The 228,395-nt window shown below is 65.1% G+C and carries 192 protein-coding genes, 3 tRNA genes and 6 pseudogenes (1 of these 201 only partly in view); 74 read left to right on the top strand and 127 right to left on the bottom strand.

All coding sequences use genetic code 11. The features are described from left to right. Positions 1–47 precede the first annotated feature (47 nt). The 3 genes from selA to ACP59X_RS15490 form a co-directional block, all read right to left on the bottom strand. Positions 48–1,448: an L-seryl-tRNA(Sec) selenium transferase gene (gene selA / locus ACP59X_RS15500; protein WP_428559981.1), complete on the bottom strand. Its 1,401-nt coding sequence runs from the start codon at positions 1,446–1,448 to the stop codon at positions 48–50. Between the two features lie 72 nt (positions 1,449–1,520). Further along, on the bottom strand, positions 1,521–2,813 hold the full coding sequence (locus ACP59X_RS15495) for a bifunctional folylpolyglutamate synthase/dihydrofolate synthase (protein ID WP_428559978.1): 1,293 nt from the start codon (positions 2,811–2,813) through the stop codon (positions 1,521–1,523). Beyond that, complete coding sequence (locus tag ACP59X_RS15490) at positions 2,794–3,576, bottom strand: MBL fold metallo-hydrolase (protein ID WP_428559976.1); 783 nt, start codon at positions 3,574–3,576, stop codon at positions 2,794–2,796. Before ACP59X_RS15490 ends, ACP59X_RS15495 begins: the two co-directional genes overlap by 20 nt. 113 nt (positions 3,577–3,689) lie before the next feature. Between ACP59X_RS15490 and ACP59X_RS15485 the strand changes: the two genes are divergently transcribed. Together ACP59X_RS15485 and ACP59X_RS15480 are read left to right on the top strand one after the other, a co-directional pair. Beyond that, positions 3,690–3,766 (top strand) — tRNA-Arg (locus tag ACP59X_RS15485). 304 nt (positions 3,767–4,070) lie between these two features. Beyond that, entirely contained in the window at positions 4,071–4,394 is a 324-nt protein-coding gene (locus ACP59X_RS15480) for an addiction module antidote protein (protein ID WP_428559974.1), read from the top strand. A 45-nt stretch (positions 4,395–4,439) separates the two neighbouring features. Here ACP59X_RS15480 and ACP59X_RS15475 read toward each other — a convergent pair whose 3' ends face one another. The 9 genes from ACP59X_RS15475 to ACP59X_RS15435 form a co-directional block, all read right to left on the bottom strand. Then, positions 4,440–5,030: a tyrosine-type recombinase/integrase gene (locus ACP59X_RS15475; protein WP_428559972.1), complete on the bottom strand. Its 591-nt coding sequence runs from the start codon at positions 5,028–5,030 to the stop codon at positions 4,440–4,442. Then, positions 4,945–6,312 (bottom strand): (Fe-S)-binding protein, encoded by a 1,368-nt coding sequence (locus ACP59X_RS15470; RefSeq protein ID WP_428559970.1) that lies wholly within the window; start codon positions 6,310–6,312, stop codon positions 4,945–4,947. The genes ACP59X_RS15475 and ACP59X_RS15470 overlap by 86 nt, the downstream gene beginning before the upstream one ends. 88 nt (positions 6,313–6,400) lie before the next feature. Then, positions 6,401–7,324: a universal stress protein gene (locus tag ACP59X_RS15465; protein ID WP_428559968.1), complete on the bottom strand. Its 924-nt coding sequence runs from the start codon at positions 7,322–7,324 to the stop codon at positions 6,401–6,403. A gap of 51 nt (positions 7,325–7,375) precedes the next feature. Beyond that, the gene (locus ACP59X_RS15460) at positions 7,376–8,260 is read right to left on the bottom strand and encodes a CoB--CoM heterodisulfide reductase iron-sulfur subunit B family protein (RefSeq protein ID WP_428559966.1); all 885 of its coding nucleotides are present in this window, start codon (positions 8,258–8,260) and stop codon (positions 7,376–7,378) included. After that, positions 8,257–8,805, bottom strand: a complete 549-nt coding sequence (locus ACP59X_RS15455) for a 4Fe-4S dicluster domain-containing protein (protein ID WP_428559964.1) — start codon at positions 8,803–8,805, stop codon at positions 8,257–8,259. Before ACP59X_RS15455 ends, ACP59X_RS15460 begins: the two co-directional genes overlap by 4 nt. Then, the gene (locus tag ACP59X_RS15450) at positions 8,802–12,290 is read right to left on the bottom strand and encodes a 4Fe-4S binding protein (protein ID WP_428559962.1); all 3,489 of its coding nucleotides are present in this window, start codon (positions 12,288–12,290) and stop codon (positions 8,802–8,804) included. Before ACP59X_RS15450 ends, ACP59X_RS15455 begins: the two co-directional genes overlap by 4 nt. 21 nt (positions 12,291–12,311) lie before the next feature. Then, the gene (locus ACP59X_RS15445) at positions 12,312–13,466 is read right to left on the bottom strand and encodes a Coenzyme F420 hydrogenase/dehydrogenase, beta subunit C-terminal domain (protein ID WP_428559960.1); all 1,155 of its coding nucleotides are present in this window, start codon (positions 13,464–13,466) and stop codon (positions 12,312–12,314) included. A 24-nt stretch (positions 13,467–13,490) separates the two neighbouring features. Further along, positions 13,491–13,913 (bottom strand): hydrogenase iron-sulfur subunit, encoded by a 423-nt coding sequence (locus tag ACP59X_RS15440; protein ID WP_005993259.1) that lies wholly within the window; start codon positions 13,911–13,913, stop codon positions 13,491–13,493. Between the two features lie 20 nt (positions 13,914–13,933). Next, the gene (locus tag ACP59X_RS15435; RefSeq protein WP_428559958.1) at positions 13,934–15,958 is read right to left on the bottom strand and encodes an FAD-dependent oxidoreductase; all 2,025 of its coding nucleotides are present in this window, start codon (positions 15,956–15,958) and stop codon (positions 13,934–13,936) included. Between the two features lie 146 nt (positions 15,959–16,104). Between ACP59X_RS15435 and ACP59X_RS15430 the strand changes: the two genes are divergently transcribed. The 3 genes from ACP59X_RS15430 to ACP59X_RS15420 all read left to right on the top strand — a co-directional run bounded on the left by ACP59X_RS15430 (position 16,105) and on the right by ACP59X_RS15420 (position 19,717). After that, positions 16,105–16,287: a hypothetical protein gene (locus ACP59X_RS15430; RefSeq protein WP_428559955.1), complete on the top strand. Its 183-nt coding sequence runs from the start codon at positions 16,105–16,107 to the stop codon at positions 16,285–16,287. A gap of 147 nt (positions 16,288–16,434) precedes the next feature. Next, complete coding sequence (locus ACP59X_RS15425) at positions 16,435–18,267, top strand: two-component system sensor histidine kinase NtrB (protein ID WP_428559953.1); 1,833 nt, start codon at positions 16,435–16,437, stop codon at positions 18,265–18,267. Between the two features lie 25 nt (positions 18,268–18,292). Then, the gene (locus ACP59X_RS15420) at positions 18,293–19,717 is read left to right on the top strand and encodes a sigma-54-dependent transcriptional regulator (RefSeq protein ID WP_428559951.1); all 1,425 of its coding nucleotides are present in this window, start codon (positions 18,293–18,295) and stop codon (positions 19,715–19,717) included. Between the two features lie 366 nt (positions 19,718–20,083). On the opposite strand, the gene ACP59X_RS15415 is transcribed toward ACP59X_RS15420, so the two are convergent. The 4 genes from ACP59X_RS15415 to ACP59X_RS15400 form a co-directional block, all read right to left on the bottom strand. After that, on the bottom strand, positions 20,084–21,520 hold the full coding sequence (locus ACP59X_RS15415; protein ID WP_428559949.1) for an outer membrane homotrimeric porin: 1,437 nt from the start codon (positions 21,518–21,520) through the stop codon (positions 20,084–20,086). 242 nt (positions 21,521–21,762) lie between these two features. Beyond that, positions 21,763–23,157, bottom strand: a complete 1,395-nt coding sequence (locus ACP59X_RS15410; RefSeq protein ID WP_428559947.1) for a glutamate decarboxylase — start codon at positions 23,155–23,157, stop codon at positions 21,763–21,765. Then, a complete protein-coding gene (locus ACP59X_RS15405) occupies positions 23,157–24,662 on the bottom strand; it encodes an amino acid permease (RefSeq protein ID WP_428559945.1) in 1,506 nt (501 codons plus the stop codon). Before ACP59X_RS15405 ends, ACP59X_RS15410 begins: the two co-directional genes overlap by 1 nt. Positions 24,663–24,709: 47 nt before the next feature. Beyond that, a complete protein-coding gene (locus ACP59X_RS15400; RefSeq protein WP_428559943.1) occupies positions 24,710–26,107 on the bottom strand; it encodes a glutamine amidotransferase-related protein in 1,398 nt (465 codons plus the stop codon). An 821-nt stretch (positions 26,108–26,928) separates the two neighbouring features. Between ACP59X_RS15400 and ACP59X_RS15395 the strand changes: the two genes are divergently transcribed. Beyond that, positions 26,929–28,353 carry a radical SAM protein gene (locus tag ACP59X_RS15395; RefSeq protein WP_428559941.1) on the top strand — a complete coding sequence of 475 codons (1,425 nt, stop codon included), beginning with the start codon at positions 26,929–26,931 and terminating at the stop codon, positions 28,351–28,353. Positions 28,354–28,462: 109 nt separating this feature from the next. Here the strand turns inward: ACP59X_RS15395 and ACP59X_RS15390 are convergent, their stop codons facing one another. Both ACP59X_RS15390 and ACP59X_RS15385 read right to left on the bottom strand, forming a co-directional pair. After that, entirely contained in the window at positions 28,463–29,044 is a 582-nt protein-coding gene (locus tag ACP59X_RS15390; RefSeq protein ID WP_428559939.1) for a carboxymuconolactone decarboxylase family protein, read from the bottom strand. Positions 29,045–29,073: 29 nt separating this feature from the next. Further along, positions 29,074–29,829 carry a cyclase family protein gene (locus tag ACP59X_RS15385; RefSeq protein WP_428559937.1) on the bottom strand — a complete coding sequence of 252 codons (756 nt, stop codon included), beginning with the start codon at positions 29,827–29,829 and terminating at the stop codon, positions 29,074–29,076. 467 nt (positions 29,830–30,296) lie between these two features. On the opposite strand from ACP59X_RS15385, the gene ACP59X_RS15380 reads away from it, so the two are divergent. The 5 genes from ACP59X_RS15380 (at position 30,297) to ACP59X_RS15360 (ending at position 36,296) form a co-directional block, all read left to right on the top strand. Continuing rightward, a complete protein-coding gene (locus ACP59X_RS15380) occupies positions 30,297–30,848 on the top strand; it encodes a 4Fe-4S dicluster domain-containing protein (protein ID WP_428559935.1) in 552 nt (183 codons plus the stop codon). 1 nt (position 30,849) lies between these two features. Beyond that, positions 30,850–32,859 (top strand): aldehyde ferredoxin oxidoreductase N-terminal domain-containing protein, encoded by a 2,010-nt coding sequence (locus tag ACP59X_RS15375; protein ID WP_428559933.1) that lies wholly within the window; start codon positions 30,850–30,852, stop codon positions 32,857–32,859. A 232-nt stretch (positions 32,860–33,091) separates the two neighbouring features. After that, the gene (locus tag ACP59X_RS15370; RefSeq protein ID WP_428559931.1) at positions 33,092–35,053 is read left to right on the top strand and encodes a sensor histidine kinase; all 1,962 of its coding nucleotides are present in this window, start codon (positions 33,092–33,094) and stop codon (positions 35,051–35,053) included. Then, positions 35,046–35,681, top strand: coding sequence for a response regulator (locus tag ACP59X_RS15365; protein ID WP_428559928.1), 636 nt, complete (start codon positions 35,046–35,048; stop codon positions 35,679–35,681). The genes ACP59X_RS15370 and ACP59X_RS15365 overlap by 8 nt, the downstream gene beginning before the upstream one ends. 384 nt (positions 35,682–36,065) lie before the next feature. Then, the gene (locus ACP59X_RS15360; protein WP_428559925.1) at positions 36,066–36,296 is read left to right on the top strand and encodes a restriction endonuclease subunit S; all 231 of its coding nucleotides are present in this window, start codon (positions 36,066–36,068) and stop codon (positions 36,294–36,296) included. 291 nt (positions 36,297–36,587) lie between these two features. On the opposite strand, the pseudogene ACP59X_RS15355 reads toward ACP59X_RS15360, so the two are convergent. From ACP59X_RS15355 to ACP59X_RS15340, 4 genes and pseudogenes are all read right to left on the bottom strand, one after another. Further along, positions 36,588–36,746 (bottom strand): annotated as a pseudogene (locus ACP59X_RS15355) (hypothetical protein); the annotation flags it as partial. A gap of 158 nt (positions 36,747–36,904) precedes the next feature. Beyond that, positions 36,905–38,833, bottom strand: coding sequence for an autotransporter outer membrane beta-barrel domain-containing protein (locus ACP59X_RS15350; RefSeq protein WP_428559923.1), 1,929 nt, complete (start codon positions 38,831–38,833; stop codon positions 36,905–36,907). Between the two features lie 548 nt (positions 38,834–39,381). Next, a complete protein-coding gene (locus tag ACP59X_RS15345; protein WP_428559920.1) occupies positions 39,382–39,651 on the bottom strand; it encodes a helix-turn-helix domain-containing protein in 270 nt (89 codons plus the stop codon). Continuing rightward, positions 39,648–39,929 (bottom strand): cyclic nucleotide-binding domain-containing protein, encoded by a 282-nt coding sequence (locus tag ACP59X_RS15340; RefSeq protein WP_428559918.1) that lies wholly within the window; start codon positions 39,927–39,929, stop codon positions 39,648–39,650. Before ACP59X_RS15340 ends, ACP59X_RS15345 begins: the two co-directional genes overlap by 4 nt. A 379-nt stretch (positions 39,930–40,308) precedes the next feature. Between ACP59X_RS15340 and ACP59X_RS15335 the strand changes: the two genes are divergently transcribed. Next, positions 40,309–41,148 carry a cyclase family protein gene (locus ACP59X_RS15335; RefSeq protein WP_428559916.1) on the top strand — a complete coding sequence of 280 codons (840 nt, stop codon included), beginning with the start codon at positions 40,309–40,311 and terminating at the stop codon, positions 41,146–41,148. Positions 41,149–41,336: 188 nt separating this feature from the next. Here ACP59X_RS15335 and ACP59X_RS15330 read toward each other — a convergent pair whose 3' ends face one another. After that, on the bottom strand, positions 41,337–46,736 hold the full coding sequence (locus ACP59X_RS15330) for a diguanylate cyclase domain-containing protein (RefSeq protein WP_428559913.1): 5,400 nt from the start codon (positions 46,734–46,736) through the stop codon (positions 41,337–41,339). A gap of 302 nt (positions 46,737–47,038) precedes the next feature. Here ACP59X_RS15330 and ACP59X_RS15325 point away from each other — a divergent pair, with 302 nt between their 5' ends. Next, positions 47,039–47,173: a hypothetical protein gene (locus ACP59X_RS15325; protein ID WP_428559911.1), complete on the top strand. Its 135-nt coding sequence runs from the start codon at positions 47,039–47,041 to the stop codon at positions 47,171–47,173. 114 nt (positions 47,174–47,287) lie between these two features. Here ACP59X_RS15325 and ACP59X_RS15320 read toward each other — a convergent pair whose 3' ends face one another. The 3 genes from ACP59X_RS15320 to ACP59X_RS15310 all read right to left on the bottom strand — a co-directional run bounded on the left by ACP59X_RS15320 (position 47,288) and on the right by ACP59X_RS15310 (position 52,343). Continuing rightward, complete coding sequence (locus tag ACP59X_RS15320; protein ID WP_428559909.1) at positions 47,288–50,359, bottom strand: diguanylate cyclase; 3,072 nt, start codon at positions 50,357–50,359, stop codon at positions 47,288–47,290. Between the two features lie 16 nt (positions 50,360–50,375). After that, entirely contained in the window at positions 50,376–51,470 is a 1,095-nt protein-coding gene (locus ACP59X_RS15315) for a polyamine ABC transporter substrate-binding protein (protein WP_428559906.1), read from the bottom strand. Positions 51,471–51,992: 522 nt separating this feature from the next. Beyond that, positions 51,993–52,343, bottom strand: coding sequence for a 2-hydroxyacyl-CoA dehydratase (locus tag ACP59X_RS15310; protein ID WP_428559903.1), 351 nt, complete (start codon positions 52,341–52,343; stop codon positions 51,993–51,995). Here ACP59X_RS15310 and ACP59X_RS15305 point away from each other — a divergent pair. The 8 genes from ACP59X_RS15305 (at position 52,254) to ACP59X_RS15270 (ending at position 59,748) form a co-directional block, all read left to right on the top strand. Next, positions 52,254–52,925 (top strand): ABC transporter substrate-binding protein, encoded by a 672-nt coding sequence (locus ACP59X_RS15305; RefSeq protein WP_428569921.1) that lies wholly within the window; start codon positions 52,254–52,256, stop codon positions 52,923–52,925. The genes ACP59X_RS15310 and ACP59X_RS15305 overlap by 90 nt on opposite strands. Before the next feature lie 75 nt (positions 52,926–53,000). Further along, the gene (locus ACP59X_RS15300; RefSeq protein WP_428559901.1) at positions 53,001–53,759 is read left to right on the top strand and encodes an ABC transporter permease; all 759 of its coding nucleotides are present in this window, start codon (positions 53,001–53,003) and stop codon (positions 53,757–53,759) included. Between the two features lie 29 nt (positions 53,760–53,788). Further along, positions 53,789–54,814, top strand: a complete 1,026-nt coding sequence (locus ACP59X_RS15295) for a uroporphyrinogen decarboxylase family protein (RefSeq protein ID WP_428559899.1) — start codon at positions 53,789–53,791, stop codon at positions 54,812–54,814. Further along, entirely contained in the window at positions 54,811–55,323 is a 513-nt protein-coding gene (locus ACP59X_RS15290; RefSeq protein WP_428559896.1) for an ATP-binding cassette domain-containing protein, read from the top strand. The genes ACP59X_RS15295 and ACP59X_RS15290 overlap by 4 nt, the downstream gene beginning before the upstream one ends. Next, a complete protein-coding gene (locus tag ACP59X_RS15285; RefSeq protein ID WP_428559894.1) occupies positions 55,320–56,180 on the top strand; it encodes a uroporphyrinogen decarboxylase family protein in 861 nt (286 codons plus the stop codon). Before ACP59X_RS15290 ends, ACP59X_RS15285 begins: the two co-directional genes overlap by 4 nt. Before the next feature lie 68 nt (positions 56,181–56,248). Next, positions 56,249–56,917, top strand: a complete 669-nt coding sequence (locus ACP59X_RS15280) for a corrinoid protein (RefSeq protein ID WP_428559891.1) — start codon at positions 56,249–56,251, stop codon at positions 56,915–56,917. A gap of 7 nt (positions 56,918–56,924) precedes the next feature. Next, positions 56,925–57,980 carry a uroporphyrinogen decarboxylase family protein gene (locus ACP59X_RS15275; RefSeq protein ID WP_428559889.1) on the top strand — a complete coding sequence of 352 codons (1,056 nt, stop codon included), beginning with the start codon at positions 56,925–56,927 and terminating at the stop codon, positions 57,978–57,980. Continuing rightward, positions 57,958–59,748, top strand: coding sequence for an ASKHA domain-containing protein (locus ACP59X_RS15270; protein WP_428559887.1), 1,791 nt, complete (start codon positions 57,958–57,960; stop codon positions 59,746–59,748). The genes ACP59X_RS15275 and ACP59X_RS15270 overlap by 23 nt, the downstream gene beginning before the upstream one ends. Before the next feature lie 32 nt (positions 59,749–59,780). Here the strand turns inward: ACP59X_RS15270 and ACP59X_RS15265 are convergent, their stop codons facing one another. The 8 genes and pseudogenes from ACP59X_RS15265 to ACP59X_RS15230 all read right to left on the bottom strand — a co-directional run bounded on the left by ACP59X_RS15265 (position 59,781) and on the right by ACP59X_RS15230 (position 71,915). Then, positions 59,781–60,887 carry a hybrid sensor histidine kinase/response regulator gene (locus tag ACP59X_RS15265; RefSeq protein ID WP_428559885.1) on the bottom strand — a complete coding sequence of 369 codons (1,107 nt, stop codon included), beginning with the start codon at positions 60,885–60,887 and terminating at the stop codon, positions 59,781–59,783. Between the two features lie 22 nt (positions 60,888–60,909). Further along, positions 60,910–62,034: a response regulator gene (locus ACP59X_RS15260; protein WP_428559883.1), complete on the bottom strand. Its 1,125-nt coding sequence runs from the start codon at positions 62,032–62,034 to the stop codon at positions 60,910–60,912. Continuing rightward, entirely contained in the window at positions 62,031–66,551 is a 4,521-nt protein-coding gene (locus tag ACP59X_RS15255) for a response regulator (RefSeq protein WP_428559881.1), read from the bottom strand. Before ACP59X_RS15255 ends, ACP59X_RS15260 begins: the two co-directional genes overlap by 4 nt. A gap of 204 nt (positions 66,552–66,755) precedes the next feature. Next, positions 66,756–67,364, bottom strand: coding sequence for an NAD(P)/FAD-dependent oxidoreductase (locus ACP59X_RS15250; protein WP_428559878.1), 609 nt, complete (start codon positions 67,362–67,364; stop codon positions 66,756–66,758). Next, on the bottom strand, positions 67,361–67,693 hold the full coding sequence (locus ACP59X_RS15245; RefSeq protein WP_428559876.1) for an NAD(P)/FAD-dependent oxidoreductase: 333 nt from the start codon (positions 67,691–67,693) through the stop codon (positions 67,361–67,363). Before ACP59X_RS15245 ends, ACP59X_RS15250 begins: the two co-directional genes overlap by 4 nt. A gap of 3 nt (positions 67,694–67,696) precedes the next feature. Continuing rightward, positions 67,697–68,485, bottom strand: a pseudogene (locus ACP59X_RS15240) (ATP-binding protein). Positions 68,486–68,901: 416 nt separating this feature from the next. Then, positions 68,902–70,656, bottom strand: coding sequence for an Lcl domain-containing protein (locus ACP59X_RS15235; protein WP_428559873.1), 1,755 nt, complete (start codon positions 70,654–70,656; stop codon positions 68,902–68,904). 1,164 nt (positions 70,657–71,820) lie between these two features. Beyond that, positions 71,821–71,915 (bottom strand) — tRNA-Ser (locus ACP59X_RS15230). 155 nt (positions 71,916–72,070) lie between these two features. On the opposite strand from ACP59X_RS15230, the gene ACP59X_RS15225 reads away from it, so the two are divergent. The 7 genes from ACP59X_RS15225 (at position 72,071) to ACP59X_RS15195 (ending at position 80,572) form a co-directional block, all read left to right on the top strand. Beyond that, positions 72,071–73,243 (top strand): aminotransferase class I/II-fold pyridoxal phosphate-dependent enzyme, encoded by a 1,173-nt coding sequence (locus ACP59X_RS15225; RefSeq protein ID WP_428559871.1) that lies wholly within the window; start codon positions 72,071–72,073, stop codon positions 73,241–73,243. Then, positions 73,240–74,541: a homoserine dehydrogenase gene (locus ACP59X_RS15220; protein WP_428559869.1), complete on the top strand. Its 1,302-nt coding sequence runs from the start codon at positions 73,240–73,242 to the stop codon at positions 74,539–74,541. Before ACP59X_RS15225 ends, ACP59X_RS15220 begins: the two co-directional genes overlap by 4 nt. 296 nt (positions 74,542–74,837) lie before the next feature. Next, the gene (locus ACP59X_RS15215) at positions 74,838–75,491 is read left to right on the top strand and encodes a DJ-1/PfpI family protein (RefSeq protein ID WP_428559867.1); all 654 of its coding nucleotides are present in this window, start codon (positions 74,838–74,840) and stop codon (positions 75,489–75,491) included. A 59-nt stretch (positions 75,492–75,550) separates the two neighbouring features. Further along, positions 75,551–76,762 (top strand): cofactor-independent phosphoglycerate mutase, encoded by a 1,212-nt coding sequence (locus ACP59X_RS15210; RefSeq protein ID WP_428559865.1) that lies wholly within the window; start codon positions 75,551–75,553, stop codon positions 76,760–76,762. A 9-nt stretch (positions 76,763–76,771) separates the two neighbouring features. After that, positions 76,772–77,206 carry an acyl-CoA thioesterase gene (locus ACP59X_RS15205; protein WP_428559862.1) on the top strand — a complete coding sequence of 145 codons (435 nt, stop codon included), beginning with the start codon at positions 76,772–76,774 and terminating at the stop codon, positions 77,204–77,206. A gap of 23 nt (positions 77,207–77,229) precedes the next feature. Next, entirely contained in the window at positions 77,230–78,015 is a 786-nt protein-coding gene (locus tag ACP59X_RS15200) for an amidohydrolase family protein (protein ID WP_428559860.1), read from the top strand. Between the two features lie 103 nt (positions 78,016–78,118). Next, on the top strand, positions 78,119–80,572 hold the full coding sequence (locus ACP59X_RS15195) for a bacteriohemerythrin (RefSeq protein WP_428559857.1): 2,454 nt from the start codon (positions 78,119–78,121) through the stop codon (positions 80,570–80,572). Positions 80,573–80,653: 81 nt separating this feature from the next. Here ACP59X_RS15195 and ACP59X_RS15190 read toward each other — a convergent pair whose 3' ends face one another. Continuing rightward, positions 80,654–82,429, bottom strand: a complete 1,776-nt coding sequence (locus ACP59X_RS15190; RefSeq protein WP_428559855.1) for a methyl-accepting chemotaxis protein — start codon at positions 82,427–82,429, stop codon at positions 80,654–80,656. A 171-nt stretch (positions 82,430–82,600) separates the two neighbouring features. Between ACP59X_RS15190 and ACP59X_RS15185 the strand changes: the two genes are divergently transcribed. Beyond that, positions 82,601–83,419, top strand: coding sequence for an alpha/beta fold hydrolase (locus tag ACP59X_RS15185; protein ID WP_428559853.1), 819 nt, complete (start codon positions 82,601–82,603; stop codon positions 83,417–83,419). Between the two features lie 18 nt (positions 83,420–83,437). Continuing rightward, positions 83,438–83,989, top strand: a complete 552-nt coding sequence (gene amrA / locus ACP59X_RS15180) for an AmmeMemoRadiSam system protein A (RefSeq protein WP_428559851.1) — start codon at positions 83,438–83,440, stop codon at positions 83,987–83,989. Here amrA and ACP59X_RS15175 read toward each other — a convergent pair. Further along, the gene (locus ACP59X_RS15175) at positions 83,986–85,425 is read right to left on the bottom strand and encodes a GNAT family N-acetyltransferase (RefSeq protein WP_428559849.1); all 1,440 of its coding nucleotides are present in this window, start codon (positions 85,423–85,425) and stop codon (positions 83,986–83,988) included. The two genes, amrA and ACP59X_RS15175, sit on opposite strands and share 4 nt — an antisense overlap. Positions 85,426–85,817: 392 nt before the next feature. Here ACP59X_RS15175 and ACP59X_RS15170 point away from each other — a divergent pair, with 392 nt between their 5' ends. Further along, entirely contained in the window at positions 85,818–86,063 is a 246-nt protein-coding gene (locus tag ACP59X_RS15170) for a hypothetical protein (protein WP_428559847.1), read from the top strand. 74 nt (positions 86,064–86,137) lie between these two features. Here ACP59X_RS15170 and ACP59X_RS15165 read toward each other — a convergent pair whose 3' ends face one another. Continuing rightward, positions 86,138–86,911 (bottom strand): tRNA1(Val) (adenine(37)-N6)-methyltransferase, encoded by a 774-nt coding sequence (locus ACP59X_RS15165; protein WP_428559845.1) that lies wholly within the window; start codon positions 86,909–86,911, stop codon positions 86,138–86,140. 231 nt (positions 86,912–87,142) lie between these two features. On the opposite strand from ACP59X_RS15165, the gene ACP59X_RS15160 reads away from it, so the two are divergent. Continuing rightward, the gene (locus ACP59X_RS15160; protein WP_428559843.1) at positions 87,143–87,445 is read left to right on the top strand and encodes a hypothetical protein; all 303 of its coding nucleotides are present in this window, start codon (positions 87,143–87,145) and stop codon (positions 87,443–87,445) included. A 77-nt stretch (positions 87,446–87,522) separates the two neighbouring features. Here the strand turns inward: ACP59X_RS15160 and ACP59X_RS15155 are convergent, their stop codons facing one another. The 7 genes from ACP59X_RS15155 to ACP59X_RS15125 all read right to left on the bottom strand — a co-directional run bounded on the left by ACP59X_RS15155 (position 87,523) and on the right by ACP59X_RS15125 (position 96,103). Continuing rightward, a complete protein-coding gene (locus tag ACP59X_RS15155) occupies positions 87,523–88,233 on the bottom strand; it encodes a TerC family protein (protein ID WP_428559841.1) in 711 nt (236 codons plus the stop codon). Between the two features lie 225 nt (positions 88,234–88,458). Next, the gene (gene murJ / locus ACP59X_RS15150) at positions 88,459–90,000 is read right to left on the bottom strand and encodes a murein biosynthesis integral membrane protein MurJ (RefSeq protein ID WP_428559839.1); all 1,542 of its coding nucleotides are present in this window, start codon (positions 89,998–90,000) and stop codon (positions 88,459–88,461) included. Positions 90,001–90,009: 9 nt separating this feature from the next. Further along, positions 90,010–90,861, bottom strand: coding sequence for a bifunctional DNA-formamidopyrimidine glycosylase/DNA-(apurinic or apyrimidinic site) lyase (mutM, locus tag ACP59X_RS15145; RefSeq protein ID WP_428559837.1), 852 nt, complete (start codon positions 90,859–90,861; stop codon positions 90,010–90,012). 2 nt (positions 90,862–90,863) lie between these two features. Further along, positions 90,864–92,165 carry a ChaN family lipoprotein gene (locus ACP59X_RS15140; protein ID WP_428559835.1) on the bottom strand — a complete coding sequence of 434 codons (1,302 nt, stop codon included), beginning with the start codon at positions 92,163–92,165 and terminating at the stop codon, positions 90,864–90,866. A gap of 39 nt (positions 92,166–92,204) precedes the next feature. Continuing rightward, positions 92,205–93,470: a phenylacetate--CoA ligase family protein gene (locus ACP59X_RS15135; RefSeq protein ID WP_428559832.1), complete on the bottom strand. Its 1,266-nt coding sequence runs from the start codon at positions 93,468–93,470 to the stop codon at positions 92,205–92,207. A gap of 56 nt (positions 93,471–93,526) precedes the next feature. Next, positions 93,527–95,167: an ATP-binding protein gene (locus tag ACP59X_RS15130; protein ID WP_428559829.1), complete on the bottom strand. Its 1,641-nt coding sequence runs from the start codon at positions 95,165–95,167 to the stop codon at positions 93,527–93,529. A 33-nt stretch (positions 95,168–95,200) separates the two neighbouring features. Beyond that, on the bottom strand, positions 95,201–96,103 hold the full coding sequence (locus ACP59X_RS15125; protein ID WP_428559827.1) for a tRNA (adenine-N1)-methyltransferase: 903 nt from the start codon (positions 96,101–96,103) through the stop codon (positions 95,201–95,203). Between the two features lie 20 nt (positions 96,104–96,123). On the opposite strand from ACP59X_RS15125, the pseudogene ACP59X_RS15120 reads away from it, so the two are divergent. The 5 genes and pseudogenes from ACP59X_RS15120 to ACP59X_RS15100 form a co-directional block, all read left to right on the top strand. Then, positions 96,124–96,543, top strand: a pseudogene (locus ACP59X_RS15120) (radical SAM protein); the annotation flags it as partial. Positions 96,544–97,362: 819 nt separating this feature from the next. Continuing rightward, positions 97,363–98,823, top strand: a complete 1,461-nt coding sequence (locus tag ACP59X_RS15115; protein ID WP_428569918.1) for an Rne/Rng family ribonuclease — start codon at positions 97,363–97,365, stop codon at positions 98,821–98,823. Between the two features lie 107 nt (positions 98,824–98,930). Further along, positions 98,931–99,488, top strand: coding sequence for an epoxyqueuosine reductase QueH (locus tag ACP59X_RS15110; RefSeq protein ID WP_428559825.1), 558 nt, complete (start codon positions 98,931–98,933; stop codon positions 99,486–99,488). A 233-nt stretch (positions 99,489–99,721) separates the two neighbouring features. Beyond that, positions 99,722–100,648: a CobD/CbiB family cobalamin biosynthesis protein gene (locus ACP59X_RS15105; RefSeq protein WP_428559823.1), complete on the top strand. Its 927-nt coding sequence runs from the start codon at positions 99,722–99,724 to the stop codon at positions 100,646–100,648. 151 nt (positions 100,649–100,799) lie between these two features. Further along, positions 100,800–101,006, top strand: coding sequence for a cold shock domain-containing protein (locus ACP59X_RS15100; protein ID WP_428559821.1), 207 nt, complete (start codon positions 100,800–100,802; stop codon positions 101,004–101,006). 83 nt (positions 101,007–101,089) lie between these two features. Here the strand turns inward: ACP59X_RS15100 and proC are convergent, their stop codons facing one another. The 5 genes from proC to crcB form a co-directional block, all read right to left on the bottom strand. Further along, on the bottom strand, positions 101,090–101,890 hold the full coding sequence (proC, locus tag ACP59X_RS15095) for a pyrroline-5-carboxylate reductase (RefSeq protein WP_428559819.1): 801 nt from the start codon (positions 101,888–101,890) through the stop codon (positions 101,090–101,092). 4 nt (positions 101,891–101,894) lie between these two features. Further along, positions 101,895–102,311, bottom strand: coding sequence for a nucleoside-diphosphate kinase (ndk, locus tag ACP59X_RS15090; RefSeq protein WP_428559817.1), 417 nt, complete (start codon positions 102,309–102,311; stop codon positions 101,895–101,897). 107 nt (positions 102,312–102,418) lie between these two features. Next, a complete protein-coding gene (locus ACP59X_RS15085) occupies positions 102,419–103,030 on the bottom strand; it encodes a GNAT family N-acetyltransferase (RefSeq protein ID WP_428559815.1) in 612 nt (203 codons plus the stop codon). Between the two features lie 41 nt (positions 103,031–103,071). Further along, the gene (locus tag ACP59X_RS15080; protein ID WP_428559813.1) at positions 103,072–104,301 is read right to left on the bottom strand and encodes a DUF190 domain-containing protein; all 1,230 of its coding nucleotides are present in this window, start codon (positions 104,299–104,301) and stop codon (positions 103,072–103,074) included. A gap of 21 nt (positions 104,302–104,322) precedes the next feature. Next, a complete protein-coding gene (gene crcB / locus ACP59X_RS15075) occupies positions 104,323–104,700 on the bottom strand; it encodes a fluoride efflux transporter CrcB (protein ID WP_428559811.1) in 378 nt (125 codons plus the stop codon). A 333-nt stretch (positions 104,701–105,033) separates the two neighbouring features. Between crcB and nifU the strand changes: the two genes are divergently transcribed. Next, positions 105,034–105,879, top strand: a complete 846-nt coding sequence (gene nifU / locus ACP59X_RS15070) for a Fe-S cluster assembly protein NifU (protein WP_428559809.1) — start codon at positions 105,034–105,036, stop codon at positions 105,877–105,879. Further along, positions 105,876–107,060 (top strand): cysteine desulfurase NifS, encoded by a 1,185-nt coding sequence (nifS, locus tag ACP59X_RS15065; RefSeq protein WP_428559807.1) that lies wholly within the window; start codon positions 105,876–105,878, stop codon positions 107,058–107,060. Before nifU ends, nifS begins: the two co-directional genes overlap by 4 nt. A gap of 239 nt (positions 107,061–107,299) precedes the next feature. On the opposite strand, the gene ACP59X_RS15060 is transcribed toward nifS, so the two are convergent. From ACP59X_RS15060 to murA, 3 genes are all read right to left on the bottom strand, one after another. Continuing rightward, on the bottom strand, positions 107,300–107,770 hold the full coding sequence (locus ACP59X_RS15060; RefSeq protein ID WP_428559805.1) for a hypothetical protein: 471 nt from the start codon (positions 107,768–107,770) through the stop codon (positions 107,300–107,302). An 82-nt stretch (positions 107,771–107,852) separates the two neighbouring features. Then, positions 107,853–109,229: an L-serine ammonia-lyase gene (locus ACP59X_RS15055; RefSeq protein ID WP_428559802.1), complete on the bottom strand. Its 1,377-nt coding sequence runs from the start codon at positions 109,227–109,229 to the stop codon at positions 107,853–107,855. Between the two features lie 48 nt (positions 109,230–109,277). Then, positions 109,278–110,528, bottom strand: coding sequence for a UDP-N-acetylglucosamine 1-carboxyvinyltransferase (murA, locus tag ACP59X_RS15050; RefSeq protein WP_428559799.1), 1,251 nt, complete (start codon positions 110,526–110,528; stop codon positions 109,278–109,280). A gap of 144 nt (positions 110,529–110,672) precedes the next feature. Between murA and ACP59X_RS15045 the strand changes: the two genes are divergently transcribed. The 6 genes and pseudogenes from ACP59X_RS15045 to ACP59X_RS15020 all read left to right on the top strand — a co-directional run bounded on the left by ACP59X_RS15045 (position 110,673) and on the right by ACP59X_RS15020 (position 114,726). Next, positions 110,673–110,748, top strand: a tRNA-His gene (locus ACP59X_RS15045). 123 nt (positions 110,749–110,871) lie between these two features. Further along, positions 110,872–111,159, top strand: a pseudogene (locus ACP59X_RS15040) (transposase); the annotation flags it as partial. Positions 111,160–111,716: 557 nt separating this feature from the next. Then, the gene (locus ACP59X_RS15035; RefSeq protein WP_428559796.1) at positions 111,717–112,277 is read left to right on the top strand and encodes a reverse transcriptase domain-containing protein; all 561 of its coding nucleotides are present in this window, start codon (positions 111,717–111,719) and stop codon (positions 112,275–112,277) included. 143 nt (positions 112,278–112,420) lie between these two features. Then, a complete protein-coding gene (locus tag ACP59X_RS15030) occupies positions 112,421–113,629 on the top strand; it encodes an IS256 family transposase (RefSeq protein ID WP_428558936.1) in 1,209 nt (402 codons plus the stop codon). An 84-nt stretch (positions 113,630–113,713) separates the two neighbouring features. Continuing rightward, entirely contained in the window at positions 113,714–114,490 is a 777-nt protein-coding gene (locus ACP59X_RS15025; protein WP_428559794.1) for a reverse transcriptase domain-containing protein, read from the top strand. Then, the gene (locus ACP59X_RS15020) at positions 114,487–114,726 is read left to right on the top strand and encodes an integrase core domain-containing protein (RefSeq protein ID WP_428559792.1); all 240 of its coding nucleotides are present in this window, start codon (positions 114,487–114,489) and stop codon (positions 114,724–114,726) included. Before ACP59X_RS15025 ends, ACP59X_RS15020 begins: the two co-directional genes overlap by 4 nt. Before the next feature lie 607 nt (positions 114,727–115,333). On the opposite strand, the gene ACP59X_RS15015 is transcribed toward ACP59X_RS15020, so the two are convergent. From ACP59X_RS15015 to ACP59X_RS14915, 21 genes are all read right to left on the bottom strand, one after another. After that, positions 115,334–116,794 (bottom strand): phenylacetate--CoA ligase family protein, encoded by a 1,461-nt coding sequence (locus ACP59X_RS15015; RefSeq protein ID WP_428559790.1) that lies wholly within the window; start codon positions 116,792–116,794, stop codon positions 115,334–115,336. A 76-nt stretch (positions 116,795–116,870) separates the two neighbouring features. Further along, complete coding sequence (locus ACP59X_RS15010; RefSeq protein ID WP_428559788.1) at positions 116,871–117,227, bottom strand: hypothetical protein; 357 nt, start codon at positions 117,225–117,227, stop codon at positions 116,871–116,873. 26 nt (positions 117,228–117,253) lie between these two features. After that, complete coding sequence (locus ACP59X_RS15005) at positions 117,254–117,631, bottom strand: hypothetical protein (RefSeq protein ID WP_428559786.1); 378 nt, start codon at positions 117,629–117,631, stop codon at positions 117,254–117,256. A 20-nt stretch (positions 117,632–117,651) separates the two neighbouring features. Continuing rightward, entirely contained in the window at positions 117,652–117,918 is a 267-nt protein-coding gene (locus ACP59X_RS15000) for a transposase (protein ID WP_428559784.1), read from the bottom strand. A gap of 55 nt (positions 117,919–117,973) precedes the next feature. Then, positions 117,974–118,762, bottom strand: a complete 789-nt coding sequence (locus tag ACP59X_RS14995; protein ID WP_428559782.1) for a PIG-L deacetylase family protein — start codon at positions 118,760–118,762, stop codon at positions 117,974–117,976. Further along, positions 118,753–120,075 (bottom strand): aminotransferase class III-fold pyridoxal phosphate-dependent enzyme, encoded by a 1,323-nt coding sequence (locus ACP59X_RS14990; RefSeq protein WP_428559780.1) that lies wholly within the window; start codon positions 120,073–120,075, stop codon positions 118,753–118,755. Before ACP59X_RS14990 ends, ACP59X_RS14995 begins: the two co-directional genes overlap by 10 nt. Next, entirely contained in the window at positions 120,072–120,911 is an 840-nt protein-coding gene (locus tag ACP59X_RS14985; RefSeq protein ID WP_428559778.1) for an SDR family NAD(P)-dependent oxidoreductase, read from the bottom strand. Before ACP59X_RS14985 ends, ACP59X_RS14990 begins: the two co-directional genes overlap by 4 nt. Beyond that, positions 120,898–122,514 (bottom strand): B12-binding domain-containing radical SAM protein, encoded by a 1,617-nt coding sequence (locus tag ACP59X_RS14980; protein WP_428559775.1) that lies wholly within the window; start codon positions 122,512–122,514, stop codon positions 120,898–120,900. Before ACP59X_RS14980 ends, ACP59X_RS14985 begins: the two co-directional genes overlap by 14 nt. A gap of 82 nt (positions 122,515–122,596) precedes the next feature. Then, a complete protein-coding gene (locus ACP59X_RS14975) occupies positions 122,597–123,628 on the bottom strand; it encodes a radical SAM/SPASM domain-containing protein (protein ID WP_428559773.1) in 1,032 nt (343 codons plus the stop codon). Then, complete coding sequence (locus ACP59X_RS14970; RefSeq protein WP_428559770.1) at positions 123,625–124,617, bottom strand: radical SAM protein; 993 nt, start codon at positions 124,615–124,617, stop codon at positions 123,625–123,627. Before ACP59X_RS14970 ends, ACP59X_RS14975 begins: the two co-directional genes overlap by 4 nt. Then, positions 124,614–127,049 (bottom strand): isochorismatase family protein, encoded by a 2,436-nt coding sequence (locus ACP59X_RS14965; protein ID WP_428559768.1) that lies wholly within the window; start codon positions 127,047–127,049, stop codon positions 124,614–124,616. The genes ACP59X_RS14970 and ACP59X_RS14965 overlap by 4 nt, the downstream gene beginning before the upstream one ends. Positions 127,050–127,060: 11 nt before the next feature. Continuing rightward, entirely contained in the window at positions 127,061–128,167 is a 1,107-nt protein-coding gene (locus ACP59X_RS14960; protein ID WP_428559766.1) for a radical SAM protein, read from the bottom strand. Further along, positions 128,160–129,542 carry a B12-binding domain-containing radical SAM protein gene (locus tag ACP59X_RS14955; RefSeq protein WP_428559764.1) on the bottom strand — a complete coding sequence of 461 codons (1,383 nt, stop codon included), beginning with the start codon at positions 129,540–129,542 and terminating at the stop codon, positions 128,160–128,162. The genes ACP59X_RS14960 and ACP59X_RS14955 overlap by 8 nt, the downstream gene beginning before the upstream one ends. Then, the gene (locus tag ACP59X_RS14950; protein WP_428559762.1) at positions 129,535–130,509 is read right to left on the bottom strand and encodes a radical SAM protein; all 975 of its coding nucleotides are present in this window, start codon (positions 130,507–130,509) and stop codon (positions 129,535–129,537) included. Before ACP59X_RS14950 ends, ACP59X_RS14955 begins: the two co-directional genes overlap by 8 nt. Then, on the bottom strand, positions 130,509–131,609 hold the full coding sequence (locus ACP59X_RS14945; protein WP_428559760.1) for a DUF362 domain-containing protein: 1,101 nt from the start codon (positions 131,607–131,609) through the stop codon (positions 130,509–130,511). The genes ACP59X_RS14950 and ACP59X_RS14945 overlap by 1 nt, the downstream gene beginning before the upstream one ends. 45 nt (positions 131,610–131,654) lie before the next feature. After that, positions 131,655–132,404: a radical SAM/SPASM domain-containing protein gene (locus tag ACP59X_RS14940; protein WP_428559758.1), complete on the bottom strand. Its 750-nt coding sequence runs from the start codon at positions 132,402–132,404 to the stop codon at positions 131,655–131,657. Further along, positions 132,401–133,783, bottom strand: coding sequence for a glycosyltransferase family 4 protein (locus ACP59X_RS14935; protein WP_428559756.1), 1,383 nt, complete (start codon positions 133,781–133,783; stop codon positions 132,401–132,403). The genes ACP59X_RS14940 and ACP59X_RS14935 overlap by 4 nt, the downstream gene beginning before the upstream one ends. Then, on the bottom strand, positions 133,731–134,576 hold the full coding sequence (locus tag ACP59X_RS14930) for a methyltransferase domain-containing protein (RefSeq protein ID WP_428559754.1): 846 nt from the start codon (positions 134,574–134,576) through the stop codon (positions 133,731–133,733). The genes ACP59X_RS14935 and ACP59X_RS14930 overlap by 53 nt, the downstream gene beginning before the upstream one ends. A 47-nt stretch (positions 134,577–134,623) precedes the next feature. Continuing rightward, positions 134,624–135,955 carry a DegT/DnrJ/EryC1/StrS aminotransferase family protein gene (locus tag ACP59X_RS14925; protein WP_428559751.1) on the bottom strand — a complete coding sequence of 444 codons (1,332 nt, stop codon included), beginning with the start codon at positions 135,953–135,955 and terminating at the stop codon, positions 134,624–134,626. Between the two features lie 49 nt (positions 135,956–136,004). Then, positions 136,005–136,754 (bottom strand): class I SAM-dependent methyltransferase, encoded by a 750-nt coding sequence (locus ACP59X_RS14920; RefSeq protein WP_428559749.1) that lies wholly within the window; start codon positions 136,752–136,754, stop codon positions 136,005–136,007. Between the two features lie 37 nt (positions 136,755–136,791). Continuing rightward, positions 136,792–137,988 (bottom strand): inositol-3-phosphate synthase, encoded by a 1,197-nt coding sequence (locus ACP59X_RS14915; RefSeq protein WP_428559747.1) that lies wholly within the window; start codon positions 137,986–137,988, stop codon positions 136,792–136,794. Between the two features lie 393 nt (positions 137,989–138,381). Between ACP59X_RS14915 and ACP59X_RS14910 the strand changes: the two are divergent. Next, a pseudogene (locus ACP59X_RS14910) lies at positions 138,382–138,843 on the top strand (transposase); the annotation flags it as partial. Positions 138,844–138,914: 71 nt separating this feature from the next. On the opposite strand, the gene ACP59X_RS14905 reads toward ACP59X_RS14910, so the two are convergent. Beyond that, positions 138,915–139,668, bottom strand: a protein-coding gene (locus ACP59X_RS14905) for an IS5 family transposase (RefSeq protein WP_428559744.1) whose coding sequence is annotated in 2 segments (ribosomal slippage) — positions 138,915–139,341 and positions 139,340–139,668 — 756 coding nt in all. Because the reading frame shifts where the segments join, the coding sequence is not laid out codon by codon here. A gap of 111 nt (positions 139,669–139,779) precedes the next feature. Here ACP59X_RS14905 and ACP59X_RS14900 point away from each other — a divergent pair. From ACP59X_RS14900 to ACP59X_RS14885, 4 genes are all read left to right on the top strand, one after another. Then, positions 139,780–140,028, top strand: coding sequence for a helix-turn-helix domain-containing protein (locus ACP59X_RS14900; protein ID WP_428559742.1), 249 nt, complete (start codon positions 139,780–139,782; stop codon positions 140,026–140,028). 36 nt (positions 140,029–140,064) lie between these two features. Next, on the top strand, positions 140,065–140,289 hold the full coding sequence (locus ACP59X_RS14895) for a COG3415 family protein (RefSeq protein ID WP_428559740.1): 225 nt from the start codon (positions 140,065–140,067) through the stop codon (positions 140,287–140,289). A gap of 55 nt (positions 140,290–140,344) precedes the next feature. Beyond that, a protein-coding gene (locus tag ACP59X_RS14890) for an IS5 family transposase (RefSeq protein WP_428559738.1) occupies positions 140,345–141,096 on the top strand; the annotation gives its coding sequence in 2 pieces (ribosomal slippage) (positions 140,345–140,665 and positions 140,668–141,096; 750 coding nt in all). A 127-nt stretch (positions 141,097–141,223) separates the two neighbouring features. Then, on the top strand, positions 141,224–141,364 hold the full coding sequence (locus ACP59X_RS14885; RefSeq protein ID WP_428559736.1) for a hypothetical protein: 141 nt from the start codon (positions 141,224–141,226) through the stop codon (positions 141,362–141,364). A 222-nt stretch (positions 141,365–141,586) separates the two neighbouring features. Here the strand turns inward: ACP59X_RS14885 and ACP59X_RS14880 are convergent, their stop codons facing one another. The 14 genes from ACP59X_RS14880 to ACP59X_RS14815 all read right to left on the bottom strand — a co-directional run bounded on the left by ACP59X_RS14880 (position 141,587) and on the right by ACP59X_RS14815 (position 159,945). Next, positions 141,587–144,694, bottom strand: coding sequence for a type I restriction endonuclease subunit R (locus ACP59X_RS14880; RefSeq protein ID WP_428559734.1), 3,108 nt, complete (start codon positions 144,692–144,694; stop codon positions 141,587–141,589). Between the two features lie 17 nt (positions 144,695–144,711). Beyond that, positions 144,712–145,641: a DUF5655 domain-containing protein gene (locus tag ACP59X_RS14875; protein WP_428559732.1), complete on the bottom strand. Its 930-nt coding sequence runs from the start codon at positions 145,639–145,641 to the stop codon at positions 144,712–144,714. After that, positions 145,638–146,498 carry a virulence RhuM family protein gene (locus tag ACP59X_RS14870; RefSeq protein WP_428559730.1) on the bottom strand — a complete coding sequence of 287 codons (861 nt, stop codon included), beginning with the start codon at positions 146,496–146,498 and terminating at the stop codon, positions 145,638–145,640. The genes ACP59X_RS14875 and ACP59X_RS14870 overlap by 4 nt, the downstream gene beginning before the upstream one ends. Beyond that, the gene (locus ACP59X_RS14865) at positions 146,495–148,600 is read right to left on the bottom strand and encodes a type I restriction-modification system subunit M (protein WP_428559728.1); all 2,106 of its coding nucleotides are present in this window, start codon (positions 148,598–148,600) and stop codon (positions 146,495–146,497) included. The genes ACP59X_RS14870 and ACP59X_RS14865 overlap by 4 nt, the downstream gene beginning before the upstream one ends. Positions 148,601–149,163: 563 nt before the next feature. Continuing rightward, complete coding sequence (locus tag ACP59X_RS14860; RefSeq protein ID WP_428569915.1) at positions 149,164–149,979, bottom strand: DUF3987 domain-containing protein; 816 nt, start codon at positions 149,977–149,979, stop codon at positions 149,164–149,166. A 47-nt stretch (positions 149,980–150,026) separates the two neighbouring features. Further along, positions 150,027–151,235, bottom strand: coding sequence for an IS256 family transposase (locus ACP59X_RS14855; protein ID WP_428558936.1), 1,209 nt, complete (start codon positions 151,233–151,235; stop codon positions 150,027–150,029). Positions 151,236–151,358: 123 nt separating this feature from the next. Then, complete coding sequence (locus ACP59X_RS14850; protein ID WP_428559726.1) at positions 151,359–152,981, bottom strand: DUF3987 domain-containing protein; 1,623 nt, start codon at positions 152,979–152,981, stop codon at positions 151,359–151,361. 11 nt (positions 152,982–152,992) lie between these two features. Then, complete coding sequence (locus tag ACP59X_RS14845; protein ID WP_323427970.1) at positions 152,993–153,199, bottom strand: helix-turn-helix transcriptional regulator; 207 nt, start codon at positions 153,197–153,199, stop codon at positions 152,993–152,995. Between the two features lie 708 nt (positions 153,200–153,907). Further along, the gene (locus ACP59X_RS14840; protein ID WP_428559724.1) at positions 153,908–155,050 is read right to left on the bottom strand and encodes an IS4 family transposase; all 1,143 of its coding nucleotides are present in this window, start codon (positions 155,048–155,050) and stop codon (positions 153,908–153,910) included. Between the two features lie 522 nt (positions 155,051–155,572). After that, the gene (locus ACP59X_RS14835) at positions 155,573–156,670 is read right to left on the bottom strand and encodes a transposase (RefSeq protein ID WP_428559722.1); all 1,098 of its coding nucleotides are present in this window, start codon (positions 156,668–156,670) and stop codon (positions 155,573–155,575) included. 129 nt (positions 156,671–156,799) lie between these two features. After that, positions 156,800–157,066, bottom strand: a complete 267-nt coding sequence (locus tag ACP59X_RS14830) for a hypothetical protein (RefSeq protein ID WP_428559719.1) — start codon at positions 157,064–157,066, stop codon at positions 156,800–156,802. Positions 157,067–157,169: 103 nt separating this feature from the next. Beyond that, positions 157,170–158,399, bottom strand: a complete 1,230-nt coding sequence (locus ACP59X_RS14825) for a tyrosine-type recombinase/integrase (protein ID WP_428559717.1) — start codon at positions 158,397–158,399, stop codon at positions 157,170–157,172. A gap of 370 nt (positions 158,400–158,769) precedes the next feature. Then, positions 158,770–159,207, bottom strand: a complete 438-nt coding sequence (locus ACP59X_RS14820) for a holo-[acyl-carrier-protein] synthase (RefSeq protein ID WP_428559715.1) — start codon at positions 159,205–159,207, stop codon at positions 158,770–158,772. A gap of 12 nt (positions 159,208–159,219) precedes the next feature. Continuing rightward, complete coding sequence (locus tag ACP59X_RS14815) at positions 159,220–159,945, bottom strand: pyridoxine 5'-phosphate synthase (protein WP_428559713.1); 726 nt, start codon at positions 159,943–159,945, stop codon at positions 159,220–159,222. Between the two features lie 221 nt (positions 159,946–160,166). Between ACP59X_RS14815 and ACP59X_RS14810 the strand changes: the two genes are divergently transcribed. Then, positions 160,167–161,507 (top strand): UDP-glucose dehydrogenase family protein, encoded by a 1,341-nt coding sequence (locus tag ACP59X_RS14810; RefSeq protein WP_428559710.1) that lies wholly within the window; start codon positions 160,167–160,169, stop codon positions 161,505–161,507. Positions 161,508–162,001: 494 nt separating this feature from the next. Beyond that, entirely contained in the window at positions 162,002–163,873 is a 1,872-nt protein-coding gene (locus ACP59X_RS14805) for a 3-keto-alpha-glucoside-1,2-lyase-like domain-containing protein (protein ID WP_428559708.1), read from the top strand. Positions 163,874–164,480: 607 nt separating this feature from the next. Here the strand turns inward: ACP59X_RS14805 and ACP59X_RS14800 are convergent. The 5 genes from ACP59X_RS14800 to ACP59X_RS14780 form a co-directional block, all read right to left on the bottom strand. After that, the gene (locus tag ACP59X_RS14800) at positions 164,481–164,705 is read right to left on the bottom strand and encodes a hypothetical protein (RefSeq protein ID WP_428559706.1); all 225 of its coding nucleotides are present in this window, start codon (positions 164,703–164,705) and stop codon (positions 164,481–164,483) included. 73 nt (positions 164,706–164,778) lie between these two features. Further along, positions 164,779–165,219, bottom strand: coding sequence for a bactofilin family protein (locus ACP59X_RS14795; protein WP_428559704.1), 441 nt, complete (start codon positions 165,217–165,219; stop codon positions 164,779–164,781). Positions 165,220–165,243: 24 nt separating this feature from the next. Continuing rightward, the gene (locus ACP59X_RS14790) at positions 165,244–165,522 is read right to left on the bottom strand and encodes a hypothetical protein (protein WP_428559702.1); all 279 of its coding nucleotides are present in this window, start codon (positions 165,520–165,522) and stop codon (positions 165,244–165,246) included. A 69-nt stretch (positions 165,523–165,591) separates the two neighbouring features. Then, positions 165,592–168,159: a mechanosensitive ion channel family protein gene (locus ACP59X_RS14785; protein ID WP_428559700.1), complete on the bottom strand. Its 2,568-nt coding sequence runs from the start codon at positions 168,157–168,159 to the stop codon at positions 165,592–165,594. A gap of 13 nt (positions 168,160–168,172) precedes the next feature. Further along, positions 168,173–169,474 carry a citrate/2-methylcitrate synthase gene (locus ACP59X_RS14780; RefSeq protein ID WP_428559698.1) on the bottom strand — a complete coding sequence of 434 codons (1,302 nt, stop codon included), beginning with the start codon at positions 169,472–169,474 and terminating at the stop codon, positions 168,173–168,175. Between the two features lie 135 nt (positions 169,475–169,609). On the opposite strand from ACP59X_RS14780, the gene ACP59X_RS14775 reads away from it, so the two are divergent. The 3 genes from ACP59X_RS14775 to ACP59X_RS14765 are packed head-to-tail and all read left to right on the top strand — an operon-like array spanning position 169,610 to position 172,406. Beyond that, complete coding sequence (locus tag ACP59X_RS14775) at positions 169,610–170,332, top strand: (Fe-S)-binding protein (RefSeq protein WP_428559696.1); 723 nt, start codon at positions 169,610–169,612, stop codon at positions 170,330–170,332. After that, a complete protein-coding gene (locus tag ACP59X_RS14770; RefSeq protein ID WP_428559694.1) occupies positions 170,329–171,744 on the top strand; it encodes an LUD domain-containing protein in 1,416 nt (471 codons plus the stop codon). Before ACP59X_RS14775 ends, ACP59X_RS14770 begins: the two co-directional genes overlap by 4 nt. Beyond that, positions 171,741–172,406, top strand: a complete 666-nt coding sequence (locus ACP59X_RS14765) for a LutC/YkgG family protein (RefSeq protein ID WP_428559691.1) — start codon at positions 171,741–171,743, stop codon at positions 172,404–172,406. The genes ACP59X_RS14770 and ACP59X_RS14765 overlap by 4 nt, the downstream gene beginning before the upstream one ends. A gap of 111 nt (positions 172,407–172,517) precedes the next feature. Here ACP59X_RS14765 and ACP59X_RS14760 read toward each other — a convergent pair whose 3' ends face one another. After that, positions 172,518–173,177, bottom strand: a complete 660-nt coding sequence (locus ACP59X_RS14760; protein WP_428559689.1) for a FecR family protein — start codon at positions 173,175–173,177, stop codon at positions 172,518–172,520. 14 nt (positions 173,178–173,191) lie between these two features. Further along, positions 173,192–175,036, bottom strand: coding sequence for a CHASE2 domain-containing protein (locus tag ACP59X_RS14755; protein WP_428559686.1), 1,845 nt, complete (start codon positions 175,034–175,036; stop codon positions 173,192–173,194). Positions 175,037–175,335: 299 nt separating this feature from the next. On the opposite strand from ACP59X_RS14755, the gene ACP59X_RS14750 reads away from it, so the two are divergent. After that, positions 175,336–176,757, top strand: a complete 1,422-nt coding sequence (locus tag ACP59X_RS14750; protein ID WP_428559683.1) for a tetratricopeptide repeat protein — start codon at positions 175,336–175,338, stop codon at positions 176,755–176,757. A gap of 238 nt (positions 176,758–176,995) precedes the next feature. Here the strand turns inward: ACP59X_RS14750 and ACP59X_RS14745 are convergent, their stop codons facing one another. Further along, a complete protein-coding gene (locus tag ACP59X_RS14745) occupies positions 176,996–177,616 on the bottom strand; it encodes a nitroreductase family protein (RefSeq protein WP_428559681.1) in 621 nt (206 codons plus the stop codon). Between the two features lie 193 nt (positions 177,617–177,809). On the opposite strand from ACP59X_RS14745, the gene ACP59X_RS14740 reads away from it, so the two are divergent. After that, the gene (locus tag ACP59X_RS14740) at positions 177,810–178,709 is read left to right on the top strand and encodes an AraC family transcriptional regulator (protein WP_428559678.1); all 900 of its coding nucleotides are present in this window, start codon (positions 177,810–177,812) and stop codon (positions 178,707–178,709) included. Here the strand turns inward: ACP59X_RS14740 and ACP59X_RS14735 are convergent. Beyond that, complete coding sequence (locus ACP59X_RS14735; RefSeq protein ID WP_428559675.1) at positions 178,690–179,475, bottom strand: TlyA family RNA methyltransferase; 786 nt, start codon at positions 179,473–179,475, stop codon at positions 178,690–178,692. The two genes, ACP59X_RS14740 and ACP59X_RS14735, sit on opposite strands and share 20 nt — an antisense overlap. Before the next feature lie 32 nt (positions 179,476–179,507). Beyond that, positions 179,508–180,164, bottom strand: coding sequence for an SOS response-associated peptidase (locus tag ACP59X_RS14730; protein WP_428559673.1), 657 nt, complete (start codon positions 180,162–180,164; stop codon positions 179,508–179,510). 303 nt (positions 180,165–180,467) lie between these two features. Between ACP59X_RS14730 and ACP59X_RS14725 the strand changes: the two genes are divergently transcribed. Together ACP59X_RS14725 and ACP59X_RS14720 are read left to right on the top strand one after the other, a co-directional pair. Further along, positions 180,468–181,457, top strand: a complete 990-nt coding sequence (locus tag ACP59X_RS14725; RefSeq protein WP_428559670.1) for an HD-GYP domain-containing protein — start codon at positions 180,468–180,470, stop codon at positions 181,455–181,457. A 56-nt stretch (positions 181,458–181,513) separates the two neighbouring features. Beyond that, positions 181,514–182,242 (top strand): potassium channel family protein, encoded by a 729-nt coding sequence (locus ACP59X_RS14720; protein WP_428559668.1) that lies wholly within the window; start codon positions 181,514–181,516, stop codon positions 182,240–182,242. Here the strand turns inward: ACP59X_RS14720 and ACP59X_RS14715 are convergent. Both ACP59X_RS14715 and ACP59X_RS14710 read right to left on the bottom strand, forming a co-directional pair. After that, positions 182,210–182,773, bottom strand: coding sequence for a nicotinate-nucleotide adenylyltransferase (locus ACP59X_RS14715; protein ID WP_428559666.1), 564 nt, complete (start codon positions 182,771–182,773; stop codon positions 182,210–182,212). The two genes, ACP59X_RS14720 and ACP59X_RS14715, sit on opposite strands and share 33 nt — an antisense overlap. Then, the gene (locus ACP59X_RS14710; protein ID WP_428559664.1) at positions 182,770–184,083 is read right to left on the bottom strand and encodes a BPG-independent phosphoglycerate mutase family protein; all 1,314 of its coding nucleotides are present in this window, start codon (positions 184,081–184,083) and stop codon (positions 182,770–182,772) included. The genes ACP59X_RS14715 and ACP59X_RS14710 overlap by 4 nt, the downstream gene beginning before the upstream one ends. 100 nt (positions 184,084–184,183) lie before the next feature. On the opposite strand from ACP59X_RS14710, the gene ACP59X_RS14705 reads away from it, so the two are divergent. Both ACP59X_RS14705 and ACP59X_RS14700 read left to right on the top strand, forming a co-directional pair. Further along, on the top strand, positions 184,184–184,825 hold the full coding sequence (locus ACP59X_RS14705) for a PHP-associated domain-containing protein (RefSeq protein WP_428559662.1): 642 nt from the start codon (positions 184,184–184,186) through the stop codon (positions 184,823–184,825). Positions 184,826–185,163: 338 nt separating this feature from the next. Continuing rightward, the gene (locus ACP59X_RS14700; protein ID WP_428559659.1) at positions 185,164–186,648 is read left to right on the top strand and encodes a metallophosphoesterase; all 1,485 of its coding nucleotides are present in this window, start codon (positions 185,164–185,166) and stop codon (positions 186,646–186,648) included. 70 nt (positions 186,649–186,718) lie between these two features. Here ACP59X_RS14700 and ACP59X_RS14695 read toward each other — a convergent pair whose 3' ends face one another. The 8 genes from ACP59X_RS14695 to cutA form a co-directional block, all read right to left on the bottom strand. Further along, positions 186,719–187,963, bottom strand: a complete 1,245-nt coding sequence (locus tag ACP59X_RS14695; protein ID WP_428559656.1) for a NupC/NupG family nucleoside CNT transporter — start codon at positions 187,961–187,963, stop codon at positions 186,719–186,721. Positions 187,964–187,987: 24 nt separating this feature from the next. Beyond that, a complete protein-coding gene (locus tag ACP59X_RS14690) occupies positions 187,988–188,791 on the bottom strand; it encodes a sulfite exporter TauE/SafE family protein (RefSeq protein WP_428559654.1) in 804 nt (267 codons plus the stop codon). Positions 188,792–189,095: 304 nt separating this feature from the next. Beyond that, positions 189,096–189,356 (bottom strand): hypothetical protein, encoded by a 261-nt coding sequence (locus ACP59X_RS14685; protein WP_428559651.1) that lies wholly within the window; start codon positions 189,354–189,356, stop codon positions 189,096–189,098. A gap of 125 nt (positions 189,357–189,481) precedes the next feature. Beyond that, the gene (gene tsaA, locus ACP59X_RS14680; RefSeq protein ID WP_428559649.1) at positions 189,482–189,889 is read right to left on the bottom strand and encodes a tRNA (N6-threonylcarbamoyladenosine(37)-N6)-methyltransferase TrmO; all 408 of its coding nucleotides are present in this window, start codon (positions 189,887–189,889) and stop codon (positions 189,482–189,484) included. A gap of 13 nt (positions 189,890–189,902) precedes the next feature. After that, entirely contained in the window at positions 189,903–190,766 is an 864-nt protein-coding gene (locus ACP59X_RS14675) for a DMT family transporter (RefSeq protein WP_428559646.1), read from the bottom strand. Between the two features lie 5 nt (positions 190,767–190,771). Next, positions 190,772–191,734 carry a thiamine-phosphate kinase gene (gene thiL, locus ACP59X_RS14670; protein ID WP_428559644.1) on the bottom strand — a complete coding sequence of 321 codons (963 nt, stop codon included), beginning with the start codon at positions 191,732–191,734 and terminating at the stop codon, positions 190,772–190,774. A gap of 284 nt (positions 191,735–192,018) precedes the next feature. After that, entirely contained in the window at positions 192,019–192,951 is a 933-nt protein-coding gene (locus ACP59X_RS14665; RefSeq protein ID WP_428559641.1) for a carbohydrate kinase family protein, read from the bottom strand. Between the two features lie 18 nt (positions 192,952–192,969). Continuing rightward, positions 192,970–193,305, bottom strand: coding sequence for a divalent-cation tolerance protein CutA (cutA, locus tag ACP59X_RS14660; protein WP_428559639.1), 336 nt, complete (start codon positions 193,303–193,305; stop codon positions 192,970–192,972). Positions 193,306–193,436: 131 nt separating this feature from the next. Between cutA and ACP59X_RS14655 the strand changes: the two genes are divergently transcribed. The 4 genes from ACP59X_RS14655 (at position 193,437) to ACP59X_RS14640 (ending at position 197,440) form a co-directional block, all read left to right on the top strand. Beyond that, a complete protein-coding gene (locus tag ACP59X_RS14655) occupies positions 193,437–194,087 on the top strand; it encodes an endonuclease III domain-containing protein (protein ID WP_428559637.1) in 651 nt (216 codons plus the stop codon). A 17-nt stretch (positions 194,088–194,104) separates the two neighbouring features. Further along, the gene (locus ACP59X_RS14650) at positions 194,105–194,920 is read left to right on the top strand and encodes a murein hydrolase activator EnvC family protein (protein ID WP_428559635.1); all 816 of its coding nucleotides are present in this window, start codon (positions 194,105–194,107) and stop codon (positions 194,918–194,920) included. A 71-nt stretch (positions 194,921–194,991) separates the two neighbouring features. Continuing rightward, positions 194,992–196,275, top strand: coding sequence for a S41 family peptidase (locus tag ACP59X_RS14645; protein WP_428559632.1), 1,284 nt, complete (start codon positions 194,992–194,994; stop codon positions 196,273–196,275). Positions 196,276–196,429: 154 nt separating this feature from the next. After that, positions 196,430–197,440, top strand: coding sequence for a divergent polysaccharide deacetylase family protein (locus tag ACP59X_RS14640; protein ID WP_428559629.1), 1,011 nt, complete (start codon positions 196,430–196,432; stop codon positions 197,438–197,440). A 523-nt stretch (positions 197,441–197,963) separates the two neighbouring features. Here ACP59X_RS14640 and ACP59X_RS14635 read toward each other — a convergent pair. The 3 genes from ACP59X_RS14635 to ACP59X_RS14625 are packed head-to-tail and all read right to left on the bottom strand — an operon-like array spanning position 197,964 to position 200,934. Further along, a complete protein-coding gene (locus ACP59X_RS14635) occupies positions 197,964–198,941 on the bottom strand; it encodes an OmpA family protein (RefSeq protein ID WP_428559627.1) in 978 nt (325 codons plus the stop codon). Next, positions 198,941–199,732, bottom strand: a complete 792-nt coding sequence (locus tag ACP59X_RS14630; protein WP_428559624.1) for a motility protein A — start codon at positions 199,730–199,732, stop codon at positions 198,941–198,943. The genes ACP59X_RS14635 and ACP59X_RS14630 overlap by 1 nt, the downstream gene beginning before the upstream one ends. After that, positions 199,729–200,934 carry a cyclic nucleotide-binding domain-containing protein gene (locus ACP59X_RS14625; protein WP_428559622.1) on the bottom strand — a complete coding sequence of 402 codons (1,206 nt, stop codon included), beginning with the start codon at positions 200,932–200,934 and terminating at the stop codon, positions 199,729–199,731. Before ACP59X_RS14625 ends, ACP59X_RS14630 begins: the two co-directional genes overlap by 4 nt. 190 nt (positions 200,935–201,124) lie before the next feature. Here ACP59X_RS14625 and ACP59X_RS14620 point away from each other — a divergent pair, with 190 nt between their 5' ends. The 4 genes from ACP59X_RS14620 to ACP59X_RS14605 all read left to right on the top strand — a co-directional run bounded on the left by ACP59X_RS14620 (position 201,125) and on the right by ACP59X_RS14605 (position 204,883). Further along, on the top strand, positions 201,125–201,922 hold the full coding sequence (locus tag ACP59X_RS14620; RefSeq protein ID WP_428559619.1) for an iron-sulfur cluster-binding protein: 798 nt from the start codon (positions 201,125–201,127) through the stop codon (positions 201,920–201,922). Beyond that, the gene (locus ACP59X_RS14615) at positions 201,919–202,836 is read left to right on the top strand and encodes a dihydroorotate dehydrogenase (RefSeq protein WP_428559617.1); all 918 of its coding nucleotides are present in this window, start codon (positions 201,919–201,921) and stop codon (positions 202,834–202,836) included. Before ACP59X_RS14620 ends, ACP59X_RS14615 begins: the two co-directional genes overlap by 4 nt. 432 nt (positions 202,837–203,268) lie before the next feature. Next, positions 203,269–204,492: an ammonium transporter gene (locus ACP59X_RS14610; protein ID WP_428559615.1), complete on the top strand. Its 1,224-nt coding sequence runs from the start codon at positions 203,269–203,271 to the stop codon at positions 204,490–204,492. Positions 204,493–204,544: 52 nt separating this feature from the next. Continuing rightward, positions 204,545–204,883 (top strand): P-II family nitrogen regulator, encoded by a 339-nt coding sequence (locus ACP59X_RS14605; RefSeq protein WP_428559613.1) that lies wholly within the window; start codon positions 204,545–204,547, stop codon positions 204,881–204,883. A 206-nt stretch (positions 204,884–205,089) separates the two neighbouring features. Here ACP59X_RS14605 and corA read toward each other — a convergent pair whose 3' ends face one another. The 7 genes from corA to ACP59X_RS14570 all read right to left on the bottom strand — a co-directional run bounded on the left by corA (position 205,090) and on the right by ACP59X_RS14570 (position 212,354). Continuing rightward, positions 205,090–206,157, bottom strand: a complete 1,068-nt coding sequence (gene corA, locus ACP59X_RS14600) for a magnesium/cobalt transporter CorA (protein ID WP_428559611.1) — start codon at positions 206,155–206,157, stop codon at positions 205,090–205,092. A 159-nt stretch (positions 206,158–206,316) separates the two neighbouring features. Further along, complete coding sequence (locus ACP59X_RS14595) at positions 206,317–207,483, bottom strand: ABC transporter permease (protein ID WP_428559608.1); 1,167 nt, start codon at positions 207,481–207,483, stop codon at positions 206,317–206,319. Continuing rightward, on the bottom strand, positions 207,483–208,640 hold the full coding sequence (locus ACP59X_RS14590) for an ABC transporter permease (RefSeq protein ID WP_428559606.1): 1,158 nt from the start codon (positions 208,638–208,640) through the stop codon (positions 207,483–207,485). Before ACP59X_RS14590 ends, ACP59X_RS14595 begins: the two co-directional genes overlap by 1 nt. Next, a complete protein-coding gene (locus ACP59X_RS14585; RefSeq protein WP_428559604.1) occupies positions 208,627–209,319 on the bottom strand; it encodes an ABC transporter ATP-binding protein in 693 nt (230 codons plus the stop codon). The genes ACP59X_RS14590 and ACP59X_RS14585 overlap by 14 nt, the downstream gene beginning before the upstream one ends. Next, on the bottom strand, positions 209,316–209,891 hold the full coding sequence (locus ACP59X_RS14580; protein ID WP_428559602.1) for an aminoacyl-tRNA deacylase: 576 nt from the start codon (positions 209,889–209,891) through the stop codon (positions 209,316–209,318). The genes ACP59X_RS14585 and ACP59X_RS14580 overlap by 4 nt, the downstream gene beginning before the upstream one ends. Positions 209,892–209,947: 56 nt before the next feature. Continuing rightward, the gene (locus ACP59X_RS14575; RefSeq protein WP_428559600.1) at positions 209,948–211,165 is read right to left on the bottom strand and encodes an efflux RND transporter periplasmic adaptor subunit; all 1,218 of its coding nucleotides are present in this window, start codon (positions 211,163–211,165) and stop codon (positions 209,948–209,950) included. A gap of 88 nt (positions 211,166–211,253) precedes the next feature. Further along, positions 211,254–212,354 carry an A/G-specific adenine glycosylase gene (locus ACP59X_RS14570; RefSeq protein WP_428559598.1) on the bottom strand — a complete coding sequence of 367 codons (1,101 nt, stop codon included), beginning with the start codon at positions 212,352–212,354 and terminating at the stop codon, positions 211,254–211,256. Between the two features lie 145 nt (positions 212,355–212,499). Here ACP59X_RS14570 and ACP59X_RS14565 point away from each other — a divergent pair, with 145 nt between their 5' ends. From ACP59X_RS14565 to ACP59X_RS14555, 3 genes are all read left to right on the top strand, one after another. Continuing rightward, positions 212,500–216,588 carry a hypothetical protein gene (locus tag ACP59X_RS14565; RefSeq protein WP_428559595.1) on the top strand — a complete coding sequence of 1,363 codons (4,089 nt, stop codon included), beginning with the start codon at positions 212,500–212,502 and terminating at the stop codon, positions 216,586–216,588. A gap of 63 nt (positions 216,589–216,651) precedes the next feature. Continuing rightward, on the top strand, positions 216,652–216,864 hold the full coding sequence (locus ACP59X_RS14560) for a hypothetical protein (RefSeq protein WP_428559592.1): 213 nt from the start codon (positions 216,652–216,654) through the stop codon (positions 216,862–216,864). Positions 216,865–216,972: 108 nt separating this feature from the next. Continuing rightward, complete coding sequence (locus tag ACP59X_RS14555) at positions 216,973–217,410, top strand: RrF2 family transcriptional regulator (RefSeq protein WP_428559589.1); 438 nt, start codon at positions 216,973–216,975, stop codon at positions 217,408–217,410. 90 nt (positions 217,411–217,500) lie between these two features. On the opposite strand, the gene ACP59X_RS14550 is transcribed toward ACP59X_RS14555, so the two are convergent. From ACP59X_RS14550 to ACP59X_RS14515, 8 genes and pseudogenes are all read right to left on the bottom strand, one after another. Beyond that, on the bottom strand, positions 217,501–218,448 hold the full coding sequence (locus ACP59X_RS14550) for a phosphatase domain-containing putative toxin (protein ID WP_428559586.1): 948 nt from the start codon (positions 218,446–218,448) through the stop codon (positions 217,501–217,503). A gap of 124 nt (positions 218,449–218,572) precedes the next feature. Then, entirely contained in the window at positions 218,573–219,427 is an 855-nt protein-coding gene (locus tag ACP59X_RS14545) for a menaquinone biosynthetic enzyme MqnA/MqnD family protein (protein WP_428559583.1), read from the bottom strand. 79 nt (positions 219,428–219,506) lie between these two features. Further along, on the bottom strand, positions 219,507–220,178 hold the full coding sequence (locus tag ACP59X_RS14540; protein WP_428569913.1) for an adenylate kinase: 672 nt from the start codon (positions 220,176–220,178) through the stop codon (positions 219,507–219,509). 438 nt (positions 220,179–220,616) lie between these two features. Then, positions 220,617–221,300, bottom strand: a pseudogene (gene tilS / locus ACP59X_RS14535) (tRNA lysidine(34) synthetase TilS); the annotation flags it as partial. Between the two features lie 277 nt (positions 221,301–221,577). Next, a complete protein-coding gene (locus ACP59X_RS14530) occupies positions 221,578–221,913 on the bottom strand; it encodes a hypothetical protein (RefSeq protein WP_428559580.1) in 336 nt (111 codons plus the stop codon). A 5-nt stretch (positions 221,914–221,918) separates the two neighbouring features. After that, positions 221,919–223,280: a glutamyl-tRNA reductase gene (gene hemA / locus ACP59X_RS14525; protein WP_428559577.1), complete on the bottom strand. Its 1,362-nt coding sequence runs from the start codon at positions 223,278–223,280 to the stop codon at positions 221,919–221,921. Then, complete coding sequence (locus ACP59X_RS14520; RefSeq protein ID WP_428559574.1) at positions 223,243–224,112, bottom strand: cytochrome C assembly family protein; 870 nt, start codon at positions 224,110–224,112, stop codon at positions 223,243–223,245. Before ACP59X_RS14520 ends, hemA begins: the two co-directional genes overlap by 38 nt. Next, complete coding sequence (locus ACP59X_RS14515; RefSeq protein ID WP_428559571.1) at positions 224,099–224,791, bottom strand: precorrin-2 dehydrogenase/sirohydrochlorin ferrochelatase family protein; 693 nt, start codon at positions 224,789–224,791, stop codon at positions 224,099–224,101. The genes ACP59X_RS14520 and ACP59X_RS14515 overlap by 14 nt, the downstream gene beginning before the upstream one ends. A gap of 88 nt (positions 224,792–224,879) precedes the next feature. On the opposite strand from ACP59X_RS14515, the gene ACP59X_RS14510 reads away from it, so the two are divergent. Together ACP59X_RS14510 and ACP59X_RS14505 are read left to right on the top strand one after the other, a co-directional pair. Continuing rightward, positions 224,880–226,139 (top strand): glycosyltransferase family 9 protein, encoded by a 1,260-nt coding sequence (locus ACP59X_RS14510; protein WP_428559568.1) that lies wholly within the window; start codon positions 224,880–224,882, stop codon positions 226,137–226,139. 2 nt (positions 226,140–226,141) lie between these two features. Next, positions 226,142–227,416, top strand: a complete 1,275-nt coding sequence (locus tag ACP59X_RS14505; protein WP_428559565.1) for a CgeB family protein — start codon at positions 226,142–226,144, stop codon at positions 227,414–227,416. A 12-nt stretch (positions 227,417–227,428) separates the two neighbouring features. Here ACP59X_RS14505 and ACP59X_RS14500 read toward each other — a convergent pair whose 3' ends face one another. Then, positions 227,429–228,395 carry the 3' portion of a flagellar hook protein FlgE gene (locus tag ACP59X_RS14500; protein WP_428559563.1) on the bottom strand. The gene runs 587 nt beyond the window's last position, so only the last 967 of its 1,554 coding nucleotides appear in the window; its start codon lies beyond the right edge, outside the window; the stop codon is at positions 227,429–227,431.

The following is a 228,395-nucleotide window of genomic DNA, read 5'->3' as shown; positions in this document are numbered from 1 at the left end:
CTTGGAGGGAACCCCTTTTTGCGGCGGTTTTGCCCGTTTGGGCGGGCTCAGGCCAGGGCCTGGGCCAGCACGGCGGCCACGAGCCGCGATTCGTCGTCGAGGAGCGTGCGGGGATCGAGCAGGAAGGCCCCGTCCTCGATGCGCCCAATAAGCGGCGGGTCCGTGGTGAGCAGCCGCTCGCGCAAGGTGTCGGGCGTCGGCGCCTGGCCAAGGGGGGTCAGGGAGACCAGCGTGGTCGGCAGGTCGTGCTCGGGAAAGGCCCCGCCGCCCACGCGCGAGGCGCCGGGGACGGTTTTCACGGCGCAGCGCCCGGCCAGGGTTTTTTTAAGCAGCGCGGCCAGGTTGCGGGCCTTGCGGGCCAGGGCCGCGGGGCTGGCCGTCATCATGGCCAGGGTCGGGACCTCGCGCCGGGCCCGCTCGGGGTCGAGGTAGAGGCGCAGGGTGGCCTCCAGGGCGGCCAGGGTCATCTTGTCGATGCGCACGGCCCGGTTGAGGGGGTTTTTGCGGATGGCCTCGATGGCCGCCGCCTTGCCGACGATGATGCCGGCCTGCGGCCCGCCCAGGACCTTGTCGCCGGAAAAGGTCACGATGTCCGCGCCGTCGGCGATGGCCCGCTGGACGGTCGGCTCGCCGGGCAGGCCCAGGCCGGTGAAATCCGTCAGGTTGCCGCTGCCCAGGTCCTCCATGACCGGTAGGCCGCGCTCCCGGCCGATGGCCACCAGTTCGGCCAGGGAGACTTCCCTGGTGAAGCCCACGATCCGGTAGTTGGAAGTGTGGACCTTGAGCAGCAGGGCGGTATTTTCGGTGATCGCGTTTTCGTAGTCCCGGGGATGGGTGCGGTTGGTAGCCCCGACCTCGCGCAGCACGGCTCCGGACTTGGCCATGACCTCGGGGATGCGAAACGAGCCGCCGATCTCCACGAGCTGGCCGCGCGAAACCACCACTTCCCGGCCCTTGGCCAGGGTCTCCAGGGTGATGAGCACGGCGGCGGCGTTGTTGTTGACCACCAGCGCCGCCTCGGCGCCGGTCAGGCGGCGCAGGATGTCCACCACGTGGCTGTAGCGGCTGCCGCGCTGGCCGGTGGCCAGGTCGAATTCCAGGTTGGAATAGCGGGCGCAGGCCAGGGCGGCCGCCTCGATGGCCGGCTGGGCCAGCAGGGACCGGCCGAGGTTGGTGTGCACCACCACGCCCGTGGCGTTGAGGACCCGGCGGAAATGGGGCCGGGTGGCCGCCGCGACGAACCGGGCGCACTGGGAGCGCACCAGGGCCGGCGCCAGTTGGGCCGGGTCGGTGATGCGGCCGGCCTTGATGTCGGCGCGCAGGCCGTCGAGGAAGTCGTTGACCGCGTCGCGCAGGAGCGCTCGGGGCAGGTCGGCCAGGGCAGCCGCGCCGGCCAGGTCGGCCAGGATCACGTCCACGGACGGAAGCAGGCGGAAAAGCTGTTGCACGCGATCGTCCCGGGGTTGGGGTTGTGGGCGCGGCCGCAGCGGCCGGTGTCGGAGCCGCAGTCGTGGCCGCGCTCAGGTTCCGCTGGCCGGAAACAGCGCGGCCAGCATGTACATGGAGCCGCAGGCCAGCACCGTGCCGTCCAGGTGTCGCACGGCCTCCAGGGCGGCGGCCGGGTCGGCCACGGCCACGGCGCGCTGTCCAAGGGCGGCCACGACTTCGGCCGCCGGCCGGCCGCGCGAGACGCCGGGCAGCTCGGGCACGAAAATGGGGCCGTCGGTGAGGCGCGCGGCCAGGGGCGCCATGGCGCCCAAATCCTTGTCGCGCAGGCAGGTGAAGATCATGGCCGCGGGCGCGATGCGAAGCGCCCGCAAGGCGTCTTCGAGGGCGGCCAGGGCCGGGGCGTTGTGGGCGCTGTCCAGCAGCAGCGACGGGGCCATGTCCGGGAGCCGCAGCAGGTGCAGCCGGCCGGGCAGAAACGTCTCGCCCAGGGCCCGGGCCATGGCCGCCTCGTCGGGCGTGATGCCGAGCAGCCCCGCGCACAGCGCAAATCCGGCCAGGGCCAGGGAGGCGTTTCGGGCCTGGTGCGGGCCGGCCAGCCGCAGCTTGACCGGCGGGGTGAGCAGGGGCTTTTCGCCGCTAAGGCGGGCGATCCTGGTGACCGGGTCATAGGCGGCCAGTTCCCCGACTTCGTGGAGCCTGGCGCCGACCCGGTCGGCTTGGCGGCGCAGGATGGCCAGGACTTCCGGGGTCTGGGGACCGGTGACGGCCAGGCCGCCGGGGCTTAGGGCGGCGGCCTTGTCCCGGACGATGTCGGCCAGGCCCGGGCCGATCACGTGGGCGTGGTCCAGGCCGATGGGGGTGAAAAGGACGAGGTCGCGGCCAAGGACGGTGGTGGCGTCGCCGGCGCCGCCGAGGCCGGCTTCGTAGATGGCGGCCTCCACGCCCTGGTCGGTGAAGATGCGGGCGGCCATGGCCGTGAGCAGCTCGAAATAGGTGAGCTTGCCCTGTTCGCCGCCGGCCGTGGTCGCGGCCAGGACGGCGTTTGCCGCCGCCAGCCAGTCGGCCTCGTCGCAGGGGCGGCCGCCGACGAGGATGCGCTCGCGCACGCTGACGAAATGCGGCGACAGGTACAGGCCGGTCGGCAGGCCGTGGGCGCCGAGCAGGCCGGCCAGGAAGGCGGCCGTGGAGCCCTTGCCGTTGGTGCCGACGACCTGCACGGCCAGATGGGGCAGCGTGGTCAGGCGCAGGCCGGCAAGGGCGGCGCGCATCCGGTTGGGCGTCAGCTCCATGCGAAACAGCCCGAGGCCGTCGAGGTAGGCCGAAAAGGCGGCGAAGTCGGAATATTCAGATGGTGATGCGGTCATGTTCGCGTAATAGCCTGTAGGTGAATCCGGCCAGTTCGTGCTCCAGTTCGTCTTGGATCTGGGCGGCGAAGGGGGCCTTCATATGATAGATGAGGATTTCCGGCCGGGTTTGCAGTTTTTCCAGTTCCCGACGCAACAGTTTGGGGGTCAGGTGCCTGGAGGCCATGGCCAGGGCTTCCAGGGACGAGGGGAAGGAGGCCTCGGTGATCAGGTGGGCCAGGGGGAAGGGCAGGCCGTCGAGGAAGCGCCAGCAGTCGTCGCAGGGGCCGGTGTCGCCGGTGTAGGCGAGGTTTCGGTCGCCGCCGTCCTCCCACAGGACGAAGCCCGAGGCGGCCTTGGCGTGGTTGACGGCAAAGGCGGCCACGGTCAGTTCGCCGAGGACCACGGGTTCGCCCGGGACCATGGGGGCGTAGGTCAGGATGGGCGAATTCTGGGGGATGACGGTAAAATCGGGCCAGATGGTATCGTTGAGCAGATGGTTGGCGATGGCGTCGAGGACGTCGGGCAGCCCGTGGATGGCCAGGGGGGGGCGCGATTTGGCGGCGAAGAATTCGATGAGGTTGTCGGCCAGAAACAGGATGTCCTTGATGTGGTCGAGATGGGCGTGGGAGACGAAAATATGTTCGATGCGGGCCTGCGCGGCCAGATCGATGGCCGAGGTGACGGTGCCGGCATCGAGGAGGACGGTGTCGTTGACCAGAAAGGAGGTCAGGTTGTGGCCGGGGAGATCCGAGCCGGAGCAGCCGAGCACACGCAGGTTCATGTCTCCCTCCTGGTTGCGGGGACGGCCGGGGTCAGGCAGTTTGAGCTTGGCGCGTCGTTTCGTCAAGGGCGGTCTTGACCGCGCGGAAGGCCTTGTTTAGGTTCGGCGGTCAGGCGCCCGTAGCTCAGTCGGATAGAGCATCTGCCTTCTAAGCAGACGGCCACAGGTTCGAATCCTGTCGGGCGCACCAGAATAAAATCAAGGGGTTAGGCTGTATTGGCCTAGCCCCTTTTTCCGTGTGGATACCCGGGGTGGATAACATGTTGGCCGGGCCGACGAAAAAGCGAGGAATTTCAAGTGCGCCCGGCATGGATAACATGGGGCAGAAAGAGGCAACCGGCCCTATGTAAGCGCACAACCAAAATGAGAAATCGTTTCAACCAAAGTGAGAAGGCGGGGTTGGTCCTTCTCCTTTGTGCGGGCGACAAGAGTTCGTAACAATCCGATATCGAAAGAGCCGTGGAGTATTTGCAGGACTTCAAGGAGCGGTCGAAATGAAAAATATCGAGCAAGCCAGCGTGAGCCATCATGACGCCGTGGTCCGGGAGTTGCGGGAAGACTCCGAGTTGGCTTTCGAATACCTGAAGGCGACGCTTGAGGAAGAGGACGACGCCGCCATGCGCCTGGGGCTGCTTCGAATCGCCCAGGCGTACGGCGTCCAGGAAATAGCCGACAAGGCGGGTCTGCGTCGGGAAAATTTGTACCGGGCGCTCGGCCCGAAGGGCAACCCCACCGTCAAGACGCTCACGGCGATTCTGCGGGCGTTGGGCCTGCGTTTAAGCGTCGTACGCGCCCAGGAAGCCGCACACGGGCGTTGACGGGGGAAGCCCGTACGGCGACTCAGGAGGCGATGGCAAGGGTGATTATCCCGCCTGTCCCTTCTTGTTTGCGGCAGAGGCGGCGAGGACAGCCTTCTGCCCTATGGGACGAAACGGCAGGATTTTCGAGGGCTCGCCACGCTGGGGTTGCGGCTGCACGGGAGGCGGTGCGTCCTGTTGCTCGGGGCTGAGGCTCGGCAACTTCGCAATGGTCCGCCGTTTTTCGTCGCCGAGCAGGTGGTAATACTGGTTGGCCGTCATGTGGACCGACGAGTGTCCCATGAGCTTGCTGACGGCGGCCAGGTCGCCACCCTCGCGTAGGAGGGTCGTGGCGAACAGGTGCCGCACATCGTAGAAGACCACAGGGTACGCGATCTCCGCCGCCTCACAGGCCCTTTTGAGGGCCTTGCGCAATTCCTTGACCTGCCTGCCCTTGGACTTGATCAGGTCCTCGGTCTGGGCCTTTTCGCGCATCTCCTGGAGCCGGGCCAGAAATGCCGGCGAGAGCGGGATGGTTCTCAGCGTCCGCGTCTTGGTGGCGAAGACCCGGTTACAGCACCTCTTCGGGCGTGACGCCCAACCGCGCCCATTGGGCTTCGGCCTCGGCTTCGGCTCGGGCCAGCTCCTCGCCGACATACGGCTCGAGAACGAGGCTCTCGGCCACAAGCTGCCAGATGTATTTCACCTCGTACTTGTAGTCCTTGTAGAAACGCGGCAGCCGCTTCATCATCTGGTCGCGGCAGTTGGAGCAGCCCACCACCACCACGTCGGCCCCGGTGCGGCGGATCTGGTCGTACTTGAGCCGGCCGTGGTAGGCCGACTGGGCCTCGAAGGGCATGGGCCAGTTGCCGCCGCCGGCCCCGCAGCAGTAGTTGTTCACGCGGTTGGGGATCATGTCCACGAAATCGTCCACGCACTGCCCGATGATGTAGCGCGGCTCCTCGTAGTAGGCCTTGCCGAAATGCTTCTCCAGTTCGCGGCCGTGCTTGCACGAGTCGTGCCAGGTAAAGCGCCGGCCGACGTTAACGCTCTTATCCAGCTTGATGCGGCCCTGGGTGATCACTTCCATGAGGTAGTCGTAGATGTAGATGAAGTCCACCCGCTCGGCCGGGTCCGACGTGGCGCACATCTTCATGCCCGACCGGCAGCCATAGGAACCGCCGCCGCAGTCCGGCATGATCATGCGACCCACGTTGAGTTCCCGCATGAGGTCCATCTTGCGCCTGGCCAGGGTGGCCGTGGCCTCGAAGTTTCCGGAAAAAAGCCCCCAGTCCACGGCTTCCCAGTTGTGAGACGGCACGGTCCAGTTGGCGCGGGCGGCGTAAAAGACCTTCCACCACCATTTCATGTCCTCGAAGTCGCCGTAGATTTCCTTGGAATTGGGGAAAAAGAGGATGTCCGCGTCCTTTTTGTCCACGGGCACGTAAAACCCCGGGCATTCCTCCTCGGCCAGATCGTTGCCCACGTCGAGCAGGGTGGCGAGGTACTCGGACTGGGCGATCTCCATGTTGTTGCCCGAACGCAGCACCCGCTCCACGCCCTTGTGCAGGATGCCCGGCACCTTGTCCCGAGGGCGCATGTGCTTGAGTTCGGCCATGACCGGCACGATGTCCAGCCCCATGGGGCAGACAAGGGTACAGCGGCCGCAGCCCGTGCACAGCCAGGGAAAATCCGTGGCCGCCGCCTCGTCCACCAGCCCCAGGACCAGCATGCGCAGGATCTTGCGCACGTCGAGGTCGCCGAGGCCCGGCGTGCCCGTGGCCGGACAGCCGTTGACGCAGGCCCCGCAGGTCATGCAGGCCTGCAGGTTGAGATTATCCGACAATGACCGCAACGACTGGCCCTTGAGCCGTCCCCGCGTGTTCGCGTCGAGCACCAGAGGTGGGAGTGCTTCGGCGGTGATGGTCTGTGCGTCCATGCTCTGCTCCCGTGTTGACGGTCGGGCCGGGCGCGCCGCCTTGCGCAACGCGCGCCCGGTCCCGGTCCGCGAAAGGCGGCCGACACGATCAGGCCATGGCCTCGGCCGACACGGCCTTGCCGGTCTGGTCGTACATCAGGCCGCAGCGCAGATCGAAGTGCTTGTTCACGCTCATGGTCGGGCAGGCGGCATTGAGCGCCACCTTGGTCACGGTGGAGCCCAGAAAAGCCTGCTCGGGGTCCTTTTCCTTGGAGTGGTGGGCCATGATGATGAGATCGGTCTTGGTCCGCTGGGACATGCCCAGGATCTCCATGGCCGGGTCGCCGACCAGGCACTGGAAGTCATAGTCCGCCAGTCCGGCCAGCCGGTGGTCGTAGAGGTCCCGCAACCTGGCCACGGTGTCGGCCTGGGCCGCCTGCAGCCCGGGGGCGTCGAGGTCCCCCTTGTCCAGGACGTGGAACACCGTCAGCGAGGCCCGGTAATGCCGGGCCATCTGCCCGGCGTAGGACACGGCGCATTCGGCTTGGTCGGAGAAGTCCGTGGCCGCGATGAGGCGGGTGAACCGCTGGGCGGCCGGGGCCTGGTTGGTGACGATCATGACCGGGCAGGAGGCGCGCTGGCTGACGCGCTCCAGGGTGCTGCCGGCCATGCCCCACATCCGGGACCGCTTCTCGGTGTATTCCTTGGTGTGGGGGCCCATGATGATGAGGTCGGCGTTCTTCTGCCGGGCCAGGCGCAGGACCTCGTTGTGCGGAATGCCCGCCCGCACGATGATCTCGCAATGCGGCACGCCGGCGATGCGATCCTTGTAGTAGGTCTCGATATTCTCCTTGATGCGCGCCGTGGCCCCGGAGGATTCGAGGTATTCGATCTCGCCCCAGCCCTGCTCCAGGCCGCACACATGGGCGAGGTAGAGCTTGGCGTCGAAAAGCTTGGCAAAGGAAAAGGCCTTTTCCGCGGCGTTTTCACAGATGGCCGATGGCGTGACGGCCAGCACGATGTCCTTGAACATAACGCCTCCTTGGCGGATGCGGTTAAAAGGCTGCGGGCCGGTTGGGACGACTCAGGAGACGGCCCGGGCAGACCCGGTTTGTTCCAGCTTGGACGTGAACGAAGGGGTAATGGCCAGGTTCTTCTCCATGAGCACCTCCCGTGGGGAGAGCCCCAGGGCCAGTCCGACCAGCTGGGGCAGGTAGAGGACGGCCACAGCCGACGCGCCGTGTCCCAGGGCCTGGCTCTGGTAGGCGTCCAGGTTCATCTGGCACATGGAACACACCGTGACGATGACGTCGGCCCCGGCGGCCGCCTTGAGAATGGCCGAAACCGAGGCCAGGGCCGCGTCCTTGTGCGTGGCCATGAGCGACGCGCCGCAGCAGACGTTCCCCCGACGCCAGGGATGGACCGTGGCCCCGAGAGCCTCGATGACAGGCTCCATGGACCGGGGATGCTCGGGGTCGTCGAACACGGGATAGGGGCGCAACGCCTGGCAGCCGTAATAGGGCGCGACCACGAGGCCCGACAGTTCCCGGGTCACCCTGGCCTTGACCGCGTCCGGGCCGACGTCGCGCGAAAGCACGTCGAGGAGGTGGCGCACCCGGCCGCCCTTGCCGGAGTAGGTGAGCCCCTCGTCGGCCAGGAGGTGGTTGACCTCGCGGGTCACGGCTCCGGTCGCCTGGCGCGTGAGCTTGAGGTGGTTGAGGTAGCAGGCGGCGCAGGGCATGAGGATGTCCAGGCCCGGCAGATGCTTCTCGGCCAGGGCCAGGTTCCTGGCCGGCAGGGCGTGTCCCAGGGGCTGGCTGACCGAGTCCGCGGCGCTGGCCCCGCAGCAGGTCCAGTCCGGGATCTCCTCGATTTCCACGTCCAGGCGTTCGAGCATGGCCCGTGTCGCCTGGTCGAATTCGACGGCGCTTTCCTGGAGCGAGCAGCCGGGGTAGTAGGCGTACTTCATGACCGGTCCCCCTCGTCCTTGGCGGCCGCGGCGAACATGGAGCCGAGCCTGCCCCGCTGTCCGGCGGCGGGCCGGTGGAGCTTGCCCTTGACGAAAAGCCGCAGACCGAGCGGCGCGAAGGTCAGGGGCAAAAGCGGATTTTTCATGGCCAGAAAATACCGGCCCATGAGATCCGTCTCCTGGACCCGCCCATGGCGCCGGACATTGTCCATGAACGTCTTGTAAAAAGCCGCCCCCTCCTTGGCTGCGGCCGGATCGTGCCGGCTGGCCAGACGCTTGAGCGCCGCCATGGCCTCGGTCAGCGGCAGCCCGCGCGGACAGCGCAGGGTGCAGGCATAACAGGAGGAGCACAGCCAGAAACTGCGGCTGGCCAGGGCCTCGTCCGCGTGGCCGGTCAAAAGGAGCCGCCACAACCGCCTGGGCGAGACGTCCATGGCGGCGGCGTTGGGACAGGAGGCGGTGCAGGTGCCGCACTGCAGGCAGGAGCGCACCATGTCCCGGACGGCTTCCAGTTCGGGGCCGGCTTCGGTTGGGATGGCGTTCATAAGGTCTCCTTCGCATCCGTTGCCGGGACGGGCGCGTGACGGCCCGGGACGGCCAGGGCCGCGTCGATGACGGAAAGGACCTGACGGTCGGAAAAGCCCCGGATGAAGCTGGCGCTGTTGGGGCAGGCCGAGGCGCACGAGCCGCAGCCCTGGCACAGGATGTCGTCCACCACGATGCGGTCGTGTTCGGGGTCGAGGGTCCTGGCTCCGTAAGGGCACACGTCCAGGCACTTGCCGCAGCGCGTGCACAGGCTGTGGCGCACCGAGGCCACCACATGGCCCGGGGCCAGGTTTTTCTCGCCAAGCACCCGCAGGGCGCGCCGGGCCGCCGCCTTGGCCGAGCAGACCGTCTCGTCCATGCTGCCCGGAGCCCTGGCCACGCCGCACACGAAGATGCCCGAGCGCAGGAAGTCCACGGGCCGCCACTTGGACTCGGCCTCCTGGAAAAATCCGTCCGGACCCACGGGCACGCCGAAAACTTCGCTCAGTTCCGCCGTGTCCCCGGGCTCGATGCCGTCGGAGAGCGAGAGCAGGTCGGCGTGGACCGCGACGGCGCGGCGCAGCACCGGGTCATAGCCGGTGATGACGGGCTTGCCCGCCTCGTCGAAGCGGACCTGCGGCTTGTGGGCCAGGTCGTAGCGGATAAAGACCGCTCCGGCCTTTCTTGCCTTGGTGTAGTACTGCTCGGCGAAACCGTAGCTCATGATGTCGCGGTAAAAGACGTAGATGGGCAGGTCGGGGTGCTTGTGCTTGAGATACAGGATGTTCTTGAGCGCCCCGGCGCAGCATACGCGCGAGCAGTAGCGCCGGTTCTCGTCCCGGGAGCGGAAGCACTGGATCATGGCCACGCTGCCAAGGGTCGCCGTGTCCAGCTCGCCGCTGGTAAGCCGGCGCTCCAGGTCCTGGTGGGTGGTCACGGTCTTGCGGGTGAGGAAGCCGAAGTCGTAGACCTTGGCCCGGCGGCCGCCCGTGGCCAGAATGGTGACGCCGTGCTCCAGCGGCAATCCGCCCTCGTCGGTGGAGATGAGGCTCAGGAACCGGCCGGCCTTGCCCGTGGACAGGGACACCCGGGCCTCGGTCATGACCCGGATGTTGGGATGGCGGCGCACCCGGTCGATGAGTCCTTCCAGGAAGCGGACCGGATCGCCGCCGCCAAGGGTCAGGCGCACCTGCCGGGCCAGTCCGCCGAGCTCGGCCGTCTCCTCCACCAGCGTGACCTTGTAGTCGTGGTCGGCGATGCCGAGGGCGGCGGTCATGCCGGCCAGCCCCCCGCCCACCACCAGCGCGGCCGGGGTCACGGCCAACGGCTTTGGCAGCGGCATGGGATCGGCCCCAAGCAGCTTGGCCGCGGCCATGCCGAGCCGGGCCGCGATCTCGTGCTCCACCGCCGACACGGCTTCGAAAGCCTCGCCCTTGGCGGCCGAGAAGGCCGGGGTGTGGATGTCCACCACGTCCATGAGCGTGGGCCGCAGTCCCAGGGCCGTTCCCAACTCCCGCAGCTTCGGCACGTAGGCGTAGGGCATGCAGGCTCCGATCAAGATGCGGTTGGGCTTAAGCGCCGCGCTGGCCTCGGTGATGGCCGCCCAGCCTTCCTTGGTGCAGGCCCGGGACACGCGTTCCACTTGGCAGACGCCCGGGGCCTCGGCCAGGGTCCGGCTGACCCGTTCCACGTCCACGGACCGCTCCAGGGTGGGACAGGAGTCGCACAGGGTGACCAGGGTTCTGGGGGCTTCCCGGGACACGTCCCGGTAGACCGGCCTGGCCTCGGGGGGGCGCTCCCGGATGGAGGCGAAGCGCTTGATGATCCGGGACGCGCCCAGGGCCGCCGCGCCGGCCTGGATGACCGACTCGGCGATGTCGCGCGGGCCGCCCATGGCCCCGGCGGCAAAGACGCCCAGGCGGCTGGTCCGGTTGGCGTCAAAGGCCGGGGTGGCGCAAAAGCCGAAGGCGTTGGTGTCCACCCCGGCCGCCTTGGCCAGGTTCTCCATGCCGGCGGGCGGGCGCGCCACCACGGCCAGGACCAGCATGTCGAAGGACTCCTCGTGGAGCGCGCCGGCCTCGTCGGTGTAGGACAGGCGCAGCCGGCCGTCGCCCGAGGGATCGGGCAGGGTGGTGTGGAGCCGGCCGTGGACGAAACGCACACCGCTTTCGGTCTCGGCCTCCTGGCGATAGCGCTCGAAATCCCGGCCAAAGGCCCGCACGTCCATGGCGAAGATGGTGGCGCTTATTTCGCCTCCCGTGGCCCGCCTGGCCAGGACGGCTTCCTTGATGCTCGCCATGCAGCAAAACGACGAGCAGAAATCGGCGTTTTTGCGCAGATCGCGCGAGCCCACGCACTGCAGCCAGGCGATGTCGCGCACGGGCCTGCCGTCGCCCGGGCGCAGGAGCCTGCCGCCGGTCGGTCCGGTGCCCGAGAGCAGGCGCTCGAATTCCACCGAGGTCACCACCCCGGGCAGCACGCCGTAGCCGAGCACGGCCGCGTCCGCGCCGGGATCGTAGCAGTCGAAGCCGCCGGCCAGGATCACGGCGGCCACGTCCAGGGTCACGGCGGTGTCCGAGGCCAGGCGCATGAACTGCTTGTCGAGCCAAGGCACGAAGGTCTTGCGGGAAAGGGGATGGGGCATGGCGGCCCGGGCCCCGAGGCCGAGGAGCTCCCGGGCGGCCTCGGCCGCTTCGGGATCGCCGGGCACGAACACGGCCAGGTCCGGGCGCAGCTCCAGGGCCCGGGTCAGCACGCGCGAGGCCTCCATGTCGGTGAGGCCCGGGGAGAGCAGCATCATGCGCACGGGCGCGTCCGAGGCCAGGATGGTCAGCGCCTTGTCGCCGGTGGCGGCGGAGACGACCGGAAACTTGAGCGCGCCGAGCCAGGAGCCAAAACGCCCCGCCGCTTCGGGATCGGGATCGACCACCAGGATGCCGTACCGTTCGCGCTCCTCGAGCTTGAAGTCGATGGCTCCGGTCGGACAGGCTTCATAGCACTGCCAGCAGCGCTGGCAGGCGTCGAGGTCCACCACGTAGTGGTTGGGAATGGCGTGGGGCACGGGCAGGTACACCGCCCCACGGCTGGTGAGCCCGGCGTTGAATTCGCTTGGCACGGACACCGGGCACACGCTGGCGCAGGCGCCGCAGCCCACGCACTTGGCGGCGTCGACAAAGGACGACCGGCGGTTGATGACGGCTGAAAACGCGCCCGGCTCGCCGTCCAGGGCGGTCAACTCCGAGGAGAGCATAATGTCGATATTGCGGTGGAACAGCCCCTTGCGCAGGCAGAATTCGCTCGAGGCCTCGCGCTCGGTTAGCGGCAGCATCTTGCACATGCCGCAGTGGTCCGACGGGAACTGATGGTCCAGGCGGGTGAGGATGCCGCCGATGTGGGGCCGCTTGTCGATGACGGTGACGGTGTGCCCGGCCTCGGCCAGGTCCAACGCGGCCCGTATGCCGCCGATGCCGGCCCCGACCACCAGGGCGTCGCAGGTGCGCTTCATGATCCGCTCCTTGTGCCCATATTATTCCGCCCCCGCCGTGACCTCGGCGAATTCCTTCTCCTGGAACAGCGACAGCGGCGGCGCTTCCTCGGGACTGCGCCCGGCCTCGTAGCCGAAGGCCGCCTGGGCCCCGGCCGCCACGGTGCGGAAAAGCTCCATCACCGGCACGCCGCTCGGGCAGGCGTTGGAACACTGGCCGCAGCCCACGCAGGCCAGGCTCATGTGGGCCAGCCGCGTCATGTGGTAAAAAAGGGTGTCCGCCGGAAGCTTGAGCGCGCCCTTGCGCCTGGCCCAGTTCAGGTATTCCCAGGGCGAGTGGTCGAAGACGTCGGTGACGAAGACGCACTCCCGGCAGTAGCAGACCGGGCAGGCCACCCGGCAGTTGTAGCAGTTGACGCAGCCGGCGAGATAGGCGCCGAGCTTTTCCAGACCGGCCACGGCCGCGCCTGTTTCGGCGAACAGGGCGTCGCGCCGGGCCACGCGCTTGTGGATGAGGCTGGCCAGGGCCGCTTCGCGGTTGGCCGCGAGCGCCTCGTCCGCCGGGGGCAGATCCAGGCGGCGCAGCAGGCCCATGCCCTTGGCCGTCTGGGGAGCCACGAGCATGACCTTTTCCGGGTCGTTGCCGAAAAGGCTGATGGCGCCGTCGGCAGCCGCCGCCACGGGGTGTTCGCAGATCTGGCAGGCCCGGGTCACTTCCAGGCCGTCGTCGTCCGGGGCCGCGTCGGTGGAGAGCATGCGGCGCGTGAATGCGCGGCCGACCTCCTTGGTCCCGTGCCGGGCCGCGTAGACCCGGTAGTCCGTGTTGTTGAAGGCTCCGGGACAATCCACGCCGAGAAGCAGCACGTTTTCCAGGTTGCCCTGGTTGAGCTTGACCAGTTCCACGAAGGCCCTGATCTCGCAGGGGCGCAGCACCGCCGCGATGGTGCCCTCGGTGCCGCCCCGGGTGAGCCGGGCCAGGATCGTGGCCGCGTTTAAGGGAAAGGCCGGGGCCAGGGGATCGGCGTCGGCCAGGAGTTCGGGATCGGTGATGAGCGCCGGCATGGCCGCCCCGCCCGGGGTATGGCGCAGGGTGAAAACCGCGGCCACGTCCGGCACGTCCAGCAGTTTGGCCAAAACGCCCCGCAGGGCGGCTGTCGGGCCCTCGCCCGGCACGTCGATCTTCATGGTGGTAGACATGGTCCGCCCTCCGTCGGTCTCCGGTCACACGACCAGGGTGCGCCTGGCCTCGATGGGCCCCAGTTCCTTGATCCGGGCCACGAGCCCGTTGACCGTGGCCGCGAATTCATTGCCCTCGCTGGCCCCGACCCAGGTGAGCAGGAGCCGGTCCTCCTCGATTCCCAGGCGCGGCAGGATTTCCTTTAAGAGCTTCACGCGCCGCCGGGCCTTGTAATTGCCGTTGATGTAGTGGCAGTCGCCGGGGTGGCAGCCGCTAATCAGCACCGCGTCGGCCCCGGACAGCAGCGCCTTGATCACGTACTTGGGGTCCACCATGCCCGTGCACATCATGCGCACCAGCCGCACGTTGGGGGATTGGATCATGCGCGAGGTGCCGGCCAGGTCGGCGGCGGTGTAGGTGCACCAGTTGCAGACAAAGGCCACGATGGTGGGTTCGAAGTCGTCCATTACTTCCTCCGCCGGCGGCATCAGGACGGGGCCGCCGGAGCCTTGGTTTCCTCGTCCAGGATTGCGGACAGGACGGGCAGCGGATCGATGAGGCCGTCGATCTCGGCGAAAAGCGCCCGCTGGCTAAAATGCCGCACCTGGGCCGCCCCGGACGGACAATGTCCGGCGCAGGCCCCGCAGCCCTTGCACATGGCCTCGTTGACCACGGCCACGCCCAGGCGCGCGTCGAAGTCGATGGCCCCGTAGGCGCAAAGCCCGATGCAGATGCCGCAGCCGATGCACACGTCGGGATTGATGTGGCTGACCGTGGGCGAGATGGTCACCTCGCCCCTGCTCGCCAGGGCCAGGGCCTGGCAGGCCGCGCCCGAGGCATGGGACACGGTGTCCGGGATGTCCTTGGGGCCCTGGCAGGAGCCGGCCAGGAACACGCCGTCCGTGGCCGTGGAGACCGGCCCGAGCTTGGGGTGCTCCTCCAGGAAGAACTTGTCGAGGCCCTGGCTTATGCCGAAGGTCCGGGCCACCTCGGCCGCGTCGGGCCGGGGCTCCATGGCCGTGCACAGGACCACCATGTCCACGGGCAGGCGCAGGGTGCGGCCAAGCAGGGTGTCCTCGCCGACCACGACGAGCTTGCCTTCCTCCTGCGGGGACAGCGCCTCGTCGGTGACCAGGGCCGGCCGGCCCCTTATGAAGGTCACGCCTTCCTTTTGCACCCGCTCGTAGAATTCCTCGTAGCCCTTTCCGAAGCAGCGCATGTCGATGTAGAAATTGTAGACTTGGGCGTCGTGGCCGAGCTTGTCTTTTATCAGGTGGTCGTATTTGAGCGCGTACATGCAGCACACGCGCGAGCAGTAGGGGTGATGGGCGGCGTCGCGGCTGCCGACGCAATGGATGATGGCCACGGACGCGGGCGGGCGGCCGTTTTTCATGACGATCTTGCCGCCCGTTGGCCCCACGGCGTTATTGAGGCGTTCGAACTGCAGGGCCGTGTACACCTCGGGGTAGCGGCCGAAGCCGTACTGGCCAAGGGGCGTGGGGTCGAAGGCGGCAAAGCCGGTGGCCATGACGATGGTGCCGACCTCGAGGGTCAGCCGGCTTTCCGTCTGGGCGAAATCGATGGCCCCGGACGGGCAGTTCTTTTCGCACACCCGGCACTTGCCCTTGCGGAAGTACAGGCAATGTTCGGTGTCGATGACGGGCTTATTGGGCACGCTCTGGGGCGAATTGCGGTAGATGGCCCGGCGGGTGCCCATGCCTTCCTCGAATTCGCTCGGGACCTTGGTCGGGCACTTTTCCAGGCACAATCCGCAGCCCGTGCACTTGGTCTCGTCGATGTAGCGGGGCTTTCTGCGGACGGTGACCGTGAAGTTGCCGACAAAGCCCGTGACCTCGGCCACCTCGGCATAGGTCATGAGATTGATGTTCGGGTCCTGGGACACGGCCACCATCTTGGGCGTGGAGATGCAGGCGGCGCAGTCGAGCGTCGGGAAGGTCTTGTCGAACTGGGCCATGTGCCCGCCGATGGACGGCCCCCGCTCCACCAGGTGGACCCTGTGCCCGGATTTGGCGATGTCCAGGGCGGCCTGGATGCCGGCGATGCCGCCGCCGACCACCAGCACGTCGGGATGGACGGGTTCGGTGCGCGAGTAGAGCGCCTCGTGGTGGTTGACCCGGTCCACCGCCCCGGCCACAAGGTGCTTGGCCTTGGCCGTGGCCTCGGCCGGATCGGCCACCACCCAGGAGCAGTGCTCCCGGATGCAGGTCATCTGGAAGAGGAAGGGATTGAGCCCGGCCCGGGCGCAGGCGTTCTGGAAAGTCTTTTCATGCAGGCGCGGCGAGCACGAGGCCACCACCACGCGATTCAAGCGGTAGGCCCTGATGTCGCGGATGATGGTTTCCTGGCCGGGATCGGAACACATGAACTTGTAGTCCCGGGCCACGGCCACGTTTTTCAGTCCGGCCGCGAAGCCGGCCACGACGGCGGTGTCCACCTTGCCGGCGATGTTGGTGCCGCAATGGCAGACGTAAACCCCGATTCGGTTGGCCATGTCGCCTCCCTGTGTCTTGCCCGGTTGTTTGCTTCCGTATGACCAAGAAGCGTGCCAATGAAACAGGCGATAGATGGGCTTGAAAATGCACGCTTTTTCGGAATTGCCCCCGTATCGAAAAACGGGGCGCCTTGCAGGAAAGCGTCTTGAACGAGAAGAAAAGTCTTTCCTGGCAAGACGAAAGTTGCTTTATGAGAAGGTTCTCATGGGCACAGCCGTGGCGTAACAGGATGGAAAACCTCGCCCGGCCCTGGTTTGGAGAGAAATACCCGGCCTGGGCGCGCCTTCTGGCCAAGGCGGCGTCTTTTTTGCATTGCCAGCATCGTTGACAAGTTGTGTCGGTATGGTACGAGGCGAGTATCATGGAAAAAAATGTCGACGGAGCGGCGCCGGAGGCTGTGTCCTCCCGTGCGGACGGGGCTACGCTCCCGTCCCGATCCACGCCTGCCCGCGATGCGTCTCCGGAGCCCGAGGACGTGGTGATCGTGGCTCCCGACGGAACCATCCTGGCCGCCGATCCGGGGCTGGCCGGCTGGCTGCCGGTCGACGGCGAGACCGGCCGCTACGGCTCGCTTTATGCCTGCTTCGAGGGCGACGACGGGGAGTTCTGGCGGGGGGCGGTGGCCGAGGTCCTTTTGTCGCGGACTTCGCGCCGCTACCGGCTGGCGGCGTCGCCGGACAGGGTGGCGGACGCGCGGCTGGTGCCGCTTCTGGGCGCGGCCGGGGACGTGACCGCCGTGGCCGTGCGCCTGCGCGACGCCGGCCGGGAGCAGCGGGCCGTGGCGCAATGCCACAAGCTCGCCGCGGCCATCGAACAGGCCATGGAGGCGGTGATCGTCACCGATGACCGGTTCCGCATCGAATACGTCAACCAGGCCTTCGAGGCCATGACCGGCGTGCCCCAGGGGCAGGCCCGGGGACGCGGGCTCAAGACGTTTTACAAGGGCAGGCGGCAGGCTCAGAAATTCGAGCGCGGCGCGGCCGCCCTGGAGCGCGGCGATGTCTGGAGCGGCCGGTTCCTGCTGGTGGACGCGGCCGGGGACACCCGCATGTGCGACCAGACCATTTCCCCGGTTTGGGGCAAGCACGGCCTGGTGGAGGGCTACGCCTTTATCTGGCGCGATTCCACGGAACTCAGCGGCCTGGAAAAACAGTTGCGCCACGCCCAGAAGATGGAGGTCATCGGCACCCTGGCCAGCGGCATCGCCCATGACCTGCGCAACATTCTCGGGCCGATCATCCTGCATGCCGAGTTGTGCCTGGAGCGGCTGGCGGCCGACGCCCCCCAGGCCGAGTCCCTGCGGGAGATCGTCGAGGCCGTGGGCCGGGCCCGGGCGCTCGGCGAACAGCTCCTCTCCCTGGGGCGCGGCGTGGAAAGCGACTCGCCCGTGCGGTTTCGCCTGAGCACCCTGGTCAAGGAATGCCTCAAGTTCCTGGGGCCGGGGCTGTCCCCCGGCCTGTCCATGCGCCTTCGGGTCGAGGCCGGGGGCAGCGAGATGCGCGGCGACCCGACCCGGGTCCACCAGGTGGTCATGAACCTCCTGACCAATGCCGTCGAGGCGATGAAGGACCAGGAGGGCGGGCTTGTGACCGTACGCATCGAGGATGCCGCGGTCCGGGAGGGCGACTGGCCCGAGGAGCCGTCCCTGCCGCCGGGGGCGTACCTGCGCCTTTGCGTCAGCGACACCGGCCTGGGCATGACCAGCGACGTCATGAAGCGGATCTTCGAGCCCTTTTTCAGCACCAAGCGGGCCGGCCAGGGCACGGGTCTGGGCCTGACCGTGGCCCGGCACATCGTGTCCCAGATGCGCGGGGCCATCACCGTGGAAAGCCATCCCGGGCTTGGCACCTCGTTTCAGGTCCTCCTGCCAAAGGGGCCGGCCGCCGTCGGCTCCCCGGACGCGCCGTCCCCGGCCAGGGAGCTGCCGCCCCGGCCTCGGGCCCGCATCCTGTTCGTGGGCGACGACGCGGACATGGTCCACTGCGTGACCATGGCCCTGGCCCGGCTCGGGTACACGGTCGCGGCCTGTGCCGGACGCGACGAGGCCGGGCGGATCCTGTCCCGTCCCGCCCAAGGGTTCGACCTGGCCCTGGTGGATTTGGCGCGGCCCGGCCAGGACGGCATCCTCCTGACCCGGGCGTTGCTGGAGCTGCGACCGGATTTGCCGGTGGTGCTGCTCTCGAGCCTGGACGCGGCCCTGGCCGGGGACATGCTGCGGGCTTGCGGCGGCCGGCGCGTGCTGGCCAAGCCGTTTTGCTTCGACGAACTGGACCGGGTGATCCGGGAGGTGCTTTCCGCCACGGTTTGAGGCGTCTTCAGGGAGGCGGACGACCATGCCCCGTATTCTCGTCATCGACGACGACGTCGGCTTCTGCCGTTCCCTCCAGGCCGTCATCGCCGGCCTGGGCTGGGAAAGCGAGGCGGTCCACAGCCTGGAGGCCGGCTTGGAAAAGCTGGCCCGGGACGCCTTCGACGTGGTGGTGCTCGACGTGGTCCTGCCCGACGGAAACGGCCTGGAGTACATCCCGACCCTCCGCGAGACCCCGGACGCGCCCGAGATCATCATCGTCACCGGCCAGGGCGATCCGGACGGGGCCGAGCTGGCCATAAAAAGCGGCGCCTGGGACTACATCACCAAGCCCGGCACCCTGAGCAAGATCCGCCTCCCCATCAGCCGGGCCGTGGACTACCACCACAACAAGGCCCTGGCCCGCCCCGGGACGCCGCTGCGGCGCGAAGGCATCATCGGCGAGAGCAAGGCGCTTTCGGCCAGCCTGGACATGGCGGCCCGGGCGGCCCGGAGCGGGGGCAACGTCCTTATCGTCGGCGAAACCGGGACGGGCAAGGAGCTTTTCGCCCGGGTCATCCACGACAACAGCGACCGCCGCGAGGGGCCGTTCGTGGTGGTGGATTGCGCCGCCCTGCCGGAGTCGCTGGTGGAGAGCATGCTTTTTGGCCACGAGAAGGGAGCCTTCACCACGGCCGAGAAGAAGCATCCGGGGCTGATCCGGCAAGCCCACGGCGGCACGCTTTTCCTGGACGAGATCGGCGAGCTGCCCCTGGCCGTGCAAAAGGCCTTCCTGCGCCTGCTCCAGGAACACCGCTTCCGCCCGGTGGGGGCCACGGAGGAGGTGCGAAGCGATTTTCGGCTGGTGGCGGCCACCAACCGGGACCTGGAGCGGATGGTGGCGGACTGGACCTTCCGCCAGGACCTGCTCTTCCGGTTGCGGGGCATGACCATCGAACTGCCGCCGCTTCGGGGGCGCACCGTGGACATCGAGGCGCTTTGCCGCTGCCGCCTGGAGCAACGGGCCCGGGAGGACGACGAACCGGCCCGGGAAGTGTCGCCGGAACTCTGGGGAGCGCTCTTCCAGTACGTCTGGCCCGGCAACGTGCGCGAACTGTTCAGCGCCCTGGACAGCGCCCTGGCCGCGGCCGAAACCGAGGCGGTCCTGCTCCCCCGGCATCTGCCGGTGCATATCCGGGCCTGGCTGGCCCGGCGTTCCGTCACCGTGGACCAGGGCCCGGTCGCGGACCGGGAGCAACCCGCCACTCCCGAACTCGATCCGGACCATTTCCCCCCCATCCGCGAATTCCGGGCCAAGGAACTGGCCAGGGTCGACCGGCTGTATCTGGAGGCGCTGCTGCGCACGTCCGGGGAAAGCATGGAACGGGCCGAGGCCCTGTCCGGACTGTCCCGGGCCAGGCTCTATGCCCTGCTGCGCCAGCATGGCCTGACGCGCCATTCCTCGTCCTGACAGTACCGGAAATGTCCCAGCGAGGATCGATTTTGTCCAAGGGGCGGTCGTTTTTCTTCTCAAAAATAAAAATATTTCAGTGTATTTAAAAAATTAAAAGCGGCCTTCTAAGCAGACGGCCGCAGGTTCCAATCCTCTCGGGAGAACCGTAATAAAATAAATGTATTAGGTCGTTTTCGGCCTGACCCCTTTTATCTTGTGGATAACCGGGCTTGATAACATCTTGGCCAACCATACGGGATAACGCGGGAATTTTGGATAACATTCGGGCAGATGCTGTCCCGTGCACGGGCAGACGGCATGGACTCCATTTAGGACAGGCCGGGTAGCCTCATGATGGCTTGGCGCTTCTCCTGCCCGAGCAGCCTAAAACGTGTAGATGATGCCCAAGGCTCCCTGCCAGGCATTGCCGGCTTGGTTGACCATGCGCTGGCCCCAGATGCTGCTGCGAAATCCGTCTCCGCGAGCCCAGCCCGTCTCGACGATCAAATTCACGGCGTCGGTCAGGGCGTAGACATGTTCGCTGGCGACGGAATAGAGCCGCTCGCCCTCGGCAAGGTCCTGGCCCATCGTGACATAGGCGCCGGGGCCTCCGGTGGCGGCCACGGCCTTGCGCAGACCGGCCGGCGAGCTGGTCCCGGCGGCGTAGGAAAAGGCGAGCACCGAGGTCAGCTGCGGCAGCAGGCTTATGCGGTCAAAATTGAGGACCAGCCCCATGCTTCCTTGGGGCGTGGTGTTCATTGAAGATTGAGTCAGGTCCTGATCGGCGTTGAAGAGAAACGAGCCCCTCGGCCCCCACTGCGTGACGATGGAGGGCAGCCGTTCGGAACCGTCGGACAGGCTGGCGTCCTCGCCGCTGCCGGCCCAGCCGAGGAGTTGGGGCGCAAACGCGGTGAATCCGGCATATTCCAGGGCCAAATCCGCGAACCAGCCATGTCGCCCACAACGCGCCCGATCAGCCCAGCCAACGTTGCCGTAGACCGCGTCGCCGTAAACCTTGAACTGCCCCGGCAGTTCGGCGGTCAGGCTGGCGCCGGTCCAGACGGCCGCATTCTGGTTGTTGCCGTACCCGGACGGCGTCAGGGACGCGCCTGCCGCGAGCAGGCCGTTTCCCAGGGGGCTTGGCAAGGCGGCGGCGCGGCCGAGGATGCCGACAGCGCCCCAGGGCGTCAGTTGCAGGCCGGAGACCGTCAGCGGCAGGGTGAGAAAGGCCAGGTCGAATTCGTCGCCGATCTGGGTGGTGGTGGTGTCGTAGGTCCGGTTGGTGTCGACCAGTCGGGCGTAGCCGGCCGTGGCAGACAACGTACCCTCGACTAGGGGCGCGTTGACGACCAACGCGGCCGCATCGCTATTGCCTGAATCGGTTCCCAGGACCACGGAATCGTAAAAGACCGCTGTGTGGGGCAAAGACAGGGGCTGATAGCCGGCGGTCACGGTGATGTGCGTCTGCGGCACGGTGAACTGGAGATAGGCTTGGTTCGGCAGGATGGCCACGGTCGGGTTGGCCGCCGTCAGTTCGCCATGGCCCCAGGTCTGGTTGTTGAGCCAAAGGCCGAGTCGAAAGGCCAGGTTTTCGTTGGCCGCGAAATCGGCATGGAGCCGCAGCCGCTGCCAGATGTTGAGCCTGTCTTCGGTCTGGGTTCCGGCGGCGTTCCAGCCGGTATAATTTTGATTGGCAAAAAACGTGCTTTGGACGCGAAAATCGCCATACATAGCAATCGTTGTGGCCCTGGCAGGCCCGACGAACCCGGCGACGAGGCAGGCGATGACATGACAGACGGCGACGAACCGGAACCAGGGCATGTTTTCTCCCAGGTCTGCACGCGGTCGCGGATTGCCGAAGCAACCCGCGACCGCGTTGTATGCTGCAATCAGGTTTAAAGGAGGGTTACACAGGCTTTGTCTGCATTCCCAGGATGCTGGATGTCTTGAGTGTTTCCATGACGTCTCATTCCCCTGAAAAACTTCTCCGATTGCCGGCGGCCGGGGGGATCATCCCCCCGGCCGCCGGCGCTCCTGCTTTTCCTCTACGCCTGCTTGCGCCACTAAGCATGGCTGTAGCCGCCGGCTTCCGCGCGCTCCAGGGGATGGGTCACGGGATTTTTGGAAAAGTAGGCCAAGCAGCGTTCCAGGTCGGCCACCAGCAGGTCGGCCAGGTCGCGGCTGAAGCCGTGGCGCACCAGGGCGCGCATGACCACCAGATCCTGACGGTTGGCGGGCATGGAATAGGCCGGCACCTGCCAGCCCCGGGAGCGCAGCCGGTCGGACAGGTCGTAGAGGGTGAAGTTGTGCTTGGCGCCTTCGGCCAAACTCCAGGACACGGCCGGGATACCGCCCCGTCCGTCGTAGATGACCGCAAACGGTCCCATCTTCCCCAATTCCTCGCCAAGATAGGCGGCCGTGTCATAGCAAGCCTGCTGGACCTTGCGGTAGCCTTCGCGGCCAAGGCGCAGGAAATTGTAATACTGGGCGATGATCTGGCCGCCGGGACGCGAGAAATTGAGCGCAAAGGTGGGCATGTTGCCGCCCAGGTAATTGACCTGAAAAATAAGATCCTCGGGCAACTCGGCCGCTTCGCGCCACACCACCCAGCCAACGCCGAGCGGGGCCAGGCCGAACTTGTGCCCCGAGGCGTTGATGGACTTGACGCGCTTTAAGCGAAAGTCCCAGGCCAACTCAGGCTCGACGAAGGGAGCCAGAAAACCGCCGCTGGCGGCATCGACGTGGACGGGAATGTCCAGGCCCGTTTTGGCTTGCAGGGCATCAAGCGCGGCGCAGACTGCGGCCACGGGTTCGTACTGGCAGGTGAAGGTCACGCCCAGGGTGGGGACCACGCCGATGGTATTTTCGTCGCACCGGGCCACGGCCTCCTCGGGCGACATGATCAGGCGGCCCTGTTCCATGGGGATTTCGCGCAGTTCCACGTCCCAGTAGCGGGCGAACTTGTGCCAGCAGACCTGCACCGGGCCGCAGACCATGTTGGGTTTGTCCACGGGCTTGCCCGCGGCCTGCCTGCGCTGCCGCCAGCGCCATTTCATGGCCAGTCCGCCCAGCATGGCCGCTTCGCTGGAGCCGGTGGTGGAGCAGCCAAGGGTGTTGGCCGCTTGGGGCGAATTCCAGAGGTCGGCCAGCATATGGACGCAGCGGGCCTCGATTTCGGCGGTCTGGGGATACTCGTCCTTGTCGATCATGTTCTTGTCCAGGCACTCGTCCATGAGCTTGGCGATCTCGGGTTCCAGCCAGGTCTGGCAGAAGGTGGCCAGATTCTGGCGGGAGTTGCCGTCCAGCATGAGTTCGTCGTGCACGATCTGATAGATGTCGCGCGGGCGTTGTTCCTGCTGGGGAAACCGGTACTTGGGGATCGCAATGCCAAGATCGGCGGAGGCGTACACGTCGTCCATGAGATCGTCGCGGACGCTGTCTTTCTGGTGCAGGGCCATTATTTCGCTCCTTTTGTCTTGGGTGTCGCGGGACTGGGCTGTTTGGGCCGAGCCTTGGCGGCGTTGGTGTTCCAGGCGGCTTTCTTGTTGGCGTTAATGAGCAGCGGGAGTCCCACGAAGACAATGAGCCCGGCGGCCACCAAGCCCACGTACAATGCGGGATTGCCCACCGGCAGGTTGGTCGGCGGGAAAAAGCTCACCAGCAAGGCGAAGGACACCCCGAGCAGTCCCACTCCCGCCACCAGCCCCATGCCGAGGGTTCCGCCGGGCACCTTGTAGGAACGCGGCAGGTCCGGCTGTGTGATCCGCAGCTTGATGGCCGCGAGATACATGAGGATGTACATGACAAGATACAGGGACACGGTCATGGCCGAGAGCACGAAAAAGGCCGTGCTCACGTTGTCCATGATAAAGTAGAGCGAGGCGAGAAGGCTGACGATGACCGCCTGGATGAGCAGGATGTTGACCTGCATGCCCTTGGCGTTGGTCTTGGCCATGAAAGGCGGCAGTTCGCCGCTCTTGGCCGTCTCCAAAAGGCCCCGGCTTGGGCCGCCGACCCAACTCATGACCCCGCCGATGGCCCCGAACGCGGCGAGAAAACCCATGACCGGGGTGAGAAAGCCCATGCCGAATTTTTCCAGCAGCAGCTTGAAGGCCTGCATGAGGCCGGCTGTCAGGCTGATTTCCTGGGCCGGAATCACGGCCGCCACGGCCAGGGAACCCAGGGTGAACAAGGCCAGGATGATGCCCGCCGCCAGGAAAAGGCTTTCCGGGAACTGCTTGGGCGGATTTTCCATCTCGTTGGCATGGACGGCGTGGACCTCCACCCCGGCGAAAAGCAGGATGATGCCGGCCAGGAAGGCCACGCTGCCAAGGCCGGTCAACTGAGGGAAAAACCGGGCGTGGGGCAGGGCCTGGGCTCCCCCCTGGCCCAGGGTCGCCGGGGCCGTGCGCAGGAACTGTAGGGCGTTGCCCTGGTCCACCCATAACAGGCCCAGGACGATCATGAACACGCCCGGCAGCACCGTGCCCAGCAGCACGCCGTACTTGGTCACCGAATTGGCGAAGGTGGAGCCGGCCAGGGTGACGGCGGTCGCCGCCCAGTAGCACAGCAGGATGACAGCCCCGGTATACAGACCGTTGGAGGCCAGCGACGGGTCCATGAAGGCATAGGCCAGGGCGCCGGCCGCGAAGCCGAGCACGGTGGGGTACCAGACGACGTTTTGGATCCATTGCAGCCAGATGGCCGTGAAGCCCCAGCGCGAGCCGTAGGCCGCCTTGACCCAGGTGTAGACCCCGCCGCCCTGGTTGCTGAAGGCCCCGCCCAGTTCGGCGGCCACCATGGAGGCCGGCACCAGGAAAAAGATGGCGGAAAAAAGGATGTAGAAGATCATGGACAGACCTTCCTTGGCCATCATGGGCAGACCGCGCAGGCTGACGACGGCGGCCACGGTCATGAGCGTCAGGGTCCAGACGCCGATGGTTTTACGGGATGGGGCAGGCATGGGACTCCTTTGGGTTGGCGACGAAGGCCGTTGGATGCAGGACCATGTTATTTCGCCCGGGCCAGGGCGTCCTCAAGGAAACGCCGCAGCACGCTTTCGGCCTGGTTGTAGGGAACCTTGATTTCCGGGTGGAACTGCGTGCCGTGCACGCGCCCGTCCTGGCGGCGTATGGCCTGGATGTAGCCGGACTCGGCCACGACCTCGAAGCCTTGGGGCGGATCATACACGGCCCAGCCGTGGACTTCCGGCGCGGTAAAGGGCCGGGGCAAATCCTTGAACAACGGATCATCGACCAAGAGATTGATTTTGGCATATTCTCGCGGCGTTTCCATGGCCGAGATGTCGGAGCGGCCCATGGAGCGCACCCGGGTGTAGCCGGAGGCGAAGGCCAGCATCTGGTTGCCGGCGCAGATGCCGAGGATGGGGACCGGCGCTGCCCGGATGATCTCGTACTCGCCATTATATTCAAACATCGGCAGGTCGTTGTAGTCGGCGTTGTTGCCGCTCAGCAGTATCGCCACGGGCTTTTGGGGCAGCGCCGCGTACATGGCCATGCTCGCTTCATAAGAGGGCACGGTCAGGGTCGCCAGTTGGGGAACCATCTCGTGGACGCGCTCGGCCAGTTGGGTGAAGGTGAAGCCGTTGTGCTGGTTGCCGATGATCAGGACATAGGGACCGCTGGGCGGGCTTGGCGTCTCGGGCAGGCCCGGCGAGTACAGCAGGAGTTCGTTGAGCGCCGGGGCATAGCCGGTCCAGGCGCTGATTTCGAGCCGCCAGAAGCGGGCCGTGACCCCGTCTATATCAAGAATAAAACGGTAGGTGTCTCCGTCGGCGACCGTGACGGCCTCTTTCCAGGCCACGCCGTCGGGGCTGGCCAGCCAGCGGAAGGCGACCGGCCAGCCGTCCTTCTGGCCGGAATCGGCCAGCATCCAGATTCGGCTGATGGTTCGCGCCGCGCCCAGGTCAAGCTCCACCCAGGCGGTGTCCGATCCCGGAGGCGTGGCCCGCCACTGGGTGGCCAGCCCCTGGTCGCTGTAGTCGGTGAGGTTTTTGGGGTCGGAGCCGCTGGAGACCTTGACGCTGATGGGCACAGCCCGGGTCAGGCCCATGAAGGCTTTGTCGCTGGCCACATCCACGAAAAAGCGGCTCGTGGCCCATGGCCCCTGCGCACCGGTCTCGTCCACGGCGCGCACCCGCCAATACCAGCGGGTCTTGTCCGCCAGCGCTTTGTCCGTCGGGATGGACAGAGCCGTCACGCCCTCGGGATTTTCCTGCAAAGAGAACGCGGCGAGGTCGATGGTAAAATCCTTGTCCCGTGCGGCCTGAATCTCGTAGGCGCGTTTCCCCTGGCCGCCTGCGGCGTTTTTGAAGGACAGGACAGGCGTCGTCCGGGTGAGGACGACGTCAAAGTTTGGATTGGTGTTGAGCTGCGGCGTTGTGATCAAACACGCCGCCGAGACTTGGCCACACAGTATTCCTCCCATGAGGAACCAAAACACCAGGAAGTGTAAAGCGCGGCATTTCACTGGTTTGCCTTTTGCTGGAGGGTGATGGCGACGGGAATTCCAGGAGCCGACGCCTCAAGGTAAAGGCTTTCCCAGGGAGACATCTGCTTTTCGAGGCAGAAACGGGATTGAGTTTGTTCATACAATAATGGAAAAGGCAAGACAGTTTCAAGAGGAAATGATGATAAATGTCACAAAGTGGCTACGGAACAAGAGCAGGTGGCTGCCGTTTTGACGCACCTTTGGGCCGGTCCTGCGGGAAGCCGGCTTTGCGTCGGGCCAGACGGCTGGGTAGACGGCCCGGAATTACGGGTTTTTCTGATCGGACTGTGTTGCGCGGGTGTATTCTTAGGCAGATGGGGGAGTGGAACCGAGGAGAAAGGCGGCGTGCCAGACAACTTCGCGCGCCGCCTTACCCCCTGTCTATCCCCCCAAGGAGGCTGGCGCCTCTCGCAGGGGGTGGCCAATTCCACGTTGGACGTCGCGGAACATTCTCTTCCACGCCAGGATGACAGGCCAAGGTGCGTTCCGGTCAAACGCAACGCGTGCCGCTCTTGTTAACAGACGAATTCCCCTGAAATGTTGTAGCGGGATTCGGGGACAGTGGCCGTGTCCGGACAAGGCGGCCGGGGCATCGGCGACCGCCGGTGTTTCGATCCGGGGGGATGTCCCCGATTTCCTCTACGCAAAATCAGGGGAATTCCTGACAGTCACCAGGCCCTTTGCGGGTATATTCTACCCGGTATGTTGGAGGTCGCAGCATGTTCGGTCCCTGCCCAGTCGAATTGGAAGGCCGCCGGTATTTCGCCAATGTCGCGGTGCGCGAATGCCACACGTTCGAGTACGAGGGAAACGTGTATCTCCTCGATGTGCAAGGCTTGGCGGCCCATGCGATCACGCCCGGGCTGGCTGCCCTGATCGGGCGCCTGGGGGCGGATCCAAGCCTGCTGCTCCCCGAGGCGGTCCTGGAGAAACTACGCGGCTTGGGGATCGTCGTTGGCGAAGGGGACGAGGCGGCGCGGTCGCAAGCCGGGCCTTCAACCGGCGCGGCCGAGTTTCCCGTGGTGAGCATCAGCCTGTTTGTGGCCCAGGCCTGCAACATGCGCTGCGTCTACTGCTACGGCAACGGCGGGGAGTATGCGGGCGGCGGGATGATGGACGAGTCCACGGCGTTGCGGGCGATTGACTGGCTGATGGAGAACTCCCGCAGCGCCAGGCAAGTCAACGTCGGCTTTTTCGGCGGCGAGCCGCTGCTCAATTTTCCTGTAATACGCAAGGTGGTGCCCTACGCCAGGCGAAAGGCGAGGGAAGCGGGCAAGGCCATCGCCTTCAGCATGACCACCAACGGGTCGCTTTTCACCGAGGAGGTCATCGCCTTCATCCGGGAGGAAAACATCAAGCTTTTGATCAGCTTTGACGGGCCGCCCGAGGTCCAGAATCGGCAGCGGCCGTTTTGGAACGGCACCGGCTCCTACGATCTGGTCGCGGCCAATATCGGCAGGCTGCGGGAAACCGTGCCCCACCTCTCGGCCCGGGCCACGGTCTACGGCGACACCGACCCCCTGGCGATCCAGGAGGCCTTGGCGCGGGTGGGATTCTCGGCCTATGTCTTCGCACCGGCCTCGCCGGTGCTCCTCGGCCACCACCACGCCGCCGCGCCCGTCGACGGCGCAAACGAGCGCCGCCTGGATCGGATGCGGGCCTTCCATCGCCAGGAGGCCGACGAGCTTCTGGCCGCCATCCGGGGGCGCGCCATCGTCAAGGACGCCCCGCTTCGGGCCCTGCTGGACATGGGGGACCTGCTCACCGGGAAAAAACGGCACCATGCCTGTGGCATTGGAAAAAACTTGGCCGCGATCTCCGTCACCGGCGACATCTATCCCTGCCATCGGTTCGTCGGCCTCACGGAACTGCGCCAAGGCAACATCGCGGACTATACGTCCGGAGCGCCGAACGCATACCATCGGGCCGTGGTCGACAGCCTGCCCGTATGCCGGAGATGTTGGGCTCGCTATGTCTGCGGCGGCGGCTGTTTCTATCTCAACAAAGCCACAACCGGCGACATGCACCGGCCCACTCCCCTCGATTGCCAGGAAAGGCGATCGATGTTCGAGGGGCTTGTCCACGTCTATTGTCAACTTGATGCCGCCGACCGGGAATACGCCAGGGGGATAGTGCCGCATTGAGTCTGGTCGGCATGCGATGCCCGCCCAAGGAAGACTGCTGCGCAATGGGTCGTCATCGCCGCCGGCGAAGGCCAGTGTCCGGCTTGGGGGGCATCGCATGCGAAAGCGGTTACGCCCGATACTCGGGAACCGGTTCGTTATACGCGTTCAGGATGGTTCCGATCATCTTGAACATGCCAACCGCCAAGACCAGGGCCGCGCAGCCCTTGTCGCCGAAACAGGCGATGGCCTTGTCATAGACCATGCCGGAGATCGCTCCGCTTTGGCACAGCGAATACGCCAAATCGTAGGCCGCTTCTTCTTCCCGCGTCAGGTTGTTCGGTCGTAATCCGGCTGTAATCGTGGTTATCTTGTCATCGCTGAGCCCGGCCGCCTGGGCGAGTTTCGTATGGGCATACATCCCATACTGGGCTTTGGCGGCGCAAACGGTGACCAGAACGGCAATCTCGTGGGCAATGGCCCCCGCCGACTGGACGCTGTTCGCGATAATGGCCCGGTTCAAGGGGAACAGCATGTTCCCGATGTCCGCTTCATGGAGCAGCAGGTTGGAAGGTCCGTTCAGTTCTCCGTTTTCCAGCATCCAGACGTAGGGCATGGTTTTCATGGATTCCAAGTGCAGATCGTAGAACACTTTCTGTTCGGGATCGAGTGCCGTCGGTTTCAGATAAGGCAATCGGGTCTCGACGTTCATGGCGGGCTCCCTGGCGAGTTTTTGCGGTATTATTCGCAGATGGCGACGACGCGGGTCTGGCCGGCGGTGCAATGCCGCCCCTTGACCGGGAAGCAGGCGACCTTGAATCCGAAGGCGGCTGGCAGGGCGTCAAGGTTCCCCATTTTTTCGATATGGACGTATTCCTTGTCGCGCCCAACCATGTGTCCGGGAAAGAGTTCCTTGATTTCCCCCCGCTTATAGGCCTGGGCCTGAAAACCGAAAGAGCGGTCAAACCCGTACATGTCAACGCCGATGACCTTGACCCCTTGGTCGAGGATGTATTCCGTGGCCTCCCTGCTCATGCCGGGCTGTTCCTTGAGGTAGGCCTCGGTATGGATGAGCTTGTCGAAACCGGTCCAGATCAAAACAATGTCAAAAGGCTTGAGGGTATAGTCGATTTTTTTCAAAGCATTCTGGACGTCGTGCATGGTAATGAGGCCGTTTCGTGGAACATGGCGCATGTCAAGGCGCAAGCCGTCATTGAAAAACCATTCCAACGGCACCTCATCGATACCCTTCGCAGGCTTCCCCTCGACAATCGGTCCAAAATGCAGCGGTGCGTCGATATGCGTTCCGCAGTGGAATTGTCCGCTGAAGTCTTCATGCGTCAAGGCCAATCCGTCATTGAAAGCGGTTGGCTCCAGACCCAGCATGTTGGCTAAGGTCTTGGCGGATTCGCTGTGAGAGTGGAAGTTGATGGTTACTGGGAAGGGTTCGGCAAAGGGATTTTCTTCCAGATAACAACTCAGATCAATGAGCTTCATCCGCTTTTCTCCTTGCTCAATACAGGTGAGCTGGCTCGGGCATTATATGATCGATGTATATTGAAAAAGTTATTAGATGGTTGGCGTTGCCAGCATAGAGGGCGATGCTCGTGGCCCGGGTTTGCGACATGCAAACTCGTACTGGGAATCCGTTTGATTGTCTGTCCCCGAATTTCGCTACAATATATCAGGGAAAACCTCGACAGACTGCGATGTTCATTTCGCGATACAAAATGCCAAGAAGGCAGGTGGGCGAAGGCGGATCATGGAGGAAGGCATCCGGTGGACGTCGCCAGCACGGTCCGTTGGTGCCGCGCCTTGGTCGTGCCGGCCTGCGCGCGGGTGCCGTTGTCCTGCTCATGGCTGTGGGCGCCTGCGCCTGTGACGCGACACGGGGTGAAACATTGCATCCGGCCGCCGCATGACGGGCAAGGGCGTTCGTGCCGGAGGAACGAAGGGGTGCCGCGATGGAAAAGAAGAACGATCAAGACACGAAAGATGCCAGGCGTGCGTTGCCCGTCTATAAAATGAAGAACATCATGCGGGTGGTCGTGGCGGAAGGAGAAACGGCCTGCACCAACGATTACGTCAGGCCAACCGAAAAATGTACAGGCTGCATGTCCTGCATGGCGGTGTGCGCGCTTTCCCACGAAGGACGCAGTTCCTCGGAATTCTCCGGGATAAGAATCGGCCACCACACGAACGAGTGGACCCTTCGCGAAAAGGAACAAATGCTTGACCACTCGATATGCCGGCATTGTCCCGGCATACCGCCATGCGATGAGGTCTGCCCGAAGCACGCCCATTTTCGCAGCGAAAAGCTGGGTGCCGTTTTGATTGACCATGATGCCTGCATTCGCTGCCGTGCCTGTGTGAAGGCATGCCCGTATCATGCCTGCTGGTATTCGAAGGAGCTTGATAAGATCGTGAAATGCGACCTGTGCCACGATCATGACGATGATCCCCAGTGTGTCGGGAAGTGCCCCTCTTTGGTGCTCAAGCTTGAGAAGGCAGTATAGTATGGAAGAGAATGAAAACACCCTGGTCTATGGCTGGAACCGCTGTCTTCTGAGAGTCGATTTGTCGGAAAACACGATACAAAGGATACCGTTGTCCGAGGAATTGCTCGAGAAATATCTTGGGGGGATGGGGCTCGCCGATAAGATCATTTGGGATTATATGCTCGAGAAGGATATACGGGCGGGATTCGACCCCTTGAGTCCGGACAATATCCTCGTCATCGCCATGGGTCCGTTGACCGGGCTCTCCACGCAGGGCGGAAGAGGGATATACCAATACATCAGCCCGGTGACCGGACATCTTGGCGGCGGCTCGGGCGGCGGCTTCGTCCATGCGATGCTCAAGCAGGCGGGGTATGATGCGCTGGTCATTACGGGGAAAGCCGAGAAGCCTGTGTATCTCTGGATCGACGACGATTCCGTGAGCATCAAGGATGCATCGGATCTGTGGGGGCTGGGCGCGCATCAAACGGTGTCGACGCTGAAAAAGCAGCATGGTGAGGTCTGCAGCGTCGTCATAGGGCCAGCCGGTGAAAACCTGGTACGCCATGCGACCGCCATGATCGATGGATTCAAGTCTGCTGGCGGCAAATGTGGTACAGGAGCCGTGCTTGGGTCGAAAAATCTGAAGGCGATCGTCGTCAGAGGCAAAAAGGGCGTCAATGTTGCAGACCCCAAAGCGTTTCTGGAGAACGATGCCGATTTTCGCAATGCCATTAAAGAAAACAGCGCCTGGCCTCGCTTTGCACTCTGGCTTGCCTATTTCCACACGACACCCTCCAAGCCGAAAATAGCCGAGCACATTTATGATTACGCTGTCAGACTCGAAGCCTGCTGGAACTGCCATATGGCTTGTTGTGGATATCATGAACAGAGCAGGGGAAAATACCGGACACGTGGAACGGGGCCGGAGATCGCAAACCAGGAGAGTTTTTTCGCCCTGGGCGTCAACGATCTTGAAGCGCTGAATTATTATTCCGACCTGTTCAACGACTATGGAATAGATTGGAAAGAGGGTCCCGGTGATATTGGCATCGTCATGCAATTATACAAGGACGGCGTCCTTTCCGCAAAGGATACCGACGGCCTCGAACTCGATTCCGGTGATGGCAAGATCATTGAGGAGATGATCCACCGAATGGCGAAACGGGAGCGTATCGGCAACCTGGTCGCCGAAGGGAAAATGAACATTGCCAGGCTGTTTCCCGAAGCCCGCAAGTACGACAACACGGTGCGGGGGACGACCGGATACGGCAAGGACGATCCGCGAACGGACAGGAGGAATATCGGGCCGGCTGTCATGTGTCACTTTACGCCCTATCGGGGCGCTTGCCTGGAGACCTGGGGGTGGCAGTCGATCGGTCTTGCCGATTTCAGTTGGGAATTCCCGGGAAAGGAAGGACTTCGTTCTGGCAGAGGATATACAAGGGAGGAGGCGGACGAAATAGTCAAGGAGGTTGTCGGAGCTGACGACCATGCAATGTTCAGCAAAGGGGAGCCCAAAGGGTGGTGCAAGCTGAACGTCAGGATAGGCAATTGGGTTGTCGCCAATGAGAGCCTCATCTTGTGCAGACGAATAGCCTGCATCGTTGATAGCAATATCACGCAGGCCGGCATTTCCGCGCGCATGTTGTCCACGGCGACTGGAAAAGAATTTACGACAGAATCGATTGAAAGAATTGGGGAAAGAATATTCAATCTGCAAAGAATGATCGATGCCAGGCTGGGGATAACGCGAAAGCAGGACAAGTTTCCTGAATATTTCTACCAGCCGCTCGGCGATGGTGTGCGAGGCCTGACTGAAGAAGAGGAAAAGATCATCCATGAGGAAATGGACTACTATTATTCCTTGAGAGGCTGGGACCTGGAAACCGGGCAGCCGACTAAGGAAAAGGCCGAAGAATTGGGCTTGGCGATCGAGTGGACTGCCTTGCAAAAGGACGGCCCCTACAAGGACTGGGAGGGGCCGCCATTGGCAGGCGTGTCCCGCGGGCAACGTGCTGCCCCGTAGGGGGTCCCAACCCAATCGGCTGACTCGGAAGTATCGGTCCCTTTCCAGGCCTACTTTGGTTCAATACCGCGCCATGTCGCCACTCCCGGCCAGGAGGTGGGACACGGGGCGTGCGCCACAGAGGCACGAGCCCTTGACCGCAGTGTCGTCCCATGCCGTCGCCGGAAGGCTCGACAACGGTGCGGCACTGCCGTAGGGAAGAGTGCATCGCCGTGCGATATCGGGTGGATGCATGTTCCTGACGCATCATGCGAGACCTTTTGCTGCCCTGGTGCTCCTGATCCTCTTGCCTTGCCTGGGGTGTGCCAGGCAGGACAAGAACGTGCCTGTGGCCGAGCGCGGCGTGCTCGACCTGTCCGGCTGGGATGTGGTCCGGGATGGCCCGGTTGCCCTCAACGGCCAGTGGGCATTCTACTGGGACCGGCTCCTTGCCCCTGAAGACTTCAAACCCGACCTTGCCCCGCCCCAGCCGTCCGGTTTCATGAATCTTCCTGGCACGTGGAAAGGCCAGATGCTCCACGGCCAGCCCTTGTCCGGCCAGGGCCAAGCCACCTTCCGCCTGCGCCTGTTGCCAGGCCCCGAGAATCTTCAACTGACCTTGCGGCTTAAAGGCATTCATGCCGCCTACAGGCTATGGGCCAATGGCAAGCTCATCGCCGAAAGCGGCGTGGTGGGACAAAGCCCCGCCAAGGAAAAACCGCATCGCTCCCTGATATTGGCCAAGGTTGCCAGTCAGGGGGAGCCCATCGATCTGGTGCTGCAGGTATCCAACCACTCGTATCGGCGGGGGGGAGTGCTTCATTCGATCCTGCTGGGACGGTCGGACCAACTGGAACGGATACATATCAGAATCTGGTCTTGGACAATGTTTTTTTCCGGCAGCCTGCTGGTCATGGCCATCTATCATTTGGCCCTCTATTTCTTGAAACGGAAAGAGGCTTCTACCCTTTATTTCAGCTTGGGCTGCCTGGTGTTGATCTGTATTTATGGCACAATGGATTCATCGGATTGGTTGGTCAATCTATTTATACCAGGAGCTGATCCGGCGATTGTCGAAAAGGTTTCGCTGGTAAGCTTTTCAATTTTGTCTTCAATTTTGTATAGATTCTATAGATCGCTATATCCTCGCGAATTTCTTCTTGTTGTTCAGCACATGGTAGACGCAAGAAATGTCCTGTATGTTGTTATTATTCTTACACAGCAAAACTTTGTCTTGTATTATTTGTTGTTATGGTTTGCCGTATCCACATTTATTCTGCATATATATTACTTTGTAATGCTGCTTGTCAGTGTGCGGCGTGGCCGTGACGGTTCTTTTATCCTCCTGTGCGGGTATGTCATTTTGTCGCTAACCTCCCTGAACGACATCTACGGGCATGTTTTCAGCACCATCTCCCTGGACCTCATGCTCTTCGGCTTCCTTGCCTTCGTCCTGTCCCAGGCCTTGGCCCTGGCCCAGCGCTTTGCCAACGCGTTCACGGCCGTGGAAAACCTGTCCGCCGACTTGCGCGCAGAAATGGACGAGCGCACCCGGCTGGAACGGGAAATCATCAACGTGAGCGAAGAGGAGCGTCGGCGCTTAAGCTACGATCTGCACGATGGCCTATGCCAGCAGCTGGTGGGCACCAGGGTGCGCTGCGCTGCCCTGGCCCGCAGCGCCATCGCGGAACAGGGCGTGGCCGAGGAAGTTACGGAGATCGCCTCGCTGCTCACGGATTCGGTCGGCCAAGCCTACGATCTCTCCCGGGGACTTTGGCCTGTGGAGTGCGCCCCCGGGGAAGTCGGGTCGTCCCTGGCCGAGTTGGCGCGACGTGTGGGCCGGTCGACCGGCATCGCGGTCCAATACCGCGAGCATTTGTCCTGTTCGCCTTGCCGCAACGAACATCTCGTCCAGCTCTACCGTATCGCCCAGGAGTCGGTGGCCAACGCCGTCAAACATGCCCAGCCCGGCCGGATCGCCATCAGCCTGGATTGCGGCCTCGACCGGCGGTTGATCCTGGCCGTGGATGACGACGGCATCGGCCGCCGGGCGGCGGCCGGGTCTCCGGGGGGGCTCGGCCTTCGCATCATGGCCTATCGGGCCAGGATGATCGGGGCACTGCTGTCCATAGACGACGTCGAGGCCGGTGGGACCAGGGTGGTCTGTTCCCTGGCCTGCCCGGCGGACAAGACAAGCGAGGATGCTGATGGATAAGGCTCTATCATCCGGTGTGCGCGTCTTTCTGGTCGACGATCATCCGGTCCTGCGCAATGGCCTGTCGCTGCTGCTTGCGCAAAGCGGTCATACCGTGTGCGGCGTTGCCGGCAGCCGGGCGGAACTGTTGGCCATCATCGAAGGTTGCCGGGCCGACGTGGCTCTGGTGGACCTGTCCCTGGCCGAGGAGTCCGGGCTGGACCTGCTTGATGATCTCACGGCCCGAGGCGTGCCGGCGCTGATATATTCCATGCATGAGGACAGCCAGTCCATCGAGCGGGCCTTTGGCCGGGGGGCCAAGGGCTACGTCACCAAGCAAGAGGTCGAGGACGTGCTGCTGACGGCCATCGCGGCGGTCGCTGCCGGTCGGCGCTACACCAGTCCCGAGGTCATGCGCACGCTGGCCGACCGGGTGCTGGCATCGGAGCATGATGGGGAGGCCGCTCTCAGCCAGCGGGAGGAGCAGATCCTGCTGGGACTCGGGCGCGGCGAGACGAGCGTCGAAATGAGCCAGACGCTCAACATCAGCTTTCACACCGTGGAGACCTATTACGGCCGGCTTTTGCGCAAGCTGGGCCTGTCCAGCATGAAGGAACTGCGCAAGTTCGCCATCAGCCGGCGGCGATGACAATCTTTCCCGGCCGGGGCTCAATGGCCCGATCCAAGATCGGGATGTCTCCCGTCTGGATGCCAGCCAGAGCGTGAACTCAGGGTGGAACTCGAAGAACTCCTTGAACAGGACCGACACCAGGGCGGGCTGGCCTGATTTATGGTTGAAGGTGTGAGGCGGGCACAGGACCCGGGCAAGGTCCGCTCGGGACCAAGCGGCTTTATAGGATCGAACCGGGAGACCTTCTGTTCAGCAACGTATTCGCGTGGGAAGGCGCGATTGCCGTGGTTCAAGAGTTCGACACCGGACGGTTTGGCTCGCATCGCTTTATTCAGTTGCCTACCAGATTCCGCCTTAGCCACAGCAGCATTTCTGCGTTGCTGGCTGCTCAGCGAAGAAGGCATGGCCCACATTCTTGAAGCCTCTCCCGGTGCAACGGGTCGCAACCGGACACTTGGGCTAAAGAAACTTAAGGCTATTCCCGTTCCGGTTCCGCCGCAGGAGAAGCAGGAAAAGCTCTCAGAACTCTGCTGCAAGGTCTCACAAGCCCGTCAGCTTCAAGATTCCGTAGCAGGAGAGTTGAAGCACATCATTCCTGCGCTCCTTGACCGAGCCTTTTCAGGGAACTTGTAAAACGAAGCGGAACATAACCTGGAGATTCTGGATAACCTCTGGATAACCGTCTGTGGGCTATTTTGGGTCATTTTAGCCGGGGAATGTTATCTTTCTTAAAATAAAATCAATTTATTATAGTATGTTGCAAATTCAGGATCGGCCTTCTAAGCAGACGGCCCGGGGTTCGAATCCCTGCGGGCGCGCCAGAAGGATTTCTTGGGGTCAGGCAGTGTTTGCCTGACCCCTTTTTTCGTGTGGCTAACCGAGGTGGATAACGTTTTGGCCGGGCCAACGAAAAAACGAGGAATTTCAAGGGGGCTCGGCATGGATGCCATGGAGCAGCAAGAGGCAGCCGGTCCTGGGGGACAAACTTCTACCTCCCCACCTCCGGCAAATCCGCCCGGCACGTGGTCTATTGGGGCGACCGAGCCGCTGCCTCCTCTGCCAGTCCTGCTTGAGGCCGCAGGCGGCAAGGCGAAGTGTGTCCCGGCCCCAGCGGCGTTTGCCTCATCCAGAACCGCCAGGAGGCGTTCCGCTTTCGGGTCGGAAGGCGGCACGGAAGCGAGAAGCGATAGCTGCTGGCACCCGAGGGGCCCCAGGCCGGAAAGGCCGTCAACGATCCGGATTCAAAAACTGACGCTTACGCCGACATCGCCGCCGTAGTTGACCATCTGCGAATCGAAGGCGGTGGCTGAAGCACAACCCCGCACCATCACCCGCTCACTGATTTTGTAGGAAGTCCCCGCACTGGCCGTGGCCCAATCCGATTGTACCGGGGCGGCGGCCATGGAATAGGGCGCGGCCGTGGCCGACGTGAGCGCGGCCCTTACCTTGCGGCCCGACTGGTCGACCAGTTCGTGGTTCCATTTGGCTTCCACGAACGGCCGCCAGCGGCCTGCGTCGATCGAGGCGCGCCAGCCCAACTGGCTTATGGCCGAATCCCGTATCTGCTCGCCGAACGACAGGGCCGTGACGCCGTTGCTGCCGGTCTGCGCGCCGCTGGTGCCGGATTCGGCAAAACCCCTGATGCGCACCCGTTGCAGCACCAAGCCCGCCACCGGGCCTGTGGTGACCGGTCCCAGGTGGATGTCGCCGCCGGCGCGCAGGGCCAGGGCCAGGGACGAGCCCGTGGTGTCGGCGCTGTTGCTGTCGGTAAAAAGCCCCAACGTCACGTCGCGGGCGATTTTGTCCTGATACCAGCCGTAGGAGGCCACGACATTGCCCCAGACCGGTCCGGCCTGATAGGCGCTATAAAGGCTTATGGCCTGGTCGTTTTGGTCGAACTGACCGCCGCCTATCGAGAAATGCTGGGTCTGGGTTCCGGCGGTAAAGGCCGCGCCGACGATGAGCCCGAACGGCATCTGGTAATCCACGCCGGCCGATCCCGTAAACGGCGTGCCGGAAACATCGGGGAAGCCTGAAAAATTTTTGAGCGTGAGTGCCCCGACGCCGCCGCCGATCCAGACGTTGACGCCTGTCGGTCCGCGATGTTGGCCGGACAGGTCGATCTGCCCCTGGATGACGGCCGCGCGGGCCAGGCCGCCCTGGACCGGAGCCTCGGCCAAAAGCGACATCAGGCTCGGGGCCGTCAGCAGGCTTGTTTCATAATCCGACTCGATTTTTTGGCCCGCCGTGGTCAGGTGATGGCCATCCACGAACAGAGAGGTTTGCAGTTGGACGGGGGTAATGTCGGCCCAGGTGGTCACCAGGGCGGCGACTGGGGACGGGGCGTTGGCCGACAGCACCGAAGACGGCGTGAATCCGAACAGGGCGGGATTGGTCGCCACGAACTGGAACACGCTGGTGAGGTCGGCGGGAATAAAACGCACGCCGGCCGCCATCAGGTACGACCACTTGGTCATCCCATACGCGACCGCACGCGCGTAATCATCGATGTTGCTTGCGGGAACGATGCCGCCCGAGCCGGTCAGCGTCGATGTGTAAAAGGTATTGGGCACCATGATGGTGCGGGCGCCGGCCGCCTGCAGGGTCGCCACGCTGGCCGCGAATTCGGACGCGACGCCGTTTAAAAAGGTGGGGTTGGCGGCGATCCAGGCAGTGCCCTGGTTTTGCACGAAGATCAGGTCGTTGTTGCCGCTGTTGACCACATACAGGGCGTGGGCATTGGCGACGCCCCCGGTGGCGGCGAGGAGGTTGGCAATCTGCTGGGTGGTGGTCACATTCCCGGACAGTCCGCCAGGAGCGGCGGAACCGCCGGCCGTGGCGCTTAAGGGGGCCGTATAAGCGCTGCCGTTGGCGAAGTTGGTGCCGCCGGCGCTGACCGTTTCGGCGGACAGGCCGAACCTTGCCGCCAAAAACGTTGTGGTCATCACCCCGGGACCGGCCCACCCGCCCTGGGCACCGCCGACGATGGCGGAGGCGACCATTGCATCCGCTGACGCGTTTCCCGTCGACGTATAGCGAAAATAGCCGCTGTCCAGGGTGCTGTCACCCAAGCCGACAAACTGATTGAACGCCCCCGTGGCGCCGGCCACGCAAGGCGCGAGGATGGCGAGCAAGGCGGCAAGGACAAAAGGATGCAGCACTCGTGACATGGGTACTTCCCCGGAAATCGATTCTCGAAACGCCGTCTGGCGCGATACAACTTCGATTTGTCGCCTGCTTCGTTAATTCCAACAGATAAACCACCGCCTCTGGCGGTGTGACCCGAAAAGGTTCGACCGTTCCGGGATTTTGGCCTTTGGTAATCAATGCAACACCTGACTCGAAATGGCAGAATGCCGGAAGTTTCTTATTCTTAGGTCGTTAGCCCCCTTTGAGGGGGCATCATCATACCACCGGGTATGCCGGTGGTAGCTGATTGTCACACAAAAACTGTAAGTTATCAATCCGGGCAAGCCTCCTCAGGCCGAGGCGCTCAGGTTCGCTTGGCGCATGGAGGTCACCGCGTTTGCCGACCATTGCAAGGGGTTGGCCTGTCTTTGCCAGCCCCCTTTATCGTGCGGATAACCGTACTGGATAATATTGGGGCCGCACCGACGAAAAACCGAGGAATTCCAAAAGGGGCTCGGGATGGATGCCGGGGGCGGAAACCGGAGGACAGGTGCCCAGGATGCGGCTTCACCCGGATGTCTTTGTCCCTTCATCCATATCGCCGCCGGCAAGGGCGTCCATGATGGCTCCGGGATCGAGAAGCCGGATGCCGCTGGCAGGCGACGGCGATGAGCCCGCGCGCCTCGAAGGCGGCCAGGGTTTCGCTGACCGTCTGCTGGCAGGAACCGGTCATGGCCGCGATCTGGCCCTGGGTCAGCCGTATCGGCACGTCGGCCGGCCCGCCCCTGGCCTGGGCGGTCTCGTCGTGGGACAGGCACAACAAGAGTTTCAAAAGCCGCGTCGGCACGTCGCAGGTCATGACGTTTTCCAGCTGCTCGCTGAGGTAGCGGATGCGCCGGCCGAGCGGATGAAAAACGTGGGCTCCGTGCCATGCAGGGACACCCGGAAGATCTTGACCGAGCCCTGGTCCAGGTAGAACGAGCGGTCGCAGCGGTCGTTTTCAAAAAACACGATGGCGTTTTTTCGCAGTCGGCGTACGGACGCAAGCTTCCGGAAGGCCTCGAACTCCCGTTCCAGGCCATCGAAGAAGCCGCCTTTGATCAGGTGCCATTGCAAAAAGGACTCGCCCAGGGCCATGCTCCATCATAGGGGCCATCGCCGCCCGGTCAAGACGGCGGCCGGACGCCGTCTTCAGACGACATCCGGACGCGGGCCTGGCGACTCCCCGGTCCCGCCGGAAAGGGGATTTTGGGCGGCTTGCTAGTCCGTGACGTCCAAGCGGTTGCGATACTTGTAGGTCACGGCCTTGCCGTTTATGTCCGTACACTTCCAGGTGATGGCGTTTTGCGGCGGCAGGCCCCTTCCGCGGGCGTTCCATCCGGTGAAAATACGGGCAAAGCAGCCTGAAAAGTGTGTGTTGGCGCGTACGTAAAACAGCCTCGGGAAAGACGCGTTGCCGGTTTCCCGGGTTTTGTGTTACGTGCGACCAGTGGACCAGAATGTTCGCGGAGGCGTCATGAAGAACATTGGCCGCGCGCTTCGGCTGCCCTTGTTGCTGGCAGGGATAAGTTTACTCGCCGTGCCATATTGCCTGGCTGCGGAGGGGCATTCCCTGGAGGATGCCTGGCGCATCATCCAGGAAAAGAAGTTCGTCGATCTGACCCATGCCTTTGCGCCCGGTATTCCGCATTGGAAGGGGTTTCCCGACGAGAAGCTGGAGACCTTGTACTGGTATGAACCTGGCGTGGGCAAGCTCGGGAGCGGATTTTATGCCCAATCCTTCACGCATGTCGGGCAGTGGGGCACGCATGTCGATCCGCCGGCCCATTTTGCAAAGGGCCTGCGCACGGTGGATCGGATCGATGTCAAGGAAATGATCCTGCCCCTGGTCGTTCTCGATGTTCATGAAGCCGTGGAAAAAAATCCCGATTATACCATCACCATGGAGGACGTGCGGCATTGGGAGCAGCAGCATGGCCCAATACCCAAAGGGGCATTCGTGGCCATGCGTACCGATTGGTCCAAGCGGTGGCCCGATGGGGAGGCCATGCAAAACAGGGACGCCAACGGGATCGCCCACTATCCCGGCTGGAGCATGGACGTGCTCAAGTACCTCTACGAGCAGCGCCACATCACGGCCTCGGGGCATGAAACAACCGATACCGATCCGGGCGTGGCCACGACCAAGGATGACTACTCCCTGGAAACCTACATATTGCGGAGCGATCATTACCAGATCGAACTCTTGGCGCATCTGGACGCGGTGCCCCAGGCGGGCGCCCTGGTGGTGGTCAGTTTTCCCAAGCCCAAGGATGGGTCGGGATTCCCGGCCCGGGTCTTTGCCATCCTGCCGTGACCCGCTCGCGCAACGCGTTTTTGCGGCAAGCCGTAGGAGGGAGGGGCACGGGGGACTGGGGAGACACCGTAGCCGACGGTGGCCGGGGCGAGGAGGCTACGCGTACGGAGCCGTACGCGTCATGAACAGAGCTCAGCCCCATGTCCCGGCCGGCAGCCGTACCGTGGCGCGGCCGCCCAGTCCAGCCGTCAGCCGTCCAGGGACGAGGCGATCACCCGGTTTCTGCCCTGCCGTTTGGCCGTGTACAGGTTGGCGTCGGCCGTTTGGACGAGGCTCTCGGCGCGCCAGGCGTTTGAGGGAACGCCGCTCGCCACGCCGATGCTCACGGTCGCCACGCTGGCTGTCGGGCTTTTTGCGTGGACAATGGCCAGCTCACGGATGCTCGCGCACAGCTTCCCCGCCACATCCCGGGCGCTGTCACCGGCCAGGCCGGGCAGGATGACGGCGAACTCCTCGCCCCCGTACCGCGCCGCCAGTTCACCGGCCCGCTTGGCCGTGGCGGCGATGGCTTGGGCGATGCGGCGCAGGCACTCGTCCCCCATATGGTGCCCCAGGTGGTCGTTGTAGGCCTTGAAATGATCCACATCGATCATGATCAGGGCCAGGGGCGACCCGTTGCGCTTGGCCCGGTTCCACTCGCTCTCCAGGACGGCGTCGAATTTCCGCCGGTTGGCGATGCCCGTCAGGCCGTCGCAATCGCTTATGCGCTGGAGCTTTTCGTTGGCTTCCGAGAGTGCCAGGGTCCGTTCCCGCACCTGGCGCTCCAGTTCCTGGCTGTAGGCCTCGCGCAGGCGTTCCGACTGCTTCTGCGAGGTCACGTCGCGCAGGATGCCCTGGTAGCCGAGCAGCTGCCCCTGGGCGTCGCGCCGCAGGTTGGCCGTGAGGACCGCCTCGATGTGCTCCCCGTCCTTGCGGCGCAGCACGGCCTCGAAGCCGCTGACCATGCCGGCGGATTCGATGGCCCGCTTGAATTGCCCCCGCTGCCCGGGGTCCACGTAGAAGTCGGTCATGGAGAAGGCGAGCATCTCCTCGCGGGTGTAGCCGAAAATGGCCAGGCAGGCCGGGTTCACATCCACGATCTGGCCGTCGGGCGTGGTGAGGAAGATGAGGTCGCTGGCCCCCTCGAAGACGCTGCGGTAGCGTTGCTCACTGACCGCGAGGCTCCCGTAGAGCTTGGCGTTCTCGATGGAGATGGCGGCCTGGGCCGAGAGCGTCCGGACGATGTGCGTGCGCTCCACGGCAAAAACGCCGGGATGGAGGTTGTTCTCCAGGTACAGGACGCCGCTCAAACGGCTCTGGGCCAAAAGGGGCACGCACATGACGGAACGGACGTCGTGGCGCAGGACGTGGGGGTCCTGCCGGAAGGTGGGGTGCTGCCCCGCATCGTGGAGGACGACTTCCAGCCGGCTGCGGATGACGTAGCGCACGATGGCCTCGCTGACCAGCAGCGACCCCTCCAAGGGGGTGTTGGCCGCCGTGGGAACGCCCTCCTGCACCGTGGCCATGGCCGCCACCGACCAGTCGCGCCCCTCGGGCAGCAGGAGGAAACCCTGCTGCGCCCCGGCGTTCTCGATGACGCTGGTCATGATGACCCGCAGCAGCGCACCCAGGCGTATTTCCTGGGAAATCGCCTGGGTGGCCTTGAGGAGGCTGCCGATGTCGAGCAGGCGCGACAGGGAGCTCGGCGAGGTGCTGGATTTCGAGCCCGTCGACGCGGACTGGGGGAAAGCGGGCGCCGGCGAGGCGGCCGCGGCGCGCCGGTCGAGCTCCTCGCGCAGGCGGAGCACCTTGGCGTGGGCTCCCCAACGGTAGTAATTGAAGCTGGCGTCCTCCAGCAAAGCCTTGGCCGCCTCGAGGTTGCCCAGGGCGTACTGCGCCAGCGCCGCGCGCTCCCGGGACAAGGCCACGCCCCGGGGCTGTTTGTAGGTGCGGGCCAGGGTCGCCGCCTGTTCGAAGAGGTCCTGCGCCTCGGCGGTTCGCCCGGCCAGCCGGGCCTCCTCGGCCCGCAGCAGCCGCTCCTGCCAGGCGTAGTTTTCCGGGCAGTTCGCCGCCCAGACGGCGAACTCGTCCAGGGCGGCCCGGAAACGGGCGGCCATGCCCTCGCCCTCGCCCGGGGCCGCTTCCTCGAGAAGCGACGCCGCCGCCATGGCCCGGTAGAAACTGAACACCGTGGTTTCGTAGAGGATGGGAATATAGCGCATCCAGTCCGCATGGGCCTCGGCCAGCCGCCAGGCCTCCCGCACCTCGCCGAAGTGAAAAAGCAGTTGGAGCTTGGAGGTCAGGAAATAGGCCAGGCCATGGCCGAACAGGGTTTGGGGCGCTTGCCAGCGTCCCAGCAGGGCACCTTCGTCGGTGTCCTCCGTGCTCAGGGAGATGGGGTCGGGCCGCTCGCCCCGTAAATTGCGCAGGAACAGGTTGCAGAACCGTTCGCTCCAAAGGAACGGCGAGCCGCGCTTTTCATAAAAGGCGAGGCTGATGGCGCTCTCTTCCAGGGCCTTGTCCACGCTGGCCGCGGCCAGGACGGTCTTCGGGATCATGGTGCGCGCATACCCGGCGAACACCAGGTTGCCGTTTTCGAGGCCGTACTGGTAGGCGCGCTTGTACATCTCGATCTGCTCCTCCAGCGGCAGGAACCAGTGCATGGCGCACACTGCGTAGAGGAAGGTGATCTGGGCCCGGATGCGGGGGTTGGGGAAGCGCGCGATGAGCCCCATGGCCAGCTTGCCCAGTTCGAAGGCGCTGCGGTAATCCTGCCGCTCCTGCACGATCACCACCGTGACCCAGGCGAACCCGATGGCGGACAGGGCATTGTGCCCATGGCGCATGGAACGGGAGACCACCTCGAGGACCAGGATCGGGAACAGCGTCGGGACGGCGATGTAGGCGCCGTCGGTCAGGATGGCCATGAGCCGGATGACGCTGTCCTGCTCGGGGTCGGTCACGTCCGGGATGCGGATCAGCTCCTCGATGGGCCGTTGGCCGAGAAGCGCCGTATAGTCCGCCAGAAGGGCGGCGAAGCGGCCCGCCAGGGTGGCGGCGTCGTCGGCCTGGGGGAAGGTCACGCCAAACAGGGCCAGGGCGTCCCGGGCCTTGGCCATCATGTCGTTGTATTTACCCAGCTGGTTGTATTGAATGAGTTTTTGCAGGAAGATTGCGACCTTTTGGAAGCGGTCGGGCGTGCGCGCCAGGGCCTCGTCGAGCAGGCCTTCGGCCTGGGCGAAGTCGCCCAAGAGGTAGGAGACGTCCGCTTTCTCGCGGGCCACGTCGCGCATGACGTCCGGCTGCGTCCGCCAGGCGCCTTCGGGCAAAAGGGAGGCGGCAATGTCGAAGTGGCGCAGCGCCGGCTCGTAGGCCGTGGACGCCTTGGCCTTGCGCCCGGCCCGCATGTTCAGCTCGAAAAGCGCCAGGCGCTCTTCGGGGTCGTCGATGTGGCCCAGGGCGGCGTTAAAATGCGAGACGATGTCGAAAATGGCTTCGTCGAGCTGGGTCTGGCCCACATGGCGCAGGAGCAGGCGGCCGATGCGCAGGTTGAGCGGGGCGAGGTCTTCCCGGGGGATGAGGGAATAGGCCGCCTGCTGGACGCGGTCGTGCAGGAAGCGCAGGGCGGAGCCCGTCGGGATGAGCAGCCCGGCCCGCATGGCCTCCCACAGGGCTTCGCTCGTGTCCGCCGCCGACTGCTCGCGCACGGCGGCCAGCATGGACAGCTCGAAGCGGTTGCCGATGCAGGCGGCCAGGGTGAGGGCCTGGCGGGTGCGCGGGTTCATGCGGCCGATGCGGCCGGCCATGAGGTCCACGACGTTGTCGGTCAGGGCCATGGCCCGTATGCCGGCCATGTCCCAGCGCCAGCCCCCGGTCTCGGGGTCCGGCCGGAACACGCCGCGGGCGTGCAGCTCCTTGAGCATCTGCGAAACGAAAAACGGGTTGCCGCCGGTCTTTTCCTCTATCAGCCCCGTCAGCTCCTCCACCTCTTCGGGGCGGCGGCGCAGCGTGTCCGCGGCCAACTGGCCCAGATCGGCGTTGCGCAGGGGTGTGAGCGACACGGTGCGCACCGCCACGCCCGCATCCTGGAGGCGCCTGACGGTGAGCAGCAGCGGATGGCCGGGAAAAACCTCGTTGTCCCGGTAGGCGCCAAGCAGCAGCAGGTAGGGCGTGCGCGCCTGGGAGGCCAGCGTCCACAGCAGTTGCAGGGAAGGCGCATCGGCCCATTGCAGGTCGTCGAGGAAGAGTACCAGGGGATGCTCGCGCCGGGCGAAAACACCGATGAACTGCTGGATGCACAGGATGAACCGGTTCTGGGCCTCGGACGGCCCCAGGTCCGGCACGGGCGGCTGGCTGCCGAGGATGAGCTCGAGTTCCGCGATGACGTCGACCATCACCCGGGCGTTGTTGCCAAGGGCGGCGAGAAGGTCCGCGCGCCACTGGGCCACCCGGGCCTCCGGCTCCGACAGGGCCTGGTTGACCAGCTGGCGGAAGGCCTGGAGGAACGCGGAAAACGGGATGTCGCGCTGGAACTGGTCGTGCTTGCCGCAGACGTACCGCCCCCGTTGCCTGGTCAGCCCCTTGTGCACCTCGTTGACCAGCGAGGTCTTGCCGATGCCCGAATACCCCGCCACGAGGAGCAATTCCGCGCCCCCCCGGGCCGTGCGATCGAAGACCTCCAGCAGCAGCCGGGATTCCTTGTCCCGCCCGTAGATCTTCTGGGACACCTGGAAATGATCGGACACGTCCCAGCGCCCAAGCGCCATGTCCGCGAGGCTGTCGCCCCGGTCGGCCGCCGCGCGCATCGCTTCCAGGTCGCGCACCAGGCCGGTTGCGCCCTGGTAGCGATCCTCGGCGCGCTTTTTAAGCAACCGCATGGTGCAGTCGGACAAGGCCCGGGGCACGAAGGCGTTCATATCCTTCGGCCGCGGGGGCTTGCGGGCGATGTGGGCGTGCAACAGCTCCATCGGGTCGCGCGAACGAAACGGCAGTTCGCCGGTGAGCATCTTGTAGTAGCACACGCCCAGGGAATACAGGTCGGACCGGCTGTCGATGCCCCGGTTCATCCGCCCGGTCTGCTCCGGGGAGATGTAGGCCAGGCTGCCCTCGATCTGGTCCGGGTCCCCGGGTTCCTGCACCTCGCCCTCAATCAGCGACGACATCCCGAAATCCGTCAATTTGACCTCGCCCGTCCCGGGATGGATGAGGAAATTGCCCAGGTGGACGTCCTTGTGGATGATCCGCTGGGCGTGCAGCTGGGCCAGGGACTCGGCCATCTGCACGGCGACGTCGAGGAAGGCCGTGGTGTCGAGGATGCGCCCGCCCAGGTGGGCATCGAGGTCGACGGCGCCGTAGTCCTCCTCGATGATGGCGAAGCTGGAGCGGTATTGCACCAGGTCGTGGACCTTGATCACCCGGGGCAGGTCCAGGGTGGCGAGCAGGTCGTACTCGTGCTGGAAGCGCAGGTTCTCGCGGATGGAGATGTCCGGGCTGGACGGGACCTTGATCACCACGGGCAGGCCGTCGCATTGGCGCCTGGCCCGGAACACCTGGCTGTTGGGCCCCTGGTAGAGCAGCTCGCCGATCTGGAAACCGGTCAGGGAAATCATGGCGGGAGACCACCTCCGATTGGCCTCGCAACACACCGCTGGCCAGGGCCCGTGGCGCTTCCCGTGCCGATCGACAGCACCACGTTGACGGGGAAGCCGGTTCGAGGAATGTATAACCACCTAGTTGGTTAATTAACCAGCGTTCCCTCACGCGTCCACCGTATTCGTGGTGTTGCCGGATATTGTCGAGCGGCGTCATCAAAAATATCGGGCAGCCTCGCCGTGTTGGGCCGATATCCGAGCCGGCGGCGCCTCGCGCGCCCCGGTTGCCGGACCCCGCATGGGCAGGGGCCGAACCCGACATGACCGGCAACCCCATCACCATCGACCCCGGCCCGCCATGGGCAGCGGCCGCGCCGGCCATGGCGCATGCCCGCGAGGGTTGCGCCTTTGATGAGGATATGTGCCGTATTACGGACAGCGCCAAGGAAGAGTGACTCTTTCTTCGGTAATCAATCGCATCGTCTTTATGACCGAACGCCATCCGACAGGCTCGCGGTGCAGGGCTGCCGCGACGTGCGCCATCGCCTCACCCACCGCATGACCCGGCGTCAATGGGGAGGGGGCGTGTGTTCTTGAAGGCAGATCATACCGAAAGAGACGGCTTTGTTGCGGCCGCTTTGCTTGGCTTGATAGAGGGCCTGGTCGGCCGTGAAAATGATGTCCTCGGGTGTGTTCACGGCCTCGGACCGAGAGGAAATACCGATACTGATCGTGACGATGCCGGGGGATGCGCCTGCATGGGGCAGGGACCGCGAAGCCACGGCCAGGCATATCTCACGGGCAATCGTTTTGGCCGTATCCGCCGCGCTCGTGACGATCAGGCTGAATTCCTCGCCGCCATAACGGCCGATGAACCCGTCGTACTTGTCCGCGATGCGGCGGATCTCCTGGGCGACCGCATACAGGCAGGCATCGCCGGCCTGGTGGCCGTAGATATCGTTGTATGTTTTGAAATGATCGATGTCGGCAATGAGATAGCTTAACGGATGCCCGGTTTGGCTGCTGCGGCTCCAGGCCTGCTCCAAAGCCTGGTCCAGGGCGCGCCTGTTTTTCACCCCGGTCAGGCCGTCGAGGTTGGCCAGGCGTTCCATATCCTCATAGGCCCGCTTGAGCGCCCGGGTACGATCCTGGACGCGCTTTTCCAATTCGATGTTCAAGGTATGCAGGTCGCGGCTCTGACGGCTCAAGGCGAGATGGAGATTGATGCGGGCCAACAGTTCCGCGTAACTGAACGGTTTGGGGATGTAGTCGTTGCCACCGAGGGAAAAGCACCGTTCGAGGTCGCCGTCCCGTGTCAATGCCGTCAAAAAGACGATGGGCAAGAGGTTATACTTGAATTTTTGCCGTATCAGCTCGCAGATTTCAAACCCGGACTGGCCCGGCATCATGACGTCGAGGAGAATGAGATTGAAATCATTCCCGCGCTTCTCGATCGCTTCCAGGGCAATTGCCCCGGACGTCGCGGTGGACACCGTGTAGCCCTTGAGCAGGAGATGATTTTCGATGACACGGAGATTGACGACCTCGTCATCCACCACGAGGATATGTTCCCCTGTGGCGAAGGGCTCGGGTGCGGTGTCGGTGTTCGCCCGGACGGCGCGGGTGTCTTGTGGCTGGGACGCGGGGGGCGTGTCGGCGTCCGCGCGGGCCGCCTGTGTGTCCGGCGCCTGCGGCACGGCTGGGGGAAGCTGCGGCCGTTGCGGGGATTCGGCCTGGGGGCCTTGCCCGGGGGCCGTGTCGGCCGCGCGCTGGGACATGGTGGAAAGGGGCAGGGTGAAAGCAAAAAGCGAGCCGCCGCCTTCGCGGTCGCGGACCTCGATGGTGCCGCCATGCAGTTCGATGAGTTGCCGCGTAATGGTCAGGCCGAGCCCGGTCCCGGAGCCGGCCCGGTCCAGGCCGCTGTCGAGTTGTTCGAAGGATCGGAAAATGAGTTCCCGCTTGTCCGGCGGCACGCCCATCCCCGTATCGGCGACATGAATGTGCATCAAGGCCCCTTGGGCAAAAGCCTCAAGCGTCACCGAGCCCGTTGCAGTGAATTTGACCGCATTGCCGATCAAATTGTAGAGAATCTGGTGCAACCGGTTTTCATCGGCAAAAACAGAAGGCAAGTTGGCGTCTATTGCATTGCGGAGTACGAGGCCCTTGGGTTCGGCCAGGATGCTGACCATGGAGAGGACAAGGTCGCCGGCACTCTTGAGGTCCACGGGCCGCTTGACGACCTTGAGGGCGTTGTGGCGCAATTTGGAAAAATCCAGAATGTCATTGACCAGATTGCTCAACCGGCGCGCGCTGGAAACAATGAGCAGCAGATTGTCCTCGGCGACGTCTGGTAATTGCCCCGCGATCCCCTTGAGCAATGATTCGGCGATCCCGGTAATGCCATGCAGGGGCGTGCGCAGTTCATGGGACGTATTGGCCAAAAATTCATCCTTGAGCCTGTCCGTTTCCCGCAGGGATTTGATGGCTGCCTCTTTGGAGCGCAGGGCCTCGGCCTGGGCCTGCTCGCGCAATTGGCGGCTTTCGACGAGGTTTGCCGCCATGGTGTTGAACTGATTGGCCAAATCAGCGACCTCGTCATGGCCCGTGACGGGAAGCCGCGTTTCCAGCTTGCCGCTTCCGATCGCTTGGGCACCGGCCCCGAGGGTGTTGAGGGGGCGCACAATGAGGAATTGCAGGGCAAGCATCAGGAGGCCGGCGGAGAGGCTGACGCTTATAAGGCCGATGATGCTGACGAGGCGGCCGAGTTCGGCCCCGGCCTGGGCCAGTTCGCGTTCCGGGAGGTAGCCGATGAGCATCAGGCCTCCGGGCAGGGCGCGCGACTGGATGAGCATGGGCTCGTTGTTTATGGCAATGTTTGTCGTATGCTCTTTGTTGCTGATCGCGTTGACGGCCGTGAACAAGGCATGGGGGTCGGCCAGCGTGAGTTGCTGGGCCTGCGGATAGAGGGGCCGCCCGGTTGGGTCCAGGATGAGTATGCCGCCGCTGCGGCCAATGCGCGTATTTTTGATGAGGTTGCTGTAGCTGTTGAGGTTGGCCGTGATCACAAGATAGCCGCGGTCCGATGGCGCCATCGCGGTAGAGTCTTCATAGGTCGGGTCGACGAACAAGATCCTGTGGGCAACAACCATGGTCGGGGCTTCGGTTGTCGGGTCCCATTGGAAAAAACTCCCCGTCGCCGCCTGGGACGCCTCCATGGTACGAAACCAGGGGCTTTCCGATTCGTAGATGGCGTTGTCTTTTTTGTTGTAGATGGAAAATCGGGCGTCTTCGAATCCGGAAGGCAGTATGACCCTGATTTCATCGTAATCGGGGTAGGCGTTGTGATAGGTGGAGAACAGGTTCAGGAGTGGAAGCAGGGCAAAGTGGTATCTGTCTTCCGCGGGCGCGAAAATGAAATCCTTCAGCAGGCTCGAGCTTGAAAACAGTGTGGCGTTTGCCCGCATCGTCTGGTCGACGGTTTCCGCATGGAGTGAAATCTGCTGCATCAAGGAGGCCATCTGGCCCAGGATGTTCTCCTCGGCATTGGCGCGGATGCGCTCGAAGGCGAGCCAGCTGACGACAAGAAGCGGAAAGATGACGAGCGGTATCAGAAAAAGTGGAAGTTTCGTCCGCAATCTCATGGTGATGCAAGAGGTGCTATTTTTTCAGCAGCGCCCAGGCTTCAACCATTTGTTTTTCGATGCGCGGGTCGACGTTCTGGGTCATCTCGCTGGCTTTCAAGGCGTCTTCGGACGGATAAATCGTCGTATTTTCGAGCATCTCCTTTGGCAGCAGCCGGCGGGCCTCATTGTTTGGCGTGGCGAATTCGAGTTCGCGGGCGGCCTGCGCGCTGTTTGAGGCTTCCGAAAGGTAATTGATGAAATCATAGGCCAATTCGGGGTGTTTTGTATTGGCGGCAACGACCATGTAATCGACCCAGATTTCACCGCCTTCTTTCGGGAGGACATAGCGGATGGCCGGATTGCGCTTTTGCAGCAGCAGCGCGTCGCCATTCCAGGTCTGGCCTATCCAGGTATTTCCGGAGACAATGCCGGAGTCGGCATCGGTCTTGAGGTAGCCATAGGTCTGTACGAAGGGGCGCTGCTTTTGCACGAGTTCGATGGCCTCACCGACAGCCTTCGGGTCTTGCGTGTTGAGGGAGTGGCCCAGGGATTTGAGGGCCAGGCCGATCCCCAGGCGATGAATGTCCACCAGCATCATTTTGCCGCGCCAGGCTTCCTTGGGTTGGTAGAACTGTGCCCAGCTGGTGATGTTGTCGTCGATCAAGTCGGTGCGGTAGACGATGCCCAGGGTGCCCCAAAGGTAGGGCACGGCATATTCCTCGGTTTTCGGCCAGGCAGTGACCCATTTGCCGTCCATCTGGGCAAGGTTCGGAATGTTTTGCCTGCCCAACGGCCTGATCCAGCCGCGGCGCAAATACGAAACAACATCGTTGCCATTGATCATTATGACATCAAAGCCCTTGCCTTTCGTGCGGGCAACCTGTTCGTCGCGTTCATCCGAGGACTGAAAGTATTTTTGGCGAATAGTGACATTCCGCGTTTTTTCAAAATTTTCGATGATCCCTTTGCCGACATACGCCGTCCAGTTATAGAAAACGAGTTCGGGCCGTTCCCCGGCCATGGCCGTGCGGTCGCCCTGTATTGCAGTGGTAATGAAAAACGCTACGCAAAAATGCATCAAGACGACAGGAAGGATTGCCGTGGGCCAAATGCAATTTTTGTTGTCCATAGTGGAGTCGCCTTGTGAAAAGGATGGTTGTCATGAAGCCCTGGGGCTGGCCGTCCCCACCGCGTTGCCTGGCCGATTACAACGCTCTTCGTACAACGGGGGCGTTGGCCAAAATTGAACCCGACCCGGGCGATCGGCATCTTTCGTATCAGGAGAGTTGTTTGAGGATCAACTGGAATATGGCACACAGGGGGCAGCGAATCAAGTAGGCCGCTTCATTTTGAAAGCGTTTGCCCTGGGCGGTGGGGCCGCCGCGCTCCACCGCCCCGAAGGGATGGGGGGCAGGGCAGGGGCACGCGTTGTGACCTCAAAAACATGGCCGTGTTTTTTTCATAAAATAATATATTCTACTCTATTGTCTCGGAATTCGTCTGCACGGATTTCGAGGGCGCCACACGGGGCTGCCCCTGTGGCGGGCTCGCGTCAGGCCCGTGAACAGGACAGAAGCCGTTGCGGGGGCAGCGCCAGGGGAGCATGCGTTACTTTCGAGCAATGCTGCTCGTATTTTGTAGGGGCGCAATGCTAGAGGATTTCCAGGAACGCCTCGATGCGCGTGCGCAATTGCTCCGTATCGGCGTCGGCGTAGTCCGTTTCGATATGCAATGTCGGCAGGCCGTGCCGGTCCCGCATGTGCGCGGCAATCAGCGGCGCTTCCACGTTGTAGGTGTGGCAGCATTGCCAGGTCAGGTCGACCACGCCGTGGGGCCGCATCTCCCGCGTCAGGCGGTCGAGCAGGTCCAGCCGGCCCGCATTGGGCGTCATGATGGAGCAGGGGATGCGCAGATAGCGCCTGGCGATGGCCGCGAGGGGCTCGCCGGTTTCCTCCACGAGGCCGTCGAAGCTCTTCACACCCGAGCAGTTTTCGCAGGCCACTTCGACATCTCCAAGGACGTCACCTTCGTCGAGATCAAGCGCAACCAGGACGTCATGGAAGCCGTGCGCAGCGGGCAGTGCGACTTCGGCGCCGTCTCCACCGGCTTCGAACCCCAGATCAACGAATCCGGCATGCGCGTCGTCCTGTGGCCGGACGAACTGTGGCCCAACCATTCCTGTTGCCGCATGCTGTCGCAAACGGAGTGGATGAAAAACAACCCCGAGCTGCTTAAAAAACTCTTGCGCGCCTATCTGCGGGCCGAACGCGACATGCACCAGCCCGGCGGCATGGACCTGGTGGTGCAGCTGACGACCAAGGAGCTGGACATGCCGGAACCGCTCGTCCGCAGCTTTGTCCAAAGCCCGCACATGATCTACGAAACGGACCCCTACAAGAGCAGCGTCATGGCCATGTGGAACAAGATGCAGTCGTTCGGCTACATCAAGGACCCGGACATCCAGCTGGCCGATCACATCAATACCGCCATCTACAAGTCCGCCCTGGATTCCCTGCTGACCGAACACCCGGACGATCCGTTCTACAAGCAAAAGCTCGACATGTTCAATCAATACAACTCGTAACGACGTATCAGCCGCAACGGTGACCCGGCGGCCCCGGCCTGATGCCCGGGGCCGCCGATACCAGGGGAGGACCGGGTGAAAAAGACCGTCAAACGCCATCTGGGCGTGGTGGCCATCGGCATCGGCATCGTCGCCGCCTACTGGCTTTTGACCGACACGTGGCGCCTGCTCGATCCGTTTTTGTTCGCCGGGCCAAGCAAGGTGCTGCCCGCCTTTGTCCGGTCCCTCGACAAGCTGCTCGAAGGCCTGGTCAGCTCCCTGGCCCTGCTGGCCCCGGCTTACGTCCTGGCCGTGGTGCTGGGCATCGGCCTGGGCGTGCCCATCGGCCTGTTCGTGCCCCTGCGGCGCAACCTCACTCCGCACATCACCGCCGCCAGCGCCGTGCCGGTGACCCTGCTCACCCCCTTTGCCATCCACGTCTTTTCCACCTTCTACGCCGCCTCGGTGTGCATCATCTTCCTCGGGGCCTTCTGGCCGATCCTCGGCACCACCGTGGCCGGCGTGGTCACCATCGACAAGCGCTACCTGGAAAACGCCGCCACCCTGGAAATCACGGGCCTGGAAAAAATGTTCCGCGTCATCCTGCCGGCCGCCGCCCCGACCATTTTCGCCGGCTGTTCCATTGCCCTCAAATTCGCCTTCATCCTGCTGACGGTGTCGGAAATGTTCGGGGCGACCTCGGGCATGGGCTATTTCGTCCAGTACTATTCGGATTTTGCCCGGTTCGACATGGTCCTGGCCGGGTTTGTCTTCATGGCCGTCATCCTGGTCGGCATCATGAGCCTTTTCGACCTGTTCCGGAAAAAGGCCCTGGCCTGGACGCTCAACAGCTAGGCTTGCGCCCGCAACAAAAAGGAAACGCCATGGACACCATGACGCCGCTTGCGCGCGCGGCCGCCATCGCCAAGGGCGAGCCGGCGGACAGGCTGCCCTGCAACCCCAATGTGGCCAACGGCGCGGCCAGGATTTACGGCTGCAAGATCTCCCAATTCAACACCGACCCGAAGGTGCTGGCCGCGGCCCAGGTCGCCTCGTACAGGCGCTTTGGCTACGACGGCGTGCGCATCTTCACCGACCTGTTCGCCTGGGCCGAGGCCATGGGCGCCCGGGTGACCTGCCCCGAGGACCATACCGTGGACCTGGCCGGGCCGGCCGTGACCGGCGTGGCCGGAATCGACGCCCTGCGACCCGCCGATCCCCGCAAGGACGGCCGGCTGCCCGTCTACCTGGCCGCCATGGACTACCTCACCGAGGCCATCGGCGACGAGGTCGGCTGCGCGGCCGGCATCGTCGGCCCCTTCACCAACGCCTTTTTCCTCTACGGGGTCGACGACGCCTTCCGGCTCATGCGCAAGAACCCCCAGGCCTTTCACAAGCTGTGCCGCCTGTCCCTGGAGACCTGCCTGGCCTACGCCGCGGCGGCCATGGCCAAGGGGCTTTCGCCCACCATCTCCGAACCTCTGTCCTCGTGCACCGTGGTCAGCCCGGCCGCCTTCCGGGAGTTCTCCCTGCCCTACCTCAAGGAACTCGTGGAATACATCAAAGGCAACGGCAGGATGCCCGTCATCCACATCTGCGGCGTGACCAAACAGATCTGGCACGATGTCGCCGACCTGGGCGTGGGGGGCTTTAGCGTCGACAACGTCGTCAACCTCAAGGACTGCTGCCGGGCCATCGGGCACAAGACCAAGATCCTCGGCCATGTCGACCCGGCCGGGGTCATGTACGGCGGCACGGTGGCCGACGTGCGCCGCCGGACCCTGGAATGCATCCTCGACGCCCACGATTCACCCAAGGGCTACGTGGTCATGTCCGGTTGCAGCCTGCCCGTGGAAACGCCGCCGGAAAACATCGAGGCCATGATGCGGGTCGTCGGGGAGGTGGGATGAGCGCGCCGAGGCGCAAGGCCGTGGCCATCGAACGCCTGGCCGAGGTGGAGCTCGACGCCTCGTGCTACGACAAGCTCCCCAAGGAACTGTCCGGCGGCATGCGCCAGCGCTGCGCCATCGCCCGGGCCTTCGGCATCGACCCGCCGATCCTGCTCATGGACGAGCCCTTCGCCGCCCTCGACGCCGTGACCAGGGCCAGGCTCCAGGACCTGGTCCTCGATTTGTGGCAAAAGGAAAAGCAGCGGCGCAAGACCATCTTCTTCGTCACCCACGATGTGGACGAGGCCCTGCTTTTGGCCACGGACATCTATATCCTCGGCCAGTCGCCGAGCCGCATCATCTACCAGCACGCCTTCGACCGCGACAAACGGATGCGCCGCGATTCCATCTACGGCGATCCCGGGATGCTCGGCCTTCGCAACGAGCTGATCCGCATCATCAACGAGGAAATCATGCAGCTTCGGGCCGCCGACGCCCGGCCCGCGCCAACGGGAGGCGGCGGCCTATGAGCGCGTCGGCCTGCGGCCACGGCGACATGGCCGTCCTGCCCGAGGCGCTTCTGGCCCGCCTGGGCCTGACCCGCCGCCAGGTCCATACGGACGCGGCCGCCATGGCCCGCCTGGCCCGCGCCCGCAGGGACGACACGGGCCTGGCCCTGTGCCTGCTGCCGTTTTGCTGCACGGTCGAGGCCGAGGCCCTGGGCGCGTCCATTGACCTCGGCGATGCCGTGGCCGGGCCACGGGCCGGCGCCTTCGTGTGCGATGGTCTGCGCGACGTCCTGGCCCTTGCCCCCATGGGCCTTCGCGCCGGGCGCCTGGGGCAGGTGCTGGCCGCCTGCGCCGGGCTGGCCCGGGCCGGCGAGGCCGTGGCCCTGGAAATAAGCGGCCCCCTGACCATCCTCAACTGGCTGATGGACCTGACCACGGTGTTCAAGGAGTGGCGCAGGGACGAAGCGCTTTTTCGCGACGTGCTCGACCGGCTGGCCGAGGAACTGCGCCTGTTCGCCCTGGCCGCGGCCAAGGCGGGCGTTTGGGCGGTCAGTTTCGCCGATCCCGTGGGCACGGTCGGCGTGCTCGGCCCCGGGCGGTTCGGTGTTCTGGCCGACGCCTTCACCGTGCCCTTTTTGCGCCGGCTTCGGGAGGCGGACGGCTTTGGCGCCAGGCTGCATGTTTGCCCCAGGACCGCCGGGGCGCTGGTCGCCCAGGGCCGGGCCACCTGGCGGGAATGGCCCGTGGACGACCGGGCCTTCCCCGGGGCGGCGGGGCTGCCCGCCGGCCACAACCGGCTTTCCGGCGAGGCCTGTCTCAAAAACGCCGGCTACCGCCCCAAAGGCGGTGTCGTGCGGGAACTCGTCCTGAGGCCGTAGGGGCATTCACCGGCCGCCCACCTGCCGCAACCGCCACCTGGTTGGCAACATCAACCCCGGAGGACGGGATGAACGACAAGCAGGCGCTGCTCGGGCAACTGTCCGATTGTGTGTGCAACATGGACGACGAACGCGTGGTGGACGTTTCACGGGCCTATCTGGACGGCGGCCATCCCGCCCTGGACGGCATCCTCGGCGGTCTGGTGGACGGCATGAACCGGGCCGGCGCGCTCTACGAGGAAGAGGAGTATTTCGTCTCGGACCTGCTGCTGTGCTCGGACGCCATGTACGCCGGCCTGGCCGAACTGACGCCCCATCTGCCCGAAGAGGAAAAAAACGCCCGCAAGCCCCGGGCCGTCATCGGCGTCGTCGCCGGCGACACCCACGATATCGGCAAGAACCTGGTCAAGATCATGATGGAGACGGCCGGCTTCGAGATGTACGACCTCGGCCGCGACGTGCCGGTGGAAGCCTTCGTGGCCAAGGCCAAGGAGGTGGGGGCGTCGCTGGTGTGCCTGTCTACGCTCATGACCACCACCATGACCAACATGGGCCGCATCGTGGCCCTGCTGGAACAGGAAAACCTGCGCGGCACCGTCAAGGTCATCATCGGCGGCGCGCCGGTCTCGTCGGCCTTCGCCCAAAAGATCGGGGCCGATGCCTACGCCGACAACGCCGTGGAAGCGGTGGCCGTGGCCCGGCGGCTCCTGGGCACCACGGCCGCCCGGACCGCCTGAGGCCGCCATGCCGGATGCCAAAACCCGCCTGCGCCGGGCCCTGGCCCGCCAGGAGTTGGACAGGCCGCCGTGCGTCTGCCCCGGCGGCATGATGAACATGGTCACGCGGGAGCTCATGGAGCGCGCCGGCCTGTCCTGGCCGCGCGGCCACACGGACCCGGTGCATATGGCCCGCCTGGCCCGGGCGGCCTGGGACGCCGGCTGTTTCGAAAACGCCGGCTTGCCGTTTTGCATGACCGTGGAGGCCGAGGCCTTCGGCGCCGGGGTGGACCTCGGCGACATGACCGGCGAACCGCGCGTGGCCCGCTACGCCATCGACAGCCTGGAAGCCTGGGACAGCCTGCCGCCGTGCGATGCCGGCGCGGGCCGGATGGGGGTGGTGGCCGAGGCGGTTTCGCTGCTTGGCGAAAAGGGCGGCGAGGTGCCGGTCATCGGCAACCTGACCGGCCCCATGAGCCTGGCCGGCAGCCTGCTCGAGCCCGTTGCCCTCTACAAGGGCCTGCGCCGCCGCCCCGACCAGGCCCGGGCCTTCCTGGAGATGCTCGCCGACGCCATCCTGGCCTTTGGCCTGCGGCTGCTGGCGGCCGGGGCCGACGTCATTGCCCTGTCCGACCCGAGCGGCACGGGCGAAATCCTCGGGCCGAAACTTTTCGCCGCCTACGAGGTGCCGCTGTGCAACCGCATCCTGGGCGGCCTGCGGGCGGCGTATCCCGGCGCGGGCTTGATCGTGCACATCTGCGGCAAGATGCACACGGTCTTTGCGCAACTGGCCGGCATCCAGGCCGATGCCGTAAGCTTCGACGCCGTGGTCAGCCTCAAAAAGGCCCGGGCCCACCTGCCGGGCACGGCGCTGATGGGCAACGTCAGCACCTTCGCCCTGGAAACCGGCAGCCCGGCCAAGGTGGCGGCCCTGACCCGGCACTGCCTGGCCAGCGGGGCGGACATCGTCTCCCCGGCCTGCGGCATGGGCAACGCCTCGCCCCTGGCCAACATCCAGGCCATGTTGCGAACCGTGCGCGACCCCGGCGCCGGGGGAAACCATGCCCGTCATCCGCTTGCCTGAGTGCGGCCGCGCCGTGGCCTACGCGCCCGGGCCGTCCCTGCTGGACATCCTGGCCGAGGCCGGGCTCATGCCGCCAAGCCCCTGCGGCGCGGCCGGGATTTGCGGCAAATGTGCCGTGACCGTCACCGGCGGCGACATTCCCCCGCCCTCGCAACAGGAGCAGGGCCTTTTTTCCGCGTCCGCCCTGGCCCAGGGCCGCCGGCTCGCCTGCGGGCTTTTTCCCCAAGCCGACCTCGACGTGGACGTCCCTCTCGACGGCCGGGGCGGCGTCATCCTGGCCGACGGCTACCTGCCGGATTTCCGGCTGGAGCCTTCGCTGGCCAAACGGACCGTCGTCCTCGACCCCGGTCCGGCCGGGTCGCACGAGGCGGGCCTGGCCGCCGCCCTGGGGGAGACGGGGGTGCCGGCACGGGTGCTGCGCGGCCTGTCCTTTGCCCCGGGCCAACGGACCGCCGTCTATGACGACGGCGAACTGCTCGCCCTGGAAGCCGGCGACACCACCGCCCGGCTGTTCGGCCTGGCCGTGGACATCGGCACGACCACCGTGGTGGCCGCCCTGGTGGATCTGCGCACGGGCCTGGAGCTGGCGGCCGAAACGGCCATCAATCCCCAGAAACGCTGGGGCTTCGATGTCCTCACCCGCCTGGGCTACGTCATGGAGCATCCCGGGGAGGGCGTAGCCCTGTTGCAGCGCGCCGTGGTCGACTGCGTCAACGGCCTCATCCGGAAATTGGCGGCCCGCACGGGCGTGGCGGCCCGGGAGATTTACGCCCTTGTCGTGGCGGCCAATACGACCATGCTCCATCTGTTGCTCGGCGTCGATCCGTCGCCGCTGGGCCTGGCCCCGTATACGCCGCCGTTTACCGCCGCCAAGCGCCTGCCCGCGGCCGCCGTCGGCCTGGCGGCCGGGCCCGGGGCCGTGCTGTACTGCCTGCCCTCGGTTTCCGCCTTCGTCGGCGCGGACATCGTGGCCGGACTGCAGGTCGCGGGGCTTGGGGAGGCCCGGGACACGGCCCTTTTCATCGACATCGGCACCAACGGGGAGATCGTCCTGGCGCACGAGGGCAAACTGTGCGCCTGTTCCTGCGCTGCCGGCCCGGCCCTGGAGGGCATGAACATTTCCTGCGGCATGGGCGCCTGTGCCGGGGCCGTGGAGGCGGTGCGCCTTTCGGGCGAGGGACTGGAACTGGCGACCATCGGCGGCGCGCCTCCGGCCGGTGTGTGCGGCAGCGGCCTGCTTTCGGCCGTGACCGCCTTTTTGCGCGCCGGCTGCATCCTGCCGCGCGGCAACCTGGTCAAGGCCAGCGGCCTCGCGGCCGACGACCCGCGACGGCCGTTGCTGTGCGAGCGGGACGGCAAGCCGGCCCTGCGCCTTGGCCCCGGCGAGGCGGGGCTCGCGTTGACCCAGAAGGACGTGCGCCAGGTGCAGCTGGCCAAGGGGGCGATCCTGTCCGGGCTGCTCGCCTTGCTGGAGCGGCATGGCCTGGGCGTGGAGGCCGTGGACCGGGTGCTCATTGCCGGCCAGTTCGGCCGCCACCTGCCGGTGGACAGCCTCACCGGCTGCGGCATCCTGCCGGCCCGGCTCGGCGACCGGGTCTCGTATCTGGGCAACACCGCCAAAAGCGGGGCCACCCTGGCCTTGCTCTCCCTGGCGGCACGCCGGGGCATGGACTTGTTGGCCGCACGGGTGGACTCGCTCGAACTGAGCCGCCTCAAGGATTTCGACCGCCGTTTCGTCGCCTGCCTGGATTTCCCGGCCGGCGCCTAGGGGATATCCGGGAGCCCGTGCCTTTACCCGGCCTACTCCGGCAGGCACAGCACGAGGGTCGTTTCCCCGGGGGTGGCCGCGTCCAGGCGCAGGTCGCCGCCCATGGTCCTGGCCATAAGCCGCGCGGAATAGGTGCCCAGGCCCGTGCCGCCGGGCTTGCCGTGGGTGGCGTATTTCTCGAAAAAGCGCTCCCGGAATTCGGGCGCGGTCTCCCCGGCGTTGCGCAGCAGGATCTTGCACATGCCGTTGCTGCCGGGCAGGAAGGTGATGTCCACCCGCCCGCCCACCGGGGAATGCTCGATGGCGTTCTTGATCAGGTTGGTGAGCATGGAGTGGCACAACAGCTCCTCGCCGAGGATGCGCACCATGGTATCCGCAACCAGGGGCCGTTCACCCAGCCACAGGGCCACGGACACGTCGTTGCCCCGGCGCAAGGCGGCCAGGTCGGCGACGACCTTGCCGATGACGCGCACGATGTCCACATAGCGCGGGGTCAGCTCGTAGACGCCCTGCTCCATCTTGAGCAGCCCCAGGGACAGGTTGACGATATTGAGCATCTTGTAGCCGGCCTGTTCGATGTCCTCGAGGTAGCCCGTCTGCTCGTCGCTCAGGTTGCCGCCGGCGGCCACCAGTTGGGGCAGGGAGAGGATCACGCCCAGGGGGCCCTTGAGGTCGTGGTGGGTGATGCGTTCCACGTCCTCGCGCAGGCGGGCGGCCTCGGCGAGCAGGGCGTTTTGCCGCGCCAACCGGTCCATGGCGGCGCGCAGCGCCAGGTGCGTCGTCACCCGGGCCTTGACCTCCTGGGTGTCGAAGGGCTTGGTGATGTAGTCCACGGCCCCCAGTTCGAACCCGGTGACCTTGTCCCGTATTTCCGTCAGGGCCGTGAGGAAGATGATGGGAATGGCGGCGGTGTCGGCGTCGGCCTTGATGCGGCGGCAGACCTCGTAGCCGTCCAGGCCCGGCATGAGGATGTCGAGCAGGATGAGGTCGGGCGGCGTGGGGCGCAGGCTGTGCAGGGCCGTTTCGCCGTCCAGGGCCACGGCGATCTCGTAATCGTCGCCCAGGGTTTCCACCAGGGTATCGACGTCGGTTTCCACATCGTCGACGATCAGGATGGTCTGTTTGGCATTGCGTACCATATCGATCACCATTTTATCGCAATCAGGCCACATAGGGGTGCTCCAGTGCCCGGCGTTCGTCCGCGTCCTCGGTGAAATCCAGGGCAATTTGCCGGAAGGACTCCTGCACGTCCAGGAAAGCGTCGACCATGGCCGGGTCGAAGTGCCTGCCCCGGCCTTCCAGGATGACGGTCACCGCCCGGGCGTGGGTGTAGGGCGCCTTGTAGACGCGGCGGCTGATGAGCGCGTCGTAGACATCGGCAATGGCCATGAGCCGCCCGGGGATGGGGATGGCCTCCCCGGCCAGCCCCTGGGGATAGCCGGAGCCGTCCCAGCGTTCCTGGTGGGTGTAGGCGATCTCCTGGGCCAGGCGCAGAAACGAGTTGTCGCCGAGGTTTTTGGCGGCGGCCTGGATGGCGTCGCGGCCGTAGACCGTGTGGCGGCGCATGATGTCGAATTCCGCGTCGCTTAGGGGGCCGGGCTTGAGCAGGATGTCGTCGCGCACGCCCACCTTGCCGATATCGTGCAGCGGGGCGGATTTGTACAGCAATTCGATGACCTCGTCCGTGAGGTAGCCGGCGAATCGCGGCTTCGCGCGCAGCGTCCGGGCCAGCAGGCGCACGTAGTTGCGCGTGCGCTTGATGTGGCCGCCGGTTTCCGGGTCGCGGTATTCCGCCAGGCTGGCCATGGCCTCGATGATGGCATCCTGGGTCAGGGCCAGTTCCCGGGTGCGCTCCCGGACCTTGTGCTCCAGGATCTCGTTTTGCCTGGCCAGGGCCTGGCGGGCCAGGCGCAGCGACAGGTGGGTGCGCACCCGGGCCTGGATTTCGGCCGGTTCGAAGGGCTTGGTCACGTAGTCCACGGCCCCGACGGCGAACCCCTGTGTCTTGTCGGTCACTTCGGTCAGGGCGGTGAGGAAGATGACCGGCGTTTGCGCCGTGACCGGATCGGCCATCAGCCGCCGGCAGACCTCGTAGCCGTCCATGCCGGGCATCATGATGTCCAGCAAGATGAGGTCGGGCGCCTGGGCCCGGGCTTGGGCCAGGGCCGTTTCGCCGTCCGTGGCCACGGTGACCTCGTAGTCCTCGCCCAGGGTTTCGACGAGGATGTCCAGGTTGGTCTCCGTGTCGTCGACCAGCAGGATCAGGCAGTCGGAGAGGGGTTTCACGGGGCCTCCGCGGGGGGCTGGGGCAGCAGGGCGCGCAGGTTTTCCAGGGCCTGGGGAAACTTGTAACCCCGGATGAGGGTTTCCAGGGCGTCGAGTCGTTCCCGCAGGCTGTCGCTGCACGGCATGGCCCGCACGGCGTCCATGACCTTGGCGCAGGGTTTGGGTTTCCTGGCTTCGAGGCAGTCCGCGAGCGCGGCCAGGGCGGACAGCACGGCTTCATCGCCGCCCGGGGCGGCCGGCGGCGGGGCGGCTTCCGGCGGCGGGGCAACTGGCGGCTGGGCCGTCGTCAGGGGCCGGCCGGCCAGGGCCTGGGCAAAGCGGTCCACTGCCGCGGCGAAACGCGGCAGCCCGGCCGCGATGGCGGCCTCGTCGGCGTCGCGCAGGGCTTTTTCCAGGTCCCCCGCGGCCCGGGCCAGGTGGTCGGCCCCGATGTTGCCGGCCGCCCCCTTGACCGAATGGGCGGCAAGGGCGGCGGCCTGCCGGTCCCCGGCCGCCAGGGCGGACCGGATGCGCTCGGGCACGGCCGGGAAATCCAGCCGCATCTTGTCCAGCAGCCTGCCGTACAGCGCCCGGTTGCCGCCCACGCGGCCAAGCCCGGCCGCGACGTCGATGCCGTCGAGGGCTTCGATCGCCTCCGTGTCCGCCTGGTTGGGGGGCGGGGCGGCCTGGGCCGGGGCCTGGGGAATCCAGGTGCGCAAGGTGGCCATAAGCGCCTCGGGGTCGATGGGCTTGGCCAGGAAGGCGTTCATGCCGGCGGCGGCGCATTTTTCCTGGTCCTGGCGCATGGCGTTGGCGGTCATGGCCACGATGGGCAGCCGCGCCAGGCCCGGCAGCTTGCGGATGGCGATGGTCGCGGCCAGGCCGTCCATGACGGGCATCTGCATGTCCATGAAGACGAGGTCGTAGGCGGCGTCCTGGACCATGGCCAGGGCCTGCTCGCCGTTGTCGGCCACATCCACGGCATAGCCCGCCTGGGCGAGCAGTTCCTCGGCCACTTGCTGGTTGACCTCGTTGTCCTCCACCACCAGGATGCGGCCCCGGCCAAAATGGCCCGTCGCCTGGCCGTCCGTCGGGGCGGCCCTGTCCGCCGGGCGCTCTTCCTCGCGAAAGCCGCCCAGGGCGCGCATGATGGTGTCGAAAAGCAGCGACGGGGTCACGGGCTTGAGCAGCACGGCCTCGATGCCGTTTTCCTCGGCCAGGCGCAGGACCTCCTCGCGGCCGAAGGCCGTGACCATGATCAGGTGGGTCGCGGCTTCGGCGGCAAGCCCCCGGATGCGGGCGGCGGTTTCCAGGCCGTCCATGTCCGGCATCTGCCAGTCGAGCAGGACGACATCAAAGGGGCGGCCCCTCTCCCGGGCGGCGCGGATGGCGTCCAGGGCCGCCTGGCCGCAAGCCGCGGTCTCCACGGCGAAGCTCATGGCGGCCAGCATGTCGCCAAGGACCGCCCGGGCGTTCTCGTTGTCGTCCACCACCAGGACGCGCCGGCCGCGCAGGTCGGGGTCGGGCAGGAAGACGCGGTGGCGCTTGCGGCTTTTGCCCAGGCAGGCCGTGAACCAGAAGGTCGAGCCCTCGCCGGGGGTCGAGGTCACGCCGACCTCGCCGCGCATGAGTTCGGCCAGGCGCTTGGAAATGGCCAGGCCGAGGCCCGTGCCGCCGTAGCGGCGGGTGGTGGAGGAATCGGCCTGGGAAAAGCTCTGGAACAGCCGGGCGATCTGCTCCTGGGTCAGCCCGATGCCGGTGTCGCGCACCTCGAAGCGCAGGGTCGCGGTGGCGGCGTCATCCGCCTGCAGGCGCACCCGGATGTCCACCTCGCCGGATTGCGTGAACTTGACGGCGTTGTTGGCGTAATTGACGAGGATCTGGCCCAGGCGCAACGGGTCGCCGAGGAGGTCCTGGGGCACGTCCGGGGCGACGTCGAACAGGAGTTCCAGGCCCTTGGCCTCGGCTTTTTCCCGGATGAGCGTGGCCACGTTTTCCAGCACCGCCGACAGGTCGAAATCGGTCTGTTCGATAGCGAGCTTGCCGGCCTCGATTTTGGAGAAGTCGAGGATGTCGTTGATGATGCCGAGGAGGTGCTGGCTGGCCTGCTGGATCTTGCGCATGTAGTCGCGCTGCCGGGGTGTCAGGTCGGTGGACAGGGCCAGGTGGGCCATGCCCACGATGGCGTTCATGGGTGTGCGGATCTCGTGGCTCATGTTGGCCAGGAAGTCGGATTTGAGCAGGGTGGCCTCGACGGCGGCTTCCTTGGCCGTGGCCAAAGCCCGTTCGACGGCCTTTTGTTCGCTGATGTCCACGAAAGTGCCGACCAGGCCGCCCGGGGAGCCGTCGGCCCGCCGGAAACCGGAGACATAGTACAGGGTTTCGTGGTCGCGGCCGTCGGCGAAGGGGATGCGCATCTCCCGGCGCACCGTGCCGCCCGAGGCGATGGCCTCCTCGTCCTCGCGCTGGTAGGCCTGCCGGTCCTCCGCGGGCAGATAGTCGAGGTCGAGCACACGTTTGCCCACCAGGTCCTCGCGCTTGACGGCGAAGGTTTCCTCGTAGGCGCGGTTGAAGCCGAGAAAGCGCGTGTCCGCGCCCTTGTAGAAGACGGGGTTGGGGATGGTGTCGAGCAGGACCTGCTGGAAGGCGATCTGGTCGGCCAGGGCCTGCTGGGCTCGGATGCGTTCGCCGAAATCCAGGGCGAGCTTGAGGGCCAGGGACAGCTCGGCGCAGGCCTTGCCCAGGTAGCGCTGGCCCTCCTCGGACAGTTCGCCCAAAAGGCCGATTTCGAGCGCCCCCACGGCGGTGTGGCCGTCGCCCAGGGGCAGCAGCCGGATTTCCGTGGGGCGGGCGATGCCGCCGGCCAGGGCCACGGCGGCCTCTTCGGGGAGTTCGCGCAGGGAAAACGGCTTGCCCGTGGTAATGACGTCCTCGGCCAGGGGCTGGCAGGACCCGACGGGGGCGTCGGCATGCCAATTGCCGCCGAAGCGGGCCAGGACCTGTGTTTGCGTTCCCCGGCAGCGGACATGGACCGCCGCGTACGGCAGCGACAGGAACCGGGCGAGTTCGCCCAGGGCGATGGCCGCCAGGCGCTCCGCGTCCAGCTCGTTTTTCAGCGAGGCGGCGAAATGCGTCAGCCCCGCCTCCAGGTGCAGTTGCGACTCCAGACGGGACAGCAGGCGCTTGTATTCGCTGACGTCTTCCTGCAAGCCCACATAGCCGAGCAGGCGGCCCTTGGCGTCGTTGACCGGCGAGATGGCCACCCGGGCATGGTAGTGGGCGCCGTCCTTGCGCCGGTTGAGGAATTCCCCGCTCCAGGGCTGGCCGGCGTTTAGGGCGCGGCGCATCTCGTCGTAGACGGACCGGGCGGTCAGGCCGCTGGCCAGGACATTCGGGTCGCGCCCCTTGACCTCGCCCAGGCTGTAGCCGGTCACGCGTTCGAACCGGGGATTGACCCAGCGGATGCGGGTCTTGCGGTCGGTGACCACCACGGCCAGGGGGCTGACCTCCATGGCCACGCCAAGGGTCCGGAACCGGGCCGCCGCCCTGGCCCGGCGCCGCCGGACGCGGTCTAGGGCCAAAAGCCCCAGGCACAGCAGCAGCGCGGCCGTGGCGGCGACGCCGGCCGTGAGCAGGCGCTGGGCCGCTGGGAACCATTGGCTCGTGTCCTGCAACAGGACCAGGGTCCAGGCGCCTTCGGGATCGTCCCACGAGAGGGGCTGGCTGACCAGGTCCCAGGTGTGGCCGTCGATGACGGCGCTTTCCTCCCCGGGGGAAAAGGGCAGGGCCACCGGCGGGCGATCGTCGAAGAGGCGGCCGAACCGGCCCTGGCCTCGCAGGGCGGCCAGGCGGCTGTCCTCGAGGGGCGGGGCCACGGCGAAAAGCCACTGCGGGCGGGTGGAAGCGAACGCCACGCCTTCGGGCGACAGCAGCACGGCCTGGCTGCCGGACCCGGCCAGGAGGGTGTCGAGGAAGGCGGCGCCGATCTTGGTCATCACCACGCCGATGACGGGCGAGGTGCGCAGGGCGCCGTCGTGCACCGGGGCGGCGTAGTAGAGGCCGCGCTCGTGGGACTGTTTGCCGACGGCGGCATAGATGTTGGCTCGGCCGTCCATGGCCTGCCTGAAGTAGGGGCGGAAGGCGACGTTGAGGCCTTCGGAGGAGGCGAAATCCGTGTCGTGGACCCGGATGAGGCCGTTTTCCTCGATGAGGTAGGTCCCTTCGGCATTGTATTGCCGGCGCAGGGGCTCGAGCACGTTGTGCAGTTCGCTGCGGTCGTCTTCGCTCAGGGCCGTCCCGCGGACGGCCAGCTTTATCGTGGGTTGGATCAGGCCGAGCAGGCTGGTGGCGCCGATGAGCTGGCTGCTTATGGTCTTGTCGATAAGCGAGGAATGAAGGCGTTTGGCCGACAGGTGCATGGCCTCCCTGTGCCTGGTGAAAATGACGGATCGGGCAATGTGGAGGCTGGCGTAGGCGACAAGGAGGGGAAAGCACAGGCAGGCGGTCATAACGGTCAGTCGACGGATGGTCGGCGCCATGGGGGACCCTTGTATGGTGTAGCGCGAAGAGCGTCTCAAGTATTTGCCGTAGGGAAGCAATCGCGTCAAACCAAAAAGCGCGGCTGCCGCGCCCGAAGGGGACTCCGTCCGTGATAACGTTCACGATCCTCCCCCGGTACGATGCAAAAGGGCTCATGCCCGTGGCACAAGCCCTTTTTCGAAGCGGTGTCCGGCTGCCGGTGCCTACGGCGCAAGCCCCAGGGCCTGCCGCTTGGCCCGGATGCGGCTGTCGATCAGGTCGGCGGCCTCGGGCACGAGCAGCCCCTGCTTGCCGGTGGAGACGGTCACGCAGCCCGTGACCAGCACCAGCAGGTCGCGCTTGATGCACTCGCGGATCAGGTTGGCGTTTTGGTAGTCCTGCTTCACCTTGGGGTTGTTGCAGCCGACAACGCCCACGGCGCTGCGGATCTTGCCGGCCTTGATGGCCTCGATCAGCGGCGCGGCCGTGAGTTCGTCGCAGCCCTTGGTCAGGGCCGGGTTGACCGCGCCCACGGAAATCATGTTCGAGCCGAAGACCGGGATGGCATTCATAGCCATACTGCCGGCGTAGGCCGCCTTGAGGCCGGCCATGTTCAGGGCGGCCACTCGGCCCTGCTCCACGGCCACGGGCCAGACGGCGTTGACGCGCCGGTCGCCGTGGATCAGGTCCGGGGACTGGGCCAGGTCGCCGGCGGCGAACACGCGTTCGTCTGTGGTGCGCAGGCCCTCGTCGGGCAAAAGGCCAAAGTCGCATTCCAGGCCGCTGCCGCAGAGCCAGCCGGCCTCGGGCACGACGCCCTTGCCGGCGGTCACCAGGTCGACTTCGAGGGATTGGCCCGTGTCGAGGTCCAGCCGGCCAGGGATTCGCCCGAGGCCAGTTCCAGGCGGCCCCGACCGGGATCGAGGGCCACGGCGCGCTCGCCGCGTACGCTGACGCCCAAATCCTTCCAGAAGCCGTCCGTAGCCACGTCCATATCCGGCAGCGCCATCTCCCCGGACAGGACGTAGCTGATCAGCGGCCGGGAGTAGACGGGCAGGGGCGAGGGGTCGAGGCCGACGATTTCGGCGGACTTGTCCACTTTGCGCAGCCACATGCAGGCACTGCGCCCCGTCGCATGGAGGCCGACGACAACGTAACGCATGGCTTACCTCGGTGGTGGGGAGGGTGCGGCGCCCTCCGCTTGGCGGCGGGGGAGCGCTTCCAGGGCGGACAGGATGGCGCGGCAGGCCCCGTCGATCGTGTCGCGTTGGGGCAGGCCGAGCACGGACGGCGACCTCAACTGGCGCTCGGCCAGGCTCGACAGCGGGGGAATGGCCGCGGCCAGGGGCGGCAGCCCGGGTATCGCGGGCAGGTCGCACGGGGCCTGGGTCCGGTTGAGGACCAGCACCTGGCGCGTGAGGCCCAGTTCGCTGGCCAGGGTCGCCACCTGGGCGGCCACGGACAGGCTGCGTCAGCTCGGCTCGGCCACGACGATCAGGCCGTCCACGGCCGCAACCGTCCCGCGCCCCAGGTGTTCCACCCCGGCCTCCAGGTCCACCACCAGGCATTGGTCGCGGTCCAGGAGCAGATGGGCCAGCAGGGCTTTGAGCAGGGCGTTGGCCTCGCAGGCGCAGCCGCCGCCGGCGCCGGCAACCGAACCCATGACCAGCAAGCTGAGGTTGCCCAGGCGCACCCGCAGGCGTTCGGGCAGATCGGAGACATCGGGGTTGAGGCGGATGACGCCGTGGCCGATGCGCTGGCGGATGAGGGCCTCGTCCCTCACCAGGGGGGTGGGTGTCTGCTCGGGAGGCAGGCCGAGGGCCGCACCGAGGGACAGGGCGGTATCGGCGTCCACGAGCCAGGGCGCGCGGCCCTGCCGGGCGAGGTAATCGCCGATCCAGGCCGTGAGCGTGGTTTTCCCCACGCCGCCTTTACCGGCTACGGCAAGTTTCACGTCTGCCTCCGCTTGGGAAAACGCGAGGGCAATGCTTCCCCCATCTTTGAATTCCTACTCCGGACTCAGGGAATGGTCAATGCGCTCCGAATCGCCGCCCTGCGACTAGGTCGACGCGGGGGTCGCTACGCGCATAGCAGATTAGAAAAAGCAAAAAGCCGCCCATTTCTGGGCGGCTTTTCTCAATGATTCGAAATAGCTGGCGGAGAGGGAGGGGTTTGAACCCTCGAACAGGGTTTAAACCCCGTTGCCCGCATAGCAGAACAGCCCGATATTATTGATAATTATTCTCTCCGAATCATTCCAGGAAGTTGCCTTGCGCTCAAGTCGGCTCATGAAAGCCCCTTTGGGCACAAGTAGGTCGACGATTCGGTCGATAATCAGGTCGGCAACAGGGGGCTCGACAAAGTGCGGTGTCATGGGGCAGGCTCTAAAAGTACAAAATTTATGCTTGAAGAAATCGGCTTTATAATGTTGAACGGCTGAGTGTAGGTTCTCGATCCCGTGCTGACAACAAAAAGAAGCCGTTTTCCTTGGCCAGAAATTTCATATTGTGACGGAAGAACATCGAGTGTAGAATTTGTCTGCGGAATATGTGAACCAATCAATCGCCACGAATTGGACATAACCTCATTAAAATCCATGGGGGTCAAATTGGTGAGATTGTCTGAAGATAAATAGATATCGAGGTAAGTATCGTCTGGCTCATCCTGCTTGGTCCAGGAGATGGTTTTCGTCGTTGTATAATACCATGGGCCATTGGGATTGATTTCGTTTAGGCCGACGTCGTTAAAATTTCCTCCATATCGTGGATATGGCAGCATTCTTGATGCATCGCCGCCTCGAACACAAAATGCATTATGAGTATTTGATTTGACAGAGGCGTTTCCTTTTCCTGAACTGAAATCGATCGTGCGTGCTCCAACAGGAGAATATGGATCGCATAACGAAGTTCCGGACCAAACAATCGTGTCGCCGGAAACAGTAAAAATTTCGTCATATGTCGGCGTGTTGCCGTATACAACCAAGCTTTCCAATTCTTTGATATCAGGCAATCGCCAATCGGTGAAACCTTCGAGTTCAAGATCACGGCAATAGGCCAAGGCGTCTTTCCAGTTTACGGATTGTTGGGCGGTTTTTGTCCACATAAGGTGTGTGGAATTGTCGATGGCTGTCAATGTGCCATTTGTAAAGTCTTGTTCCCGGCGGCTTCCCTGCACGCAGCCACCCCAGGCCTTTCCAGACTTATCCCCCAGTCCCGTTGTCCCTGTCGCATTGTTGACGCCCCAAGCCATACTACTCTCTGCACCTGGTGTCGTCTCCGACCAAGTTGGGGCATCGGTTATCTGTAGTTGATTGAAAACAAGCTCCTCGATGAGTTCATGTACAGTCGGCAATCGCCAAGATGCTGTATTATCCAAAGAATTCAACATATTGCAATTATCAACAGCTTCTTGCCACGTACCCCAGATTCCGCCATACCATTGTAATCCCGTGATATTATTTTGTGCTGCCGTATACGTATCTGTGTATGCGTTGGTATAATTGGTAGAAAAATGGATATAACCATACGATCCATCCTGTCCCCAATAATCGCCGAGGTAATGGTAATCTTGCAACTCCTGTGTGTCATCGTACAGCAGCATCGCGTGAGACGAGGCATCACTCAGCGGTGCGGGGGCTGCCTCTGGATCAACTATCCATGAGTAGGTAACCTTGTCTGACCATACGCCATCAACGTCGATAGCTTGAATAGATAATCTATGTGTCCCAATCCATAGGTTGCGCAATTGTATAGGTTCTTCCAGTGTATGATAGTTGTTCCATCTGGTTCCGTCTATCGAATAAATGTAGAATGCAAAAAGGCGCTTCTCGACGGACTCTCCGTAAAAAGGATTGTGGATGGTAAAGTTATAATCTTGTGATCTCGATATCATTCTAGGTGGATTCATTAACCATGGACCAATGCTAGCCTCGTTTTTGTTGCTCTTTTTGTTTGAAATGGTGACATTTATACTTGGCGATGGAGTTATTTTTCCAAATTCCTCTATGAATTTATTGTCAACGAACATTGTAACATCTTTTGTTTCTGCTCTGCATACTTGGATACAGAATACGAATATGCTGCAAAACATTATGGCAAAACGTGCTAAAGCTGGTAGCTGCTTCATATTGTTCATCTCCTTTTGCTTGTTTTGTGAAAATTATCCACAGTAAAAGGCTCTGTTCATGCTTGTGTTGAAATCTCCCCTGGGCCATTGCGAAGACCAGTGGGGGGGGTGACTACTTGTTTTTCACCTGATCAAGCATTCACCGCCAGCCAAGGCAATTGAGTAAGCACTCGGTTGCCCCCCTCCTTAAATCGTTCCATACAACTCGTGAGTTGGCTGTTGTAGGCGTTGACATGATGAACATTAAAACCTGATCGTTTGATGTATCCGTGCTTGGCGACAATCCCCAGTTTGGACGTAATTTTGTAGTCCTTCGGGGATAAACTGTAGACGTGAGCTACAAAGTGAACAAGAAACGTTAATTGTAAAGCAATTGCGATAAATGAATTCTATAGTATATTTATATATTTTTGAGTGCTTAGGAACGCTGATTTATGCGTCTGTAGTATATGGCCGGTACAGGGATTTGTTCTTAGGTAAGTCCGCATTTTGGAATATTCTGTCTCGCTTTAGCGCCTTATTCGCCATCTGTCTGCTTCTATTGGCCGACGAAAAATGGAACTATTGTCTAGTTAACCTGTTGATTTTCAATTTGCCTTGACTTTATAGGTATGGTAGCTGATTCTTGTCAAGAATCAACGTTGATTTTATTACTTTTTGGATAATGTCAAGAAGAAACTTCTTTTGTATAAGGTCGGAAGATCTGATTTAAAAGTTCTATCTGTCGTAAAATAGGATATGCCTTGGGAACATGGTTTTAAGGCTAGATTTATATCTCATGGGTTCGAGTGTTTATAGATTTTTTACATTGATAAACTGTGACATCTAGTCGGTTTTGAAGATCTCAGTATCCGTAATGGTTCATGTCCTCTCCTAAGGCTACGACTCAAAAATTATCGTTCACGGTATTTTATAGACGCCAGGACAGCACGGTCGGTAGGCTGCACGCCACGGATTCAAGTCTCACCTTTGGTGCAGGGCCGATAAGTGCGATGGGATCGATAAGGGAGGGCTAGGGGCAGCGCATAGCGGGTAGCGCAAATTTTTCGAGGAAAGGGGCGGTCGGCAACATGGTCGACGGCGTCACCGCTACTCGCATCATGTGGCCAGAAAAGCGAAAAGCCGCCCAATTTTGGACGGCTTTTCTTAATGATTCTAAATATCTGGCGGAGAGGGAGGGATTTGAACCCTCGAACAGGGTTTAAGCCCCGTTACCCGCTTAGCAGGCGAGCGCCTTCGGCCAACTCGGCCACCTCTCCGCAAAACGACTTGATAGACGGTTGCTCCCCGGCGGTCAAGATAAAATCGCGGCAATCCGGCCAATTCTTTGCGTCACGACACTTTACAGAGCACTCCCCACGCGGCTATGCTCCCCCTTCGGCATCATCAAGCCCCCTCAAAAGGAGTCCAGGGCATGAAAAAGTTCGCGCGTATGGAGCGCCTCCCGCCATACGTCTTCGCCACCGTCAACGAGCTCAAAATGCAGATGCGGCGGCGAAACGAAGACGTCATCGACCTCGGTATGGGCAACCCCGATCTGCCCACGCCCCCCCATATCGTCGAAAAACTCGTCGAGGCAGCACAAAAGGCCGTCAACCACCGCTATTCCGCCTCCCGCGGCATCAAGGGCCTGCGAAACGCCATCTCCGGCTGGTACAAGCGCCGCTTCGACGTGGACATCGACCCCGAAACCGAGGCCGTCGTCACCATGGGCGCCAAGGAAGGCCTGGCCCACCTGGCCCTGGTCATGCTCTCGCCCGGCGACGTCGTCTTCGCCACGGATCCGTCCTACCCGATCCACCCGTACTCCTGCATCATCGCCGGAGCCGACGTGCGGCGCATTCCCATTAGCGCCGACCGCGACTTCATCGAAGACCTGCTCGCCGCCACCAAGCAGACCTGGCCCCAGCCCAAGCTGCTCATCATCTCCTTCCCCCACAACCCGACCACGGCCACCGTGGACCTGGACTTCTTCCAGCGCATCGTGGATTTCGCCAAGGAACACGACATCATGGTGATCCACGACTTCGCCTACGCCGATTTCGGCTTCGACGGCTACCAGCCGCCGAGCTTCCTGCAGGCCAAGGGCGCCAAGGACGTGGGTGTGGAGTTCTTCTCGCTGACCAAAAGCTATTCCATGGCCGGCTGGCGCGTGGGCTTTTGCTGCGGCAACCCCGAAATGGTCCACGCGCTGACCCGCATCAAGAGCTACCTGGATTACGGCATCTTCCAGCCCATCCAGATCGCGGCCACGGTCGCCCTAAATGGCCCCCAGGAGTGCGTGCGCGAGATCATGGACGTCCACCAGGACCGCCGCGACGCCCTCATCGAGGGCCTGGCCCGCGCCGGCTGGGACGTGCCCGCGCCCAAGGCCACCATGTTCGTGTGGGCCAAGATCCCCGAGGAATTCGCCCACCTCAAGTCCGTGGAATTCTCCAAGCTGCTCCTGCGCGAGGCCGGCGTGGCCGTCTCGCCGGGCCTTGGCTTCGGGCATTTCGGCGACAACCACGTCCGCTTCGCCCTGGTCGAAAACCGCCATCGCATCAATCAGGCCATGCGCGGCATAAAAAAGGTGCTTTCCGGATGAACGCCGCAAGCGACGCTCCCGTCCGTATCGGTCTGGCCGGGCTCGGCACTGTCGGGTCCGGCCTCGTGGCCATCCTGCAACGCAACGCCGAGTGGATCACCCGGCGCCTGGGCCGCCGCCTGGTCCTGAAAAAGGTGCTGGTGCGCAGCCTCGGCAAGCCGCGCGCCGTCAGCCTGGGCCAGGGCGTCGAGTTGACCGACGACCCCGGGGCGCTCATCGGCGACCCGGACATCGACATCGTGGTCGAGCTCATGGGCGGCATCGACGCGGCCTTCGACCTCATCCACAAGGCCCTTTGCGCCGGCAAGCACGTGGTCACGGCCAACAAGGCCCTGCTGGCCGAACGCGGCCCGGAACTCTTCGCCCTGGCCGCGCAAAAGGGCCTGGGGCTCTACTACGAGGCCAGCTGCGCCGGGGCCATCCCCATTGTCGCCACCCTCAAGGAATCCCTGGCCGGCAACCGCATCAAGAGCATCATCGGCATCTTAAACGGCACGGCCAACTACATCTTAAGCAGCATGAGCGACAAGGGCCTGGCCTTTGCCGAGGCCCTGCGCCAGGCCCAGGAACTCGGCTACGCCGAGGCCGACCCGACGCTCGACATCGAGGGCCTCGACGCCGCCCACAAGCTCCTCCTGCTCATCCGCCTGGCCTACGGGCAGAACCTGCCCTTGGCCCGCCTGTTCGTCGAGGGCATTACCCGGGTGACGCCCGAGGACATCCGCTTCGCCGCCGAATTCGGCTATGGCATCAAGCTCATCGGCCAGGTCCACGAGGCCGACGGCAAGCTCGTGGCCGGGGTGTGCCCCATGCTCGTGCACAAGGACTACCTGCTGGCCAGCGTCCGGGGGGCGTTCAACGCCGTGCGCGTGGAGGGCGACGCCTCCGGGCCCATCATCCTCCACGGCAAGGGCGCCGGCGACCTGCCCACGGGCAGCGCCGTGCTGGCCGACATCATGGCCCTGTCCCGGGCCTGCATGGTGCCCAACAACACCGGCTTCCTGACCGAACCCCTGCCCGAGGCGGCGCTGCTCGATCCCATGGACGCCGTCTGCCCGCACTACATCCATTTCACGGTCAAGGACCAGCCCGGCGTCATGGCCGCCATCTCCAAATCCATGGGCGTGCACGGCGTGAGCATCAGCCAGGCCGTGCAGAAGGGCGAACCTGAGGACGGCTACGTGCCCATCGTCTTCCTCACCCACGAGGCCGCCGAACGGGCCATCCAGGGCGTGCTCGACGACGCCGCCGCCATGTCGTTCATCAAGCCGGGCACGGTGCATTTTCGAGTGCTGTAGAGGGAAGAGGGAAAGGCAGGGAAGATGCCTCCGGCGGCCAGGAGGGGCGTGACGCCCCGGGCCGGGACGATGTGGCATCGATGGGCAAGGAAAATGCCTCCGGCGGCCAGGAGGGGCGTGACGCCCCTCCTGGACCACCCCCACCGGGGAAGATTTGGGGTAGGGGTTCGCTTCAGGGAGATTCCGGCGCAAGCCGGATTTTTGCTGGGAGCCGGTGGCCCCGGCCAGATGGGCGGTGTTTCGGGTGTCATAGGCTTCGGGGGAATGCCCGGGCCGGGAAATCGGAGAGCAGACGGATGAGCCGACAGCACAGGGACGTGGTGATCCTGGTTTTCCCGGACGTGGAACTGCTCGATTTCTGCGGCCCGTATGAAGCGCTTTCCGCCTGCCGGCTCGACGAGGCCAAACGTCGGGAGGAGCCGTCGCCCTTTCGCGTCCGCCTGGCCGCCGCCGCGCTCGACCCGGTGGCCAGCGCCAACGGCGCCCGCTTCCTGCCCGACGTCGCCTTGGCCGAGTGCCCGGTGCCGGACATCCTGCTTGTCCCCGGCGGCTGGGGCGTGCGGGCGGCCCTTGGCGACGCTTTCCTGATCGACTGGATCAAGGTCACGGGCTCGCAGGTGGAAACCCTGGCCGGCGTGTGCACCGGCTCCATGCTGCTCAGCCAGGCCGGCCTGCTTTGCGGCCGGCGGGCCACCACCCATTGGCGGTCGCTGCCCTGGATGCGTGAGGCCTTCCCCGGCGTCACGGTCGTAGGCGACCAGCATGTGGTGGAGGACGGCCACATCCTCACGTCCGCCGGCATCAGCGCCGGCATCGACCTGGGCCTGCGCCTCGTCGCCCGGTACTGTGGCCAGGCTGTCGCCCAGGCCACGGCCGATCACCTGGAATACTTCTCCCCCAACGACAACCGGCGACGCGTGACGCCCGCCGCCCCCATTAAAAGTTTTTGAAGAGGGTCCAGGGAGAAACTTTTTCCAAAAGGTTTCTCCCTGGCCGCCGGAGGCTCCCCTTGTCTTTTTCCACTCCCCCCACCAAGCTCGTTTTCCTCATCGCCGACGGCATGGGCGACTGGCCCGTCGAGGCCCTGGGTGGCCAGACGCCCATGGAAGCGGCCGCCACCCCGGTCATGGACCGGCTGGCCCGGGAAGGGCTGGTCGGGCTTTGCCGCACCGTGCCCGAGGGCCTGGCGCCCGGGTCGGATGTGGCCAACATGTCGCTTCTGGGCTTCGACCCGGGCAGCCACCACACCGGGCGCGGACCCATCGAGGCGGCGGCCATGGGGCTGGCCCTCGCGCCCGACGACGTGGTCTTTCGGCTCAACACCGTGACGGTGAGCGGACTTGCCGACGACGGGCTCATGCGCGACTACTCGGCCGGCCATATCGCCACGGACGTTTCCACCAGGCTCGTGGAGCGCCTGGGCCGGGAGTGCCTGCCCGAGGGCTACGCGCTTTTCCCGGGCGTGCAGTACCGCCACCTGCTGGTGGCCCGGGGCGCGGCCGGCCGGGAAGAGGCGCACATCGCCGTGCGCCCGCCCCACGACATCACCGACCAGGGCATCGCCGCCGACCTGGCCGAGTTTCGCCGCGTGCCGGCGCTGTGGGATTTCGTGCGCAAAGCCGCCGCCGTCCTGTCCGGGCCGGACAACCCCAGCAAGGCCAACGCCGTGTGGCCCTGGGGCCAGGGCAGGGCGCTGACCCTGCCGGATTTCGCCGCCACGTTCGGCCTGCGCGGGGCGGTGGTCTCGGCCGTGGACCTGGTCAAGGGCCTGGGCCGGGCGGCCGGCATGGCCGTGCTCGACGTGCCCGGCGCCACGGGCCTGCTCGAGACCAATTACGAAGGCAAGGTGGCGGCCGCGCTGGAATTTTTAAAGGACGGCGATTTCGTCTTCGTCCACGTCGAGGCCCCGGACGAGTGCGGCCACGGCGGCGACGCGGCCGGGAAAACCGAGGCCGTGGCCCGTTTCGACGCCCGCATCGTGGCGCCCCTGGTCGCGGCCCTGGGCGATACGGCCGCCCTGGTCATCGCCTGCGACCACCTGACCCCCCTCGCCATCCGCACCCATGCCGCCGATCCCGTGCCTTTCCTTTTCTGGGCAAGGGGGGTAACGCCCTCGGGCGTCGCGGCCTTTACCGAGCGCGAGGCGGCCGCAACCGGCCTGGCCGTCGCCCCGGGGCATGCCTTGCTGCCCCGGGCCATCGACTGGATGCGGCAAGGATAGCGAACCCCCATGGCGCTGATCGTCAAACCCGAGGATTTTCCCGCCCCCGACAGCCGGCTGCGCCTGACCGTGTCCTACGGCGAGACGGACCGCATGGGCTATGCCTACTACGGGCATTACCCCCACTGGTTCGAGCGGGGCCGGGGACAGTTCATCCGCGAGCGCGGCATGAGCTACGGCGAGGTGGAGGCGCGCGGCGTTTGGCTGCCCGTGCGCGACCTGGCCGTGCGTTACCTGCGCCCGGCCCACTACGACGACGAAGTCACGGTGCGCACGGCCATCAGCGCCTGGGGCCGGGCCTCGATCACCTTCGCCTACCAGGTTTACGGTCCCCCGGACGGGACCGCGCTTTTGGCCGCCGGCGAGACGCTCCATGCCTGCACCTCGCCGAAAGGCCGGCCCATTCCCGTGCCGGCCTGGCTGCGCGAGCTGTTTTCCTTCTAACCCTCTCTCCCCTGCATTCCGTCATGTTCATCGACATCCATACGCACGCCTATCATCCGAAAATCGCTGACAAGGTCCTGGCCCAACTCGAGGGCCACTACGGCATCCACCCCGTGGGCACGGGCGAAATCGACGACCTGCTGGCCCGGGCCAAGGCGGCCGGCCTGGACAAGGTCGTGGTCCACAACGCCGCCACCGCCCCGGCCCAGGTGGTCCCGGCCAACAACTGGGCCATCCGCATCCACCGGGAAAACCCGGCCATCCTGGCCTTCGGCACCCTGCACACCGACTTTCCCGATTTCGAGCGCGAACTCGACCGGCTGTGGCGCAACGGCATCAAGGGCATCAAGTTCCACGCCGATTTCCAGGGCTTCCGCCTGGACGACCGCAAGCTATGGCCCATCTTCGAGGCCCTGTCCGGCCGGTTCGTGGTCATGCTCCACGTGGGCGACCGGCTGCCGCCGACGGAGAACAACTCCTGCCCGGCCAAGGTGGCGGCCATTGTGCGCGATTTCCCCGACCTGACGGTCATCGCCGCCCACATGGGGGGCTATCTCCACTGGAATTATGCCCTGGAGCACCTCATCGGCAAGGACGTCTACATCGACACCTCGAGCACCCTGGCCTTCATCGACGACGAGACCCTGCGCCGCATCGTTGCCGGCCATCCGCGCGAACGCATCCTTTTCGGCAGCGACTATCCGCTGTTCGACCCGGGGGTGGAGATCGCCCGTCTGCGTACACGGCTGCGCCTGCGCGACCACGAGCTGGAAGGCATTCTGTCGGCCGGAACCGCACTGTTTCGATAACAAAAATGTCCATTGACTTTCCGGCGGGCGTCATGCTGGAACAGCGAGGCCCTGGCGGCCATCGAGGGATGTTTTCTCGACGCCGGGGGCAAGGAGACACTTCATGAGCATTCGTGTGCAGATCCTTTGCTCGCTTGGCCTCATGTTCCTCTTGAGTTGCGCCATGTTCGCGGTGACCTGGACCATCACCTCGGGCCAGGAGACGGACGGGCTGGTCATCAACCTGGCCGGCCGGCAGCGGATGATCATCCAGAAGACCGCCAAGGAGGCCCTGGCCTACGCCCACCAGGCCAAGGACGGCAAGGGCCCGGCCCGGCTGGCCGAGGATGTCCGCAAGCGCCTGGCCGGCTTTGCCGCCATGCAGTCCCTGCTGGCCCGTGGCGGCCTGTACGGCGAGGCCAAAAAGGTGTCCATCCCGGCGCCGGCCCCGGAAACGGCGGCATTGCTGGATGCGGCCGGGGCGAAAAGCCGGGCTTTCGTCGAGGCTGTGGAATCGATCCTGCAAAGCGGGGACGGCGCGGCTTCCGAAAAGGTGCTCCTGGCTTCCGAGGAGGTGGTGGAGGCCCAGGACAAGGCCGTGGCCGAGCTGCAGGCGGACACCGAAGCCAGCGTCGTGCTGCTGCGCTCCATCCAGGCCGGCTGCATGGCCGTGGGCGCGGTCGTGTTCGTGCTCGTGCTCTCGCTGCTGCGGCGCAATTTCGCCAAACCGCTGGAGCGGCTGCGCGGCTATGCCCGGGCCGTGGCCGGGGGCGACCTCAAGGCCAGCCCCGAAGGTGCCTTTCCCCCGGAACTGGCCGAACTGCGCGACGAACTCTCCCGCATGGTCGCGGCGCTCCAAGTGAAAATAAACGAATGCCAGTTCAAGGGCGACGAGGCCTCGCGCCATGCCGCCGAAACCGACGCGGCCCTGCTTGGCGCCAAGGAGCAGGAGGCGCGCACGGGCGAACTGCTGGCCAAGCTCAACGACGCCGCCGGCAAGGCCCGGGCCGTTTCCGAATCCATGCTGGACGCCACCGGTAACCTCCTGGCCCAGACCGAACAGGTGGAAGGCGGCGCCCGCCACCAGCGCGACCGCATGATCGAAACGGCCACGGCCATGGAGGAGATGAACGCCACCGTGCTCGAAGTGGCCAGAAACGCCGCCTCGGCCGCGGCCAGCGCCGACGAGGCCAAGGCCAAGGCCATTACCGGCGCCGCCGGCGTGCGCTCGGCCGTCACCTCCATCGAGACCATCCGCCAGCGCATCCTGGAACTCAAGGAGTCCATGACCCGCCTGGGCCAGCAGGCCGACAACATCGGCCACATCATGAACGTCATTTCCGACATCGCCGACCAGACCAACCTGCTGGCCCTCAACGCCGCCATCGAGGCGGCCCGGGCCGGCGACGCCGGGCGCGGCTTCGCCGTGGTCGCCGACGAGGTCAGAAAGCTGGCCGAAAAGACCATGACCGCCACCAAGGAGGTGGGCGACGCCGTGGTTTCCATCCAGGGCCAGGCCCGGGAAAACATCGCCGCCGTGGAATCCGCCGCCTCCGGCATCGAGGAAAGCACCCAGTCCGCCGCCGCCTCGGGGCGCTTCATGGACGAGATCGTCGGCATCGTCGAAACCACGGCCACCCAAGTCGAATCCATCGCCACGGCCTCGGAGCAGCAGTCCGCCACCTCCGAGGAGATCAACCGGGCCGTGGACGAGGTCAACCGCATCGCCGGCGATACGGCCGACGGCATGGAAATCGCCAACCAGGCCCTGTCGGCCCTGTCCGCCCTGGCCGGCGAACTCGACGACGTCATCCGCCGCATGACCGGCGAGGAGCCGTCCACGCGACGGGTGGTCGCCGCCCCCCGGGCCGTGGCCGCGTCGCCGCGCCGGCCCCTGCCGCCGTCCCGGCCGGCCCCGGCCAAGGCCCTGCCCCCGGCCTCGCGCCCGGCGGTCAAAGCCAGGCCGCTGCCCGCCTCCCCGGCCCGGACGGCCAAGGCCCTGCCGGAGGCCAGGCCCACGGCCACCACCAAGCCGACGACAGCGACCAGGCCGGCAACCACAACCAAACCGGCCGCCGCCCGGACGCCCGTCATCGGCAGCGCCTCGCCCCGGCCGGCCCCGGCCGCCAAGGCCTCGGGCAACGGCGGCACCAATGCCTGCTCTATCGGCGGCGGCATCCTGCAATGGGACGATTCCCTGGCCGTGGGCCTCCGGGAGATCGACAGCCAGCACCAGAAGCTCGTGCAGATGATCTGCGACCTGCACGAGGCCATGCGCTCGGGCAAGGGCAAGCACCAGGTGGAGGCCATTTTGCGCGAGTTGGAGGAGTACGCGGTGGAGCACTTCGGCTACGAGGAAAAGCTCATGGAGCAGTACAAGTATCCGGGCTACCTCAACCACCGCAAGGAACACGACAAGTTCGTGGACCAGGTCATCGCCTTCGGCAACGATTTCCGGGCCAACAAGGCGGCGCTGACCACCGAGGTCATGAATTTCCTCAAAAACTGGCTCGTCGGCCACATCAAGGGCACGGACAAGAAGTACGGCCCCTTTTTCAACGAGCGCGGCGTGTACTAGGCCGCCGTTTCCCTGTAAAACGATCGCCCGGGCCGCGCCATGCGGTCCGGGCGTTTGTGTTTCGCGGCGGCCTGGGCGGCCTTAGGCCAGGGCTTTGGGCGATTGCCGGCGCAGGTCCTCGATGAGTTCGGCCAACTGGCTCGTGGACGACGACAGCCGGCCCAGTTCGTCCCGGGCGTCGTCCATGCCCTGGGCCGTCTCCTCGGACACGAGGCTGATGTCGGCCAGGGCGCGGTTGATCTCCTCGGCGGCCGTGGTTTGCTGGGTGACGGCGCCGGCGATGCGGCCGATCTCCTCGGTGGTGGTTTCGGCCATGGCCACGATATGGCGCAGCGATTCCCCGGACTTGCCGGCCAGTTCCGTGGTGGCGGCCACGGCGGCCACGGCCGTGTCCATGCCGGCCACGTTTTCCTTGACCGCCCCGTCGATGGCGGTGATGACCGAGGCGACCTCGCCCGTGGCCTGCATGGTCTTTTCGGCCAGTTTGCGCACCTCGTCGGCGACCACGGCGAAACCGCGCCCGGCCTCGCCGGCCCGGGCCGCCTCGATGGCGGCATTGAGCGCCAGGAGATTGGTCTGGTCGGCGATGTCGGAAATGACGCCCATGATGGCGGAAATGCCCTTGGCCCGCTCGCCCAGGGCGTCGAGGCTGGACTTGAGGCCCAGGGACAGCTCGCGTACCCGGTCGATGGAGCGCGTCACCTCGTCGGTTGCGGCCAGGCCGTCGCGGGCGCCTTGACGGGCGGCCTCGGCGCTGTCGGAGGCGCGGGCGGCGTTGCGGGCGACTTCCAGGGCCGTGGCGCTCAGTTCCTCCATGGCCGTGGCCGTTTCGGCCGTGCGGTCGCGCTGGCGTTGCGAGCCGCCGGAAACCTGGGCCACCCGGTCGGTCAGGGCGTTGCCGGCCCGGGCCACCACGTCGGCCAGGTCCTCGAGCTGGACGGCGGCCTCGGCCATGCCCTCCAGGCGGGCGCGTTCGGCCTTGGCCATGGCCGCTTCGGCCTCCTGCCGGCTGTGCTGGGCTTCGGCGGACTTGCTTTCGGCCGCCGCCTTTTCGGTTTCCAGGGCCCGGAAGGAGGCGCGCAATTTCTCGGCCATCTCGGCCATGGCCGCCATGACACCGCAATCGCGGCCCGCCACGGCGCAGGCGTTGGTCACCGCGTCGAAGCGCCCGGCGGCCACGTCGCGGGCCACGGCGGCCACCACGGCCGGTTCGGCCCCGAGCTGGCGCAGGATGCCGCGGGAAACGAGCCAGGCCGTGATCAGGCCAATGGCCAAGGAAATGCCCAACAGCGTGTATTGCAGGCGCAGGTCCCAGGCCAGGCCCTCGGCCACGGCCGCGACCTCGCTGTCGGCGGCCGTGAATTGCGCCTGCTTGAGCGGCGCGATGCGTTTGTCCAGGGCCGTGACGCGCTGGTCGAAATCCTCCATGAGGACGTTGCCGGCCGCCCGCCCGTCCGTGACGTAGACCTTGGCCATGCGCTGGCCGACCTCGTACATGGCTTCGAAATCCTTGGCGATGGCCTCGATTTCGTTGCGCGGGGCCGCATCGCTTCCGGCGCGGGCCGTCGCGCGGAACCGTTCCACGCCCTGGCGGAACTCCTTGGCCGCGGCGGCGGCTTCGCCGAAGCCGTCCTCCTCGCCCGTGGCCGAGACGTCGGTGAGGAACTGCTGCACGTTGACGGCCGCGAACTGCATGCGCGCCGCCTCGTCGGCCAGGGGAAGGCTCGTGTCGTGGATGCGCGCCGCCCGCTCGCGCACGTTGCCGAGGGAAGCGGTGAGCACCAGTGTTCCCGTGGCCATGGCCGCGAGCACCAGGCCGAATCCCAGGGCCAGTCTGGATGAAATCGTCAGTTGCATAGGTTGTGTCCGCCGCAAGAGGGTCCGTGGGGATACCCGGGCCGGCCGGGGTGGCTGGCCTAACGCGGGCTTTACGGATAGGGTTACAGGGACCGAGGGGTTGTGGTCAAGAAAATGGGACAGTTCCTTACAGCAGGCCGCCGGGGAGGCGGGGAAGTCCGGGACCTCCTCGTGCCCACCGACGACGGGGCGATCTTTGCCCGGGCCAGGATCATGCCCGGCCGGGCGCCGGCCGTGGTCTGCCTGCATGGCCTGGGCGATTCCCACCTGGCCTTCGAGGAGGCCTTCGAGACGCGTTACCTGGACGGGGCCAGCGTCATTACCTGGGACATGGCCGGCCATGGCGGCAGCCCGCAAGTCGAGGACTATTCCATGGAGGCCAGCGCCAGGCGGCTGCGGCTGCTGCTGGACCACTTGACGGGAAGCTGCGGCCTGCGCCCGGCGCCCCTGGTGCTGGCGGCCCATTCCGTGGGCGGCATCCCGGCCATCTATTTCTGCCGCGACGCCGCGCCGGGCACGGTCGACCGGCTGGTCCTGGCCGAGGCCTCGGTGACGCGCTTCGGCTCGTTCGTCACGGCCCATGCCGAGGCGGCGCGGCTTTCGGGGCGCTTTGCCGAATGGTACAAGGAGTTCCGCGAGCAGGTGATTTTTCGCGACTACCTGGGGCGGTTCCCCTTTTGCCGCCATTATTACGCGTCGCTGCGCTTTTGCGGCGAGGAGGCCTTCCTGCGCACGGTCCTGGCCGTGCGGCGCGAGGCCAAGGCGTTGCCCGGGAAATGGAGCCACGCCGCCGGTGAGGCCCTGCGGCAGCTGACCACGCCCGTCGTCTACGCCCACGGCCGCGACGTGGCCCCCGAGACCCTGACCTTCCTGCACGAGGTCGGCATCCCCACGCGCCCCTTCCCCACGGACTGCCATTTCCTCATGCAGGCCATGACCGGCGAATTCTACGGCCTGCTCGGCGAATCCTGCCGAGAGGCGCGATCCTGACCAGCCCAAGGAGGCCCCATGGACGCCTTCCGCTTCAGCCTCACGGACGAGGAAAAGGCCTTTCTCAAGGATCTGGTGCGCCTGCGCATCGCCGGCCGGCTGGCCGGCCGCGAACCGGCCCTGCCCGAACCGCCCACCGCCAAGCTGCGCGAGCCCCATGGCGCCTTCGTCACCCTGACCCTGCGCGGCCGGCTGCGCGGCTGCATCGGCCATATCGTCGGCGACCGGCCGCTTTTCGCCACCATCGGCGACATGGCCGAGGCGGCGGCCTTCGGCGACCCGCGCTTTGCGCCCCTGACCCGGGAGGAGTTCCAGGACATCGCCATCGAGATTTCCGTCTTAAGCCCCCTGACGCCGTGCCCCGACCCGGCCCTGGTGGAAGTGGGCCGCCACGGGCTGCTGCTGCGCCGGGGGATGCGCTCGGGGCTGCTGTTGCCGCAGGTGCCGGTGGAGTGGGGCTGGGACCGGGAAACGTTCCTGGGCCAGACCTGCCGCAAGGCCGGCCTGGAGCCCGGCTGCTGGCGGCATCCGGACACCGCGATCTCCTGGTTCGAGGCCGAGGTCTTCTAGCCCGACGCCTGCCCGATCCGTTTCACGAACAGGACCCGGTCCTCGCCCGGGCCGTCGTAGTCGCTGTGCACGGGGATGTCGTCCTCGAGGCGGTCGCCGGGCTCCAGGGTGAAGCCGATGTGGCGGTGGAAATCGATGGAGCGGCGGTTGACCGGCGAAGTGAGCGCATGCACGACGGCGCAGCCGCGCGACCGGGCCGCCTCGAAAAAGCGCTCGTACAGGCGCCTGGCCAGCCCCCGGCGGCGGTGGGCCGGATGGACGCCCAGGAAGTGGGCATAGGCCTGGGCCGGGTCGGTCTGGGAGGCGAAGCCGATCAGGAAGGCGATGGCCGCGCCCCCCTCCTCGATGACGAAGCTCGTGTCCCGGAAGTGCTTGAAAAAAAGCCGGGGCAGCATGTCCGTCATGTGGCGCTCGGCCCACCAGGCGTCGAGCTGGGCGATGATGCCCGGATAGTCGGATTCCTCGGCGTGTCGCAGCAGCATGGCGTTGGCTCCGTGGAAAGCTCCGGGGGAGGGGGCGTGCCGCCGGGGCATCCCCGCGCGTCGCGCCGTTACCGGTTGCGCCGTCAGGGCGGGGCCGCCCCGGGGGTGTCGTGGCCAGGGCCGCGCGCCTGGGCGGCCAGGCCGGCCAGGGCGTCGAGGTAGTGGCGGCGGCCGACGAAAAAAAGGTCGTTGTGCCCGGCCCCGGGGATGAGCAGCAGGCGTTTGTGGGCGGCCGGCGAGGCGGCGAAAAGCAGCCGCGCCTCGCCGGCCTCGATGAGGTCGGATGACCAGCGTCGGCCCGGTGAAGCGGGCGGCCTTGGCCAGGTTGCCGAAGCCGTCGGTCTCGCGGAGGTCGAGGAGCCCGGGCTCGAGCCCCAGTACGTGTAGCAGGGGCAGCGTGGTGGCAAAGGCGCTTTCCAGCACCAGCCCGCCGAGGTCCCCGGGCCGCGCGTCGGCCAGGGACAGGGCGCACACGCTGCCAAGCGACCGGCCCATGACCACAAGGCCCGGGGAAAAACCCGAGGCCGCCAGTTTCCCCCGCACGAAATCGAAGGCAACAGCCGCATCGGGCCCAAGCTTCGAGGCTTGCGGCTCCCCGTCCGACAGGCCGTAGCCCCGAAATTCCCCCACCGCCAGGTTGAGCCCGATGCCGGCGAGCAGCGGGGCCAGGTCGTCGTAGTCCGAGGCGATTTCGCCGTTGCCGTGGAAGAGCAGCAGGGTGGGGAAGGCGGCGTTTGCCAGGTGCAGGCGGACATGGAGGCGCGTGCCGTCCGGCGCCGTGGCGAAACAGTCGCGATCCGGCCGGGCCGGCCCGGTTTCGGGCCGGGGATGGAAGAGCCGGCGGCCGACGTCCGGCCGGTCCAGGGCGGTGGAAAGGGCCAAGCTCGCCTCCGGGAAAAACGCCTGGCCCAGGGCCAGGGCGATGACGGCCAAAAGCCGGGCAGTGCGCCGCATGCAGCCGCCATACCCCCGGGCAGGGGCTCAAGGCAAGCCGCCCGTCCATTCCTCGGCAACCGCTTTCGATCACCGGACCAGTGCCGCACCGTGCCCAGGGGCCTGGCGCCGCCTGGCGGCGTTTTCCCCCTCCTTTGGGGGGAAGGCGGCAAGGACCGGAAAAGCGGACGACCCCGGCCTGAAGGATCGGGATATTCCCGAAATATGGTAAATTATCCGAAGGTGATTCCTGCGTTTTGGGAAAAAAGCGGGCCGGGCGGGGACACGGGGTTTGCCACTTTGAAATTGTTGAAAATCTATTGCGCGCAAACTGGCATGGTTCTGGCTACTCTTCATTGTGTCGGCAAATGGGGAAACGCCGCCGGGGGCGGCCAAGGCACAGGGGGATGGTCATGAAGCGGATACTTGCCATCATCGTCGTGGCGGCATTGGGTGCGTTGGTGTATGTGGCCGATCCGCCGGGGGCTCCGGCCGAGGAGACCGCAGCGGCCAAGGAAATGGTGGTCGCGTCGGCCCCGTCCCAGAGCATGGTGGCCAGATTGGCCGAGGCGAGCATTGCCATGCGCCGCAACCCTGCGCCCATTGCCGGGCATGAAGCGCCCGATCCGCTTCCGGACAAGCTTTTCGGCCGCAACTGATTGTGGAGGGGAGCGAACGCGCAGCGGTCGCGTTTCGCCACAAGGGGGATACCGGTAGGGGTGTCCCCCTTTTCTTATGCCCTGTCGTTTCGTGGACCGGCGTTGCAGGCCAGGAACGGACAGAACCGCAAGGCCTCGGCCGAAAGCCGGGTGTCCTGGCCGCTGCCCGCATACAGGGCCAGGGCCGAGTCCAGGCGCAGGCCCGGACGGCCGTTTTTCGTGGCCAGCACAAGCACCTGGCGGGCCGGGGCGCCTTGGCGGGCGGCGAGGGGCAGGATGCGCTTTATCTCCAGCTTGCGGGCGCCGAGGCAGGCGAAAACGTGGCCCAGGCGCTCGGCCAGGTGGACCAGGGCCAGGTTGGCGCCGTTTTCGAGCGCATAGGCGGCGGCGTCGGCAAAGGCGGCCAGGCCGCCTTCGGTCTCGAACCGGGCCGCGTCGCGCGGGGCCGACGGCGTCCGGCGGCCCGAGGCCGGGTCGCGGTAGGGCGGATTGGCCAGCACGAGGCCGAAGGATTCGGGGCGCAGGGCCGGGTCGTCCCGGATGGCGCGCAGGTCCAGCTGACGGGCCGCGAAGCGGTCGGACAGCCCCAGGCGGCCGGCATTGGCCGCGGCCGCCGCGGCCATGGCCGGGTCCCTGTCCAGGCCGAGTACCATCGTGTCCGCGTCGTCCCGGGCCAGCAGCAGGCCCAGCCCGGCCGGACCGCAGCCCGTGCCCAGGTCCAGGACACGCCGGCCGGCCGCCGGCGCGGCGAAGCTGGCCAACAGCAGGGCGTCGGCGCCGAAACGGAACCCGCCTTCGGGCTGGCTCAGGCCGCGCGGAAACAGCCGCCTGGCTTCTTGGTGGGGCATGGTGTTTCCTGGCGACGACGGCGGGCCGCGCGTCGGGCCGGCTCGGTTGGCGGCAGGGGCCGGGATGCTTGCCGGCAACACGGTTCTTGCATGGCTCCCCGGCCGTTGCCATGGGTTGCGTCCGCGGGCCTTTTCCGCGAGGCCCCGGGGAGTGCGGCCCATCCGGAAAAAATCTTGTGTTTTCCGGCAATGGATGGGATATTGTGACAGAAGCCCGAACAGGAGGGAAGCATGCGAATGAAACTGCGCCTGGCCGTGATTGCGTGCGTCTTCATGATCGCCAATCTGGTCGTGGCGGACATGTGCGCCTATGCCCAGTGCCCGCCGGGCACGCATTGGTCGCAGCGTTACTGGCAATGCGTGCCGAACCGGAGGCCGCCGCCTCCGCCGCCACCCCCGCCGCCGCCCCCGCCGCCGGGCCGTGGGTGCAACAGGAGCTACCAGAACTGCATGATGGTGTGCGCCGGTGTGCCGGCCTGCATCAACAACTGCAACATCGGCTACAACGTCTGCCGGCAGCAACGAGGCTGGTAAGCGGTCGTTTCCCTCTCGGCACAACGGTATTTCGACATGGCGCCCGTCCGACGGAATCCCCGTCGGGCGGGCCTTTGTTATCTGGGCGAGGCTTTTCGGACCCGCATGTTGAGCACTTCCACCAGCAGGGAAAAGGCCATGGCGAAGTAGATGTAGCCCCGGTCGATATGGCGGCCCAGGCCCTCGGCCACGAGGAACACGCCGATGAGGATCAGGAAGGACAGGGCCAGCATCTGGACCGTGGGGTGGCGCGACACGAAATGGCTGACGGGGTCGGCGAAGGCCATCATGACCGCCACGGCCGCGACGACCGCCGCCACCATGACCACGATCTCGCCGGACATGCCCACGGCCGTGATGACGGAATCCAGGGAAAAGACGATGTCGAGCAGGGCGATCTGGGCCACGGCCGGGCCGAAGCCCCGGACCTTTTTGACATGGGCTTCGCCGTCGCGGGGCGGCTCGATCTTTTCGTGGATCTCGAAGGTCGATTTGGCGATCAAAAACAGTCCGCCGGCCAAAAGCACGATGTCGCGGCCCGTGACCACGTGGCCGAGGACGGCAAAAAGCGGCGCGGTCAGGCCCATGATCCAGGTGATGCCCAAAAGGAGCAGGATGCGGGTGCCCATGGCCAGCAGCAGGCCGATGCGCCGGGCCTTGGACTGGACGTCGGCCGGCAGGGCGTTGGAAATGATGGCGATAAAAACGATGTTGTCGATGCCGAGCACGATCTCCAGGGCGGACAGCGTCAGGAAGGCGACGAGGTTTTCCACGGAAAAGAGGGTCATGTCGGCGTCTCCTTTGGGGGCGGGCGATGCGCCGCCGTTGCGCGAGCGGTTGTGGCCGGCCAGGGCGGTCGGGTCGTCGCTGCCCGCGCGTGGTGCGATGCGCAGTACATGGGCCCTGGCGATGGCATGGTCGGTCGTCGCTGCCCGCGCGCGGTGCGATGCCGACCGCGAAGCCGGGCCCGGCTCCGACGCCGGCCGTGCGCCGGCCGGGCGGTGTCGGGGGCTTTAGGCCCCGGCCCGGCGCCGCAGCCGCCGGCAGACGAAATCCATCAGCAGCCGGGCCTCCTCGACCCGCAGCAGTGCGGCCACAGCCATGTACAACATGGCCCAGCCCACGATGCAGACCAGGGAAAGGTATTTGTGGTCCGCCGTGGCATAGGCCCCGAAGCCGACCCCGCAGCTGAGCACCAGGCCGATAAGCGTGGTGCGGCCCGGCCGAAACCACGCCCCGCCCAGTTTCTTGCGTAAAACGACGCCCAGCACAAGCACGTTGACCCAGGAGGAGATGGACGTGGCCAGGGCCAGGCCCACATGGGCCGTCGGCCCCATGAGCGCCCAGCCGGTAATGACGTAGACCACCAGGCACACGGCGGCGGTCACGGCCGGGGTGCGGGTGTCGGACAGGGCGAAATAGGCGGCATACAGCGGCCGCACGCAGGCAAAGGCCGGCAGGCCCACGCCGTAGGCGACCAGTGCCCCGGCCGTGGCGGCCACGGCCTGCTCGCCGAAGGCCCCCCGGCCAAACAGCACCCGGACCATGGGGTCGGCCAGGGCGATCAGCCCGGCCGCCGCCGGCAGGCAGATGAAAAGCGTCAGGCGAAGGGAGGCGTTTAACGTATCGGTGAATTCGCCGGTTTTGCCGGCCGAGGCCAGCTTGGCCAGGCTCGGCAGGGCCACCGTGCCCACGGCCACGCCGAAGACGCCCAGGGGAAACTGCACCAGCCGGTCGGCGTAGTAGAGGTAGGAGATGCTGCCCGTGGGCAGGTAGGAAGCGAGCAGGGTGCCAAGGACGATGTTGAGCTGGTAGACGGCCGCACCGAAGGCCGTGGGCAGCATCAAAAGGCCCATGCGCACCACGCCCTTGTCCCTGGCCGACCAGGGGCCGCGCCAGGAGAAACCGAATTTTTTGAGCTGGGGCTGCTGCATGAGCACCTGCCCCAGGCCGCCGATGACCACGGCCCAGGCCAGGGTGTGGGCCACGTCCAGGCCAAACAGCCAGGCCACCCCGGCGCCCAGGATGATGATGGTGTTGAGCTCGGAGGTGGCCAGGGCCGGGGCCAGGAAGTGGCCGAAGGAATTGAGCACGCCCATGCACAGGGCGACCACCGAGATCTCGATGATGTAGGGGAAGACGATGCGCGTAAGCTCCACCGTCAGGTCGAAGAGCTTGGGGTCGTCGGCAAAGCCGGGGGTGATGAGCTGGGTGAGCGGCCTGGCGAAGACGATGGCCAGGGCGGTCAGCACGCCGAGGATGAGCAGCAGCCAAAAAAGCGCCGCCCGGGGCATGGCGAAGGCCCGGGCGTCGCCTTCCTCCTCGCGCAGCTTGGTAAATACCGGCACGAAGGCCATGGTCATGGAACCCTCGGCGAAAAGCCGGCGCATCATGTTGGGCAGGCGGTAGGCCACGTAGAAGGCGTCGGCGGCGATGCCGGCACCGAGGACGTAGGCCAGGATCATGTCCCGGAAAAAGCCGAGAATGCGGGAGAGAAGCGTCGCGCCGCCGACGATGGAAGCGTCCTTGGCGATTTGTCTGACGTGTTGCGACATGGGAACGTCCTACTTCTTTTGGCAACGCGGGCAAAAGGTCGAAGTCCGGCCGGCCACTTTGAGGCTGTCGAGGGGCCGGCCGCAAGCGGGGCAGGGCTCTCCGGCCTTGCCGTAGACGGAAAATTCGTTCTGGAAGCCGCCCTCCACGCCGTCCGGGGTGCGGTAGTCGCGGATGGTGCTGCCGCCGGCGGCGATGGCCCGGGCGATGACGGCCTGGATGGCGCCAAGAAGCGCGGCGCGCTTTGCCGGGGACAGGTCCCGGCAGGGCGTCTCGGGATGGACGCCGGCGGCGAACAGGGATTCGTCGGCGTAGATGTTGCCCACGCCAGCGATGAGGGTCTGGTCGAGGAGCGCCGCCTTGACCCGGGTCGTGCGCCGGCACAGGGCGGCCTCGAAGGCCTGCGGCGTCATGTCCCAGGGCTCGGGGCCAAGCGTGGCGTAGAAGTCCCAGGCGGCCAGCGCCTCGGGCGAGGCAAAGGCCCGGGCCGTGCCGAAGCGGCGCAGGTCGGAAAAAACCAGGCTGTGGCCGTCGTCCAGGCGCAGCAGGAGCCTGGCCCGGTCCGGCGCCGGGTCGTGCGGGCCGGCGATGTGGAAGCGGCCGGTCATCTTGAGGTGGAAGGCGATGACGGCCCCCGGCCCGGACGGGGCCTCGGGATGGGGGCCGAGGTGGACGAGCAGCAGCTTGGCCCGGCGGGCGACGGCCGTTATGGCGCGGCCGAGGGCGACCTTGGCGAAGGCGGCCCTGGTCTTCGGCCCGGCCAGGACCTTGGCGTCGGGCACGTCCAGGCCGGTGACCAGGCGGCCGACAAGGCCCGGCGCGAGGGCGCGGGCAATGGTTTCCACCTCGGGCAGTTCGGGCATGGCTACGGCTTGGGCCCGGCCGGGGGGGCGAGGGGGATGGCGATGTCGAGGGTTTCGCCGGCCCGGGACACGGTCAGGCGCAGGGGGCTTGCTGCCTTGGCCGCCTCGATGGCGGCGGTGTGGAGCACGGTAAGGCTCGTGGCCGGATGGCCTCCGGCGGCGGTGACGGCGTCGCCGGCTAAAAGCCCGGCCTTGGCCGCCGGGGAGCCCGGGGCCACGGCCGTCACGAGCAGGCCCGCCTCGGGCTGGCCCGTTTCCGGGGCTTCCTGGGAAAGCGTCATGCCCAGCCGGCTTTTGTGCATGGCCGGGCAGGCGTAGAAGGCGTCGGCCAGGGCGGCATCGGGCGCCGCGACGCCGCGCCAGGGCATGACCGTGACCACCTTGGCCGACGGGTCGAACAGGCGCAGCCGCTTGGCGATGCCCCAGCCGCGCTCCACATGGCCGCCGCCGGCGATGACCACCACCGGCCGGCCGGCCAGGGCTCGGGCGTAAACGGCGCGCTGGGCCATCTGCGTGTCCCACAGGGCCTGCACGGTGGTGAAATCGGCGAAGCGGTCGCGCCCGGTGGCCGGGGCGGGCGTTTGGGGCGACGTTCCCTTGGCCTTGGGTTGGGCCGTTTTTTGGGCCGCTTTTTCGAACATGGCGGCGTGGCTGGAAAAAAGTTCCCGCAGTTCCTCGACCTGGGCCGGGTCCGGCGGGACGATCTGTCCGGGAAGCGTGGCCCGCTCGGCCGGGGACAGCCCGTCGAGGCCGACGCGGCCAGCCTTGCGGGCCAGGCCGGTGGGGGCGTTTAAGGCGAAAACGGGAAGGTGGTATTCCCGAGCGGCCTCGAAAATCGGGGCGTAGAGCTCGAAGGGGTAGCCCCAGGTCGTTTTCCAGGCCAGGGCGGCCGGCAGGTCGGCCACGGCCAGCTTGCCGGCGGCAAAGGCGTCGAGGACGTCCTGGCGGTCGGCCGGGACCATCTCCAGGCCCACGGCCGGCCGGACCCCGGTCGCGGCCAGGCGGCGCAGCAGCCCGGCCTGGGCCAGGTGGTCGCAGGGGTTGGGATGCTCCTCGCCGGCCAGGATGTAGTCGGCCCGGGCGATGCCCGCGGCAAAGGCGGCCGGGGACAGGGGCTCCCCGGAGGCGGTCAGCAGCGCCTCGGGCAGGGGCCGGGCGGCCTGGGGGGCCTGGCCCGCCTTCCTGCCGGCGCAGCCGCTGGTTCCCACGCTCAGGGCGAGGGCGAGGCCCAGCGCGGCCAAGGCCCGGGGCAATGCCCGGCCCTGGCCGATGCGGGGCGAAAGGGGGCGGCGCGGCGTGCTCATGGGCGGCCCGTCAACGGGGTGCGGCTGCGGCGGCGGGGCCTAGTCCCACTTGCGCTTGTCCTCGATGGGCCGGATCTGGGGCGGCAGGGTGCCGGGGGCGACCACGGTGAGGCTCGGGCGCAGCTTGATCTTCTCCCGGAACTTGTGGAGCAGGTCTTCCTCGCGCTTGAAGTTGGAAGCCTCGACGATGAGGTTCATCTCGTCGATGCCGCCGGGGTTGGTGACCTCGATCTGCCAGCGCTTGATTTCCTCGAAGCGGGTGATGACCTGTTCGACCTGGTGCGGGTAGACGAACATGCCCTTGATGCGGGCGGTGGTGTCCACGCGCCCGACGATGGACCCGAGGCGCGGCGAGGTCCGGCCGCAGGGGCAGGGGGCGCGCTCGATGTAGGACAAATCGCCCGTGGCCAAGCGGATGAGGGGATAGGTCTTGTTAAACGCCGTGACCACGATCTCGCCCACCTCGCCGTCCTTGAGGGGAATGCCGGTGTCGGGGTGGCAGATTTCCACGAAGGCCCGGTTGGCGATGTGCAGCCCGGTCTTGTGGAAGCATTCGTAGCCGACGCAGCCGACATCGGCCGTGCCGTAGCCCTGGCGCATGATGATGTCGAACTTCTTCTCCAGGTTGGCCCGCAGCTTCTCGGAGAATTTCTCGCCCGTGACGAAGGCCACCTCGAGGTAGAGGTCCTTGCGCAGGTTGAGCCCCATCTCCTCGCCCTTCTGGGCCAGGTGCATGAGGTAGCTGGGCGTGCCGACGTAGCCCGTGGCACGCAGCTTCTGCATGATCTCGAGCTGGGTGGACGAGTTGCCCGGGCCGGCCGGCATGACGGCGCAGCCGAGGTTTTTCAGCGGCTCCTCGAACATGAGCCCGGCCGGGGTCAGGTGATAGTTGAAGGTCACCTGGACCAGGTCGCCGGAGCGGAAGCCGCAGGCGTAGAAGCCCTCGGTCCAGCCCCAGTAGTCGTCCTCGCGGTCCTCGGGGTCGAAGATGGGGCCCGGGGACAGGAAGATGCGGCGCAGTTCGCCCATGTCCTTGGTTAAAAGCCCTCCCAGGCGCGGCCCCATGGATTGGAGAAAGATCAGCTCTTTCTTTTTCAGGATGGGAATGTGCTTGAGGTCCGAGAGGGTCTTGAATTTGGAAGCCTGGAACTGGGCCCGGTCGAAGCGTTTCTTGACATCCTCGGAATACCGGTAGGCGTAGGACAGCAGATCCTTGATCTGGATCTGGTAGTACTGCCGGCGTTCGGATTCGTCGAGCACTTCCCGGCGGGAATAGATGCCCTCGGTTCGGTCCTTGCGGGTCATGACGGGTCTCCTTTGGAGGCGAAATCCCGTGGCGGGAAAAAGAGAGGTTTTGTAGCTCAGCCGGTGGTGGATAGCAAGTGGTTTGCGGCGGGCGTTCGCGACAGGACCGTTTCCACGGCTTCGAGCAGGCGTTTTCGGGTGACGGGCTTGACGATGTAGTCGCTCAAGCCGGCGGCCAGCCAGCGGTTGCGGGCCTCGGCCTCGCCGTGGGCGGACAGGCCGATGATGGGCAGGTCCGGGGCCACGCCGGCCAGGGCGCCGGAACGGATGCGGGCCGTGATTTCCAGGCCGTCCAGTCCGGGCATTTGCACGTCCATGAGCACGAGGTCCACCGACCGCTCGGACAGGAGTTCCATGAGCCCGGCGGCCGATTCGGTCACCAGCGGCGTATAGCCCCGGTCTTCGAGGATGCGGCGCACGAGCAGGCGGCTGACGGGCTCGTCCTCGGCGTAGGCGATGACCGCGCCCTGGCAGATGAACGGCGAAGGCCGCGTCGGCGAAAGCGTCCCCGAGGGCGCGGTGCGCCGAAAGGTGGCGCAAAACGAAAAGGCGCTGCCCTGGCCGGGGGCGCTTTCCAGGCTGACGCTGCCGCCCATCTTCTCCACGATCTCCTTGGAGATGGACAGCCCCAGGCCGGCCTTGCCGAAACGCTTGTTGAGGAAGTGCTCGCCGATGGCGAAGCGCTCGAAAATGACCTGCTGCTTTTCCTTGGGGATGCCGACGCCGGTGTCGCGCACGCAAAAAAGCAGCGCCGCCTCCCCGGGATTGGCCGTGGTCGGCTGGAGGGACACGCGCACCGCGATGGCGCCTTCGGGCGTGAACTTCATGGCGTTGCCGATGAGGTTGAGCAGGATCTGGCGCAGCCTGGTGAGGTCGCCGGACAGTTCCTCGGGCACGTCGGCGTCCACCGTGGCCGTGAAATCGAGCCCCCGGGCCCGGGCCTGCTCGGCGCAGGCGGTGAAAAGCGGCGCGAGCCCCGCGCGCAGGGAAAACGGTTCGTCGGCGAGCTCCAGGTGGCCCAGGGAGATGTTGGTCATTTCCAACAGGTCGTTGACCACGCCGAGCAGCTGGTTGGAGGCGTCCATGGCCAGCTCCAGGAACTGGCGCTGGCGCTCGGGCAGCTCGCCCTGGAGCAGGAGGCTTAACATTCCCATGATGCCGTTTAAGGGCGTGCGCAATTCATGGCTCATGTTGGCCAGGAAGATTTCCTTGGCCGCGCCGGCCTTGGCGGCCGAGCCGACGAAGGCGGCGAATTCCCGGTAGAAGGTCTTGAGGATGGCGTGGCGTTCCGGGGTGAGCCCGGGGAGGATGGCCAGGGCGGCGTCGGCGGCCTTGGAGCGGCCGCACAGGGCCTGCCGGTCTTGGTCGCGCTTGAAATACGGCCCCACGGTCAAAAGCCCGGTCTGGGATTCGGCCAGGGGCAGGGAGAAACGGCGCACCGTCAGCCCCAGAGGGCACGGTGCCGTCGGCGGGTCGCCGTTTAAGGGGATGACATCGGGATCGCCCAGGATGGGGCATTCCCCGCGCTCGGCGAATTCCCGGTGCAGGATGGCATGAGCTTCCCGCCCGGGATCGGGCCAGGCCGGCGTGTTGGCCGAAGCCTGGATCGCCACCGGCACACCCAGCAACTGCGTCAGGGGGTCGAGGAGGCGCTTGATGGCGCGCGGCGCTTCGATGCTGGTGCCGAGGTATGGCATGGTATGAAGTAATAGCGCTTGCCCCGGTCGAGGTCAATCGATCGCGACGTCGTCGCCTTGCGGGGCGTCGTCCCCGGCGGCGGGTTCGCCGTTGCCGTCGCCGGGCACGGGCGGCAGGGGGGCCGGCCGGCGGTAGGCGGCCAGGCCGCCGTGGCGGGCGAAGACCAGAAAGCCCGTATGGGCGACCATGCGGTCCTCGGGCCGCAGGCGTTCGGGCACGGGCTTGTAGCGGCGCACCAGGATCTCCAGGACTTCCACGTCCTCGAAGGGCGAGGTTTCCAGGGCGGCCAGCAGTTCGCTGATCTGGTTGACGGTGGGCAGCAAAAAGCCCACGGGCGCGCCCGGCCGCACCACGGCGGCCGCCGCCTCCAGGTAGTCCCAGGGCGTGCGCACGTCGAGGAACAGGGCGTCGGCGTCGCGGGGGTCGGTGAGCGGGTCGCCGGGAACATGACAATCCGGAAGGAATCCGGTGGCGATGTCGTGATGGAAGCGGCTGACCCGGTCGGACAGGCCCACGGCGTCGAGGTTTTCCCCGGACAGGGCGTAAAATTCCGGCCGCCGCTCGAAGGTGTAGACCCGGCCTGTCTCGCCCACGTGCCAGGCCAGGGCCAGGGTCAGCCCGCCCGAGCCGCTGCCGGCCTCGATGACCCGCACGCCGGGGCCGATGCCGAGCTTGAGCAGCACGTAGCCGATTTCCTTGGGATACATGATCTGGGTCGAGCGCTTGACGCCCTTGACCAGGTCGTAGGTCGAGGGCCGCAGGATGCGGAAGGGGTGGCCGAGGTGGGTGGTGACCGCGCCGCCGCAGCCGGCCTGGGCCACGTCGGCGAAGCGGAGCATGCCTTCCTGGGTATGCAGGATCAGGTCCGGCACGAAACGCCGCAGATATCGCTTGCCCTTGGGGGAGACCAGAAGTATCAAATCGCCCTGTTTCACGGTATGCTCCGGTTCGCTTGATGACGGCCCTTGTCCACGGGCGGGCCGGGCCTGTCAAGCCGTTTACGCGACGCGACAAGGAGGATCGCGCCACGGACCCCTCACGCTGCATTTTCGGTCCCGTCGCATCGGGCCGCCTCGGATTGTCGCTGGGTCTTGACCTGCTTGGCGCGCGGATCTGCACGTTCGATTGCCTCTACTGCGAGGCAGGCCCTACCGACGCGTGCACCACGGTCCGCAAGGCCTATGTCCCGGCCCCGCGGCTTGTGGCGGAACTGGCCGCCTGGAAGGCGGCCGGCCATCCCCGCCCCGAAGCCGTCACCCTGGGCGGGCTCGGCGAACCCACGCTCAACAGCGACTGCGGCGCCATCATCGCCGGCGCCAAGGAACTTTTCCCGGACGTCCCGGTGGCCGTGCTCACCAATTCGAGCCTGTTGTCCGACCCGGACGTGCGGGAGGCCCTCGCCCTGGCCGACATCGTGCTGCCGTCCATGGACACGCTGGTGGCGGCCGAATACGCCCGCCTCAACCGTCCCCATGCCGGCATCGGGCTGGACGGCCTGCGCCGGGGGCTGCTCGATTTTCGTTCGGGCTACGACGGGGCCCTTTACCTGGAAGTGCTGCTGGCGGCCGGGATCAACGATTCCGAGGAGAACCTGGCCCTGTTGCGGGATTTTTGCCGCGAGCTCGCCCCGACCCGGGTCGATGTCGTCACCTTGTCGCGCCCGGGGGCCTATCCCCAGGCCAAGGCCGTGCCGGCCGCGGTGTTGTCGCGGTTTCGCCGGGCCCTGGCGGTCGGGCCAGGAGCGGACGCCGCCCCTGCGGGCGAGGGCCATGGCCCTGCCGCCCTGGCCGCCCGCGCCACGGGCGCCGCGAGCCCGCACGGCGCGAGCACGGCGGCCGCACCCGGCGCGGATGCCGCAAGCCGCGGCGACGCGGACGTCAACGGCGCGCAGCCCGTAGCCGTTCCCGACAGGGCCGCGACGGCCAGGCCCGGGCGGCAGGCCACGGCCGCCCGCGACCGGGAAGCCACGGCCGCCCGTGTCCGGGCCTCGGTGACCAGGCGCCCCCAGACCGCCGCCGCCCTGGCCACGGCCCTGGGCGAGCCCCTGACTGCCGTGCAGGCGGTCCTGGATGCCCTGGAGGCCGCCGGTGCGGTGCGCCGGCGCCGGGACGGCCATGAAATTTTCTATTCCGGCGAGCCGGAAAACACATTTCGCCCCGGCGCCGACGCGCCGGCGGCAGGGAGTTTGTTGCCCATGAGCAGAGGAAAGAAACGCAAGCAGAAGATGTTTATCGGCGTGCTGCCCGGCGAGCAGGTCGAAGTGGCCGTGGCCGAAGACGGGATGCTCGTCGAATACTATGTGGAAATGGTCCACCAGGCCAAGACGCGCGGCCATATCTACAAGGGGAAGATCCACAACATCGATCCCGCCCTGCAGGCCGCCTTCATCAATTACGGCGCCGAGCGCAACGGGTTCCTGCAAATCGACGAGGTCCACCCCGAATACTACCAGGTCGTCCACACCGGCGAGCGCCGCCCCAAATACCCCCCCATCCAGAAGGCGCTCAAGAAGGGCCAGGAACTCCTCGTCCAGGTCGTCAAGGAACCCACCGGCCACAAGGGCGCCTTCCTGACCACCTACCTGTCCCTGCCCGGCCGGTATTTCGTGCTGACCCCGGGCCGGGAGCAGCGGGGGGTATCGCGCAAGATCGAGGACGAGACCGAACGCAAGCGCCTCAAGGAGGCTATCGCCGGGCTCAAGCTCGACGAGGGCCTGGGGATCATCGTGCGCACCGCCGCCCTGTCCCAGTCCAAGACGTCGCTGGAGCGCGACCTGTCCTACCTGAAGCGCCTGTGGAAGGAGGTGCGCCAGCGCGGCACCACGGCCGAGACGCCGAGCTGCATCTACCAGGAGCTCGACCTGTCGTCGCGGGCCGTGCGCGACTACCTGACCGACGAGGTGGGCGAGATCTGGGTGGACGAACCCGAGACGGCCGCGCGCGTGGCCGAGATGGCCACCCTGGTCTATCCGCGCCGCCCGGACATCGTCAAACAGCACACCGACATGGACGTGCCCTTGTGGGACCGCTTCAACCTGCGCAAGCAGATCGAGCAGCTCTACGGCCGCGAGGTGACGCTGCCCAGCGGCGGCGTGCTCGTCTTCGACCACGCCGAGGCCCTCACCGCCGTGGACATCAACTCCGGCAAGATCGGCGGCGAATCGAATTTCCGCGAGATGGCCCTTAAAACCAATGTCGAGGCGGCCGAGGAGGTCGCCCGGCAGCTGCGGCTGCGCGACATCGGCGGCCAGGTGGTCATCGACTTCATCGAGATGAAGGACCGCAAGCACGTGGCCGAGGTGGAAAAGACCCTGCGGGCGGCGTTTAAGTCCGACCGGGCCCGCACCGACGTGGGCCGCATCTCGCGCTTCGGGCTGCTCGAAATCGTGCGCCAGCGCCTGGGCTCCTCGGCCCTGTCCATCACCTCCGAACCCTGCCCCTGCTGCCGGGGCTCGGGCCAGCGGCGCAACCACGAGTGGCAGGCGCTGACCGTCCTCAAGGACATCTACCGCCAGATGCGCAAGGATTCCGGGCAGGAGACCGTCACGGCCAAGGTCGGCGAGGAGCTGGCCCTGTACCTGCTCAACCACAAGCGGGCGCGCCTTTCGGCCATGGAAGAGGAATTCAAGAAAAAAATCATCATCGCCCCCCTGTAGCGTTGCGTCCCTTGAAAAATACGACAGTATTTTTTAAGAAAAATAATTAGTTAAGATGTTGCGCCTAAATAGGCATACACTCTCTTCGCGGACGCGACACTAACGCCATGGCCAAGCGGGTCCTGCTCCACATCTGCTGCGGCCCCTGCGCCATCGCGCCCGTAAAGCGCCTCCAGGAGGCCGGCTGGACCGTGGTGGGGCTTTATTTCAACCCCAACATCCAGCCGGCCATGGAATACCTGCGCCGCCGCGAGGGCGTGGCCGCCGTGGCCGGCATCCTGGGCGTGGCCGTGCGCTACGACGCCTACGACCCGTTGCCCCACCTGCGCCGGTCCCTGGCCGATCCGGCCGGCCGCTGCCCGCCCTGCTGGGACGAGCGCCTGGCCCGGGCCGCGGCCACGGCCCGGGCGCTGGGCTGCGACGCTTTCACGTCGTCGCTGCTCTACAGCAAGTACCAGGACCACGACCTGCTCGCCGCCCTGGGCGACGCCAAGGGGCAAGCCCATGGCGTGCCCTTCCACTACCAGGATTTCCGCGTCCACTGGGACGAGGGCGTGGCCCTGTCCCGGGAGTGGAACATCTACCGCCAACCCTACTGCGGCTGCGTCCTGAGCGAACTCGACCGCTACGCCAAGAAGCTGCGCCAGCCGTTCGGGGGGGAGTAGAAGGGATGCCTCCGGCGGCCAGGAAGGCCGAAACGTCGGCAGGGGCAGCCTCCGGCGGTCAGGAGGGGATGATCCCCTCCTGGACCTCCCCGCCGGGGGGGACGGGTCACGATTTCTGGAAGGCGTAGCGGTCAGTTCCACAAAAACGGGAACGGCCGCGCGCTGTCCGTTGCCCGCCCCTCACGATTGTTTCAACCACGATTGTTTCAACCCGAATCCCGGGAAAGAAAACCATGCCCGAAACGCTTCTTCTCCTGGCGGCCGTTGGACTGGACCTGCTTTGGGGCGATCCGCCGCGCCTGCCCCATCCGGTGCGGGCCATCGGTGCGGCCTATGCCGGCCTGGACCGGCTGGCCGACCGGCTTGGCTGGCGCAATAGACTGTTCGGCGCGGCCGGTGTGTTGGCCGTGACGGCGGCCAGCGCCGGGCTGGTCCGGGGGCTGGCCGGCCTGCCGGGCGTGGGCTGGCTGGCCGGCCTGTATTTCGCCTACGCCGGCCTGGCCCTGGGCGGGTTGCTGCGGGAAGGGCGCCGGGCGGCACGGTTATTGGAAGTCGGACGGACGCAAGAAGCCCGGGCCGTGGTGGCCGGCCTGGTCAGCCGCGACGTGTCCGCCCTGGGCGCGGACGGCCTGTGGCGGGCCCTGGCCGAATCCGTGGCCGAGAACGCCAACGACGCCTTCGTGGCGCCGCTTTTTTGGCTGGCCCTCGGCGGTCCGGCCGGGCTTTGGGCCTACAAGGCCGTGAGCACCGCCGATTCCATGTGGGGCTACCGCACGCCGCGTTACGCGCGGCTGGGCTTTTTCGCCGCCCGGGCCGACGATGCCCTGGCCTGGCTGCCGGCCCGGCTCACGGTTGCGGCCATGTGGTGCGCGGCCTGGTTCCTGGGCCTGGCCGGCGGCGTGCGCCTCGGCGATGTCCGGCGGGACGCCAAACGAAGCGCCAGCCCCAATGCCGGCTGGCCCATGGCCGCAGCGGCCTGGTTGTGCGGCGGCACCATGGGCGGTGCGGCAATGTATTTCGGCGTGCCTGTGGCCAAACCGGCCATGGGGCCGCCGGGCGTGCCATGGAATGCGCAACGGTATGCCAAACTGGAGCGGCTGGTGATGGCCAGTGGGCTCCTGGTTGCGATAGTTATTATTTGCTTGAGTGCGATCTATTGACATTTCTTATGCAGAAGATGCTTGTCGTGAAAGTCGAAGGGCTTGGCGTATGTTGCACTATCGACATGATGGGGACGGGGTTTTTTTGTTGACGTATTTGTGACGGGGATGCTAACCCATATACTACGATTTTTTTCAGGAGGGCAGCTGTATGGGATTCGAAGGCACCGTCAAATGGTTCAGTGACAAAAAGGGCTATGGTTTTATCATGCGCGAGGGCGAGGACGACGTGTTCGTCCACTATTCGTCCATCGAGGGTGAGGGTTTTCGCACCCTGCGCGAAGGGGAACTCGTACGCTTTGACATCATTCAGGGCGAACGGGGTCCCAAGGCCAGCAATGTGGTCAAAACCGCCTAAGTCCCCGTCCGACCAACCCACATAACGCAAAAGCCCCCGTCGCGGCGCGGCGGGGGCTTTTTTATGCGTACAAGATGGCCGCTTCAGCCGCCGAGTTTCTTGGAGCGGTCCCGCGAGGCCACGGCCGCGTCGATGATGGCCGCCCGCACGGCCTGGCGGTCGAGGTGCATGAGCGCCTCGATGGTGGTGCCGGCCGGGGAGGTGACCATTTCGCGCAAAAGGCTCGGGTGGTTGCCGGACTTGGCCGCCAGTTTGGCCGTGCCGGCAAAAAGCCCGGTGACGATGTCCGCCGCCTTGTCCCGGGGAAAGCCCATGTACACGCCCGATTCGATGAGCGCTTCCATGAAGTAGAGCACGTAGGCCGGCCCGGAACCGGCCAGGCCGGTGAAGGCGTCGAAGAACTGCTCGGACAGGACATACGTGCGGCCGAGCTTGGCGAAAAGCTCCTCCACGAAGGCCTTCGCCTCGGGGGCAAGGGCCGGGTCGTCCAGGCACAGGGCGAACTGGCCCGCTCCGACCAGGGCCGGGGTGTTGGGCATCACCCGAACCACCGGGCAGGCCCCGCCCGTCAGTTCCCGCAGCCGGGCCATGGTCACCCCGGCCACGATGGAGCATACCACGGTGCCGGGCCTAAGGTGCGGGGCCAGGGCCTCCATGGCGGTGGCGAGGTACTGCGGCTTGACGCACAGGACGAGGTAGTCGCTGCCCGCCGCCAGGGCCTCCGGGGTCTGGGCCTTTTGGGCCAGCCCGGCGCCCGCCAGGGCGTCCACCTTGGCCGTGTCCAGGTCGAAGGCCAGGGCCGAGACCGCGGGAACGGCGGCCAGGCCCTTGATGATGGCCGCGCCCATGTTGCCCGCGCCGAGAAAGCCGATGACGGCGGCCATGGCGCTAGCCCACCATTTCCAGGGCGCTGAAGAAGTAGGCGGTCTCGAAGGCGGCGGTTTCCGGGGCGTCGGAGCCGTGGACGGAATTCTTCTCGATGTCCAGGGCGTAGGTCTTGCGGATGGTGCCTGCCTCGGCCTTTTCCGGGTTGGTGGCGCCCATGAGCGTGCGGTAGCGGGCGATGGCGTCGTCGCCTTCGAGGATGGACACGACCACCGGGCCGGAGATCATGAAATCGACCAGGCTGCCGAAAAACGGGCGTTCCTTGTGCACGGCGTAGAAGCCTTCGGCTTGCGCCTTGGTCAGCTGGATCATCTTGACGGCCACGACCTTGAGGCCGGCGTCCTGGATCATTTTGAGGATGGCCCCGGACAGGTTGCGGGAAACGGCGTCGGGCTTGATGATGGAAAGGGTGCGTTCCATGGTGTTGCTCCTTGGGTGTGGTGTGGGCTGGCCGGGCGTGGGGCGAGGGCGCCCCGGGTACGGGACCGGCGCGGCCCGGCGTGCCGGGGCTTACCGTGAATCGGCCGTTAAGGCAAAGGGGAAAAGCGCGGGCCGTCGCGGCGCATGTTGACCATGGCCACGCCCCGGTAGAACGCCTCGGAGTCGATGACGAAGCCTTCCCGGCTGTAGAAGCCGCAAGCCGGCGACTCCCGGGCCGCGGTCAGGATGAGGCCGGCGAAGCCCCGCGCGGCGGCCAGGTCGTAGAGGAAGCCCAGCATTTCCCTGCCCAGCCCCGAGCGTTGCCAGGCGGGCAGGGTGCCGAGCAGGAACAGCTCCAGGTAGCGGGCCTGGTAGTGCGGCCGCCCCAGGTAGATGCGGAAGAATTCCATCATGCTGCGCCAGCCCATGATGCGCAGGAACCGGGAGAAAAAAAGCAGCAGCTTAAGGCCCCCCGGTTCGTCGCGCGGGTCCAGGGCCAAGGCGACGCAGGCGAGCTCCCCTTCCTGGCGGATGCCGTACAACAGCGCCCGGTCGGGCGGGCAGAACATGTCGAGCAACAGGTCGAGCAGGGCGGCGACGGTTGCCTGGGGCGTGCCCGGGGCAAAGACCGGGTGACGGGCGAAGGCCGGGACCAGGACATGCATGAGCTCCGGCCGATGCGAAGGATCAAGGGGATGCACACGGACCTGTTGGGCCATGACGACCTCCCGCCTGCCGCAGGTTGTTCGAAGCGCCGGCCTCAGGTCCCGGCGATGACCCGCAAGACCGCCTCGCGGTCCACCATGCCGAGCAGCTTGCCGGCGTCGTCGACCACGACCAGGCGCTTGACCTTGGCCGCCAGCATCTTTTGCAGCACGTCCATGAGCGAGGCGTCCTCGGGCACGGTGTGCACGCCCGGGACCATGACTTCGGAGGCCGTGCCGGCCGGACAGGCGGCGTCGTCCTGCCCGCCGAAACCGAACAGCGCCTGCACCAGGCCCGGCTTGCGCCCGGGGCCGCAGCGCGTCAGCAGGTCGCTGTCCAGGACAATGCCGAGCACCTTGTTCGCTCCGTCCACCACCACCACCCGGCGCAGCGGCGAGGCCACCAGCCGGGACACGACATCGGCCAGGGGGGTGTCCGGCGCGGCTGTCGGCACCTCGGTGAACATGACGTCGCGGGCCAGCTGGAACAGCCCGGCCGTGAACCGGGGCAAGGCCTCGGCGGCCGGGGCCAGGTCGGCGGCCGAGCGCAGGATGTCGGCCCGGCTGACGATGCCCACGAGCTCGCCGGCCTCGTCCACGGCCGGCAGGCGCTTGAGCCCCTTTTTGATCATGAGCCGGGCCGCCTCGCGCAGGCCCGCCCGGTCGCTTATGGTCACAACCGGCGCGGTCATGACGTCGCCGGCGGTGTGGCCGGAGAGCCTGTCGCGCTCCTCCTGCCGGGCCGCCTCGGTCAGCACGCCCTGCAGGGACAGCCGGGCCTCCATGCCGCCGCGCGACAGCAGGTCGCCGCCCGTGACGATGCCCGCCACCCGGCCCTTGGCGTCCAGGACCGGCACGGCCTTGACCCGGCGCGACACGAGCAGGTCCACCACCTGCGGCAGGGGCGTGCCCGGCGTCACCGTGGCCACGTTTGCCGCCATGACGTCGCGCACCCGTACCGGGCAGTGGAAATGGGCCACAAGGCGCTGGCGGGTGATGAGCCCGCCCTTGGTCGCCGCCTCGATGCGCGGCAAAAGCGCCTCGATGCGCTCGGGCCGGTCCACGATCTCCACCACCAGCGGCAGGTCCTCGGACAGGCGCAGCAGTTTGGCCGTATGCACCAGGCTGCCCGCCCCGAACCCCAGCACGCCGCGAAAGACCGTGGCTCCGGCCGCGCCGTGCTTGCGGGCCAGCTCCACCAGGGCCTCGTGGACGGGGCGGCCGTCCGTGCGGTCGGATTCGCCGCAGTACACCCGCAGCAGTTCGACTTCGGCATATTCGGCCATGACGACTCCTTGCGCGCGTCGTTAGAACATCCGGCCCAGGATCAGGCCGCCGAACAGCGCGGCGAAACCGATCACGGTCTGAAACGTCACGTTGGCCAGGGCCGGCAGCCAGCGCCCGTCTTCCAGGTACCCGCCGCTTTCGAAAATGAACGTGGAAAAAGTGGTGAAAGCGCCCATGAACCCCGTGAGGATGATGACGCGGGCCTCGGTACGCAGCAACATCCGGTCCTCGCCCAGTTCCCAGAAAAGCCCGAACAGGAAACAGCCCAGGATGTTGACCGCCGCCGTGCCCCAGGGGAAATCCCGGCCGACGAGGTCGTAGACCAGCCCCGACAGCCAGTAGCGGGCCAGGGTTCCGGCCGCCCCGGCCAGGGCGATGAGCCCGAGTTTTTCCAGCATGGTCCCCCCTTCCCGGGCGACGGCCGGGCCGCCGCGCCGCGTGATGGGCAAGGTCTCCCGGGCGTCGCGGGCGGCGTCGGGGAAGGCGGAAAGACGGTGTCTTTCCCGATCGCCTGATAGCCCATGACGGGCAAAGGGTAAAGCCGAGGGTTGACATCGCGCATGCCAGGCAACGGGTAAAGCCGACGGTTGACATCGCTAATCCTCTCACTATGGTATGAAATTGCCGGGAGGGCCGGAAAACGTGGCCAGCCTCTTTTCCCGGAGCGTTTTGCGGCTTACACTGGTTTCGCGCCGCCGGCTTCCCGCCGAAAGACGCGCACGGAGGACAGCATGTGGGACTATACGGACAAGGTCAGGGATCATTTTCTCCATCCCCGAAACGTGGGCAGCCTGGATGGGGCCAACGCCGTGGGCGAAGTCGGGTCGCTGGCCTGCGGCGACGCGCTCAAGCTCTTTCTCAAGATCAATGACGCCGGCGTCATCGAGGACGCGACGTTCCAGACCTTCGGCTGCGCCTCGGCCATCGCCTCCAGCTCGGTGCTCACGGAACTGCTCAAGGGCAAGACCGTCGCAGAGGCCAGAAAGCTCACCAACAAGGACATCGCCGACTACCTGGGCGGGTTGCCCAAGGAGAAGATGCACTGCTCGGTCATGGGCCAGGAGGCCCTGGAAGCGGCCCTGGCCGCCTACCAGGGCGAGGCGGCCCCGCGGCACGAACCCGAGGGCGAGCTGGTGTGCAAGTGCTTCGGCGTCTACGACGGCCAGATCCGCCGGGCCATCCGGGAAAACGGCCTGACCAGCGTCGAGGAGGTTACGGACTTCACCAAGGCCGGCGGCGGCTGCGGCGACTGCCTGGAGAAGTTGCAGGCCATCCTGGACGAGGAACTGGGCAAGGCCCCGGCGGCCGCGCCCGAGCCCGTGGCCGCCAAGCCCCTGACCAACCTCGAACGCATGCGCCGGGTGGCCCAGGTCATGGACGAGGAGATCCGCCCCAACCTCAAGAAGGACGGCGGCGACATCGAGCTGGTGGACATCGACGGCAAGACGGTGCTGGTCGCCCTGCGCGGGGCCTGCAAGGGCTGCCCGGTCAGCAACGTGACGCTGACCGACTTCGTGCAAAAGCGCCTGCAGGAGCTGGTGGAACCCGACATCACGGTCCGGGAGGCGGGCAAATGAACCCGGTTTACCTCGACAACAACGCCACAACCATGGTGGCCCCCGAGGTGGTGGAGGCCATGCTTCCCTACCTCGGCCAGCTCTACGGCAACCCGTCGAGCATGCACTCCTTCGGTGGCCAGGTGGGCACGGCCCTGAAAAAGGCCCGGGCCGACGTGGCCGAGGCCCTCGGCGCCCGGCCCGAGGAGGTCATCTTCACCTCCTGCGGCTCGGAATCCGACAACACGGCCATTTTGAGCGCCCTGGCCGTCCATCCGGACAAGCGCCACCTGGTCACCACCCGGGTGGAGCACCCGGCGGTCCTGAGCCTGGCCAAGCACCTGGAGGAAAAGGGCTACGAGGTCACGTACCTCGGCGTGGACGAGAAGGGCCGGCTCGACCTCGAGGAACTCGGCCGGTCCATCCGCAAGGACACGGCCGTCGTGTCGGTCATGTACGCCAACAACGAGACCGGGACCATCTTTCCCATCCCGGAGATCGCGGCGCTGTGCAAGGCCCGGGGCGTGCTGTTTCACACCGACGCCGTCCAGGCCGTGGGCAAGGTGGACATCGACCTTGCGAAACTTCCCGTGGACATGCTGGCCCTGTCCGGCCACAAGCTCCACGCGCCCAAGGGCGTGGGGGTGCTTTACGTGCGCACGGGCACGCCCTACCGGCCCTTCCTCATCGGCGGCCACCAGGAGCGCGGCCGCCGGGCCGGCACGGAAAACACCGCCGGCATCATCGCCCTGGCCACAGCCATGAAGCTGGCCAGGGACAACATCAACGCCGAGAACACCCGGGTCAGGGCCCTGCGCGACCGCCTGGAAGCGGGCATCCTGGCCAAGGTCCCGGACTGCATCGTCAACGGCGACCCGGAGCACCGCCTGCCCAACACGTCCAGCATCGCCTTCAAGTACGTCGAGGGCGAGGCGATCCTTTTGATGCTCGACCAGTTCGGCATCTGCGCCAGCTCCGGTTCGGCCTGCACCTCCGGCAGCCTGGAGCCGTCCCACGTGCTGCGGGCCATGGGCGTGCCCTTCACCTATGCCCACGGCTCCATTCGGTTCAGCCTCTCGCGCTACACCACCGAGGCCGAGGTCGACCTCGTGTTGGACAGCCTGCCCGGGGTCATCGAGACCTTGCGGCGCATGTCGCCTTTCCGCGAGGACGCGCCGGCCAAGCCGGCCTGCACCTGCTAGAGTTGCGTCCCGAAAAATACGAGGGGTCTGTAATTATAGACAGGGGAGAAGCCTGCGGCGGCCAAAGGGCTGCCGCCCTTTGGAATCCCGTAATGATTCCAGCCTGTGGTTCTCTCGGAAAGAGGTCCGTTTCCGGGTGAGAAGTTCCCGTCTTCCCGCCCGTTGCGCCCCGCCCGCCGCCCGCCGGATCGTCGATCCGGCGGGCGGCGTTGCTTTCGAGGCATGTCCGGAGGCACCGCTCAGTTGATGGGCGTGCCGGAGGAGGGTGGCACGTAATAGTAGTAGCCCGGCGGCAGGGGCTGGTTCGGGGCCGGGGGGGCCACCGGGTAGTAGGTGCCGGGCGGGGGCGGCGGGGTTTGCGGCGCGGCCAGGCCTTCGCGGACGATGGTTTGGGCGTCCTGGCGCACGTCCGGCCCGGGGGTCAGGATGTTGTTGTCGCCGATGCCGGGCGCGACCTGCCAGGATTTTTCCCAATGGCCGGATTGCGAGGGGTAGTAGCGGGCGCCGTCGCAACGTCCGGCACAGGCCGGGCAGGAACGGTTGCACAGGGACGAGGGCGAAAAATTCGTCATGGAGCCGGTGTCCAGAACGCAGACCTGCCGGCCGGCCGGGTCGACGCACTGGAAAAGCCCCACGGCCTGGGCCGGGACGGCCGGCCAGCACAACACGGCGGCCAAAACCGCCACAGGGAAGATACGCGCGAAAGACATACGAACCTCCTTGTCACACGGTTACGGTTCCCACATACCACATCCCGGGCCGTTTGCCAGCGGTGCGGGCCAAGACGGCCTTTCAACAGGCGATGACGCTTACGGCCAGCCCTCCCTGGGCCGTTTCCTTGTAATTGCAGTGCATGTCGCGGCCGGTGGCCCGCATGGCGGCGATGGCCTGGTCCAGGCCGACCTTGTGGTGGGCGAGCATCTCGTCGGAGGCAATCAGGTAGGCGGCATAGGCCTTGACCGCGCCGATGGCGTTGCGCTCGATGCAGGGAATCTGGACATAGCCGCCCACCGGGTCGCAGGTCAGGCCCAGGTGGTGCTCGAGGGCGGTCTCGGCCGCGTTTTCCACCACCCGCACGCCAAAGCCCGCGCCATGGGCGAGCATGGCCGCGGCCATGGCCGCCGCCACGCCGACCTCGGCCTGGCAGCCGCCCTCGGCCCCGGCGATGGTGGCGTTGTGCTTGGCCAGAAAGCCGATGGTCGCCGCGGCCAGCAAGCCCTCGCGGATGGAATGCTCGGGCAGTTCCAGATGCTGGCGCATGAACCGGGCCGTGGCCGGGACGATGCCCGAGGCGCCGCAGGTCGGGGCCGTGACCACGACATGGCCGGCGGCGTTTTCCTCGGACGCGGCAAAGGCGTAGGCCATGAGCTTGGCCAGCAGGCTCTCGTGGGGCTGGCGCCGGGAACGGCCGGCGCGCTCGTAGAGGGTCGCCGCCTTGCGGGCCAGGCCCAGGGGGCCGGGCAGGGGGCCGCTGGCGGCCAGCCCGGCGGTTACGGCCGCGTCCATGGCCGTGAGCACCCCGTCGAGGCCGGCCAGGACCGCCCCTTGCCCCAGGCCGCTGACGGCGGTTTCGTTTTCCAGCAGGAGCTTGGTCAGGCCGATGTCGTGCTCGGCCACGATCCGCTTGATGTCGGCCATGGTTTCGTAGGCATGGGCCGGTGCCGGGCGCGGGGTATCCGGCTCCCCGACGACGCGTACGAAGCCGCCGCCGACCGAGGCGTACAGGCGTTCGGCTAAAACCGGCGCCGGCTCGCCCCGGCCGAGGAGTTGCACGCGCAAGGTGTTGGGGCTGCCCAGGTCGTGGGCCACCGGCCCGAAAGTCACGTCCCGGGCGCTGACCTCCAGGGCGGTCGGGCCAAGCTCCAACCGGCGTGGCTTGTCGGGGTCGCGGGCCAGGGCGTCGAGGAAATCCGGCGGGCAGCGCTCGGGCAGCTCCCCCAGGAGCCCGGCCAGCACGGCCCGGTCCGTGCCGTGGCCGCGCCCCGTGGCCGCCAGGCTCCCGTAGAGGGTGACCGCGACGCGGCCGGCGGTGGCAAGCACCTGCGGCGGCAGGCCGCGCGCAAAGCCCAGGAAATCGGCGCCGGCGCGCATGGGTCCGATGGTGTGGGAACTCGACGGCCCGGGGCCGATCTTGAACAGATCGAAAACGCTCAGGTCGATGGCGGGCAAGCACGACTCCTTGGCGCTGCGGCGGCCAGGCCGGACGTGAGGGGAGGGTCAGGGCAGCCGTTCGATATCCGCGCCGACGTTGCGCAGTTTGACTTCCACGGCCTCGTAGCCCCGGTCCAGGTGGTAGACGCGCTGGATGAGGGTTTCGCCCCGGGCGGCCAGGCCGGCCAGGACCAGCGAGGCACTGGCCCGCAGGTCGGAAGCCATGACCGGCGCGCCGGTCAGGCTCTTGACGCCGCGAATGAAGGCGTTCTGGGAGGAGATGCGGATCTGGGCGCCCAGGCGCACCAGCTCCTGGACGTGCATGAAGCGGTTTTCGAAAATGGTTTCGCGGATGGAGCCCGCGCCCATGGCCACGCACATCAGCGCCATGATCTGCGCCTGCACGTCGGTGGGAAAGCCGGGATAGGGCTGGGTGGCCACGTCCACGCCGACCAGTTGTTCCCGGCGGCGCACCTGCACCCCGGCGTTGGTGGCCTCCACCTGCACGCCCATCTCGCGCAGCTTGGAGACCACGGCGTCGAGTTCCATGAACGGGCAGCACTCGATGTGCAGTTCGCCGTCGGTGATGGCCGCGGCCATCATGTAGGTGGCGGCCTCGATGCGGTCGGGCATGATGCGGTAGTGGCCTCCGCCCAGTTGCGGCACGCCCTCGATGGTGATGACCGAGGTGCCGTGGCCGGTGATTTTCGCGCCCATGGCGTTTAAAAAATCGGCCAGGTCGGCCACTTCGGGCTCGCGGGCGGCGTTTTCGAGGATGGTCGTGCCCTCGGCCAGGCTCGCGGCCATGAGCAGGTTTTCCGTGCCGCCGACCGTGGGGAAGTCGAAGACGATGCGGGCGCCGGTGAGCTTGTCGCAGCGCCCCTCGATGTAGCCGGCTTCCAGGTTGAAGGTGGCGCCGAGTTTTTCCAGGGCGGTCAGGTGCAAATTGACGGGCCGGGCGCCGATGGCGCAGCCGCCGGGCAGGGCCACCCGGGCCTGGCCGGTGCGGGCGAGCAGGGGGCCGAGCACCAGCACCGAGGCGCGCATGGTGCGCACGAGGTCGTAGGGGGCCTCGGGGTTGAGGCTGGCGGGCGGCTCCAGGCGGACGGTGTTGCCCTCGAAGGCGGAGGGGCAGCCGAGGATGTCGAGGAGCTTGAGGGTGGTGTGGATATCGCGCAGGCGCGGGACGTTGTCGATGACGGTCGGCTTGGTCAGAAGCGGCGCGGCGAGCAGGATGGGCAGGGCGGCGTTTTTGGAGCCGCTGACGCGCACGACACCGCAGAGGGGCTTTCCGCCCCGGATACGCAGTTTGTCCATGATGTTCCTTGGCGGGCTTGCCGTGGGGCAAGGGATTTGTTGCTTGGCGCCCAAAAGCATAGCGCGGGGGGGCGATATGGGCAAGGCCGGCAAAAAGATGTTGACGGGCCGGCCGATGGGGTCTAAAGGATTCGTTCTCCAGTGGTGACTGTAGCTCAGTTGGTAGAGTCCCAGGTTGTGGCCCTGGTTGCCGTGGGTTCGAGTCCCATCAGTCACCCCACGAATTTCCCTTGCAAAAGGCCCGGTTAGTCGCCGGGCCTTTCGTTTTTTCTAACTTATTTCTAACAAGCAGTCTCAGTCCCCTACTCAGAGTCGGAGGATAATCACTGTTGGCTCCTCCCATTTCTCGGCTAGTGTCATGGACTGGCACAGCCGGGCGGTGCTGTCCTGGCGGCTATCCAACACCCTGGATGCTGATTTCTGCGTTGCCGCCTTGGAAGAGGCCATGAATCGTTACGGGGTACCGGAGATCTTCAACACGGACCAAGGCTCGCAGTTCACTGGCCAGGACTTCACCCAGGCGCTCAAGGATGCCGGCGTCGCCATCTCCATGGATGGCAAAGGCCGGTGGATGGACAGCGTCTTCATTGAACGCCTGTGGCGCTCGGTGAAATGGGAATGCGTCTACCTGGTGCGCCAGGGCAAGCCTGGAGAAGGAGAATGTATGGAATGCTGAAACCTTCTATTGGAACCCTACGGGTAGCCAAGCCCGTCCGGCCAAGTGTGCTGACAGCCGGAACCGAGTGTTGCGCGGACAGGAGTAATCCTGGACGTGAAGCGTACACAGGGAGTTTGTAGGCCTTGCTATTGAGCCCCGAAATTGCAACTCGCGGGAGCTGACGGCTTCAGGTTTCCGAAAGGCAACATCTGGGGGCAACACAGCATCACCTCTAGGTCCCGCCGGGGTCGAAGAACAAGGCATGCAGACAGTGGGTTCCCCAGGAACCTGGGAGACCCTGCCATCTCCGCTTGAGAATACGGAAGGGAAGAGCCGGTAATCTCGTCCAGGCCTGCCCTGGGTTCGTCTGCCCGGGAACAGGAGCGAATATTCAGGCGACAAGCGGTATCTGAAGGCGAAGGAAACGAAGCCGGAGGAGACGGATGGCAGGGAGTCGGAACGCCCCATAGTACCGATGAATCAGGGGAACCCACCCAGGGGACCCAGAGGAGGGAAGGGGGCGTCTGTTTATGGAACTTCTGGAGGGAAAGATGCAAGGGACATCGAGCCCGGAAAACATCTCAACGAGACTGCAGAAGGTAGCGGAGCTGGCCAAGCAAGCACCGGATATAGTCTTTACGACGTTGGCCCACCATGTTGATGTCATCCTTCTGAAGGAGGCATTCCACCTCACCAGAAAGGATGGGGCATCAGGTGTGGATCAGCAGACAGCAGCGGAGTATGAGGGACAGCTGGATGAGAACCTGACATCCCTCTTGGATCGCTTCAAGAGCGGGACGTACAAGGCTCCTCCGGTCAAGCGGGCGTATATCCCCAAGGCAAGCGGGGCCGCCCGCCCGATCGGCATCCCGACCATCGAGGACAAGGTGCTGCAACGCGCAGTGGCCATGGTTCTGGGGGCGGTCTATGAGCAGGATTTTCTTCCCTGCTCGTACGGTTTCCGCCCCGGCCGGTCATGTCACCAGGCGTTGGAGACGCTGTGGCGCGGCATCATGGGGATGAGAGGCAGGTACGTCTACGAAGTGGACATCCGCAAGTTCTTCGACACGCTGGACCATGGACATCGGTAGCGTCCACGGAGGTGGTGTAAATTCTGAAGTCGTCCAGGCCGGGGGAGAGCCTCCGGCCCGGACGGAATGGGCGAGGTGGCCATCGGGTCAATTGGCTGTAAGGTGAAGTTACGACGCCGCACCTGCAACCAAAGGAGACCACGATGGCCGAGGACAGCATGGCATTAATCGAGCTGATGCAAAAGGCCGACGGCGGCGATTTTCTCCGCTCCCTGGCGGAAGCCGTCCTGCAGCTTCTCATGGAAGCCGATGTGGACGGCCTCATCGGGGCCAGCCGCCACGAGCGAAGCCCCGAGCGAGTCAGCTACCGCAACGGCTACCGTGACCGCAGCCTTGATACCCGCATCGGCTCCTTGCAACTGCGCATCCCCAAGCTGCGCCAGGGCAGCTACTTTCCGCCCTTCCTGGAGCCACGCAAGACCAGCGAACGCGCCTTGGTGGCCGTCATCCAGGAAGCCTGGATCGGCGGCATCTCCACGCGGCGCGTGGATGATCTGGTCCAGGCCATGGGCCTTTCCGGCATCTCCAAGTCCCAGGTGTCCAAGCTGTGCAAGGACATTGATGAACGGGTCCATGCCTTTCTTTCTCGGCCGCTGACCGGCGAATGGCCCTATTTGTGGCTGGACGCAACCTACCTCAAGCAGCGCGAAGGCGGCCGGGTGGTCAGCGTCGCCGCCATAATCGCCGTGGCGGCGAACACCGAAGGCCGCAGAGAAATCGTGGGACTGCACATCGGCCCCAGCGAGGCCGAGCCGTTCTGGTCTTTTTTCCTCAAAAGCCTTCTTCGTCGGGGACTTGGCGGCGTGAGGCTTGTCGTCTCCGACGCCCATGAAGGCCTCAAGGCCGCCATGGCCAAGACGTTCGGGGCCACGTGGCAACGCTGCCGGGTCCACTGGATGCGAAACGCCTTGGCCCGGGTTCCCAAGTCCCAGCACGCCATGGTCTCGGCCGCCCTGCGCCAGGCCTTTTTACAGCCGGATGCGGCCAACGCCAGCCAGACCTGGCGGCATGTCGCCGATCAGCTTCGTGGAAAATGGCCACGGCTCGCCAGCTTCATGGACGAAACCGAGCACGACGTGCTGGCCTACATGACCTTCCCGGCGCAGCATCGGGTCAAGCTGCACAGCACCAATCCGCTGGAAAGGCTCAATAAAGAAGTGAAGCGGCGGGCGGACGTAGTCGGCATCTTCCCCAACGAACAGTCCATCATCCGGCTCATCGGGGCCATCTTACTGGAGCAAAACGACGAGTGGCAGCTGCAAAGCCGCTACATGCAGGTCGAGGCCATGGCCGAACTCAACACCCAACCAAACGAGGCGCAGCCAGCCCAAATTCCACCAAGAGCAGCCTGACCGAGGGCCACCTCAAGCACACCAGAATTTACACCACGTTGACGGACGTGACCTGGACATCTCCGGAGCTTTCTTGACCTGCGGGTGCGCGATGGTGTGATACGACGGGTTATTGATAAGTGGCTCAAGGCTGGGGTTCTCGAAGCAGGCCAGCTTGCGTATCCAGACGCCGGCACGCCACAAGGAGGAGTGATCTCGCCCCTTCTGGCGAACATCTATCTCCACGAAGTCCTGGACAAATGGTTTGAGCACGTCGTCAGACCGCGTATGCGGGGCGAGTCATTCCTCATCCGCTACGCCGATGATTTTGTCATGGTCTTCAGCAATGAGATGGACGCCCGGAAGGTCGAAGAGGTACTGCCGAGGCGACTTGGTCGGTTCGGTCTTGCCGTCCACCCGGAGAAGACACGCTTGATACGATTCCTCCCGCCGGGTGGCGGATCGGGGGGCAGTGGACACCCTCGGCTCAGTTTCGATCTGCTGGGCTTCACCCACTATTGGAGTAAGTCCCTGAAAGGGAACTGGGTTGTCAAACGCAAGACGGCAAAAGATCGTCTTGCCAGGGCCTTGAAAGCGGTAGGGGAGTGGTGCCGGATCAATCGACATAATAATGTTGCGGATCAGTACCGGACTCTCGTACTCAAGGTCAAGGGCCACTACCAGTACTACGGGATCACCTGTAACGCTCGCAGGCTCAATGCATTCCGAGAAGGAGTGCAAAAGCTGTGGTGGAAATGGCTTGGTCGACGATCACAGAGGAGCGACATGAGCTGGCAAGACTTCGACCTCTTGAGGAAGACTTATCCATTACCATTTGCAGTAGTGGTACACTCGGTCTACCGTCGCGCAGCAAGACCATGAACAGAAGAGCCGGATGCCTTAAAGGGGCATGTCCGGATCTGTGGGGGGCGGGGGAAGGAGACTTCCCTCGTCTACCCGACCGGGAATTCGAAACCGGCAGTCAGGCTCGCCAAGCGCTTGGAGACTGGTTCCGCTTCTACAACGAGCAGCGGCCGCATACGGCTTTTGACGGTCGCCGCCCCATGGACGTATACCGGGATGGCCACTCCAGCCACTCGGCCTCCAAGGCGGCATGAGCACCAACCGGACTATAGCTTAAATGCGCCGCCAACCTGTCCAACCTACCCGGACCACCTCAATTCTTATTCCCGCAAAATTCACATATTCGCGATTCACGTCTAATCCTTCACAGAATAGGGATTATTTCTTTCGCAGACTGAGCTATTTTGGCCAGATGGGCAGGGGGGGCGCCCCCTTAGAGGGAAGTTCGTCCGCTGAAGCTGGCGCAGGCTCTGCTGACTCTGAGAGCCTCCCTGAATGCTGAAATAGTCGTCTTGAGCTACACTGGGTGCGCCGCAGGGTATGCGGATGCCCCTTACAGTTCATTTAACGGTCATGCCCCCGATGGTGAGCCACTCCCACCCAGGTGCTTCACTCCTGCCAGGGTAGAATAGCTCCTGGCGGTAGCGGCATACCCGTCCGTGGCGTTTGTGGCCGCAAAGGTCCTGCCCGTGCAAGCAGGGCATCCCAAACTTTACCTGGAGACGCTATGCGAGTACAGCGATGCCAGGGCCTCCGCCGCTGTTCCTGCCCAAGCACGCCGAACCGGGCCTCGCGCTCTCCCGCATGGCCCCGCCGACTGCTCCACCTACCGTCATGTGCCAACCCTTTTCATAAAATCGTTCAAAGATCAAAGTAGTCACGCTCTGGCAAAATGCCGCATTCAATAAAATCAATGAGGATCCTTTCCGGTTTGGCGGAAAGCCACTCTTTTGTATTACCAGGTACAATTGATAAGATGGCTTTGCGAATATCCGCAATAATGGGTTCGCGAAATTGGATTTCTCGATTCAATTCCAACTCCAGATGCAGACCTCCATTTTCCGCCAACCTCGAGATGCGGAACATGGGAATTCCGGCCGTTGTCCGATCAGACAGGAGTGTAAGCGTGCCCGTCGAGCGGTTAACTTCCGGCAGACTATCCAGAGCGTCGGCGATTTCCGCCTCACCGATAATAAGCCCGCCGCCGAGGCGTCCAACCTCAATGGAGTTTTTCAGCCGTCCGCGGAATCGATACCCCTCTTCTCCTTGATCACAATTCGTAACAATTCTTTCAACAAGATCGCCTGTCCGATAACGGATGAGGACAAACCGTTGGGTGAAGGGAAAAAGTGGCGTAAGCACCAACTCCCCGGAGCCCATTTCTACGGGTTCACCATTTGCCAAATCAACAACCTCGGGAATTACGAAAGGATCAAAGTGATATGCATCGCATTGGTGACAATAGCGCGCCCCACCGAACATCTCTGCCAGTGAGTAGTTGTCACCTATGGGCACCCCGAGGATAGCAGCCATCCGTTGCCTGCCAGCATGTGACACCGCGCTGCCAAAGCATGTGACGGAACGCAATTGTCCCGGTGGCGGCACTGCATTTTCCGCCTTTAACAACTCACAGAGATATCGTAGCATGTAGAAGGATCCATATAACGCACTGATTTTATGTTCAATTCTCGGAAATTGAAATTCCTTTTGCAGCAGCCACAGAGCACGGTTTTGCCCCCGGTCGGTCGCAAGTTCCACAACGAACGAATACCCGAAGGCAGGGGCGCGCAGGATTGAACCGTGGTCCAAGAATCCCTCGCTCAACCCCAGGGGCGCGGAACGTTTGGAATCCAGAAACAAACTAGCCTGAAGATGCATAAAAAAGCTGGAGATATATTGCTGTTCCTCAGTTGAGCGTTCGATCAGCAAAGGGGGTTGCCGAGTCGTTCCGCTGGTAAACGTTACAAAGGCAAAAGTTGTAACAGGGGAGATTAGTTGTTGATTATTTTTATATGCTTCGGCCCGACTTATAGTGGGGAGATCGCGGAGGCGGCAAACAGTCAACGAGGCAGAATCCACTGAGGGAAGTCGTCTTTCATAATACGGAACATGCTCGCGGGCCACGCGATACGTCAAGTCTAGCAGTCGATCCTGTAATTCTTTGCGTGCTTGCGTGTGATACCGCGGTCCTTCAAAGAAATGCGACATGAGAACTGCAAGCCGCATTGATGTTGGATCGCCAGAATTAAGGCGTTTGGGAAGTGCAGACACCCATTGCAGCAGGGTGCCGGCTGGAATTGTCGGCTTTTTTGGCTGAATCAATTGTTGCCCATTTTAACAATAAAACAACATTAAATTAGATGATATATTCTTAACGACACAGACAAAAAATGAGTAGCTATACCTTGCTGCCAATCCCGCCTCTGCCAGCCACCAAAGCAACCAATTCCGGAATATCTTGTATGATATCAGCCATAACAATTGGCATGGCAGAAAATGCATTCATCGCCACTTTCACATCTTTCGTCAAAGCTTTTACAAACTCCTCGGGCTTGGCCGCGGCGATCTCCGCCATGGCAACCGGTTCGGCAGCAAGAGCCTCAGCCAGCGCCATCGGTTCCGTCGCAACGATCTCTGCCATGGCAACCGGTTCGGCAGCAAGAGCCGCAGCCAGTGCCGTGGGTTCCGCCGCAGCGAGCTCCGCAAGACTTCCAGGATGCTCTGTGAAGTAGGCAATGATATCATTAAGTTTCATGATATATTCTCCTCGTTTCTCTGGGATCATTTTATAGCATAGCGCGAAAAAAGCAACGGCATTTTTGGTAACGCTTGTCGATGCAGCTGGCTAGATTGAACGCCATGGCATTGAGCACAAACTCCAGTTTGACCACGGCCCACCCGAGATATCTGGCTCGAAAAAGCCATCGCCACCCGGAGTACACGCTTGTGATTCCACATCGGTTGCTCGCGACGCAGCAGCGGAAACAACTTGCCGAAGCCGAATCGTGGATGCTTCTCGGCCAGCCTGACGAGCGCGTCAATCACCAGTTCGTCGTCGGATTCCTTGGGCTGGTAGCCGTACACAGACCTGCTCAGGCTGAAAGCTTGGCAGGCACGGCGCAGACTCAGTCCATGCTCGACGTGGGCGTAGGTGACCAACTCGCCTTTGTCGGCTGGCCTCACAACATTTTTGCGATCACATCCTTCAAGGCCTGGTTTTCCAGGCTCAACTCGGCAAACATCTGCTTGAGACGGCTGTGTTCAGCCTCAAGATCTTTGAGGCGGCGCACATCAGACGCTTCCATGCCGCCGTATTGGGTTTTCCACTTGTAGAATGTGGTCACGCTGATTCCCTGTTCACGGCAAATATCCGTCACGGGTCGTCCTGCCTCGGCTTCCTTGAGCATCTTGACGATCTGTGTCTCAGAAAAACGAGATTTCCGCATCGTTTCCTCCTAGGGGACGGTTTGTCAGAAATCTCAACTTTGCGCTGGCCCGATTTTAGGGGAGGGTTACATATATTGGGCCGTTCGCAATCCAGATCCGTTCGGCCCGCTTCCCCGGAGGAATCGCTCGCCGCACAGCAGCCTGTTCCACAGCTGCCAGCTCAGCCTTACCGAGTTGCGAGGAATAGCAGCGCAACCCGGCCAGTTTCGCCTGCCAGACACTATCGATGTCGATCGACAGGGGCTGGAGGTTCTCATGCACCCTCTGAGCAAAAGCGCCAATGGTGGCCTCGTCGAACCCGGCTGCGTAGGGCAAATCCTCATAATAGATTATGACCACATCGGCGGACACAGTGGAGAGCACGCCGTTGCGGGCCAAAATATGGTCCACGTGACCGCCGATGGCCAGGGGGCACCAGACCACGCCAAGTCGAGACGGGATGACGGCGCGCAGGCAAGAGACGAGTTGGCCCGGGCTCCGGTCCGTGTCCATCACCTCACCCAACTCGGTGTTGTCGTTATACCCGCGCAGTGATGCGTCGGGCATGTCGAGCGGGAAGTACGCAGCATGCACCGCGCTGGCGAACGCGGCATCCTCTTGGAGGCGGACGACGCTCACAATCTCCTGGGTACGGCTTTCGGCCGGAATACCAGGTGCGTAAATGCTGCGAGTAAACGGAGTGAGGAGCACGCGCCGTGGCATGGCAGGTGATAACGCGAGCAGCATGAGAATACCGCCCATGGACAGTGCCGCGTCGTCCGGATGGGGGGACACGATACAATGCGGGCCACAGGGCAGCGCGGCGAGAAGAGTGTTCAGAATGGCCACTGCTGTCACGCGCATGAGGAGGTTGTCCCCTCGCCAAGACGGTCGCGAAGCCAAGCATCCCGCTGTTGCGCGGGGACATGGGGGAAGGGGAACCCCTCCATGGTGCGCCAGGCCACACGCCACCGCATGTCGTCGGTGATTGCCGGCCATCCCTCGGGCGGCCGCTCCAGCGTAAGGCCGTCAACCACCTGAGCGAGCCGTTTTATCGCGACATCGGTAATACCGTCGTCAAAGGCCGCACTCGGTGACTGATTGTCCCCAGCGAAAAAAAGAAGCCCGTGAGCCATGCTCCGTGCATAAAAGGCGTTCTCCAGAGCTTCGGAGCCGAACACAAATACGAACAGGGCTCCGTCCCCAATGATTTCTACGGGGAGCCTCGCGCTGGCGAAGAACTGACGCGCCTGGGCAAGAAACATATCCCCCGCCCTCCGGATATTGTCATAGGGTGTAGTCTCGGAAAGCTGGGCAAGTGTTGCTCGGGCTGCGACAAACGGCAGCACGGCGTGCAGCCCGGTGGCGACCATGTCCCGAGCGCCCTCGAGGAGTTCCGGCGGCCCGACCACGCAGGCCAGGGGATGGCCGTTTGCGAGTCCCTTGCCAAGTACGGTGAGGTCGGCTCTGGCCTGCACACGGGCAAGCGATCCCCCCGGGCGGTAGCGATAACCAAGTTTCACATCGTCACACGCGACGAGGATTCCCTCCTCGCGGCATGTGTCAAGTATCGTCCGGTACCATACGGCGTCGAGGTAGAGGTAATCCGGCGATAATACGAGCCCGGCGATGTCGCCTCTGTAACGCTTCAGGGCTTTTTTAAACATGCCGAGGTCGTGGAAGAAGTCCATTACGCCCAGTTGGTTTGGCTCAAACGGCGCGGAACCTGAATGCCAAAGGGGGTCCCAACCGTGGTATCCGGCGCTGAGCAGCATCCGGCGGCCGGTCACCTTTCGCAGCACCTCGGCGGCGGCGCGCACGGCAGCCGTGCCGGAACTGTAAAACGCCACCGACGCGTCCCCTCCCGCCTGAGACGCGACCACTTCGGCCACGTGCAGGTGTTCGACGGTCGGGCTGGCACCCACCTCCCCCCGGGACTGGAGGCACATCACTAAGGCCTCGTTTACCCGTGGGTCGTTGTGTCCCAGCAGGACCGAGCCGAGGCCGTTGGAAAAATCAACATAGGAATTACCGTCCAGATCGGTAAGCCACGCGCCGCTGGCCGTGCGAAAAATAACCCTGTGCCCGCCGTCCGGCGACATGGGCGCCTCAAGCTTTGTCGCGAGCACGCGCTGGAGCCGTTCGTCCACACTGCGTGAGCCGTCGTACCGCCTCATACCGGGTCCTTCCGGTCGACGGGCAGGATATCGGTGGGGATGCGCAGGGAACTCCCTGACATGTGGTCCCCGACCGCGCCGCAAAGCAGGACAACCAAGCGGGCCACGTGGTGGCAGGTCAGGGGCGCCGGGGGAGGAAAGAGAGTGAACGACTCGCTGCGCACCAGTTCGACGGCACGGGAAAAGCCCAGGCCGGGCACGTAACCGGGCTCCACGATATTGATGCGAACTCCCGCCGCGTAGTCCTGACGCGCCAGAGCGGTAGCGAGCCATGCGCGGGAAGCCCTACCCAGGCAGTAGTCCAGCGCCATGCCTTCCGTCTCGTCAAGCTTCGCCGCACCGTTCAAGCCAAGGAGTACTATCCGCCCACTCCCCGCCTTGCGTAGGTGGGGCAACGCGCAGCGCAGAAGCAGGAAGACCCCGTCAACTTCGGCGGCAAGCGTCGACCGCCAATGCTCCGGACTGATGCGCGACACATCGTTGACCTGCCAATCTCCCCCCCCGTTGAGCACCAGGAAATCCAACCGACCGCCCAAGGCCAAGGCGCAACGCACCAGGCTCTCCGTCTGGACCTGGTCGCGCGTGTCTGCGCGGCAGATGACGGCCTTGCCGCCCAGTTCGTGGATGACGTCGGCCACCCGCTGGGCCCTGTCCGCCATTACCGGCCCATCGCGATGGGTGCCGTAGTTGAGCACGACCCCGCAGCCGAGCCGGCCAAGCATCAGCGCGGTGCTGCGGCCAATGCCGTCGCCGCATGACCCGGTTATGATCGCGATGCGCCCGGCCAGGGGAAGGGTAGGGATGCCGGAGGCCGACTTCTGTTCACAGGGCGGCATGGAAATACCCGGAGGAGGAGGGGGCGCAACCATCGGACAGCGACATGGACGCCCGCAGGCGGGTGGCGAGGTCATGCCGAGGGCCAATGGGCAGGATATTATCCAGGCGGCCCCCTGTCAAAAGAGTAGCCAATTCGGATATACGCCAATGCACGGGGATGTCGTCCGGGCTTGCGTTGGCGACCCGGAACAAGTTGCGTGCCTCGCTTGCCCACAGGCCCCGGCCCACGATCTCGCATGCGGTCGCCATGGAACACTTCTGGCTGGCCTGTCTGGCCATGTCCCGCAACTCGCGAATTGCCTCCTGCACAACCATGGACTCGCACTGCAGGAAGTCCAAACCCGCATTGAGGTGGTGGGCGCGTATCATGTCTTCGTGCGGAAAAGTCAGGCTGCGCTCCAGGTTGTGCGGGGGTGATGGCGCCGCCTCCAAGCCGAAGGTCTCCGCCCGCTGCGCGAGGTTCGTGCCCTTAAGCAGCCGGAGAGGTTGGTAGTACACGTGACCGCCGAGATCGAGCGCAAAGTCGATGGTATCCATGTACCCAGCATAGCAGTCGCCGGGCAATCCGTAGATCACGTCCAAATCGATGCGGGTGCCGACGTCCTTGAGGGCTTCGGCCAGCATGGAGACATTACGGCGGAAGCTCTCGAGATTGGACGCCCGGCGCACGTTGCTCAGGGCTATGGGGTTAATGGACTGCAGCCCGATCCCGACGTCGACCACATTGAGCCTGGCGAGCTGGGCAATGAGTGCGGGGGTGAGCATCTCGGCTCGCAGCTCGAAGGCCACGCCCTGCCCGGCGTTGGCCTCCTCGATGAGCCGCAGGATGCGTAGCGCCCGGGCTTCGTCGTAGTCGAATGTCGGGTCGGCGAACCAGATGACGTTGACGGCCGGATGCTCGCACAGTGCGCGCACCTCGGCTTCGACCCGCGGCCACGAGAACACGCGCATCCCCGTCTGTCCCTTGTTGTGCAAACAAAAGCTGCAGTGGTACACGCAGCCGCGCACCGTCTCGATCATTACTTCGCCGTCGGTGGCGAAGAGGTCCACACGCTGGTCCAGGATGGGGGAGGGGATGGTATCCAGGTCTTCGATAAGGGGGCGGTCAGGGTTGGCGCATGTCGTCCCGCCGTTTCGCCAGTTCAGGCTCCGGATGGCCGCAGGCCGTCCCTTTCCCGAAACAAGGTGGTCCACCAGCTCCGTGAAGGTAACCTCGCCCTCGCCGCGAACCACATAATCCACAGCGGGATTCGCCGCCATGAACGCCTCGGCGTCGAACGAAACCTCGGGGCCTCCTGCGATAATGGCGATCCCGGGACGAGCGCGGCGAAGCATGCTCGCGATGCCGGCCTGCATGCCGATGTTCCAGCAATAGCAACTCAGCCCGACGGCATCCGGTTCGAAGCTGAGTATCCATCGCGTGTCCAACTCGGTGGCCTGGGGCCAGCAGGAGTTGAGCTCCACGATTTCCACCTGAAGCTCGGAGGCCAGGGCGCTGTGGCGTTCCAGGTAGGACCTCAGCACATGCACTGCTGCCAGCCCCTTGTGCCGTCGCTTGCCATAGTTGGGATCGTTGCGGACCATGACGATCTTGTAGGGCATGAGGGTTCCCGTGTGTCGGTTTCGGAGGTTGGTGTTCGGCCCGTCCCGGCAAGCGGCCCCAACCGCGGCCGACCGTCGCCGCTCAACGGTCCCGGGATGGGGAAACGATGTCTCGCAATTCGTAATCATACCGGGCGCGTTCGGTCTCGTCGAGTACCCGGTCCCAAGGTTCACTGCCAAACGCATAGTTTCGGCTGGGCTTGCGACAGGCCTGGCAGAGCGCCGGGATCGGCCTCGCTGCAAGGAGCCGGCCTTTGGCTCGCCATAGCCCGCAGGGGTCGTTGCCAGCCGTGCCCAGGACGTGGCTGCGCTTGAAGTAGTCTTGCGAGCAAAGCACCACGTTCCCTTCCCAGGTCACCGTGTCCGTGAACGCCAATTGGTCGCACCAGATCTGGACGCGGGTGTCGACGGGTTCATAACCGGCGAACACCCCCCCCAGTTCCGGTACGGACAAATGCCCGCCTCGGTTCCACGGGGAAAACTCGCTCATATCGACCTCTATCCCTCGCTCGCGCCAAAAGCGGGCGACCTGATTCGGCGTGCTGGCGACCTGGGGCGCCTGAATCCAGGTCACCACCAACTCAGCGGATCCCTGCTCACAAAGCCGGCGCAATGTTTCCACGTTGCGCAACGTCGCGTGGTAGTCCAGGCTCATGGCTGCGGCGTATTCGTTAGCCTCGATCCCCCAGAAACTCACATAAAAGGTGCGGACCCCAGCCTGGATAAGCGCTGCCGACTTGCGTTCGTCCAGGCGGGAGCCATTGGTGAACAGCACGACCGCAAACCCGGCGCTCGTGGCCAACGCCGCAAACCGGGCCAAGTGGGGATGGAGCGTCGGCTCGCCCAGGCCCGCGAAAGTGAACAAGGGCCAATCACCGCCCCCGGTTATCCGATTGATTGCCAGTCCAGGTCGAACCCCGGCGTAGGACTCCACCACCCGCGTGAACGTGGCCTCGCTCATCATGCCTCTGTGCTCCGTGAGCGCCCCGCGCGGGCACATGGAACAGGAGGCGTTGCAGATATTGGTGAGCTCGATTTCCACCTCGGTGGGTTCCGGCGTCGAGGGCAAACGGCAGCCAGCTTTGTCCGGCTCGGTTTGGTCCTGCGGTTTCATGATTCATCTCCTGCGGGCAAGCCGGAATCAAACAGCGGATCCCTACCCGAAATTCCCCGCCCGGCCTGAAACGCGGCCAAGGGGCACCCCAGCCCGGGAGGGCGGCCGGCGGCGATTGCCCGCGCCGCGGCCAGCGCCTGGGAATACCGCGACGGGAGCCCGACGTTGTCGTCGGCGCAGACGCCCTCGCCAGCCGCGGTGAGCCAGGGACATGTGCCTACCATGCCATTTGCGGTCAGCGTCACCAAGTCGGAAGCCGGACACTGGGCCTCGGGCGGGCCGCTGTCGGTGGGATGGGGCAGCCGTACTCTCTGGATGCTCATGCCCAGTCGGCCTGAGGCTCGCACGGCAGCTTCCGCGGCGAGCCGGCATGCCGCGTCTCCCGGCGTCAGGTCCACGTCGCGAGACGCCCGCCCGAGCGGCAACAACGGAACGACGGCCAGGGATCGCGCGCCAAGACGGTCCGCCAAATCGGCAACCAGATCCACCTCGCCCGCGTTGTGGCTGCCCAGAGTCAGTGTCAGGTCCACGGGTATGCCAGCGGCGATCAACGCCCTGCATCCAGTGAGCATTGGCGCATACGAAGGCGGGCCATGCCGGATCGATTCATGCGCGGCGGCGGTGGCGCCGTCTAGGCTCAATATGGCCGATTCCAGCCCCTTCCCTCGCAGCCGGATAGCGCGTTGCGCATCCACTAACGTCGCGGTGGTGCAGATGCTCACTCTGGAGCCGGCCCGGACCAGAAGGTCGATGACCTCTTCGGCCTGAGGATACAACAGGGGCTCTCCGCCGCTCAGGACAACTTCGCGCACCCCGATGTCTTCCAGCATGCGCGCCGTGTCCGCAGGGTTTTCAATGTACGGATTTCCCTCACCACCGTCCACCAGGCAATGCGCGCAACGGTAGGGACAGGCCCGAGTCAATTCCCAGACGGCCAGGCGTTCGCCAGGGGCGACTCCGAAAGGGCACAACTCCCACGTTCCGTTCATGGTGCTTGTTCAGAAACGGGCATCACGTGGCGCAAGAAGATGTCAAGACCGGCCCGGTGCGCGGCGGGACCTGCCGAGCTTGCACACAGCTCGGGGATTACGCGCGGGCGAATCCCCAGCGCAAACGCGTCAAACGCCGTCGCGATGATGCAGGCGTCCGTATCCATGCCCACGAGATCCACATCAGTAATCCGTTCTTGTCGCAGTAGACGCTCGAAGTCCTCGTTTTGAAAGGCGCTGAATCCTGCCTTTGGGAAGGTGTTTTCAGGACCCGCCAGGGAAGCAAGGTCGGGTGCGAGGTCGGTGTCGGGCGGTCCAAAGCAACCAGCGTAGCCATGCCACCTCGCGAAGAGGCTGTCCGAGCGGTTGCGAAAGACCGTGAAGGCCACGGTGTGGTACGCCTCGCCGTGTTCTTCGATATGCTGGCGTATGCGGGCGGGCAGGTGTTGGTTGTGGTCGTTCATCATCGCCATTTGGAGATCTATGACGACGAGCCCCCGCCTCCCCGGTAGGCCTTGTGATGCGTGTCCGGCCGCCTGGCGAACATCGACAAGGCCGGCATCCATCTCGATGCGTTCTGCAAGGAATCGTTCAATGGCTGGTGTAACCCGCGTGGGCAAGGCCAGCCAACGCCCCCGGCTCTCGTACATCACACCGCGGGCCTTGAGGTCCGTGAGCGCGACGGCGACAGCGCCTGCGTCGCCCAGAGCACGAGCCGCCTGCTCCACCGTGTGCGGGCGATCGGCGCAGACAAGGAACACCTGGGCTGCTAAGCCGTCGAGTCGGAGTGTTCGCTGTGTTCCCTCCTCCCGATAATCGTAGACCACCACGACCGACCCCACTTGGCGGTAGAAACAGGGGTGGAAGGTCTCCTCGTATCGGATCAGCCGCTCGGCAATCCGGGCCCATAGGTCTTCGGTCGCCCTCGTGTCCTGGTCGAACGCGTGCAGCGTGAACAACGCCCCGTCGGCGTGCACATGCTTGGGGATCTGCTCGCAGGCTTCGAGACGGATGCCGGTGATGCCGTACCGCTCCGGGTCGTTCCATATGGGAGTCCGTGGGTAAAGCGCAAAGCGCGACAGGGTCAGGTGCGAACCGTAAAACAGATGGCGGGCCCGGTCGATGGTGCGTAATGTCTCTTCGACATCCTCTATGGTTTCGCCCGGGAAAAACGGTATGATGTTTGACCAGGACTCGATGCCGATCTCGCGCAGGAGCTTGAGGGCCTTCAAGTTGTCCGCAACGCCGCAACCTTTGTCGATGCGATCGAGGATTTCGTCAGCCAGGGCCTCGATCCCAACCTCGATACCATAGAAACCGGCCCGCCGCATAGCCTCGGCCATGGCGCGGTCAAGCCTATCGGCGCGGCCATGCCCCGACAGGAGCAGACCCAAGTCCGCGACTCGGTCGGCCACGGTTTCATAGAAGCTGCGGCCTACGGTGATGTCGTCGTCCACAAGCACGTACTCCAGGCACTCGGGATGACCAGCTGCCATGGCAGCGAGTTCCTCCGCGAATTGTTCCGCCGGCTTGGCGCGGTATCCGGGGCGCCGGTCAACGGGAAGGTTGCAAAAGGAGCACCGGTTCCACGGGCAGCCCCGTGAGGCATAGACTGGTATCGAAACCTCGGAGAGGTCCTCGGCGCGCACTGCGGCGAAAAATTCACTGAAATCGGGAAGGGGAAGCACCGCAAGGTCGACGAAAGGCCCTGGAGGCGGCGACTCTATGGCCCCGTCCTTGCGGCGAAAGGCCAAGCCCGCAATGGACTCGCCTCGACCCGTTGTCCCAAGCAGGCTCAGGAGCGGCAACTCCCCTTCCTCCGTGGCCACGTAGTCGATAAAAGGATATTGCTCGAGCAACATGCCAGCCGTCTTGTTCTGGCAATCAATGCCGCCGAAGACCACCATGCAGTCAGGCCGTAGGGCCTTCAGTCGCCTGCAGAGCTCAACGGCCGCAAACAGCTGGCCGTGGATGCAGCTCATGCCGAAAACCTGGCAGTTGTTTATGTCCAGCCGCGACAAGGTGCGTTCCACAAACGCCGACAGCCAATCCCGTACCGACACGATGGTCTTGTGAAACTGCCGCTTTCCGATGTGGCACTGGCGCGATCGCGTTGTATAAAGCAGATCCACCAGGCGTACAAAGGAGGCCTCACTGTCCGCCATGCCCGCCGTGAGCGACATGAACAGGATGTCGATGCCATAGGCGTGGACCACAGGAATCTTGAAATTGTCAAATATGAAGTCACGTTGGTCGCAGCCTTCGAGTTGATAGAGGAAATCGAGGTGGGCGTGGACGGCCGAGGTTCGGTAACCGTGCTGCGCAAGCCAGGACTTGAGCACTCCCAGAGGCAGGGCTGGCGACAATGCTTCGCGGCGAGAGACCGCCGCATACGGCATAGACACCAACGTCAGGTCGGGATGAGCGCTCATGGGGTACAAACTCACTTGGTTGGAGATTGAGAGGCAACAGGGGCAGGCGCCAAGTCGCGCTCCCGGCCATCGAACAGTTCGCAACACCTGTAGCAGTTGGGGAGAATTCCGCAGCCAATCACCTCGCGGAAACGCTGGTACCGTTCGCCCTGCCAGATGCTTAACAGCGCGTCCTGCTTGATATTGCCGCAAACAAACTCGGTGAAGTCGCCGCAGGGGGAAACCGAACCATCGGGCATGATGTTCACGCGAAAGTGTATCTTGGAGCAGCGGGCATGTCTGGTGTGGTTTCGCCACGCGCCATCGTTGAAATAATCGCCGAGCTTGCGCGGGGGATAGCCATAGGGGGTGACCAACAATTCGAAGCCGGCACTATCTGCTTCCAAGGCGGTCAGTTGTTCGACGAGCACGGAGGTGTCGAGCTCGTTACGCAAGTGCGGGTGATTGAAGAATCGCCACGAACGGAGGCGGACGCCAAAGAGGCGCTCGTACGCGTCTTCCGCTTGGCCCCCCCATGCGGGCGTGACGTAGACGGGAAACTGCACGACCAGCCCGTCTACTCCCATATCTCGGGCAAGTGGGGCCATCTTGGCCAGCAGCGCGTGGTTGCTGGCTAGTACCGTGCAGACCACGTGGAGCCTGGGGCGCGCCCCGGCCCCCCGGGCTTTGAGCAGCGCCGCGGCACCGGCCATGGCCTTGCCGAACGTGCCGCGTCCGCGGATCGCATCACAGCTCGCCTGGTCGCAGCCGTCGAGGGACAGGTAGATGGCGTCGGGTTCAGCCTCCGCCACCTCCGCGGCCAGGCGGGCGAGGCGCGTACCGTTGGTGTTGATGTCCACGTATGCGCCCCGGTCCCGGGCATGGCGACATGCGGCGGTGAGGTGGGGCCAGAGCATGGGCTCGCCTCCCCAGAAGAAGAACCCGGCGCCCGACGTGGCCGCGGTCACCTCGTCCACCACCCTGCGCACGTCGTTCAGGGAGAGTTCGACCCGGGGCGGGGGCGGCCCGGCGGCGTCGCCGTATTGCCCGCACATGCGGCAGCGCAGGTTGCAGGCCGAGGTGACGGCGAAGGTGACCTCGGTGGGCGGCGGCGGGGGGCCAAGGCACGTGTTACGCATCGGCTTCACAAGGAGTGGGGTTTTCGACGAGGTGCTCGAACCATCCGGGGTCGCGGTTGCAGTCGAGCAGTTCTCGGTACCAACCGTACAAGCGCTCGAAGGGGTGCTCCACCGTGTAGTACGGGGCTGGCATGTCCGTGGACCAGAACTCGGGGGTGATGCCGCCCGTCCGAATGGCGCGGGCGAAGAGACCCGTCCCCGGGAAGATGGTGGCGATGTCCGGGCTTACTGCGTGCGGCTGCAACCGTTCGAGCCACCGGCGCGTCTCCCCCACGGTTTTGTCACTTTCGCCGGGGTTGCCCACCATGAGCAGCACGTTGGGCGCAATGCCCGCCTCTTGGCACCAGCCGATGGCGCGAATGGCCTGCTCTTGGGTCACGTCCTTGCGAATCTCCCGGAGGATGCGGTCGGAAAACGATTCGATACCGAAGGCCACCATCAGGCACCCTGCCCGGCGCATGGCGGCCAGCAGTTCGGGGGTCACCGCATTGGCCCGCGCTTGGCATTCCCAGGCGAACTCCATGCCGCGGCGGCATATTTCCGCGCAAATCTCCATGGTCCACGCCGGATTTTCGGTGAACACCTCGTCAGAAAAGGCAATGTATTCGTAGCCGAGGGTCTGGGTTAGGAAAGCCAATTCGTCCACGACCAGCAACGGGGTGCGCGAGGTCCAGCGCCGCCCTAACGATGCGGGCGAGGCGCAGAACAGGCAATGGTGGGTGCAGCCGCGGCTTGACAGGACGTTGGCGTAGCGCAGGGTGGTCGCATCCTTGCCCAGGGTGGTCAACCCACTCAGCCATAGGGGGCGCACATAGCGGCGGTGCGCGAAGTGGCGGTACGCGGGGAAGGGAAGCCCGTCCAGGTCGCCAGTGAATACCCGCGGGGCGATGTGCGCCGCCCCGGTGTCCGGCCGGCGAAAGCCAATGCCGGGTACAGCGGCCCATGTACTGCGGTCGTCGAGGTTTCGCAGCAGCGTTCCCAGCGTATTCTCGGCCTCGCCGAGCACCACCAGGTCCAGTTCGGGGTGGTCCAACAGCATCTGCCGGCCGCACAGGGTGGCATGGATTCCACCTGCGGCCATGACCGCTCCGGGCTGGATGCGGTGAGCCAGTCGGACCAGCCGAAAGGACGAGGCGCGCTGGTCAGTGAGGCAACTCACACCCACAAGCCGAGCAGGGGTCGCGGCGAGCAGGCGCTCTACCTCAGGCCAGCTGTCGTAATATGCGTCGTGGGCCACCACCTCAAAGCCGTCTCGCTCCAGGCAGGCCGCAAGGTAGGAGATGCCCAAGGGGGGGGCGTGGGCAGGCTCGATACACAGCTTGCCGAACAGGGTAGTATCGTACAGTGGTGGGTTGATGAGCAAGGCGTCAATCACGGTCCCATTCCTCGCTGGCGGCGCTTCGTCGGTCGCTGGCGCAACGCTTGCGCCACTCATCGGTTAGGCCAGGGTCGCCGAGCATCCTTTGGCACACCTCGCAGGGGCCGCCACGGGCCATTGCGCTATCCGGGGGCGCATGGCGAAGAGCGCCGGCCGCTATAAGCGCCACGTCGTGGCTGGTCCGGTAAGCATGGGCCAGGGAGGTGAACGTTTGCCCGCGCAAGGAGCCTAGGCTAAGCCGGGACTCCTGGCCATGTTGACGGAAATTGCAGCAGCACCACGCCCGTGCCCAGGGGTCGAATGCAAAGCACAGTCCATCGCATTCGCCGCAGGAGGCGAGGGGCCGGGAACGGAACGCCCGGTCGGGCAGGTCCCGCGCCCGGCCGAGCGGCGAGAGAACCCAGATGTAAGGCTCGATCCCGGCCTCCCGCAACTGGGCCAGGAGCTCATTATGGGCCTCGGTCAGGTGACTTTCGGTCATGTCCACATGATATCCAAGCCCGACCGCCTCTGCGGCGTCGACTGCGCGCAGGAATGACTCCAGCGGAACATCGGGGAGGTGGTAGGCATCGGTGCTGAACACGAGCTGTTCCAGGCCGGCGTCCCGCAGCCTGTGCGCGGCGGCGCGGGCCTGATCCGCAACGCCGCCCCAAAAGCCGTTGCTTTCGATCCATACCCGCAGTCCCAGCCGCGCACCCTGGCGCACCAGGGCGAGAACCTCATCGAACCGGCCCATGACCTCGCCGCCGCTGAGGACCGCCAGCTCAAAACCCAGGGCAGCTGCCTGCTCCAGAATGTGCAGTGCATCATCCCAGCCCATGCGCGCGGTCGCGGCGGGCGACGAATCCGTGGCGCAGTGTTCGCACCGGGCGTTACACCATGTCGTCAGGCCGAGAAAGAGGCGCCGCCGCCAGGGGGTGCCCGACCAAAGCGCGGGGCCATCGCAACAATAGCTGCGCGCCATCACGTCCCCTGCCCGTCGCCCACGCCTGCCAGAATAGCCTCGACCCGGGGGTCCCGCCAGCGCAGTTGCTGGTCGTAGGTGCAGTGACGGCGAAGCGACCGCTCGGGGACAGGCAACGCCTCCGTTCCCACCAGCTCGATCTCCTCGGCGGCGATGCGCCCCAACCCCAAGCGAGCGCAGTGCCGCAGGTAGCCGACCTCGCCTGGATCGACGCCCATGAGCCGGGCCCCGCAGGCGTCGGCCGCCAGACAGTCGGTGCTCGCCAACGCGGTCCGCATGCGCGCTGGGTTGCCGTCGATGGGGCCGTTGCCCTCCATGACCTCGAAGGCGTCGAGCACCGAAAGGTGCGGGCGCAGGCACCGGGCGAGCAGGCAGAGGTTCAGGTGCATCACCGCAAAGCTCTGGTGCATGGCCAGTCGGCTGTCGGTCTCGCGGAACATCTGGATCAGGGCGAAGTCGAGATTGCAGAAAAATCGTGTGTTTTTTAGGCGGTCGGGCAGGGAGGCGATGAACAGGGGCCACGTGCTGTCCCAGGCGACGCAGGCGGCTTGGCGGAGGCGGCGGCGGACCTGTCGCGCAACGCACACGTTCCCCGCCAGGAGCGAGCCCATGATCAGATTTTTAAGCGAAGCCGTGTAGATGACCGTGTCATGCATCTTGGGCGGTGTGATGGAAACAGTAAAGACGCTGTCCACCATCCGTTCGTCGGCGAAGACCTGCTGCGCCCGCATCCGGCGATCGTAAACAGCCAGGGCACGGGGCCGGCCTTCGCCGATCTCCTCCAGGCTGGCCCCGTAGCGTTTAGCGAGCTCGACGTACCCGTACGCCTGAAACCCGGCCAGGCGCGGGTGCCCGGCCCCGCCTTCGATGAGCTGGACCTCCCCGGTGAAACGGTCACGCAGCCAGGCCAGCAGCGCATCCACCGCGTCGGGGTGTGTCGCCGACAGGGGCCTGTGGAGCGAGACGAAATTCGGTTTGACCAGGACCCGCTCGACACCCTGCAAGGGAACGTCCCCCAAGTGCTCCAGGGCGGCGCGCACGTTGTTGCTGCGGTCGTCCCCGGCACACATGGCTACCCTGCTGGTTCTAATCGTGCTCATGGCTGCTGCGCCGAACATTCGCAGCCGGCCGCCGCGGTTATTGGTTTACGAAACATCGACCGTTGTCTCCATTTCGACATTGTTGCAACGCCGGCAGATGCCCGCCCCGGTCCGGTCCCCGGCCCGCAGGCGGCCGCGGTGCCGTGAATAGGCCTCGCTTTGCCAGATATCAGACAACGCCTGGTCGAGTACAGAGCCCATCACCTGGGTCTCCGCGTAGTCCTCGTAGCACAGCACAATGTTGCCGGAGGCAGCAACCACCAGGGCTGTGTCCGGGATAGCGCACGGCCTGCACAACGGCTCGTCGACACGTTCGATATGGGGCAAAAGCCCTCCCCTGTTGGTCCAGACTATGTCCGGGTTGGCGTAGGACTGGTAGAAGATGCGCCAGCGCACGGCCGGAGCGAGCAGGTCGAGCCAGGATGCGTCGTGCGTCGAGCCGGCATGCGCTGTCACCAAAAGCTGGTCGCAGCCCCGCTGCACGAGGTCGCAGGCCGTGTCCGCATTCAAAAGGTCTCCGTTGGTATAGAGCACGATGCGCGCGTCAGGCAGGAGTAAGCGCGCCTGGGACACAAAGCTGGGGATTCGGTTGTCGAGCAAGGGCTCGTTGTAGAAATGGAAGGAGAGCCGTCCGTGGAACCGCAGCAACGCCAGTTCATCAAAAATTCGGGCCACGACTTCCTCGCTCAGCCGGCTTTGCTCACGCTCAAAAAGGGAGTTGGGACAATAGGGACATCTCCGGTTGCACCGTGAGTCCGTTTCCAGTTCCACAATCCTGGGCAGATGGGCCATCATCGCTCTCCCGGGGAGGAAACATTCGGGGCTGCAGCCAAGGAGACGCAGCGGCGCGCCGCGTTCATTGCGCAGACAGCGCCGTAGACACGATCAAGCCTTTCGGCCACCGCCTCGCTGGAAAAGGCAGGATCGAGTGCCGCCCGCATGTTCCAGGGTTGCGCCAGGACCCGGGCAAGGGCCCGGGCCAGCGCCTCCGGGTCACCAGGCGGCACCAACAGGCCCTCGACGCCGTCCGTCACCACGTCGGGGATGCCGCCTACCGCTGAGGCCACCACCGGGGTTCCCACGGCGATGGCCTCCAGCAGCGTGCCCCCCAGTTCTTCGTGCAGTGAGGGGAGCACCATGGCCGCGGCTGCGCCGAGCACGAGCCTGACCACGCGGCGCGGCACGAAGCCAGTGAATGTGAACCGCCCGGAGAGGCCCCGCTCCCGGACTTTGCGCTTGAAGTCGTTCAACTGGTGGCCGTCGCCACAGACCACGACGTGCAGGTCCGAGGCGTCCATGCGTGCCACGGCATTCACCAGAATGATCCAGCCCTTCTCGGGAGCAACCCTGCCCACGTAGGCCAGAATCCGCCGTCCGGGAGGGACGCCGGCCTTTTCGCGCCAAGCGGCTATCTCATCGGAAACGGGCCGCGTGAACGTGGCGGGGTTGACACAGTCCGGCACGACCTCGATCCGATCTGTGTGCACAAGCCTGTGCTCCACATAGTTCCGGGCCATGCGCGGAGTGAGCACGAGCACCCGGTCCGCGGCGGCGAGGGCGCGGCGCTCAGCACGTTGGGCTATGGGATGCCCTAGGGCCTCAATCCATGTGCCGGGGTGAGCGGTGAACAGGGCGCTGCAATGCACCGTGAGCACAAGCGGCAGGTCGAGCAGCCGCGCCACCAGCGGCGCTGCGAGAAAGGTCCAGACCAGTTCGCTGCAGTGGCAATGCACCACGTCGAACTGCCGCGCCTTGCCCTGGAGGTTGGCACGCAACGCCCACAACAGCGAGCCCAAGGCCCAATTGGCCAGCAGCCCCACCATGCCCTTCGACTCGGAACGGGGGGCCGGATGCGGCAGCCGGACCGTTATCAGGCGTGCACCGGGCAGGATTTCCAAGTCCCGGGGCACCCCGGGATGCCCAAGAGCAAGAAGCAGTTGGCCAATCCCCCTTTCGGCCAGGGCACGGGTCTGCTCCGTTACCTGCACCTGCATTCCCCCAACGGGCTCGACTCGGAGGTCCCAGTGGCCATTCGGCGGCTGCTCAAAAAAGAAATAGGGCGTGAGCCGCAGCACTCGCAGCGGGCGGGTGGGCACAAAATCGCGCGAGGCGGCGGGCATCTCACTGCCCCGGCCGGCGAAGTACCGCAAGCACCTCGCGTAGGTTGAGATCACGCTTCGCTCCGAGCTTGGCCACGCGATCGGCTATGAGCCGTCGGGACTCTGCGAGTCCGTCATAGTTGGGAATATCGAGCGCGTAGTCCACCTCGCGGCTGGTTTCCAAGCGGCAAAGCGTCAGTCCAGACCGGGCGAAGGCCTCCAGGTAGCCCTCGAATCCCACCCGGTTCAGCCGCGGATCGGCATAGACTTGGTGCACCACGGCCTGGACTAGGCCGAACTCAAGGCGCGTCACCAGCAGCGCGCCGAGCTCCTCTGGTTCAAGCGCCAGATGGGCGTGGTGGGGGAGGAGATGCCGGCCCCAAAACGTGTAATGCCCTCCTCGCCATGTCACATCGAGGTGGTGGCCGTCGGGTCCGGACCAGATGGGGCCAAAATGCAGCCACGCCACCCCGCCGGGAACCAGAATGCGCCGAATGGTACCGAGCACGTCGTCCAGAGGGGACATGTGGTGGAACGCGTTGCAGGAGAATACGAGATCGGCCGAGGCATTGGGCAAGCCGCAGCGATTGAAGTCAAACGGCACAGGAACGTAACCGTCGCCGGCAGCAGCCGGATTCACCAGGGGATCAACGGCTGTCCAGCTTGCCGGCCCCGCCAGGCGCACCACCTCGGGAGGCACGGCCCCGCCCACCTCGATGACTCGGGCGCCGGAGAGGGCGCAACCGCGGGCGAAGGCAGTGAAGGCCATGAGTTCGTCGGTTGCCAAGGCCGTGCTCAGAGCAAGCCGATCGCAGGCCATCGGCCGCAGGCAGGGGACAGCCGCGACCGAACTGACGTCGTCTCCCATACGGGGCAACCTCGCCGCCCAAGACGGCATGGGATGCCAATACCCGCTCATGGCCCGGACTCCGCCGGTATTGTCGAGGCCAAGCGGCTTACCTTCTCTACGGCGTTGGCGATATCGTGCATGTCGAGCGTATCCCCCAACAGAAACTGATGCGGTATGCAGAGATGCTCGGCATGGGCGTGATGCGCCACCGGAACGCTGTGACGATGTGTTTCTAGCGCTGCGAGATGGTCGGATGAAATGTGGAAGCGCCGTTTGGAGCGCGGCCGGTAGGAGCCCACCTCGGTGAGCGGGGGGTAGGTCGGGAACACCGGGATGCCGAGCTCCGCGGCAATGGCGCGGCCAACGGCCGCTATGGGCCGATGGGCGAAGTGGTCCGGCGAGATGTGCAGTACATAGCAATAGTAGACGCGGTGGGTGACGTCGGGCGAGCAGCCCAGTGCACTTACCCCGGGAATCTCGGCCAGCAGCGCATCCAGCACGGCGGCATTCTCCATGCGCCGGGCATGCTGGGCGTCGAGGTCGGCCAATTGCGCAAGCAGTACTGCCGCGTGAAACTCTGAGAGGCAATAATTACTCCCTTGGACCTCGCCGCACAGGACCAACTCCATGTCGTAGTGGTCCAGCAACGCATCGCTCCATACCCGACCGTCGGCGCGCAACTGTTCCACCCGATGGGCAAGAGAAGGATCTTTGGTGACCACCGCGCCGCCCTCTCCGCTCGTGAGCACTTTACTCTGCTGCATGCTGAAGGCGCCAAGGCTGCCGAGACTGCCCGCAGGGCGGCCTTTCCAACGCGCGCCATGGACGTGCGAGCAGTCCTCCAGCAAGGGAATGCCGGCCTTCTCGGCTACAGCCAGCAATGCGTCCATGTCGGCCATGCCACAGTAAAGGTGAACGGGAAGCAGCGCAGCCGTGCGGGATGTCAGTGCGCCACGGGCGGCTTCGGCGCTCATCCCCAACGTGTCGGGGTCAACATCCACGACCACAGGCACGGCGTTAACCGCGGTAACCGCGGTGGCGGTCGCGATCCAGGTAAGCGCAGGCACTATCACCTCATCGCCCGCGCCCACGTCCAGGCCCTCGAGTGCAGCCACCAGGGCGCTGGTGCCATGGTCGGTGGGCACACAGTAGGGGACCTCGCAGTACTTGGCAAAGGCCCGGGCAAAATCGCGCTCGAACAGTGGGTTGCCCTGGTACGGGCCGCTGTTCGTCCATCTCCCGCCCTGCGCCACTCGCTGCAATGCGTTGAGCGTCGCGGGCGTACCCTGCGGCCACAGCGGCCACGAGGCGGTGGGCGAACGCACCGGGAGACCGCCCAGGAGTGTCAACGTACCAGGAGTGCTCATCGCGGTTTCTCCATAGGAAAGGACGTTCAAGAGAGAACCTGTTCACCAGCCCGGACAGCGGTACCCCCTTGCCAGGACATTAAGCAGGGGAATCACAGGCCGTTTCCGGAAAATCCCCCCCGGCGGCACTACCGGGGCGGGAAAGCCCCTCGTCGGGCATCGGCATGTTATGGGCCACGACCCGCAACGTCAGCCGGCCGCTGCCCCGGGTAAGATGCTGCCCCCAGGTCGTGCGCATCGTCATCTGGCCCGGTTCGACGATTTCCCAATCGCTGATGCGCAGCCTTGCCTTGGCATATTCGTCAGCCAGGGGATTGCGGGCGTGAAATGGGTCGAACTCCGGGAGGTCGTGGCGCTGCCTGTACTCCTGGTCGCTAAACACCTGCAAGTTCAACAACGCCTCGATGAACCCGTTCGGTATGAGCAGGGCGCGCACTGCTTCGAGCACTGTCCGATCAGGGGCCACCAGAGAGCGCATAAGGCCACTCCAAGGGAACAGTATCGTCACCCGAGTGGCAATTCCGTTGAGTACTGGAGGCAGATTCTCCACGCTGGCGACGAGGAGCAAAAGGTTGTCCACGCCACCGCGGCTGGGTTTGCGGCCAATGCGCGAGGAAATCTTCAGCATGTTTTCCGCCGCCGGGTCCACGCCGATGCAAAGGGTATCTGGTTTGCTCTTTGCTTCCCGGTAAGGAAAGCTCGCATCCCCAGTGCCCAGGTCGATCAGCACGTGCCCTGCGGCTTTCACACGATTCCGGAGGTCACTGGCCTGGACCAACTCGATATGGCCATTTCGGACGGTCCTGATGGAGGTGAGGTTAGCCTGCATGGGATTTCCGAGACTTCAATGGCAGTCAAAATGTGATTCATGCGCGCTCTGACGGTGCATGCGCCCCAACCCAGTCGAGGAGCCCGGTGTCCTGCGCAACCAAACGCTGCTCTTTCGACCCCAACGGGTCCTTGAAGAAGGGGGCGAGCGCGCCAAGGATGCCCCGTTCATTACGCCGCTGGGCGAGATCGCACAGGCGTACGAGGTCAATCACCAGGGGTGCCGCCAACAAAGAATCGCATCCGCTCCAGGTGAACTGGAGGTTCATCTTAGATCCGAGGAAACCCTCGAAGTGTATGTAGTCCCATGCGACCTTCCATTCCCCGAGGCTCTCGACATAATCGATGCCGACAGTGGTCTCGAGGGGATATCCTGTGATGTTTTTCAGTACGCTGTCCTTGGACTTGATCTTCGCAGCCTTGCATTGCGGCTCTGCGAGGACCAGCCCGTCGTTGTTTCCGAGAATGTTTTGTCCGAACCATGACAGGATATGCAGATTTCTTCGGACGAACAGCTCGGCTAGAACGGACTTCACGAGCGTTTCGCCCGTCTTGCCATCCGCGCCGGCATGGACAGCACCCTTGGTCTCGGCCAGTTCCACCAGGGCCCCGATGCGTGAGCCGAGGCTGGGCGTAAAATTGACATACGCATCCCCGGCTGACAATGCCGCATAAGCGTAAAGACTACTGGCCGGCAACACCCGTTGCCCCGCTGCGAGCGCAGCCTCCAACTCGGAAAGGTTATCCCAGGTGGTCTTCGGTTCCTCGACGGATTCGGTGCTCGCGAGGTTAACCACGATGATGCGGCTGACGCCGACGGCCTCCTTGAACATATCGAGGTCGTTTTTGATGTTGCGGATGGCGGAAATGTCCGATGTGATGCGCGTGACACCAGTGGCGAGTCCCTTGTCCGGGGCATATTCATCGCTTACGATGCCTGGCCGGATTCGCTGCCCAACTTCCTCTAGCTCCTGCTTGATGCTGCCGTAGAGGTCTTGCAGGCCGCAGGCGGCCAAGATTTTCTTAGCATTGTCTTGCAACCGACAGTCACGCGTCTCATGTCCCCCGAAGACAAGGCTACCTAGGGAGGCTAAATCCACATCTGCAAATTCGGGACGCTCAGTGACGAGACCGAATCTTCCACAATATCCATGTTTTATTGCCGCTATGCTGGCAATCATCACCGTTGCGATGCTTCCATACGCTCCTAAGATCCATACCCCAATAGGTTTCATTACATTCCTCCTGCATTGCTTCCTGCGCAAGGCTCCAGTGCTTCACGGACTGCATCACATTCTGTATCTGAAGTGAGGAAGTCGCCACAATTTCCAATATAATCGCGACTGTTTCCCAAGTTTGTCAAATCCCGAGATCCAGGATGTGGCCGAAGACTATCATCTCTCTGAACATGTACGGAGCCGGCGCCTTGACGTTGATCGGCGACAACTCCTAACAGAGGCGCTCACCTTCACCCGCGGCACCCTGCAAACGACTGGCAGCTAGACTACCAGCCGCGACGTCAATCTCACGGGTACCGGGAACAAAGTCAACCGATCAATCCGACTCGCCTTCGGAATCGCATCCTGGCTCGGCAGCGCAGAGAGGAGATCTGGCTCTTTTAGAACATCGTGGTGTCAAAAACTCTGTGTCACCCACCCGGGGGCGATTACTCTGACGATGCCGACGCGGCCTGGCTGCGCAAAGGCAATCGGGCGTATTACGGCTACAAGATCCACGCCGCCACGGACAGTCAGGATGGTTTTGTGCTCGGCGGACATGCCACGCCAGCCAACCGATCCGATACGGGAGAATTCGTCAGGGTTCTGGATGAAGTCGATGCGAGAACGGGCGAAAGCCTTTATGCGGACAAGGGGTATAGCAGCCAGTTGAACCGGTACGTGCTCCAGATTCGCGGGCTTTCGGATGGCATCATGCACAAGGCCGCGCGGAATCGGGAGCTGACGCTCGCTCAAAGAGCCACCAATCGCTTGATCAGCAGCGTTCGTGCAAAGGTGGAACGCGTTTTCGGTACGCTCAAGCGCGGCTACGGCTTCTTTCGTGCACGGTATAGCCGGTACGAGTTTGCCGAGATAACATGGGCTCATGCCCGTAAAATTTTATCGATGAATTTTGAGGACGTGACACGAGGTTGTGTAGACATTTACCGTAGCCAGACAGCTATCGCCGCCACATGGAGAAACGACAAGTATGCGATGGCCAGCTTGTCATATCGTGTGGCAATTCTCCTAAACTGTTTGATCTTATTGAACATGCGTTCGATCGCATTTCTTTCCTTGTAGATATGGCGGTCATAATCGCGAGGCATCTTCCGAAGAGAACGGGGCGGGATAACAGGCTCGGCCCCTTTCGATCTGATGGCATCAACGATAGCCTGCGAGTCATATCCCTTGTCTGCAATCACAAAATCAGCTTGTTGATCTTCTATTAAAGGCAAAGCTTGATTATAATCCGATTCATTGCCACCTGTAAGGATAAATTTTGTTGGACAACCTAATGAATCAGTTGTAGCATGGACTTTCGTGGAGAACCCACCTTTTGATCTACCGAATTCCTGAAACTGCTGCCCCCTTTGCGCCAGCGGCATGTTGATGTGCCCGAACAATGGTGCTGTCAATCATAAGCCATTCCGTATCCGCATCAGCTGCTAAGGTGTTGAAGATCATTTGCCAGACGCCATTTTTTGACCATCGAATAAATCGTTTGTGTACTGTTGACCACTTGCCATAACAAGTAGGCAAGTCGCGCCATGGTGCTCCGGTCTTGGCCATCCACATCACCGCGTTAAGGAAAAGCCGATTGTCTTCCGCCGTTCTTCCTCTATCACCGGCTTTTCCGGGAAGAGCGTCCTTTATCTTGTCCCATTGCTCATCAGTAATGGTGTGTCGTAGCTCCATTGTATCCCTCCTGTAGAGAGGAATAGCATGGGACAGATCAAATGTCTACACGGCCTAGTGTTGCGTCCTTGAAATGAGTCTATATACTGATCTCCAGTTAAGGAGGCCAGTATGGGCGCTCGGGTAAAAGTCGAGTTGACGGAGGAGCAGGCGGCGACGCTGCGCATGTGGGCCGGGTCCGGCAAGACCGAGCAGCGTCTGGCCCTCCGGGCCAGGGTCATCCTCCTGGCGGCCGACGGGCTGGGACTTAAAGAGATCGAGGGGAAGTCTGGCCTGAACTGGCAAAGCTGTCTGAAATGGCGCAAGCGCTTCCTGGCGCGTGGCCTTGAAGGCTTGAAGGATCAGGTTGGACGCGGCTGACCACAGTCGATCACTCCGGAAGAGCGGGTGGGGGTCGTGGCTCTGGCTTGCACCACGCCCGTCGACGGCAGCAGCCGCTGGAGTGTGCGCAAACTGGCGGAGGCCACCGGCCACAGCAAGTCCGCCGTTCAGAAAATCCTGGCCGAGGGCGCCATTAAGCCCCACAAAACCAAGTATTGGTGCGGCAAGAGCCCCGACCCGGAGTTCGCGCAAAAGCAGGCGGCGATTATCGGCCTGTACCTAGGGCTTGTTCACAATTAAGAGTTTACTAATCGCCTGAGATCGCTCAATTCTGTCTCTCAGGGGAGACAGAGACATGGAACGGTTACTCTTACGCGATGATCAATGGGCTCGGTTGGAGCCACTTTGTGAGGGGAAGAAACAAGATCGTGGTGTAACTGCTAAAGATAATAGGTTATTTTTGGAGGCTGTGCTTTGGATCGCTCGGACGGGTTCTCCCTGGCGTGATCTGCCAAAGGAGTTCGGGAACTGGCACAGCGCGTATGTACGATTTGCCCGATGGTGCGATAAAGGTACCTGGGCTCGATTAGCCGAAGCTGTATCTGGTGATCCAGACTTAGAAATGCTCTTCATTGACAGCACCATTGTCCGTGCCCACCAGCATGCGGCAGGTGCCCAAAAAAAGAAGGGCCGCAAGATATCGGACGTTCGCGTGGCGGACTGACGACAAAGATTCATGCAGCAGTGGATGGATTGGGAAATCCCGTTCGTTTGCTTTTGACTGGTGGTGAAGCTGCGGACATAACGCAAGCCCAATCCTTGATTGATGGATTTGATGCCTTTGCGATTGTGGCTGACAAGGGATACGACTCCAACGCGTTTGTCGTCAGCATTACGTCTCGAAACGCAGAGGCGGTCATCCCTAGCCGGAAAAACCGCATTATTGGGCGAGAATACGATCAGCATGTTTACAAAGACCGCAACCTTGTTGAGCGATTTTTCAATCGTATCAAACAGTTCCGGCGATTGGCCACGCGCTACGAGAAACTTGCGCGACGATTTATGGCTATGCTGCATCTCGTCTTTGCCTTTATCTGGCTGCAATAATTCGACTATTGTGAACAAGCCCTAAACCCGCCGGAAAACGCCATGGTTCTCTCCGTGGATGAGAAGTCGCAAATCCAGGCTCTCGATCGGACCCAGCCGCTGCTGCCCATGCGACCAGGGAAACCAAGTGGAAATCTGGTTCAACATCTTCGCCCGCGACGTCCTCCGGGACGGTGTCTGGCGCTCAAAGCAGCAACTCGTCGGCCAGATCATGGAGTACATCAAGAACTATAACGAGCTCTGGGCAAAGCCCTTCAAGTGGACTTAAACCGGTAAACCACTGGTGGCTTAAATATCTATCAATTTTGAGGACGTGACACTAGCAAGAATTACGCAGCGGTCTCATTCGATGATTCTTTGTGTTGGGAATTTGAATGCCGAATTGTCCGCGAAAAAATACCAATTGATCCGAAGGTCCTTCCGTATGTTGAGAAGTATATACAGATGCTGTCAAGTCGCGTTGTTCCTGAAGGATGGTACTAAAAAAGAATTATGGATGTCCAGTCAACGTTAAGTCGTTTGTAACGACTTCATGAATGTCTTTTGCCAAAAAAGGCAAAATAACGCCGCGAAATTGTGCATCTTCCATGTATCGTGTTGCTATTGCATCGTCGTCAGCAATGCATTCAATCATGTACTCTGAGATGAGTTTTTCAATTCCTAGCATGAATTTGTCTAAGTCCTTATTCGCCTTTACAGTTTTAATAATGCGATCACTGTGACGGGCTTTCTCCCTGAGTTGCATGAAGAAGTAGCGATCTTTTTCCGTGAACTTGGTGCCAAATCGTTCGTTGAGCGTTTTGATGATTTCGGAGAGCGGGGCGCTCTCTTCTTTGACCTTGCCCGTGCCGACTTCCGTTGGGCTCTTCACGCCAGGATCGTCGCCTTCCTTGAGGCTGATGGCTCCTGAGAAGACGCGCTCCAGGCGGTAGTACCGCAACCCCACTTCGTCGCGGACCGTCACAGCCCCGCCGTCGTGGTCAAGCGGCAGGTGCGGCAGAAGGAACCGACCGAAGCTGTAGAGCATCTCCAAATCCGGGTCTGTATAAGGAATAATTTGACTCAAAAACGAGTACATCTTGACATAGCCGCTGAGTGTGTCGCGCAACTCCTGTTGTGCATCCTCGTCAGGGATGGCTTTGAAACGGTCTACCGCTGGTTGCAACCATTTTTCCATAGCCGCGTGGTCGCGGGGATTTTGGTTGGAAACGGGCTTGTAAAAAATCCTAGCGAAGGCCTCCACCTCGCTCCAATAATACACTTGGGATTTATCGAGTTCGTGTTTGAGCGTTTCGAGGCTGGAAGGATCTGACGCTTCCTGAAGACTCGTTTTGTCGTAGTACGGTTTGAAAGCGCGGTAGATATTTTCCGCCTCGTTTCGAAAATCGAGTACAAATGGGCTTTCCTTGCCAGGAATCTTGCGGTTGAGCCGGGAAAGCGTCTGTACCGCCTGCACATTATCCAGGCGCTTGTCCACGTACATGGCGCATAAGAGTGGTTGGTCGAAGCCTGTCTGGTATTTTTCGGCCACGAGCAAGATATTGTAATCCATTGAAGCGAACCGGGCCGGAAGCTGGGCCTCGCTTATGGGCTTGCCGGTCATCACATCTGTATTCATGCTGGGTTCGGTATATTCCAGGCCTGTTTCTTGATCTTTCACCGTGCCGCTGAAAGCGACCAGGGGCATGATGTCGGTATAGCGATTCTCGGCGATGTAGCGCTCAAAGGCCAACATGTAATGCACGGCGTGCAAGCGGGAAGACGTGACCACCATTGCCTTGCCCCGGCCGTTGAGGCGAGGGCGTACGCTGCGTCGGAAGTGTTCCACGATCACTTCTGTTTTCTGTTCGATATTGTGCGGATGTAGGCTCATGAACTTGGCCAGAGCACGCACGGCCTTTTTCTTCGGCAACCTTGGATCGTCCTCGGCGGCCTTGATGAGCTTGAAATACGTGGCGTATGTCGTGTAGTTGGTCAGCACGTCGAGGATAAAGCCTTCCTCGATGGCTTGGCGCATGCTGTAGATGTGGAAGGATTCCTTTTTGCCGCTTGGTCCGGGACGGCCAAAAAGTTCTATGGTCTTGCCCTTGGGTGTTGCGGTGAAGGCGAAAAAGCTCAAATTGGGCTGTCGGCCCCGCGACTCCATGACTTGGTTGAGACGGTCTTCCCAGGTGGTTTCGCCTTCTTCCGTCTCCTTCGCCCTGTTTCCCAGTATGGCCTTGAGCTCGCGCGCGGTTTCTCCCGTCTGGCTGGAGTGGGCTTCGTCCACGATGATCGCATAGTGTCGTTGCGCAATGGCTCGCTCCCATTCCTTCGCCTGCCGTTTTTCCTCATCGGACGCGTTGTCCTGACTTTCGGCTCCGGCGGCGGTGAGCAGACCCCGCAGCACAAACGGAAATTTCTGGAGCGTTGTCACCACGATCTTGGTGCCGTCGATGAGGGCTTCCGTAAGCTGTTTTGAATCCTGGTCAATGGCTTTGACCACACCCTGGGCGTGGTCAATCTGATAGATAGCGTCTTGAAGCTGCTTGTCGAGCACGCGACGATCCGTGATGACGATGACGCAATCGTACAGCTTTTCGTCAACGGTGTTGTGCAGGCTGGACAGTCGGTGGGACAACCAGGAGATGCTGTTGGTTTTGCCGCTGCCGGCGGAATGTTGGATAAGATAATTGTGCCCTGTGCCTTCCGTGCGGGCGGCGGCGACGAGTTTCCCCACGGCGTCGAGCTGATGGTAGCGTGGGAAAATGAGTTTTTCCTTTACGAGACGTTTTTTCCCACCGGTGCCGTCGTCGGATTTTTCCTCCTTGCGTTCCAGAAACATGTAGTCGCCGATGATCGTGAGCAGGCTGTCCCGCGCGAGCACTTCTTCCCAGAGGTAGCCCGTGCGATACCCGGAAGGGTGGGGTGGGTTACCCGCGCCGCATGCGACGGCTCCGGGCCGGCTGCCTCGGTTGAAGGGCAGGAAATAGGTGTCGTCTTTTTGCAGACGGGTGGTCATATGCACCTCGTCGGGGTCGGCGGCGAAGTGCACGAGTGCCCGTTTCTTGAATGCGAAAAGCGGGGCCGTTGGGTCGCGGTCGCGCATGTATTGGCCCACGGCGTGCCGCCAGGTCTGGCCGGTGCCCGGGTTTTTTAGTTCGCAGGTGGCCACGGGCAAGCCGTTTACGGCAAAGAGCAGGTCGATGGTGTCGGCGCGGCCAGGGTGACAGGGAACTTGCCGGGTCACGGTGAGCCGGTTCTTTACGTAAAGGTTCTGTACTGCGGCGTTGAGGCCATGGGCGGGTTTGAAATAGGCCAGCCGAAGCGTCTTGCCGTGGCATTTGAACCCGTGGCGCAGAACGTGGAGTGCTCCTTTGAGGTCGAGTTCCTTGAGCAGCGAGGCGATGAGGAGCGCTCCCAGGCCAGCGCCATGCAGGGCGCGCATCTTGTTCCACAACTCTGGCTGGGAGTCGGCCAAAAAAGCCAGCACGTCCGCCGGGAACAGGGCTTTCTCCACATCCCAGGAGGCGAGGTCGCCCCGCGTCCAGGCCGCTTTTTCGAGCAGCATGGTTTCCACGTAGGATTCGAAAGCCTTCTCTGTGGTCTGCCCGGGCATGGGGTCCCTCCCTGCTGTCAGCTGGCTTGGTAGCTTTTTTCCAGAAACGGCTTGGCGCGTTCGAAATCATCCATGGTGTTGATGGTGATTTCCATGTCCCCGGTGCCGAGGTGGCCGATATTGCGCACGTCGCGGGTGAGGCCTTCGATGATGTTTTCCGGGGTGGGCGGGCATTTCACGGCCACGACGAGGCGTTTGGCCTGGACGCCGACCTCGACGCAGGCGAAGTTCTTGATGCGTTTGAAGGCGATGTAGTGCTTGAGGACCTTTTTGGTCACGTCATCGCCGAGGGCGAGCAGGTAGTCTTCCAGGGCGTGGTAGAGGTCTTTGACCTCGGGCTGGGCTTGGCTCAGGTAGTCGGAGACGGTTTTTACCGCCGGCCTGTCCGTTTCCGCGTGCCCCCCCCCGGCGGAGGGGGCGGGGGAGGCGCTGCCGTTGACTGCCGTCACGGCGTTGACCATCTCCAGTATGAGGAAGCCTTCGGGGTAATGGCGGTAGCGGATGAGTTCTATGTTGCGGTTGATCTGCGCCACGGCGTGTTCGTCGTAGCGTGTGAAGTCGCCGGCTATGCAGAGCAGGCGCGGAGAGCCCCATTCGATGGTGTTGGCGGCGTCGCGGCCGTAGCGTTCCAGGACCAGCAGCTTGAATTCAGCCTGATGGTCCATGAGCCAGTCCAGGTAGAAAAGCCCCTGGTTGATGACGTTTTCGTTGGTCGCCCGCTTGTATTCGATGATGACCGGGCAGCCGTTCTCGTCGATGCCGAGGGTATCGATGCGGCCCTTATGCTTGACGCCGGTGGAATATTCCGAGGCCAGGAAGCGCACGCCAAGCAGCGCGTCCAGGTGTTGTTCCATGAGCGTTTGCAGCGATTTTTCCAGGGCCAGGGACTGGCCGTGGAGTTCGGCCACGCTATCGGCGGAAAGGCGGAAGAGTTTGATATCGCTCATGCGGGTTTGGCCTGTCTGGACGGGTTTTGCTTTATGTTCTCGTAGTGTTTCATGGTTTCTTGGAAAGAAGGGTATTCCGTTATGCCTTGGGAACGGCAGGCGATCATGGCAAGGCGGACGACTTCACCGCCGGATTCTGGAGGAAGGTTCCACTCCTTAAAGATAGTGTATGGCGTTGACTGGTAGCAGAGAAGTGTTTCAAAGGCTTTTTGGGTTCCAGGGAGGCGCGTATCCATGGTATGGCAAATAACCTTTGTGTAGTGCTGTGCTATGCCCTCGACAATATGGAGATCGGCATTTTCAAAGTTGCTCTTATCCCATTGTGTGCCGTCGATATCTTTGCCGAGGTGGGAATCCATGCTGGTGGTGTAGATGTCGAGCACCTTGCGCCAGAAAACCCGCTCGCTGGCCCGGATGTCCCGGATGCGGGCAAGCAGTTCGTCAAAGAAGTCCCCGCCGCCGGCCTCCTTGAGCCGCTCGTCATCCAGGGCGAACCCCTTGACCAGGTATTCCCGCAACCGCTGCGTGGCCCACTGGCGGAACTGGGTGCCTCGGTGGGACCGGACCCGGTAGCCCACCGAAAGAATGGCGTCGAGGTTGTAAAACTTGGTTTTGTAACGTTTTCCGTCGGTTGCAGTTATTAAGGATTCCTTAATAACTGCCTCGGCCGCAAGTTCCCCGTCCCCGAAGATGTTGCGCAAGTGGGTGTTCACGTTGGCGACGGTCGTCTGGAACAGCTCGGCCATATGCCGCTGCGAAAGCCAGACCGTCCCGGACTCGAAACGGACCTGAATACGGGAGCGCCCGTCCTCGGTCTGATACAGGAGGATTTCTCCGCCCGGCTGCGCCTCCGTCATGCCGTCACCTCGCGCAGCATGGCCATGATCTCGCCCTCAAGCGCCTTGATGTCCGCCTCGATCTCCTCCAAGGGGCGCGGCGGCTCGTAGCGGTAGAAATGCCGGTTGAGCGGAATCTCGTAGCCCACCTTGGTCTTGGCGTGGTCGATCCAGGCATCCGGGACATGCGGCAGCACCTCCCGGCGTAAATACGCCTCGACGTCCTGCTTAAGCGGCACGCATTCCGTGTCCCGCAAATCCACGTCGGGCTCGGGATTGCCCTGCCCGTCGCGACAGACTGCGGCGGTCTCGTCCCGTTCGGACAACGCGGAAAGCACGGCCTTGCGCTCGGCCGTGGACAGGCGGACGCCAAGCTTGCGGTCCAGGGCCTTGAGCTTGGCCAAGAACGTCTCGCGGGACAGGAAGACCTCGGCCTTCGTCTCCTCGCCAAGCCGGCGCAGCATGGCACGGATGATCTCTTGTCGCTTCCTACCCTCCTCGATTTCCTGGAGCCGCACCTTCTCCGATTTCTTGTTGCTGGACGCCAGATTGCGGAAGGAGGTCTCTTCCTCGATACGGGCAATGCGCTCGGGGCTGGCCTGGAAGTTCAGGCGCAAGGGGCGCTCCACCGTGATCTTGTGAAACCCGAAATCCTCATTGTCGAAAACTTTGCTGACCACAAAGGTTTTGGTTCCGCCGTTCGTTCCCCGTTCGCGGGTTTCGCCATCCCGGAACGCCCCATGGATGCGGGTGATGTCGCCGATCTGGTCCGCCTCACCCTCGTCGGCGTCGCCGATCTTGTTGCGCTTGTTGCCCAGGCTCTTTTTCATTTTCACGAAGAATTGCCGCGCGTCGATGAGCTGAACCTTTCCCTTGCGGGCCGGCTCCTTCCGGTTGGTGAGAATCCAGATATAGGTGGCGATGCCGGTGTTGTAGAAAAGCTGGTCCGGCAGGGCCACAATGGCTTCAAGCCAGTCGTTCTCGATGATCCATTGCCGGATGTTGCTCTCGCCGCTGCCCGCGTCGCCGGTGAAAAGCGGCGAGCCGTTGAAAACGATGCCGATACGACTGCCGCCGTCCTTGGGGGCGCGCATCTTGGAAAGCATGTGCTGCAAGAAAAGCAGGGAACCGTCGTTGATGCGCGGCGTGCCCGCTCCGAACCGGCCGGCATAGCCAAGGTTGACGTGCTCGTCCTCAATGAATTTGGCCTGCTGCTTCCATTCGACGCCAAAGGGCGGATTGGCCAACATATAGTCGAAGGTGACCCTGTTGTCCTGGAGGTCGCGGTCAAAGGCGTCTTCGGTGAAACTGTTGCCCAGGCGGATATTCTCGGAATCATCACCCTTGATTAGCATGTCGGATTTGCAGACCGCCCAGGCCTCGTCGTTCCAGTCCTGGCCGAAAAGGTGCGGATCGGCTTCCGAGTTGAGGGTATGGATGTACTTCTCGGCCACTGACAGCATGCCGCCCGTGCCGCAGGCCGGATCGTAGATGGTTTTGACCACATGGCTGCGGCGCAGATCGTTTTCCGGCGAGAGCAGCAGGTTGACCATGAGCTTGATGACTTCGCGCGGGGTGAAATGTTCCCCGGCCTCCTCGTTGGCCTGTTCCGCGCCGATCCGGATGAGTTCCTCGAACACGTACCCCATTTGCAGGTTGTCCACTTTCTCGGCGGACAAGTCCATTTTTTCGTCGCAAAAGGCCTTTATCACCAAGAAAAGAATGTTCTTGTCGGCCATTTTGGCAATTTGCTGCTCAAAAGCGAACTTCTCCATGATGGTGCGAACATTTGGTGAGAAGTCTTTGATATAACTGTTGAGATTGATCGCCAATTGGTTTGGGTCGTCAAGTAGTTTTTTAAAATCAAGTTTTGATAGATTATAGAACTGATGTCCCGTGATCCTTTGGAGTAGGCCGCTGAGAACTGTTGTCGGCTTCCCTTCTATGCGGGAGTATTCCTTGAGTACATCTGCTTTCGTTGGCGCAAGCAGACAGTCAAAACGACGAAGCACCGTCAGCGGCAAGATGACCTTGCGATACTCGTTTCGCTTGTACGGGCCACGGAGCAGATTGCAGATGCTCCAGATGAAATTGGCGATCTGAAAATGCGTCTCGGAAGTCATGAGATACCTTTTGTCGAAACGGAGTCGAGCAAGCGGCGCTACGGGCTTTCAGGCCATCGTCGCCGCATGCCGTGGAGGGCACCATGCCGACTTGATGGGATATTTCCGTCCACCAATTTAGAGGGACACCCCCATCCCTGGCAAGCCCTATAGGCAAAACGTTTTCCGGGGGCTTCCCCCGAAAGCATGTCAACCGATTCGGGGGGGGCTTGAGTCAAGAGGAAGGGAACAGACGGTGCAGAAAAGGCATTGAGGACTCAAGAAAGTGAAGTTAAGGTAAATATTTACCAGGTAATTTCAAGAAAAAGTCAAGAATAGAGTAGCGGCTGACAAGCTTGAAAAAGTACGACATGCCTAAGCAGGCATCATTTCTTCGCAGTTCGATGCCAGCAGGTTATGGGGCGGTGCATTCGAGACTGTTGATCTCTGGATGGTGAGGCCAAGTCCTTGGTCAGTAGTCTCCGCAAGACCGTCTCACTGGTGATAGTGCGCATTCTGCGAATATCGCGAATAAGGAGTTATCCTGTCGCCTTGTATTTGCTTGAGAGAATATTGCCGACAATTCACTCCCACAGTTTGGGATTAACTGTGAAGGTTGTGCTGGGCTTGCGCCCCGGACCTTTGTGAGGCTCAGGGGCCGTCTCGAAGATGAAAGCCCGCTCAATCAGGATTGAGAGCCCTGGATTGACTTTTTCCATGGTTGGGAAACGTCCCTTGACTTTTTCGAGTGTATCGCGGGCGCTGAACCGTTCCACCCGATCGCGTTTAATCCAGCGCAAAATGGCTTTGGCGCAATCCTGGGACGGGTCGGACCCCATGAGCCCGTAAGCAGCTTTGGCATGTTCGGCCAGGATCGCGGCAACAACCAGGGCATCTGTCATTGTGGCGGTTGCAATGGGCTTGTCCAGCGGATCGGGGACCGTCGCTACATGAAAGAGCCCGACCAAGCGTATGATCTGGCCCGGAAGTTTGCCTGCCCAGTCTGTCATGTTTTCGAACTGCCCGCCCGGCCCAAGCTCCTTTTCCACGCTTGCGGCATATTCTTGCCACTGTCGATAAGCCGTTTTATCCAGCTGGATATCGTATGGGATTGCCTCCCCATGGGTGCCACGCGCCCATGGCAGGTCCAGAAGCCTGTGGATTGTGTCCCTCCATGATTTCATCAATCCGGGATACACGGGCTTGGTTTCGACGGATCGCCATCCCAGGCGGCTTTGGGGTATGACATAGAGGAATCTTCCAATCAGACCTCGTCCTCTGAAGCCCGGACGATCGGCAAGTCCCTGGACGATTTCCGGCTGCGTGGAAATGACAAGCGTTAAATGCGGATCGTCAAGAAAGATGGAGTCGCGGCCTCGACGATCTATCTGGCAGGTCACGTCCGTCAACGTGGTGTAAATTCTGGTGTGCTTGAGGTGGCCCTCGGTCAGGCTGCTCTTGGTGGAATTTGGGCTGGCTGCGCCTCGTTTGGTTGGGTGTTGAGTTCGGCCATGGCCTCGACCTGCATGTAGCGGCTTTGCAGCTGCCACTCGTCGTTTTGCTCCAGTAAGATGGCCCCGATGAGCCGGATGATGGACTGTTCGTTGGGGAAGATGCCGACTACGTCCGCCCGCCGCTTCACTTCTTTATTGAGCCTTTCCAGCGGATTGGTGCTGTGCAGCTTGACCCGATGCTGCGCCGGGAAGGTCATGTAGGCCAGCACGTCGTGCTCGGTTTCGTCCATGAAGCTGGCGAGCCGTGGCCATTTTCCACGAAGCTGATCGGCGACATGCCGCCAGGTCTGGCTGGCGTTGGCCGCATCCGGCTGTAAAAAGGCCTGGCGCAGGGCGGCCGAGACCATGGCGTGCTGGGACTTGGGAACCCGGGCCAAGGCGTTTCGCATCCAGTGGACCCGGCAGCGTTGCCACGTGGCCCCGAACGTCTTGGCCATGGCGGCCTTGAGGCCTTCATGGGCGTCGGAGACGACAAGCCTCACGCCGCCAAGTCCCCGACGAAGAAGGCTTTTGAGGAAAAAAGACCAGAACGGCTCGGCCTCGCTGGGGCCGATGTGCAGTCCCACGATTTCTCTGCGGCCTTCGGTGTTCGCCGCCACGGCGATTATGGCGGCGACGCTGACCACCCGGCCGCCTTCGCGCTGCTTGAGGTAGGTTGCGTCCAGCCACAAATAGGGCCATTCGCCGGTCAGCGGCCGAGAAAGAAAGGCATGGACCCGTTCATCAATGTCCTTGCACAGCTTGGACACCTGGGACTTGGAGATGCCGGAAAGGCCCATGGCCTGGACCAGATCATCCACGCGCCGCGTGGAGATGCCGCCGATCCAGGCTTCCTGGATGACGGCCACCAAGGCGCGTTCGCTGGTCTTGCGTGGCTCCAGGAAGGGCGGAAAGTAGCTGCCCTGGCGCAGCTTGGGGATGCGCAGTTGCAAGGAGCCGATGCGGGTATCAAGGCTGCGGTCACGGTAGCCGTTGCGGTAGCTGACTCGCTCGGGGCTTCGCTCGTGGCGGCTGGCCCCGATGAGGCCGTCCACATCGGCTTCCATGAGAAGCTGCAGGACGGCTTCCGCCAGGGAGCGGAGAAAATCGCCGCCGTCGGCCTTTTGCATCAGCTCGATTAATGCCATGCTGTCCTCGGCCATCGTGGTCTCCTTTGGTTGCAGGTGCGGCGTCGTAACTTCACCTTACAGCCAATTGACCCGATGGCCACCTCGCCCATTCCGTCCGGGCCGGAGGCTCTCCCCCGGCCTGGACGACTTCAGAATTTACACCACCTCCGTGGACGCTACCATCTGGCAGGACTCCCCGGACCAGAACTTGAGTACGGCGTCGAGATTTGGGATGCCGTTGGAATATCTCCCGGACAACGTGTCAAAGAGCCCTCCCTCAGCCTCAAGTACCCCGATACGTTGTTCATGGCGTTCCATGAGCATGCCAAGGGCCTCTGGAGTGAAATCATCCGCGAGCAGGCGGGGCGATATGGGTACTTCAGGGAGTGCCCGTTCCATGCTCTTGATGTCCTCTATGAGTACATGACGCGCCTCGTCGTTTTTCGCTTTTGCAACCAGTCCGCGCTTGGCTTCTATGGCTTTCTCAAGGGTCTTTCGTTCGCTTGCAGCATCCAGGATGATGTCTCGCATTGCATGATAGTTGGCGCTTTGCCATTCGACTAAAGGGCTTTTGCATGCTTCGACCGTAGGACTTTTGCGCTCGCCGGGTGGAAGGGGGCATAATGCATAGATATTGAGTGGTTCCGTGTAACCATCTTTGATCAGAACCTGGATTTTGCGTTGGGCAGCTACGGCCACGGTTCCAAGGGCATTGCATAAGGCCAGCTCGAAGGGGACTTGCAGGGATTCCGACAATGCCAAGGAAAAGTCCCGAAGGATGCCAGGCACATGCTCCGGCGGGATCGCCGGCGGGATAGTGTTTTCAAAAGGGACCGGCGCGAGGCCAGACCCATGAGAAACACGGGGCGGCGCTACGGATTTCGCTGCACGTAGGCAAGTTCTGACGGCTTCGAGACCTTCGGTGGCCGCGAGGTCATTGAAATCCGATTTGCCAGCGGGGTCCTGAAATACAGGCACGGCTAAAAGGCCATTGATCGACAGGGCCGCTTCAGTGGCCTTTTCGATTCCCGGATTTTTTCCAGTGTTGACCGCTGTGGCGTGGTCATCATCAGCGCAAATGATAATGGAACGATTGGGGTAGAGTTGGCGCACAACCTTTGCCACGGCCTGGAGATTGCCACAGTTGAAGGCTACAAGAACAGTCTCCTCTGTGGCTGAATGGATGGATGCGCCGGTGGCATAGCCTTCAGCTATGTAAAGAGGGCCATTGTTGCCATCGATCCGGAAAAAGCCGCCCCGTACTCTCCCCCCAGTGAGGAATCGTTTCTCCCCCATTGCGGAGATGAACTGGATGGAGAGAAGGGTGCCGTTGGCATCAAACACGGGAACTATCAGCCGTCCGTCTTGGGCAATGCGGATGTTTCCATGTGGCCTGACGCCCTTCTTGACAAAATAGGGGTGGTCGCCAGGTGCGGGCCTAGCCGCGCCCCAAATGCTATGCGTGTTGTTGCGAGCGGTGGCGGCGCGTGCATCCTCAGTCTGCTGTCGTACTTTTCTCGCGGTCTCGATCTTGGCGCGTGCTTCACTTGAGAGCGGAACTGAGGTTTCTTTAGTCCAGACGGCCTCTTCGCCGGTTCGAAAGTTCCAGCAGCGACCGTAAAGAGGGAAATCGGGATAGAGCAAATAGGAACCGTCTGCGCCTTGCTCTTTGCCGACGGTGCCGCAGCGGTGAATCTTTCCGTCAGCGATGATGTCGGCAGGGCGCAGTGCCACGCTTTCGAGGAAGGCGCGAAATTCGTCAATATGTTCTTTGTGCATGGTTGCCGACCTCAACGAACTGACGACGCGGGCATGGTGTCCACGGTGAAGACCTTGCGGGATTCACGGAAGGCGTCCAGATCAGTGGGGTCGTAGACGACCACCTTGCCTAGTTTGGAATACCGGGGACCGCGTCCCTTGCAGCGCCAGACTTCGAGGGTTCCGGCCGAAACGCCCAGGTATGCGGCGGCCTCACGGGTGCGAAGGCTTCGAGGCATGTGACATCTCCTTCGGGTAAGTTAAACTCCCTATGGGATGCCGAAAAAATGAATAGGTATCTACGTCAGTGCGTGCGGGGTCTTACTGACAGTGGCAAGCGGCAGGATGTTCTATTGTCAGTGACAGTGTGGAATGTCTACGAGTGTCATATCGAAAAAAGATTAGCTAAGTGCGTGGACCTCTGAATCTGCTATGCATTTATGCGTCCCGGCAAGCCATCGCTGAAACTCTCTGTCTTGCTTGGAATCAATCCCAAGTTTGTTTAAAAAAACTGTTCTTCTTAGCTCGGTTATGGCAGTGGGGCCGCCGCAATCGTTCTCTTCGCAATAATCATATAGCCATAGGCCAATCATTCTTGCGGTGTCCCCTCTTGGTGAATAACTAATCTTTTTGTCGCTCGTAAGGATATAGTATTCGATGTCGCAGTCCATTTTCTTCTAATTTGTCGTAATCGACATGTTCTTTTGATCCGTACTTCATGTGTTGAAAGCCAACTACTAACTTGTATATTCTGATGAATTGTATGGAGAGTGGTTTGCTTATGTCGAAAGTTGCTGTTGCAAATCTTTCATTATCGAATTTAATAGCGTCTAAAGCCTCTCTGTGTATCCTATGGGTTCCTTCTCGTGGGGTGTAGTTGCTCAATTGTTCGATTAATTCTCCGCATGTTGAAAATCTATTTGGTATTTGATCTCATTTCTGTCCGGCTAATCCAGAAGAGATAGCTGTTTAGTATTATTGAATTTTACTCGTTTTCGTTGAGGTTCAACGAGATCGAGGATGCTGCAGCACTGAAATAGATTTCGTTGCACCAGCCGAGCCAGATAGTGCAGGCTGATGCCGATCTTTGACAGGAACTTCTGGTAGGTCAGGAGCAGGTACGCGATCATCGCCACGTAGACCTGGGACAGGACGGCATTTTTCGAGTTGCCGAGGAACGACTTGATCTTGAGGTTCTGCTTGATGAACCGGAAGAAGATTTCGACCTGCCATCGCTCCTTGTAAATGTCGGCGATGGTGCGGGCCGGCAGGGTCATGTGGTTGGTGAGGAATTCAAGGTAGTTGTTGGTTTCTTGATCTCGATAGCCAACGCGGCGCAAGGTCATGGTTTTTTCGCCAACGGCGACCTGGATGATGTGATCGGAGGTGACACCCGTTGCCCGATCAGTGCGGTGGCGCTCAATGACCCGAAACCGGGCATTGCTCTTGAGTCGCGTGACCAGGAAGACGTCGGATTTACAGAGCTGCCGAAACCACGTGTAGTCGTTATAGCCCCGGTCAAAGACCACGATTGATCCCTTGGGCAGTTTGAGCAGCTTGGCGATGTTGACCTCATGGCATTTGGCTTCGGTGACGGTGACCACAGCCGGGAGATAGCCGTCATGGTCTACGACTGTGTGCACCTTGATGCCTCCCTTGGCTGTTCGGAATTTGGCCCAGGGGAACAGGGTCAGGCACAGGTCGATGACCGATGCGTCAAGGCTGAACAGCTTGTTTTCAAAAGAAAATTTGTGTTTCGGCGCTTGAGAAAGACACCTCGTGTAGAGTTCGCCGAACAGGGCTTCGAACATGGCGTAAGGGCGCTTGTTGTTGGCGTCGGCAAAGGTGGACCGGGGCACAGGCTTCACGCCAAGATGGTAGAGCCGGCTGGAAGCGGCATTCATGCCCATGATCCCGTCCCGCAGGCTTTTGCATCCGGCCAACTGGGCGTGAAGCAAGTGGACGAAATGACTCCACGGAGAGAATGTTCGAGGCGAACGTTTTGGCTTATGTAGCTTAGATAACTTGGTAAATACAGATTTTGGCACCAGGGATAGGAATTGGGCGAAGACGGTGATAGCGCTTTGCATGTGCGGAATCCTCTTGCCGATTTGTAGGTGGGCCTCGCAACTCTACCATACAGCAACAAGAGTGATTCCGCATAGTTATAAAGGCAAAAAAGAAGTTCTATCCCCTTTAAAATAGGCAATATGATGCGCGCTGGTGCCGGTAGATGCCGTTGTGCAAGGATTTTTGAACTTAAAGTCATGAAGTTTAGTGTCAATTTTTACAGATTGATCGCCGAAGCGTAAAGGCATCAGGAATCTAGTCCAGTCGTCTCTCTCAGGCGTCAAGCCTTTTCTTAACCGGACAGTAATGATTTGATCTAAAAATTTCCCGATTTTTGATCCATACCCAATATGGTGTGAGCCGCCCATTTTCTTTAACTTGAGGGTTTTGCAAAAATAATACGAGCTACAGAATTAACACATTCCAACGGGCATGAGTGCTCATTTTTAAACACTAATGTGTTTTAATGCTGTCGTGTTTCTATTTTGCACATAATTCAGAAACGAATATCCTGATTTATGAGTATCAAAATCATATTGTTGCTATACTGTCAACAAACGAATCAATTGATCTGCTGTCAACGCAAGGATGCCAAACATAAGATGAGCAAAGACCTTAGGTCCACCGCGAACCATAAGACTTCTTCCGCCAAAATCATCTTTAAGACGGCTGTTAACACGTTCAGAATTAGTTCTTTCTCTGTATCGAATGCTAGTTGCTGGCTCCATTTCTTTTTTTATTCCATTGCGTCTTTTGTTAAAATCAATAATCGGAACGTGCCCCAATGAACGACTAAAGTCGCGAATTGTTTTGGAATCGTACGCTGAATCCATCAAGTCATAGAGACTTGTTACTCGTTCAGCGGACATTTTTGCCAACGGTATGGCTGCCTGACTATCGTGTAGTGAAGCAGAAGTAAGTATACAACTGATAGGAATTTGACCATCCGCCGAATCAATATGTAATTTATATCCAATCCATCGACGAAAATGCCCCTTACTGCTAGATTTAGCACCGATATCACATGCCATAGGAAGAGTCATTCTGGCTTCGTCGCTAGTCATTTCTATCTGTCGCTCAAGTAGCTTCTTTGTCTTTGGCTTTGTCTTGCTATTAATCGGCCGCCCCCTGCGGCGGCGTTTTTTGGGTTTGGGCGGATTCATTTTTTTAGTTGGTTTTTCTCTGGCGTTAATTTCTGTCGAATCACGACTAATATGCCCAATCAATCGTTCGCTACAATGTAGCCTGACAAGTCTTTCATGGGCATTTTGAGGCAAACCTTTTAAAGAGAATTCTGAAAATGCACGACTAAATACAGATTCATGCGGAATAGTTTTGTGTTCTTCAAAACCGCAAATCCGTCTAAGACTTGGCATCAATTGCAACGCTTCAACGAGAGCCCTTGTGTTAGGAAAATTTAAAACAGCTTTCGCAATAAACGCTCTGGCAATAGCTGCGCGACTATATGATGGCCTACCTCTTCCGAATCGAGGCAAATCCGAAATATGATCTTCTATGCGAACCAACTCAATAATCTCAACGAGTCTTTTCTGCTTATCTGTCAAAGAACCAAACTTTTCTTCTAAACATGGAATCAAAGAACCTTGTATGGCACCGAGGATGCGTGATAGGAGTCTCATGGAAGCTGGCTCGTGTGGTTTTAGTTTAGGTTTGTGGTGAACTCAAACTACCACATAACCAGCTTCCGTTCTACTCCTATCCATACGGTTTTGCAGGATTATTTAGCAAAACCGATTTTTGCAAAACCCTCACTTTTTAGTAATACTTGCACCTCGCATGACAAGTTGTATTTGTTTCCGATCGAAGTTGCTGTGAGTAAAGCATTTTTCTGTTTGGAAATTCTCTTCCCATGCATATGTTTGATGTTTTATTTTCGGCTTTGGCTCTCTGTTGTCAAACTCTGTCTGGAGGTCGTTGAGTTTGTCGAGGAGGGTGATGTATTTATTATTTCTGGCTAAATATTCTTCTCGAAAGAAGTGGTACCCTGCAAGCCATCTCCATTTTTGTGTCGGCATGTGCGGTATCCTTTTGTTTAATATTGTCTCGAAATGTATAAAGTCTAAGCAATCTGTTGCCGAAGTAGGATATCATTGATGAGTTTGATTGTCGTGCGTTTTTTTAAACGGACTTTGCGAGCTTCGCAATTTTCCGAGTTGGATGCTCCTTGGTATCGACCTTTGTCTGCGTTTCCAGCAACTCCGCCGCCCGGCAAATGGCCTTGCGCTTCGTGTCCGGCAGGAACTTGGCGTAGCGTCTGGTCACCTTAGTATCCTTGTGGGTGAGCAGTTCGCCGATCATGTCCAGGGTGAACTCCCCAGAATTGGCCAATGTCACGGCAAAATGATGCCTTAGGCCGTGAAAAATTCGAAAAGCTGGTGGCAATTGGGCCTTCTTTTTGATCCGGTACACTGCCGTGCAGTCGAAACGCAATTTTCCCTCCTTGCCCGGGAACAGATAGGGGGAGTCCGGGAACTTCGTGTCGCGCCATTCGATTTGCTCCTCAAGGAGTCGCCGCACCGGCTCGGACATGGGCACGCTCACTGTGACCCCACCCTTGGGGCCACGACCGTCCGCCCCGCGCAGGGTGAGGAGCCCCTGGCGGAAGTCCACATCACCGTCCGTCAGGGCGAATACCTCGCCCCGGCGCATTCCAGTGAACATGGCCAGCTTGAGCATCCTGGCTACGTCCGGGGAAGGCCAGTCGTCCAGCACCGACAGCAGGCGCTGCAAGGCTTCGGGGTCGAGGTATTCCGTTACCTCATTATTCTTACGTGGCAGCTGCATTTTGAAGGGCAGGGGAGGGCACATGCTGTGTTTGACCCCGAAATTGACAACACGGCGCAGGATTTCCAGCGCCGCCCACACGCTCGTGATGGACAACCCCTTCATGGCGCTTTCGATGCGGTTCATATCCAGGGGGGCCAGGGAACTGGCCGGGCGCCTGCCGAGGTGCGGGGCGACATGTTTTTCATAGCGGTAGCGGTCGATGACAGCGCCACGCCCCTTCATGCTCGGGCCTCGGGTTTCGAAGTAGGCAGCGGCGATCTCATCAAGTGTCCTGTCCAGACGCGCCTTCTCTTGTCGGATTTCCTTGTGCGTTTTCACCTCGTTTCCATGCCGCGCCACCTTGACCCGTTCGGCCCGAAGTTCGGCGGCCACCTGCGGGGTGTAGCCCTCGGACTTCCAGCCAACCTTTTCCCAGATGAGTTTGCCGTCGAGACGGAAACACAGATAGAGGCACTGGTCGGGGCGCCCCTGGAAGCTGCGTTTGTCGGAATCGTAGGCATAGATGCCTGGCCAGCGACGGGAGTCGACCGGATATTTGAGGCCATTTTTCCTGGCAGACATGAGGTAACCCTCCATTTTACCTAGGGATAGCGCTAAATTTTTTCTATCCTATTTCTAACACGGCGCGTAAAAATGACCAAATCTGGTTAAACGACTGATGGGTATGTAGGCGGGTTGACGTGATATTGTCAACTGAAATATAAGAATTTTTAAGCTGAGTTAAACATGTTAGAAAAAGGTTAAAACTCCGAGTTGTCGGGTTCGAGTCCCATCAGTCACCCCACGAATTTCCCTTGCAAAAGGCCCGGTTAGAAGCCGGGCCTTTTGTTTTGCCGTCTCGAAGATGCGTTAGCGGGAGCGGGCTTGCCGAAGGAATGGGCAAGAGGGAATGGCATCGATTGTCACTGCGCCCGTCTGGGACAGTCGAGCCCTACGTGTCCGCAGCGATCTCCCTGTCTGCCTTGGGACTGCGCTTTTTATAGCGCCCGCAGCCGCTGGCCAGCTCCAGCACCACCACGGCGGCGGCCGTGGCCCGTTCGTGGCTGATGCTGACATGCCAGGACGTGGCGCCAAGGGCCTGGACCCGGTCCAGGGCCGGGCCGTGGAAGGCGAGTGTCGGCCGGCCCAGGGCATCGGGCAGGATCTCGAGGTGATGGAAGGTGATGCCCTGGGCAAAGCCCGTGCCCAGGGCCTTGACGGCCGCCTCCTTGGCCGCGAACAGCCCGGCCAGTCGGGCCAGGGGGCGCGGGGGCAGGGTGGCCCGCTCGGCCGGGGTGAGCAGGCGGGCCACGAAGCGGTCGCCGAAACGGTCCAGGGCCGAGGCGATACGCGGCAATTCCACGACGTCCAGGCCCAGGCCCACGATCATGGCCGCGGTACCCTATTCGGGGAAGCCGGCGATGATGCCGGCCATGGTGGCCACGGCTTCGGTCAGGCCCGTGAGGATGGCCCGGGCGATGATGCTGTGGCCGATGGAGTATTCGCTGACCCCGGAAACGTGGGCGAAGGCGTGGATGTTGTCGTAGTCCAGGCCGTGGCCGAGGTTGACGCCGAGGCCGGCCTGGCGGGCGGCGGGAATGGCGGCCAGCAGCCGTTTAAGTTCGGTTTGCCGGCCAAAGGGGCTGACGGCGTCGGCGTAGGCGCCGGTGTGCAGTTCCACGAAGGCTGCGCCCGTGGCCACGGCCGCCTCGATCTGGGCCGGTTCGGGGTCGATGAACAGCGAGGTCGGGATGCCGGCGCCCTTGAGGGCGGAGACGAATTCGCCGAGTTCCTCCTCGCGGCCGGCCACGCCGAGGCCCCCTTCGGTGGTCAGTTCCTGGCGCTTTTCGGGCACCAGGCAGACCATGTGGGGTTTGAGTTCCAGGGCGATGGCCCGCATCTCGTCGGTGGCGGCCATTTCCAGGTGCAGGCGCGTTTTCACGGTCTGGCGCAACAGGCGCACGTCGCGGTCCTGGATGTGGCGGCGGTCCTCGCGCAGGTGGACGATGATGGCCCGGGCGCCGGCCAGTTCGGCCAGGGCGGCGGCGGCCACCGGGTCGGGGCTGGCGGCCAGGCGGGCCTGGCGGACGGTGGCCACGTGGTCGACGTTGACCGCGAGCAGGGGCATGGCGGACTCCTTTGCTGATGTGGTCTTAGGGTATGCTTTTTACAAATGCGAGGCAACGGGCCCAAGGTTTGGTGGGCTTGTTGACAAACGTCGGACCAATCCGTAAGTGCGAGTTCACCCCATCGATACGGGGCCAGGCAGCCAGGTGTGGCACCTTGCGCCCCATCCCTCAAGGACGCCGTCCGCTTCCGGGGGAAAACCCTAACAACGAGTACACGTGTATGAATCTTTGTATCGTAGGCACCGGTTACGTGGGTCTGGTGAGCGCCGCCTGCTTCGCCGAGATGGGCAATGACGTCTGCTGTGTGGACATCAACCCCAAGATCGTCGAAAATCTGCGTCAGGGCAAAATCCACATCTACGAGCCGGGACTCGAGGAACTGGTCAAGCGCAACGTGGCCGAGGGCCGCCTGCGTTTCACCACCAAGGTGGCCGAAGGCATGGAGAACGCGCTGTTCGTGTTCATCACCGTCGGCACCCCGCCTCGCGAGGACGGATCCTGTGACCTGTCCTTTGTCTACCAGGTGGCCCGGGATATCGGTGCCCATATGACCGACTACAAGATCGTCGTGGACAAATCCACCGTGCCCGTGGGCACTGCCGACGAAGTGCGCAAGTGCATTGGCGAGGAACTGAAAAAGCGCGGCGAGGCCTTCGAGTTCGACGTGGTCTCCAACCCCGAGTTCCTCAAGGAAGGCGACGCCATCAACGACTTCTTCAAGCCCGACCGGGTGGTCGTCGGCACGGACAACGTGCGTACCGGCGAACTCCTCAAGGCCCTGTACGCCCCCTACGCCCGCAACCGCGAGAAGGTCATCGTCATGAGCGTGCGCTCGGCCGAGATGACCAAGTACGCCGCCAACTGCATGCTGGCCACCAAGATCTCGTTTATAAACGAAGTGGCCAACATCTGCGAACGGGTCGGGGCCGACGTGCGCGAAGTGCGCATGGGCATCGGCTCGGACAGCCGCATCGGTTACCAGTTCATCTACCCGGGCATGGGCTACGGCGGATCGTGCTTCCCCAAGGACGTCAAGGCGCTCATCGACACGTCGCGCAAGTACGATTTCGAGCCCGAGCTGCTGGCCTCGGTGGACGAGGTCAACAAGCGCCAGAAGCACACCCTGACGCGGAAGATCGAAGCCTACTTCGAGCCCCAGGGCGGCATCAAGGGCAAGACCCTGGCCCTGTGGGGCCTGGCTTTCAAGGCCAACACCGACGACGTGCGCGAGGCCTCGGCCTTCGAGCTCATCAAGGACGTCACGGCCAAGGGCATGAAGGTCGTGGCCTTCGACCCGGTGGCCGGCCCCAACACCCGCGAGTTCTTCAAGGACAACGCGCTGCTGACCGTCGTCGACGAGCAGTACGCCGCCCTGGAGCAGGCCGACTGCCTGGCCGTGGTCACGGAGTGGAACCAGTTCCGCAACCCGGATTTCGGCCGCGTCAAGAAGATGCTCAAGGCGCCGCTGATCTTCGACGGCCGCAACCTCTATTCGCCGCCGCTTCTGGCCGACCTCGGCCTGGCCTACTTCTGCATCGGCCGCCCGGCTCCCCAGATCTAGGGCCGGCATTTCACGGGACGAGTCAAGGGGGCGGGTAACCGCCCCCTCAGACCACCGACAAACCCCCTTTCGCAAAAACGGAGGGGGGTTGTTTATTGGGGGCGGGTAACCGCCCCCTTTTTTGTCGCCTGGCGCCAGCGGCAGGGGGCCTGGTGTCGCGTCCTCAACAAAAGAGCGTGCTTTTTATGAGGGTAACATGCCTGTATGATTTAATTTTTTTTTGAATAAATACGGGCGTATTCGTTACGGGGCACAACACGAGCATGACGTTTCGGGCAAGGGGGCTGCCGGGCCTTTTCCGCTTGTCGCCGGCCGACACCTTTTCGCGGTCTGCCCGGTTTACAAAGAGGGGAAAAGCGGTAATCGTTGCCAGCATAGGAGTGAAGTAACCGGTTACCCGTGGAGGCGGTATGAAGACTTTTCCCAGGCAAACTGCGGCGTTGTACAATCCAGCCAAGAGGGGCCGGCCCGCTGTCGCGTACGGGCAGCGCCTGGTGTTGGCGGCCTGGCTGCTGCTGGCCGTCCTGGCCGCAACCACCCTTGCCGCCCCGGCCGCCCTGGGCCAGACACGGCGCCATTCGATCATGCACCCCAGTCCGGACAAGCTCCGCGACTGGAACGAAACCTACAGGAACGCTCCCTGGGCCTATTTGAACCCGTCGCTCAAGGCGCGGCGCGGCTCGCTGTCGCTCATGGCCTATTCGCCCTGGAATGCCGGCAACCTCGCCCAGCGGGAACAGCAATACTGCGGCGATTGCTGGGTCTGGGCCGGCACCGGCCTGGCCGAGATCGCGCTCAGTGTGCAAAATAACGTCACGCAGCGGTTGTCCGTGCAGCTTTTCAACTCCTGCTGGCTGGATGGCGGCAGCGTGGCGGCGTGTTGCGGCGGGTTTCTCCATGTTTTCGCCCACTATTACAATACGACCAACAAGTATATGGTGTCCTGGGATACGGCCAACGGCTGGTTCCTCGACGGGACGATCCAGGAAGACGGCGATTGCGGCAAAACGAACGCGACCTGCGCCACCATCGGCACCACGCCGCAGTACATCGTCGACGCGGCCTCGGTCTCCAAGGTGCCGACCACCGAAAGCGGCATGACCCAAGCCGAAGCCATCGCCCATATCAAAAACGTGCTGAACCAGAATAGGGCCATCGACTACACCATGTCCCTGCCGACCGGGGCGGACTGGGACGCGTTCTACGATTTCTGGTACAATCAGCAGGAAAGCGTCATCTTCGACCCAAGCCAGTACAGCGGCCAGACCTGGAACACCGATACCGGGGGCGCCCATGACGAGATGATCGTCGGCTATAACGACGATGACCCCGACAACAGCTATTGGATCGTCCAGAACAGCTGGGGGACGTCCACCAATCGGCCAAACGGCGTCTGGTATCTGAACATGAATACCAATTACGCCGGGTATTATGTCGATACGGACAGCGCGCAACAACCCCTGCAGCAATTCACCACCCTGGACATCACCTTCAGCCTGCCCACGGCCGCCGGTACCGTCAGCGTGGCCATCGAGCCGCCGGGCGCGGTCACGGCCGGCGCCCAGTGGCAGGTGGACGGCGGGGCCTGGCAGGACAGCGGCGCGGCCATCGCCGATTTGTCCGCCGGGACGCACACGGTGTCGTTTATGCCCATCACCGGCTTTACCGCCCCGGCCGACCAGACCGTGACCATCGCCCAGGGCGCGACCCAGGCCGTCACGGGTTCGTATACGGCCGAACCCAACGGCGGCGTGAACCTGCTGCCCCTGGGCCTGCCGGTGGTCGCCAGCGTCAGCGCCTTCAACGGCGGCTTCCAGAACCAGTTCACGACGACGCTTGGCAATTGGACCGCCAACGCGTTGGCCACCTGGACCGTGGCCAACGGCATGGCCAGTGTGACGGGCACGTCTTCCGGCAACTACCTCAATTTGACGTATGGCCAGGGCACGTTTTCCAATTTCGACTACAGCGTCTCGATGCGCCGGCTCAATGACGACTTCTCCGATGCCAATGCCATCTATTTTCGCGGCGTATCCACGCCGCAAACCACGACCGGCCGATGGGACGCCGGCTACCGCTTCGCGTTTGCCAACAATCGCAAATTCTGCATCAGCACGAGCGCCTCGGGCGGGGACTGGACCAACCTCGTGGACTGGACGGAGAGCACGGCCATCATTCCCCTGAGCTGGAACGTCCTGCGGGTGGTGGCCTCGGGCTCTTCCCTGGAATTCTTCATCAACGGCACATCGGTCTATACGACGACCAATACCCAGTTCACCTCGGGCCAAGTCGGCATCGAAATGTACGACAACGGCGGCGGCACCCTGGACGTCGACACCGCGCTGCTCAGCACGGTCATCCCCTAGGGCGTGTACAGGAAAGAGGTTGCCGGAATCGTTGCCGCGGCAACAACGCTGGCGGGGAGCCAGGGAAGCAGAATGTGGGCTCTTCACCCGTGCGGCAGGAGGCGAGGCCAATCGGGCACGGCACGGCCTCGCTACGGCAACGGCGCAGGCCCAGGGCCAGGGAAGAGGGATGCGGGCCGTCGCCCACGAGGCAGAGGCGGCGCCGACCGGGCACGGCAGCAAGGGCGTCGTGCCGTGCCCGGCGGCAAGGAGGGCAGGCCGGTGGAACGGCTGGCCACGGCACGCGTCGCGGCAGGCGCTGGGCCGGGGCGCCTTGCCGTCACTTGGGCCCAGCCTGTTGGGGACGCCGGAACCGGCGGCGCCGGCCGGCAAAACGCAAGAGGCCTCCCGCAAGGGCAGGCGGCAAGCGCGGCGACACGCGAAAAGGTGACTGGTGTATTGGGGGAGGCTGAGCGATGAACGCAAGATGGCCGGGGAAGGCGTCGCCACGCCTTTACGGTCGCGGCACGAGGGCGGCGCCCCGTAAAAACTCCGACAGCATTTTTAGAAAAAACAATTATTCGCAGGCGATATGTCTGGACAGGCCGTTTTTTTCGCGGTCGCGGCCCTAGCGGCCGGCGGCCAACGTGCGGCGGCAGGAACGCAGCATGAGTTCCTGCAGGATCACGCGCTCGTATTCCACGGAATGGTTGGGCTCGGCATTGTCTTCTTCCACGAGCATGCGCTCAAGGTACTGGGTCTCTTCCCAGAAATCGAGAAGCTCGTCGTCGCCGAGGTTTTTGATCTGATCTTCGAGGGGGAACTGGTCGGCATCGGGGAAAAATTGGCCCATGGGGCGGGACTCCTTAAGCGGACGCGCGGCGGCGTTTGTGCCGTGTAAACGGCCGACCCTTTTTTGGCAATCCCTAATTTCCATCTTCCCTGGCCGGTTTTCCGGCCTCCGCCGTGGTGAGGGCCTGGGGGGGCCGGCCCGCGACCTGGATGGTTTGCGCCGGGGCGCCCATGCGCACCAGGCCGTTTATGACCGCGCCGGCTTCGATGATCATGGCCGGGGCCAGCAGGTTGCCGCACAGGTTGGCCCGGGCATGGAGGATCACGCGCCGGCTGGCCTCCACATCGCCGACGATGCGGCCGCTGGCCACCAGTTCGGCCACCCGGATGCGGCCCTCGACATAGCCTTCCTCGCCGAGCACCAGCACGCCGTCGGACTCGATGTCGCCGATGACGCCGCCGTCGATGCGGGCCACGCCCTGGAAATGGAACTGGCCGCAATACTGGGTGCCGGCACCCAGGAACGCGGTGATGGCGTCGTGGCGGGGTTTCTTGCGGGCGCTGCGTCCGAACATGGCCTTCCTTGCCCTGCTGCCGGATTACGGATTTTGCCGGCGGTGGATTTCGATGTTGAGTTCGATCAGGCGGGCGTTGATCTGCTGGATGCGGGCCAGGTTGTCCCCGTACTGTTCCATGAGGCCGCGCTTTTCCTCTTCGAGCTGGTGGCGTTCCACCTCGAGGGCGCTCGCCCCGGGACCGGGCACGGGGCTTGTCACCTGCGGCATGGGCGGCGGCGTGGCCTTGGCCCGACAGCCGGCGCAAAGGCCTAGCGCCGCGCAAAATAACAGGCACAGGCAGGCAATGGCGTTTCGTTTCATGGCGTTGCCTCCCGGCCAGGATAGCAGAGCTTTTTCGGCCTGTCCCGCGAAAAGCGCGGGGCGGCCCGGCTAATCGTCGGCCCCGGCCGCGGCGGCAGCAACGATGGCGGTGGGTGTGTCCGCGCCGGCCACGATGCGCACTTCCCGTTGCGGGAAGGGGATTTCGATGGCTTCCTCGCGAAAGCGGCGGTTGATGGCGAAGCGGATGTCGGATTCGGTGCCCGCGCCGTAGGCCACGTTGTCCACCCAGACCATGAGCAGGAAATCCAGGGAACTGTCGCCGAAGGCCGAGAACTGGACCACGGGCTCGGGATTGCGCAGCACGTGGGGCTGGGCCTTGGCCACCTCGAGCAGGATGCCGCGGACCTTGTCGGTGTCCGTGCCGTAGGCCACGCCCACGGTGATGTCGCGGCGCATGGTCGGGTCGCGGTGGGTCCAGTTGATGAGCTTGCCGGAAATGAGGTCGGAGTTGGGCACGAACAGGGTGGCGTTCTGGAAGGTGCGCACCACGGTGTTGCGGATGTTGACCTTGGCCACCTTGCCCCAGGTGGTGTCGATCTGGATGGTGTCCCCGGCCTGGATGGAGCGGCCGAACAGCAGGATCAGGCCGGCGATGAAGTTGTTGACGATGTTTTGCAGGCCAAAACCGATGCCCACCGACAAGCCGCCGGCGACCACCGCCAGGCTGGTGAAGGAAAAGCCCAGAAGAAAAAGCGAAATCAGGGTGTAGAGGCCCCACAGCAGATACAGCGACGTCGTCTCCAGCACGTCGCACACCCCGGAGTCGATGCCGGGCGAGCGCTTGGGCAGGTCGCGCAGGAAGGAGCGCACGAAGAAAAGCAGCGAGCGGGTGGCGAAAAAGCCCGTGAGGATCAGGGCCAGCCGGCCCAGGGTGAGGCTTAAGCCGCCAAGGGTCACGGTGAAAGACACGGCCGCAACGAACATGTCCTGGCCGCCGAGTTCCGTGGACAGCCAGTACAGGACCGTGAAGAACAGCAGCAGGTAGAGCAGCGGATAGCCCAGGCTGTCCACCAGGGCCCGGCGGGCGAAGGAGGCGCCGTCGTCCCCGGCGTGGGCCTCCTGCCAGGCGGCCAGGCGCCGGGACAGGCCGATGCCCGTCTGGAGGGCGGTCAGGGCCAGGAACCAGCCGGTGAGGATCAAAAACGACAGGTGCTGCCAGCCCAGGGCGGCCACCAGGCTTAGGCCCACGGCCAGGGGCGTGCCCGCCCGGCCGGCCAGAAAAGCCACCGTCCCGGCCCCCTTGGCCGCGCCGCGCCTTGATAGCGCGACGAACCCGAGCAGCAGCACGATCCACACCGACGCCATGGCCGGTTCCGGCAGGTCGGCGATCTGGAGCAGCAGCCCCAGGGAAAACAGCAGCCACAACGGGCGCAAGGGATTGGCCGGGGCCTTGCCCTGGTCCTTATCCGGGCGGGCCAGCAGCCAGGAAAAGCCGGCCAGGGCGGCGGCCAGCAGGATCTCGGCCAGGGCGTTTAAGACCTCCTGCATCAAAAGCGGCGCGTCGCCCGAGACCCAGCGCGCGGCCAGGCTCAACCCGGCCAGCCACCACACCCGGCGCAACCCGGCGAGCATGGCCTTGTCGGGCAGGCGCCGGCGCAGGCGCAGCGTGGCCAGGACGTCGGCGACCACGAGCAGCAAGAGCCCCACGCCGAAGCGCAGGCACGAGGACAGGGCGCGCGTCTTGTCCGTGCCCTGGAGGATCGAGGCGGTCATGGAGCCGTTGGAGCGCAGCCACAGTTGGGCCTGGTTGGGCAGGGCCGACCAGGCCTTCAGCGAGAAAAGCTCGCTTGTCGGCGTGAAATAATACTGTTTCCAGGCCAGGGGGATGCGCTTTTTGAGCGCCTCCTCACTGGCGGAAAGCGACTCCAGGAAGTCCTTGGCCGGGCCGAGTTCCTTGTCCAGGGCGACCCGCACCGCCGTGAGGCTCGCGGCCACGCCCTTGATGTAGCGCAGGTAGTAGTTGATGGCCTCGGCGATGGGCGCTTCCAGGTCGTCGTCCAGGCGCTTGGTGAAGTCTTCCTTGAGGGAGCCCAGTTTGGCCGCGATCTTGTCGAGTTCCTCCCGGCTGTCCGTGAAGGGGCCCATCAGCGTGTCGGCCGCCCGGCGCAGCCGGCCCATGTCGCTCAAAACGGCCCGCATCTCCCAGGGGTTGCCCCCGGACAGGCTCAGGATCAGGTTGAGCTCGTCGAGCTTGCCCTCCAGGTTGGACAGCTCCGTGCGAAAGCGGCGCACGTTTTTGGGCAAAAGCCCTTCCATGGACTTGAAGCGGGCGGCTTGCTGTACCAGGGATTCCTGGTGGATGGACAGCAACACCTGCCAGTCCTTGGGTTGTTCGGCCTCGGGCGCGGCTGTCTTGGCCTCGGCCGCCTTGGCGTCGGGCGTCTTGGCCTCGGCCGGCTTGTCGGTCCCGGGCTTGTTTTTCTCGGGAGCGGGCGGCGTGGCCGGTTTGGCTTCTGCGGGTTTGTCCGGAGCGGGCTTGGGTTTGTCCGGGGCCGGGGCGGCGGCGGCTGGTTTGCCGTCGGCCGGCCTGGCCGGGGCATCGGCCTCGGCGGCCAGGGCCGGGGCGGCCAGGCAGAGGCACAGCCCCAGCCACAGGGCGATTGCGGATCGGAACATGGCGGAATCCGGGTTACGGGCGGGCGGCCCGTTTTTCCATGGGCGTGTAGGCATGGCGTTTGCGGCCCGTGTAGATCTGTCGCGGCCGGTGGATGCGCTGGTCCGGGGAGGTCACTTCCTCCTTCCAGTGGGCGATCCAGCCGGGCATGTTGCCCATGGCCGTGATGACCGGGTACATGTTGGGCGGGAAGTTGATGGCCCGCAGCAACAGGCTCGAATAGAAGTTGGTGTTGGGCAAAAGCTGGCGCGAGGCGAAATAGTCGTCGGCCCCGGCGCGCTGCTCGATCTCCTGGGCGATGTCGTGGAAGGCGTCGGGCTTGGCGTAGCCGGTGGCGATGAGCTTTTGGTAGGTGGCCTTGATGATGCGGGCCCGGGGGTCCTCGACGTGGAAGACCCGCTGGCCGAAGCCCATGAGCCGGCCGGAACGGGACTTGGCCGCCTCGATGATGCGGGAAACCGTGGTGCGGCCGGCCTCCACGTCCTCGAACATGCGGATGGCCGCCGAGCTGGCCCCGCCGTGGTGGCGGCCCCACAGGGCGCAGATGCCCGAGGAGACCGAGGCGAAGAGGTTGGCCTGGCTCGAGCCCACCATGCGTACCGTGGCGCAGGAGGTGTCGAGCGCCTGGTCGGCGTGGCAGATCATGAAGATGCTCAAGGCCCGCACCACCGGGTCCGGCGCCTCGTAGGTCCAAAAGGGCACCGAGAACATCATGTGCAGGAAGTTGCGGCAGTAGTCCAGGTTGGGGTTGGGGTAGTTGAGCGGCATGCCCTGGGACTTGCGGAAGCTGAAGGCGGCGATGGTGCGCACCTTGCTCATGATCTTGGCCGCCGCCAGGCGGAAGTCGTCCTGGGAGGCGATGTCGTAGAGCTCCGGGTAATAGCTGCCCATGGCGTTGATCATGGCCGAGAGGATGGCCATGGGGTGGCCGTTGGGCGGAAAGCCGTCGAGGTGGCTGAGGAGGTCCTCGTGGAGCAGCTCCTGGTCGCGCAGCATGACCCGGAAGGCCTCGCGTTCGGGTTTGGTCGGCAGTTCGCCGAACATGACCAGCATGGCCGTTTCCACGAAGGTGGCCTTCTGGGTCAGTTCCTCCAGGTCGTAGCCGCGGTAGAGCACCACGCCGTTTTCGCCGTCGATGTGGGTGATGGCGCTTTTGCACACCGCCGTGTTGGCGTAGCCCGGGTCCAGGGTGATCCAGCCGGACTGGCCGCGCAGCTTGCGCACGTCGATGGCCGTTTCGACATGGTCGCCGTTGATCACAGGCAGTTCGATGGATTTTCCGTCGTAGGTCAGGGTGGCGGTGTCGGGTGTGGGCATGCGGCTTCCTTTTCGTCGTAAGTTTCCATGATACCCGCCAGTGCGCGACCTGTAAAGCGGCCGTCCCGACCGGGGCTTGACCCCCGCGCCAGGCGGCGTAAGTTCTCCCCCCCCGCCCGTGAAGGAGGAGCTGTCGTGGACGTCTATCTTTTCGTGCCCTGCCTGGTCGAGCACGTGTTGCCCCGGGTCGGCGAGGCGACCGTGGCCGTGCTTGAGCGGGCAGGCGTTTCGCCGCGCCTGCCGGCCGGGCAGACCTGCTGCGGCCAGTTCGCCTACAAGCGCGGCCGGGCCGAGGCGGTCGTGCCCCTGGCCAAGCGGTTCATCGCGCTGTTCGAAGACGCCCCGGCCGTGGTTTGCCCCTCGGCGTCGTGCGTGGCCATGGTGCGGCGCTATCCCGAACTGTTCGCCGCGGCCGATCCCTGGCGGGACCGGGCCGCGCGCCTGGCTGCCCGGACCTTTGAACTCGGCGAGTACCTTGTCGCGGAACGCGGCTGCCCGGACCTCGGCGCCCGCCTGCCCCTGACCGCCACCTTGCACGAGTCCTGCCAGGTAACCCGAGTCCTCGGTGTGGGGGACCACACCCGGCGGCTGCTGGCCGGCGTGGACGGGCTCGAGCTGGTGCCGCTGCCCCACCCCGAGCGCTGCTGCGGATTCGGCGGCGGCTTCAGCCTGGACTATCCGGAAGTAAGCCAGGCCATACTGGAGAAAAAAATCGGGGACATCCTGGAATCCGGAGCCCAGGCGGTGATCACGGCCGAGCCGAGCTGCCTGCTCAACATCGCCTCGGCCCTGGCCCAGCGGGAAAGCGCCGTGCGGCCCCTGCACCTGGCCGAGGTCCTGGCGGGAGGCGCGGCATGAGCGAGAAAGGATACGATTTCGGCCGGGCGGCGGCCAAGGCCCTGGGTGACCGCGAGAGCCGGGCCACCCTGGACAAGGCCATCCACCACATAGACCTCTTGCGCCAGCGCTCTGTCAGCGCCATGCCCGACTTCGCCGCGCGCCGGGCCCGGGCCGTGGCCGTGCGGGACAACACCCTGGACCGCCTGCCCGAGTTGCTGGAGGCCCTGGAAGCGAGCGTCACGGCGGCCGGCGGCCAGGTCCATTTCGCCCGCGACGCCGCCCAGGCGGCGGCCATCGTCACGGGCATCCTCACCGCGCGCGGCGTGCGCCTGGCGGTCAAGGGCAAGTCCATGGTCAGCGAGGAGATCGGGCTCAACGACGCCCTGGCCGCGGCCGGCATCGAGGCCGTGGAGACCGACCTCGGCGAATACATCATCCAGTTGGCCGGCCAGAAGCCCTCGCACATCCTGGCCCCGGCCCTGCACGTGTCCAAGGAGCAGGTGTCGGCCCTTTTTCGCGACAAGCTCGGCCGCACGAGCACGGACATCCCGGAAATGACCCGCATCGCCCGCGACAGCCTGCGCCGGAAGTTTTTGGCCGCCGAGGCGGGGATCACCGGCTGCAACATCGCCATCGCCGAAACCGGCACGGTCACGGTGCTCGAAAACGAGGGCAACATCCGGCTGTCCGCCTCCTGCCCGCCCGTGCACGTGGCGCTGATGAGCCTGGAAAAGGTGGTGGAGAGCCTGGCCGACGCGGCCGCCGTGCTCGACATCCTGCCGCCCTCGGCCACGGGCCAGACCCTGCCCGTGCACCTGTCGTTTTTCACCGGTTCGCGCCGCGACGGCGAACGCGACGGCCCGACGGACATGCACCTGGTCATCCTGGACAACGGCCGTTCGGACATCCTGGCCGACCCGGTGCTGCGCGACATCCTGCGCTGCATCCGCTGCGGCGCCTGCTTAAACGTCTGCCCGGTCTACCAGGCCGTGGGCGGCCACGCCTACGGCGCCGTCTATCCCGGCCCCATGGGCTCGGTCCTGTCGGGGCTGCTGGCCGGTGCCGCCGGCGACCCCAGGCAGCCCTTCGCCTGCACCCACTGCGCCGCCTGCGCCGGGGCCTGCCCGGCCGGCATCGACCACCCGCGCCTGCTCCAGGAACTGCGCCACCGCCTGGCCGCCAAGACGGCCGACCCCGCGGCCGAAGCCTTCGCCGCCCTGGCCCGGTATCCCTGGCTTTTCGACGGCGCGGCGGCCGTGGCCCGCACGGTCGACCCCGGGCTTTCGCGCACGGCCGCCCTGGCCCCGGACTCGCCCGTGGGCCGGTTCCTGCGGGGCCGGCGGTTTCCGGGCTTGGCCAGGCCGTTTTCCCGGCGCAGGCGGGAGGTGGCCCAACGGCCGGCCAAGTCCGGCAAGGGGGAGCGGTCATGAGCGTGCGGAACGAGCTGTTGGACAAGCTGCGCCGTGCCCGTCAAAGGACTGCTCCCGGCGGCTTTCCCCGGCCGCGCCCGGCGGTGCCCCTGCGGCGGGCGGCACCGGAAACGGCCGATTTCACCGTCTTCGCCGAAAAGCTCACGGCCCTTGGCCCGACCTTCGAACTGGCGGCCACGCCCGAGGCGGCGCGCCAGGCCCTGGCCGGGGTGCTCGCCCGGGAGAACGTCAAAACCGCCGTACGCTGGGACCATCCGGACCTCGAGGCCGTGGGGGCGGTAGCCGTGCTCGAAGGGGCGGGGGTGACGGTTTTGGCGCCGGAGGAGCTGCCCGAGCGGGCCTGTCCGGCGTTAGGGGCGGTGGACTTGGGACTGACGGGCGTGGACTACGCCCTGGGTGCGACAGGCAGCCTGATCCTCACGGCCGCGCCCGGCCGGCCGCGCGCGGTTGGGCTCGTGCCGCGCCTGCACGTGGCCCTGGTCGCGGCTTCCAGGCTTTTGCCCGACCTGCCGGCCCTGTGCGACAAGCTGGCCGGCGGCCCCATGCCGAGCGCGGTCAACTGCGTCTCGGGCGTCTCCAGCACCGGTGACATCGAATTCGTCTACGTGCGCGGCGTGCACGGGCCGCTTGCCGTCCACGTCATAGGGCTCGGCTGGCTGTAGCGCGGCGGCCGAAACGAAAAGGAGAGATTGTACGCGCGGTCCCTTGCCGAGGGGCCACATGTCAAAGGGCCTCCCGACGGCTGCGATCCGCCGGGAGGCCCTTTGGCGTGGTTACTTCTGGTCCCAGCCGGCCAGGGCGGCGTTGTCGGGATGGGCTTCGCGCAGTTTGCGCAGTTCCTCGTTGAAGCGGCGTTGCTGGCCCAGGCGGTCGAGTTCCTCGAGCACCAGGATGTCCGGGGCGACGTCGCCGGGGGCGGACGTGGCCCGCAACTGGGCGGCTTGCGCCTCCACGGCGGCCAGTTCGGCCCGCTCGTCGTCGGAAAGGGCGCGGTCCTCGGGCACGGTCACCTCGCGGGTTTTCACCTGTGCCGTGGCCTGCTCGCCGGCTTCGGTCAAAATGGACGAGGCGGCGCCGCCGGCCGGCCGGGCGCGCATGGGCAGCTTCTCCACGGTGGGCGGGCCGGCGCTGTCGGCGCTTTGGCCGCCCTCGGCCGTGATCACCACCGTGGCCGGTCCGGCCCAGGTCTCCTTGACGCCCTTTTGCAGGAAGGCCAGCTGGACTTCGGCACCCCGGCCGAGGTCCAGGCGTTCGCCCTCGCGCAGCCGGGTGAAGACCTCGAGCGGCTTCTTGCCGCCCTCGGCCGGGGACAGGCTGGCCGGGCCGGTCAGGGCCGAAACCAGGCAGACCAGGCGCGGCGCCTCGGCCCGGGCGGGCTCGGCCCAGGCGGTCGCGGCAAGGGCCAGGCACAGGGAAACAAACAACCGGAACATGACCGCTCCTTTGGTTATTGGTCGGTGACGGCCAGGATCTCCAGGGCCGGCACGGGGTCGCGCTTGCCCTTGACCTGGGCCAGTTCGCTTTTTCCGGTCACCACGCCCGGCCCGGCCAGGTCCACCACCGTCCGGCTGGCCACGACCGGGCAGCCCATGACCTTGGTGAACCCTTCCAGGCGCGAGGCGGTGTTGACGGTGTCGCCGATGACCGTGAAGTCCAGGCGCTGTTTCGAGCCGATGTTGCCGACGACGGCCGGCCCGGCGTGCAGGCCCACGCCGATGTGGAATTCCCATTCACCGAGCTTGGGAAACCGCTGCCGCATCCAGTCCTGGAAGTCTTTTGCGGCAACAACCATGCCAAGGGCCGTGGAAAGCGCCTGGCGGGCATGGGCCGGATCGGCCAGGGGCGCGCCGAAAACGGCCATGACCGCGTCGCCGATGAATTTGTCGATCATGCCGCCGTGGGCCAGGATGATGTCGCAGACCTTCGAGAAATAGGCGTTGAGCAGTTCCACGACTTCCTGGGCGGACAGCTTTTCACTTAATGTCGTGAAATTGCGGATATCCGAAAAAAGGATGGTGACCGTGGCCAGGGACCCGCCGGGTGCGGGCGGCTGGCCGCTTTCCAGGATGGCGGCGATGGCCGACTCGGACACGTACTTGCCGAAGGCGTGGCGGATATGGGCCTTTTCGCGTTCGCCGCGCGAAAGCCTCGCGGCGTTGGCCCCGGCCCAGATGCAGCCGATGCCCAGGCCGCAGCCGGCCAGGGGCAGGAGCTTTCCGGCGAGGAACAGCCCGTAACCGAGGCCGAAGGTGCCAAGCAGGCAGCCCAGGGCGGCCAGGGCCGAGGGGCCGGGATGGAGCCGGGCGCAGGCCAGGGCGGCCAGGACCAGAAACGGCAGCCAGGCCAGGGCGGCCACGGGCCTGGCCAGGGGGGCGAGGCTCCGGCCGGCGAGCAGGGCCTCCACGATGTTGGCGTGGATCTCCGGGCCGGGCATGAACTCCTTGGGCGCGCCGAAAAGCGGCAGGGAATACGGCGAGGCCAGCCGGTCGTGGGCGCCGTGGATGTCGATGCCAAGGATCACCACCTTGCCGGCCAGGGCCTTCACCTCGGGATCGTTGCGGGCGTCCGGGGCCAGGAGCCTGGCGAAGCTGACGTGGCCAAAAGAGCCTGGCGGCCCCAGGAAGGGGATGGGCCGGGGGGCGAGGGCGCCTTTGGTGTCGATGTCCCGAAGCCCCGGGGCGTCGGGGGCGGCCTTGCGGGCCAGGGCGGCGGCAAACGACAGGCGCGGCTCGCCCTCGGCGAAAAGGGCCGGGGCGAAGCGGCGCACCACGCCGTCGCGGTCCAGCGGCACGTTTGTCAGCCCCAGGTCGGCTTCGTGGCCGGCCAAGGCGATGAGGTAGTCCGTGGCCGGCAGGCTGAAGACCGGTTCGCCCGATTCCGTGGAGACGCTGGCGGCCAGCACGATCTTGCCCCTGGCCAGTTCCAGCATGAACTGCCGGTCGAAGTCCCGGCTGGAGTCGGCGCCGATTAAGTCCATCCAGGTGACCGGGGACAGCGCCGGCTGGATGTCGATGCCAACGGCGGCCACGCCCACCTGGCGCAGCACGGCCAGCACTTTCGCGTACAGCGGCCCCCAGAAAACCAGCGGCCGGTCCGGTTCGGCGGCCAGGGCCTCGTCGTCGAGCAGGGCCACGGCCACGCGCTCGGGGTCGCGGCGCTTGCCGGCCAGCACGTGCCACAGGTCCGAGGTCCAGGCATCCAGGCGCCGGGCCGGTTCCAGAGGTTCGACCGAAAGGCCCAGGGCCAGGGCGGCCAGGATCAGGCCGCTATAGAAAACGGGCTTGAAGCGCATGGGGAATCCAAGGGCGTCCTGCCGGATAGGGGCGTTGCCCGGCCGTGGCCGGGGCGTGGTTGGCCGCGGTCCGGGCCGGCGTCCCGGGCGGCGCGGGAGCGGGGCTGCCCGCCGCGCCGGGACGTTGTCGCGCGAAAGGGGGAGGACGTCCATGGAAAAAACAGATGGCACCGGCTTGGTTGCGTGCGCAACGGAGTATCCTTGGCCGTCGTAGAATACGCGTTCGCAGTGAATGTTTCATTGATAACCATGTGGGCTGTTGGAGGAGCGTTTGACGGGATATTACCCCTTATGTTTCAATGAAAAATGCCGAAGAGCATGATGCGGCCGGGTATTATTTCAAGACGTGGGGGGAATCCATGCGCGCCAAAACAATGTATGATAAAATATTTGCCTATTATATCGAAAAGATGAATGGGTCAGTGCTTGTTATTTCAAATGACAACTATTTGTTCAGGATATCGAGAAATTATATAAAGGTGAGTGGCTTGCCTGATAGCTGTTACCACTGTGCGAAGATGTCGATCAATACATTCAAGGCGATCGGGCGGTTTTTGGCACACCACGACCACGTCACCGTTCTTATGGAGCGACAGCTGGAGGGTCGGCTCAGCCTTGACGACATCATGCCGCTGAAAAACAAGTTTCGCGAACGCATAAAAGTCATTGTGCTGTCGGCAGAGGTCGATGGCAATACCATTGCCCTCATGTATGAAAAAGGTGCGGACAATGTCATCATAAAACCGGTTTCCCAGGCCATCATCATCCAGAAGATCGTTTCGACGCTCACGCCGGACAACAAGCTGGATGCCCTGATCGAGGGCTGCAAGACGGCCCTGCAAATGAAGGATGCCCAAGGGGCCGAAAGCTATGTCGACAAGATACTGGAGCAGCGCCCCGATAGCACCATCGGGCTCATGCTCAAGGGCGATGTGCGTATGCTGCAAAACGATAATGAAAAGGCGAAATACTTTTATACCAAGGCGGCGGTTTCGTCCAAGTTCTACATGGAGCCGCTGAAGCGGTTGGTGACGCTCTATAACGCCTTGGATGACCTGGACCGAAAGATCGTCTATTTGAAACGCCTCGACAAGATGTCCCCGCTCAACCGGGAACGCAAGATCGAACTGGCCAACTCGTTTCTGAGCCTCGGCGACAATGAGCAGGCCTACACCTACTTCGAGCAGGCCATCAGCCTGGCCAAGCGCGAGGCCAACGAGATCTTAAGCAAGACCTATATGGATATCAGTCAGTCCCTGCTGCCCGTGGATTACGAAAGGAGCCTCGAATTCAACAACAAGGCGATCAAGGCCAAGGGGAAGTACCTGTCCAAGGACGATGTGTGGATGTTCAATGAGAAAGGGATCAACCTGCGAAAGCATCAGCGCAATGCGGAAGCCATCGAATGCTTCAATCGGGCCTTGCGGATATCGCCGGAGGATCCACGGGTCAATTACAATCTCGGGGTCGCCTATGCCGAGGAGCAGGAAGTCAAAAAGGCCGCCGCCTGCTTTGACATAGCCTTGCAGTATGACAAAAGCATCATGCAAAACAGTGTCAGTGTCGCCTATAACATCGGCCTGACCTATTATAACGCCCGGCGTTTCGACGATGCCTACGAATTGTTCGAGGCCGCCGCCGCCATCGATCCCGACAACCCGAATGTCGCCGAGATGCTGCAAAATACCTTCAAAAAGACCTCCCGCTACCTGCCCGAATAGGCGCGGTCAGCCGGGCGGCCGAGGGTCCCCCAGCCGCCGGGTCGAGCCCGTTGCGGGCCGTGTGGCCCAAGGCCGGCCGTCCCGCCGCCAAGGAATGGTTGCGGCCGGCTGCCAGGGCTTGCGCGGTGGGTGCCTTCTGCGGGTCGAGCCCGTTGCGGGCCGTGTGGCCCTGGCCGGACGTCCCGCCGCCAACGGGTGCTGGCGGCGAAACGGCCGGCCTGGCCTGACGGTGCCTGCCTTAGGGCAGCACGATTTCGGTCATGGCCTTGCGCTTGCGCGGGTGGACTTCCGGCTCGTCGGGCCGGCCCACGGCCAGGATGTTGACGATGCGCAGGCCCTCGGCCAGCTTGAAGCGGGCCTTGATGTTGGCCTCGTCGAACATGCCCACCCAACAGGTGCCAAGGCCCAGCTCCACGGCGCGCAGCATCAGGAAGGCCTCGGCCAGGGCCGTGTTCATGGCGCAGGCCCCGAACCTGGCCTGCTCGGCCGCGGCCGCTTCCCGGGCGACGTAGGCCTCGATGCCGTCCATGGTCTCGCCCGTGATGATGTTGTTGTCGCGGTAGAAAAAGGCCGCCGACTGGGAATCCTTGACGTAATGGGCGAGGTCTGCGCAGCTGACGATGATGGCGGCGGCCCCGGCCAGCCAGCCCTGCTTGCGCGTGGCTTCGCTCGTGCCGAACCAGGCGATGTCGGCCGGGTCGGTCACGACCAGAAAGCGCCAGGGCTGGGAGTTGAGGCTCGACGGCGCGTTGCGGGCGGCCTCCAGCAGTTCGTGGATCTCGTTTTCGGTCAGTTTGTCCTTGGTGAAGGCGCGCACGCTGTGGCGCGCGGCAATGGCATCTTTCACGCCCATGCTCATGGCGTCGTCTCCTTTGTGGCTGGTGGTGTCGTCGACGGGCGGGGAGCGCCCGCCCTTGCCTGCCTCCTAGCCCATCCCGGGGCGCGGTCCAAGGCGGGATCGTGTCCGGGGCTTGCCTGATCCTGCGAAAAATCGGATTTTCGGCTGCCCCCAAAGGGGATTTGCGGCACAACCGCCGCGAGGGAGACAGCCTATGCAACCGGCATCCGAAAAATCCTGTCGGCTTCTGGCCGAACTGCTGGCAACCCAGGCCCCGGGCGACGGATTTTGCGAGTCGCCCCTTGCCGGCGTGCGCTATGCCAGGGCCGTGCGGCCGTATCCGCTGGCCCCGGTGCTCTACGAGCCCTCCATCGTCCTGCTGGCCAGCGGGCGCAAGCGGGCCGTTTTCGGGGACACGGCCCACAGCCTCGATCCCGGCCACTACTGGGTGGTTTCCGTCCCCCTGGCCTTTTCCTGCCAGACGCTGGCCACGGCCGAGGAGCCGCTCTACGGGTTGTCGGTGCGGGTGGAGCCGGCGGTGCTGGGGGAATTGCTTCTGGCCATGGACGACGCGCCGGACGAGGCCGGGCCCGATGCCGCCGGCATGTGCGCCTCGGCCATGACGCCGGAAATCGCCGACGCGGCGGTGCGGTTGGCCCGGGTCCTGGCCGTGCCCCGCACGGCCCGCATCCTGGGGCCGGGGATCGTGCGGGAGATCGTCTTTCGGGTGCTCGAGGGCAGGCAGGGCAGGGCGCTGCGGGCTCTGGCCGCCCACAATGGCCGGTTGCGGCCCGTTTCCCGGGCGCTCCAGCGCATCCATTTGGATTTCAACGAGGAACTCGACGTGGAAGCGCTGGCCCGCGAGGCTCACATGGGGCTTTCGACCTTTCATCATGCCTTCCGGGCGGTGACAGCCACCACGCCGCTGCAATATTTGAAGGCCGTGCGGCTGCACAAGGCCCGGTCGTATCTGGCCGAGCCCGGGGCCACGGCCCGCGAGGCGGCGCTGCGGGTCGGCTATGCCAGCGCTTCGCAGTTTTCGCGCGAATTCAAGCGCCTGTTCGGGGCCAGCCCGTCCGAGGAACTGGGCCGGCTCAAGGGAGGGACGGGCTAGGGGAGGCCTCGGCCGGCGCCAGCCGAAAGGCCGCCAGGTATTCCTGGTTGCCCTTGGGGCCTTTGACCTTGGACGGCACGACGCCCAGCAGCGAAAGCCCAAGCGCTTCGCGGGCGAAGCCCGTTACCGTGGCGATGGCCTCCTGGCGGTCGGCCTCCTCGCGCACCACGCCGCCCTTGCCCACCTGTTGCGGCCCCAGTTCGAACTGCGGCTTGATCAGCGCCACCACGAGCCCCCCCGGTTTCACGAACCGCACCAGCGACGGCAGGACCGCGCGCAACGAAATAAACGACAAATCGGCCACGGCCAGGTCCACCGGCTCGGGGAGCAAATCGGCCGGGGCATGGCGCAGGTTGACCTGCTCCATGGACACCACCCGGCCGTCGGCCCGAAGCTTTTCGTGAAGCTGGGCCGTGCCCACGTCCACGGCATAGACCCGGGCCGCGCCGTGCTGGAGCAGGCAGTCCGTGAACCCGCCCGTGGAGGCGCCGGCATCCAGGGCGACAGCGCCCGCCACATCCAGGGAAAACGCCGCCAGGGCCGTTTCCAGCTTGCCGCCGCCACGGCTGACGTAGCGCTCGCCGACGGCAAGGGTAAAGACGGTCCCCACCGGGAACAGCATCCCGGGCTTGTCCACCAGCGCCTCCCGGCCGCCGGCGGCCACGCGCACGCGCCCGGCCATGACCAGCCGCGTGGCCAGCTCCAGGCTCTCGGCCAGCCCCTGTGCGAAAACGAGTTGATCCGCCCGCTGTTTTGCCTTGGCCATAGCCGTCCTTTCCCGCGCCCGGAAAACCGGGCCTAGCCGTCCAAACGCCCCTGTCGGGCCTGTTCCTTGCCCGCTTCCGGCGTCAGGCGCAACAGCGGCGGCGGCGTGGCCAGAAGCGCCGCCACATCGGCCGGCGCGTTGCGACCCGGGTCGAGCCAGGCGGCGAAGGCTTCGGGCGGCAAAATCAGCGGCATGCGGTCGTGGATGGCGGCCATCTGCGGCGAAGCCGGCCGGGTGAGGATGGCGGCCGTGTCCCGGGCCTCGCCGTCGGCGGTGACGGCGCGCTCGTACAGGCCAGCCAGGGCCATGACCGGCGCCTCGGGAAGGGTCAGGAAAAACCGCGTCTTGCCGCCGCCGGGCTCCCGGCGCCACTCGAAGAAGCCCTGGGCCGGGACGAGGCAGCGCCGGTAGCGCACGGCCGCCCGGAAGGACGGTTTTTCCAGGGCGGTCTCGGCCCGGGCGTTGATCATGGGCCGGGCCTTGGCCGGGTCCTTGACGAAGGCCGGCACCAACCCCCAGCGGAAAAGCCCGGCCAGGCGCCGGCCGCTTTCCCGGGCCGTAAAGATCGCCTCGATCAATTCCGATGGGAATATTTCGGGGCGAGGCGGCACGTTTTGGGGCAGGTCCGGCACGCCCATGGCCTCGGCCACGAGCCGGCGCGGCACGGCCAGGGCGAATCGGCCGCACATGGCGTTTCCTCCTTGCTGGGGCCGCCATCATGGCAGGGCCGGGCCGCACTGGCAAGGCGGGCCGGGTTCGAAGGCGCGGCCCGGACCGAAGCCCGGCAGGCCGGGCACTATCGTTTCTCCCTGGGGCATGCCGGTTGTCGGCAACGGCCGCGCTACGGCCCGACATTTGCTAGCAAGGAGGCCTGAAAGCCGACCGCGAGGCAGGGGAATGGGCAAACAAGCCGGAACCACGGGATTTTTTCGGAAGGGCGCTTTTCGTTCACCCGTGGGTCGGCCTCAATTTGTAACAAAGTTACACACCGCATGACACCGTTGCCACCGCCCCCGGTCGTCGACCCCAGCCGCGAATACCAGCCGATCCCCGTCTGGCACCTTTTTCCCCACGCGCCGGGGGAGTTCGAGGTCTATCTGCGCCACGGCGACAGCCATACCCTGTTCGCTCGGGGGGGCGAGGCCCTGACGTCCCAGCGGCGTGGTATACTGTCCGACCACGGCGTGTCCGTGGTCTACATCCACCGCGAGGAGCGGGAGCGCTACCGGCGCTACATGCGCCGGCACCTAGCCGGGGCGCTGCTTGGGCCGGAGATGCCGCCCGACCAGAAGGCGGCGGTTTTCTATCACAACTGCTGCGACATCGTGCGCGAACTCATCCGCGAGCGCCTGCCCCAGGGGCTGTCCGACAGGCACGGCCGGCTGTTCGTGGCCTATGCCCGGGACTGCGTGGCCTTTTTGTGCACCGAGGCCGGCCTGTCGCGCATGGGGGCGCTGATGGCCCACGACTACGAGGTCTACAGCCACGGCGTGCATGTGTTCGTCTACACCGTTTTCATGCTCAAATCCCTGGGCCTGCCGTCGCCCACCATCGTCCAGGCCGGGGTGGGGGCGCTGTTGCACGATAGCGGCAAAGAGTCCGTCGACGCCGCCATCCTCAAAAAGCCGGGCCGGCTCAGCCCCGAGGAATTCCTGGCCATCCGCGAACATCCGGTGCTCGGGGCGCGGCTTTGCCGGCGGCTTTCCCTGTCACGGCTGGCCCGGGAGTGCATCCTGCTGCACCACGAGAAACTGGACGGCACGGGCTATCCCCGGGGGCTGGCCGGCGAGGCCATCCCGGTCCACGCCCGGGTGGTCTCCCTGGCCGACGTCTATGACGCACTGACCTCGAAGCGGGTCTACGCCGACGCGGTGCGCCCCTTCGAGGCGCTGCGCATCATGCGCCACGAGATGGCCGGCTCCTTCGACCTCGACCTGTACAAACGCTTCGTCATGCTTTTGAGCGGCGCGGCCTTGTTGTAACACGACAGGCGTTGCCGCCGGGACGGCCTTCGGGTAATCGGCCGGCAGGAGGGACCATGGTCAAGGCCCCACGCAACATCGTCCTGGCCGTCCGGAGTTCCGGCAAGCCCTTTCATTTCCTGCTGGCGGCCTTGCTGGCCCAGCTCGTGGCCTCGCCGTTTCTTACCGGCGAGGGCGCCGGCGTGCTCCAGGACCTCATCTTCCTGATCCTGCTCGTGGCCGCCTCGCAGGTGGCCCGGCACAGCCGGCTGTATCCGCTCATCATGGGACTGACGGCGCTTTGCGGGGTCTGTGTCCTGGCCAAGTACCTCTATGACGGCGAGGGGCCAAGCCAGCTCAGCGACGCCCTGGGCGTGCCGGTGATCTTTCTGACCGCCGTGGAAATGACGCGCTACCTGGCCAGGCAGCGCCGCGTCGACCTCGACACCGTGCTCGGCGGGCTGTGCGTCTACCTCTTCATCGGCGCCATGTGGTTCACCCTGTATTCGCTGGTGGACCGGCTCCTGCCCGGCGCCTTTGACTACACCGTGCACACGCGGCCGATCATGACCCGCGAGCACGTGGACCGGCTGCTTTTTTTCTTTAGCTACATCACGCTGCTGACCACCGGTTACGGCGACATCGTGCCCGTGGCCCCGGTGGCCCAGACCCTGGCCATCCTGGAAGGCATCGCCGGCCAGTTCTATCTGGTCTTTTTCATGGCCCGGCTGGTGGGCCTGCACGTGGCCGAGAAACAGGAAGCCCAGGAGCCCTCAGCCGCCGGCCGCCGCCAGCCGGGCCGGTAGGCCCCAGGCCTCGGCCAGGGCGGCCACGGACGGGGGCACCAGTTCCCGCCAGGCCCCGCCCGTGGCCATCAGCCGCCGCACGTCCGTGCCGGACAGGCCCTTTTGCTCGGGCGAAACCTCCCACAACACCTCGATGCGCAGCCCCAGGCCCGCGAAATACTCCCGTTTGCGCCGGCCCCAGGCGTCGTAGATGGTCAGGAAGAACAGCGCGTTAAGGGGCACGTAGTAGCGGTAGAGCTCCGGAAAGCTCACCGGGAAGGGAACCACCGTGAAATCGGCCTCGGCCGTGCCGGCGGCCGTGAGGGCGGCCCGGACCATGGCCTGGCGCTCGAAATAGGTCAGGGGATTGGCGGCCGGGTCGCAGCGGTGCGCATCGGCCGTTTCGGGCCGGCTGCGGCCGGGGTCGGGGTTGGTGATGCCGACCACCAGGTGGCGGCAGCGCTCCCGGCCGGCCAGCAGATAGCGCAGGTGGTCGTTGTGCAGGAGCTGGAAACGGCCGTGGATGACGCCGACAGGCGCGGGCAGGGTCATGGCTCCTCCAGGCGGAAGGGGCTGACCGGCCCCGGGTAGCTGGCCGGCGGGGCCGGGGTGTCGCGGATGCCGGCCAGGCGGGCGCGTTCCAGGCCGTTTATGACCAGGTAGGGCAGCTCCACGCCGCGCACCAGCCCCAGGCAGCCGGCTGCGGCCGCGACCTCGTCGAAACGTTTCACCGTATCGACGCGCTGGCCCGGGCCGTGGAAACACAGGGGCACGGGCTCGCCGCCGTGGATCAGCGGGCCGCTCGACGGGGTCGAGTGGTCGGCGGTGACGGCGAAAAGGACGTCCGGATCGGCCAGAAGCGGCCCGGCGGCCCGGCCGATGGCCGCGTCCAGGGCCTCGATGACGGCCTTCTTGGCCAGGGGGTCCTTGGTGTGGGCGGCTTCGTCCGGGGCCTTGGTGTGGACGTGGATGAAATCGTAATCCGCCACGGCCCGGCCGGCCAGGCGCAGGCGCTCGGCCAGGTCGGCCCCGGGGTCGGCCGTGTCGCGCGCGGGCAGCAGGTCGAACCCGAGCCCCTTGGCGATGCCGGCGAACAACGTACCCGCGGCGATGGAGGCCGGGTGCAGGCCGAAACGCTCCCCAAACGACGGCATGGGCCGGGCCATGCCGGCGCGCTGGGTGACCAGGGCGTTTATGGGTGTCAGCCCCGCCCGTTGCCGGGCCGCGTTGACCGGATGGTCGCCAAGGACGCGCCGGGCGTACAGCAGGTAGGCCTTGAGCGCCCTGGCCGTCCGGGCCGCCGCCCGGCCGGCGCCGGCCATGGGTTCGGGCTCGGGCAGGAACAGCCCGTCCACCATGGGGTTGGTGTCCGTGACCTCGGGCGAGACGTCGCCGGTCATGGTGAGGACGCCGAAAAGCCCCTTGTCGCGGTGCAGGCGCAGGTCCACGCCTTCGAAGGAATAAGCGGCCACGGCGGCAAAAAGCGCCGCCGCTGCCGCCCCGTCGGGCGGTTCCGGCCGGTCGCGCCACAGCCGCAGGCAGCCGGCCTCGGCCACGGCGTTGCAGAAATGGGCCAGCAGGCAGACTTCGCCCGGCCCGGGCGCCAGGCCCAGGCCCAAGGCCTCCAGGTAGCCCCGGCCGGGGAATTCCTCCGGCGTGGCGCCGAACATGGCGAAATGGGCGTTTTCGCTGGGCAGGGCCTGGCCGAGCCGGGCGGCGTGGTAGAGGCCGTTGGCCCCGGCCGCGGCCACGGCGTCGAGGTGGGGCGTGTCTGCCGCCTGCAGGGGGGTCTGGCCGCCGAGCACGGCCTGGGAACGGTCGCCGAGGCCATCGAGGACCAGCAGCACGCAGGCCCGGGGCATCAGCGGCCCATTCCGTGATATCGGTTTGTGCGATGGAAAGGGGGATTGTCCATAGGCATTACCATTTTGCCTTTTTTGCCGGCCCGAAGCAAGATACGCCATGCGCTTCGATTTGCACGTCCATACCGAGCTTTCGCCGTGCAGCCGGCTGACCGTGGCTCAGATCCGGCGCCAGGCCAGGCTGCTCGGCCTCGACGGCGTCTGCCTGACCGACCACGACACCATGGCCGCCGCCCACCTGGTGCGGGAGGGCCTGCAGGACGACGGGCTGTGCCTGATCATCGGCCTGGAGTATGCCACGGCCGAGGGCGACATCCTGCTGTTCGGCCCCTTGGAGGACCTGCCGCCCGGGCTTTCGGCCCGCCGGGTCATTGGGCTGGCCCGGTCCCTGGGCGGCGTGGCCATCGCCGCCCATCCGTTTCGCACCTGGCGTCCGGCCGGGCCGGGCATCCTCGACCATCCGGGGCTTTCGGGCCTGGAGGTGCGCAACGGCCGCAACCGGCCCGAGGAAAACGCCGCCGCGGCACGCTTCGCCGCCGAACGCAACCTGCCCGCCCTGGCCGGTTCCGATGCCCACAGCCTCGACGAACTCGGCCGCATGCCCCTGGAAGTGGACGCCGTGGTGCGCGGCCGGGCCGATTTCGTGGCCGCGCTCCTGGCCGGCCGCTACCGCCTGCCCCAGCTCGACCCGGTCTGGCCCGGTTTGGGCGACGGCCATTCCTGCCCGACCTTCGTTTCCTGACGGGCCGCCGCCCGGTCCTTGGCTTTTCCCAGCACTGCTCCAGCCGCGTGGCCGATGCCTGCTTTTGGGGCGTGCGCCGGGGCTTCGGTGTCGCTTTCCCCTGAGGCGGCGCCGGTGCCTGGCGGCCGCGTTTCCTGGCCTGGGCTTAGCGGTGCGCGGCCAACGGGTACGGCGTATTGACAAGTCGGCCAAGCCCGGCAATGACTGTGCACAGGCCGGGGGAGGCTGGGTCGCGCCTGGGGCACAAAGGCACGCGGTTTTCACACGGCAAGGGTGCGGCCGGCGTGTCGGTTTCGGGCCGACGACGCGCGATGCCCGCCAAAGCAAAGGAAGACGCCATGAGCCATGCGATCCTTGAGCCGTCCCAGGACGACCGCCCGGCCCGCCGCCTGGACCGGCGCGCCTTTCTCAAACTGGCCCTGTCCGGGGCCTGCCTGCTGGCCGCGCCAGGGCTGGGGTTCGACCGGGTCCTGGCCGCCGGGCCGGACTGCGGCGACGGCGCGCCCGAATCGTTTACCGCCGCCGCGGCGGGGCGCCAGGGGATGTTCGTCGTTTTTTCCGACGTCCACTTCGACCCCTTCGCCGATCCGTCCAAGGTCAAGGCCCTGGCCGGGGCGCCGGCCACGGCCTGGGGGGACATCCTGGCCGACCCGGCCCAGGGCTTTGCCCCCTACGGGCAGGACACCGACAACGCGCTGTTTCTGGCCTTTCTCGACGACATGGCCCGCCGGGCGCCCAACCCCGACTTCCTGCTCTTTCCCGGCGACATGCTCTGCCACCGCTTCTGGGCCACGTACCCGCGCCTGACCGGGGATGCCAGCCCGGCCGGGCTTTTGGCCTTCATCGCCAAGACCGCTACCTATTTTTTCAGCGAAGTGGCCAGGCGCTTCCCGGGCTGCCCGGTCTTCGCGGCCCTGGGCAACAACGACAGCGTCGAGGGCGATTACCGCATCGCCCCCGACAGCCCCTACCTGGCCGTGACCGCGCCCCTCCTCGCCCAGCTCAGCCAGGCCCAGGGGGCGCAGCGCCAGGCCTTCATGGAAACCTATCCGCGCTACGGCTGCTATGCCCTGCCCCTGCCGGGCCGCGAGGACGCTCGCCTGGTGGTGCTCAACGACATCTTCTGGACCAAGCGGTCCCCGCAGACGGCCGGCGCCCGGCCGGTACTGGATTTCCTGGAGCGCGAACTGGCCATGGCCGCCCGGCGCGGGGAGCGGGTTTGGCTCATGACCCACGTGCCGCCGGGCGACAACCCGAGGTCGAGCTCCAGGGACTATCTGAAGACCGGGGACACGCGCTATGCGCCGCTTTTGCTCGATGCCTACAACGACGCCCTGCTGCGCCGGCTCAACGAGCACGCCGCCACCGTGAAAGCGGCCTTCGCCGGCCACGTCCACCGCGACGCCTTCCGGCTGTTCTACGGAGCGAACGCGGGGCTGCCGAGCGGCAACATGCGCCTGGTGCCGTCGATTTCGCCCATCACCGGCAACAATCCCGGCTACCATGTCTACGCCTACGACCGCGACAGCCTGGAGCTGCTCGACGTGCAGGTGCCCTATGCGGACCTCGGCGCGGCCCAACCGGCCTGGGAGCTGGAATACGTCTATTCCAAGGCCTATGGCCGGGGGCTTCGGGCGCCGGCCGACTGGCAGGCCATGTACCGGCAGCTGCGCGACTGCCCGGCCCGGGGCCAGGCTTTTGCCGCGGCCTTCGACCTGCGCAGCCGCCGGATCGACGAGATCACCCCGCAAACCTTCCCCATCTACTGGCGGGCCCTGGGCCTGGCCAGCCAGGCGTCCTTTACGGCCGGGGCACCCCTGTAGCCGGGGCCAGGCCGCTGCGGCGCCACACCCGGGAAGCCCGGGGACGGCAGCCGTCCGTCGCCCGGCCGGCCTAGAAGGAAGCCAGAATCCCCACCACCGTGCCGGTCATGAGCGAGGCCAGGGCGCCGGCGACCAGCGCCCGGCCGCCCAGGGCCGTGATCTCGTCCTTGCGGGCCGGGCACAGCGAGCCCATGCCGGCAAGCAAGATGCCGACGCTGCCAAAGTTGGCGAAGCTGCACATGGCGTAGGTGAGGATGAGCCGGGTGTGTTCGGACAAGGCCCCGGCCGGCAGCTTGGCCATGTCGAGAAAGGCGATGAATTCGTTGAGCACGATTTTCGTGCCAAGCAGGCTCCCGGCCGTGGCCGCTTCGGCCCAGGGCACCCCCAGCAGCCAGGCCACCGGGGCCATGACCAGGCCCAGGCCCCGTTCCAGGGTCACCGGCGCGCCGCCGACCGCCGGCAGGGTGCCGAGCAGGATGTTGGCCAGCTTCACCAGGGCCACGAACACCAGCAGCGTGGCCACGATGCTCCCGAAAAGCCGCAACCCGTCGGCCGTGCCCGAAACCACTGCGTCCATGGCCCCCGAAGCCGGCGAACGCGGCAGCACCCGGCCGAGGGTCGGTTCCTTTGTTTCGGGGATCATGAGCGCCGCCACCACCAGGGCGGCCGGGGCGTGGATGACCGAGGCCGTCAGGATATGGCCCAGGGCGTCGGGGATGATGCCCTTGAGCACCGTGGCGTAGAGTATGAGCATGGTGCCGGCGATGCAGGACATGCCGGTGGCCATCATGGCGAACAGTTCGCTGCGGGTCATGCGCTCCATGTAGGGGCGAATCAGCAGCGGCGCCTCGATCATGCCCAGGAAGACGCAGCCGCCCGCGCCGACGCCAAGTACCCCGCCGATGCCCATGGTCTTTTCCAGTACCAGCGAAAACCCCCGCACCACGTGCGGCAGGATGTTCCAGTAATAGAGCAGGGCGGTGAGGGCGGCGATGACGATGACCAGCGGCAAAGCCTGGAAGGCTAGGCTGAAGGTGGCGCCCGGGTCGGTGACGGCAAAGGGGGCCGGCGCGCCGCCCAGGTAGCCGAACACGAAGGCCGTGCCGGCCCGGGTGGCCTCGTCCATGGCCGCCACCAGGGCGTTTAAGGCCATGAAGGCGCCGCGCAGAAACGGGGCCTTGAGCATGAAGGCGGCGATGGCCACCTGCAGCCCGAGGCCGCCGGCAACCAGCCGCCAGGGGATCAGCCCCCGGCGTTCGCTCAGCGCCATGGCCAGGCCGAGCAGGGTGACGAGGCCGAGCAGGCTCTGGAACATGGCGCTCTCCTTTTCCCGGCCGGCCTAGAACAACCCGACGAGCATGCGCGTGGCCATGGCCAGCAGAAAAATGGCGAAGACGCGCTTGAGGGTGGCCACGGGCAGCTTGTGGGCCAGCTTGGCCCCGTAGGGCGCGGTGAGGAAGCTGACCCCGGCGATGCCGACCAGGGCCGGCAGGGAGATGTAGCCCAGGGACAGGGAGGGCAGGTTGGGAGTGCCCAGGCCGTTTATGATGTAGCCGATGGAGCCGGCCACGGCGATGGGGAAGCCGATGGCGGCCGAGGTGCCGACGGCGGTGTGCATGGGGATGTTGCACCAGGTCATAAACGGCACGGACAGGGTGCCGCCGCCGATGCCGACCAGGCTCGAGACGGCGCCGATGGTGGCCCCGGCCCCGAACATGCCGGCCTTGCCCGGGAGTTGCCGGCTGGGCTTGGGCTTGATGTTGAGCAGCATTTGCGCCGAGACGTAATAGAGGAAGCAGACGAAAAAGCCCTTGAGAAAGCCGGTGGGAAGCCGGGCGGCCACGCAGGAGCCGGCAAACGTGCCGACCAGGATGCCGGGCGTGATGGTCTTGACGATGGGCCACAGGACCGCGCCGCGACGGTGATGGGCCCGGAAGCTCGATACGGACGTGAAGCAGATGGCGGCCAGGGAGGTGCCCAGGGCCATCTGCATGATGAGTTCCTGGGAAAAGCCCTGGGCGGTGAAAAACCAGTACAGGGCCGGGACGACCACGATGCCGCCACCGACGCCGAGAAGTCCGGCGATGACGCCGGCTGCGGCGCCGAAGGCGAAATAGGCCAGCCAGAAGGTCAGGGAAGGCATGCAACGCTCCTTGCGGGTGGGACTGCGACCGGGGTGTTGCTGTAACGGAAAAGACAGCGAAAGGAAAGGTAGTGGCGACACAGGCCACTGATGGGGCGGCTTGCCCAGGCTTGCGGCAGTGTTGCGGCGCGGGGCGGGGGAAACGTGTTTTGGGTTTGGCCCGCAACTGGCCGCGGCCAGAAAGGAAGGCCGGCGCGACCACCACCGCCGTGCCCTCGAAATCCGCGATCACGGATGACGAGGACACGACGGATCGAAAGCGTCTTTTTACGGAAAAGACGGCCGGGCGTTTCGAGGAGGCAGGCTAGGCGATGCCGTAGCCGCTGATGTGTTTCATGTAATCGTCGACTTCCTTGGCCAGGTGGTCGAAAAGCTTGCCCACGCCCTTGTCGGGTTCGGTGCCGATCTTGTTGAAGATGTTGCCGGCCTTGGCGTAGGCTTCCTCGAAGTGGCTTTCGTCGAGGCCGCACAGTTCCTTGGCCTCTTCCCGGGTCAGGTAGCCGGTGTGAGCGAAATAGGCGCAGACGACGGCGTTGACTTTCTTGACGTGTTCCTTCTTGGACATGCGGGACTCCTTTGCGGGATTCACTGGTCGATTGCCGCCTTGCTAAAGCATTTGCGCGGCTCTAGGCAAGCCTTGGCTTGTAAAAAAATGCACAAATATCGGTTGCGGCCGTGCGCCCGGCGCCCTCAGCCCTTGCCGGCCCGGTCGGCCAGGGGCTTGATGTCGATGACCGGCGTGCCGTCGATGGCCTCCAGGGCGCCCACGGTCAGCACGTCGCCGTCGATGGCCGTCAGGCGCACCTGATGCAGGCCGATGGGGTTGGGCCGGTCCGGCGAGCGGGTGGAAAACACACCCGTCAAGGGACGGCTCATGTCCCGGCGGGGGTGGACTTCCTGGCAGTCCCGGTCGGCCAGGTGGAACCAGGTAAACAGCAGGATTTCCTGGCCGGCTTCCAGGGATTTGGCCGCCGCGCGGTAGGCCGGGTCGAGGAGGATCTGGGCCTGGGGGGCGTTTTCCGTCTCGAAGCGGGGGGCCGTCTTGGGGTCTGTCAGGGGTGAGCGCACGCGCCCGACGATACGAAGCGTCATGTCCATCACGGGGCCTCCTTCAGGATTTTTCCGGCCCGCCGACGACGGAGCCGAGGTAGATGCCGCCAAGGGCCAGGGCCACGCCGGCCAGCTCCACCGGCCCCGTGGCCTTGCCGAAAAAAAGCACGTCCCACAGGTAGGAAAGCGTGGGTTGCAGCAGCAGGATGAGCCCGGCCAGGGCCGGCCGCACCCCGGCCAGCCCCATGGAGATGGCCAGCCAGCCGACGCCCTGGCCCACGACGCCGAGCCCAACCAGGGCCAGGGCGCTTCGGGCCGAGGGCAGGACGAACGAGGCCTCGGCCGAGACGGCGATCGGCACGAGCAGCGCCGCCCCGGCCAGCGACAGCACGGCCATGGCCGCCATGGGCGCCGCCCGGCCGTGGTCGGTCACGGCTTTTTTCAGCGTCATGATAAACAGGGCGTAGAAAACGGACGTGGCCAGGCCGTAGCCCACACCCAGGCGGAATTCGGGGGTCTGGTCGGCAAATCCCCGGCCGACCACGAGGTAGAGCCCGAAAAGGGCGATGGCCATGGCGGCCAGGAAACCCGGGCGCGGGGCGCGCCTGGCGGCCACGGCGGCGGCCACGGTGATGAGGAAGACCTGGAAATTGCCGACCAGGGTGGCCAGGCCCGGGCCTATATGATTGATGCTGGCGTGCCAGCACAGCAGGTCGCACACGAAAAAGACGGCGCAGCCAAGGGCCGGCCAGCGCATGGCCCGCCTGGCCGCGGGCAAGTTGTTGGTGGCGGCGAGCATGGCCAAAAGCGTCAGGCCGCCGATGGCCAGGCGGTAGAAGGCCGAGATCGACGGCGCCACGGCGGCCAGCTTGACGAACACGGCGGAGAAGCTGATGCACGCCGCGCCAAACAGCAGCAAGCCCATGGGGATCAGCCGAAATGGTCGAAGCCGCCCATTTCGAAGGGGGCGCCGTTTACCGTGTAGGCGTTTTTGGCCACGACCTGGCCGATGGCGGCCGCCCCGGGCAGCACGGCCCGCACCTTGGGCCAGCCGGCCGGGGAGACGCACGCAGCCAGGGCGTAGTCCTCGCCGCCGAAGACGGCTTCCTTTTGCGGCTTGCGGCCATGGCCGGCGCAGTGGGCCGTGACTTCCGGGTGGAGCAGGGCCGGCGGCAAAAAGAGGTCCGCCCCGCACCCCGGCGGCAACAGGCGCGGCAGGTCCCGGGCCAGGCCGTCGGAGACGTCCATGCAGGCGCTCACCTCGGGGATGGCGGCCAGGGCCAGCCCGGCCGCGACTTGCGGCACGGGCCGCAGGTGGGCCGCGACCGCCGCCGGGAAATGGGCCGCCGCCCCGCGCCCCTCTTTTTCCAGCACGGCCAGCCCCACCCGGGCCAGGCCGATGGGGCCGACCACGAACACGATATCGCCGGGCGCACCCGCCCCCCGCCGCAAGAAGCGCCCCGACGGGCCGGCCTCGCCCCAGATGGTCAGGCTCAGCCCGAGCTTGGCCCCCCGGCTCAAATCGCCGCCGACCAGCGGCAGGCCGTACTCCCTGGCCAGGGCGGCCATGGCGGCGAGCGCCTCGTCCCAGTACTCCCGGCCGGCGTCGTCGGTGCTTTCCAGGCAGCAGGCGAAACCGGTGGGCCGGGCGCCCATGGCGGCCATGTCGCTCAGGTTGACGGCCAGGGCCTTGTAGCCGACGTCGGCCGGCGTGAAATAGGCGCGCCGGAAATGCACGTCCTCCAGGAACAGGTCGGCGCTGACGCACAGCCTTGCCGGGCAGGCGATGATCGCCGCGTCGTCGCCGCGCGACAACTCGACCCCCCGCGCCTCGCGCGGAAAGTGGCGGTCGATAAGCGCCAGGAAATCGTCCTCGGATCGTAGTCGTGTCATAATAAGCATGGGGGCTCGGGCATGGGGAGTCTTTCCTTTCGCTGCGGGCCGCGTGGCCCGGGGTTCCCTCCCCCCGGACCCCCCACCCTCCCCAAAAACTTTTCAAGGGGGTATCAAGGGATACCTTCAATGGCAGTGAAAACTGACTATCGGTTGATTGTTGTGAAAATGGAAGTGCTTTTAGCAGGGTCCGCACGGCGCCGCCATTTTCAGCCCCACTTTCGAGGGGGTCCGGGGGGCATCATGCCCCCCGGCCGCCGGAGGCATCTTCCTCTTCTTCTTCCTTACAATGCCCCGAACACCGAAGCGTAGCGGGCCAGGAAGTCGTCCCAGGTGAACTGGTGTTCCTGGGTGCCGTGTTTTTCCACGGCGTAGGCGGCCGAGACCGAGCCGAGCTTGGCCGCGTCCGCCGGCGCCTTGCCCATGATCAGCCCCTTGATGAAGCCGGCCCGGTAGGCGTCGCCGGCCCCGGTCGGGTCCTGGACCTCGGCCACGGGGCAGGGGGCGATGTGGGTTTCCGTTTCGCCCTGGCGGATGAGGGAGCCGTTTTCGCCAAGCGTGGTGATGACCACGCCGGCCCGGGCCTTGATCTCGGCCAGGGTCAGCTTGGTGGCGTTCTCGATGAGCTGGAGCTCGTAGTCGTTGGAAATGAGGTAGGTGGCGCCGGTGAGCATCTCGGTGAGCTGTTCGCCGGAAAAGGCGGTGATGTTCTGGCCGGGGTCGACCATGACCGGGATGCCCTTGGCCTTGTAGCGGCGGGGGAAGTCCTGCATGTCCTGGAGGTTGCCGGGGGCGACGATGGCGATGGTGTCGGCCGGGTCGGTGTCGTCCACGGGGTAGTCGGCGGTGTGCTTCATGGCCCCGGGGTTGAAGCCGGTGATCTGGTTGTCGGAGCGGTCGGTGGTGATGTAGGCTCCGGCGGTGAATTCGCCGCCGATGCGGCGGATGCCCTGGAGGGAGAGGCCGCAGTGGCGCAGCCAGGCCTCGTAGGCGGCGAAGTCCTTGCCGGCCGAGGCCACGATGGTCGGGTCTTCGCCCAGAAGCTTCAGGCAATAGGCGATGTTGCCGGCCGTGCCGCCGAATTTTTCCTCGAGTCCCTCCACCAGGAAGCAGACATTCAAAATATGGATTTTTTCCGGCAGGATATGATCGGCGAAGCTGCCGGGAAAGCTCATGATGCGGTCGTAGGCCAGGGAGCCGGACACGAGAATGCGCATGGGCGGGTCTCCTTCGGATTAGGCTTGGGCTGGGGCGCGGGAGGCGGTTTCGTCCTCGATCCAGCGCAGGAAGGCGGGGTTGCCGCCGGTTATGGGCAGGGTCACCACGCAGGGGACATCGTAGGTGTGCAGGTCCTTGACCCGGGCGGCGAGCGCCGCGGCCAGCGCCTCGCGGGTCTTGGCGATGAGCACCGTTTCCGTGGCCGTTTCCACCGCGCCCTGCCAGTGGTAGATGGAGCGCATGCCCGGCAGGATATTGACGCAGGCGGCCAGGCGTTCCGTGACCAGGGCCCGGCCGATCTGTTCGGCCTGTTCGGGCGAGGCGGCGGTAATGTAGACGAAAACGGCGGACATGGTTTCCTCCGGGTGGTGGGGGCATTGACCGACGGCAAGGCCTTACACGACGGCCGGGATTTTGCAAAGGCACTGGCGACGGCCGGGCGTGGCCGCGCAAACGGACGGGGCGGGGAGGCCGCGAGGGCGAGATGAAACGGCGGGACCTTTTTTTGCGGATGCACGCCGCCATGGCCGAAGCCCTGGGGCCAAGCGGCTGGTGGCCGGCGGACACCCCTTTTGAAATGGCCGTGGGCGCCGTGTTGGCCCAGAACACCAACTGGGCCAATGCCAGCCGGGCCGTGGCCAACCTCAAGGCCAGCGGCGCGTTTTCGGCCGCGGGGCTTCGCGCCTTGCCGGTGGCGGCCCTGGAGGAATTGTGCCGGCCGGCCGGGCATTTCCGGGTCAAGGCGGCCCGGCTGCGCAACCTGCTTGCCTTTGTCGTCGACAGCCTGGGCGGGGAGATCGAAACGCTCGGGCAGTGGGACATGGCGGCCGCCCGGGAAGGGCTGTTGGCCGTTCGCGGTGTCGGGCCGGAAACGGCGGACAGTATTTTGCTCTACGGCCTGGGCTTTGCCAGCTTCGTGGTTGACGCCTACACGGCGCGCATCTGCTCGCGCCACGGGCTCGCCCCGGAAGAGGCCGGCTACGACGAACTGCGGGAGCTTTTCATGGATGCCCTGCCGGCCGAGGTGCCGCTTTATAACGAACTCCACGCCCAGTTCGTGCGCGTGGGCAACGCCTGGTGCCGGCCGCGCGGCCCGAAATGCCGGGGCTGCCCGCTTGAGGGGTTCTTGCCGTGAGGCGGGGCCGGGCGCTGGTGGCGTTTTTCCTCGCGGCGGCCTTGTGCCAGGCGGCGCTTCCAGCCGCAAGCCGCCTGGCCGTGGCGGCCAAACGGCCCGAGGCCAGGGCGGCCGGGATGCGCGAGGCCGACCGCAGCCGGCTGTCGACCTTGCTCGCCTCGTTGTGGATGCGCCTGGCCGGAGGCGACGGCGGCACGGAACGCGACTGGGCCGAGGGCGACCGGCGGCGGACCTGGACGCGCCGGTTGCTGGAAGCCCTGGCCGGCCCGGGCGAAGGGGCGGACGCGGCAGCCAGGGCTGGGGGAAATACGCCCGAGCCCCGGCGCGATGCCGCGCGTTCGCCCCGTGAGCCCGGCCGGGAGGTGGCCAGTCGGGAGGTGCGAGGCCTCCGGCCGGTCCCGTTGACGGTTCCCGAGGGCGAGGCCGACCTGGAACCGAAGGAATTCGTGGCCCCAACCGGCGGCCTGGCCTGGCCGTCGCCCGGGCGGCTGGCGGCGGGCTTTGCCCCGTCGGCCAACCCGCCGCGCCAGGGGGTGGTCCTGGCCGTGGCCGAGGGCTCGCCGGTGGTTGCGGCGGCCGACGGCCAGGTGGTCTTCACCGGCGCCTTGCGGGGCCTGGGGCGCATCGTTATCCTGGACCACGGCACGCGCCGCCACACGGTCTATGGCTGCCTGGGCCAGGTGGGCGTTGGCGAGGGCGACCTGGTCGCCCGGGGCGAGGTGCTTGGCCGGGCGGGCTTTTGCGGGCCGGCCAAGGCCAACGGAGTCTATTTCGAATTGCGTTTTCGGGAAAAAGCTCTTAATCCGGCGGAGTGGCTCGCCGCGAGGCGATAGGGCGATTGACGACCGTTGGGACGCCGCCTTGCGCGATTGGGCGCGGGTGTCGCGTGCCGTGGAGGAAATGTATGCGTCGTTTGACCAAGGTGTCCTTTTTCCTGATCCTTTCCCTGGCTCTTGGCTCCGTCGCCCTGGCCGCGAAAAACGACGAGGACCGCTTCGCGCCGCTCAAGCGCTTCAGCCAGGTCATGGACCTGGTGGAGAACCACTACGTCAAGCCCGTCACCCGCAACGAACTCATCGACGGGGCCATCGTCGGCATGCTCCAGCAGCTCGACCCGCATTCGAGCTTTCTGTCCAAGGACGAATTCAAGGAGATGCAGGTCAGCACCTCCGGTGAATTCGGCGGCATCGGCATCGAAATCAGCATGGAAAACGGCCGGCTCACGGTCATTTCCCCCATCGACGACACCCCGGCCGACAAGGCCGGCATCAAGGCCGGCGACGTGATCCTGGAAATCGAGGGCGAGTCCACCCAGGACATGACCCTGGTCGACGCCGTGCAGAAAATCCGCGGCCCCAAGGGCAAGCCCGTCTCCCTGACGCTGATTCACAAGGACCAGCAAAAGCCCTTCAAGGTCAAGGTGGTGCGCGACACCATCCCGATCATCAGCGTCAAAAGCAACGAGGTGGAGCCCGGTTTCCTCTACGTGCGCCTCACCCGTTTCAATGAAAACACCACCGCCGAGCTCAAGCAGGCCCTTTCCGACTACCAGAAGGGCGGCAAGACCCTCAAAGGCGTGATCCTCGACCTGCGCAACAACCCCGGCGGCCTGCTCGAACAGGCGGTCAACGTCTCCGACGTCTTTCTGCCCTCGGGCCAGATCGTGTCCATCAAGGGCAAAAACGCCGACCAGGAAAAAGTCTTCTCGGCCAAGGGCGACGGCTCGGACGTGTCCGTGCCGCTGGTGGTGCTCATCAACGCCGGCTCGGCCTCGGCCTCGGAAATCGTGGCCGGGGCGCTCAAGGACCACAAGCGGGCCCTGCTCGTGGGTGAAAAGACCTTCGGCAAGGGGTCGGTCCAGACCGTCATCCCGCTGTCCGACGGCTCGGGCATCAAGCTGACCACGGCCCTGTACTACACGCCCAACGGCCGTTCCATCCAGGCCGAGGGCATCGAGCCCGATTTCCAGGTGCCCCTGCAGGACACCGAGTCCGACCGCGACAAGCTCTCGGCCAACCACCAGTTCCGGGAACGCGACCTGTCCCGCCACCTGGAGAACAAGAAAAAGAAGGCCGAATCGTCCGACGATCCCAAGCAGAAGCTGCTCGACCAGCTGGCCCGGGACAATCAGCTCAAGCTCGCCCTGGAATTGGTGAAGTATTTCCCCATCAAAACCTACACCCCCTAAGTCGCGAAAGCCGAAGTCGGCCCCGCAGCAACCCGCCAAGGGGCCGGGTAAATCTTCGGCGCGCGCCAAGGGCGGGGGCAAACGCCATATCGTTGTCCCCGGCAGGCCCTACGTCGCGGTTCTCGCCGGGCTGGCCCTGGTCGTCAGCCTGGCCGTGCTCGCGGTGGTGCTCTTTCGTCCCTTTCCGCCGCTTTGGGGCGGCAAGGGCCAGGCGACAGCCAAGGCCGGCGAGATCCGCCGGCCGGCTACCGGCCCGGCCAAGGGCGACGCCCCGTCCGCACGGCCCCAGACGCCGGCGGCCGGGGCGTCGAAACAGGCCGACCTGCCCTTCGAGGAACACCTGGCCGGCCGGGAGTCGGCGCCGCCGCCGGCCACGCCCGTTTCGGAAATGCGGGCCCTGGTCCAGCCGCCGGCAACCCTCCCCGGGGGAAACGGCGGGGCGGCGGCCGACCCCCGGCTGTCCGGGCCCGTCGACCCCGTGCCCAACGACGTCGGCAAAGGGCCGCGCATGGTCGTGGTCATCGACGACATCGGCGACAATCCGGCCATGGCCACCAACCTCATGGAACTGCCCATCCCGGTGACCCTGGCCATCCTGCCCCATCGGCCGCGTACCCGGGCCGTGGCCGCCCAGGCGGCGGCGCGCGGCATCGAGGTCATCCTGCACCAGCCCATGCAGCCCGGCTCCTACCCCAGGGTCAACCCCGGCCCGGGCGCCGTATTCACCGACATGGACACGGCCCGCATCCAGGCTACCCTGTCCGAAAACCTCGACGAGCTGCCGCAAGCCATCGGCATCAACAACCACATGGGCTCGGAATTCACCAGCAGCGCCCCCGGCATGGCGGCGGTCATGCCGGTGCTCAAAGCCCGGGGGCTTTTCTTCATGGATTCGGTGACCTCGGCCGTCTCGGCCGCGCCCGAGGCGGCGCGCCACGCCGGGGTGCCGTTCTACCGCCGGGCCGTCTTCCTGGACAACGTCCGCAATACCCGCACCATCCTCGGGCAGCTCAAGACCGCCGAACGCCACGCCATAAAGCACGGCCGGGCCATCGCCATCGGCCACCCCTACACCGAGACCCTCGAAGCCTTGAAACTCTGGGCCAAGGAACGCGATCCCAGGATCAGCCTGGTGACGCTGCGGACGTTGGGGCCGGAGTTTTAAGGGGAGAGCGAAGGGACGGCAAAGGGAAGGCGAAGGGGAGGCGAAGAGGAAGATGCCTCCGGCGGCCAGGAGGGGATGATCCCCTCCTGGACCTCCCCGACGGGGCGGATGGAGGCGTGGTCGGGAACGGTGGGCGGCGGGGCGTCGGTCGTTGTGGTCGCGGAAATGGCCAGGCCGATGCAGGCCGCAAAGCCGGCCAGCTCGGCCTGGCCATTTCCGCGACCACGGGCGCCAGCGGCGAAGCGCCGCATTTCAGGAAAAGGTTTCCAAAGCAATAATTCCATAACCTCGCCCCGAAGGGGCGACGGCCCTGCGAGGCCGGAATTGCGCCTTTCGAGCCAGGAGCGCAGCGACGGCATCGAAAGGCGCAATTCCGGCCTCGCCGACGGACAACCGCCCGCCAACCACGCCTCCACCCGCTTTCCGCCAGCCTCCCCCGTCGAGGGGGTCCGGGGGGCATCATGCCCCCCGGTGGGGTCCAGGGGCAAAGCCCCTGGCCGCCGGAGGCATCTTTTTCCCCCGCCTACGGGCTGACCAGGATCACCACCCGCCTATTCTTGGCCTGGTTTTCCGGGATGGGCCGACCGGTGGGGTCGGTGTTGGGGGCGAGGGGCAGGGTATCGGCCAGCCCTTCCACGCGCAGGTGGTCGCGCGGCACGCCGTGGTCGATGAGGAAGCGCGCCACCCGGCTGGCCCGGGCCGAGGACAGTTCCCAGTTGGACGGGTAGAGCCAGGATTCCATGGGCAGGTTGTCGGTGTGGCCTTCCACGGTCACCTTGTAGGGCGTACCGGCCAGGGTCGTGGCGATGTCGCGCAAAAGCGGCAGCCCGCCGGGCTTGATATCGGCGCTGGCCAGGTCGAAGAAGGCCGCGCCGCGCAAATTGAGTTCCACGCCGTTTTCCCGGGGCACGATCTCCACCGCCCCGGATTTGATGTCGAGCTTGCCGGCCAGTTCCTTGCGGATGTCGTCCAGGCTTTTTTTGGTCGGGCCGGTGCGTTCGGCATCGGGCTTGGTGTCCGTGGCCTTGGCTTCGGTTAGCGGGGCGGGTTTGGCCTCCGGGGCATGCGGCTTTTCCCCCGACGCGGCCGTGGCGGCCGGCGCAGGCTGCTCCTTGGGCTTTTCCGCCTCCAGTGGGGGCGATTCGCTTTTGAGGGTCGTGTGATCGACCTTGGCCCGCACGCTGGGCGGTTCGGGCGTTGGGGCGGGAGCCGGCGCGGGTTTGGGCGGGCTGGTCCGTTCGGTGACGGGCGGCATTTTGACCGGTTGCTGCTTGGGTGCCGGCTTGTCCGTGACCATGGCTTTTTGCATGGAATCGGCCACCCGCTCGTAGCGGCCCAGGTCCACGTGGGACACGGCCACGATGAGCAGGAAAAAGCACAGCAAAAGCGTCATCATGTCGGCCATGGAGATGGGCCAGAGGTCCTCTTCGTCGTGGCGCTGCTTGCGCAGGTCGGAGAGGTTGAGCGTCGAGGCGCCGGGCTTGCGCCGGGTGGGGACCATCAGCCGGCCGCCTCGCCGTCGCGTGGGCCGATGGAGGCCCAGCGCCGGGTGGGCAGGTAGGCCTTGAGCTTGTCGAGCACGATGGCGGCCGGGGTCTTGTCCTTGATAAAAAGCGTACCGTCGCGGATGACGCACATGAGCACCACCCGTTCCTCGATGAGCTTTTCCACCTTGATGGCGATGGGCAGGAAAATGAGGTTGGCGAGCAGGATGCCGTAGAGGGTGGTGGTGAGCGCCACGGCCATGTGGGCGCCGAGGTTGCCCAGGCCCACGCTCATGGACTGCATCATGCCGATAAGCCCGATGAGCGTGCCGATGAGCCCGTAGGCCGGGGAGAGCTTGGCCATGGTGCGGTAGATGCCGGCCGAGGACAGTTCCTGCTGGTAGGTCTGCTCGATGCGGGTGTCGAGGATCTCCTGGATTTCCTCGCGCGAGTAGCCGTCCACCAGCATCTGGATGGCGCTTTGCATAAATTCATTCTCGATGCCGGGCAGGGCCGTCTCCAGGTGGATCTTGCCCCGGGTCGAGGCCTGGCGGGCGATGGAGACGATCTCCTCAATGTAGTTGTCCGTGGGCAGTTCCTCGCGCCTAAGCGCCACCAGGAAGGTGTTGAAGACGCGGGTGACTTCCTTGAGCGGAAAACAGATGAAGGTCGAGGCCAGCGTCCCGCCCAGCACGATGGCCAGCCCCGGGATGTTGATGAACACGCCGGCGCTGTCCGTGGAGAAGTAGGTGGCGCAGGAGAGGATGGCGATGCCGAAGACGATGCCGATGACGGTGGCGATGTTCACGTGGCCAGTCCCTTGATGGCTTTGATGCGGTCGAGCAGATCTTTTTCCACATCCGCGACCTCGTCCTCGTCGGGCTCGCCCATGGACGCGGCTTCCTCGCGGACCACGGCGGCGATTTTCTTCGAGAGGTTGCGCAGGATTTTTTCCCGGGCCGCCTCGCCGCAGGCGGCCAGGGCCACGGCCACCTTGCGAAAGCCCAGGGCCGAGAAGGCCTCTTGCAGGGTGGCGTTGTCGACGCCGGAGATGTCGTCCAGGCGCTCCAGGTCGGCGGCGGTCAGGCGCGGCCGGCGGGCCTGCTTGAAAAAGTCCCGGCCCATGCGCTCGACGAAGGCCTGCGTCTTGGCCTTGTGGAAAAAAAACAGCTCCTCGGGGATCTCCCGGTAGCCGATCTTCTTGTACAGGATGTCCGGCGAGGCCTCGGCGGTCCGGGCGAAGTCGGCGAGGTCGAAAAATTCCAGGTCCACGGCGAAATCCGGGTTGTCCCGGTATTCGGCGGCCACGGTCTTGGCCACGCCCAGGAAGTGGTCCACGTCGGGCAGGCGCAGGACCCGGTCGCGCACGAAGGCCGTGCCGGGCTTTTTGTGGCCAAGCAACGGGTCGGTGCGCGTAAACGCGCCCTTGATCTCGGTGAGTGTGACCAGGCGCAGTTTCTTGAGGCGCTCGAAGACCGCGTCGATCTCGATTTGGCTCACCAGCAAAACGTCCTTGAGCGTGCGCGACAGCTCGGCATAGCTGAGGTTCTGGGTTTCGCCGCGCACGGTCGCCTGCCAGCAAAGCGCCGTCATGCGGCACACCGACCAGAAGACGTTGCCCGAGGGCCGGTCGGTGATCTGGCCGGACAGGGCCTTGACCCGCTCGACAAGGTAGCCGGTGAGCAGCTGCACTGGCCGGGGGCTTTTGAGCAGCATCGTGCGCACAAGCCGCTGGTCGCACACCACGGCCTCGGTATATTCCAGGGCCTCGGCGCAACTGGCCCGCGCCTCGGCGGCGATGACGCCCATCTCGCCGACCATCTCGCCCGGGCCGCGCTCGCCCAGGCCCAGCCGCTTGTTGTTGACCACCCGGTAGATGGCCACCCGGCCCTTTTTAATGATATAGGCCACGTCGCTGACCTGGCCTTCACGGAACAGCAGGGCGCCCTTGTGGAAGGTCTTGAGCGGGGAGTCGCGTTCGTCGTCGTCGCGGTCGATGTCTTGGCCCATGCGGTTCCTCGTGGGGCGCCCGGGGGCGTGTCCGGGCGGCGGGTGTCGTGCCTGCCCACACTACGGACAAGGTCGCCCGAGTTCAAGGACCCCGTTGGCCGGCCTGGAACCGCCGCCGGGGCTGGGCGGCCGTTTTACAAGCCGGGGCAAAGGCGCTACAAGGCCGCAACCCTTTTTTGCGAGGTGACGCTTGGCTCAAAGCGGCGCATGCCGCGACGTCCGCCTTCTGTCCGTGGCTCCGGTCGGACCCGAGGGGGCGGCGTACGGCTGCTATCTGTTGGAATTGGAAAATCCCGGCTTCGGCCCGGCCGTGGCCGGCCAGTTCGTCATGGTCCGGCCGTTGCGGTTCGGGCAAAACCCGGTCTGGCCGCGCCCCTTTTCCCTCTGCCGGCTGACGCAGGACAGGCTGACGCTGTTCGTCCAGGCCTGCGGCCGGGGGACGGACATCCTGTGCGCCTTGTCCGCCGGCGACGTCGTCACGGTCTGGGGGCCGCTGGGCCAGGGCTTCGCCCTGGAGCCGGAACTGCCCACGTTGCTGCTGGCCGGCGGGGTGGGCCTGGCCCCCTTCGTGGAATACGCGGCCACCCATCCGGCCCCGTCCGGGCTGACCCTGCTGTTCGGCCACCGCCAGCCCCTGTCCTGCTATCCCTTCGCCGAGATGGCGGCGTGCATCGGCCGGGCCGAGGCCTTCGAGGAACGCACGCCGGACGACCTGCCGGCCTTTATCGAACGCCTGGACGCGGCCATCGCCGGCCAGGCCGACGGGCTGGTCCTGGCCTGCGGGCCGCGCCCCTTCCTGCTCACCGTGGCCAGGCTGGCCCGCAAATACAGCGCCCGGGCGCAGGTGTCGCTGGAAAACCGCATGGCCTGCGGCGTGGGCGGGTGCCTTGGGTGCGTCGAGAAAAACGCCCTGGGCGCCTATGTCCAGACCTGCACCGAGGGGCCGGTCTTCTGGGTCGAGGAACTGGCCCTGGCGGAGGAGGCATGAGCGTGGACACTGCCGTGCGCCTGGCCGGGCTGGCGCTCAAAAACCCGGTCCTCACCGCCTCGGGCACCTTCGGCTACGGCCTGGAATTCGCCCCCTACGGCGATTTGCGCAACCTCGGCGGCATCGTGGTCAAGGGGCTCTCGCTCAAACCCCGGCTGGGCAACCCCATGCCGCGCATCGCCGAGACGCCCTGCGGCATGCTCAACGCCATCGGCCTGCAAAACTGCGGCGTGGCCACCTTCCTTCGCGACAAGCTGCCGCGCCTGCCCCACGACGCAACGCCCATCGTGGCCAACCTCTACGCCTGCGACGCCGACGAATTCGCCGAACTGGCCGGGGTGCTGGCCGCCGCCCCGGGCGTGGCCGCCCTCGAGGTTAACATCTCCTGCCCCAACGTGAAAGCCGGCGGCATCGCCTTCGGCCAGGACCCGGCCATGGCCGGCCGGCTGACCGAGGCCGTCAAGAAGCGGGCCGGCGACACGCCCGTGTGGGTCAAGCTCTCGCCCAACGTCACGGACATCGTGGCCATCGCCCGGGCGGCGGTGCTCGGCGGCGCCGACGCCCTGACCTGCATCAATACGCTCACCGGCATGGCCGTGGACATCCGCTCGCGCAAACCCCGCCTGGCCAATGTCATCGGCGGCCTGTCCGGCCCGGCCATCAAGCCCGTGGCCCTGCGCTGCGTCTGGCAGGTCTGCCAGGCCGTCTCGGCCCCGGTCATTGCCGTGGGCGGCATCAGTTCGGCCGAGGACGTGCTGGAATTCATCCTGGTCGGGGCGCACGCCGTGCAGATCGGCACGGCCAACTTCATGCGCCCGGACATGGCCTTTCACATAGCCGCGCGCCTGCCGGAACTCATGGCCGAATTGGGTATCGAAAGCCTCGACGCCTATCGGGGAACGCTTTCCCGGTAGAGGGCCGCGCCCGGATCGACGGTTTCGCAAGATCACGGCATTTTCACGCCGGGGCAGGGTACGACCGTCCTGCCCCGGTTTTTGCATTTTTGGATATCGGCTTCTGTTTTTCCGAGGTTTGCGGCTTTTCGAGGCCCGGAATCCCTCCCCTCGGACCGGGTTTTGCCGTTCGCCCGCGTTCGCCGGCCACGTCGACCTTTTTGGTCAAGTCCGCGTCGTCTTTTGATTACATATTTGAAATATTAGTGACGCGCTTCCGGTTTCCTTCGCCACGTATCCCTCCGCGCGACTGGCCGGCTTGGTGGCCCGAGCCGCGACAGGCCCGGTCTGCCGGGACAGGGTCGAGAAAAGAGCGGCGCATTTGACAATTCGGGCATTTGCCCCAAGCCTGCCGCCATGCTAGTGGCCGGCCAAACTTTTTTGGGGGGCGAGATGCTACAAAACGGCGACACGGCCTTTGTCTTGATCAGCGCGGCCCTGGTGCTGCTCATGATCCCGGGACTGGCCCTTTTCTACGGCGGCATGGTACGCAAGAAAAATGTGCTCGGCACCATCATGCAAAGCTTCATCCTCATTTCCCTGGTCACCTTCGAGTGGGTCTACCTCGGCTACTCCCTGTCCTTCGGGCCGGACGTCAAGGGGCTCATCGGCTCCCTGGCCTGGGCCGGGCTTTCCGGCGTGGGCGCGGCCCCCAACCCGGACTACGCCGGCACCATCCCCCATATCGCCTTCGCCATGTTCCAGTGCATGTTCGCGGCCATCACCCCGGCGCTGATCACCGGGGCCGTGGCCGAGCGCCTGCGCTTCGGGCCGTTCCTGGTCTTTTCCCTGGCCTGGACCATCCTCGTCTACAATCCGGTCTGCCATTGGGTCTGGGGCAACGGCGGGTGGCTTAAGGAACTGGGCGTGCTGGACTTCGCCGGCGGCATCGTCGTGCACCTGACCTGCGGCGCGGCCGCCTTGGCCGCCGTCCTGGCCACCGGGCCGCGCAAGGACCACGGCCGCCATCAGATCGTGCCCCACAACCTGCCCATGACGCTTCTGGGCACGGGCCTGTTGTGGTTCGGCTGGTTCGGCTTCAACGCCGGCAGCGCCCTGGCCGCCGACGGCGTGGCCGCCGGGGCCTTCGCCGCCACCCACCTCGGCGGCATGGCCGGCATGGCCACCTGGTGCGGCATCGAATGGTGGCATCGCGGCAAGCCCACGACCCTTGGCGCCGCTTCCGGGGCCGTGGCCGGCCTGGCCACCATCACCCCGGGCGCCGGTTTCGTCTCGCCGGGCTGGGCCGTGGCCATCGGCATGCTGGCCGGGCTTGTCTGCTACGGCGCGGTGCTGTGCAAGGCCCGGATGCGCTTCGACGACAGCCTGGACGTGGTCGGCATCCACGGTGTAGGCGGGGTGCTCGGCACGCTGCTGGTGGGCATTGCCGCCAGCAAGTTGGTCAACCCGGCCGGGGCCGACGGATGGGCCAGCGGCAATGCCGCCCAGTTCGGCGTTCAGGCCTTGGCCGTGGTCGTGGTGGGGCTTTTCGCCTTCGTGGTCAGCTGGCTGCTCCTGGTCGCCATCCGCGCCGCCATGGGCCTGCGCCTGGCGCCCCAGGCCGAGACCATCGGCCTCGACCTTTCGGAGCACACCGAAGCCGCCTACGGCGAGTAGCGGCAACCTTTGCTCCGGTACCGGTCCATACGACCGGGACCGGTGGAGGCGTATGAAACGCATCGAGGCCGTGATCCGGCCGTCCAAACTGGCCGAGGTCGCGGACACGCTGGCCGATTGCGGCATTTCGGGCCTGACCGTGGAGGAGGCCCGGGGATTTGGCCGCCAGCGGGGACACGTCGAGGTCTTCCGGGGCGCGGAGTACGCCGTGGATTTCGTGCCGAAAGTCAAGGTCACGCTGGTGGTGGAGGACGGGCAAGTGCGGGAAGTCGTGGCGGCCATCCGCGCCGCCGCCCATACCGGCGAGGTGGGCGACGGCAAGATCTTCGTCCTGTACCTGGGCGAGGCCGTGCGCATCCGCACCGGCGAAACCGGCGGCCGGGCTCTTTAGAGAGGGGAAGGGAGGAACGCTTTCGGGCGGCCGGGAGGGGCGTGGCCCCTTCCGGACCTCCTTGTCCGGCGAGACTGCCCCCTGCCCATACCGGCGGGAGGCGGCTCGGGCATGATCCCTTCCGGCCCTCCGCGTCCGGCCTTTTCGCCAAGGCCTCCGGCTGCGGCCACCTTTTCAGGCCAGCCCAGGCCGGCCCGCCGACCGGGCTACAGCCACTTCTTCTTGCGAAACCAGGCCAGCATGCCGATGGACAAGGCCAGCATGAAGGCCAGGATGATGTAGTAGCCGTAGCGCCATTTGAGCTCGGGCATGTTCTCGAAATTCATGCCGTAGAGGCTGGTGATGAAGGTCAGCGGCAAAAAAATCGTGCCGATGACCGTCAGCACCTTCATCACCATGTTCATGCGCATGTCGGCCACGGACGAGTAGACGTCGATCATGCTGGTGGCGATCTGGTTGAGGGTGTCCACCGTTTCCACCACCGTTTTCACGTGGTCCACGATCTCGCGCAGGTAGGATTTGGCGTAGTCGCTGACCTTTTTCGAGTGCTTCTTGTGCGACAGCGCCTGCAGCACCTCGCGCAGCGGCCAGATGTAGCGGCGCAGATAGGCCGTCTCGCGCTTGAGGTTGTAGAATTCCGACAAGGTTTCCTCGGTCTGGGCTTCGAAGAGCAGCTCCTCGAGCATCTCGGCCTTGTCGCCGAGCTTGCCGAGCGTGATCATGTAGCGGTCGACGATGACGTCGAGCAGGGCGAGCATGAGGTAGTGCGGGTCGGACTTGCCCAGGTGGCGGCCCTTGCGCAGCCGCTCCAGGTAGCTGTCCCAGATATTGGCGGCGTTTTCCTGGAAGGTGACTACGGCCGCGCCGTCCATGGCCAGGCTGACCTGTTCGGCCGTCGGCGTCTCCTGGGCCCGGTCCATGTCGATGATTTTGAGGACCATGAACATGGCGTCGCCGAATTCCTCGTACTTGGGCCGCTGGGTGGTGTCGGCGATGTCCTCCATGAGGGTGGAGGGCATTTCGATGGCTTCGCCCACGGACTTGATGACCGCGATGTCGTGGACGCCGACCACCCGCACCCAGACCACCCGGTCGTCGGCCGGCGGCGGGATGAGCGGGTGCTGGCCGTTTTCGTAGCGTGTCTCGGCGAAGGTGCCGTCGCCGTAGACGATGACGCTGACGTAGGGGGAAAAGGCCTTGGCCGGGCCGACATAGGAGACGGTGCCGAATTCCTGGTTGGCTTTGACCTGTTGGGGTCGCATGTGCCTGAGCATGAGGGGCCTCGCGCGCATGGGGCTGGCCCGCGCCGGTGACCGGGCGGGCGGCGCGGGAAGCATAGCGCGAAGGGTCGGGCGCGGCACGCCGCGGCCTGTGACGTTTTGATGGCGAAGTTCAAGCCTGGCGCAAGGTCGAAACGATTTTGATGGCGAAACTCAGGCCTGGCGCAGGGCCGAAACGATATTGAGGCGCGCCGCCCGCACGGCCGGCAAGAAGCCGCCGACCACGCCCATGACCAGGGAAAAGGCCAGGGACAGGGCCACGATCCAGGGTGCCAGGGCGAAGCGGAAGGCCAGTTCGGAGAAGGTCTGGAAGTTGGTGGTGGAAAACGTGAGGAAGGACAGTCCGCCGGCCAGGGCCACGCCGCACAGGCCGCCGAGCAACCCCAGGAACAGCGACTCCAGCAGAAAGGCGGCCAGGATGCTGCCCCGGGAAAACCCCAGGGCGCGCAGGGTGCCGATCTCCGGCACGCGGTTGGCCACGGCCGAATACATGGTGATGGTCGCCCCGATCATCGCCCCCAGCGAAAAGATGGCCGTAAGGGCCACGCCGAGCACGGTCAGGAACTTGCGCATCATGTCCGACTGCTTCTCGTAGTAGCGAACTTCGTTCCAGACTTCGGCCTGCAACCGCGGGTCGGCCTCCACCGCCTCCTTGTAGGCGCCAAAAAGCCCGGGCTCGCGCAGGGCGGCCACCACGATGGAATAAGCCCCCCGGCCGAAGGCCGGCATGAGCTGGTCGGCGTCGCCCCAGATCTCCGAGGAAAAGCCGGTATGCCCGGCGTCGAAGATGCCGACGATGGTCCAGTCCCGCTTGCCGAAGCGCAGGCTGTCGCCGATGCCGGCCCGCTCGAAGCCCTTGGCCACCACCGTGCCCACCATGATTTCCGGGCTGCCCGGCCGGGGCAGCCGGCCGGCCGCTAGGCGCACCTGCGGCCGCAGGGCCAGCGAGGCCGGTTCGGTGCCCCGGATGACCACGTTGGAGGTCTTGCCCGTGGATTTTTTCGTCAGGCCGATGAGCACCACCGATTCCCGGGCGGCCAGGGGACGGCCGTCGGCGCCGGTGGCCACCTCGGGCCGCACGGTCATGACCGAGGCGGCCGGCCGCTCGATGCCGCTTTGGACCTCGGTCTCGGAGCCCTTGCGCAGCACGATGACGTTTCCGGGCGAACCGGTGGCCACAAGCGTCAGCCGCAGGCCTTCGGCCAGCATGAGCGTGGCCGTGAACACGAAGACCACCAGCGCCATGCCGCCGGCGGTAAGCGCCGTGGTCACGCGCCGCGTCATGAGGTTGCGCCAGGAATAGGCCAGGGGCACGGCCATCAGCCGATCCTCCGGAAGGCCTCGGCGATGCGCACCGAACCCACCCGGGCGGCCGGGGCCACGGCGGCCAAAAGGCCGACCAGCGCCCCGAAGGCGGGGATAAGGATCATGGTCTGGCGCGAGACGAGGAAAATGGGGAAATACTGGGCCAGGTGGGTGGCGAAGGCGTCGGCGATGACCGGCAGGGCGGCCATGGCCAGGGCGGCGCCGGATAGCGACAGCAGAAGCGACTCGGCCAGGAGCATGAGGGCCAGGGAAGGCCCGGCGAAGCCCAGGGTCTTCATGACCGCGAATTCCCCCAGCCGCTCCCGGGCCGACATGGCCATGGTATTGGCGGCCACGGCCAGGATGATGCCGATGACCACGTAGGACACGGCGGTGATAGCGGCCAGGATGGCCTCGCTCATGGACACGAAGCCCATCTGGAAGGCCTTTTCGGTCTCGGTCAGGGTCTCGGCCTGGGAATTGACGAACAGCCCGTCGATGGCCTTGGAGATTTCCGCCGCCCGGGTGGCGTCGTCGATGCCGATCATGAAAAAGCCGGTCTGGCCGGCCCGGCGCGGGCTGGTCTTTTTCATGACCTCGTCGATGTAGGCCCAGTGCATGTAGAGCACGGTTTCGTCGGTGTCGGGCCGGGCCCCCTTGTAGATGGCCCGGATGGTCAGGGGCCACTGGCCGGGAAAGATGGTGCCGCGAAGCGTAACGGTATCGCCCAGGCGCCAGTGGAAGCGCTCGGCCAACTTGCGGCCGATGATGGCGGCCTTGCGGTCCATGGTGAAGGCCTTCTGCTCGGCCGGGCCGACCACGAGCTCGGGGTAGAGCTTGAAGAAATCCTCGGCCTCCACGGCGAAATTGGCAAAGAAGTTTTTTTCGTCCAGGTAGATGCCGCCGAACCAGTTGCCGGCGGCGACGATGCTCACCCCGGTGACCTGGCGGATGCGGCCCTTGTAGGCGTAGGGCAGGGGCTGGGTCAGGGAGACGGCGTTTCGGGTGACGAGCCGGTTGGCCGAGGAGGCCGAAACCCCGGCGTTCCAGGCGTCGAGGACCGTGCGCATGAGCCCGAAGGCCGTCAGCGCAATGGCCACCCCGGCCATGGTCAGCACCGCCCGCAGGCGGTGGCGGAAGGTGTTTTTGAGGATCAGCCTAAGGAGCAACACGCAGTTCGCCCTTGTCGAGCTCGCGTACCAGGTGGGCGGCGGCGGCGGCCCGCTGGTCGTGGGTGACCATGACGATGGTCTTGCCGAGCTCCCGGTTGAGGCGCCCCATGAGGGCCATGATGTCGGCGGCGCTGTGGCGGTCCAGGTCGCCGGTGGGCTCGTCGGCCACGATGATGTCCGGGTCGGTGACGATGGCCCGGGCGATGGCCACGCGTTGCTGCTGGCCGCCGGAGAGCTGGGCCGGCTTGTGGTCGGCCCGGTCGGGCAGGCCCACGGCCTCCAGGGCCGCCAGGGCGTGGTCGTGGCGCTGCCGGCCGGAAAGGGCGGTCAAAAGCAGGGGGAGCTCGACGTTTTCCAGGGCGGTGAGCACAGGGATGAGGTTGTAGAACTGGAAGATGAAGCCGACGTGGCGGCTGCGCCAGCGGGCCAGATCGCCTTCGCTTAGGGTCGTCACGTCCGTGCCGCCGATGACGATGGAGCCCGAATCCACCGCATCGATGCCGGCGATGCAGTTTAAAAGCGTCGATTTGCCCGAGCCGGACGGGCCGATCAGCGCCAGGAACTCGCCGGCGGCGATGTCGAAGGTGATGTCGGTGAGCACAGGGATGACCTGGTCGCCGCGCCGGTAGGATTTGGACAGGTGGCTGATGGCGATCAGCGGGCCGGGCGCGGCGGTCATGGCGTCCCCTCCGGGGCGGCCTTGGAAAAAGCGCCGAGGGTCGCGCCGCAAAGGGCCGCCAAGTCGGCCGGGGCGATTTCCAGGGTGCGGTCCGGCCGGCCCAGGCCGCAGTAGAGCGTGGGGGCGATGGAAAGGACGTCGGTATCGAGGAAAAGGGGAATGCCGGCAATCAGCGGCACGGGCGAGACGCTGCCCGGCGCGACCCCGAGGCAGGCCAGGACCTCTTCGGGGGAAAGGGCGCGCAGGTCCCGGCGCGACACCCCCAAAAGCCCGGCCAGGCCCGGATAGGCCACCCGGCGCGTGCCCCGCAGGGCCGCCAGGGCCGGCCCGCCGCCCCGCCGGCCGAAGGCGATGGTCTTGACGATGCGCGCGGTGTCGAAATCGAGGTTATGCGCCGCTTCCTCCACGGTGCGCGTGGCCGGGTGGGCGTGGACGACGTGGGCCAGGCCGCTGTCGCGCACCGTGCGCAGGAGCCGGTCGAACGCGGTGTCCCCGGCCAGGGGGGCGGCTTGGCCCGGCGCGGTCAGGGCCGGTTCGTGCGGCGCCCGGGGAGTGGCAGTGGGTTCGCTCATGGGGCAACACGCTTGCATCATTATTTGAAGATACGAAGTGTTTTCAAGGGCGCCCGTTAGCCCTCGGCCAGGGTCACGGCATCCCCGGAGGCGAGCTTGGCCGGCGGGGACAGCACCACCTTCTGGCCGGCGGCAAGCCCCGAGGTCACCTCGCGCAGGTCACCGAGGGCCTCGCCGAGGGTGACGGGGGTAAGCACGGCCTTGCCGCCCTCGATCACGAACACGGCATCCCGGCCGTCGCGGCGCGTCAGGGCGGTGGCCGGCACGGCCAGGCGGGGCGTGCGTTCCTGCGGGGTCAGCGGCCGCGACAGAAAGGCCACCTTGACGCTCATTTCCGGCAGCACGCGCGGGTCCAGGGCGTCGAAGCGGACCTTGACCAGCACCGTGGCCTTGGTGCGGTCGGCCGTGGGCACGATCATGTGGACCGTGCCGGGAAAACGTTCACTGGGGATGGCGTCGAGCAGGATCTCGCAGGGCTCGCCCACCGTGACCTCGCGCAGGCTCGATTCCGAGACGTCGACCTCGGCGGCCAGGGAAGACATGTCGGCGATGCTGACCACGGCGGCTTTCGAGGTGGACGAGGCGCCCAGCGGCGAGATGATGTCGCCCACGTCGGCGTTTTTGGTCAGCACCACCGCGTCGAAGGGGGCTTCCAGGTCGGTGTAGGTCAGCTCGGCCTCGGCGCGGTTGAGGGCCTCGGCCCGGGCGTTCTTGTTGGCCTTGGCCTGGTCCAGGGCGGCCTGGGCCTTGTCCAGGCGGGCCTTGGCCGTGTCGTAGTCGGCGCGGGCCACGTAGTCGCCGGCCACGAGTTTTTTCATGCGCCCGAAATGGATGCGCGCGTCGGTCAGTTCGGCCTCGGCCGCGGCGACCTGGTGGTCGGCCGCTTCCCTGTCGTGGCGGGCCTGCTGGCGGGCGGCCTCGACGTCGGCGCTTTCCAGGCGGGCCACGACCTCGCCCTTTTTGACCCGGCTGCCTTCCTCCACGCCGAGCCAGACGAGTTGGGCCGTTGCCTTGGTGGCCAGGGCGGCCTTGCGCTGGGCCACGATGTAGCCGCTGGCCGTGAGTTTGGTCACGGCGCGCGAGGGATAGGCCGGGCTGACGGTCGCGGCCTGGACGTCGAAAGTGCGCGGCGACAGCGCCCAGGCGGCCACCCCGGCCGCAAGCAACAGGGCCAGGAGGATCGGCCAGAGGCGGCGTCGGCGTCGGCCCGGGCCGGCGCCTGGGCCGCGTTTGTCTTCCCCGGCGATGCGAAGCGCGTCCAAGGTGTCGCTCATGCAGCTCCCGTCGTTTGTTTCGGGGGGTCATGGCAAGCCGGCGGCCGGCCGTCAAGACGCAACAGGGCAAAATGCGTTTCGTTTTTATTTAGGCCAACCACAAACTGTTGGCCATCTGGTCGATGAGCTTGCGGTGGCCCGCCGGAAAGGCGAAGCGGGCGAGGGCCTCGGGCGCGACCCAACGGCTCTCCTGGGCGGCGGTCAGCCTGGCTTCGGGCAGTGTCGCGGCACCGTTGCCCCCGCCAAGATGGAGCAGGAAGCAGTGCAGCGTCACCCGGTAGGTGGTGTAGCCGTGGCGGATGACACCGAGTTTGGCGGCGACGCGGGTCGTGAAATCCGTTTCCTCGCGAAATTCCCGCACGATGGCCGCCTCGGGCGTTTCGCCCGCCTCGATGCGCCCGCCCGGGAATTCCCACAAGTTGGCCCAGGCCCCGGCCGGCAGGCGTTTTTGGATGAAAATGCGCCCCTGATGGAGAAGGACCCCGGTGGCCACCAGGATCGGGTTGATATCCTTGGATTTGCTTAAAACGGGCCGGTCGGTCACGATCTCCAGGTGCCTGGCCTGGCAGATTGTCGCCACGGGGCAGCCGGAGCAGTCCGGGTTTTTTGGGCGGCACACCAGCGCCCCGAATTCCATGAGCGCCTCGTTGAACGCCCCGGCCTGGCCCGGGGGCAGCAGGGCACGCGCCAGTTCCATGGCCCGGGCCTTGCCGGCCGGTTCCTTGATGGGCGTGTCGATGTCGTACACCCGGGCCAGCACGCGCAGGACATTGGCGTCCACGGCCACGGCGTCGAGGCCGCAGGCGATGCTGGCCACGGCCCCGGCCGTGTAGTCGCCCACCCCCGGCAGAGCCCGGATGGCCTCGAAGGTGGTGGGAAAGACGCCGCCGTGCGCCGCCACGATATGGCGGGCGGCGGCCAGGAGATGGCGCGCCCGGCTGTAGTAGCCAAGCCCCTCCCAGGCCTTGAGCACCGCGTCCTCGTCGGCGGCGGCCAGGCTGGCGAGGTCAGGAAAACGGGCCATGAAGCGGTTGAAATAGGCCACCACGCGGTCCATCTGCGTCTGCTGGGCCATGATCTCCGAGACCCAGACGGCATAGGGATCGCAGGAGCGGCGCCAGGGCAGGTCCCGGCGGTTGGCGGCGAACCAGTCGAGCAGCAGCGGCACGAAAGCATTGGTATCGGACATGCAACAACCTCGAACGCCGGGTGTTCCCGGCCGACCATCCCCATAATACCGATTCCCGCCCCTGGAAAGGGCGGCGCATTGCCAAGGCGGCGCGTTTCGGGGATAAGGCGATGGTAAAGGCTGGCAGTGCCGGGGAGGACGAATCATGACGCGGTCCCTTTCGATGGGCTTGGCAACGGGCATGGTGTTGCTGCTGGCCCTGGGCATGGCCCGGGCGCAAAGCGGTGCGGACATTCCCCCGGCGCTGGACGCCTGGCGGGGGTTCGCCCTGCACGGCGCGACGGAGCGGCTCTGCCCGCCCGACGGCAACGAAACGAAAACCCGCGTCTGCGTCTTCCCGGCCAGCCTGGCCGTGGCCGTCGACGCTTCGGGCGCGGATTTCACCCTGCGGGCCAGGCTCTTCGACACCGCCGCCGTGGGCCTGCCCGGCGGCGATGGCGCGTGGATTTCCGGGGTCACCGCGGGCGGCAAGCCCGTGCCCGTGGTGGCCGGGGCGGGCGGCCCCGAGGTCTGGCTCGAGCCCGGGGAATACGTCCTGACCGGGCGCCTGGGCTGGAAAACCGCCCCGGCCAGGTTGCGCCTGCCGCCGGACGTGGGCCTGGTGACCCTCTCCCGGGGCGGCGCGAGCCTGCCGGTTCGCGTCTCGCCCTCGGGGGAACTGGCCCTTTCGCCCGAAGAGGCGGCCAAGCCGGTGGAAAATACCATAAACGTCAAGGTCTTCCGGCTGCTGGCCGACGGCGTGCCAGTCACCGTGACCACGCTCGCGCGCCTGGAGGTTTCCGGGCTGGCCCGTTCCATAAGCCTCGCCGGGGCCGTGCCGCCCGGGGCGGTGGCCCTGGCCGTGCGCGCGCCGGTCCCGGCCGGGCTCGGGCCGGACGGCTCGATTGTCCTCGACGCCGGGCCGGGCCGCTACGACGTGGAGGTCGTGGCCCGCTACCCCGGGAAAATCGACAAGCTTCCCCCGGCGCTGACCCCGTACGGCCGGGAGGCCTGGTCCTTCCAGGCCGACGGGGCCCTGCGGGAAACCCGCCTGGAGGGGCCGGCGGGCCTGGACCCGAAAACCGCCGACGTGCCCGAGCGCTGGCAGTCCCTGCCCGCCTATGCCGTGGCCGCCGGCACGGTCGTGGACATCCGCGAACTCGGCCGGGGCCTGCCGCCGGGGCGCGACAACCTGACGCTTTCCCGCGAAATGTGGCTCGACATGTCCGGCCGGGGTCTTTCCGTGCGTGACCGCATTACGGGCGAAAACCGGTCCGCCTGGACGCTGTCCATGCTCGCGCCCGGGGAGCTCGGCCGTGTGGCCGTGGACGGCCGCGACCAGCCCGTGGTCGTAACCGGCAAGGACGAACGGCGCGGCGTGGAACTGCGGGCCGCGCACCTGGAGCTTCTGGCCGATTCCCGCTACCCCGACGCCCGGGCCAGCCTCGCCGCCGGCGGCTTCGACCGGGAATTTTCGCGCATCACCGCCACCCTCAACCTGGCCCCGGGCTGGGCGCTCCTGGCCGCCTCCGGCCCGGACGAAGTCAGGGGCGGGCTGCTTTCGCCCTGGACGCTGCTGGATGTCTTTTTGGCCCTGCTGCTGGCCGTGGCCGCCTTTTCCCTGCGCGGCCCGGCGGCCGGGCTCGCGTTAGGCCTGTTCCTGCTTTTGTCCTGGCACGAGCCCGGAGCGCCCACGGGCGAATGGCTGGGTGTCCTGGCCGGGCTGGCCCTGCTGCGCCTGGTCGGCGAGGGGGGCAAGCTCTCGGGCCATGCCGCCTTTCGCCGTTTCGCCGGGCTGGTGTACGGGCTCTCCCTGATCGGGCTGGTCGTCGTGTCGATTCCGTTTGTCGCCGGGCAGTTGCGCGCGGCCGTGGCGCCGCAGATCGCGCTGCCCGTGACGGCCGCGCCGCCGGCCGCCTTTCGGGCGTCTCTGGAGGACGCCGCCGAGGCGCCGCCGGCACCGGCCGCCAGGCCCAAGGAAAAAGCCCGGGCCGGGGCCAACGTCAAGGCGGCGCCCATGCTGGCCCAGGCCCCGGGGGCGGCGCCCGCGCCCGAGGAACTGGAATTCGACCCCGATGCCCTGGTCCAGACCGGGCCGGCCATGCCGACCTGGCATTTCGCCAGCGCAAGCCTCGTCTGGAAGGGGCCCGTGGCCGTGGGCCAGCCGGTCAGGCTCCTGCTCGTGCCGCCGGTTGTTTCACGGCTGCTGGACCTGGCCCGGGCCGTGTTGTGGGGGCTGGCCCTGTTCCTTTTGTGCGACCGGGCCGGGCTGCGCCGCCTGCGCCTGCCGGGGGGGGCGGCCGGGGCCGTGCCGCTGCTGCTGGCCTGTTTGGCCGGACCGGCCATGGCCGGGGATTTTCCGGACAGGCCCTTGCTCGAGGCGCTGCGCGACCGCCTGACCGAGCCGGCCCGCTGCTTCCCCCATTGCCTGGGCAGCCCCGGGCTGGAGGTGCGCCTGGAAGGCGGTAAGTTGACGATAACCAGCGAAATCGACGCCGCCGCCCGCACGGCCGCGCCCTTGCCGGCCGTGTCCGAAAGCTGGCGGCCCGAGTCCGTGAGCCTGGATGGCGGTCCGGGGCCGGCCTTGATCCGCGCGGCAGGCGCGCTCAAGGTCCTGCTCGAACCCGGCCGGCACGTCATCGTCCTGGCCGGGCCGGCGCCGGGGGCCGTTTCCTTCACCCTCACCCCGGGCCTGGCCCCGGGCCGGGTGCGAGTGTCCGCCCCGGGCTACCGCATCGGCGGCCTGGACGCCCGGGGGATGCTCGCCGGCCCGCTGGAACTCACCCGGGCCGAGGCGGCCACGCCCGGGAAAACCGGCCAACCGTCGGCCGTGGCCGGCCGGCGGGATATCGCGCCTTTTTTCGCGGTGCGGCGCAGCCTTCATTTCGGCCTGACCTGGGAAGTGGCCACCGAGGTGGTGCGGCGCTCGCCCACGGACGTTGCCGCCGTGGCCCGCCTGGCGCTTTTGCCCGGAGAGAACCCGGATTCAGCCGAGGTGACCGCCCAAAACGGCCAGGCCGAGGTGGCCTTCCCCGCCGGCCGGGACCGCGTCGCCTGGCGATCGCGCCTGGCTCCCCGGGAGAGCCTGGCCCTGGCCGCGCCCACAGGCGGCGAGGCGGTCGAAAGCTGGGAGCTGACGGCCGCGCCATTTTACGACGTGACCTACGCCGGCCCGCCGCCCGTGGGCCTGTTGTCCGACGGCGGTGCCTGGCGGCCGACGTTTCGGCCCTGGCCGGGCGAGACGCTCACGGTCGCCATCACCCGGCCCAAGGCCGCGCCGGGGGAGTTCCTCACCCTGGAACGGGCGGAGCTTTCCGCCAGGCAGGGCGCGGCCCTGCGCGAAAGCCGGCTGGTCTTGGGCTTTCGGGCGGCCAAGGGGCTGCGCCATGCCGTGAGTCTGCCCGCCGGGGCGAGCCTGACCCGCCTGACCGTCGGCGGCCGCGAGACCCTGCCCACGGGCGCGGACGGCGAGGTCGGCTTCGCCTTGCCGCCGGGGGTCACGGAAGTGGTGCTGGATTTCCGGGAAGCCGCCGCGGTGGGGTTTTTCCTGGAGACGCCCTCGGTGGACCTGCGCCTGCCGGCGGCCACGGCCGTCACGCGCCTGGAACTGCCCGACGGGCGTTGGCTGCTGGCCGTCTTCGCCGACACCTTCCTTGGGCCGGCGGTCCTGTATTGGGGATTTCTGGCCGTGGTCGCGGCCCTGGGCCTGGGGCTGTCCTTTGCCCCCGAATCGCTGCTCACCCGGTGGCAATGGCTGCTCTACGCCCTGGGCCTGAGCCAGGCCACGCCCTGGGGCGCGGTCCTGGCCGCGGCCTGGCTGGTGGCCCTGGGCTGGCGCCGGCGGCACTGGCCCCAGGGACCCTTTGCCTTCAACGCCGCCCAGGTCGGGCTGGTGGTGCTGTGCCTGGCCGGGTTCGGGGCGCTCTACGACGTGCTCGACCAGGGCCTGCTCGGCCTGCCGCGCATGCAGGTGGCCGGGTCGGGCCAGAGGGCGGCCCAGCTGGCCTGGACCTGGGACCAGGTGGCCGGGGTGCTGCCGTCGGCCCGGGTGGTGTCGGCTCCCATGCTCGTTTTCCGGGCGCTGATGCTGGCCTGGGCGGCCTGGCTGGCCTTGATGCTGCCGCGCTGGCTGCGCCTTGGCTTCGACAGCCTGACCGCTGGCGGCGGCTGGCGGGCCTTGCGGCTGCCGGCCTGGCGGCGCGGGCGGCCCGAGGCGCCGCCCGCCGCCACCCACAAGGAGGTGCCCAAGGAATAAACTGCCTGGCATGGTCCTTGAATCACATTTTCCCGCCGGCAGGCGCCCGGCGGGAGGATACCCATGGAACCCAGGCATTGCTGCGTTTGCGGCCGGCACATCGAGGCCCTCGACATCTTCATCCTGCGGGTCCAGGGCAAAATATGCAGCCGGTGCGTGGTGGAGCGGGGCATTCCCGTGGGGGGGCGGCTGTCGCGGCGGCAACTGCTGCGTGGGACCGAACCGGTGCGGCCGGTCATCGGCAAACCCGTGGCCCCGGGATTTCCCGTCGTATGACCCGGGCCGGGTTGGCGGGTAAAACCCCCTTTTGCCATTCGTAAATGGATATGCTAGACCGCCCTTGTTCGGTTTTGCACAAATCCGGCAACAAGGGGAACCCGGCTCATGCAGCTCACCACGCGTAGCCGTTACGGCTTGCGCATGCTTCTCGACATCGCCCTCCACGGCGACGAACGACCGGTGCGCATTCAGGACATCGCCAAGCGTCGCAATATTTCCGTCAAGTATCTCGAACAGTTGATTCGCGCCCTGAAAAAGGCCGGCTTCATCCACAGCAAGCGCGGCCCCAAGGGCGGCCATGTGCTGGCCCTTTCCCCCGAGGAAATCCGGGTGGGCGACGTGGTGCGGGCCCTGGAGAGCCGGCCGGAACTGACCGAATGCGTGGGCAACCCCGAAGCCTGCGTCATCTCCGGGGATTGCCTGACGCGCCAGATCTGGGTCCGGGCCACGTCCAGCCTGTTTCGGGAACTCGACGCCATCCGTATCGCCGATCTCCTCGTCCAGGCCCGCAAGTCCGAGATCCTCGGGCTGCCCTGCTGCTGAGCGGGGCCTTGCCCGCTTCGGCGGCCGCGTTCGTCCGGCCCGCCGCCGGTTGCGGGCGGCGCTTCGCCTCCGTTGCGGATACGGCTGCGGCTAGCGGGCCGTCGCCCGCCACTGGCCAAACGTCAGGGGCGCGCCGCCGGGATTAGCCGCCGCATAGGCGGCGAATTGCCGCAGGAAGTCCCCCCGGGCCAGGTACATGGCCTTTTTCCAGCCGCCGGGGACCTGCCCGAGGAGGTCCACGCCGCCGGCCGCCGCCTGTTCGGCCGCGATGGCTTCCAGGGGCTTGCCGCCGGGGTTGCGCAGCAGGGCATAGAGCACCATGAAGGTCGTGGTACGCCCCTCCCCGGCGTGGCAGTGGACATGCAACCAGGTGCCCGGGGCCATGGCCCGGCAATATTCGATGAAGCGGTCGACCTGCCCCGCGTCCGGGGCCATGTGATCCGGCACGTACAGGCGCAGGTAGCCCAGCCCCCGGTCGGCCGTGAGCTTGGCCTCGTCGATCACGTCGGTCACATCCACGGCCAACCTTTCGGACGCCCCGATACCGCCTTGGGCGTTCTTCTCCAGGATCACCGTCACTTCGGCCGTGGCCGTATCGGACAGGCGCCGCAGGCGGGCGCGTTCGTCGGCCGCCGCCTGTCCGGGCGTCTTGCCGGCATTGGCCGCGTCCCTGGCTGCGAACCAGCTGATGGGGCGGCCGTTTAAAAAGCCGTGGGATTCCTGCCGCAGGTCCACCACGGTCAGCGGCCCGGGCAGGAAACGGGCCAGGTTGTCCAGGCCCGGGGCGTCGAACTGCGAACTGCCCGAAAGGCGCAGGGCGGCCTGGCTGGGGTCGCCCTTGGGGCCGCCGTCGGCCAGGCGGAAGTGGATGGGCAGGGCCTGGCCGGGTGGGTAGTCGTAGATGAGGACCGGCCGGTCCGCGCCGGTTGCGGCCCGTTTCAGCCCGGCCGACAGCGTGCCCGGCAGCAGGAGGCAAAGCGACAGCAGGCATGGGGCGAGCAGCCGGGTTCGCGGCGGCAGGCGGCGGATGACGCGCATGGGGGCTCCTTGGCTGGGGGTTGCCGTGGCGCAGGCCGCCGGCTTCGGCGCCCGGGCAACGCGGGGCGCCATTTTGCCAGGGGTAAAGGCCCGGCCGAAGCTTGTCAATGCGCGGGCGGGCCGCCTACAGGGCGAAGCGCAGGCCCGGCACGGCGTTGATCAAGCCCAATTCCCGGCAGTGCTCGGCGAAAAGGACGCAGCTCGCCTTGGCCGCGGCATCGAAGTCGTAATTGACCACCCGCAAGTAGGCCAGCAGGTCGGCCTGGCCGATCCAGCCGGGGCGCGAGGGCCGGGCCACCAGGCCGGGCAGGGCCTCGGGCAGGCCGGCGTTTATGGCCACCAGGGCCTGGTGGAGCCTGGCAAGGCGGTCAAGGCGCTGGCCGGACAGGCCCTGGCGCACGATCCACAGGGCGAAGACGAAGGGCGTGCCGGCATAGTCGAACCAGGCCTGGCCCAGGTCCGTGACGTGCCAGCCGGCCGGTGGGTCGAGGTAGCGGCCGAGGGCCAGGTCGCCGATCTCGACGAAGGGCTTGCCCGTGGGCAGGCCCGTGCCCGGGGGTACGACCTCGAAACGGGCCTCGGGAAACTTCCAGGCGAAGCGCCACAGCACGCGCACCAGGGCGTTGGAGCTGGCCGAGGCCACGGACAGGAGCACCGGATCACCGGTGCGCGCGAGGTGTTCGGACAATTGGGCCAGGGGCACGGGGGAGAGCAGCAGCACACTCTGGATGGGGGCGGTGGCCGCCCGGATGCACAGGCCCGGCAGCAGGCGGAAGGCCTCCGGGTTGGCCAGGTAGGCGAAGGCCGAGGCCGGGGCGGCATCGATGAGGCCGCGCATGAGGGCGGCGTTGAGTTCCGAGGGATGCCCGGGGACGTAGGTCACGTCCGGGCCTTCGGGGAAACCCGGGATCAGGGATTCGTAGAGCGGCCAGACGTTGAGGTAGGCGATGCGGCCGAGGCGCAAAGGGCCGGTATCCATGGGGAACTCCTTGGGCGCAAAAAACGCGGCCCCGAGGGTAATCCCCCCGGGGCCGTCGGGCAAGGCGAATTCCGGTGAACTAGTCGAGCTGGGCCAGCAGGGTTTCCTTGATGGAGTCGATGGAACCCTCGCCGTTGAGTTCGATGTACTTGGTTTTGTCTTCGGCAGCCAGCTTCTTGTAGAAATAGGCGGCGGCCAGGGTGCCGGTGGTGGTGTCGTAGTAGATGTCGTGGCGCTTGCCGATGGCGGCCTCGTCCTGGTCGTCGGAGCGGGTCTTGAGGTCGCCGCCGCACACCCGGCACTTGTCGCCGTTGGGCTTTATCGCGTCGATGAAGATGTTGTTGGGGTGGTTGGGGTCGTTGACGCACAGGCGGCGGCCCATGATGCGGTTCTTGGCGATCTCGCGGGGGAGCAAAATCTCGATGACGTAATCGAGCTGCATGCCTTCCTTCTGCAGGGCTTCCCAGAGCTTTTCGGCCTGGACCATGTTGCGGGGGAAGCCGTCGAGGAGCCAGCCGTTGCCGCCCTTGGCCTTTAACGTCTCGAGGATCATGGGGATGGTGATCTCGTCGGGGACCAGCTCGCCCTTGTCGATGAAGCCCTTGGCCTTTTTGCCGAGCTCGGTGCCGCCGCCGATATGCTCGCGGAAGATCGCCCCGGACTCGATGTGGGCCAGATTGTATTTCTTTTTCACCAGGGAACCCTGGGTGCCCTTGCCGCTGCCGTTGGGACCGAACGTAAGAATATTCACCGGGACTGCCTCCATGTTTGATTTTTCACAATCGGTTTCACTACTCCCCGGGGCAAGCCCTGTCAATGGCGTTTCCCGGTTTGCCCCGCCGCCTCGGCCGGCCGAAAAGACCACGGCCCGGCGGGTGAGGCTGGCCGTCTTGCCGCCGGGGAAACGGAACACCCGGCCCGTGGCCCGGCGGGCGACGGCCGCGTCCAGGGCAAAAAGCGTGTCGGCCAGCCCCTGGCCCGGCCCAAGGGCCTCCAAGGCCCGCCGGTACAGGCGGGGCCGCAGGGCCGGGGACAGGCCGCCCAGGGCCGCAAGGGGCAGCACGGCCGGGTTGTCGAGGTCGGGCAGCAGGCTCTCGATGAGGCCGTCGTCGGCCCGGGCCTGGCGCCAGAGCCTGGCCGCCGCCTCCAGGTAGCGGGGGTTTTCGGCCACCAGCCGGGGCAGGACGTCGCGGCGCAGGCGGTTGCGGCGAAAGGCCGGGTCGTCGTTGCTCGGGTCGCGCAGCACGGGCAGGCCCAGGGCCACGGCAAAGCCCTCGATGTCGCGGCGGGGGGTGAGCAGCAGCGGCCGCAGCAGGCGGCGCCCCCGGTCCAGGGCGGCCATGCCGCCGAGCGCCGGCCAGCCAACGCCGCGTACCAGGCGCAGGAGCTGGTCCTCGGCCAGGTCGTCGAGCTGGTGGCCGAGCACCGTCCAGGCGTTTTCCCGGCCGGCGCGCAGTGCCTCGAAAAAGGCGTAGCGGGCTCGGCGGCCGGCGTCCTCGACTCCGGTCTTTTCCCGGCGGGCGAGGGCGGCCACGTCGTCGCGGCGGACATGGCAGGGGATGGCCCGGGCGCGGCAAAAGGCGGCCACGGTCGCGGCTTCGTCCGCCGAGGCCGGGCGCAGGCCGTGGTCCAGGTGGGCCGCCTCCACCGTCGCGCCCAGGCGCGGGGCCAGGAGCGACAGGACGACCAGCAGGACCAGCGAGTCCGGCCCGCCGGAGACGCCCACGATCCAGTCGGCCCCGGCCGGGTCGTGGCCGCACGGGCCGGTGAGGAACCGGGAGACGGCCAGGCAGAGCCTGGCCTGTCGCCGGGGCAGGTCGGCCAGGCCGAGGGCGGCCGGGCCGGCCACGGGGGGCGGGGAAATGTCCGTCATGGCTTGTGGGGGGGCCGGCGTGGGCGCAAGCCGTGGGTGCGGCCGGCCCCGCCACGGCTGGCGGCCCGGCCCGGGGCCTGGCCGGCATACGGGACGCCCGCCCGGCGCTGGGGGGCCCGGGCCGGGACGTACGGGGCGCCCGCCCGGCGCTCGGAAGCCCGGGCCGGGGCGGACAGAGGCGGCCGCGCCCGGTGTCCCCGGCGGTCGTGGCACCAACGGGGCGGGCGCGGCGGCTGGGGCGCGGCCGCTTGTACCGTGGAGGCGAACGCGGCGGCCACTAGACCGGTATGTCGAGTTCCCGGATGAAGTTGTCGAGGAAATCGATCATCTGCTGGCGTTGTTCGGGGGTGCAGTAGCTGATGCAGGAACAGCGCAGCTTGCCGCTGCCGCGCACGAGCAGTTCGAGCTTGAGCCAGTTGCGGCCCGTTTCCAGGATGAGCATGTACGGCCCGCATTGGTCGTAGTGCTGCTGTTGCTCGTCGTTGAGCATCTCCTGGGGAAAGGGGATGTAGAAGATGTGATCGAGCGGTCCCTTGAAGCCTTTTTCGGACAGGTGCCGCTCGATGGTTTCCATGTTGTCGGCGGAAACTTCATCGATGAGGTAGGATCGCATGGGGGTTACTCGCTGTCTTCCGTCGCATCGAGTTCGGGTGGTTCGGTCCCGTCTTCGGGCGGTTTCCGGTCCGCGTGGGCATCCGGCGGCACGCCCTCGCGGTCCAGGTTGTACATGCGGCGGGTGAGATCGATGAACCTGTCGCCTTTTTCCTCCTTGGCCCGGCGTTTGAGGAACGCGATGGGCTCGTGGAGCAATTTGTGGCTGATGGACAGGGACAGGGTTTCGATGGCCCGCCGGGTTTCGTCGCTGACGTCGGGGCCGAGGCGGCGCAGGGTCTTGGCCAGTTCGCGGCGGGCGATGTCCTCGCCGGCCGTCAGCAGATCCACGATGGTCGGCTTGACGTCCAGGGACTTGAGCCATTCGCCGAAGCGTTCGACCTGCAAACCGATGATGTCCCGGGCGCGGGCCGCTTCCTCGCGCCGCTGGGCCAGGTTCTCCTCGACCACTTCCTGGAGGTCGTCGATGTCGTAGAGGTAGACGTTGTCCAGGCTGTTGACGTCGGGGTCGATATCGCGAGGCACCGCGATATCGATGAAAAACATGGGCTTGTGCTTGCGGGCCTTGAGCACTGCCCGCACGTCCCGGGCCTTTATGACCACGTTGGGCGCGCCGGTGGAGCTGATGACGATGTCCGCCTCGGGAAGACGCGAGACGAATTCGTCGAAGGCCACGGGCCGGCCCTTGAAGCGGGAGGCCAGTTCCTCGGCCCGGGCGTAGGTGCGGTTGGCGACCAGGATCTCCGAGACGCCGGCGTTGAGCAGGTGCAGGGCGGCCAGCTCCGCCATCTCCCCGGCGCCCACGAGCATGGCCCGCTTGCCGGCCATTTCGCCGAAGATGCGCTTGGCCAGCTCCACGGCGGCGTAGCTGACCGACACGGCGGAAGCCCCGATGCCCGTGGCCGTGCGCACCTTTTTCGCCACGGAAAAGGCCTTGTGGCACAGCCGGTTGGTGATGACCCCGGCGGTGCCGAGCGACACGGCGTGGCGGTAGGCGGCCTTGAGTTGGCCAAGGATCTGCGGTTCGCCGAGCACCAGCGAATCCAGGCCCGAGGCCACGCAGAAAAGGTGCTCCACGGCGCCGAGGCCCTCGTGTTCGTAGAGGTGCGGGGCAAGGGTGGCCGCGTCCTGGCCGCAGTGCTCGGCCCAGGCGGCCAGCACCGCCGGTTTCACATCCCGCCCCGGCACGCCGGTCACCAGCACCTCCACTCGGTTGCAGGTGGACAGCACCAGCGCTTCGTGCAGGCGGGCCTCGCCGCGCACCAACAACTCGCCGAGCCTGGGCCGGTCGCCCAGGGCGAACGCTTCCCGGACTTCGACCCCGGCGGTCTTATGGTTGAGGCCAAACAGGTAGATTTGATGCTCCATCGATATAACGCGCGAAACTGTGATGGGTTGGCATGAAAAAGTTGATCACGAGCATGGACACGAGCGTCAGGCCGAAAAGCCACATGGCCAGGCGGGCGGGCTTGCGGCCGCGCCAGCCCAGGAACACGCGCTGGTGAAACAGGAAGGCGAACAGCAGCCAGACGCAGATGGCCGTGATCTCCTTGGGGTCATAGGAAAAAATGCGGTTCCAGGTGAGCTTGGCCCAGATGAAGCCGGAGAGCAGCCCGATGGTGTAGAGCGGAAAGCCGGTCATGACCGCCCAGCGGTTGACCGTGTCGCAGGTGGACAGGGCCGGCAGGGCCTTGGAAAAGCCCGACAGCTTCTCCTTGGTCTTGATCTTGCGGTCCAGGTACAGGTAGGCCGCGCCCGCGCCGCTGGCCATGGCGAGCAGGCTTATGGCCAGAAACAGCGCCCCGATGTGCAGCCCGAAAAAGAGCCCGCCCAAAGCCTTGGGCAAGGGCATGCGCGTGGCCGTGACCGCCTGGGAGGACAGAAACAGGAACAGGGCCAGGGGCGCGGCCAAAAGCCCGAGCATCTCCAGGCGCAGCCGCCACCACAAGAGCAGGCAGATCACGAGCAGGCTCCAGGCCAGGAGGCTGAAGTAGAATTCGCCCGAAAGCAGGGCCGCGCCGCGTTCGGTGGCGAGCAGCACGGCCAGGTCGGCCGTGTGCAGGGCGAACCCGGCCACGGTGAGGCCCTCGCCGGCGCGGCGCAAGGCCTTCCTGCCCGCCACCACGCCGCACAGGTGCAGGGTGGCCCCCAGGAAATAGGCGGCCAGGACGCAGAAAAAAAGGAAGTTAATCGCCGGCATGGCCAAGGGCTCCGTGGATGAGCCCCGCCACCTCGCCGTGCAGGGCGGGCGGCAGGATTTCCCGGAGCATGTCCGCGGCGGCGTCCGCGTCGCCGCGCTCCAGGGCCTCGATCAGGGACGAATGGACGAGCCTGCGGAAAAGGGCCGAATTGTCCTCGGTGGGCAGCCCAAGCTCCAGGACCATGGGCCGCAGCGTGCTCATGAGCACCAGCAGCGCGCCGTATTCGGCGCCGAGGAATTCCCCCAGGCCCTGGCGGATCTTGCGGGCCAGGGCCGGCGAGGCCCCGCCCGTGGAGATGGCCACGGTCAGGTCGCCCCGGGTGAAAAGGGCCGGTACGATGAAGCTACATTTTTCCGGCTGGTCCACGATGTTGCACAGGATGCCGCGCGCGGCGCATTCCCGGCTGATGGCCCAGTTGAGCGCCTCGTCGTCGGTGGCGGCGATGACCAGGAAGCGGCCGTCGAGGTCGGCCGGCGTGAAGGAGCGGCGCGCGAAGACGACCTCGGGCCGGGCGGCAAGTTCGTCCAGCACCTCGGCCGGCGGGTCGCGGTCGAGGACCAGGACCTCGTCCGGGCCGCAGGCGGCGAGCGTGGCGATCTTGCGCCGGCCCACCTGCCCCGCGCCCACGACCAGGCAGCGCTTGCCGCGCAGATTGACGTAAAGAGGATAATACCGCATGGAAGGCTCCTATAGCAGAAGAACACAGGGGCCGAAAAGGGCTTTTTTTCACAAGAAAATTTCGATTTGTCGACCGCAGGGAGAAGACATGGCGCGCGCGCTCGTGGTGCAGCTGGCCCGCATCGGCGACCTGGCCCAAAGCCGCCGGCTGCTAGCCGGCCTGGCCCGCCGGGGGGAGGTCCATCTGGCCGTGGACCAGTCCCTGACCGGCCTGGCCGGGCGGCTCTATCCCTTCGCCGCCGTCCACGGCCTGCCGGCCCACGGCACGCCGGGGGCGGACGCCGCCCGGGCGGCGGCGCGCATCCAGGCGGCCCGGCCCGTGTTCGCGGCCCTGGCCACGACAGCCTTCGACAAGGTCTTCACGCTCAACTTCTCGCCCCTGGCCATGGCCATCGCCGCCCTGTTCCCGCCCGAGGCCCAGCGCGGCTACCGCCAGTATTCCGGCCAGGCCGACAAGGACCCGCTGTTGCGCCTGGTCTTTCGCCTGGCCCGGGACCGGCGGGCGGCGGGCCTCAACCTGGCCGACATCTGGGCCCACCTCGACGACGACCCGCTCCCGCCGGAGATGGTCAACCCGACGGCGGCCCCACGGGGCGGCGGCCTCGGCGTGGCCCTGGCCGGCCGGGCGGCCAGGCGTTCCCTGCCGCCGGAGGTGCTGGCCCCCATCGTGCGCACGGCCTTTCTGGCCACCGGGGCCAAGCGGGTGACGCTTTTCGGCACGGCCTCCCAGGCCGGCGAGGCCCGGGCGCTCGTGCGGCGCCTGGACGGGCCGGTGCGGGAGGCCTGCCTCGACGCCACGGGCCAAACCGACCTGCCGGGCCTGCTTGAGGCCCTGTCCGGCCTCGACCGGCTGCTGACCCCGGACACCGGGGCCATGCACCTGGCCGCTTTCGCCGGCGTGCCGGTCACGGCCTTTTTCCTGTCCTCGGCCTGGAGCCACGAGACCGGCCCCTACGGCGTCGGCCACACCGTGTGGCAGCACACCGTGCCCTGCGCCCCCTGCCTGGAGTCGGCCCCGTGCGACAAGGGGCTGGTGTGCCTGCCGCCCTTTGCCGCGCCGGCCTTTTTGCGCTGCCTGGCCGCGCCGGCCAAGGCCGCTCCGCCGCCGGGCATCGTGGGCCTTGCCACGGACTGCGACGCCCTGGGCGCGGTCTGCCGGCCCTTTTGCGGCGAGGACCCGACAGCCGCCGCCCGCCTGGCCATGCGGGCCTTCCTCACCCGCCGCCTGGCCGGGGAAGCGGCCGACGGCCTGGACGTGCGCCTCGGCCACGACTTGGCCCAGGCCTTGAGCTTTGAAACGGACTGGGTCCTGCCGCCACCGGGCCGGACGCTGTCCGGGGAGTGGTAGCCATGACGTTTTCCCGCCCGTTGCGCGTCCTGGTGGTGCTGCCCATGTACGGCGGCTCTTTGCCCATCGGCCGGTCCTGCGCCGACGCCCTGCGCAGCCTGGGCCACGTGGTCGAGGTTTTCGAGGCCCCGGCGTTTCACGGGGCCTTTACGGCGCTCAAGGACCTGCGCGTGACGTCGGATCGCCTGGAATATCTGGAGAACAGCTTCCTCCAGGTCGTCTCCCAGGCCATCTGCGCCAAAGCCGAGACCTTTGGCCCGGACCTGGTGCTGGCGTTGGCCCAGGCGCCGTTGTCGCGCCAGGCCCTGCGGCGCCTGCGCCGCGACGGCGTGGCCACCTGCATGTGGTTCGTGGAGGATTTCCGGCTCTTCACCTATTGGGAGGCCTTCGCGCCCTTTTACGACATCTTCGCCGTCATTCAGAAGGAGCCGTTCCTGGAAAAGCTCGCGGCCGTGGGCCAGGCCAACGCGGTCTACCTGCCCCTGGCCGCCGACCCGGCCGTGCACCGCTCCCTGGAACTGACCCCGGTGGAGCGGCGCCTCTACGGGGCGCGCCTGTCGTTTATGGGCGCGGGCTATCCCAACCGCCGCCTGGCCTTTGCCGAGCTGCTCGACTACGGCCTGGCCATTTTCGGCAGCGACTGGGACGGCGACGCGACGCTGGCCCCGCGCCTGCGACTGGACGGCCGGCGCGTCACCACCGAGGAGGCGGTGCGGATCTTCAACGCCGCCGAGGTCAATTTGAACCTGCACTCGAGCGTTACCGTGGACCGGCTGGTTGCGGGCGGCGATTTCGTCAACCCGCGGACCTTCGAACTGGCCATGTGCGGCGCCTTCCAGCTCGTGGACCGGCGCGGGCTTTTGCCCGAACTGTTTACCGAAGATGAGCTGGCCCAATTCGGGGACATGGCGGAGCTCAAGGAGCGTTTGAACTATTTCCTGGCCCGGCCCGAGGAACGGGCGGCCTTCGCGGCCCGGGCCCGCACCCGGGCCCTTGGCGAGCACACTTATGCCCGGCGCATGGAGCGGTTGCTGGAATTTACGGCCTCGCGGCTTTCCGGCTGGCCGGCCGTGGAGCGGGGGGCGGCGGCGCTTTCCGGGCTGCCCGAGGGGCTGCGGGAGGAGGTGGCGAACCTGCTGCGGGAGCTGTCCCTGCCCCCGGACGTGTCCTTCGCCGACCTGATCGCGGCCGTGCGGGCCAGGCAGGGCGAGCTGCGCCCCTTGGAGACGAGCCTGCTGTTTTTGGACGAATGGCGCAAGCAGTACGGCGCGGCCTGAAACCGGCGCGCGTTAGTGTTTGATCTCCAAGGCCTTTTGCATCATCTCGTCGGCCGTGGTCACCACCTTGGAGTTGGACTGGAAGGCCCGCTGCAAGGTGATGAGGTTGACCATTTCCGTGGCCAGGTCCACGTTGGACGCTTCCAGGCTATAGCCGGAGATGCCGTCGAAGACGCCGGCATTGGCCCGGCCGATGCTGGCCGTACCGGAAGCGGTGGTGGCCGAAAGCAGGTTGTTGCCTTCGCGGTAGAGGTCGGTGGGGTTCTTGAAGTCGGCCAGGGCCACGACCCACAGCTGCTTGGTCTGGCCGTTGGAAAACGTGCCGGAGATGACGCCGTTTTCGTCGACGCTGGTGCTGACGAGTTCGCCCGAGGCGTAGCCGTCCTGGCTTTGGGAAAGGGTGTAGGATGACGTGGCGTAGTTGGTGGTGCTGCTGACGGCGTTTTCCGTGGCTGAGGTGTTGTAGCCGGCATTGGCCGAGGCGGTGGTGCCGATGGCGCCGGCATTGGCCGGGGCGCTGGCACTCCAGGCGCCGTCCGAGCTGGTCAGGCCGGTCTTGTAGCTGATGGCCTGGCTGGCCAGGGCGGAGCCGCTGGTTGTGGAGACGAAGGTGGCGTTCATCTGGGGCACGCCGGAACTGTCCACCGTGGCCTGGGCCCAGTTGGACAGGCTGGTCGGGTCGCCGGACGGGGTGAAGGCGGTTTCGTTTTCCAGCACGCCCTCGGAGGAGAAGGTCATGGTGCCGATCATGAGCACGCCGGCCTTGGTGGTGCCGCTGGTGGTCGAGCTGCCGTCCTCGTCGGGCGGGACGGTCACCATGTATTCCCAGTATTCCTTGCCGTTTTCGTCCGTGACCTTGGAATAGTAGGTCGTGAGGGTGTGCTCGCCGCCCTCCGAATCGTAGACGTTGATGGATGTCGAATAATCGTAGTCTGTTACCGGTGTGTCACTGGTGGCATCATAGCTCTTGAACATGGTG

Origin of the sequence: Solidesulfovibrio sp. DCME (assembly GCF_049995385.1) — a bacterium.
In the GTDB taxonomy this organism is placed as follows: domain Bacteria; phylum Desulfobacterota; class Desulfovibrionia; order Desulfovibrionales; family Desulfovibrionaceae; genus Solidesulfovibrio.
Note: the sequence above shows the minus strand (reverse complement) of the source record. Positions and strands in the feature narration are given on the sequence as shown.

Bases quoted from the DNA above. Each gene is read 5' to 3' on its own strand.
- ACP59X_RS15190 (WP_428559855.1), bottom strand. From the start codon at position 82,429: ATGCAACTGACGATTTCATCCAGACTGGCCCTGGGATTCGGCCTGGTG.
- ACP59X_RS15165 (WP_428559845.1), bottom strand. From the start codon at position 86,911: ATGCCCCACCAAGAAGCCAGGCGGCTGTTTCCGCGCGGCCTGAGCCAG.
- ACP59X_RS14855 (WP_428558936.1), bottom strand. From the start codon at position 151,235: ATGGCCGAGGACAGCATGGCATTAATCGAGCTGATGCAAAAGGCCGAC.
- ACP59X_RS15370 (WP_428559931.1), top strand. From the start codon at position 33,092: ATGTTCCTGACGCATCATGCGAGACCTTTTGCTGCCCTGGTGCTCCTG.
- ACP59X_RS14995 (WP_428559782.1), bottom strand. From the start codon at position 118,762: ATGCGCGTGACAGCAGTGGCCATTCTGAACACTCTTCTCGCCGCGCTG.
- ACP59X_RS15035 (WP_428559796.1), top strand. From the start codon at position 111,717: ATGGAACTTCTGGAGGGAAAGATGCAAGGGACATCGAGCCCGGAAAAC.
- ACP59X_RS14975 (WP_428559773.1), bottom strand. From the start codon at position 123,628: ATGAAACCGCAGGACCAAACCGAGCCGGACAAAGCTGGCTGCCGTTTG.
- ndk (WP_428559817.1), bottom strand. From the start codon at position 102,311: ATGGAACGCACCCTTTCCATCATCAAGCCCGACGCCGTTTCCCGCAAC.
- ACP59X_RS15405 (WP_428559945.1), bottom strand. From the start codon at position 24,662: ATGCCTGCCCCATCCCGTAAAACCATCGGCGTCTGGACCCTGACGCTC.
- ACP59X_RS15340 (WP_428559918.1), bottom strand. From the start codon at position 39,929: ATGGCCCTGGGCGAGTCCTTTTTGCAATGGCACCTGATCAAAGGCGGC.
- ACP59X_RS14665 (WP_428559641.1), bottom strand. From the start codon at position 192,951: ATGCGCATTCTCGTGTCCGGCTCCCTGGCCTACGACCGCATCATGAGC.
- ACP59X_RS14720 (WP_428559668.1), top strand. From the start codon at position 181,514: ATGGTCAAGGCCCCACGCAACATCGTCCTGGCCGTCCGGAGTTCCGGC.
- ACP59X_RS15410 (WP_428559947.1), bottom strand. From the start codon at position 23,157: ATGGCCCTGCACCAGAAAGACAGCGTCCGCGACGATCTCATGGACGAC.
- ACP59X_RS15235 (WP_428559873.1), bottom strand. From the start codon at position 70,656: ATGAAGCAGCTACCAGCTTTAGCACGTTTTGCCATAATGTTTTGCAGC.
- ACP59X_RS14705 (WP_428559662.1), top strand. From the start codon at position 184,184: ATGCGCTTCGATTTGCACGTCCATACCGAGCTTTCGCCGTGCAGCCGG.
- ACP59X_RS14560 (WP_428559592.1), top strand. From the start codon at position 216,652: ATGGAACCCAGGCATTGCTGCGTTTGCGGCCGGCACATCGAGGCCCTC.
- ACP59X_RS15390 (WP_428559939.1), bottom strand. From the start codon at position 29,044: ATGAACGTCGAGACCCGATTGCCTTATCTGAAACCGACGGCACTCGAT.
- tsaA (WP_428559649.1), bottom strand. From the start codon at position 189,889: ATGGACATGACGCTTCGTATCGTCGGGCGCGTGCGCTCACCCCTGACA.
- ACP59X_RS15480 (WP_428559974.1), top strand. From the start codon at position 4,071: ATGAAAAATATCGAGCAAGCCAGCGTGAGCCATCATGACGCCGTGGTC.
- ACP59X_RS14820 (WP_428559715.1), bottom strand. From the start codon at position 159,207: ATGATCGTGGGCCTGGGCCTGGACGTCGTGGAATTGCCGCGTATCGCC.
- ACP59X_RS15365 (WP_428559928.1), top strand. From the start codon at position 35,046: ATGGATAAGGCTCTATCATCCGGTGTGCGCGTCTTTCTGGTCGACGAT.
- ACP59X_RS14510 (WP_428559568.1), top strand. From the start codon at position 224,880: ATGGCGCGCGCGCTCGTGGTGCAGCTGGCCCGCATCGGCGACCTGGCC.
- ACP59X_RS14550 (WP_428559586.1), bottom strand. From the start codon at position 218,448: ATGCGCGTCATCCGCCGCCTGCCGCCGCGAACCCGGCTGCTCGCCCCA.
- ACP59X_RS15290 (WP_428559896.1), top strand. From the start codon at position 54,811: ATGAGCGCGCCGAGGCGCAAGGCCGTGGCCATCGAACGCCTGGCCGAG.
- ACP59X_RS14635 (WP_428559627.1), bottom strand. From the start codon at position 198,941: ATGGTCCCCACCCGGCGCAAGCCCGGCGCCTCGACGCTCAACCTCTCC.
- ACP59X_RS14780 (WP_428559698.1), bottom strand. From the start codon at position 169,474: ATGCCCACACCCGACACCGCCACCCTGACCTACGACGGAAAATCCATC.
- ACP59X_RS14580 (WP_428559602.1), bottom strand. From the start codon at position 209,891: ATGAGCGAACCCACTGCCACTCCCCGGGCGCCGCACGAACCGGCCCTG.
- corA (WP_428559611.1), bottom strand. From the start codon at position 206,157: ATGCTCAGGCACATGCGACCCCAACAGGTCAAAGCCAACCAGGAATTC.
- ACP59X_RS15460 (WP_428559966.1), bottom strand. From the start codon at position 8,260: ATGAAGTACGCCTACTACCCCGGCTGCTCGCTCCAGGAAAGCGCCGTC.
- ACP59X_RS15200 (WP_428559860.1), top strand. From the start codon at position 77,230: ATGTTCATCGACATCCATACGCACGCCTATCATCCGAAAATCGCTGAC.
- ACP59X_RS14960 (WP_428559766.1), bottom strand. From the start codon at position 128,167: ATGCGTAACACGTGCCTTGGCCCCCCGCCGCCGCCCACCGAGGTCACC.
- ACP59X_RS15265 (WP_428559885.1), bottom strand. From the start codon at position 60,887: ATGGTACGCAATGCCAAACAGACCATCCTGATCGTCGACGATGTGGAA.
- ACP59X_RS15330 (WP_428559913.1), bottom strand. From the start codon at position 46,736: ATGATTTCCCTGACCGGTTTCCAGATCGGCGAGCTGCTCTACCAGGGG.
- proC (WP_428559819.1), bottom strand. From the start codon at position 101,890: ATGGCCGCCGTCATCGGCTTTCTCGGCGCGGGCAACATGGGCGCGGCC.
- ACP59X_RS15175 (WP_428559849.1), bottom strand. From the start codon at position 85,425: ATGCGGCGCACTGCCCGGCTTTTGGCCGTCATCGCCCTGGCCCTGGGC.
- ACP59X_RS14850 (WP_428559726.1), bottom strand. From the start codon at position 152,981: ATGCACAAAGAACATATTGACGAATTTCGCGCCTTCCTCGAAAGCGTG.
- ACP59X_RS14645 (WP_428559632.1), top strand. From the start codon at position 194,992: ATGCGTCGTTTGACCAAGGTGTCCTTTTTCCTGATCCTTTCCCTGGCT.
- ACP59X_RS14765 (WP_428559691.1), top strand. From the start codon at position 171,741: ATGAGCGTGCGGAACGAGCTGTTGGACAAGCTGCGCCGTGCCCGTCAA.
- ACP59X_RS14750 (WP_428559683.1), top strand. From the start codon at position 175,336: ATGAAAAATGCCGAAGAGCATGATGCGGCCGGGTATTATTTCAAGACG.
- ACP59X_RS14505 (WP_428559565.1), top strand. From the start codon at position 226,142: ATGACGTTTTCCCGCCCGTTGCGCGTCCTGGTGGTGCTGCCCATGTAC.
- ACP59X_RS15415 (WP_428559949.1), bottom strand. From the start codon at position 21,520: ATGCCCTGGTTCCGGTTCGTCGCCGTCTGTCATGTCATCGCCTGCCTC.
- ACP59X_RS15320 (WP_428559909.1), bottom strand. From the start codon at position 50,359: ATGAGATTGCGGACGAAACTTCCACTTTTTCTGATACCGCTCGTCATC.
- ACP59X_RS14610 (WP_428559615.1), top strand. From the start codon at position 203,269: ATGCTACAAAACGGCGACACGGCCTTTGTCTTGATCAGCGCGGCCCTG.
- ACP59X_RS14675 (WP_428559646.1), bottom strand. From the start codon at position 190,766: ATGGGCTTGCTGCTGTTTGGCGCGGCGTGCATCAGCTTCTCCGCCGTG.
- ACP59X_RS15375 (WP_428559933.1), top strand. From the start codon at position 30,850: ATGGAAGAGAATGAAAACACCCTGGTCTATGGCTGGAACCGCTGTCTT.
- nifU (WP_428559809.1), top strand. From the start codon at position 105,034: ATGTGGGACTATACGGACAAGGTCAGGGATCATTTTCTCCATCCCCGA.
- ACP59X_RS14695 (WP_428559656.1), bottom strand. From the start codon at position 187,963: ATGTTCCAGAGCCTGCTCGGCCTCGTCACCCTGCTCGGCCTGGCCATG.
- ACP59X_RS15380 (WP_428559935.1), top strand. From the start codon at position 30,297: ATGGAAAAGAAGAACGATCAAGACACGAAAGATGCCAGGCGTGCGTTG.
- ACP59X_RS15155 (WP_428559841.1), bottom strand. From the start codon at position 88,233: ATGACCCTCTTTTCCGTGGAAAACCTCGTCGCCTTCCTGACGCTGTCC.
- murA (WP_428559799.1), bottom strand. From the start codon at position 110,528: ATGGACAAACTGCGTATCCGGGGCGGAAAGCCCCTCTGCGGTGTCGTG.
- ACP59X_RS14735 (WP_428559675.1), bottom strand. From the start codon at position 179,475: ATGGCCAAGGCAAAACAGCGGGCGGATCAACTCGTTTTCGCACAGGGG.
- ACP59X_RS15060 (WP_428559805.1), bottom strand. From the start codon at position 107,770: ATGTCTTTCGCGCGTATCTTCCCTGTGGCGGTTTTGGCCGCCGTGTTG.
- ACP59X_RS15135 (WP_428559832.1), bottom strand. From the start codon at position 93,470: ATGACCCGCAAGGACCGAACCGAGGGCATCTATTCCCGCCGGGAAGTG.
- ACP59X_RS14730 (WP_428559673.1), bottom strand. From the start codon at position 180,164: ATGTGCGGCCGATTCGCCCTGGCCGTGCCGCGCCGGCTCGTGGCCGAG.
- ACP59X_RS15285 (WP_428559894.1), top strand. From the start codon at position 55,320: ATGAGCGCGTCGGCCTGCGGCCACGGCGACATGGCCGTCCTGCCCGAG.
- ACP59X_RS15255 (WP_428559881.1), bottom strand. From the start codon at position 66,551: ATGGCGCCGACCATCCGTCGACTGACCGTTATGACCGCCTGCCTGTGC.
- ACP59X_RS14835 (WP_428559722.1), bottom strand. From the start codon at position 156,670: ATGAGACTCCTATCACGCATCCTCGGTGCCATACAAGGTTCTTTGATT.
- ACP59X_RS15115 (WP_428569918.1), top strand. From the start codon at position 97,363: ATGAGCAGAGGAAAGAAACGCAAGCAGAAGATGTTTATCGGCGTGCTG.
- ACP59X_RS15490 (WP_428559976.1), bottom strand. From the start codon at position 3,576: ATGAACCTGCGTGTGCTCGGCTGCTCCGGCTCGGATCTCCCCGGCCAC.
- ACP59X_RS14970 (WP_428559770.1), bottom strand. From the start codon at position 124,617: ATGAACGGAACGTGGGAGTTGTGCCCTTTCGGAGTCGCCCCTGGCGAA.
- thiL (WP_428559644.1), bottom strand. From the start codon at position 191,734: ATGACACGACTACGATCCGAGGACGATTTCCTGGCGCTTATCGACCGC.
- ACP59X_RS15440 (WP_005993259.1), bottom strand. From the start codon at position 13,913: ATGGACGACTTCGAACCCACCATCGTGGCCTTTGTCTGCAACTGGTGC.
- ACP59X_RS15195 (WP_428559857.1), top strand. From the start codon at position 78,119: ATGAGCATTCGTGTGCAGATCCTTTGCTCGCTTGGCCTCATGTTCCTC.
- ACP59X_RS15295 (WP_428559899.1), top strand. From the start codon at position 53,789: ATGGACACCATGACGCCGCTTGCGCGCGCGGCCGCCATCGCCAAGGGC.
- ACP59X_RS14760 (WP_428559689.1), bottom strand. From the start codon at position 173,177: ATGTTCCGGTTGTTTGTTTCCCTGTGCCTGGCCCTTGCCGCGACCGCC.
- ACP59X_RS14545 (WP_428559583.1), bottom strand. From the start codon at position 219,427: ATGGATACCGGCCCTTTGCGCCTCGGCCGCATCGCCTACCTCAACGTC.
- nifS (WP_428559807.1), top strand. From the start codon at position 105,876: ATGAACCCGGTTTACCTCGACAACAACGCCACAACCATGGTGGCCCCC.
- ACP59X_RS15245 (WP_428559876.1), bottom strand. From the start codon at position 67,693: ATGCGTTACGTTGTCGTCGGCCTCCATGCGACGGGGCGCAGTGCCTGC.
- ACP59X_RS15085 (WP_428559815.1), bottom strand. From the start codon at position 103,030: ATGGCCCAACAGGTCCGTGTGCATCCCCTTGATCCTTCGCATCGGCCG.
- ACP59X_RS14745 (WP_428559681.1), bottom strand. From the start codon at position 177,616: ATGAGCATGGGCGTGAAAGATGCCATTGCCGCGCGCCACAGCGTGCGC.
- ACP59X_RS14755 (WP_428559686.1), bottom strand. From the start codon at position 175,036: ATGCGCTTCAAGCCCGTTTTCTATAGCGGCCTGATCCTGGCCGCCCTG.
- ACP59X_RS14515 (WP_428559571.1), bottom strand. From the start codon at position 224,791: ATGCGGTATTATCCTCTTTACGTCAATCTGCGCGGCAAGCGCTGCCTG.
- ACP59X_RS14615 (WP_428559617.1), top strand. From the start codon at position 201,919: ATGAGCGTGGACACTGCCGTGCGCCTGGCCGGGCTGGCGCTCAAAAAC.
- ACP59X_RS15475 (WP_428559972.1), bottom strand. From the start codon at position 5,030: ATGTCGGCGAGGAGCTGGCCCGAGCCGAAGCCGAGGCCGAAGCCCAAT.
- ACP59X_RS15130 (WP_428559829.1), bottom strand. From the start codon at position 95,167: ATGCCATACCTCGGCACCAGCATCGAAGCGCCGCGCGCCATCAAGCGC.
- ACP59X_RS14700 (WP_428559659.1), top strand. From the start codon at position 185,164: ATGAGCCATGCGATCCTTGAGCCGTCCCAGGACGACCGCCCGGCCCGC.
- ACP59X_RS15315 (WP_428559906.1), bottom strand. From the start codon at position 51,470: ATGGACAACAAAAATTGCATTTGGCCCACGGCAATCCTTCCTGTCGTC.
- ACP59X_RS14900 (WP_428559742.1), top strand. From the start codon at position 139,780: ATGGGCGCTCGGGTAAAAGTCGAGTTGACGGAGGAGCAGGCGGCGACG.
- ACP59X_RS14830 (WP_428559719.1), bottom strand. From the start codon at position 157,066: ATGCCGACACAAAAATGGAGATGGCTTGCAGGGTACCACTTCTTTCGA.
- ACP59X_RS15445 (WP_428559960.1), bottom strand. From the start codon at position 13,466: ATGTCTACCACCATGAAGATCGACGTGCCGGGCGAGGGCCCGACAGCC.
- ACP59X_RS15345 (WP_428559920.1), bottom strand. From the start codon at position 39,651: ATGACCTGCGACGTGCCGACGCGGCTTTTGAAACTCTTGTTGTGCCTG.
- amrA (WP_428559851.1), top strand. From the start codon at position 83,438: ATGGACGCCTTCCGCTTCAGCCTCACGGACGAGGAAAAGGCCTTTCTC.
- ACP59X_RS15455 (WP_428559964.1), bottom strand. From the start codon at position 8,805: ATGAACGCCATCCCAACCGAAGCCGGCCCCGAACTGGAAGCCGTCCGG.
- ACP59X_RS14585 (WP_428559604.1), bottom strand. From the start codon at position 209,319: ATGACCGCCGCGCCCGGCCCGCTGATCGCCATCAGCCACCTGTCCAAA.
- ACP59X_RS14725 (WP_428559670.1), top strand. From the start codon at position 180,468: ATGACACCGTTGCCACCGCCCCCGGTCGTCGACCCCAGCCGCGAATAC.
- ACP59X_RS14985 (WP_428559778.1), bottom strand. From the start codon at position 120,911: ATGCCGCCCTGTGAACAGAAGTCGGCCTCCGGCATCCCTACCCTTCCC.
- ACP59X_RS14520 (WP_428559574.1), bottom strand. From the start codon at position 224,112: ATGCCGGCGATTAACTTCCTTTTTTTCTGCGTCCTGGCCGCCTATTTC.
- ACP59X_RS14920 (WP_428559749.1), bottom strand. From the start codon at position 136,754: ATGCAGGCTAACCTCACCTCCATCAGGACCGTCCGAAATGGCCATATC.
- ACP59X_RS14915 (WP_428559747.1), bottom strand. From the start codon at position 137,988: ATGAAACCTATTGGGGTATGGATCTTAGGAGCGTATGGAAGCATCGCA.
- ACP59X_RS15215 (WP_428559867.1), top strand. From the start codon at position 74,838: ATGAGCCGACAGCACAGGGACGTGGTGATCCTGGTTTTCCCGGACGTG.
- ACP59X_RS15335 (WP_428559916.1), top strand. From the start codon at position 40,309: ATGAAGAACATTGGCCGCGCGCTTCGGCTGCCCTTGTTGCTGGCAGGG.
- ACP59X_RS15360 (WP_428559925.1), top strand. From the start codon at position 36,066: ATGGCCCACATTCTTGAAGCCTCTCCCGGTGCAACGGGTCGCAACCGG.
- ACP59X_RS14940 (WP_428559758.1), bottom strand. From the start codon at position 132,404: ATGATGGCCCATCTGCCCAGGATTGTGGAACTGGAAACGGACTCACGG.
- ACP59X_RS14810 (WP_428559710.1), top strand. From the start codon at position 160,167: ATGAATCTTTGTATCGTAGGCACCGGTTACGTGGGTCTGGTGAGCGCC.
- ACP59X_RS15280 (WP_428559891.1), top strand. From the start codon at position 56,249: ATGAACGACAAGCAGGCGCTGCTCGGGCAACTGTCCGATTGTGTGTGC.
- ACP59X_RS14950 (WP_428559762.1), bottom strand. From the start codon at position 130,509: ATGGCGCGCAGCTATTGTTGCGATGGCCCCGCGCTTTGGTCGGGCACC.
- ACP59X_RS14825 (WP_428559717.1), bottom strand. From the start codon at position 158,399: ATGTCTGCCAGGAAAAATGGCCTCAAATATCCGGTCGACTCCCGTCGC.
- ACP59X_RS15420 (WP_428559951.1), top strand. From the start codon at position 18,293: ATGCCCCGTATTCTCGTCATCGACGACGACGTCGGCTTCTGCCGTTCC.
- ACP59X_RS15170 (WP_428559847.1), top strand. From the start codon at position 85,818: ATGAAGCGGATACTTGCCATCATCGTCGTGGCGGCATTGGGTGCGTTG.
- ACP59X_RS14815 (WP_428559713.1), bottom strand. From the start codon at position 159,945: ATGCCCCTGCTCGCGGTCAACGTCGACCACGTGGCCACCGTCCGCCAG.
- ACP59X_RS14625 (WP_428559622.1), bottom strand. From the start codon at position 200,934: ATGGGCCAAGACATCGACCGCGACGACGACGAACGCGACTCCCCGCTC.
- ACP59X_RS14710 (WP_428559664.1), bottom strand. From the start codon at position 184,083: ATGCCCCGGGCCTGCGTGCTGCTGGTCCTCGATGGCCTCGGCGACCGT.
- ACP59X_RS14840 (WP_428559724.1), bottom strand. From the start codon at position 155,050: ATGCAAAGCGCTATCACCGTCTTCGCCCAATTCCTATCCCTGGTGCCA.
- ACP59X_RS15395 (WP_428559941.1), top strand. From the start codon at position 26,929: ATGTTCGGTCCCTGCCCAGTCGAATTGGAAGGCCGCCGGTATTTCGCC.
- ACP59X_RS15465 (WP_428559968.1), bottom strand. From the start codon at position 7,324: ATGTTCAAGGACATCGTGCTGGCCGTCACGCCATCGGCCATCTGTGAA.
- ACP59X_RS15000 (WP_428559784.1), bottom strand. From the start codon at position 117,918: ATGCGGAAATCTCGTTTTTCTGAGACACAGATCGTCAAGATGCTCAAG.
- ACP59X_RS15080 (WP_428559813.1), bottom strand. From the start codon at position 104,301: ATGGCCGAATATGCCGAAGTCGAACTGCTGCGGGTGTACTGCGGCGAA.
- ACP59X_RS15435 (WP_428559958.1), bottom strand. From the start codon at position 15,958: ATGGCCAACCGAATCGGGGTTTACGTCTGCCATTGCGGCACCAACATC.
- ACP59X_RS14555 (WP_428559589.1), top strand. From the start codon at position 216,973: ATGCAGCTCACCACGCGTAGCCGTTACGGCTTGCGCATGCTTCTCGAC.
- ACP59X_RS14875 (WP_428559732.1), bottom strand. From the start codon at position 145,641: ATGAGCGATATCAAACTCTTCCGCCTTTCCGCCGATAGCGTGGCCGAA.
- ACP59X_RS15205 (WP_428559862.1), top strand. From the start codon at position 76,772: ATGGCGCTGATCGTCAAACCCGAGGATTTTCCCGCCCCCGACAGCCGG.
- ACP59X_RS14880 (WP_428559734.1), bottom strand. From the start codon at position 144,694: ATGCCCGGGCAGACCACAGAGAAGGCTTTCGAATCCTACGTGGAAACC.
- ACP59X_RS14570 (WP_428559598.1), bottom strand. From the start codon at position 212,354: ATGTCCGATACCAATGCTTTCGTGCCGCTGCTGCTCGACTGGTTCGCC.
- ACP59X_RS14990 (WP_428559780.1), bottom strand. From the start codon at position 120,075: ATGAGGCGGTACGACGGCTCACGCAGTGTGGACGAACGGCTCCAGCGC.
- ACP59X_RS15220 (WP_428559869.1), top strand. From the start codon at position 73,240: ATGAACGCCGCAAGCGACGCTCCCGTCCGTATCGGTCTGGCCGGGCTC.
- ACP59X_RS15020 (WP_428559792.1), top strand. From the start codon at position 114,487: ATGAACAGAAGAGCCGGATGCCTTAAAGGGGCATGTCCGGATCTGTGG.
- ACP59X_RS14690 (WP_428559654.1), bottom strand. From the start codon at position 188,791: ATGCCTTCCCTGACCTTCTGGCTGGCCTATTTCGCCTTCGGCGCCGCA.
- ACP59X_RS15160 (WP_428559843.1), top strand. From the start codon at position 87,143: ATGCGAATGAAACTGCGCCTGGCCGTGATTGCGTGCGTCTTCATGATC.
- ACP59X_RS15385 (WP_428559937.1), bottom strand. From the start codon at position 29,829: ATGAAGCTCATTGATCTGAGTTGTTATCTGGAAGAAAATCCCTTTGCC.
- ACP59X_RS14965 (WP_428559768.1), bottom strand. From the start codon at position 127,049: ATGAGCGCTCATCCCGACCTGACGTTGGTGTCTATGCCGTATGCGGCG.
- ACP59X_RS15010 (WP_428559788.1), bottom strand. From the start codon at position 117,227: ATGAAACTTAATGATATCATTGCCTACTTCACAGAGCATCCTGGAAGT.
- ACP59X_RS14530 (WP_428559580.1), bottom strand. From the start codon at position 221,913: ATGCGATCCTACCTCATCGATGAAGTTTCCGCCGACAACATGGAAACC.
- ACP59X_RS15270 (WP_428559887.1), top strand. From the start codon at position 57,958: ATGCCCGTCATCCGCTTGCCTGAGTGCGGCCGCGCCGTGGCCTACGCG.
- ACP59X_RS15105 (WP_428559823.1), top strand. From the start codon at position 99,722: ATGCCCGAAACGCTTCTTCTCCTGGCGGCCGTTGGACTGGACCTGCTT.
- ACP59X_RS15225 (WP_428559871.1), top strand. From the start codon at position 72,071: ATGAAAAAGTTCGCGCGTATGGAGCGCCTCCCGCCATACGTCTTCGCC.
- crcB (WP_428559811.1), bottom strand. From the start codon at position 104,700: ATGCTGGAAAAACTCGGGCTCATCGCCCTGGCCGGGGCGGCCGGAACC.
- ACP59X_RS14770 (WP_428559694.1), top strand. From the start codon at position 170,329: ATGAGCGAGAAAGGATACGATTTCGGCCGGGCGGCGGCCAAGGCCCTG.
- ACP59X_RS15275 (WP_428559889.1), top strand. From the start codon at position 56,925: ATGCCGGATGCCAAAACCCGCCTGCGCCGGGCCCTGGCCCGCCAGGAG.
- mutM (WP_428559837.1), bottom strand. From the start codon at position 90,861: ATGCCCGAACTGCCCGAGGTGGAAACCATTGCCCGCGCCCTCGCGCCG.
- ACP59X_RS14715 (WP_428559666.1), bottom strand. From the start codon at position 182,773: ATGACCCTGCCCGCGCCTGTCGGCGTCATCCACGGCCGTTTCCAGCTC.
- ACP59X_RS15470 (WP_428559970.1), bottom strand. From the start codon at position 6,312: ATGGACGCACAGACCATCACCGCCGAAGCACTCCCACCTCTGGTGCTC.
- ACP59X_RS14655 (WP_428559637.1), top strand. From the start codon at position 193,437: ATGAAACGGCGGGACCTTTTTTTGCGGATGCACGCCGCCATGGCCGAA.
- ACP59X_RS15110 (WP_428559825.1), top strand. From the start codon at position 98,931: ATGGCCAAGCGGGTCCTGCTCCACATCTGCTGCGGCCCCTGCGCCATC.
- murJ (WP_428559839.1), bottom strand. From the start codon at position 90,000: ATGTCGCAACACGTCAGACAAATCGCCAAGGACGCTTCCATCGTCGGC.
- ACP59X_RS15450 (WP_428559962.1), bottom strand. From the start codon at position 12,290: ATGAAGCGCACCTGCGACGCCCTGGTGGTCGGGGCCGGCATCGGCGGC.
- ACP59X_RS15495 (WP_428559978.1), bottom strand. From the start codon at position 2,813: ATGACCGCATCACCATCTGAATATTCCGACTTCGCCGCCTTTTCGGCC.
- ACP59X_RS14605 (WP_428559613.1), top strand. From the start codon at position 204,545: ATGAAACGCATCGAGGCCGTGATCCGGCCGTCCAAACTGGCCGAGGTC.
- ACP59X_RS14800 (WP_428559706.1), bottom strand. From the start codon at position 164,705: ATGGGCCAATTTTTCCCCGATGCCGACCAGTTCCCCCTCGAAGATCAG.
- ACP59X_RS14685 (WP_428559651.1), bottom strand. From the start codon at position 189,356: ATGTCCAAGAAGGAACACGTCAAGAAAGTCAACGCCGTCGTCTGCGCC.
- ACP59X_RS14790 (WP_428559702.1), bottom strand. From the start codon at position 165,522: ATGAAACGAAACGCCATTGCCTGCCTGTGCCTGTTATTTTGCGCGGCG.
- ACP59X_RS14845 (WP_323427970.1), bottom strand. From the start codon at position 153,199: ATGCCTCGAAGCCTTCGCACCCGTGAGGCCGCCGCATACCTGGGCGTT.
- ACP59X_RS14930 (WP_428559754.1), bottom strand. From the start codon at position 134,576: ATGGGAGACGACGTCAGTTCGGTCGCGGCTGTCCCCTGCCTGCGGCCG.
- ACP59X_RS14980 (WP_428559775.1), bottom strand. From the start codon at position 122,514: ATGCCCTACAAGATCGTCATGGTCCGCAACGATCCCAACTATGGCAAG.
- ACP59X_RS15100 (WP_428559821.1), top strand. From the start codon at position 100,800: ATGGGATTCGAAGGCACCGTCAAATGGTTCAGTGACAAAAAGGGCTAT.
- ACP59X_RS14795 (WP_428559704.1), bottom strand. From the start codon at position 165,219: ATGTTCGGACGCAGCGCCCGCAAGAAACCCCGCCACGACGCCATCACC.
- ACP59X_RS14740 (WP_428559678.1), top strand. From the start codon at position 177,810: ATGCAACCGGCATCCGAAAAATCCTGTCGGCTTCTGGCCGAACTGCTG.
- ACP59X_RS14945 (WP_428559760.1), bottom strand. From the start codon at position 131,609: ATGAGCACGATTAGAACCAGCAGGGTAGCCATGTGTGCCGGGGACGAC.
- cutA (WP_428559639.1), bottom strand. From the start codon at position 193,305: ATGTCCGCCGTTTTCGTCTACATTACCGCCGCCTCGCCCGAACAGGCC.
- ACP59X_RS14870 (WP_428559730.1), bottom strand. From the start codon at position 146,498: ATGACGGAGGCGCAGCCGGGCGGAGAAATCCTCCTGTATCAGACCGAG.
- ACP59X_RS14565 (WP_428559595.1), top strand. From the start codon at position 212,500: ATGACGCGGTCCCTTTCGATGGGCTTGGCAACGGGCATGGTGTTGCTG.
- ACP59X_RS14575 (WP_428559600.1), bottom strand. From the start codon at position 211,165: ATGAGCGACACCTTGGACGCGCTTCGCATCGCCGGGGAAGACAAACGC.
- ACP59X_RS15350 (WP_428559923.1), bottom strand. From the start codon at position 38,833: ATGTCACGAGTGCTGCATCCTTTTGTCCTTGCCGCCTTGCTCGCCATC.
- ACP59X_RS14865 (WP_428559728.1), bottom strand. From the start codon at position 148,600: ATGACTTCCGAGACGCATTTTCAGATCGCCAATTTCATCTGGAGCATC.
- ACP59X_RS15030 (WP_428558936.1), top strand. From the start codon at position 112,421: ATGGCCGAGGACAGCATGGCATTAATCGAGCTGATGCAAAAGGCCGAC.
- ACP59X_RS15140 (WP_428559835.1), bottom strand. From the start codon at position 92,165: ATGAGCACGCCGCGCCGCCCCCTTTCGCCCCGCATCGGCCAGGGCCGG.
- ACP59X_RS15325 (WP_428559911.1), top strand. From the start codon at position 47,039: ATGACCGGCAACCCCATCACCATCGACCCCGGCCCGCCATGGGCAGCG.
- ACP59X_RS14785 (WP_428559700.1), bottom strand. From the start codon at position 168,159: ATGTTCCGATCCGCAATCGCCCTGTGGCTGGGGCTGTGCCTCTGCCTG.
- hemA (WP_428559577.1), bottom strand. From the start codon at position 223,280: ATGGAGCATCAAATCTACCTGTTTGGCCTCAACCATAAGACCGCCGGG.
- ACP59X_RS14595 (WP_428559608.1), bottom strand. From the start codon at position 207,483: ATGGCCGTGCCCCTGGCCTATTCCTGGCGCAACCTCATGACGCGGCGC.